This window comes from Burkholderia sp. MBR-1 (genome assembly GCF_013822785.1).
Classification (GTDB): domain Bacteria; phylum Pseudomonadota; class Gammaproteobacteria; order Burkholderiales; family Burkholderiaceae; genus Burkholderia; species Burkholderia vietnamiensis.
Genome location: NZ_CP053610.1, coordinates 113,676 through 341,721, shown reverse-complemented (window position 1 = coordinate 341,721; position 228,046 = coordinate 113,676). Strand labels below are relative to the sequence as shown.

The window sequence follows — 228,046 nt, the reverse complement described above, 5'->3', positions numbered from 1 at the left end:
CTGTTCGCGCGCCATCTCGGCGAAAGCGTCGGCCGCTACCTGCAGCGGTTGCGGCTCGCGCACGCGTGTCGCCATCTGGCCGGCACCGACTGGCCGATCGCGACGGTCGCCGCGCGCTGCGGCATTCCGAACGTCGCGAACTTCAACCGTCAGTTCCTCGCCGCACGCGGCATGACGCCGCGCGCATACCGGCGCCTGTTCGCGCAGCACGGCCATGCGTCGGGCGTCGACCTGCCGGGCGCCGATGCCTCGGCTGCCGACGCGCCATCGCTCGACACACGCCCACCGTCGCTGGAACGCAGCACCGGCCCGCGCCGCGCGCACAAATGAAAACACCCCGGCGGGATGACCCACCGGGGTGTCGGGGCGTTGCGTTCGCCGGACGCGAACGGCGTTGCGTTTGCCGGACGCGAACGGCGTTGCGGCCGTTCGCGCCGCGCACGACTTAACGTGCGTTGAGCGGCTTCGCTTCGCGCGGCGTGTCGCCGATGAACAGCTGACGCGGACGGCCGATCTTTTGCTCCGGATCCGCAATCATTTCGTTCCACTGTGCGATCCAGCCGACCGTACGTGCCATCGCGAAGATACACGTGAACATCGACGTCGGGATGCCCAGCGCGCGCTGCACGATACCCGAGTAGAAGTCGACGTTCGGGTACAGCTTGCGCGACACGAAGTACTCGTCTTCCAGCGCGATCTTCTCGAGCTGCATCGCGAGCTTGAACAGCGGGTCGTCGTGCAGGCCCAGTTCGTTCAGCACTTCGTAGCACGTTTCGCGCATCAGCTTCGCACGCGGGTCGTAGTTCTTGTACACGCGGTGACCGAAGCCCATCAGCTTCACGCCCGAATTCTTGTCCTTCACCTGCTTGATGAATTCGGGGATGTTGTCCGGCGAGCCGATCTGCTCGAGCATGTTCAGTGCGGCTTCGTTCGCACCACCGTGCGCCGGGCCCCACAGACACGCGATACCGGCCGCGATACACGCGAACGGGTTCGCGCCCGACGAGCCGGCCAGGCGGACCGTCGACGTCGATGCGTTCTGCTCGTGGTCGGCGTGCAGGATCAGGATACGGTCGAGCGCGCGGACGAGCACGTCGTTGACCTTGTACTCTTCGCACGGGTTCGAGAACATCATGTGCATGAAGTTCGCGCTGTACGACAGCGAGTTCTTCGGATACACGAACGGCTGGCCGATGCTGTACTTGTATGCCATCGCGACGAGCGTCGGCAGCTTGGCGATCATGCGGATCGCCGACACTTCGCGGTGACGCGGGTCGTTGATGTCGAGCGAGTCGTGGTAGAACGCCGACAGCGCGCCGACTGCGGCGACCAGGATCGCCATCGGGTGCGCGTCGCGGCGGAAGCCACGGAAGAAGAAGTGCATCTGCTCGTGCACCATCGTGTGCTTCGTGACGGTGTCGACGAATTCCTTCTTCTGTGCTGCGTTCGGCAGTTCGCCCTTCAGCAGCAGGTAGCAGGACTCGAGGAAGTCCGCGTTCTGCGCGAGGTTGTCGATCGGGTAGCCGCGGTACAGCAGTTCGCCCTTGTCGCCGTCGATGTACGTGATCGCCGAGTTGCACGAAGCCGTCGACATGAAGCCCGGGTCGTAAGTGAACTTGCCGGTTTGGCCGTACAGCTTGCGGATGTCGATTACGTCCGGGCCCATCGTCCCCTTGTAAATCGGCATTTCGACGCTCGGCGAGTTGTCGCTGAACGATAGCGTGGCTTTAACATCAGACGGAGTCATGGCACATCCTCAATCGAAATAAAGAAACGGGATTCGATAACGGGCGTAACGCTTTAAACGTTGCGCAGCATCTCCAACAGCCGGTGAACATCCGGGCTGTCTAGGTCGCCCTCTGGTTCCTTGCGCGCGAGGAGCAAGTCCATCAGGTCGTTGTCGCTCAGATCGAGCAGGCGCGACAACGCGCCTACGTCTGCATCGGTGAGGTCATGCTCGTGTCTGCTGAAGAAACGCTCGAACAGAATGTCGTTCTCCAGCAGACCCCGCCGCGCGCGCCAACGCAGGCGCGCGCGACGGTGCGGGTCGGATTGATGCGAGTCGTCGCTCATTTCAACCTTAAACCGCGCGGCGAACCATCAGTTCCTTGATCTTGCCGATCGCCTTCGTCGGATTCAGGCCCTTCGGGCACACGTCGACGCAGTTCATGATCGTATGGCAACGGAACAGACGGTACGGATCTTCCAGATTGTCGAGACGCTCGCCGGTGGCGGTGTCGCGGCTGTCGGCGATGAACCGGTAAGCCTGCAGCAGGCCCGCCGGGCCCACGAACTTGTCCGGGTTCCACCAGAAGCTCGGGCACGACGTCGAGCAGCTCGCACACAGAATGCACTCGTACACGCCGTCGAGCTCGTCGCGCTCTTCCGGCGACTGCAGGCGTTCCTTCTCCGGCGGCGGCGCGTCGTTGATCAGGTACGGCTTGATCGAGTGATACTGGTTGAAGAAGTGCGTCATGTCGACGATCAGGTCGCGCACTACCGGCAGCCCCGGCAGCGGACGCAGCACGATCTTCTGCGGCAGATCGTTCAGGTTCGTCAGGCACGCGAGACCGTTCTTGCCGTTGATGTTCATCGCGTCCGAGCCGCACACGCCTTCGCGGCACGAGCGGCGGAACGACAGCGTCTCGTCCACGGCCTTCAGCTTCACCAGCGCGTCGAGCAGCATGCGCTCATGCTGGATCTCGAGCTCGTACGTCTGCATGCGCGGCGCCGCGTCCTTGTCCGGATCGTAGCGATAGAGTTCAAAAATGCGTTTTGCCATTTCGGATTCCTTTGACTCGGCTTAGAACGTGCGCGGCTTCGGCGGCACGGAGTCGACCGTCAGCGGCTTCATTTGAACCGGCTTGTAGTCGAGGCGATCGCCTTCGCTGTACCACAGCGTGTGGCGCAGCCAGTTGTCGTCGTCGCGGTGCTCGTAGTCGCTGTGCGCGTGTGCGCCGCGGCTTTCCTTGCGCGCTTCGGCCGACACCATCGTCGCACGGGCCACTTCGATCAGGTTCTCCAGCTCGAGCGCTTCGATGCGCGCGGTGTTGAACACCTTCGACTTGTCCTTCAGGTGGATGTTTTCCACCCGCTCCTTCAGGCCGGCCATCTGGTCCACGCCTTCCTTCAGCAGCGCCGAGGTACGGAACACGCCCGCATGCTTCTGCATCGTCGAGCGGATGTCGTTCGCGACGTCTTGGGTGTATTCGCCCGACGTCGACTTCTCGAGCTTCGCCAGACGTGCCAGCGAGTATTCGCCCGCGTCGGCCGGCAGCGGCTTGTGGTCGCGCTGGTTCTTCACGTGCTGGACGATGTGGTTGCCGGCCGCGCGGCCGAACACCACCAGGTCGAGCAGCGAGTTCGTGCCCAGGCGGTTCGCGCCGTGCACCGACACGCACGAGCATTCGCCGACCGCGTAGAAGCCGTTGACCGGCTCCTTGTGATCGCGCGACGTGCCCACGACCTGACCGTGGATGTTGGTCGGAATGCCGCCCATCTGGTAGTGGATCGTCGGCACGACCGGGATCGGTTCCTTGATGCAGTCGACGTTCGCGAACCGCAGCGCGATCTCGCGGATCGACGGCAGACGCTTCATGATCGTCTCCGCGCCGATGTGCGACAGATCCAGCAGCACGTGGTCCTTGTTCGGACCGACGCCGCGGCCTTCCTTGATTTCCTGGTCCATCGAGCGCGACACGAAGTCACGCGGCGCCAGATCCTTCAGCGTCGGCGCATAGCGCTCCATGAAGCGCTCGCCGTTCGAGTTGCGCAGAATGCCGCCTTCGCCGCGCACGCCTTCCGTGATCAGCACGCCCGCGCCGGCCACGCCGGTCGGGTGGAACTGCCAGAACTCCATGTCCTGCAGCGCGATGCCCGAGCGAGCGGCCATGCCCAGCCCGTCGCCCGTGTTGATGAACGCGTTCGTCGATGCCGCGAAGATCCGACCAGCGCCGCCCGTCGCGAACAGCGTCGTCTTGCCTTCCATGATGTAGACGTCGCCCGTCTCCATCTCGAGGGCCGTCACGCCGAGCACGTCGCCGTCCGCGTCGCGGATCAGGTCGAGCGCCATCCATTCGACGAAGAACTGCGTCTTCGCCTCGACGTTCTGCTGGTACAGCGTGTGCAGCAGCGCGTGACCGGTACGGTCGGCGGCCGCGCAAGCGCGCTGCACCGGCTTCTCGCCGTAGTTCGCGGTGTGGCCGCCGAACGGGCGCTGGTAGATCGTGCCGTCCGCGTTGCGGTCGAACGGCATGCCGAAGTGCTCGAGCTCGTACACGACGTTCGGCGCTTCACGGCACATGAACTCGATCGCGTCCTGGTCGCCGAGCCAGTCGGAACCCTTGATCGTGTCGTAGAAATGGAAGTGCCAGTTGTCTTCGCTCATGTTGCCGAGCGACGCGCCGATGCCGCCTTGTGCCGCGACCGTGTGCGAACGGGTCGGGAACACCTTCGACAGCACGCCGACCGACAGGCCCGCACGCGACAGTTGCAGCGCTGCGCGCAAGCCCGAGCCGCCCGCGCCGACGATCACCACGTCGAACTTGCGGCGCGGCAGGGAAGTTTTGATTGCAGCCATTCTTTACACTCTCCAGAGAATCTGCGCGGCGTAGCCCGCACATGCGAGCAGCCAGACGATGGTCAGCGATTGCAGCAGCAGGCGCACACCGACGGGCTTCACGTAGTCCATCCAGATGTCGCGCACGCCGACCCATGCGTGGTAGAAGAGGGAAAGCAGCGTCACGAAGGTCGCGAGCTTCATCCATTGCGCGGAGAAGATCGATGCCCAGCCTTCGTACGAGAAGTCATGCGCGCCGAAGAACAGGACGAGCAGAATGACCGTGTAGACCGCCATGATCGTGGCGGTGACGCGCTGCGCGAGCCAGTCGCGCAGGCCGTAGTGAGCGCCGACGACGAGGCGCTTCGAGCCGATTCGGTTGTTGGCTGCCATTTTCTTAGAATGCTCCGAACAGTTTGAGTGCCATGGCGATCGTCAGCGCGATCGAGACGACAAACACGACCACGGCCGTACGCTTGCCGCCTTCCTTCGAGACGGCGTCATGGTTGACGTCCATCAACAGGTGGCGAATGCCGGCGCAGAAATGGTGGAGGAACGCCCAGGACAACGCGAGGACGATCAGCTTGACGACGATGTTGGAGAGGAAAGACTTGAAGACTTCGAAGCTGAGCTCCGACGTGAGGCTCTGATCGAAGAGGAACAGCAGGAACGGCAGGAACAGGAACAGCAGCGCGCCGCTGATTCGATGGAGAATCGACAATATCGCCGCCGCAGGCATGCGATATTTCATCGTGATGTCGCCGAATCCGATGTTCCGGTATTCCGGCCTCGGCTTTCTTACTGCGTCAGTCATGCTAGACCCCTACTATGTTGTCACACTAATCCGCGATTTTAGCGCCTTTTTATATCGCGCTGCAGCGAAAGTCTGCTCTGGATCGTTACGCAAACGCGAACAAAAGGCGGCCCGATACGTGCTACGCGAACGTGGGGAGAACGCGCGCCCGCAGCTTGGCCGATACGTCGTCAGCTCAAGTCATTGTGATAGTAATACCCGGTTGTGACATACCAGCCGCGCCGCACTTCCACCGGCCGATCACCGTACGTATAGGACACCCGCTCCACCGACAGCAACGGAAAACCCGCCGGCACGCGCAGCAGATCGGCAACCGCCGGCTCCGCCGCCACCGCCCGGATCTTTTCCGTCGCGCGAATCATGCGCGTGCCGAACTCCGTCTCGAACATCGCATAGAGCGGCCCCTTGTATTCGCTCAAGCGCTCGAACGACAGCCCGCGGAACATCGCGCCGGGCAGCCAGATCTCGTCGAGCACCGTCGCGTCGCCCTCGAACGCCAGCAGCCGGCGCACCTGCACCACCGGGTCGGCCGGCTTCAGGTCGAGCTGCCGCGCGATCTCGGCCGGCGCCCGCAAGCGCCGGCATTCGAGCACGCGACTCACGTGCGGATGCTCGGCGCCGTCGTCGGCGAGCAGCCGCAGAAAGCGGAACTGCGCGCGGTCTTCGTTGTGCGTTGCAACAAACGTACCCTTGCCCTGCCGCCTGACGACGAGATTCTCGGCGGCCAGTTCGTCGATCGCCTTGCGCACGGTGCCCTGGCTGACCTTGTAACGGGCCGCGAGCTCCACCTCGCTCGGGATGATCTCGCCCGGCTTCCATTCGCCCGATTCCAGACTCTGCGTGATCAACGACTTGATCTGCTGGTATAACGGACTGAAAGTCGGCGACGGCGCGGCAGGCGCCGGCACGGAATCGCCCGCGCCCGGCTGCCCTGGGCTGCCTGCGCCGGTCGGATTCGCGTTGTTCGCCTGGTTCGATGTCATGGCGCGCATTTCATCACAAACCGCGCTTTTCCGTCCACTCAAATTCAGCAAAACATCTGTCTTATATAAGACATATGATACCGTTTGACTTTGGCCACGCCCGCTCCTACACTCCCGGTCGAGCAAGGGTTCGCGGGTGCAAAACGCGTCCCCGGCTACGTGCCACGGCCGTCTCCAGGTTCACCGCGTCTGCCTTTCGCGAGTCCTCCGCCCTGCTTCACTGCAACGCTACGCGTAACGCGCATAGAATGGCGTTTTGCCTAGCGTCCATCGCTTCATCCCGTCCTGGAGATTTTCAATGGCTAAGCCCGCAAAGCGCGTTGCCGTCACCGGCGCCGCAGGTCAAATCGCTTACTCCCTGCTGTTCCGCATCGCGAACGGCGACCTGCTCGGCAAGGACCAGCCGGTCATCCTGCAACTGCTCGACCTCCCGCAAGCCCAAGCCGCCGTCAAAGGCGTCGTGATGGAACTCGAAGATTGCGCGTTCCCGCTGCTCGCGGGCGTCGTGATCACCGACGATCCGAAGGTTGCATTCAAGGATGCAGACGTCGCACTGCTCGTCGGCGCACGTCCGCGCTCGAAGGGCATGGAGCGCAAGGACCTGCTGTCGGCCAACGCCGAGATCTTCACGGTCCAGGGCGCCGCGCTGAACGAAGTCGCGAGCCGCGACGTCAAGGTGCTGGTGGTCGGCAACCCGGCCAACACGAACGCCTACATCGCGATGAAGTCGGCGCCGGATCTGCCGAAGAAGAACTTCACGGCCATGCTGCGCCTCGACCACAACCGCGCGCTGTCGCAACTCGCAGCAAAGACGGGCAAGCCGGTCGCATCGATCGAGAAGCTCGCCGTGTGGGGCAACCACTCGCCGACGATGTACCCCGACTTCCGCTTCGCGACCGCCGAAGGCGAGTCGATGCTGAAGCTCGTCAACGACGACGTGTGGAACCGCGAAACGTTCATCCCGACCGTCGGCAAGCGCGGCGCGGCGATCATCGAAGCGCGCGGCCTGTCGTCGGCAGCGTCGGCAGCCAATGCGGCGATCGACCACGTGCGTGACTGGGTGCTCGGCACGAACGGCAAGTGGGTCACGATGGGCATCCCGTCGGACGGCTCGTACGGCATCCCCGAAGACATCATCTACGGCGTGCCGGTCACCTGCGAAAACGGCGAATACAAGCGCGTCGAAGGCCTCGAGATCGATGCGTTCTCGCGCGAGAAGATGGACGGCACGCTCGCCGAGCTGCTGGAAGAGCGCGACGGCGTCGCACACCTGCTGAAGAACTAAGCAGGCTGCGTGGCCGGGCCGCCCGCGGGCGGGCCGGCCACGGCACGGGCGGCCGGCGCGCAGCCAGCCGCGCCGCCCGATCCGATCCGGGCACGTTTTGCCGCCGGCGCGCAGCGCGCGCCGGCCCAGAACGTGGCCGGATCCGATTTCTCCCCGATGATCCGCTTCCCTGGCGTAGAACAGATGTCCGCGCTCACTCCTGCACAAGTGCTGTACGACGGGGCGTCGCCGCCCGCGATCCTGCCCTGCTGCGATCACTACGCGGGCAGCGAGAAGCTGATGCGCAAATCGCTCGCGCTCCAGGCCGAACTCGGCCCGGTGTTCGACATCACGCTCGACTGCGAGGACGGCGCGGCCGTCGGCCAGGAAGCCGCCCACGCACAGCTCGTCGCCGAATTCCTCGGCAGCGCCGAGAACCGCTTCGGACGCGTCGGCGTCCGCATTCACGACTTTTCCCATCCGCACTGGCGCGACGACGTGCGCATCGTGCTGCGCGCCGCGCGCGCGCCCGCCTACGTCACGCTGCCGAAGGTCGCCGGCGCCGCCGATGCGGCCGAGATGATCGCGTTCATCGAAGGCACGCGCCGCGAGCTCGGGCTCGCGCAGCCGATTCCGGTCGACGTGCTGGTCGAGACGCACGGCGCGCTCGCGCAGGCCGCGACGCTCGCCGCGCTGCCGCTGGTCGGCACGCTGAGCTTCGGGCTGATGGATTTCGTATCCGCCCATCACGGCGCGATTCCCGATGCGGCGATGCGCTCGCCGGGCCAGTTCGATCACCCGCTCGTGCGCCGCGCGAAACTGGAGATCGCCGCGGCCTGCCACGCGCACGGCAAGACGCCGTCGCACAACGTCACGACCGACGTGCGCGACATGAGCGTCGTGGCCGGCGATGCGCGCCGCGCGCGCGACGAATTCGCCTTCACGCGGATGTGGAGCATCCATCCGGCGCAGATCCGTCCGATCGTCGCCGCATTCGCGCCGCGCACCGACGAGGTCGCGCTGGCCGCCGAGATCCTGCTGGCCGCGCAGGCCGCCGCGTGGGGCCCGACGCGCCACGGCGACACGCTGCACGACCGCGCGAGCTACCGCTATTACTGGTCGGTGCTGCGCCGCGCGAAGGCGACCGGCCAGGCCGTGCCGCGCGAAGCCGCGCCGCTGTTCGGGCCGGCCGGCGCAGGCGCCGGTTAAGCCGGCCGAGCCGCCGACATGCGGATTTCATCGAATCTCCGGCGCGCGAACGCGACACAGGTTTGCGAAACGACAAAAAACGTAACCGAGCCCGAAAACCTGAAATATGCGCAGCCAAATAGGTCAAAATAGCGGCCGCTGCGCGCTTCCGGGGGCGCGTGCAGTTTCAAACCGGCCGGCGGCGTCAGCAGCCGGCCCTTGTCAACTGATAATCGAAAGGTTCTGACTCCATGAAGAAACTCCTGATCGCTACCGCCATCGGCGCGTTGTCCGCCACGCTGCTGGTGTCGGCGCCGAGCGCGTTCGCCCAGGGTACGGCCACGACTGCGAAGAAGACGGCCAAGCGCCCGGCACCGGCCAAGCGCCTGATTCCGCGCAGCAAGAAGTCCCTCGCGCGTGCCGCGGCGAAGGTCGATCCGGTACCGGACGGCGCAGTGAAGTGGGCGTGCAAGGACGGCCTGTCGTTCGACCTCGCCGGCGACATGAAGCGCGACCAGCTGGTCACGGTCCACTGGGCGAAGAAGAACTACAAGCTGCCGCGTCAGGCCACGACGACCGGCGCCGACACGTTCTACGATCCGGCCGCCGGCTTCAAGCTGGTCGTGATCCCGACCAAGGCGATGCTGTTCAGCGACGCGAACGGCGGCGAGCGTCTCGCCGACGAATGCGTGACGCCGGAAATGGCGCAAGGCGGCGCCGCACCGACGCAGTCCAACGAGCTGAAGCCGGCGACGAACTAAGCGCGCCCAGGCCCTCGATGTCCGCCCCGGTCTCCAACGTCCGCCCTGCGCCGGATTCGGTACTCGTCGACATCGTCGACTACGTGCTCGACACCGGCATCGACAGCGCGCTCGCGCTGGAGACGGCGCGTCATTGCCTGATCGACACGCTCGGATGCGGACTCGAGGCGCTCTCCTACCCTGCCTGCACCAAGCTGCTCGGCCCCGTCGTGCCGGGCACGATCGTGCCGAACGGCGCGAAGGTGCCCGGCACGTCCTTCCAGCTCGATCCCGTACAGGCCGCGTTCGACATCGGCGCGATGATCCGCTGGCTGGACTTCAACGACACCTGGCTCGCCGCCGAATGGGGTCATCCGTCCGACAACCTCGGCGGGATCCTGGCGACGGCCGACTGGCTGTCCCGCACGGCCGTCGCGGCCGGCAGGAAGCCGCTCGCGATGCGCGACGTGCTCGTCGCGATGATCCAGGCCCACGAGATCCAGGGCTGCCTCGCACTCGAGAATTCTTTCAATGCCGTCGGGCTCGACCACGTGCTGCTGGTCAAGGTCGCGTCGACCGCCGTGGTCGGCCGCCTGCTCGGGCTCACGCGCGACGAGCTGCTCAATGCGGTGTCGAACGCGTTCGTCGACGGCCACGCGTTGCGCACCTACCGCCATGCGCCGAACACCGGCTCGCGCAAGTCGTGGGCGGCCGGCGACGCGACGTCGCGCGCGGTGCGCCTCGCGCTGATCGCGAAGACCGGCGAGATGGGCTACCCGTCCGCGCTGACCGCGAAGACCTGGGGCTTCTACGACGTGCTGTTCCGCGGGCAGCCGTTCCGCTTCCAGCGCCCGTACGGCACCTACGTGATGGAGAACGTGCTGTTCAAGATCGCGTTCCCCGCCGAATTCCATGCGCAGACGGCCGTCGAGGCCGCGCTGCAGCTGCACGCGCGGCTCGCCGCGGCCGGCCGCACGACCGACGAGATCAGCCGCATCACGATCCGCACGCACGCGGCCGCGATCCGCATCATCGACAAGCAGGGGCCCCTCGCCAATCCGGCCGACCGCGACCACTGCATCCAGTACATGGTGGCCGTGCCGCTGCTGTTCGGCCGGCTGAGCGCGGCCGACTACGAAGACGCGACCGCCGCCGATCCGCGCATCGACGCGCTGCGCGCGAAGACCGTGTGCGTCGAGGATCTGCAGTTCACGAAGGACTACCACGACCCGGCCAAGCGCTCGATCGCGAACGCGCTGACGATCGAATTCGCGGACGGGTCGACGCTTGCCGAGGTGACGGTCGAATATCCGATCGGCCATCAGCGACGCCGTGCCGACGGCATCCCGCTGCTGATCGAGAAATTCCGGACCAACCTTGCCCGCCGTTTCCCGGCAAAGCAGCAACAAGCGATTCTCGACGTGTCGCTGGACCAGGCAAAGCTCGATGCGATGCCGGTCAATGAGTACGTCGATCTGTATATGATCTAGCCGTCAGATACAGGACTCTTTGTTTCCTAGCCTTAAACCCAGGAAAATCACCATGGCCCACAATCTCCACAAGACCCTCAAGGAATTCGACAGCGGTTCCGGCAAAGGCAAGTTCTACTCGCTGCCGCAGCTCGGCAAGGAACTGAAGACGAAGATCGAACGCCTGCCGGTGTCGATCCGCATCGTGCTCGAGTCCGTGCTGCGCAACTACGACGGCAAGAAGATCACCGAAGAACACATCGAGCAGCTCGCGAACTGGCAGCCGACCGCGAAGCGGGTCGACGAGATTCCGTTCGTGGTGTCGCGCGTCGTGCTGCAGGACTTCACCGGCGTGCCGCTGCTCGCCGATATCGCGGCCATGCGCGGTGTCGCGCAGCGTTCGGGCAAGGATCCGAAGAAGATCGAGCCGCTGGTGCCGGTCGATCTCGTCGTCGACCACTCGGTGCAGATCGACTACTTCCGTCAGAAGGACGCGCTCGACCTGAACATGAAGCTGGAATTCCAGCGCAACAACGAGCGCTACCAGTTCATGAAGTGGGGCATGCAGGCGTTCGACACGTTCAAGGTCGTGCCGCCGGGCGTCGGCATCGTCCACCAGGTGAACCTGGAATACCTCGCGCGCGGCGTGCACAAGAAGGCCGACGGCGGCGACACCGTGTACTACCCGGACACCCTCGTCGGCACCGACAGCCACACGACGATGATCAACGGCATCGGCGTGGTCGGCTGGGGCGTGGGCGGCATCGAAGCGGAAGCCGGCATGCTCGGCCAGCCGGTGTACTTCCTGACGCCGGACGTCGTCGGCGTCGAGCTGAAGGGCAAGCTGCGCGAAGGCGTGACGGCCACCGACCTGGTGCTGACGATCACCGAAATGCTGCGCAAGGAGAAGGTCGTCGGCAAGTTCGTCGAGTTCTTCGGCGAAGGCACGAAGTCGCTGTCGTTGCCGGACCGCGCGACGATCGGCAACATGGCGCCGGAATACGGCGCGACGATGGGCTTCTTCCCGGTCGACGAAAAGACGATCGAGTACTTCGAAGGCACGGGCCGCACGAAGGCCGAAATCGCCGCGTTCGAGAACTACTTCAAGGCGCAGAAGCTGTTCGGCATCCCGAAGGCAGGCGACATCGACTACACGAAGACGGTCACGCTCGACCTCGCGACGGTCGCCCCGTCGCTGGCCGGCCCGAAGCGCCCGCAGGACCGCATCGAAATCGGCAACGTGAAGTCGACGTTCACCGAGCTGTTCTCGAAGCCGGTCGCCGAAAACGGCTTCGCGAAGAAGGCCGAGGACCTGAACGCGCAGTACACGACGAGCAACGGCGTCGACGTGAAGAACGGCGACGTGCTGATCGCCGCGATCACGTCGTGCACGAACACGTCGAACCCGAGCGTGCTGCTGGCCGCCGGCCTGCTCGCGAAGAAGGCCGTGGAAGCCGGCCTGACGGTCGCGCCGCACATCAAGACGTCGCTCGCGCCGGGATCGCGCATCGTCACCGAATACCTGACGAAGACGGGCCTGCTGCCGTACCTCGCGAAGCTCGGCTTCGAAGTCGCCGCGTACGGCTGCACGACCTGCATCGGCAACGCGGGCGACCTGACGCCGGAGCTGAACGAAGCGATCACGAAGAACGACATCGTCGCGGCGGCCGTGCTGTCGGGCAACCGTAACTTCGAGGCGCGCATCCACCCGAACATCCGCGCGAACTTCCTCGCGTCGCCGCCGCTCGTCGTCGCCTACGCGATCGCCGGCAACATCACGCGCGACCTGATGACGGAGCCGGTCGGCAAGGGCAAGGACGGCTACGACATCTACCTCGGCGACATCTGGCCGACCAGCGACGAAATCCACGCGCTGCTCAAGTTCGCGCTGGACCCGAAGAAGTTCGAGGACAACTACTCGAAGCTCACGAAGAAGGGCGACCTGTGGAGCAAGATCGAGGGCGAAACGGGCCAGGTCTACGACTGGCCGAAGTCGACCTACATCGCCGAGCCGCCGTTCTTCGGCCACGACTTCTCGATGGAGCCGGCCGCGTCGATCCCGACCGTCCAGGGCGCGCGCGCACTGGGCATCTTCGGCGATTCGGTGACGACCGACCACATCAGCCCGGCAGGCTCGATCAAGGAAGACTCGCCGGCAGGCAAGTGGCTGAAGGAGAACGGCGTGCAGAAGGCCGACTTCAACAGCTACGGCTCGCGCCGCGGCAACCATGACGTGATGATGCGCGGCACGTTCGCGAACGTCCGCATCAAGAACCTGATGATCCCGGCGAAGGCCGACGGCACGCGCGTCGAAGGCGGCCTGACGATCCACCAGCCGAGCGGCGAACAGCTGTCGATCTACGATGCGGCGATGAAGTACGTCGGCGCCGGCACGCCGACCGTCGTGTTCGCGGGCGAAGAGTACGGCACGGGCTCGTCGCGCGACTGGGCCGCGAAGGGCACCCAGCTGCTCGGCGTGAAGGCCGTGATCGCCCGCAGCTTCGAGCGCATCCACCGCTCGAACCTGGTCGGCATGGGCGTGCTGCCGCTGCAGTTCAAGGGCGCGGACAGCGTGCAGTCGCTCGGCATCACCGGCGAAGAGACCTACGACATCGAAGGCCTCGGCGACGACTTCAAGCCGCAGCAGGACGTCACGCTGGTGATCCACCGCAAGAACGGCGAAACGACCCGCGTACCGGTGCTGCTGCGCATCGATACGCCGATCGAAGTCGACTACTACAAGCACGGCGGGATCCTGCCGTTCGTGCTGCGCTCGCTGCTCGCAGCGTAAGCGCCCTGCTTTTGCAGGTGCCGCAGCCGCCTCGCGGCGGTTGCGGCCGATTTGGATACCCGACCTCGTGTCGGGTTTTTTTTCGTCCGTACAAAGGCGCGCGCCGCGGCGGCCGGCGGCGCTAGGCTTGCTTGCCGCCGCGCGCCTTCGCACTCGCAGCGGCGCGTGCGTTCTTCTTCAGATGCGCGCGGTTGTAGTCGATCGCCGCGCGAATCAGGCGCTGCAGCGCGCGCCGGTCGAGCTTGTCGCCTTCCATGAAGTCGATCGCGCGGCGCGCGTTGCCGTCGAGGCCCGCGTTGAACAGCCCATCGGGATCGGCCAGCTGCGCGCCGTGCATGAACGTGAGCTTGACCTTGCCCTTGTGCGCGTTCGCGACCGCGATCATCCCGTCGCACGACCAGACGGGGCTGCCCATCCACTTCCATTCCTCGACGATGCCGGCGTCGGCCGCGAGGATCGTCGCGCGCAGCTCGGCAAAGACGTCGCGGCGCCAGTCGGCGATTCCGGCGATCAGCGCGTCGATGCGCGCGGACGGCGTCAGGTCGTGCCCGGCGGCGCTCATGCGTCGGCCTCCCCGCCCTCGTCCTGGCGTGCGAGCAGCTGTTCGAGCGACGCGAAGAACTGCGGCCAGCCGTACTGCGCGCCACGGTACGCCTGCTCCTGGTCGGTGCGGAAGCCGCTTTGCTCCATTCGCAGCAGCGTGCCGTGCGGCGTGGGCGTGAGCGTCCATGTGACGACGCTTTCGAGGCCATGAGCGGCCCACGTGTACGACAGCGCGCGGTGCGGCTCGATCGTCAGCACGGTGCAGTCGACCGAACCCCAGTCGGCGCGAAAACTGAACGCGCGGCCCGCCACCGGTTCGAAATCGCTCTGCATCAGCCACGCGTCGAGCAGATGCGGTTGCGTGAGCGCACGCCAGATCTTCTCGGGCGGATGCGACAGCTCCCGTTCGACGACGACGGTACGGGTTGCGGCGGGGTTGGGGTTCATTGGTCCATTCTCCTGAGCAGATCTTCGAGCGCATCGAACCGGTTCTGCCAGAAGGCGGTCATCTGGCCGGCCCAGTCGAGCAACGGAGTCAGCGCCTGCGGCTGCGCGCTGTAGTGCGTCTGCCGGCCCGCGTGACGGTCGCTCACGAGCCCGGCCTGCTTCAGTACACCCAGATGCTTCGACACGGCCGGCTGCGACACGCCGGCGCGGGCCGTCAGCGCGGCGACCGTCAGCTCGCCTTCGGCACACAGTCGCTCGAACAGCGCGCGGCGCGTCGGATCGGAAAGTGTTCTGAACAGCAGGTCGTGCGGGCTTTGCATGCTGGAATCAATAACTTCGTGGTTATGGATTGGAGAATAGCTCGGGGACGGCGCGCGTCAAACATTGGTTGCGATCGGATGTCGCGCGGGGCACGCGCAAGCCGGGTAGACCGAATGCGCGCAAACGCCGCCGCACCGGCGCGCCGTGGACATCGGACGCTCGGCCGAACCCGGCATCCGGATGCGTTCGAGCAATTCCTCTAATCGGCTCGCACGCTTCGCGAACCGAAAGGACGCTGCAAGGCTCGGCGATGCGACGTTCCACAGTTCGGGAAACCGGCACGTCCGAACGGGTCGAGAATTCCCGCCGTCGCGGCTCGCGCTGCACGCGTCCCGGCCCCGCGCCGTCGCGCGCCCACATAGTGCGACGCGCGCCGCATTCCGGCGCGGAGGCGAACGACGCGTGCGCGCACGGCAGCGCCGCGCAATTGCGCACATTCCGATACCGCAACGAACGCGTCATGCGCTCGAACGGCGCGGACGGTCGCACCGGCGCGCCGCAAACCGGTTCCGTCCGTCCGCGCATGCCGTTGCGCGCGCACCCAACGCAGTGCCCGCGCGCGGCACGCCGGTGTCAGAACTGACAGCTATGGAAACTGCCAGCTACCTGAACGACCCCGACACCCTACGCTCGTCACCGCTCGCAGCCCCACAAGGGTTGCGGCTTCCAGCAACGTCGTCTCTCCCGAAAAAGGATTCCCGATGAAAAGGAACGCGCGGTTCGCCCTATCCCTCCCGTCGCCCCGCCGCCTCGCGTGCGCGTGGCCGCTCGTGTTCGCCGCCGGTGCGGCGCATGCGAGCACGGACTGGGTCGATACCCACACGAAGGCCTTTCTGACCGGCCCGCAGCTGATGGCGCGCAGCACGGCGCCGTCGCTCGAACTCGCGGCCGGCGAGACGGCCGACATCGTCGTCAGCCTGAAGCTGCGCAACGCGGCGCAGCTCAAGCAGCTCGCCCGCGACGTGAACCGGCCCGGCAACGCGCATTACGGCCAGTACCTGACGCACGAGCAGTTCCTCGCGGACTACGCGCCGACCGAAGCGCAGGTCAAGTCGGTCGTCGACTATCTGCGCAAGAGCGGGTTCGTGAACATCGAGGTCGCGCCGAACCGGCTGCTGGTGTCGGCGCACGGCACGGCGGGCACCGTGAAGACCGCGTTCAACACGTCGCTCGTGCACTTCCAGTACGCGGGCCGCGCCGGGTTCGCGAACGCGTCGACGGCGCAGGTGCCGCGCGCGCTCGGCGACGTCGTCGGCTCGGTGCTCGGCTTGCAGAACGTCGCACGCGCGCGCCCGATGCTGCGCATCGGCAACGTCGCGAAGCCGCAGGCGCTCGCGGCCGGCACGGCCACCGGCCACTATCCGAAGGAGTTCCCCGGCCTCTACAACGCGACCGGCGTGTCGACGGCGGCCGGCGTGACGGTGGGAATCGTCACGATCGGCGGCGTATCGCAAACGCTGCAGGACCTGAAGCAGTTCACGTCGAGCAACGGCTACGGCACGGTCGCGACCCAGGCCGTGAAGACCAACGGCACCGGCACGTCGGGCAGCTACAGCGACGACCAGGACGGCCAGGGCGAATGGGATCTCGACAGCCAGTCGATCGTCGGCTCGGCGGGCGGCCAGGTCGGCAAGCTGGTGTTCTACATGGCCGACCTGAACGCGGCCGGCAACACCGGGCTCACGCAGGCGTTCAACCGCGTGGTGTCGGACAACACGGCGAAGGTGATCAACGTGTCGCTCGGCTGGTGCGAGACCGACGCGAACGCGGACGGCACGCTCGACGCCGAGGAGCAGATCTTCACGACCGCCGCGGCGCAGGGCCAGACGTTCTCGGTGTCGTCGGGCGACGAAGGCGTGTACGAATGCAACAACCGCGGCTATCCGGACGGCTCGAACTACACGGTGTCGTGGCCGGCCGCGTCGCCGCACGTGCTCGCGATCGGCGGCACGACGCTGTACACGACGTCGGCCGGTGCGTTCTCGAACGAGACGGTGTGGAACGAAGGCCTCGACGGCAACGGCAAGCTGTGGGCGACGGGCGGCGGCGTCAGCACGATCCTGCCGGCGCCGGCGTGGCAGTCGGGCAGCAACCGCCGCTTGCCGGACGTGTCGTTCGACGCCGCGCAGAGCACCGGCGCGTACATCTACAACTACGGCCAGTTGCAGCAGATCGGCGGCACCAGCCTCGCCGCGCCGATCTTCACCGGCTTCTGGGCGCGGCTGCTCGCGGCAAACGGCACCGGGCTCGGCTTCCCGGCCGCCAGGTTCTATGCGCGCATTCCGTCGAATCCGTCGCTGGTGCGCTACGACGTGGTGTCGGGCAACAACGGCTATCAGGGGTATGGCTACACGGCAGGCACCGGCTGGGATTACCCGACCGGCTTCGGCAGCCTGAACGTCACGAACCTCAACAAGCTGATCCAGTCGGGCGGCTTCTGAGCGTCGCGTGAAGGCCGGCGCGCGCCGATGGCGGCGCGCCGGCCGGCGAAGCGCTCGCTGTCAGGACACCGCGCGCCGCGCATTGCGGCCGCGCAGCCATTCGAGCGCGAGCAGCAGGCTCGTCGAGAAGATGATCAGGATCGTCGCGAGCGCCGCGATCGTCGGGCTGATGTTCTCGCGGATGCCGGTGAACATCTGGCGCGGCAGCGTCGTCTGATCGGCGCCGGCGAGGAACAGCGTGACCACGACTTCGTCGAACGACGTCGCGAACGCGAACAGCGCGCCCGACATCACGCCCGGCGCGATCACCGGCAGCGTCACGCGGAAAAACGTCGTGACCGGATTCGCGCCGAGCGACAGGCTCGCGCGCACCAGGTTGTAGTTGAAGCCCTGCAGCGTCGCGGCCACCGTCGTCACGACGAACGGCACGCCGAGCGCCGCGTGTGCGGCGATCAGCCCCGTGTAGGTGTTCGCGAGCCCGAGCGGCGCGAAGAACAGGTACATGCCGACGCCGACCACCACCACCGGCACGATCATCGGCGACAGCAGGATCGCCATCAGCAGCGCCTTGCCGCGGAAGTCGGCCTTCGTGAGGCCGATCGCGGCGAGCGTGCCGAGCACGGTCGCGACGATGGTGGCCGCCGGCGCGACGATGAAGCTGTTCTTCGCGGCCATGCGCCACTCGTCCGACGCGAGCAGGTTCTCGTACCAGCGCATCGAGAAGCCCGGAATCGGATAGACGAGGAACGTGCTCGACGAAAACGACAGCGGCACGATCGCGAGCACCGGCAGGATCAAATACAGCAGCGTCAGCACGACGAGTACGCGCAGCGCGACGTACCACGCGCGTTCGACGAACGACATGTGCGGCGCGAACAGCGGCCTGGCGAGTTTCATGGTCGGACTCCCTTCCCGTTTCCCTGTGCCCGGCTCAGCCGAGGCTCACGTTGGTGCGCGTGAAGCGCCCGTATACCGCATACAGCACCAGCGTCGCCGCGAGCAGCAGCCCGCCGAGCGCACACGCCATGCCCCAGTTGATCGTCACGTTGGTGAAGTACGCGACGTAGTAGCTGACCATCTGGTCGTTCGGCCCGCCGAGCAGCGCCGGCGTGATGTAGTAGCCGATCGCGAGAATGAACACCAGCAGCGCGCCGGCGCCGATGCCCGGGTAGGTCTGCGGCACGTACACGCGCCAGAACGCGGCGAACGGATGGCTGCCGAGCGACACGGCCGCGCGCTGGTAAGTCGGCGGAATCGACTTCATCACGCTGTACAGCGGCAGGATCATGAACGGCAGCAGGATGTGCGTCATCGAGATGTACACGCCGACGCGGTTGAACAGCAGGCTCAACGGATGCGAGATCAGCCCGCTGCCGATCAGCGCGCTGTTGATGAGCCCTTCGCTCTGCAGCAGCACGATCCACGCGGCGACGCGCACCAGCACCGAGGTCCAGAATGGAATCAGCACGAGGATCATCACGAGGTTCGCGCGACGCTCGGACAGCGTCGAGATCCAGTAGGCGAGCGGATAGCCGAGCAGCAGCGCAAACAGCGTGACCGCGACGCCGATCACGAACGTTCGGCCGAAGATCGCGAGGTAGATCGACTGATCGGGGTCGGCCTGCACGATGTTGCCGAAACCGTCCTGCTTGTGGTCGAGCGACGCGAGCAGGTAGAACGGCGACAACTGGCTGCCGTTCTTCGCGATCGACTGCCAGTAAGGGAGCTCGCCCCAGCGCGAGTCGAGCTCGATCAGCTTCGCACGCGTTTGCGCAGGCGTGAGCGCCGCATCGTTGTCGCCCTTCAGCGGCATCGCGCGGGCCGTCTTCGCCACCAGCGAGCGATAGCCGGGAATTTCGGTGTTCAGGCGCCGTGCGAGTGCGCCCATCGCCTCGCTGTCGGCGACCTTCGCCATGTCGGCCGCGAGTGCGACGTAGGCGGCATCGGCGGGCGGCGCCTTGCGGTCCCAGGCCGACAGCGCGGCGATCGTGTTCGGCAGCGCGGTCGCGATCTCGGGGTTCTGCACCGCGCGCGTGAGCAGCGTGCCGATCGGCACGACGAACACGAGCAGCAGGAAAATCGCGAGCGGCGCGATCAGCAGCAACGCCATCGTGCGCTTGCGGGCCTCGGCGGACTTCAGCTCGCGCTTGAGCGCGGCGGTCGACGGTGAAGAGGGGGCGATCGTCATCGTGTTCAACGGTTCTCTCCGGCCGGGCTCGATCCGGTGGAATGCCGCGCGGCGCGCTCGACGCGCCGCGCGGCGGGTTGCATCAGGACAGCTGAACGGCCGTTACTTCGTCGCCCATGCGGCGAAGCGCTGCTCGAGCTCGTCGCTGTGGTCGGTCCAGAAGCCGATGTCTTCCAGCACTGCGTTCTTGCCGTTGGCCGGCGAGTTCGGCAGGTTCGCGAGCGTCTTCGCATCGAGAGACTTGATCGCCACGACGTTCGACGGGCCGTACGCGATGTGCTGCGCATACGCCTGCTGCGCCTTCGGCGTCAGCGTGTACGCGATGTACTGCTCGGCCAGCGCCTTGTTCGGCGTGCCCTTCGGAATCGCCCAGTAGTCGAGGTCGTAGATGCTGCCGTTCCACACGACCTTCAGGTTCTTGCCTTCCTTCTGCGCGGCGTCGATGCGGCCGTTGTACGCGGTCGACATCACGACGTCGCCGGCCACGAGGAACTGCGGCGGCTGCGCGCCCGCTTCCCACCACTGGATGTACGGCTTGAGCTCGTCGAGCTTCTTGAACGCGCGATCCTGGCCCGCCTTCGTGCCGAGCACCTTGTACACGTCCTTGGTCGGGACGCCGTCGGCCATCAGCGCGAACTCGAGGTTGTAGCGCGCGCCCTTGCGCATCCCGCGCTTGCCCGGGAATTTCTTCACGTTCCAGAAATCGGCCCAGCCCGTCGGTGCGCTCTTCAGCTTGTCCGCGTTGTAGGACAGCGCCGTCGACCACACGAAGAAGCCGACGCCGCAGGTCTGCGGTGCTTCCGGAATCAGATCGGACTTCTTCGCGATCTTCGACCAGTCGAGCTTCTCGTACAGGCCTTCGTCGCAGCCGCGATTCAGGTCGCCCGATTCGACTTCGACGACGTCCCAGCTCACGTGCTTGGCCTCGACCATCGCCTTGACCTTGGCCTGTTCGCCGTTGTACTCGACGGCCGTGACCTTGTTGCCGGACGCCTTCTCGAACGGCTGGTTGAACGCGGCTTTCTGAGCGTCGCCGTTCGCGCCGCCGAAGTTGACGACCGTGAGTTCGGCCGCGGTGGCCGATGCGCCGACGACGGCGAGCGCCAGGGCGAGCGCGGTGCGACGCGCGGTAGTGCTTGCTCCGTTCATGATGGTTCCTCTCGTGGTGGAAGTGAGGCAGTTGTTGTTGACGTCGTACTGCGGAAAAGCGGATGAACCCGGCGTCACGCGAACACGCGCAGGTGCTCGGGCGCAAAGGCGAGCGAGATCGGCGCGCCGGGCGAGAACGTGTCGAGCGCGCCCGTGCCGAGCGGCACCTTCACGAAGCATTCGTCCTGGCCCGGCAGCGCGCAGCGCATGCGCACGTGATCGCCGAAATAGATGAGGCTGCGCGCCTCGCCGGTCACGCAGTTGGCCGGGCCGCTTGCCTGACCGTTCGCGAGACTCATGCGTTCGGGTCGGATGCACGCGACGGCCGGCGCACCTTCGACCGCATCGCCGATGCGGCGGCCGACGAGTTGCGTGCCGTCGTCGAGACGGAACTCGCAGAATTCGCCGTCGACGCGCGCGATGGTGCCGCGCAGACGGTTGCTGTCGCCGATGAAGTTCGCGACGAATTCGTTGCACGGCGATTCGTACAGGCGGTCGACGGTGTCGAGCTGCTGCACGATGCCCTTGTCGAACACGGCGACGCGATCGGACATCGTCAGCGCCTCGCCCTGGTCGTGCGTCACGTAGACGAACGTGACGCCGAGCTTCTCGTGCAGCGCCTTCAGTTCGTACTGCATGTGTTCGCGCAGCTGCTTGTCGAGCGCGCCGAGCGGCTCGTCCATCAGCACGAGCTTCGGCTCGAACACGAGCGCACGCGCCAGCGCGATACGCTGCTGCTGGCCGCCCGACAGCTGCGCCGGATAGCGCTTCGCGAAGCGCTCCATCTGCACCATCTTCAGCGCATGCGCGACGCGCTCGGCGCGCTCGGCGGCGCCGAGCTTGCGCACCGTCAGCGGATACGCGACGTTCTGTTCGACCGTGAGGTGCGGAAACAGCGCGTAGTTCTGGAACACCATGCCGATGTTGCGCTTGTGCGGCGGCACGGTGTTCAGCAGCTCGCCGTCGAGACGGATCTCGCCGCCCGTCGGGAACTCGAAGCCCGCCAGCATCATCAGGCAGGTGGTCTTGCCCGATCCGGACGGCCCGAGCAGCGTCAGGAATTCCCCGCGCTTGATGTCGAGGTCGAGCGATTTGACGACCAGCGTCTCGCCGTCGTAGGTCTTTCGCACGCCGCGAAAGCTGACGATCACATCATCGGACTTCATCGTGGTGGTCCCCTTGCTGCGCGACAAATGTTTTTGACATGCGAACTACTATACGGCGCGTACGGTTCTACAATAGGGAACCATTTCAATATTCCTAGTGGGACCACTTTGGATACCGTGATCCTGGCCGACTGGCTGTCCGCCCGCCTCGACCGCAGTTCGTCCGAGCCGATGTACCGGCAGCTTCTGCAGCAGATGCAGCAGGCGATCCTCACCGGGGAACTGGCGCCGGGCACCAAGCTGCCGAGCTCGCGCACGCTCGCAGCCGATCTGTCGATCGCGCGCAATACGGTGCTTCACGTATACGATCAGCTCACCGCCGAGGGCTACGTGCTGACGACCACCGGCAGCGGCACCTACGTGGCCGACACGCGACCGGACGCCGCGGCGATCCGCGTGCCGGGCGCCGCGCAGCCGTCGTGCGAAGCCGATGCGGCGCCGCAGCAGGACACGCGCCGCGACCTGTCGATGCGCGGCCGGCAATTGATCGAGCATGCGGGCGTGTCGCGGCGCCAGTGGGGCGCGTTCATGCCCGGCGTGCCGGACGTGGCGGAATTCCCGAGCCGGACCTGGAGCCGCCTCCAGGCGCGGCTGTGGAAGGAAGCCAACCCGGAGCTGCTGACCTATGCGCCGGGCGGCGGCTATCGGCCGCTGCGCCGCGCGCTCGCCGACTACCTGCGCGTCGCGCGTTCGGTCAAATGCTCGCCCGACCAGGTCATCATCACGACCGGCATTCATCAGTCGATTGATCTCGCGGTGCGGCTGCTGTCGGACATCGGCGATCGCGCATGGGTCGAGGAGCCGTGCTACTGGGGCGTGCGCAGCGTGCTGCAGGCGGCCGGCCTGACGCTCGCGCCGGTGGCGGTCGATCAGGAAGGGCTGGATCCGCGCACGAGCGACATGCAGCATCCGCCGCGGCTCGTGCTCGTCACGCCGTCGCACCAGTATCCGCTCGGGATGGTGATGAGCCTCGCGCGGCGCCGGATGCTGCTCGAATACGCGCGTCAGCATCGCTGCTGGATCATCGAGGACGACTACGACAGCGAATTCCGCTACGGCAGCCGGCCGCTCGCGTCGCTGCAGGGCCTCGACGACGGCGGCCGCGTGATCTACGTCGGCAGCCTCGGCAAGATGCTGTTCCCCGGCTTGCGGATGGGCTACATGGTCGTGCCCGAGCATCTCGTCGACACGTTTCGCACCGGGCTGTCGGAGCTGTACCGCGAAGGCCAGCTGATGCAGCAGGCCGTGCTCGCGGAATTCATCATGGATGGTCACCTGACGTCGCACGTGCGGCGCATGCGCACGCTGTACGGCGAGCGTCGGCAATTGCTGATCGATGCGATCCATGCGCGCTTCGGCGACGCGCTGCCGGTGATGGGCGACGAGGCCGGCCTGCATCTGGTGCTCGGTCTGCCCGAAGGATGCGACGATCACGCGGTCACGCAAAGCGCGTTCGACGCCGGCGTGATCGTGCGCCCGCTCACCAGTTACTACAGCAGCGAGGCCACCGCACGGCCCGGGTTGCTGCTCGGCTATGCATGCGTCGCGCACGAGCGCATCGGGCCGGCGTTCGATACGCTCGCGGCAACGATCGAACAGCATCTGCCGCGGCATTTCACGCACGCGGCGTAGCGCACGGGCGTCAGCGCGTGGCGTTGGCGCGTGCGGTTACCGCGTGCCGGCCGCGCTGCGATCGAACGCCGCGGCGCGCACCGCTTCGCCCGGCTTCGTGAAGATCCGCTGCCGCAGCGCCGCGATCTGCGCATCGCGATCCTGCTGCGACAACCCGGCCGCATCGATCTGCGCGCGCTGCGCCGCATAATCCGCGTAACGGCTTTGCCACGACGCGTCGTCCTGCTGCATCTGCACGACGCGCGCGGCCACGTCCGCACCGAGCGACTGCGTCAGTTGTGCGCGCACCGCGTCCGGCGTCGCGCCGCTCTTCTGCAATTGCGCGATCTGGTCGAGCGCCGCGCGCTGCCGCTCGGCCGGCGCGCGCGCGGCACGCTCGTCGGCCGGCATCTGCTGGTCGAGCGCCGCGAGCCGCTCCGCTTTCTGCGCATCGGTCAGCGTGCGGTCCTGCACGATCCTGAGCCGTGCGAGATCGTAGCGCTGCTGCGATTGCTCGGCACCGAAGAACGGCTGGCTCCAGTCGCCGAGCGTCCGGTGCGCGATCGACGCGCGCTGGTCGAGCGCGCGCTGCAGCGCCTCGGGATCGATCTTGTCGACCGCGCCGCCGTCCGGCAGCTTCTCGAGCGCGTCGAGATACGCACGGTAGCGGCGCCACACGTCGAGCGCCTCGGGCTGCGCGGGCGTTGCATCGAGCTGCGCGGCGATCTCGCGTGCGACCAATGCGTCGAGCGCGGCCGCAGTGAGCTCGCTGCGCGCGGTCAGGCAGTAATCGAAGAAGTCACGCACCGCGCGCACCTTCGCGAGATGCCCGCCCGAATCGAGCGGCAACCGCGGCGCGCTGGAGCCGACCAGTGGCGCCGGCAATGCGGCGCTCGCCGGCAGCGCGGCCTGACGAACTGCGGCGCTCGCGCCGTCGGCCGCGACCGCATTGGCTGGCGTGCGCGACGCATCAGCGCCGCTCTGCGATCCCGTGCCGCTCCAGATCGCGACGCCGACGATCGCGGCCAGCCCCGCCGCACCGTATGGCGCGATCCGACGCAGCAGCGGTGCGCGTGTTTGTTGTGCACTCATCGATCACACACCCGCGAGTTTCAGCCGGTTCGCATGCGTGCGGATGACCGCGACCGGGTCCTCCGCAAACGCACCGTGCACGCCGAGCGTCTGATTGATCTCGTCGACGTGATTCCACTTGTAGTGCGTGCCCAGCACCTGCCCGTACAGCGCGCTGCATTTCGACACGAGCCCGTCGTTGCGCCCCGAGCCGCGATTGATCATCACCGTGCCGGTGGCGAGCATCGCAAGCGTCGAAGAGTCGTCCTTGTACGCGGGATCGATCAACGGAATCGTGCTGACATCCTTCGCGAGCATGACGCCGGATAGCGAAAAGGCCGGCCGAATCGCAGTGCCCGTCCACGAGTACAGCAGATGCGTATGGCCGCCGATCGTCTCGGTCGACGCGCCCGTCTCGCAGCTGCCCGGCGCGCCGAGGCCCGCGCTCGGATAGTTGACGTTGTAGACGGCGGCCTGCGACGTGGTCAGCGTCTGCAGCGCGGCCAATGCGTCCTGCTTCAGGTTGAAGTTGGTGCTCGTCAGGAATGCCATCAGATTGACGAACTTCGCGATCACCGCCGACGACAGCCCCGTCGGGTCGTAGGCGAGCACGCGCTGCACGAAGTCCGCGAACTCGGAGCCGCGGTGCGGCGTGCCGATCGTCGTCACCGATGCGACGAGTTCCGGCGCGACCGCCGCGACATAGCGCGACGTGAGGCCGCCCTGGCTGTGACCGACCAGGTTCACCCGCGTCGCACCGCTCGCGGCGAGCACCCGCTTGACGTAAGCGAGCAGCTGTTCGCCGCGCCCGTTCGGACCGTCGTCGCTCTGGAACGCCGACAGATTCGCGACATAGACGCTCGCGCCGTGCTGCTGCAGATCGCCACGTATGCCGTACCACTGATCGATCGCGCCGCCGATTTTCTCGTTGCCGTTGATGCCGTGCACGAAAACGAGCGGATAACGCGTCGCCGCGTAAGTGTCCGATGGCGCGGTTGCCGCCACGGCCGTGCGCGTCGTCGCGAGCGCCATCACGGCAGTCGCTCCCGCGAACGGCGCAGCGCTCATCGCGCATGCCGCTGCACCCGCCATCACCCTGGAACGCATCGATTTAGTCATGTGTACACCTCCGAATTCATCGTCCTCAAAGGCGTGCCGCCGGCCATTGCGTTGCCGTTGCGAACACGCGTCGGCGACGCGCACGCGCCGTTGCAGACAACGGTACCGGCGTGCGCGTCGAGGCCGAGAGTGAATCACAAACCGCGAAGGTTTGACCACCCCGCGAGACCGTTCGCCGAGTGGTCGACACGTCCCGCGACGCAACGCGACGCGCGTCGCGTTGCGCGCGAGCGGAGGTCACACACCCGCGAGTTTCAGCCGGTTCGCATGCGTGCGGATGACCGCGACCGGATCCTCCGCATACGCGCCGCGCACGCCGAGCAACTGGTTGATTTCGTCGAGGTGGTTCCACTTGTAGCGCGTGCCCAGCACCTGCCCGTACAGTGCGCTGCACTTCGACACGAGGCCGTCGTTCTGCCCGGCGCCGCGGTTGATCATCACCGTGCCGGTGCCCAGCAGCGCAAGCGTGGACAGGTCGAGCGCGTTGGCTGGATCGATCACCGGAATCGTGCTGACGTCCTTCGCGCCGGTGACGCCGAACATCGACACGGTGGGCTGAATCGCGGTGCCGGCCCACGAGTACAGCAGGTGCGTATTGCCGCCGACCGTCTCCGTCGGCGCACCCGTCTGGCAGCTGCCCGGCGCGCCGAGACCCGCGCTCGGATAGTTCTGGTTGTATGCAGCGGCCTGCGAAGTCGTCAGCGTTTTCAGCGCGGCGAGCGCGTCCTGGTTCGTGTTGTTGCTGCTGCTCGTCAGGATGCCAAAAACGTTGAAGAAGGTTGCAATCACCGACGACGACAACCCCGTCGGGTCGTAGGCGAGCACGCTCTGCACGAAGTCCGCGAACTCGGAGCCGCGGTGCGGCGTGCCGATCGTCGTCACCGATGCGACCAGATCGGGCGCGACCGCCGCGACATAGCGCGACGTGAGGCCGCCCTGGCTGTGACCGATCAGGTTCACCTTGGTCGCGCCGGTCGCGGCGAGCACCGTCTTCACGTAAGCGAGCAGCTGCTCGCCGCGCCCGTTCGGACCGTCGTCGCTCTGGAAACCGGACAGATTCGCGACATAGACGGTCGCGCCGTGCCGCTGCAGATCCTCCTGGATGCCGTACCAGTACTCGAGCACGCCTGCGTACTTGTCGGTGCCGGTAAGGCCGTGCACGAGGACGACCGGATAGCGCGTCGCCGCGTAGTCGTCCGTCGCCGCGGTTGCCGCGGTCGCCGCGTGCGTCGTCGCGAGCGTCATCACTGCGGTCGTCCCCGCGAACTGCGCGCCGCTCATCGCGCATGCCACTGCCGCTGCCACCACCCTGGAACGCATCGATCTGACCATCTATGTTCTCCTGATTATTGTGATTCTGGTGCGAATGAGATCGGATCGATGCACATTGCCCGTTGCCTCGAACGCAGCCGGCATGTGCATCGAATGCGGGAGTGAATCACGAGTGGCGAACGTTGGATCCCGACTAGATACGGTTCTCTAATCGCTTGACGCGCCCCGCCGCTTCGGGCGGGGGCGCGCCGCTGCGCGCGCATGCTGCATCGCACACGCGCTGCGCGTTACAGCTTCGCGCTGACGCGCACCCACGCGGTACGCCCGGGCTCCATCACCGGCGCGTTCGCCGAATAACCGAAGCCCGCGTTGCCCGCGAGGTTCAGATGCTCGGTGTAGGCCTTGTTCAGCACGTTGTCGACGCCGACCGAGATCTGCACCTTCTTGCTGACGTTGTATTGCGCATGGAGCGACAGCACGCCGAACCCGCTGCTCGGACCGAAGTCCTTGCCGACCACGTTGCCCTGGTTCAACGCATAGCGATGCTGCGCCGCAACGACTCGCCACAGGCCACCGGCCGACCAGGCGCCACGGGTGTATTCGAGCCCGAAGCGCGCGTCGAGCGGCGGCATCTGCGGCAACGGATCGCCGCTCGTCGCGTTGCGCCCCCATGCATACGCGAGCGACGTCTCGACGCGCAGCGGCGCGACGGGCCGCCACGACACGCCCGCTTCGCCGCCCATGATCTGCGCGTTGACGTTGGTCGCCCGCGTGGTCGCGCCCATCATTCCGGGCGAGTAGTCGAACAGGATGTAGTCCTGTACGTAGCCCGCATAGGCCGACACCCACGCATCGAACCGGTCGCTCTTGTACTGCGCGCCGATGTCGAGCTGCGTGGTCTTCTCCGGCCGCACCGCCGAGAACGCGTTGATCGAGCCCGCCGGGCCGCGGGTCGCGGAGAACAGCTCCCAATAGTCCGGGAAGCGTTGCGCGTGGCCGATACCGGCGTACCACGTGAGCGGCAGCGACGCGAGGTCGCGTTCATAGCGCACGAAGACGCTCGGCAGCACGCGTGCGCGGTCGTCGTCGAACGTGGGATTCGGCTTGCTCGTCATCATCCCGCTCGTCGCCGCACGCTTGTCGCGCGCGCTCGCGTAGTCGACCCGCGCGCCGCCGATCACGCGCGCCGCATCGCTCGCGAACCACGTCAGCTCGCCGAACGCGCCGGCATTCCACATCGTCGCCTGCGGGTCCCAAGGCTGGTCGCCGTAGTTCTGCCGCCCCATCGCCGAGCGCGAATCGAGCCGGTTCGACTGCGCGTCGACGCCGGTCACGAGCTTGAAGTCGTCGCCGAACCGGAGCGTCGCCGCCGCGCGCGCGCCGAACGTGCGGCGCCGCACCTCGGAGGCCATCCGCATCGGCATGCTGCTGGCCGGATCCGGCTGACGCAACGTGTAGTTGTCCATCACGTGATCGGCTTCGTTGTAGTACACCCGCGCCTCGATGCGCTCGAGCACGTCGCCGAGATGCCGCTTGTCGAACGACACGCCGAACGTTTCGCGGCGAAAATGCGCGCCGTCCATTCCGCGCCCCGCGTAGCGGGCGTAGCCGTCGCCGGTGCCCGCCGTCAGCTCGACTCGCGTATGGTCGTCGGGCGTCCAGCCGAGCGCGGCGTCCGCGTTCCACTTGTCCCATTGCGACGGCACGGTATTGCCGTTGCCGTCCTGGTAGTCCTGCGCGTGCGCGTGATTCGCGATCACGCGGCCGTAGACGTCCGGCGTGCCGGCCGTCACGTCGACGTTCTGGTCGTTGCGGCCGAACGAGCCGCCGACCACGCTGCCGTCGAAGCGCATGCCCGGCCGCTCGAAACGCGGCGTCACGCGCTCGAACAGCACGGTGCCCGCCGACGCGCCCGGCCCGTACAGCACCGTCTGCGGCCCCTTCACGACGGTGACCTTGTCATAGCTCTCCGGCGCGATGTACGAGGTCGGCGCGTCCATCCGGTTCGGGCAGGCGCCGAGCGTCGGCAGCCCGTTCGCCAGGATGTTCAGCCGCGAGCCGAACATCCCGCGCAGCACGGGGTCGCCGTTGGTGCCGCCGCTGCGGATCGACGTGAAACCGGGGATCGTCTTCAGATAATCGGCGCCGTCGCTTGCCGGCAGCGGCTGGCGCGGCGTCTTCGGATCGGTGACGACGACGAGCGGCGTCGTCAGCGGCGACGCGACGACTTCGACGGGCGGCAACAGCCAGGCCGCGTCGTCCGGCGGCGCGCCGGCGACGCGCACGGGTTCGGCCGCGACGGCGGCGGTCATCGCGCTGACGGCCAGCGCGGGAACGGTGAGAGTGAGCACGCGCGGCACGCGCCGTGCATCGGGATGGCGCGACGCGTTCGGCGCGCGCGACGAAAAATTGGTCATGAGTAAGCCCGAGTGACGCCCTCCACGCAGCCTCGACGGACTGCACGGATAGCGGCGATGAAAGAGACGGAAGACTGCGCGTCAGGCGCGCTCGGGCGGTGCGCGTGGATACGCGCGCGGATAGCGTCGTGTGGCAGCCGCAAGCGTGCGCGGTGCGGCAGCGCCCGCGAACACGGCGGGGATGAAGGCGATCGACGCGGCGACGGGGCCGCCGATCGCGGGAACGTGCGCGAAGAAGCCGCAATAGCCGCAGGCGTCGAGATGCGCCGCGTGATCGTGCGCCTGCTGCGCCGCCGGCGCGAGATGTGCACCGTGCCCGGTGCCGCAGACGACCGCATCGGACGACGCGGCCTGCGCGATACGCCACTGCGATACCAGCGGCGCGGCGATCGCGAGCCAGATCGCGAACACGCCGAGCCAGGCGGTCAGATGACGATGTCGATGCAGCATGCGCGGCAGTGCGTAAACGGAATGTAAAAGCAGCCGCGATGTTACAGAATGTTCAGCGCGCTGGCCAGCCGAGCGCGGCCGTAAACGACGCAGGGGCGTATGGTTGTATCGGCAACCATGCGCCCCTGCAGCGTGCGCGCGTCGAACCTGGGCGGCTTACCGCATCATGCGCCGCAGCACGTCGTCACGCCGGACGAAATGATGATAAAGCGCTGCCAGTGCATGCAGCCCGATCACGAAGTAGAAGGCGTTGCCGATCAGCTCGTGCGCTTCCTTGATCGTGGGCCGCAGCGCCTTGTCCGGGCCGAACAGCGTGAACGACACGCCGAGCCAGTCGAGCGACACCGGCTTGCCGCCCATGTTGACCATCATGATGCCGAGCAGCGGCTGCGCGATGATGAACACGTACAGCGCCAGATGCGCGAGCGTCGACAGCCACTTCAGCAACGGCGCCTGCGCGATCGCGTCCGGCACGCGGCTCACCATGCGCCACACCACGCGCAGCACCGACAAGGCGAGCACGAACGTGCCTGCGGTCAAATGCACGTTCATCCAGAACGCGCGGCTGTCGCTGCCTTTGGGGCCGCGAACCTCGATGGCCAGATAGGCGAGCGCAACCAGCAGGAAGACGGCCCAGTGAAAGAAGATAGCCGGCGTGCTGTAGCGCGACTGTTTCGCGATTATGTTTTTCATCGTTGCTCTCATGTTGCTCGTGGAGTATGCGCGGCCGGCACGGGCCGCGGCTGCCCGGCGCGCGGCGGCTGTCGCGATTGTAGCGTCGCGGGCAGCGGGTATTGCACGACTGGATCAAATATCCGACGAATCGGAGCGGCGCGGCGGCATGGCGGCATGGCGGCATGGCGGCCATATGGAAAGTCCGCATCGCGCGCGTGCACGGCTGTGGCACGATGAAGCTTTGGTGCGACGTTGCGCAGGCATCATGAGCAAAGCGTTCTTCGTTGCGGCCTACCGGCTCGTCGCCGCGCTGCTCGCGGTGTCCACCACGCTGCACAGCGTCGCCGGCCGCTGGGGCATGCCCAGTTTTCATCTCGGCAACTATCTCAGCTATTTCACACAACTGAGCAGTCTGTACGCGGCGGCGATGCTGATCGCGGGGCTGTCGCGCATTCCGCGCACCGGCTCCGCGCGCTACGAGTCGATGCGCGGCGCGGCGGTGCTGTACGTGCTGATCACCGCGATCGTCTACGAGCTGCTGCTCGCGCGGCTCGATGCGTTGCGTCACATCACGCCACCCCTGAACAACTGGGTGCTGCACCGGATCGTGCCGCTCGTCGTGCTGTGCGACTGGCTGTACGTGGGGCCGCGCTCGCCGATTCCGCGCCGCAGCACAGTCGCGTGGCTCGGCTTTCCGGTCGTCTATCTCGGCTATACGCTCGTGCGCGGCGCACTGGAAAACTGGTACCCGTATCCGTTCGTCGATCCGCGGCCGCACGGCTACCTGCCGGTCGCCGTTCAGTGTTCGCTGATCGCGCTCGGCGCCGCGGCGCTCGCGCTGGGGATTCGCTGGCTCGGCAATCGTCCGGCGCGGCTCGGCGCCGCGCAGCTCGAGGACGGGTGAAGGCGGGAACGTGTGCGCCGCGCGGCGCACACGTCGTCATGCGATGGCGTCAGCCGCCGTTGCGCGCCAGGAAGTTCATCGGATCGGCGACCTTGCCGTTCTGGCGAACTTCGAACTCGAACGTCGCGCGTCCGCTCGGATCGGTGCCCATCTCGGCGATCGGCTGCCCCGTGCGCACCGCGTCGCCTTCGTTCACGAGCAGCTTGCCGTTGTGCCCGTACGCGGTGATCAGGCCGTTTTCATGCTTCAGGATCACGAGCGGCCCATATGCCTTGACGCCCGTCCCGGCATAAACCACGCGCCCGTTCGCCGCGGCGCGCACCGAATGATCGGGCCCCGACGCGGCAATCACGATGCCGCGCGTCTTGCCGGCCGAGAACGGCGTCGCGACGATGCCGGTAGCCGGCCATGCCAGCGAGCCCGGCTGCGCGGAGGCGGACGGCGCCTGCGTGAGCGACGTCGCGGCCGGCGGCGGCGCGACGCGCAGCACCTGGCCGGGCGACAGCGCGTCGTTGGGCGACATGTGGTTCCAGCTCGCGACGTCCTGCACGCGCTGCCCGTAGGCAGCCGCGACGCTCGCGAGCGTGTCGCCCGGGTTGACGCGGTAATAGCCGGCGATCACGCCGGGCGTCGCGGCCGACATGGGCGTCGACGATCGCATCGGCTGCCAGCTGTCGGTCCACGGCGTCATCGTACAGCCCGACAGCGCCGCGGCCGCGACGACCAACGCCGCCTGCGGCAGCCAGCGCGTCAGCGCCTCGTGGATCGGAATCGTTTCTCTCAAGGGTCCTCCGGGGTTTGCGTCGTTGCGCCGCCCACCGCCCTCCGGCATGCGACGCACGATGTCCGGCCGCACGGCCGGACCAACCAGTATCCGACCGCTGGCGCGGCCGGCAGTTTCCACTGCGGAACGTCGGCGCGAATGGGCTCATCGGCCCCTTTTTCGCGTCGTCCCGCCCGGCAAAGATACCATTGGTCGCGCCCATGCCCGCGACCCGTAGCCGATCCCGCAACAATCTTGCGGCTGCCGCCGCCCGCTCGCGACCGGTGCAGCCCATGAAAACAGCCCGCCGTTCCGGGATGCGGAACGGCGGGCTGTTCGTACTGCCTGAGATCGGTCAACGCGGGCCGCGGTAGCGGCCCGCCGACCGTCGGCGATCAACGACCCTTGTAGATCGGTGCGCCGTCCGACACGCGCTTCACTTGCCAGCCGGTCTTGGCTACCGGTGCACCCGACTCTTGCTGGCCGGCCGGTTGCGCGCCGTAGCCGCTGGTATCGGCAGCGGCGACGTTCTGTTGCGGGTTCACACGCGCTTCAGCTGCCTGGATGCCGACCGGGTAGTCGGTCCGGTCGCTGCCCAGCTTGTAGCCGGCCTGTTGCAGTTGGACCAGCTCGGCCTTCACTTGCGCACGGGTGACCGGCGCATTCTGTTGGGCGAACGACACGGCGGGGACGGCGAGAACGGCAGCTGCAGCGAACGTTGCGATCAGCGATTTCATGATTACCTCCGGAATTTTTTTGCTCCGCCGCACACACCATGTCTGCAGCGATGGAACCAAGTTTAGTCCGGCGAGCACCTAGGGAAAACCATGAAAGAACGAAAACACTGTTTCCGTGACGCCAACAATTCCGGGATCTGGAACCAAAAACCCTACTCAAAGAATAGAATTTCGCAACAATCGCGGCTCGCCGCCTCCCTCAGGACCAGTTCGCGTGGAAGCTGCCGGGGCGGTCGGTCCGCTCGAACGTATGCGCGCCGAAGAAGTCTCGCTGCGCCTGCACGAGGTTCGCCGGCAGCCGTTCGGAACGATAGCTGTCGAAGTACGCGACCGCCGACGCGAACGCCGGCACCGGCACCCCGGCCTTCACCGCGGCCACCACGACGTCGCGCAGCGCGGTCTGGTAGTTGGCGGCGATGTCCTTGAAGTACGGGTCGAGCAACAGGTTCGCGAGCGCCGGATCCTTCGCGTAGGCGTCCGTGATCTTCTGCAGGAAGCGCGCGCGGATGATGCAGCCCGCGCGGAAGATCTTCGCGATCGTGCCGAGATCGAGATTCCAGCCGTACTCCTCGGATGCGGTGCGCAGCTGCGCGAAGCCCTGCGCATACGAGATCACCTTGCTCAGGTACAGCGCGCGGCGCACGGCTTCGACGAACGCGGCCCGATCGCCGTCGAACGGCGCGGCAGCCGGCCCCGACAGGATCTTGCTGGCCGCGACGCGCTCGGTCTTCAGCGACGACAGCACGCGCGCGAACACCGACTCGGTGATCAGCGGCAGCGGCACGCCGAGATCCAGCGCGTTCTGGCTCGTCCACTTGCCGGTGCCCTTCTGCGCGGCGCGATCGAGGATCACGTCGACGAGCTGCTTGCCGGTTTCGTCGTCCTTCTTGCCGAAGATCTTCGACGTGATCTCGATCAGGTAGCTGTCGAGCTCGCCCTGGTTCCACTCGGTGTACACCGCGCCGAGCTCGTCGTTCGTCAGGCCCCCGACGTCCTTCAGCACCGCGTAGCTCTCGGCGATCAGCTGCATGTCGCCGTATTCGATCCCGTTGTGAACCATCTTCACGTAGTGGCCCGCACCGTCCGGCCCCATGTACGCGACGCACGGCTCGCCGTCCGACGGCGCCTTCGCGGCGATCTGCTTGAGGATCGGCTCGACCAGGTCGTACGCGTCGCGCTGGCCGCCCGGCATGATCGACGGGCCGCGCAGCGCGCCCTCCTCGCCGCCCGACACGCCGGTGCCGATGAAGTGCAGGCCCGATTGCGCGAGCTCCTGGTTGCGGCGGATCGTGTCGGTGAAGTGGGTGTTGCCGCCGTCGATCAGCACGTCGCCCTTCTCGAGCAGCGGCTTGAGCGACGCGATGGTCGCATCGGTCGCTTCGCCGGCCTTCACCATCATCAGGATCCGGCGCGGCGTTTCGAGCGACGCGACGAATTCCTCGAGCGTATAGGTCGGGACCAGATTGCGACCCGGGAATTCGGCGATCAGTTCGTCGGTTTTCTCGCGGCTGCGGTTGTACACCGACACCGCGTAACCGCGGCTCTCGATATTGAGTGCGAGATTGCGCCCCATCACCGCGAGCCCGATCACACCGATTGCTTGTTTGCCCATTAGTCAATTCTCCGGAAAAAACGGTGCGCGGCCCGAATCGGGCCGCGCGCACAGGCGAAAGGATAGTGGAAACCCGGTCGCGATGCGCGACGACGTGTCATTGCTCCGCGTGCGGCAAGCGCCGGAACACGACGCTCAGATTGTTCGCCGGCATTTCGACGACCTCGACGCAGTCGAGCCCGCAATCGAGCCCGAGTGCGACGACGGCCTCCAGATCGCGCACGCCCCACGACGCGTCGCGCTCGCGCAGTTGCCGGTCGAACGCTTCGTTGGACGGCGCGGTGTGACGGCCTTCGCGCCGATACGGACCGTACAGGAACAGCACGCCGCCCGCGCGCAGCGCGCGCGCCGCGCCGGCGAACAGCGCGGCGGTGCACGCCCACGGCGAGATATGGATCATGTTGATGCAGACGACGGCGTCGAGCGCATCGGCCGGCCACGACGCGTCGCGCACGTCGAACGCGAGCGGCTCGGCGAGGTTCGCGACGCCCGCATGCGCGGCCCACGCGGCGATCGAGCGGCGCGCCCGTGGATCGGGATCGCTCGGCTGCCAGCGCAGCCCCGGCATCGCCTGCGCGAAATGCACCGCATGCTGGCCCGTGCCGCTCGCGATCTCCAGCACGCTGCCGTGCGCCGGCAGCACGCGGCGCAGCACGTCGAGAATCGGTCCGCGGTTGCGCTCGGCGGCCGGCGCCGACAACCGTTCGGCCGGATCGGGCGATGCCGTCGGCCCGCTCACGCTGCACGCTCCGACACGCCGGCCGCAATGCCGAGCCGCGTATTCAACGCGTCGAGCGCGGGCGCGCAATGCGCCTCGACTTTCAGCGTCAGCATCGGATCGGCGCGCGTGTGGCCGAGATTCAGCGCGGCTACCGGCTTGTGCTGCGCGTGCGCCCACACGCAGAAGCGATAGCCCGAGTACACCATCAGCGACGAGCCGACCACGAGCAGCGCATCGGCCGCATCGAGCGCCTGCGACGCCAGTGCGACGCGCTCGCGGGGCACGTTTTCGCCGAAGAACACCACCGCGGGCTTCAGCAGCCCGCCGCACGCTGGGCACGCCGGCGCGCGGAACGTATCGAGCGCGGTCCATTCGAGATGCGCGTCGCCGTCGGCGGCCGGCTCCGCCTGTGCGCCGAGCAGTTCGGGGTTGTCCGTTTCGAGGATGGTCTGGATCGTCGCGCGCGCATGATCGGCGCCGCAATCGAGACACGTCACGCCGTTGATGCCGCCATGCAGTTCGATCACGTCGGCGCTGCCCGCGCGCTGGTGCAGGCCGTCGACGTTCTGCGTGACGAGGCGCTCGATCCGGCCGGCTGCGCCGAGCCGCGCGAGCGCGCGATGCGACGCGTTCGGCTGCGCGCGGCCGACCACCGGCCAGCCGATCATGCTGCGCGCCCAGTAGCGCCGGCGCGCGGCGTCGGAGCCGAGAAAGTCCTGCAGCTGGATCGGCGGCGAGCGCATCCATTTGCCGTCGCGGTCGCGATAGCCGGGAATGCCGGAATCGGTGCTGATGCCCGCGCCGGTCAGCACGAGCAGCCGCGGATGGCGCTCGACGAAGGTATGCAGCGCATCGAGCGCGGCCGGGTCGATGCCGGCGGACGGCGGGTCGTACAGGTCGTGCAGGTCGGGATCGTGCAGGCGGGTGTCGTTCATGTCGGCGGGCGGGATCGAGCGTGATCGAACGTGATGGGGCGCGCCGGAACGTCGTGCGCCCCGCAGCGGCGCTCCAGCACGCCAGCACATGATACAGAACGCTGCGCGATCCGGCCGGAGGCCGGCACACGACCGCGATGGCGCAAAAAAAGACGCCCATCGGCCACATGGCGATGGGCGCTCCAACAATTGATCCATCGGGGTAGTGGATCAACTGACAGCACAAACTCGTCGGATCCGCCGCTGCTCGGCCGGCGAACCCTACCCCTGAACTGCACCTGCGATTTCCCGGTATGGCGTGGCGGCCTGCGCGTCCACACTTCGCGGTTTTTGGCGATTCGCCGCGCCGCAGCGAGCGCGTGGCGTCCGGCTCGCGCCTGCTGCGCGCGGCGGGCGGCACGACGACGCTTCGCTGCCGTCGGTCGTCCCGCAGCATGCCGCCGCGGGTCATGCCGGCCGGCAGCGGTCGATCCCGTGCGTCACGCCTGCACACTGGCTGTCGGCGTGCGTCCGGACGGAACGGACGGGCGCGCGCCTACGTCGCCACCAGCGGCGGCGACGCGCGTGCACGATCACGGACAGGACTGCGATTCATGTTTGCAACACGACAGGTTGCGCTTCGATCTGTTCTCATTGTCTTGTCCCCGTGTTCGATGCGTCCGACCCGCTGAAGCGAAGGCCGCGCGCCACGGCGGCGGCGCGCGCACTTTTGGCGTGCACAAGACATGCAAGGAGCGCACCATGCTGCACGGCGCAAGGCTGCACGGGCCCCGATATCGCGGCGATGCAACGCGCGCAGCGACGCCAATGCGTGAATGATTCGAAAATGAAACAGCGAGGCCGTCCGCGCGAGCGGCGGACGGTGACCGCACTGTCGTGGGCGATCGCTCGCGTTGGCGGGCGCGATTCACCGGTGCCGACGCGATACCGACGATCCGCTTACAATCCTGCGATCGTCGCCGCGGCAGCACGAATCGCGCGGCGCGCTCCGCAGCCGGCCCGACGCACGATGCACGATGCGTGCTCAACGCGATGCCCGTCGGTACATCGCCAACCCCGGACACGGCCGCACGCGTGTCCGCTTCGTCCACTCATTCGAGGAATGACCATGCCGCCGACCGCTACCGACCGCACCGGCGCCGCGAGCCGGGTCTTCTCGGACGAGCGGCTGTCGATCGGCCTGACGCTGCCGCTGCTGCGCGCCGGCGACAGCGTCGCGGATTTCAACGAACAACTCGAACTCGCCGCCCTGGCCGACGCGCTCGGCTTTCGCGCGCTGTGGGTGCGCGACGTGCCGCTGAACAGCGCCGACTATCCCGACCCGGTCGGACACCTCGACCCGTGGGTGCTGCTCGGCGCGCTCGCGTCGCGCACGCGCCGGATCGTCCTTGCGAGCGGTGCGATCGTGCTGCCGCTGCGGCATCCTCTGCACATCGCGAAGGGCGCGCTGTCGGTGGCCGCGCTGTCCGGCGGGCGCTTCGTCCTCGGCCTCGGCTCCGGCGACCGGCCGTCCGAATATGCGGCGTTCGGCGTCGACGCGCAAACGCGGCGCGACCGCTATCGCCGCCATTGGGAAGTCGTCGCGGCGGCGCTCGACGTTCCGTCGCGCGTGCTGCCCGACGAGACGCCGCCCGGCGCGCCGGCGTTCGCGCTGCTGCCGCACGGCGACGCCGCGGTGCCGATGCTCGCGGTCGGCTCGGGAGGACAAAGCGTGGACTGGATCGCGCGCAACGCGATCGGCTGGATGACCTATCACCGCGATCCGGAGACGCTGCATGCGCGTCATTCGATGTGGCGAGCGGCCGTCGAGCGGCTGGCACAACCGGCGTTTCGCGCGTTCGGCGTGGCGATGCGGCTCGATCTCGATGCGAACCGCGCTGCGCCCGCCACCGCCCTGCCGCTCGGTTACGCAACCGGACGCGCGGCGCTGATCGAGGTCCTGCAACGCATGCGCGCAGCCGGCGCGCATCACGTGACGCTGAACCTCGGCTCGGCGCGGCCGCTGCGCGAAGTCGTCGAGGAAATCGCGGAACACGTGCTGCCGGTTTTTCACGACGGTCGCGAATGATTCGTCGGTGATCCGGGAAGTGCCGCGCAGCACGTTGCATTCCCGGCGGATGAACCCCACGGTCGTACAGCGATCGAGCGCGCGGGCCGCACCGCGACGCTTTCATCGCCTGAGCCGATGCGCTCGCATGCGCCGCCTGGGTTGCCCCATTCGCGCCCGCTCGCCGCCGATGGAACTATTCGGTTCCGGTCGCGATCATGTTAACGTCCGTCCATCGTCCAGACCGCCGGGCCGCATCCGAATGCGCGCCCGCATGCCCATCCATGCGACATTTCCTGCTCGGCTGGCTGCTCGCCGCCGTCGTCTCCATTGCCCATGCGGCCGCCCCGGCCTCGGCTCCCGCTGCCGCGTCCGCCGCGTCGGGCGCCGTGCCTGCGTTGACGCCGCAACAGGCGCAACAGGCGCTCTCCGTGCTGCAAAACCCGCGCGAGCGCGAACAGGTCGAAACGACGCTGCGCGCGATCGCCGCCGTCGGCGTACTGAGCACGCCAGCGTTGCCGGCGAGCGCGGCGGCGCCGGCCAGCGCTGCGTCGGCGGCCGCGCCCGCCGCGCTCACGACCAACGGGCTCGCGTCGATGCTGGTGCGCCAAGGCTCGCACTGGGCCGGCGAAATCGGCGGCGCGCTGAACGAATCGCTGCGCTCGCTGCTCGACGTCGCTTCGGTCGGCAACTGGTGGCACGAACGGCTGGTACGCGCCGACGAACGTGCAGACCTGCTGCACGCGCTCCTGACCATCGTCGCCGTGCTCGTGCCGGCATTGGGCGCCGAATGGCTCGCGAGAAGGCTGCTGCGACGCACGCTGCGCGCATTGGGCGCGCGTCGCGCGGAGTCGTCGCGACGGGCCGACGCCGCGCCGTCCGAAACGGAGCCGCCCGAGTCGACCGAGTTGCACGAGTCTATCGACCACGCCGCGTCGACACCGCTCGCGGCCGGCACCCCGAGCGCCTCGAGCGTATCGAGCACGTCCGCCACGCCCGAGACGCAAAGCCGCGGCCACGCGCGGCGCCATACGACGCTGCTGCACCGGATGCCGCGCGCGCTGGTCAGTCTGGTGGTGCGCGCGGTGCCGCTGCTGGTGTTCGCCGGCGTCGCGAGCCTGACGATGTCGGTGCTCGACGGCGACGGCACGCCGACCGACACTGCGCTCGGCTCGCTGATCGACATCTACGTGATCTGCCGTCTCGTGACGATCGTCAGCCGCTTGTTTTTCCAGCCCGATGCGCGACAACTGCGGCTGCTGCACATCAGCGACGCGTGGGCCGCGTACGCGCAGCGCGCGATCGCGCGGATTGCGATCGTCGTCGGCATCTGTACGGCCGCGATCGAGCTCGCCGCGAGCTTCGGCCTCAGCGAGGCCGGCCACGTCGCGCTGCTGAAAGCGGTCGCGCTCGTCGGCCACCTGATGATCTCCGCGCTGATCCTGCGATGCCGGCAGCCGGTCGCCGCGCGCATCCGTGCGACCGGCGACGAGCACCGCGCGTTCGCGATGTTCTCCCACGCGCTCGCCGACGCGTGGGCGCCCGTCGCGGTGTTCGCCGTGATGGCACTGTGGTTCGTGTGGGCGCTCGACGTCCACAACGGCTACCGCGTGCTGATCGCGCTCGGCGGCCGCTCGATCGCGGTGATGATCGGCATGCGGATCGTATCGATCGTCGTGTTCGGCGCGCTCGCGCGGCTGTTCCAGCGCCGCGACGACGACCGTACGCTCGTCCATCTGCACGCGTACCGCTACTACCCGCTGCTGCGCAGGATCGTGTCGACGGTGATTGCGATCGTGACCGTCGTGCTGCTGCTGCAGATCTGGGGCGTGCCGATCTTCCATGCGTTCAAGACCGGCACGATCGGCCATCGGCTGGCGTCCGCGCTGATGACGATCGCGATCGCGGCGCTCGTCGCGCTGTTCGTCTGGGAGGCCGCCAACATCGCGATCGAGCGCCGCCTGCAGCAGTGGACGCGGGAAGGCAATCTCGTGCGCGCCGCGCGGCTGCGCACGCTGCTGCCGATGCTGCGCTCGCTGCTGTTGATCATGATCGCGCTGGTCGTCGTGCTGACCGGCCTCAGCCAGATCGGCGTGAACATCGGCCCGCTGCTCGCCGGCGCCAGCATCTTCGGCGTCGCGCTCGGCTTCGGCTCGCAGAAGCTCGTGCAGGACTTCATCACCGGTATCTTCCTGCTGATGGAGAACGCGATGCAGGTGGGCGACTGGGTCACGCTCGCCGGCGTGTCGGGTACGGTCGAATACCTGTCGATCCGCACCGTGCGGCTGCGCGGCGGCGACGGCTCGCTGTACACGATCCCGTTCAGTTCGGTCACGACCGTCAACAATACGAATCGCGGGCTCGGCAACGCGGCCGTCAAGGTCAGCATCGCGTACGGCCAGGACATCGATCCGGCAATCGCGACGCTGAAGGAGATCGGCGCCGCGCTACGCGACGATCCGAACTACAAGGACGGCATTCTGTCGGATTTCAGCTACTGGGGCGTCGATCAGGTCGATGGCGCGACCGTCACGCTCGCCGGGCAGATCCAGTGCAAGGATTCGGCACGCTGGGGCGTGCAGCGCGAGTTCAACCGGCGCATCGCGGTGCTGTTCCGCGAACGCGGCATCCGCATTGCGAACCCGCAGCGCAGCGTCGTCGCGTATGACGCGGGCGCACAACACGGTGGCGCTGAAGGCGCCGAAGGCCCGGATACGGCTGCCGCCCCATCGGCAGCGGTCAATCCGCCGCCGCGGCCCGCACCGCAGTGATCCGCGCCGGGCGCGACGCGCGCGTGCCCGGATGCGCGCCGTTCCGCCCGGCACTTGGCCGAGCCGGCTGTCCGTGCACGTTGCAGGCAGCCCGCGTCACAGCTGCGATTCGATCGGGAACAAGCCGAGAAACCATACCTCGACGCGTCGTGCCGTCGACACTTCCGGCTCGTGGTCGAATTCGGTCACCTTGCCGTCCTCGTCAGTCTGAATCCACTCGAGGCGCCGTGTGCCGGACGGATCGGTCGTCGCTTCGACCCGCCACGCGATGCGATCGAGCCGCGGCTCCAGGTCCGCCGCGACTTGTGCCGCGAGCGCCGGGCTCTCGCAGTAAACGCCGATCTCGGTATTGAGCCTCAGCGAGCGCGGGTCGAGATTCATCGAGCCGATGAACACGCTCTTGCGATCGAACACATAGGTCTTCGCATGCAGCGACGCGCGCGACGAGCCGATGATCAGCCGCTTCGAAATGCTCTTGTCGCCTGACGGCCGGCGCTCGTACAGCCGCACGCCCGCTTCCACCAGCTCGCGTCGATAGCGCCGGTAACCGGCGTGTACGGCCGCGACGTCGGTCGATGCGAGCGAGTTGGTCAGGATCGTCACGCGGACGCCGCGCGCGGTGAGCGCGCGCAGCCGTTCGATCATCGCCGCGCCCGGCACCAGATACGGCGACACGATCAACAGCTCGTGCTCGGGCCGCAGCGCCAGCGCGCGCAGCTGCGGCAGCAGGTGCCCTTCGCTGTCGTTCGGCGCGCGTGCGATCTTCGCCGGATCGTCATACAGCACGGTCGCGCGTCCCCACGACAGCTCCGTGCCTTCGCCATGCACGATCCGGTCGAGCCGCTCGCGCGCTTCGAGCACGTACGGGTTGTCCTCCATCGCGCGCAGATAATCGCGCAGCCGCTCGCGCTCGCGATCGAGGCTGCCCGGCGTCGCGTCGTGCCCGACCAGCGCGCCGACGGAATACGCATACGGCGAATTCCAGAACGTATCGAACTCGGTCGAGATGTCGTTGACCACGCGGCCATGCACGACCACGTCGAGATCGCCGAACTCGAGCATCGACGACGCGCCGAAATACTCGTCGCCGATATTGCGGCCGCCGATGATCGCCGCCTGGTTGTCGGCGATCATCGCCTTGTTGTGCATGCGCCGGTTGACCCGCGAGAATTCGAGCACCGTGCCGATCTTCTTGAACTCGCGCGTCGCGACCGGATTGAACAGACGGATCTCGATGTGCGGATGCGAGCTGATTTCGAGCAGCTTGCGGTCGTCGGCGTTGGTGCCGAGATCGTCGAGCAGCACACGCACGCGCACGCCGCGATCGGCGGCCCGGATGATCGCGTCCGCGAGCGCGTGACCGGTCAGATCGTCGTGCCAGATGTAGTACTGAAGGTCGAGCGAACGATCGGCACGATCGGCGAGCAGCACGCGCGCATCGAGTGCGTCGACCGGATCGCTGAGCAGATGAAACGCGTCCTGCCCAGGGTGGGTGGCGGCCTGCGCGCGGAACGCGACGCCGAGGCGCGTGTTGCCGGTATCGGTGTAGGCATGCGTCGGCGTGCGGTCGACCTGCGGCGGCAGGCTCGCGCACGCGGCAAGCATCAGCAACGAGAGAATCGCACCCCACGAACGCAGCATGGTCATGATGGACGCCCGCCGTCGGGCGAAATCGGTTTGTGTTTGTTCCGGCTGACGGATGAAACGCGGCGCCGGCTGCGTCACAGGATACTTGATTGCGATCGCGCCGCTCCCGACATTTCTCGATGGAAACGTTGCCAGCGGATGCGGTGGCGGCCGCGCGCGGCGAGCCGCCGCCGATCCCGCGAATCGTGCTTGAATACGGTCCGGGGCCAACCGTTCAGCGGCAGCAAATGCTGCCGCGCGATCGAATCGACAATGCACAATATCGAACTTTATTTCGGCAGCACCGAGGAACTGAATTCGTCGGAGCAGCAGGCGCTCGAGCGCGTCGTTCGCTGGCTCGCGGAACACGAACAGGCGGCGGTCATCCTCTGCGACATCTCGGTCAACGGGCGACAGGTCGACATCCTCGTCGGCACCGAGACGACGACGTTGCAACTCGAAGTCAAAGGCTTCCGCGCGCCCGTCACTGGTCAGGAAAACGGCGAATGGACGCTTAACTACGCCGACGGATCGACCAGGCGCGTGGGCAATGGTTACCTGCAGGCGCTACGCAACAACCAGGCATTGCGCAACGCGATGTCGGAACATCGGCCCGACGGCGAAGCGGTCTCCTATCCGAAAGGCGCGGTGTTGTTCGAACCGGAAATCCCGCCGGGATCGAATCTGCGCATTCACGTCGATCCGCGCGTCGAGATCTGCGGCGCCGACGCGCTCGAGCTCCTGCTGTCGACGCGCGGCCGCGCACCGTGGCCGCTGGCGTGGCTGCGTGCGTTCGCGCACGAGCGCGAGCTGATTCCGCGGGCGATACCGGTCGCCACGACCGCGCGAACCGTCGAGCGCGCCAGCGCGCCGACTTGGGAGGTGGTCGCGATGCCGGTCGCGAGCATCGTAAAGGCCGCCGAAGTGGTGGAAGCCGCTGAGCCGGCATCATCGCGCGCACCTGCACCGGTGCGGCCCGCGTCGCGCTCAGCCGACGAAAACACAACGTTCACCGTCGCGCCGCGGCCGGCAGCCGAGCGCGGCCACGTCTCGCAGGACACCGCGCGGCACGCGCCGTTGGCGACGGCGCGCGCCGGCGGACACACGCCGTTCGGCTCCGGCGACGCAATCGCGCGGCGACCGAAACGGCGCCGCACCGTGCTGCGCTATGCGTCGGTGGCGATCGCCGCAGCCGCCATCGCCTATGCGGCCGCCCATCGGCATCGGGCCGCCACCGTCGCTGCGACGCCCGCAGCGGCGTCGCAACCGGTCGGACACACGGCACGTGCGCCGGCGAAGGCGCCGCGCGGCGAGCGCCACGGTGCCGTGCGGCAGGCCGCGCATGAATCGCGCGCACCGGTGGCGTCGGCTGCGCGGAACGATATGGCAACAGCGGCGCGCACGCGCGCGGACGAGATACGCGCGCCCGTTGCGCCCGTTGCGGCCGTCGCCGCGATGGCCGCGCCGGCCACGTCGGCGATCACCTGTCCCGCAGGCGTCGACCGCCTCGGATGCAACGGCAGGACCGGCACGCTCGCCGCCCCCGAATGTCCGCCCGCGTTCCACGCGCAGGGCAACACCTGTGTTCGCGATCGGGAAAACTGATCGGGCGATACCGATTTCTGAAACGGGAATTTCGGGGCCGCGATTCGTCGGCACCTCGAACCACAAGCAGGATAGCTGAGGCCAAGCGGACAGAATTCCGTCCGCCTCCGAACGCGAGCGATTTCATCGCACCTCGATCATCCCAAGCATGCCCAACCACCGATAAGCCGGCCAGGCTCGAATGTTTCAGATATACGCAATTCGATCGGCATTGTTTTAATTTCGATTGGATTTTCCTCTTTTGCACACCTTGTCATCCGGCATTTCATTTCCTATAAATCACTGGTATCAAATCGATCGACAATAAAACAGCGATACCCGAGACCATCACACCAGAAGGAAATCGAATCCTGGGCCTTCAATGAAGCCATGCTCCCGCATGTCCCGCCGTCGCGGACGTGAGCATTGGCGTTGTCCGCCACCATGGTCGATCTGCCATTGCCCAGCCAGATCGGAGCACCACGAAATTCGCCGGAATCGCGGCCTTTGACGATGCCGGCGCGCATGCGTCCGCGGCGCATGCAGCTGTTCTCGAAGGCACGGGGAAGCATCCAACCTCTTCAAGGTGAAAAAATGAACCTCAATCCGATTGAAAACCAGCCGCACGGGACCTTTGCCGAATTCGCCAACACCGTCCCTGTTTCTGCCCGCGCCGTCGATACATTCAAAATGGCGCTCTATCACGATGGCGTGCAGTTGGGCTGGCTGGGGCAAAACAGCGGCGAATGGGCCATTCTGGTCGATTCCGCCGCGAAAGCGTTGACGCTCGAACAGTACCCTTATAACGGCGTGACGTATTACCGGATTCTCGGCACCAGCCGGTATATGTCGGTCAGCAACAATGCGTACGTCGGTTTTTATAACTGGATCGGCGCGCGCGGCTGGACGCGGCAAGGCTCGGTTTTGATTTCCGATTTCAATCACCAGAAACTGTCGATCTATTCGAAGGACAACGCGTATTTATATGCGTGGGACGCGTACACCGTGCTCGATGTGAAGTTCGACGAGCAATAACGCAGGACGCTTCGTCCGTTTGCTCGAATTTCCGGCTTCGACCCAGCGCAGGAAGCAGGCGCCCGCTCGGCGACACGGGCGGGACGCCCGCCGGGTTGCGCCGTTCACATTCATCTCACGATCAAGAAAGGCAACACCATGACCTTCAAGATTCTCAGTTGCGATGGTGGCGGTATCCGGGGATTGATCACTGCCCTGCTCATCCAGGATCTCGACCGGCGCAGCCAGATCATCGCGCGCGCCGACGGCTTTGCCGGCACCTCGACGGGCGGCCTGATCGCCCTCGGGCTCGCGAACGGCGTATCCATTTCCGAGATCGTCGACATCTACAGGACGAAGGGTTCGGTGATCTTTCAGGAAAACGACGCATGGCTCGCACAAAAGCAAGCCGTCGAACAGGGCACGGTCCTCGCCGGACCCGGCTTCTTCCAATGCCAGTATGTCAACACCGGGCTGCAGCAGATCGCCAGATCGCTGGTGGGCAACGGCAGGCTGGCCGACCTGTCGCGCTTCGTCGCAATCAACTCGGCGCGCCTGTGGGATCCGTCAGTCAAGAGCTGGGCGCCGTGCACACTGTCCAACGGAAACGGCAACACCTATCGCAATGTCAGCCTGTTCGATGCCGCCCTTGCCACGTCGGCTGCACCGACCTATTTCCCGCCGTACGAGATCGCCGGGCTCGGCTATTTCGCCGATGGCGGCGTGTTTGCCAACAATCCTTCGTTGTCGGCGATCGCCGAGGCGCTGGCCAGCCGTCGCGCAGGCAGTCTGGACGACATGCGCCTGCTGTCGCTCGGCACCGGAACCAGCCCGGCGGGCATTCCGCCGAGTGCGGTTGGCAACCCGTTGGACTGGGGCGTTTCGACATGGCTGTGGCCGGCCGAAAGCGGGAACGTACCGGCAGCCGCGCTGCTCGGGCTGACGATGGATACGACGGCGATGGTCGCCGCACAACAGGCCGGGCAGATCCTGAACGCCAACTACCAGCGCGGCAACTTCGTGCTCAGTCAATTCATCGGCCTCGACGACTGGCATAAGGCGCCGGAACTGGAGAAGGAAACCCAGGCGTATATGCGCACGGCCGAGTGGCAGCGTGTTTGCCAATGGGTGGAGCAATTCTGGCGCTGACGATGGCGGCTCGATAGTCAGGCCTCGCCGCGATGCTTCCGGGGTTCGCAGAGATGTGGACGGATACTGCGACGATCGGCGGCGGGCCTGCATCGGCATCTCGTTCGTCGCGAAGACCAGTCAGGCGACGCCGCGACGCAACATCGGCGCAAACACATCCTTCAGAATCCGCGCGGCCAATGAATCGGGTACTGCGTCCGGCATCGACATGCTGACGTGCCGCAGGCCATCCAAGATGCGCGATCACGACGAGCGCGTGATCGGTGGACGAAGCTGCTGTTTCATGGAATCGAGAAGCGGTGGCATGGAGCAAGCGCAGCAGGCGAAGTCGAGGTGGAAGAACTGTCACTATTCGACATGAGAGCGTCCGTCGACACACCTCCGTCGACGAGACAAAAGCGATGCTCGTGCATGCAGCGTTCGGGCTGCTCGCCCGCTGCATCGAGCAGCTGCCCGAGAGTGCCAGCGCCACGCGGCGGCGCTCCACCGTTCGTCCTTTTTTATCGTTGGTGAAACCCGTCACGCTTCGCCGAGGCGGAATACCGCCACGGCGGCCTTCATCGATTGCGCCTGATGCTCCAGCGCATCCGCGGCGGCGGCGGCCTGCTCGACGAGCGCCGCATTCTGCTGCGTGACTTGATCCATCTGGCTCACGGCGATGCCCACCTGCTGTATGCCGGCGCTCTGCTCGCTCGTGGCCGACGTCATTTCCACCAAGATGGTCGCCACGTTGCGCACGGCGCCCACGATCTCCTCCATCGCCGCGCCCGCTTCGGCCGCGAGCGCGTTGCCGTTTTGCACCTCGTTCATCGAGGCGCCGATCAGTTCCTTGATCTCGCGCGCGGCGTTCGCGCTGCGCTGCGCGAGCGTTCGCACCTCGCCCGCGACCACCGCGAAGCCACGCCCCTGTTCGCCCGCGCGCGCCGATTCGACGGCCGCGTTCAGCGCGAGAATGTTGGTCTGGAACGCGATGCTGTCGATCATGTTCGTGATCTCGGCGATCTTGAGCGCGCTTGCGCTGATGTCCTGCATGGTCCGGACCACGCGGCCGACCACGTCGCCTCCCCGGCGCGCGAGGTCCGCCGTGCCGGTCGCGAGCGTGCTCGCCTCGGTGGCGTTCGCCGCGTTCTGTCTGACCGTCGAGGTCAGTTCCTCCATGCTCGCGGCGGTTTCCTCGAGCGACGCCGATTGCTGCTCCGTGCGGCTCGACAGATCGAGATTGCCGGCGGCGATCTCGCGCGCGGCAGTGTGGATCGCGTCGCAGCTGTCTCGCACGCCGCTCACGGTGCGCGAGAGTCCGTCGAGCATGCGCCGCATGGCCGCGAAAAGCAGGCCGATTTCGTTGCGGCCCGCCTCCGGCACACGCACGGTCAAATCGTTCGACGCGATGCGGTCGAGCACCGCCACCGCTTCGCCGAGCGGGCGCGTCACGATGCGCGCGAGCGCGACGTGCGCGACGACCACCAGCGCAAGCGCCAGCCCGACGCCGACCACCACGAAGCCCACAATCCACTGGTAGCGCGCGTTGCCGTCGTTGAGCGCCTGTTCGGTGAGGGTGTTCGCGAGTGTCTGCAGCTTCTCGACGTTTTGCGAGTACACCATGCCCGCGCGGGTGACGTCGCGGTCATTGATGGTCACGTAGGCGGCAGTGTCGTTATTGCGCAGCGCGTCGGCCGCGCGCGCGAGCAGCGCGGCGAGCCCGTCCGACGACGCCACGAGCCGGCGCTTGAGCTCCGCATCCATGCCGTCGAACGCACTTGCGTCGCGATACGCGCGGGTTTCGCTCGCGGAGCGTTCCAAGGTGCGGTTCGCGCTCTGCAAGGCCGAATCGCGCGTCGCCGTGTCGTTACGCTCTTTCAGCGCGCTATAGGCGCGCACCAGCGCCGAACGCGTGCGGGTGCTGTCCTTGTAGGCGTCGTTGACGAGGATGGTTTGCCGCGCAATCTCGTGCAGGCGCTGCGCGTTCGCATTGGCCATCCGCAGCGACACGACGCCGGCGATGCCGCCAATCACGATCACCACCCCAAACATCGTCAGTGCCACGAGCAGGCTGGCTCGTACCGTCATGTTGCGCATCTTGCTTTCCTGTCTCTGCTTGGTCATTGGCCGCTTGACGGCATGTCGTGGGACGTCCCGGGCATCGGGCCTGTACGTTCCGGGCATTTTTGGGCGGATTGAGTGTGTTACGTGGCGCCCGACGCATCGGTCGCGCATTTTAACGTATGACATCGTACTTTCTATACAGGATTTTTGCGCTGCCCCATAGGAAATTCCTGCCTTTTGAGGCGAGCCAAAAGTACACCTGCAACCAAAATAACCTTATATACCGCGTGTAAGCGCAGTATGACGGCTTGTTCTCTGCCAGACACTGGCGGGAACGCTGGTGCATTCAGCGATAATATCATCGTGTCATCGTATAACATCAATCCTGCCGATGGTATCGCCTCATCGACACGATCACAAGACCAGGACAGAGACAGCAGTGACCGACAACGATTTCGATACGCAACCGGACGAACGTCGACTTTTCACCTGAGCGCGAACTGCACGGTCTTCTTTAGTCCGAACCCGGCCGACTACGCCAAGGACGGCGCCGTCGACTGCCTGAACTTCGGCGCGCCGGTGCACGCAACGCCAGCCATATCCCGCTGACCGGCGAAGGCAACACCTCAATCCTGAACGGCCACGCGATGCCGCCGTTTGCCCGCTCGTGCAACACGGCCACCTGCTCGTCGACCGACAAAGGCAACACGGGCGTCTACGATTGCGCTGGCGGGTGCACGCCGTCGCAGGCCTGTACGACCCGAACAACGTCGCCCTGAAAACGGCCATCGTCGAGCAACTGCTGCGTGCCGGTCGATCGGTCGCCGACGCAGTCGTTCAACCCGGATGTCCGTGAGGCCATGACCGGCATTCGAGGCGTCATGGACAGACGCAAGAGGGACTCGGAGGTGCCCCGACGGAACCGGGCATGCCGATATCAGAAACGAAAAAGCCGACCCACTGGGTCGGCTTTTTTCGCGTCGAATCGCGGTCGATTGCCACCGCGAACCAAACCTTCAAACGTACAGCCAATTTCCGATAAAGCTGAAGCGAAACGTGTCCAGGTGGACAACTTGTGCTCAACGGCACAACGCAACGCATCGACCGGAAAGGAAATCTGGTGGGCCCCCCGGGAGTCGAACCCGGCACCAACGAATTATGAGTTCGCTGCTCTAACCAAGCATGAGCTAGGGGCCCCGATGTGAAACCAGGCGTGCGGCGCGCAGTTGCGGCGACGACGCCGGGCCGGCATTGTAACAACAAAGCGGCGGGGAGAGGACAAACGCCACCGGCATCGCGTGGATGCCGGCGGCGTTCGCAAGTGAAACGCTGGCGATCAGTTCCCTTCGAGGAACGACTTCAGCTTGTCGGAACGGCTCGGATGACGCAGCTTGCGCAGCGCCTTGGCTTCGATCTGACGGATCCGCTCACGCGTGACGTCGAACTGCTTGCCGACTTCCTCGAGCGTATGGTCGGTGCTCATCTCGATGCCGAAGCGCATCCGCAGCACCTTCGCCTCGCGCGGCGTCAGCGAATCGAGCACGTCCTTCACGACGTCGCGCATGCTGGCATGCAGCGCGGCGTCCGCCGGCGCGACCGTGTTGTTGTCCTCGATGAAGTCGCCGAGATGGGAATCGTCGTCGTCGCCGATCGGCGTTTCCATCGAGATCGGCTCCTTCGCGATCTTCATGATCTTGCGGATCTTGTCTTCCGGCATCTCCATCTTTTCGGCGAGCGTTGCCGGATCCGGCTCGAGACCGGTTTCCTGCAGGATCTGCCGCGAGATGCGGTTCATCTTGTTGATCGTCTCGATCATGTGAACCGGAATACGGATCGTGCGCGCCTGGTCCGCGATCGAGCGCGTGATGGCCTGACGGATCCACCACGTCGCATAGGTCGAGAACTTGTAGCCACGACGGTATTCGAACTTGTCCACCGCCTTCATCAGGCCGATGTTGCCTTCCTGGATCAGATCGAGGAACTGCAGGCCGCGGTTCGTGTACTTCTTCGCGATCGAGATCACGAGACGCAGGTTCGCCTCGGTCATTTCGCGCTTCGCCTGGCGCGCCTTCAGTTCGCCGGCCGCCATCTGACGGTTGGTTTCCTTCAGGTCCTTCAGCGGCAGCACGACGCGCGCCTGCAGGTCGAGCAGACGCTGCTGCTGTTCGCGGATCGCCGGGATGTTGCGCGACAGCACCGCGCTGTACGAATGACCTTCGGCCGCGATCTTCTCGGCCCAGTCGAGGTCCGTCTCGCTGCCGGGGAAGCGCGCGATGAATTCCGAGCGCGGCATCCCGCACTTGTCGACGACGATGTGCAGGATCTGACGCTCGACCTGACGCACTTCGTCCACTTGCGCACGCAACGTGTCGCACAGACGCTCGACGGTACGCGCGGTGAAGCGGATCGTCATCAGCTCGGTCTGGATCGTTTCCTGCGCCTTCAGGTAGGACTTCGACTTGTAGCCTTCCTTTTCGAACGCACGGCGCATCTTGTCGAACCACTCGCTGATCTGCGAGAACTTCTCGAGCGACGCGCGCTTCAAGGCTTCGAGCTGGGCGGCGTTGGCGGTTGCCTGAGCGGCGCCGTCATCGTCCTCCTCTTCCTCTTCTTCCTCTTCCTCTTCGGCTTCTTCGTCCTCGTTCTCGATCGCTTCCGCTTCCTTCGCGGAGAAACCGTCGGTATCGGCGGCGTCTGCGGCGTTCGGATCGAGCAGGCCGTCGACGAGCTCGTCGACGCGGATCTCTTCGTTCGCGACGCGCTCGGCCATCGCGAGGATGTCGGCGATCGTCGTCGGGCACGCGGAAATCGCCATCACCATGTGGCGCAGGCCGTCCTCGATCCGCTTCGCGATCTCGATTTCGCCTTCACGCGTGAGCAGCTCGACCGTGCCCATCTCGCGCATGTACATCCGGACCGGATCGGTCGTGCGACCGAATTCCGAATCGACCGTCGACAGCGCGACTTCCGCTTCTTCCTCGACTTCGTCGTCCGACGACGCGGCCGGCGCGTTGTCGTTCAGGAGCAGCGTTTCCGCGTCCGGCGCCTGCTCGTAAACCGCCACGCCCATGTCGTTGAACGTGCCGATGATCCCTTCCAGGGCTTCCGTCTCGGTGAAGTTGTCCGGCAGGTGGTCGTTGATTTCGGCATACGTGAGGAAGCCGCGCTCCTTGCCGAGCTTGATCAGCGCGCGCAGCTTCACGCGGCGCTCTTCGAGCTCCTCGGCCGTGCCGGGCGTGCTCGTCGCGAACGCTTCCTTCAGCAGCGCCTTTTCCTTGGCGCGACGGTCGCGCACCTTGGATTTGCCCGGAGCCGCGGCCGCCGCTGCTGCTGCGGGCTGCTGCTCGTCGCTCTGATTTGCGTCGTCATCGACGGATACTTCGTTCAGCTTTTTGGTCATGGAGTTCGCCGTACCGGCTATATCGACTCGCGGCTGCTGGACGACAGCCGGTTGAACCGTGGGTGCATGAGTAGTACGTACTGCCGTTTCGTCCGCGGCGGCAGTCGTGTCCCTTGCGCTTTTCGCACTTGCCCGCTTCGCCGCCGGCTTGGCCGGCCCGGAGTCGGGTCTCGCGGCAGCCCGTGATCCGGCTGCCGGCGCCGGCGCAGCCTGAGCAGTGCCGGCCGCGGTTTTCTTTCCTGCAGGGGCCGACGTGGCCGAAGACGTTGTCCTGGTGGAAGAAGCAGACTTGGCCGCTGTGACCTTTTTGGTCGGCTCCGTCGAGCCCTTGCCCGTTGCTTTCTTTCCGCCTGTCGTCTTTGCCATCGCGATTCTCGCCTCTGCTTGGAAAACAAACCGCTGGAAACCTTATATTATAGCACGCTGGGTTGCCCTCTCCTGACGCCCCGGCCGCCTACAGCCCGAGCCGACGTTTCATGTCGGTTCGCTGCTGGTTCAATTCCGTCAACTCGGTCAGCTCCTCGGGCGTGAACGTCGATTGCCGCGCCAGCCGGTCGAGCCGGTCGCAGCAGGCGTCGTAGCGCATCTTCAGCACGGCCGCCTGCAATTCCTCCCCGGCGATCCGCTCCTGTTCGCGCTGTCGCTCGAACACCGTCTCGTCCTCCGGATTCTGTAACAGCAGATCGCGGACGTTTTCATCATAGTCCAGAATTTCGCGGAAGATTTCGTCGTAAGTCGCGCTGTTCGACGAGGCTCGCAGCACATCGGACAGCAGCCGGAACTCCGCGCCGTCGCCCAGCGCGCGCGCGTGCTCGGCCACTTCGGCGAACAGCTCGCCGATCCGCGGCAGCGTCCGCAGGGTCGCAAGCTGCTCGTCGTCGAGCGCGGTCGCGATCCGCGGGTACATCACCAGCGTACGCAACGCACGCTTTTCGCTGTCGGTCACGCGCCGCCGCTCGCTGCGCGCGGGCGCCTGGCGCGGCGCCGCCGCGATGCGCGCGTCGACCTCCGACAGCGCCGCGACTTCCTCGAACGGGATGTGCAGGCGGTCAGCGAACATGTGCATGATCTGCGCGCGCAACGCGTTGGCCGGCAGCGCCTGCAGCAACGGCTTTGCGTCGAACAGCGCCTTCGCGCGGCCTTCCGGCTGGTCGAGCGCCTTGCCGGCGATCGCTTCGTTCAACAGAAATTGCGACAGCGGCATCGCACGCTCGACCTGCTCGGAGAATGCATCGGCGCCGAATTCGCGCACATAGCTGTCCGGATCGTGCTCGGGCGGCAGGAACAGGAAGCGGATCGTCCGGTTGTCGGCCGCATGCGGCAGGCACGCTTCGAGCGCGCGGCGCGCGGCGCGCCGGCCGGCCGAATCGCCGTCGAAGCTGAAGATCACCGTATCGGTCTGGCGCAGCAGCTTCTGCACGTGGATCGGCGTGCAGGCCGTGCCGAGCGTCGCGACCGCGTTCGGAAAACCGAGCTGCGCGAGCGCGACGACGTCCATGTAGCCTTCGACGACGAGCACGTACTTGCGCTCGCGGATCGCGAGGCGCGCCTCGAACAGCCCGTACAGTTCGCTGCCCTTGTTGAACAGCGGCGTTTCGGGCGAGTTCAGGTACTTCGGCTCGCCGCTGCCGAGCACGCGCCCGCCGAAGCCGATCACCTGCCCCTTCACGTTGCGGATCGGGAACATGATGCGCTCGCGGAACCGGTCGTAGCGTCGCGCGGCGCCTTGCGCGTCGGTCTTTTCGCTGACGATCACGAGCCCCGATTCGACGAGCGAGTCGTCGCGGTAGTCGGGGAACGCGCTTTCGAGGTTCTGCCAGCCGTCCGGCGCATAGCCGAGGCCGAAGCGGGCGGCGATCTCGCCGGTCAGGCCCCGGTTCTTCAGATACTGGATCGCGACGGTCGCACCGCGCAACTGCTTGCGGTAGTAGTCGCACGCGACGGACATCACGTCGGACAGCGCGGTCGCGACCGATTTCGACACCGGCGCCGGATAGTCGCCACCGCCGCCGCCCGCACCGCCGCGCATCGACGGCTCGTGCGGCACGGTCAGCCCGACCGACTGCGCGAGCTCCTGCACGGCTTCCGGGAAGGTCAGCCCCGCGTGCTCCATCAGAAAGCCGATCGCGGTGCCGTGCGCGCCGCAGCCGAAGCAGTGATAGAACTGCTTGGTCGGGCTGACGGTGAACGACGGGCTCTTCTCGTTGTGGAACGGGCACAAGCCCATGAAGTTCGCGCCGCCCTTCTTGAGCTGCACGTAACGCCCCACCACGTCGACGATATCGACGCGGTTCAGCAAGTCCTGCAGGAACGAATGCGGAATCACCGTGGGATCGAGCGAGAAAGGGCCATACGACGCCCGGCGCGCGCGTGGCGACGCGCGCGCCGGGATGTGGGTGTCAGCTGGACAGCGCGGCCTTGACCAGGGCGGAAACGGCCGTCATGTCGGCACGGCCGGCGAGCTTGCCCTTCAGCACGCCCATCACCTTGCCCATGTCCTGCGGGCCGGCTGCGCCCGTGGCGGCGACGGCGGCCTGCACTTCGGCGGCCACCTCGGCGTCCGACAGCTGCGCGGGCATGTACGCGCCCAGCACGTCGAGCTCGGCTTGTTCCTTCGCGACGAGATCGTCGCGGCCGGCGGCCTGGAACTGGCTGATCGAGTCCTTGCGCTGCTTGATCATCTTGTCGATCACCGCGGTGATGCCCGCGTCGTCGAGCGTCACCCGATCGTCGACTTCGCGCTGCTTGATCGCGGCCATCAGCAGGCGAATCGTCGCGAGACGCTCGCTGTCCTTGGCGCGCATCGCGGTCTTCATGTCTTCGCTGATCTGCTCTTTCAAACTCATCTTGCACCCGGGATGAAAACGTGACTTCGACGCCCGCAACCGGGCGTCAACACAAAAACCCGCTTGGGAACATGTCTCAAGCGGGTTGCTCGAATCCTGCATCGGCGACTCGCGACCCCGGACCGGGGCCGAGCGTGCGAAGCTCGCCGGTGCGCCGCTCAGCGAACCGCGCGGCGCTCAATCGTTCAGTACAGCTTCTTCGGCAGCGTCTGGCTGCGGATGCGCTTGTAGTGGCGCTTCACCGCTGCAGCCTTCTTACGCTTGCGCTCCGCCGTCGGCTTTTCGTAAAACTCCCGCGCACGAAGCTCGGTCAGCAGACCGTTCTTCTCGATCGTGCGCTTGAAGCGGCGCATGGCGACTTCGAACGGCTCGTTTTCTTTAACGCGAATGATCGTCATGATCCGACACGAATAAAGGTTTGCAGGGAAGATTCACGAGTATAGCAGAGCGACCTCGCGAGGGATAAGGGCCGGGCCCCGCCGCGCGCGGCGCTGCGCCGCACGTCACGCGGCGCGACTGAACTCCGCCGCGGCTTGCCCCGCGGCCGTCCCCGACGCCCATGCCCACTGAAAGTTGTAGCCGCCGAGCCAGCCCGTCACGTCGACGACCTCGCCGATGAAGAACAGCCCGGGCACCCGCGCGCTCATCATCGTCGCCGACGACAGCTCGCGCGTATCGACGCCGCCCTTCGTCACCTCCGCCTTCTTGTAGCCTTCGGTGCCGTTGGGCGTCAGCGTCCAGCCGGCCAGCGCGTCGCCGATCTGGCGCAGCGTCCGGTCGGGCAAGTCGGCGAGCCGCGCATCGGCCGCCACGCGATGCGTGTCGAGCCACACGTGCGCGAGGCGCGACGGCACCCAGTCGGCGAGCAGCGAGCCGATCTGACGCTTCGACGTACGCTTCGCGTCGAGCAGCTCCGCGACGGCGTCGCGCTGCGGAAGCAGGTCGATGCGGATCGGATCGCCGGGCTGCCAGTAGCTCGAGATCTGCAGGATACCGGGGCCGGACAGGCCGCGATGCGTCAGCAGCAGGTCTTCGACGAATTCGCCGCCGCGCTTCTTGTCGCCGGTCGACACGCGCACCTCGAGCGACACGCCGGACAGCGCCGCGAACGGCTCCCAATCCTGCGATGCGAACGTCATCGGCACGAGGGCCGGCCGCGTGTCGATCAGCTTGTGGCCGAACTGCTTCGCGAGCCGGTAGCCGAAATCGGTCGCGCCGATCTTCGGGATCGACAGGCCGCCGGTCGCGACGATCAACGCCCTGGCGCGGATCGCCCCCGCCTGCTGCGTGTCGAGCGTGAAACCGTCGTCCGGCGCATGGCGCACGGCGTCGACGACCACCGGGCGGCGCCACGCGATGCCGCCGGCGTCGCATTCGTGCTTGAGCACGTCGATGATCGCGTCGCTGCCGTGATCGCAGAACAGCTGCCCCTTGTGCTTCTCGTGCCAGCTCACGTGATGGCGCTTCAGCAGGCCGACGAAGTCGCGCGGCGTGTAGCGCGCCAGCGCCGAGCGCGCGAAATGCGGATTCGACGACAGGTAGTTGTCGGGCCCCGCGTAGAGATTCGTGAAGTTGCAGCGGCCGCCGCCCGAGATGCGGATTTTCTCGGCGAGACGCGGCGCGTGATCGACCAGCACGACGCGGCGGCCGAGCTGCCCGGCCACCGCGGCGCTCATCATCCCGGCGGCGCCCGCGCCGATCACGGCGATATCGTAAGTTTCCATGGCGCGGATTGTACCTGTCCGACCTCGCACCCGGGCCGCGGAGCCGGCGCGCAGCCTTCGCCTGCTATAATTTCGGGTTACGTTGACCTCCCGCTGCGCGCCGCTACGGCACGCGCCTTCCCGACCCATGCTCGTTCTCGGCATCGAAAGCTCCTGCGACGAAACCGGCCTCGCGCTCTACGACACGCAGCGCGGCCTGCTCGCACACGCGCTCCATTCGCAGATCGCGATGCACCGCGAATACGGCGGCGTCGTGCCCGAGCTCGCATCGCGCGACCACATTCGCCGCGCGCTGCCGCTGCTCGACGAAGTCATGACCCAGAGCGGCACGCATCGCGACGACATCGACGCGATCGCCTTCACGCAAGGGCCGGGCCTCGCCGGCGCGCTGCTGGTCGGCGCGAGCATCGCGAACGCGCTCGCGCTCGCATGGAACAAGCCGACGATCGGCATCCATCATCTCGAAGGCCATCTGCTGTCGCCGCTACTCGTCGACGCCCCGCCGCCGTTCCCGTTCATCGCGCTGCTGGTGTCGGGCGGCCACACGCAACTGATGCGCGTGACCGACGTCGGCGTGTACGAAACGCTCGGCGAGACGCTCGACGACGCAGCCGGCGAAGCGTTCGACAAGACGGCGAAGCTGATCGGCCTCGGCTATCCGGGCGGCCCGGAAGTATCGCGGCTCGCGGAAACCGGAACGCCAGGCGCGGTCGTGCTGCCGCGCCCGATGCTGCATTCGGGCGACCTCGATTTCAGCTTCAGCGGCCTGAAGACGGCCGTGCTCACGCAGATGAAGAAATTCGAAGCGGCGAAGCTGGAAGGCGACGCGCTCGAACGCGCGAAGGCGGACCTCGCACGCGGCTTCGTCGACGCTGCAGTCGACGTGCTCGTCGCAAAGTCGCTCGCCGCGCTGAAGCAGACGAAGCTCAAGCGACTGGTGGTGGCCGGCGGCGTCGGCGCGAACCGCCAGTTGCGCGCGGCGCTGTCGGCCGCGGCCGCGAAGCGCGGCTTCGACGTGCACTACCCCGACCTCGCGCTGTGCACCGACAACGGCGCGATGATCGCGCTGGCCGGCGCGCTGCGGCTCGGCCGCTGGCCGGGGCAGGCGAACACCGACTATGCGTTCACGGTGAAACCGCGCTGGGATCTCGCATCGCTCGCACGCTGACGCGCGCATCGCCCGGCGCATCGCGCCGATAGACGCCAAAAAACAAACAGGCTGCCCGATCGCGAGCAGCCTGTTTTCATTTCAGCGCCGATACGAACCGGCGAACTGGCGAACCGATACCGACAACCCGGCGTTACGCCGCGAGCCGCTTGTCGCGCTCGATCAGCGCATATGCGCTGTGATTGTGGATCGATTCGAAGTTCTCGGCTTCGAGCACGTAGGCGATCACGCGCTCGTCCGCATCGAGACGCTGCGCAACGTCGCGCACCAGATCCTCGACGAACTTCGGATTCTCGTATGCGCGCTCCGTGACGAACTTCTCGTCCGGACGCTTCAGCAAACCCCACAGCTCGCACGACGCCTCTTCCTCCGCGATGCGGATCAGCGCCTCGACCGGCAGGTCGCCCGCGAGTTCGGCATCGATCGTCACGTGCGAGCGCTGGTTGTGCGCACCGTACTGCGAGATCTTCTTCGAGCACGGGCACAGGCTCGTCACCGGCACCAGCACCTTCAGAAACACGCGCGTGTGGCCGTCGCGGCTTTCGCCCGCGAGCGTGACTTCATAGTCGAGCAGGCTCTGCACGCCCGACACCGGCGCCGTCTTGTTCACGAAGTACGGAAACGTCACTTCGATGCGGCCGGCCTGCGCCTCCAGCTTCTCCAGCATCGACGCGAGCATCGCGCGAAAACGCTCGACCGTCAGCGGCGCACGGTTCTCTTCGAGCAGCGCGACGAAGCGCGACATGTGCGTACCCTTCTGATCGGCCGGCAGGCGAACGTCGAGGTTCCAGACACCGACGCTCGGCTGCACGTCGCCGCTCTCGGTGCAGACCGTCAACGGATGCCGGACCGCCTTCACGCCCACGCGCTGAATCGGAATCTGACGGGTATCGACCGTGCTTTGCACGTCGGGCATCACGAAGGCGGGGTTCATCTGGTTCATCTTGTTCAATCCTTGTTGTCCGCGCGTCCGACGACGCGCACGCCGCGTCATGCGGCAGCACAAAAGCAACATGGGCCCGCAGGCCCATGTTTGTCGCATCAGTGAAGACCGGTTGCGCCAGTTTATGCGACGCGCTTCGCCTCGCCGGCGAGATCGGCTACCGGGCTGAGGAAGCGTTCGCGAATCGACTTCGCGATGCCCGCGCTGTCGAGGCCGCATTGCGACAGCAGCTTCGCGGGGTCGCCGTGATCGATGAACTGGTCAGGGAGGCCCAATTGTAGTACGGGTCGGATAACCCCACTCTCCATCAGGGCTTCGACGCACGCGGAACCTGCGCCACCCATCAGGCAGCCTTCCTCGACCGTGACGAGATAGTCGTGCGTCTCGGCGAGCTCACGCACGAGCGCCGCGTCGATCGGCTTCACGAAGCGCATGTTCGCGACCGTTGCGTCGAGCTCGTCGGCCGCCGCGAGCGACGGCGCGACCATCGTGCCGAACGCGAGGATCGCGACGCGCTTGCCTTCCGGCTGCGACGAACGGCGGCGCACTTCGCCCTTGCCGATCGGAAGCGCGGTGAACTCCTTGACCGTCGCCACGCCGGTGCCCGAGCCGCGCGGATAGCGCACGGCGGTCGGGTTCGGCTGCTGAAGCGCCGTGTGCAGCATCTGCCGGCATTCGTTCTCGTCGGACGCGGCCATGATCGTCATGTTCGGGATGCAGCGCATGAACGCGAGATCGTATGCACCCGCGTGCGTCGCACCGTCGGCGCCGACGAGGCCCGCGCGGTCGATCGCGAACACGACCGGCAGGTTCTGCAGCGCGACGTCGTGGATCAGCTGGTCGTACGCACGCTGCAGGAACGTCGAGTAGATCGCGACGACCGGCTTGAGCCCTTCGGTCGCGAGCCCGCCAGCGAACGTCACCGCGTGCTGCTCGGCGATGCCGACGTCGTAGTAGCGATCCTTGAAGCGCTTCTCGAACTCGACCATGCCGGAGCCTTCGCGCATGGCCGGCGTGATGCCGACGACGCGTGAATCGCGCTCGGCTTCGTCGCACAGCCATTCGCCGAACACCTGCGTGTAGGTCTTCTTCGCCGGCGTGGCGGACGGCTTGATGCCTTCGGCCGGATTGAACTTGCCGGGGCCGTGGTAGAGCACCGGATCGGCTTCGGCGAGCTTGTAGCCCTGGCCTTTCTTCGTGACCACGTGCAGGAACTGCGGACCGCGCAGCTCGCGGATGTTCTGCAGCGTCGGGATCAGCGAATCGAGATCGTGACCGTCGATCGGGCCGATGTAGTTGAAGCCGAATTCCTCGAACAACGTGGCCGGCACGACCATGCCCTTCGCGTGCTCCTCGAGCTTGCGCGCAAGCTCGAGCACCGGCGGCGCCACGCTCAGCACGCGCTCGACGCCCGCGCGCGCGGCCGCGTAGAAGCGGCCCGACATCAGGCGTGCGAGATGGCGGTTCAGCGCGCCGACCGGCGGCGAAATCGACATGTCGTTGTCGTTGAGGATCACGAGCAGCTTCGCATCCTCCGACACGCCCGCGTTGTTCATCGCCTCGAACGCCATGCCGGCCGTCATCGCGCCGTCGCCGATCACCGCGATCGAGAAGCGGTCGTCGCCGTTCAGCTGGCTGCCGATCGCCATCCCGAGCGCCGCCGAGATCGACGTGCTCGAATGCGCGGTGCCGAACGTGTCGTACTCGGACTCGCTGCGGCGCGGGAAGCCCGAGATGCCGTCGTACTGGCGCAGCGTGTGCATCTGGTCGCGGCGGCCGGTCAGGATCTTGTGCGGGTAGGTCTGATGACCCACGTCCCAGACGATCCGGTCGTTCGGCGTGTTGAACACGTAGTGCAACGCGATCGTCAGCTCGACCGTCCCGAGGTTGGACGACAGATGGCCGCCCGTCTTCGACACGCTGTCGAGCACGAACGCGCGCAGTTCATCCGCGAGCGGTTGCAGTTGGCGACGATCGAGGCGGCGCAGATCCGCCGGGTCGTCGATGGTTTTCAGCAAGTCGTACATCGTCGTTCCATTGTAGGAAATCAAACGCGCCCGCATTCTATTGCACGCACCGTAGCGTGTGCGCAGCGGCGGGCTTCGCGTCAGCTGACCCGGTTCACTACCAGGTCGGCAAGTTCGGCGAGACGCTGTGCGCGCGCGCCGAACGGTTTCAGCGCATCGTGCGCTTCAGCGCGCAGCTGCGCTGCGAGCTCACGCGATGCGTCGAGGCCGAGGATCGATACGTAGGTCGGCTTGTCGTTCGCTGCATCCTTGCCAGCCGTCTTGCCGAGCGTCGCCGAATCGGTCGTGACGTCGAGAATGTCGTCGACGACCTGGAACGCCAGGCCCACGGCCCCCGCGTACACATCGAGTGCGGCCATCGCATCCGCCGACGGCGTCTCGCCTGCCAGCGCGCCCATCCGCACAGCGGCGCGCAACAGCGCGCCGGTCTTCATCCGGTGCATCGTCTCGAGCTGCTCGCGCGTCAGCTTCAGGCCGACGCTCGCCAGATCGATCGCCTGCCCGCCGGCCATGCCGATCGAGCCGCTCGCGAGCGCCAGCTCGCGCACCAGCGCGGCCTGCTGCACGGGCGACAGCGCGTCGGCATCCGTCAGCGCGACGAATGCCTGCGACTGCAGCGCATCGCCGACCAGCAGCGCCGTCGGCTCGTCGTACTGCACGTGCACGGTCGGCTTGCCGCGACGCAGCGCGTCGTCGTCCATGCACGGCATGTCGTCGTGCACCAGCGAGTAGACGTGGATCATCTCCAGCGCCGCCGCCGCCGCGTTGCGCGCCGCTTCGGTCGCGCCCGTCAGCTCACCCGCTGCATGGCACAGCAGCGGGCGAACGCGTTTGCCCCCACCGAGGACCGCGTAGCGCATCGCCTCGTGGAGTTGCGTGGGCACCACGTTGTCGGCCGGCAAATAGTGGCCGAGTGCGTCCTCGACACGGTCAAGTACGGACCGCATCCATTGTTCGAATGTCATAGATCGTCGTCGTCGCCGTCCGTGGCGGCCGTTCCGGAGGAAAGCGGCTTCAGCGTCGCGCCGTCGAGCACGCGGACCTGTTGCTCCACTTTCTCGAGCTGCTGTTGGCAAAACGCAACGAGGGCCGCGCCGCGGCGATACGCGGCAAGCGAATCCTCGAGGCTCAACGCGCCGCCTTCCATCCGGGCAACCAGCGATTCGAGTTCCGCCAGCGCCGTTTCGTACTTGTCCGGCAACGGTTCGGTGCCGTTACCGGCCGCGGTGTCGCCGGGGGATGCGGTTTTCGCCATGGACGAGGGTGTCAAATTGCAAAACAAGTCGGACATTCTACGGCAAAAGAGAAATTTCCGACCTGCCGACGTGGGTACCCGGCCCCACATGCGACCCCGTATCGGGTGCGGACCATGCGCGGGCCCATCGACGCCCGACAAAAAATTGACACAAATCAGGCACTTAATCCTGGCCTTACGAGGGGATCCGGGTATAATTCTCCGTTTCCCTAAATCGATTTTTCGATGGTTGGGTTGTTCACTGCTTTCACGCTATCACCGGGAGTGGGAATGTCCAATCTGAGCGATGCGCTTCAGTTGAAGTCGGCTCATAGCCAGCTTCCAGTCACTGCTTACTTCGATGAGGCGCTGCTTGAGCGCGAGATCGAAACCCTCTTCAAGAAAGGACCTCGTTACATCGGGCACGAGTTGATGGTGCCCGAAGCGGGGGATTATTTTGCGCTGCCGTCCGAACAGGAAGGCCGCGTGCTGGTACGCAATCAGGCGAACCAGGTCGAGTTGCTGTCGAACGTCTGCCGTCACCGTCAGGCGATCATGCTCAATGGGCGCGGCCGCACCCAGAACATCGTGTGCCCGCTGCACCGCTGGACTTACGACCTGGACGGCCAGCTGCTCGGCGCGCCGCACTTCCCCGACAAGCCGTGCCTGAATCTCGGCAAGAGCCCGCTGCAGAACTGGCAGGGGCTGCTGTTCGAGGCCGAAGGCCGCAACGTCGCGCGCGATCTCGCGAATCTCGGCACGAAACATCATTTCGACTTCGCCGAGTATCAGTTCGATCACGTCGAAGTGCACGAGTGCGATTACAACTGGAAGACGTTCATCGAGGTCTACCTCGAGGACTACCACGTCGTCCCGTTCCATCCGGGCCTCGGCAGCTTCGTGTCGTGCGACGATCTCAAATGGGAGTTCGGCGAATGGTACAGCGTGCAGACGGTCGGCGTGCACAACGCACTCGCGAAGCCGGGCAGCGCGACTTACCAGAAGTGGCACGAGCAGGTGCTCAAGTTCCGCAACGGCGTACCGCCTGAGTTCGGGGCGATCTGGATGGTCTATTACCCGGGCCTGATGATCGAGTGGTATCCGCACGTGCTGGTGGTGTCGTGGCTGATTCCGCGCGGCCCGCAGAAGACGACCAACATCGTCGAGTTCTATTACCCCGAGGAAATCGCATTGTTCGAGCGCGAATTCGTCGAGGCGGAGCGCGCCGCGTATATGGAAACGGCCGTCGAGGACGATGAAATCGCCATGCGGATGGACGCGGGCCGTCGCGCGCTGATGGCGCGCGGCGAATCGCAGGTCGGCCCGTATCAGAGCCCGATGGAAGACGGCATGCAACACTTCCACGAGTTCCTGCGCCGCCATCTCGGCGATCTCTGATCGCTCACGCGACGGCCGGCCGTGCAACGCATCCGGCATCATGAAAAGACGGGCTTCGGCCCGTCTTTTTTTGTTTAGACTTCGGGTATCGGGCCGTTCGCACTCCAGGGAGCCGTCATGCCACACACTCACTACACCACGCTCATCTCCGCCGCCAATCTCGCCGAGCGGCTGGCCGCGGCACCGGGCAGCGTCGCCGTGTTCGACTGCCGCTTCGATCTCGCCGATCCGGCAGCAGGCGAAGCCGCTTACGCAGCCGGCCATATTCCCGGCGCACAGTATCTGCACCTCGATCGCGACCTGTCCGGCCGCAAGACCGGCACCAACGGCCGCCATCCGCTGCCGAGCCGCGACGCACTGGCCTCGCTGATGGCCAGCCGCGGCGTCAAGCAGGGCCAGCAGGTGGTTGCGTATGACGCGCACGGCGGCGCCTATGCGGCGCGCCTGTGGTGGTTGCTGCGCTGGCTCGGGCACGACTCCGTGGCGGTGCTCGACGGCGGTCTGCAGGCATGGGAGGCGTCCGGCCAGCCGCTGACGACGGACGTGCAGCATCCGGCTGTGGGCGACTTCCGCGCGGCCGCGCCGCTCGAGTCGACCGTCGACGCGGCGGCCGTGCTCGCGAACATCGCGTCGGGCGCGCGGATCGTGATCGACGCTCGGGCGCCGGACCGCTATCGCGGCGAAAACGAAACGATCGATCGTGTCGGCGGCCATATTCCCGGCGCGCGCAACCGCTTCTTCAAGGACAATCTCGCCGCCGACGGCCGCTTCAAGACGGGCCACGAGCTGCGCGAGACGTTCAGCGCCCTGCTGGCCGGCGTCCAGCCGAACAGCGTGATCCTGCAATGCGGCTCGGGTGTGACCGCATGCCACAACGCGCTCGCGCTCGAAATCGCGGGGCTGCACGGCGCGTCGCTGTATCCGGGCTCGTGGAGCGAATGGAGCGCCGATCCGGCGCGGCCGATCGCGACCGGTCCGACGCCGTAAGCGCCGGCACGGCGCGACGAACGGGCGGTTCCTGATGCCGCCCGTTCGCTTACATCACGCCGTACTTCTGGAACCACTCGATCGCGCGCTTCCACCCGTCTTCCGCGTCGGCCTTCACGTAGCTCGGCCGGTAATCGGCGAAGAACGCGTGGCCGGCATCCGGATACACGACGATCTCCGACTGGCGCGCGCGCGTCGAATCGCTCGTCTGGATCGCATTACGCATGTCGGCGAGCGACGCCTGCGTGATGTTGGCGTCCTTCTCGCCATAGAGGCCGAGCACCGGCACCTTCAGCAACGACGCATGATCGACCGGATTGAACGGCGTCATCTCGTCGGTCTTGCCCTCGACGAAGCCGTACCACGCCACCGCCGCGAGCACGTGCGGGTTGTGCTCCGCATAGAGCCACGCCTGGCGGCCGCCCCAGCAGAACCCCGTCACGCCGAGCCGCGCCGGATCGCCGCCGTTCCTGCCGGCCCACGCGACGGTCGCATCGAGATCCTCGGTCACCTGCCGGTCGGGCACCTTGCTGATGATGTTCTCGTAGAGATCCTTCATCGTCGGATACTTCGCCGCGTTGCCCTGCCGCGCGAACAGGTCGGGCGCGATCGCGAGGTAGCCGAGCTTCGCAAAGCGCCGGCACACATCGGCGATATGCGCATGCACGCCGAAGATCTCGTGGATCACGATGACGATCGGCAGATTCGTCTTGTCGACCGGCTGCGCGCGATACGCGGGGATGCTCGCATCGCCGGAACGGATTTCGATCGTGTCGACGTCGAGCCCCGCGCTGTCGGTCGTGATCGTCTGCGCCGACACGGGCAGCACGGCCGCCGCGAAGGCGCTGCCGAGCGCGGCCTGCATGAACTTGCGGCGCGAGAACGGAACGTGGGGGACCAAGCTGTCGACTTCGGGTTTCAACATGAATGCACTCCTCGATTGGGCACCGCCGTCATGGCCGCGAACGGAACCGGACGGAGCGTCGCGCCGTCGAACGACGCGGATGTCGCGGCGGCTGGCACACCGCCGCAACCGGAAACCCGCACAAGATGCCCAATAATCCGTTGTCGCGTCAACTGTCGGAGATGTAAGACTCGATTACCGACGTGGCTGTCCCGCTCGTCGGCGGGCGCGCGACCCACCGCGTCGCGCGAATGAAACGGCGTGTCGTCATGCGTGCGCGGCTGGTCGGACGCGGACCTCGCAGCGCGGCAATCGCACGTGCCGCGGGCATCGACGCAGCCGGTCACGCGCTGCCCGCTCGATGCCCGCATCCACCGCGCGCGACTAGTGCAGCTTCACACGCGGCAGCGTCGTCCGCCGCAGCCAGTGCGCGACCGTATCGAGCACCATGCGCGGATAGCCGTGCAGCGCCGCGACGTGCAGCCGGTACAACGACATGTACATGAACCGCGCGAACAACCCTTCGATCAGCATGTTGCCGCCGATCAACCCGCCCATCAGGTTGCCGACCGCGCTGAAGTGGCCGAGCGACACGAGCGAACCGAAATCGCGATACGTGAACTCGGGCAGCGGCCGGCCGTCGAGCCGGCATCCGATCGCCTTCAGCAGGAAGCTCGCCTGCTGATGCGCGGCCTGCGCGCGCGGCGGCACGTTGCGTTCGTGGCCGGGCCATGCGCATGCCGCGCAGTCGCCGAGTGCGAACACGTTGTCGTCGATGACGGTCTGCAGCGTACGGCGCACGTCGAGCTGGCCGAGCTTGTTGACCTGCAGGCCGTCCAGCTGCCCGAGCACGGCCGGCGCCTTGATGCCGGCCGCCCACACCGTGAGGTCGGCGCGCACGGCCTTGCCGCTCGCGGTATGCACGAATCCCGGCGCGACTTCGGTCACGCGCTCGGCCAGCATCAGGCGAACGCCGAGCTTCTCGAGCAGTTCGGCCGTCGCCGACGACACGCGCTCCTGCAGCGCGGGGAGAATGCGCGGGCCCGATTCGATCAGCACGATGCCGACGTCATGCCGCGGATCGAGCTTGTGCAGCCCATACACGGACAGCACCTGCGCGGTGTTGCGCAGTTCGGCCGACAACTCGACGCCCGTCGCCCCGCCGCCGACGATCACGACCTGGATGCGCGGCTCGGCGGCCGCGCCCGGTGCGGGCTCAGCCGGTGCCTGGTGCTCGGCGCGCATGCACGCAGCGATCAGGCGCTTGCGGAAGCGCTCGGCTTCGCCGACCGTATCGAGCGCGATCGCGTTTTCCGCCGCGCCCTGCACGCCGAAGAAGTGCGTCGTGCTGCCGATCGCGATCACCAGCGTGTCGTATTCCAGATCGCGCGCGGGCAGCAGTTCCGCGCCGTCGCTGTCGTTGACTGGCGCCAGCGCGATGCGCTTCGCGGTGCGATCGAGCGCGGTCAGCTCGCCCTGCTGAAACTCGAAGCCATGCCAGCGCGCCTGCGCCGCATATTCGAGCTCCTGCGTGAACGGGTCCATGCTGCCGGCCGCGACCTCGTGCAGCAACGGCTTCCAGATGTGAGTCGGATTGCGGTCGACGAGCGTGACGAGCGCACGCGCGGGACGATTGCCGCTCGCACCGTAACGATCGCCGAGCCGGGTCGCCAGTTCGAGGCCGCCCGCGCCTCCGCCTACGATGATGATCCGATGCATCCGATTCCCCCTTTGCGATTCGACACTGCTGCCGCCGGACGAGGCAGACGCGATGCCTTCGCGCCGCCCGCTGGATTAACCGGTTCGGACACCATCGATGTGCAGTTCGAAACACACTCCGATGCGTCCAAGCCAGGGAACGCGGGGCGCGCAGCCCCGAAACAATCAATTGCCGATCTGCATTGTCCGGAGCTTGCGCGTCGATCACAAGCAAACCATCTCGATATTCGAGCATCCCCGCAACAATATGCCGAAGGGAGCGGGAATCGCGCGATGCGTCAGTGGGCCTCTTCCCAGTTCGCGCCGGCGCCGACTTCGGCGACCAGCGGCACCTTCAGCTTCGCGACGCCGCACATCATTTCGGGCAGCTTCTCGCGTACCAGCGACAGCTCGTCGTCGGGCACCTCGAGCACCAGTTCATCGTGCACCTGCATGATCATGCGCGATGCAAGCCGGTCGCGCGTGAGCCAGTCGTCGACCGCGATCATCGACAGCTTGATCAGATCGGCTGCCGTGCCCTGCATCGGTGCATTGATTGCGGCACGCTCGGCCGCCTGCCGGCGCGGCCCGTTGCCGCCGTTGATTTCCGGCAGCCACAGGCGACGGCCGAACACCGTTTCGACATAGCCCTGGTCCTTCGCCGCCGCACGGGTGTCTTCCATGTACTGCGCGACCCCCGGGTAGCGCGCGAAATAGCGGTCGATGTACAGCTTCGCCGCATCGCGCGTGATGCCGAGATTCGATGCGAGTCCGAACGCGCTCATCCCGTAGATCAACCCGAAGTTGATCACCTTCGCGATGCGGCGCTGATCCGAATTCACCTCGAGCGGCGTCACGCCGAACACTTCGGCCGCGGTCGCGCGGTGGATGTCCTCGCCGTGCGCGAACGCGCGCAGCAACGACGCATCGCCGGAGATGTGCGCCATGATCCGCAATTCGATCTGCGAATAGTCGGCCGACACGATCCGATGGCCCGGCGACGCGATGAACGCTTCGCGAATGCGCCGGCCTTCGGCCGTGCGCACGGGGATGTTCTGCAGGTTCGGCTCGTTCGACGCGAGCCGGCCGGTGACCGCCACGGCCTGCGCATAGTTCGTGTGTACGCGGCCCGTCGCCGGGTTCACCATGCGCGGCAGCTTGTCGGTGTAGGTCGACTTCAGCTTCGACAGCCCGCGATGCTCGAGCAGCAGCTTCGGCAGCGGGTAATCCTCGGCGAGCTTCTGCAGCACTTCTTCGTCGGTGGACGGCGCGCCGCTCGGCGTCTTCTTCACGACCGGCAACTGCAGCTTCTCGAAGAAGATCTGGCCGATCTGCTTCGGCGAGCCGAGATTGAATTCGCCGCCGGCCAGCTCGTACGCCTGCCCTTCGAGCTCGATGAGCCGCGTCGCGATCTCGTTGCTTTGCGCGTGCAACAGCGCGTCGTCGATCAGCACGCCGGTGCGCTCCATCTTGCGCAGCACCAGCGACACCGGCATCTCGATCTCGCGATACACGCGCTCGAGGCCCGCTTCGCGTGCGATCTGCGGATAGAGCACGTGATGCAGCTGCAGCGTGATGTCGGCGTCTTCGGCCGCGTACGCGGCAGCCTGGTCGAGCGCCACCTCGTCGAAGCCGATCTGCTTCGCGCCCTTGCCTGCGACGTCTTCGTACTTGATCGTCTTGACGCCCAGATGGCGCAGCGCGAGGCTGTCCATGTCGTGCGTGCGGTGCGATTCGAGCACGTACGACTCGAGCAGCGTGTCGTGCTCGATGCCGTTCAGCGCGATGTCGTAGTTCGCGAGCACCTGCGCGTCGTACTTCAGATGCTGGCCGACCTTCTTGCGGTCGGCCGCTTCGAGCCACGGCTTCAGGCGCGCGAGCACGTCGTCGAGGGGCAGTTGCTCGGGCAGATCGGGCCCGCGATGCGCGACCGGCAGATACGCGGCCTTGCCCGGCTCGACCGAAAATGACAGCCCGACGAGTCGTGCGGTCATCGGATCGAGCGACGTGGTTTCGGTGTCGAACGCCGTCAGTGCGGCTGCATCGATCTTCGCGAACCACGCGTCGAATTGCGCCCAGGTCTGGATCGTCTCGTACTCGCGCACGATGTCGGTTGAGACCACCGGCGCCGGCTCGCCGTCGCGCGCGTCGGCGCCGCCGCCTTCCGGCGGTGCGCTGTCGACCTCGCGCAGCCATGTCTTGAAGCCGTAACGCGCGAAGATGTCGCGCAGCAGGTCGCGTGCTTCGCCGTCGGTCTTCAGCGACGCCTCGATCGATTCGAGATGCGGTGCGAGATCGCAGGCGGTATCGACGGTCACGAGCTTGCGGCCGAGCGGCAGGAAGTCGAGCGCGCGGCGCAGGTTGTCGCCGACCACGCCCTTGATCTCGCCTGCGTGCTCGATCACGCCGTCGAGGCTGTCGTATTGCGACAGCCACTTCACGGCCGTCTTCGGCCCGCACTTCTCGACGCCCGGCACGTTGTCGACGGTGTCGCCGATCAGCGCGAGGTAATCGATGATGCGCTCGGGCGGCACGCCGAACTTCGCGATCACGCCGTCGCGATCGAGCGTCTCGTTCGTCATCGTGTTGACGAGCGTGACGCGCTCGGTCACGAGCTGTGCGAGATCCTTGTCGCCGGTCGACACGATCACGTTCATGCCGCGCTGCTCGGCCTCGCGCGCGAGCGTGCCGATCACGTCGTCGGCCTCGACGCCCTCGACCATCAGCAGCGGCCAGCCGAGCGCGCGCACCGCGCCGTGAATCGGCTCGACCTGCAAGGCGAGATCGGGCGGCATCGACGGACGGTTTGCCTTATAGTCGGCATAAAGGTCGTCGCGGAACGTCTTGCCCTTTGCATCGAACACGCAAGCGCTATACTCTGCACTGACTTCCTTGCGCATACGGCGCAGCATGTTGATGATTCCGTAGAGCGCTCCGGTCGGCTCCCCGCCAGGGCCACGCAGATCAGGCATCGCATGGTAAGCCCGATACAGATAGCTCGAACCGTCAACCAATAGCAGGGTCTTACCTTCCAGATTTCGTTCTTCAGGCATTATGAACAAGAGAAAAGTGATTCCGAGTCTGCGTTCGCTCGCAGATCAAGAACGCGCGACGGCCAAGAAGGCGCGCGCATCGTGGCAGATGTTCACGATTATGGCAGAGTTTATCGAGGCAACCGAGTACCTGTCGGAGATCCGTCCGGCCGTCAGCATCTACGGTTCTGCCCGCCTCAAGCCCGACACGCCGCACTACAAGCTCGCCGCGCAAATCGCCCGCAAACTGTCCGACGCCGGCTTCGCGGTGATCTCCGGCGGCGGCCCCGGCATCATGGAAGCGGCGAACAAGGGCGCGCACGCCGGCAAGGCGCCGTCGGTCGGCCTGAACATCGAATTGCCGCATGAGCAGGCCGGCAACCATTACCAGGACATCTCGCTGCGCTTTCGCCACTTCTTCACGCGCAAGGTCACGTTCGTCAAGAACTCCGACGCGGTGATCGTGATGCCGGGCGGCTTCGGCACGCTCGACGAACTGTCCGAAGTGCTCACGCTGATCCAGACGAAGAAGTCGCGGCTCGTGCCGATCATCCTCGTCGGCAGCGAGTTCTGGAAGGGGCTGCTGCAGTGGTTCCGCGACCAGCTGATTCCGATGGGCCTGATCAATCCCGAAGACATGGACCTGATGCAGGTGATCGACGATCCCGACCAGGTGCTCGACGCCGTGCTCGCCTTCTACGAGGACAGCGGCGAAGAAGAAGGCCCGGAAGGCGACGACGAACCGCCGCGCCCCGAAGAAGACCGCATGTTCTATCTGTAACCGGGACGATGCCGCTGCCGGCGCATTGCCGGCAGCGCGCGGTCCACACGCGGCAGGCGGCGCGATTGCGCTGCCTGCCGCGTGTCATTTTGTAACCTCGCATTAATCGGCGCCGCGCGGCCGCGTGCGGTCGAATGTCAAATTCGCGCGCAACGTCGCACGACGTTGCTTGGCCGTGAACCCTCATTGTCAAATCGCGCCGAACGTGGTGGCCGACACGGCCGCGCCCGGCGCCAATCAGCCGTTACAAACGCGGCTCGCATTTTTCGTCGCGCGCCAGCACACTGCATCTCGTCGGCGCGGCGTCCCCCCGGTGGAAACGATTCCCCCTCGCGTCCATCGCGTCGCACCGGCATCTGATCACGACATCACGGAAAACAACATGAAACCCACGCTGCTCGCCCTTTCTCTCGCCGGCCTCGGTCTCACGGTGTCCGGCCTCGCCCACGCCGTCAACGTCGACGTGAACATCGGCACCGCGGCGCCGGTGATCGTCGCCCCCGCGCCTGCGGTGATCGTCGGCTGGCACGGCGACCGCTATTGGGACGGCCGTCGCTACTGGGAGCGCCGTGAATGGGAAGACCACGAACGCGGCTACCGGCACGAACCGCGCGGCGGCTATCACTGCCCGCCGGGACACGCGAAGAAGGGCGAGTGCTGAGCATCCGCGCGGCGCGCTGATCGCGCCGTGTAACGCACCAACAAGAAGGCCGCATGCGAACCACGGTTCGCATGCGGCCTTCGTCGTTGCACGCGCAACTGCGCTGCGACGTGAGGTTACTGGAACGCCACCTCGGCAAAGCTCCGCAGCTTGCGACTGTGCAGCTTGTCGAGTCCGTTGGTGCGGAGGATTTCCATCGCCTTCACGCCGATCTGCAGATGCTGATCGACCTGACCGCGATAGAACGTATCGGCCATGCCCGGCAGCTTCAGCTCGCCGTGCAACGGCTTGTCCGACACGCACAGCAACGTGCCGTACGGCACGCGGAACCGGAACCCGTTCGCGGCGATCGTCGCGCTTTCCATGTCGAGCGCGATCGCGCGGCTCTGCGACAGCCGCTGCACGGGCTCGCGATGATCGCGCAATTCCCAGTTGCGGTTGTCGACGCTCGCGACCGTACCCGTGCGCATCACGCGCTTGAGCTCGGTGCCGTCGAGCTGCGTGACCTCGGCCACCGCGCGCTCCAGCGCGAGTTGCACTTCGGCGAGCGCGGGGATCGGCACCCACAGCGGCAGGTCGGCGTCGAGCACGTGGTCCTCGCGCACGTAGCCGTGCGCGAGCACGTAGTCGCCGAGGCGCTGCGTGTTGCGCAGGCCCGCGCAATGACCGAGCATCACCCACGCGTGCGGACGCAGCACCGCGATGTGATCGGTGATCGTCTTCGCGTTCGACGGGCCGACGCCGATGTTGACCATCGTGATGCCGCTGCCGTCCGCGCGCTTCAGGTGGTACGCGGGCATCTGCGGCAGCCGCGGCGGCGCGGCGCCCTCGACCGGCTCGCTGCCGAGGTTCGCGTTGTACGTGACCACATCGCCCGGCTCCACGAACGAACTGTATTGACTGCGGTACGCACGCACGTCGGGATCGCTGCTTTCCGTCATCAGCGTGCGGCCGAGCTTCACGAACTCGTCGATGTAGAACTGGTAGTTCGTATACAGCACGTAATTCTGGAAGTGCGTCGGCGACGTGGCCGTGTAATGACGCAGCCGGTGCAGCGAGAAGTCGACGCGCGCCGCGGTGAACAACGCGAGCGGATGCGGCTCGCCGGGCGCCGGCTCGAACGTGCCGTTGACGATGCGATCGTCGAGATACGACAGATCGGGCGTGTCGAAGATGTCGCGCATCGCGAGCAGGCGGTCGCGGTCGAGCTCGCCTTCGAGGTGGATGCCCTCGGGAAACGCGAAGTGCACGGGAATCGGCTGCGACGAAACGCCGATCTCGATCTTCACGTGATGGTTTTTCGACAACAGGCGAAGTTGCTCGCGATAGTAGTTCGCGAACAGGTCGGGGCGCGTGACGGTCGTCTCGAACACGCCGGGGCCGGCGACGAAGCCGTACGAGCGGCGCGAATCGACGTGCGTGTTGACGTCGGTGCGAATCCGCACGAACGGATAGCACGCGCGCACGTGCTCGGTGATCGGTTCGTGGCGCCGGTAGCGCGCGAACGCATCGCGCAGGAAGCCAGTATTGGTGTCGTAGATGGCCGACAGTCGCGCGACGGCGGCGATGGAATCGTCGAAGGCTTCGACGGGTGGGCTTTCGGGCGTCAGCACGCGGTGCCGGCGGCTCAAATCGTTCTTCATTTTCGTCACCTCATCTGATCGGACCACATTACCACGGAACCCGGTCACGCTCATGGCTCCGCGCAGCCACGGCGGTCGCACGCGACGGGCGGGCTGCACGCAGTAATTTGCTAAAATCGGCGGGTTCACTGGAGACTCATCATGAAGCCGCTCATTCTCGTCGTCGCCGCCGCGCTTGCTGGCACGTTTGCCGCCGCCGGAGCCGCGTACGCGGCCGGCAGCACGTCGGACGCCGACGCGCAGGCGCGCGCCGAGGCCAACGAAGCCGCCGGCCTGCCCGATCTCCGCAAGATCAACCGGCCGGGCGCCGAAGTCACGTCCAAGGTCGACTTCGCCGACATCCGCCGCACGCCGAGCTTTCACGAAAAAAGCAAGAACGGCACCGAAGTCACCGAGTATCGCGATCGCGGCAAGCCGGTCGAGATCGACGTGAAGTCGAATTTCGGCACGCGCTATCAGATGAGCTCGTCGATCGACACGTCGCCGAAGCCGCACGACGCCGGCGTGCCGATCACGCGCCTGCCGTCGGTGAACCTGCACTATTGATTTGCGCGACGCCGCGCCGGTTTCGGCGCGGCGCGCCGCGCTCCCTCCATTCCCGTCGCGCCGCACGCCGCGCGCGTCGACAACTGACCAGACGCATCTCGCATGGCCGTTTTCACCGCTGTTTCCGACTCCGATCTCGCGCAATGGATGCGCCACTACGAACTGGGCGACGTGCTGGCGTTCCGCGGCATTCCGTCCGGCATCGAAAACAGCAACTTCTTCCTGACGACGACGCGCGGCGAATACGTGCTGACGATCTTCGAGAAGCTGACGGCCGAACAGCTGCCGTTCTATCTGGACCTGATGCGCCACCTGGCAAGCCATCGCGTGCCGGTGCCGGACCCGGTGCCGCGCGACGACGGCGCCCTGTTCGGCCTGCTGCACGGCAAGCCGGCCGCGATCGTGACCAAGCTCGACGGCGCCGCGGAGCTCGCGCCCGGCGTCGAACACTGCATCGAAGTCGGCCAGATGCTGGCGCGCATGCACCTGGCGGGGCGCGACTACGCGCGCCAGCAGCCGAACCTGCGCAGCCTGCCGTGGTGGCAGGAAAACGTGCCGGCGATCGTGCCGTTCATTTCCGACGCGCAGCGCGCGCTGCTCGAAAGCGAACTCGCGCACCAGGCCGCGTTCTTCGCGTCGGACGACTACGCGGCGCTGCCGAGCGGCCCGTGCCACTGCGATCTGTTCCGCGACAACGTGCTATTCGCGCACGCGGCGCCCGGCACCGGCCACGACGTACGGCTCGGCGGCTTCTTCGACTTCTATTTCGCCGGCTGCGACAAATGGCTGTTCGACGTCGCGGTGACCGTCAACGACTGGTGCGTCGACCTCGCGACCGGCGTGCTCGACACCGCGCGCGCCGACGCGCTGCTGCGCGCATACCAGACCGTGCGGCCGTTCACCGCCGAGGAGCGCCGCCACTGGAGCGACATGCTGCGCGCCGGCGCGTACCGGTTCTGGGTGTCCCGCCTGTACGACTTCTACCTGCCGCGCGCGGCCGAAATGCTGAAGCCGCACGATCCCGGTCATTTCGAACGCATTCTCCGTGAGCGGATCGCCCACACGCCCGCGCTTCCCGAGACCCACACCGCATGCAACTGATCGAAGTACCCGCGAAAGCGGGCTATGTCTGGTTCCGTCAAGGCATCTGGCTGTTCCGCCGGAACCCGCTCGCGTTCATCACGCTGTTCTTCACGTACCTGCTGGCGATCACGCTGGTGTCGATGGTGCCGGTGGTCGGCGCGGCGCTGCCGCTGGTGTTCATCCCCGGCATCGCGGTCGGCTTCATGGCCGCGTGCCGCGACACCGTGGCCGGCAAGCCGGTGATGCCGACGATCCTCGTCGACGGCTTCCGGTCGTACGGCAAGACCGCGACGCAGCGGCTGCTGGTGCTCGGCGTCGTCTACGTCGCGCTGATGGTGCTGGTGTTCGCCGCGTCGTCGCTGGTCGACGGCGGCGGCCTGCTCCACATGATGCTCGGCACGACCGGCGACACGAATCCGACGCCGGAGTCGCTCGCCGCGCAGCGCACGCTCGGTGCGCTGCTCCTCGCCACGCTGCTCTACACGCCGGTCGCGATGCTGTTCTGGTTCGCGCCGGTGCTCACCGCGTGGCACGACATCCCGCCGGCGAAGGCGCTGTTCTTCAGCATCGTCAGCTGCTGGCGCAATCGCGGCGCGTTCCTCGTGTACGGGCTGCTGTGGTTCGGCATCGCGCTCGGCACGTCGTTCGGCCTGTCGCTGCTCTTGCAGGCGCTCGGCGCGGGCGCCTACGTACTGACGATCATGATGCCGGTGACGATCGTGATCGTCACGATGATGTACTGCTCGTTCTACGCGACCTATCGCGGCTGCTTCGGCGTGCAGGAGCCGGGCACGGCGACGCCGATGTCGGGTCGCTGAAACGGCGGTCGGCCGGCTTGCTCGGCCGGCCCTATCCCGTCCTTGGCGGTCGCCCGACCGCCTCATCCAGCCCCGCTACCCGCGCGCTGTTCAAGCAAGCCGTTTGCGCGCAAAATAATTTGCGTGCAAATCGTCAGCGCCGTTTCGCGCCCCATCGGATCATGGACCGCACGCCTTCCCTGCCTCAGACCCTCGACGAGCAACTCTGCTTCGCGCTCTATTCGACTTCGCATGCGATGACGAAGGCGTACAAGCCATTGCTCGACAAGCTGTCGCTGACCTATCCCCAATATCTGGCGATGCTGGTGCTGTGGGAGCGCGACGACATCGCGGTGAAGGACATCGCGGCGCGACTCGACCTCGACCCGGCCACCGTCACGCCGCTGCTGAAGCGGCTGGAGGCGCTCGGCTACGTCGAACGTTCGCGCAGCACCACCGACGAGCGCGTCGTGAACGTGCGGGTGACGCCGGAAGGCCGCGCGCTGAAGGACCAGGCGCGCTCGGTCCCCGCCGATCTTTTTTGCGCAATGCAGCAGACGCCCGAATTCCTCATGAGGCTGCGCGCGGATCTGCAGCAACTGTACGATGCACTGGCAGCCGCCAACGGCGACTGACGAAGCGACCGCATGATGTTCGTGCTCAGCCCGATCGGGCCGCCGAAATTAATTTGCACACTAATCATTTGTGTTCTATATTACTCGGGTGGCCGGCGGCAGCATGTCGCCGGTCCGCTCTCCTCACCTCTACCGACAGGAGTTGCACGATGAACGTTCTATACAAGACGAGCGCCACGAGTACCGGCGGCCGCGACGGCCGCGCCGTTTCGGCCGACAACAAGCTGGACGTGAAGCTGGCCGCACCGCGCGAGCTGGGCGGCACGGGCGCGGAAGGCACGAACCCGGAACAGCTGTTCGCGGCAGGCTACTCCGCATGTTTCCTGAGCGCGATGAAGTTCGTCGCCGGCCAGAACAAGCAGACGCTGCCGGCCGACACGCAAGTGACCGCCGAAGTGGGCATCGGCCCGAACGACGCGGGCGGCTTCGGCCTCGACATCGAACTGCGCGTGTCGCTGCCGGGCCTCGACAAGGCCGACGCGCAAGCGCTCGTCGACAAGGCGCACCACGTGTGCCCGTACTCGAACGCAACCCGCAACAACGTGCCGGTGCGTCTCACGGTCATCTGACACAGCGCGCCGCAGCGGATGCAAAAAGGGCGTGTGGTTCTCCGTGCCGGCGGCGACGCCGGCACGCGTCGCGCCGCTTAGCGGGCGCCGATCGAGAACGGACGGTTCATCGCCGCTTCGCGATCGATCTTGCGCATACGGAATTCGAGGTCGTAAATGTCGGTCGCTTCGGCCAAGTATGCGTCGGCGCGCTCTTTCGCGGCCCGGTCGGCGTTCTTGGTCAGCATCAGGAAGAGGTGGCTCAGCAGGTACATGTTCGATCTCGCTATCGGAAAGGTCTTTGACTAGGGTTTTCCCGTATTATAGGGAAAACCCTAGTTCCTTGCCAGCATCGATCACACCACCCGTCGTTCCGTCGCCACAGTGCGGCGATTGCTTTCGAAAAACGACCAGATCATCGCACTCGCGTCGGGACCGACGGCCGCGTGAAACGGCACGGCTTCGTCGCCGCCGGCCCATGCATGATCGAGCCCTTTCACGTGACACAGGCGCACGACCGGCACGCCTTCCCGTCGCACCTCGGTGATTTGCGCGCCGGCCGACCGCGTTTCCACGCGCTCGCCGCCGCGCAGCGCGCCGCGGCTGTCCGCCAGCCCGTTCAGACGCATGAACTGGACGGCCAGCTGATCGGCATTCTTCGGCGCGACGACGTGATCTCCATCGCCCTGAACGATCAGCGCCGGCATGCCCGGATACGCGCCGGCATCGACGAGCGCATCGACCGCCGCGGCCGGGTTCTGCCGCAGGCCGCGGCGCATCACGTCCATTGCGCTGATCCCGGAATTGGCTTCGCCGAGCGCCGGCCCGGAGTGCAGCGCGACCGCCGCGAAGCGCTCCGGATGGTGCAGCGCCAGCAACGTCGCGAGGCCGGCACCGGCCGACAGGCCGGCCACGTACACGCGCGAGGCGTCGAAGCCGTGCTCGTCGACGACGGCGTCGACCAGCGACGCGACGGCATCGGCTTCGCCGCGGCCCGCCCGGTCGGTATCTTCATACCAGTGCCAGCAACCGTGCGCATGGGCGCGCATCGACTGCTGCGGATACAGCACGGCGAACCCGTGCTGATCGGCCAGCAGATTCATCCGCGTGCCTTGCGCGAACTCGTCGGCCGATTGCTGGCAACCGTGCAGCATCACGACGAGCGGCATCGGACCGCGTCGGCGGCCCTGCGGCACGTACAGCGCGTACGCAAGGTTCTGAACCAACCGGCCCAGCGCGGGCGCCATCGGATGCTCGCCGCGCGTCCATTCGCCGGTTGCCCATGCCGCAGCGCGCGGACGCACGCGCGACTCGCGCACCGGCGACAGCTCGGCCGCGATGGGCGCCGCAGCGGCCTCCAGCGTTTCACGTGCGATCCGCTGCGCATCGCGCGCAGCGCGCTGGGCAGCCGGAGACAGCATGCGTTTCATGCCGCCCAGCCATACCTTCGTCAGACTTTTGGTCATCGATCGAGCTCGCATTCAGTAAAAAAGGGCACGACGCAGGAGCGCATCGTTTAAGTTTGTGCAATGCACCATAACACTGTTCATGAGATTTTTCCTGCGCCGCGGTAGTTCCATCGACCGGCGAAAAACGGGCCTCGATCAGGCGCGGCGCTATACTGGGGTTTGGCCGCACGTATCCGTTGTAGTCGTTCTGCCCGGCTCGCGCGTTGATTCAAGCATTCGTCCCGCCTCAGCTCGTTCCCTTCCCGATGTTCGACCTGCCCGCTCACTTGTGGATCACGATCACCGCGTTCGGTGGCGCCGGCCTGACGTTGCCGCTCGCGATCACGATCGCCGTATGGCTCGCGCTCGGCTACTCGTGGCAGCGCTCGGCCGCGTGGCTCGGCGTGCTCGCGGGCGCGATCGGCGTCGTCGCGCTGACCAAGATCGCATTCCTCGGCTGGGGTATCGGCATCCGCGCGTGGGATTTCACCGGGTTCAGCGGCCATGCAATGCTGTCGACGTCGGTCTATCCGGTCGCAATGTTCCTCGCGCTGATCCGCATGCGCACCGCCGTGCGGATCGCCGGCGTCGCGCTCGGCCTCGCCGCGGGCATTGCGGTCGGCGTGTCGCGCGTCGCGCTCGCCGCGCATTCGCCGTCCGAAGCCATCACGGGCTGCATCGTCGGCGCGCTCGCCGCGCTGGCGTTCATCGCGGGCTCGTGGCACGCCGTGCCGCATCGCTGGTCGGTGCCGGCCGTGGTCGCCAGCCTCGCGCTCGTGACCGTTGCGCTGCACGGCATCACGGTGCCGTCGCACCGCTGGGTCACGCGCGTCGCGCTCGAGCTGTCGGGGCACGAGCGGCCGTTCGTGCGCGCACGCTGGAAGGCCAATCCGAACTATCGGCCGGCGTCGCAGCCGTCCACGCTGCATCGCACCGCCGCGTCGGCGCCGCTGCACGCCTGAGTCCGCACGCAGCCGTCGTTCCAGCGCCTTTTTCCACGTTCCGTCCCGTCATGCGCAGCGCCGCATCTGCAGTATGCCGAGCGTTATAACCGGCGCTATATTACGATTACGGTTTTCGACCGTTCAGACGACCCGACCATGCGCCCGACCGCCCGCCCGCTTCGCCGTACCCTGCTCCGCCTGCTGCCGTGCGCCGCGCTCGGCGTCGCCATCGCGTTCAGCGCGCCGGCCCGCGCCGCCGACGAGCTCGTCGTGTCGGCCGCGGCCAGCCTGACGAACGCGTTCAAGGCGGTCGGCGACGCCTACCAGAAGCAGCACCCCGAAACCAGAGTGCTGCTCAACTTCGGCGCGTCGGACGTGCTGATGCAGCAGATCGCCAAGGGCGCGCCGGCCGACGTGTTCGCGTCGGCCGATCAGAAGGCGATGGATCGCGCGGTCGGCGAAAAGGTCATCGTGCCCGGCACGCGCCGCGATTTCGCCGCGAACTCGCTCGTGCTGATCGTGCCGGCCGACAGCCGCACGCCGGCACCGACCACGCTCAAAGATCTGAGTGGGCCCGGCGTGAAGCGCATCGCGTACGGCGACCCGGCGTCGGTGCCGGTCGGCCGCTACACCGAAGGCGCGCTGCGTGCGGCGGGCGTATGGGACGCCGTCAGCGCGAAGGGCGTACTGGCCGCCAACGTGCGCCAGAGTCTCGACTACGTCGCGCGCGGCGAAGTCGATGCCGGCTTCGTGTTCGGCACCGACGCGGCGATCATGCCCGGTCGCGTGAAGGTCGCGCTGACCGTGCCGACGCAGACGCCCATCACCTATCCGATCGCGGTCGTCAAGGACAGCCGCCATGCCGCGCAGGCGCAGTCGTTCATCGATTTCGTCGTGTCGCCGCAGGGGCAGGCCGTGCTGTCGACGTTCGGCTTCAAGCCCGCGGGCAAGTGAGCGCCGCATGATGCAGGACGCGTGGGTGCCGCTGCTGTTGTCGCTGAAAGTGGCCGGTTGGGCGACGGCGCTCGACATCGTGCTCGGCGTCGCGGCTGCCTTCATGCTCGCCCGCTGGCGCTCGCCGCTGCGGGATCTGCTCGATTCGCTGCTGACGCTGCCGCTGGTGCTGCCGCCGACGGTGCTCGGCTATTACCTGCTCGTGCTGCTCGGCCGGCGCGGCTGGCTCGGCGCCTGGCTCGACCGGCTCGGCATCGAGCTGGTGTTCACGTGGCAGGGCGCGGTGATCGCGTCGATGGTCGTGGCCTTTCCGCTCATTCTGAAATCGGCGCGCGCCGCGTTCGAGGGTGTCGATCCACATCTCGAACGCGCGGCGCGCACGCTCGGGCTCGGCGAAGCCGCGGTGTTCTTCCGCGTGACGCTGCCGCTCGCCGCGCGCGGCATTCTGGCCGGCGCACTGCTCGCGTTCGCGCGCGCACTGGGCGAATTCGGCGCGACGCTGATGATCGCCGGCAACCTGCCCGGCCGCACGCAGACGCTGTCGGTCGCGATCTATGCGGCGGTGCAGGCCGGCGACGACGGCACGGCCAACTTCCTGGTGATCGTGACGTCGATCACCTGCGTGCTCGTACTGCTCGCAGCCGGCTGGCTCGTGCCCGCGCGCGCGGCCCGGAGCGAACCGACATGACACGCACGCCGCATCCGCATCGCAGTACGGCGCCGCGCGCGACGGGCGCTCGAACGGCTACGCGTGCGCGACGGAGGCTTGCATGAGCCTCGCCGTGGCTATCCGCAAGACCTACGCGAACACGGAGCGCCGCTTCACGCTCGACGTGTCGTTCACGGCCGATACGCAGCGCGTCGTGCTGTTCGGGCCTTCGGGCGCCGGCAAGAGCATGACGCTGCAGGCGATCGCCGGCTTGCTCGCGCCCGACGAAGGCACGATCACGCTGAACGGCGAAGCGCTGTTCGACGCCGCGCGCGGCATCGACGTGCCGACCCGCGCGCGCCGCGTCGCCTATCTGTTCCAGGACTACGCGCTGTTCCCGCATCTGAACGTGCGTCAGAACATCGCGTTCGGGCTCACCGGCGGGCTGCGCAACCCGCGCGCGAACGCGGTGCCGCCGGAAGTCGCGTACTGGCTGCACGCGTTCGAGCTCGACGCGCTAGCCGGGCAGTTTCCGGCGCAGCTGTCGGGCGGGCAGAAACAGCGCGTCGCGCTCGCGCGCGCGCTGGTCTCGCAGCCGCGCATCCTGCTGCTCGACGAGCCGTTCGCCGCGCTCGACCGCACGATGCGTCAGCGCATGCGTCACGAGCTGGCCGAGCTACAGGCGCGGCTCGATATCCCGATGGTGCTGATTTCGCACGATCCCGACGACGTCGCCGCCTTCGGCGATCAGGTCGTGCAACTCAGCGACGGGCGCGTGCAGGCCGCGACGCCGCCCGCGGCGTGGCCATCGCGCGTGACGTGAGCATGCCGACGCACGAGCGCGCGAGGCGCGGTGTGCGCGCGACCGGAGTCGCAGCGGCGGCATGAGGCGGAATGCTACGAACGCGCGAGCGCAGCGCGCATGTGCTGGTGAGCGGCGCGGCTGCTATCGCACGATCCGTCTGTAACGCCGCCGGCGATCGCGCGCCGCCCGGCGTTGAGGCGCGACGCGCCGACACCGTCGCTCGTAATCATGGCAGTGAGCGTGCCGCCGCCATCACGCTCAGCCCGTCACCGCCAGAATTACGCTCGATGCCTTAAACAGCGCGATCGCGCGCCGTCCGGCCTCGAGCCGCAACGCGCCGGCACTGTCGTTCGTGATCACGGCGGCGAGCATGCCGCCGCCGTCGAGCGCAAGCGTCACCTCGCCGCCATCCCGCTCAGCCCGTCACCGCCAGAATCACGCTCGACGCCTTGAACAGCGCGATCGCGCGCCGCCCGGCCTCGAGCTGCAACGCGCCGACACTCTCGTTCGTGATCACGGCGGTGAGCGTGCCGCCGCCGTCGAGCGCAAGCGTCACCTCGCTGTTGACCGGGCCCGCCGCGATGGCATCGACCGTCCCGTGCAGCTGGTTGCGCGCCGATATCTTCGAGATGGCGCCGGCCTCGCGATCTGCGTCGTCGTCGACGGCCAGCACGACCCACGACGCCTTCACGAGCGCACAGGCATCGGCGCCCGGCCGCAACGCGAGCGCATCGGCGCTTTCGTGCGTGAGCACGGCCACGATCGTCTGGCCGCCCGGCAGCGCGAGCGTCACCTCGTCGTTCACCGTGCCGCGCACGATCGTCGCGACCTTGCCGAACAGCTGATTGCGCGCGCTCGTCTTCATCCCGATCCGCCCGATCAGCGCCCAGTCGACGTCGAAACCGGACACCGCCGCGCTGGCGGCCTCGATGAAGCGCCGATGCTCGCGCTCGATGGTGCGGAACGCGGCGATCAGCGATGCGGCACGCGGCGTGAGCGTCGTGCCGCCGCCGCCCTTGCCGCCCGTCGAACGCGTGACGAGCGGCTCGCCGGCCAGGTTGTTCATCGTGTCGATCGCATCCCAGGCTGCCTTGTAGCTGAGCCCCACGGCCTTCGCCGCGCGCGTGATCGAGCCGGTTTCGCCGATCGCCGCGAGCAGCGCGATGCGGTTCGCGCCGCCGAGCGTCTGCGGCCCGGCGCGCAGCCAAAGTTCGCCGCCCAGTGCGAGCGGTTCGGCGGAGGAAGAAGGAGGCGACGCGTCGGTCATCGGTCTGTCGGAAGAATACGGGCGGCCATTATAGGAACGCGAATAGGGACGCGGGCGCGCGCCGCTCAGCGCGCCCGGCCGTCGAGCTTCGGCGCGCGCAGGCTGGCGAGCAGCGTCTCGGCGTCGGCCGCCGCGCGCCGTTCGAGCGCGGCGCCGTAACCGCGCACGAAGCCCAGCTGGTAGGCGGGCGCGCCCAGCTGCTCGAGATGACGCAGCGCGCCGATCATGTCGTTCGCGTCGCCCAGCACGCTCTGCACGCGCGCGAGCGTCTTCACCGTTTCGTTGCGCGTGCGGCGCGACGCGAGCGACGCGAAGAATTCGAGCGCATAGCGCAGCCGCTTCGCGTCGATCCGCACGCGATGCCGCGCAGCCGTATCGAGCGAGCCGAGCGACGGCACCGCGTAGAGGTGACCGAACAGCCGCCGCACGCGCTTGGTCGCGTGACGCCGCAGCGACGGCGCATCGTCGTCGGCGTCCGGCGGCAGCGCGAGCGTGCCGAGCCATTCGAGCCAGCCGAGCGTCAGCCGCGCATAGCGCGCCGAATGCAGCGCCTGACGCAGCTCGGCACGCGCGCTGCGCGCGTGCGCGCGCGACGCGTCGAGCGTGCCGTCCCAGTCGGCGCCGCCGCCATCGGCCGCGGCCAGCGCAGGCAGCGTTTCGGTCGAAAACACGTCCCAGTCGCGCACCGTGCCGAGCAGCGCGGCAAGCCAGCGCAGGTCCGCGCCGAAGGCGTCCTTCCAGCGCTCGTCCGCGAAGCGCGGAAACAGCCGCGCGAGCGTACGCAGACGCCGCAGTGCAACGCGCATTTGATGGACGAATTCGGGATCGTCGCGTTCGAGCACGCCGCTCTCGTTGCCGAGCCATTGCGCGGCGATGTCGCCGCACAACGCGAACAGCGCGGCGCGCTGCGTACGCAGGCCGGTCAGGTCGACCGATTGCGCCTTGACCGGCCCGGCGATCGCCGGCTCGCCGGCGCAGGTGCGGTCGATCACGCTCGCCAGTTGCACGAAGGCGGGCCACGCGCCGCTCAGTTCGCGCGCCGCCGCGAACAGCGCATGCAGCGCCGCGGTGCGCGCGGCAGGCGTTTCCCAGTCGGGCGCCGCGAGGCGCAACTCGACGTGGCGGCGCGGCGGCGCGCCGCCGTCGTCGGCGCCGTGCAGCGTCACGTCGTCGAGCGTCATCTCGACCACCACGCCGCTGTCGTCGGCCCAGCGCCCGCGACGGCGTTCGCTGACGAGCCGCAGCGGGCCGGCCCCGGACGCGGCGGCGCGCGCCGCTTCGTCGACGGCGGCGGCCGTCGCGCCGTCGTCTGCGGCGTCCGGCTGGGCGTCATGCTCCGCATCCGCATCCGCTTCCGCATCTGCCGGCCGCGCGTCGGCGCACTGCGCGGCGACGGCAATCCCCGCATGCTCCGCGTCGAACAGCTCGCGCTCGACGACGCCCGGCGCGAACGGCCTCGTGCGCGACGCGACGACCCGCGGCCCGTGCGCCGTCGACTCGACCCACGTGCACCAGCGCCCGCCGGCGTCCGGCTCGGCCTCGTCGATCCGGCACGGCTCGATCGTCACGCGCTCGTGGCCGCGACGCATCCGCACTTGCGGGCAGATTCGCCACGCGCGCACCAGCTCCGCGCCGAAGTCGCGCGATCCGCCGCGGACGCGGCTTGCGGCCTTCACCGGCCAGCTTTCCAGCGACAAGGACAACACGATTTCCAGCACACGCGACATGGAAGCTCCTGCACATGAAAAACCGCCGGCGCATCGTGCGCCGGCGTCGTCCGTGAAGCAGCTTCCATAGTACACGGCACGAACGGGCGCGGACGACGATCCGGTCCCGCCGCGATGCCGCAGGTCAAACGACGTATTGCGCGATGCCGTCGCCGAACGACCAGTCCTCCTTCAGCACTTCGACCAGGCTGATGAATACGTCCTGCGGGCGCACGCCGGGCTGCTGCGCGAGGTTCGCGACGATGGTCCGATACAGCGCCTGCTTCTGTTCGAGCGTGCGCGTGTTGTTGGCGGTGATCTGGATCATGACGAGATCGTCGCTGCGCTCGATGTCGAGATAGCGGCGGCCGAACACGAAGTTCTCCGCCGCGTGCTCGGTTACGACCATGAAGATGTCGTCCTCGGGCACGTTGAACGTGTGCATCAGCGCGCGATGCACGCCGTCGACGAGCGCCGCGCGATATGCGGCCGGTTTGCCTTCGCGCAACGCGATACGGGTGAATGGCATGGTCCTGCTCCTTTCGATGACGTTGAACAAGCGAAAACGCCACGTCAGGTTAGGGGCCGCGAACTATAATGAACAGTCATCTCCGGATATTTCATCCATTTACATTCGAAATGAAAGTTCTCGACCTCGATGCGGTGCGCGCGTTCGTGCTGGTGGCCGATCTCGCGAGCTTCACGCGCGCCGCGGACGCGCTCGGCACCACCCAATCGGCCGTCAGCCTGAAGCTGAAACGGCTCGAAGCGCACCTCGGCAAGCCGCTGCTCGCGCGCACGCCGCGCGTCGTGAAGCTCGCGCCCGACGGCGAGAATTTCCTGCCGGCCGCGCGCACGCTGCTCGATGCGCACGAACGGGCGCTCGGCGCGATTTCGGCGGGTACGCATCGGCTGTCGCTGGGCGTCAGCGAGCACGTGGCCGTGCCCGACCTGCCGGCCGTGCTGACGAGCCTGCACCGGCAAGACCCCGGATTGATGCTGGAAATGCACCTGGGGACGTCGACGAGCCTGCTCGCGCAATACGACGAACGGCGGCTCGACGCGGCGATCGTCCGCCATGAACCGGGGGAGGATCCGCCGCGCGACGACGCGACGCTGCTGTTCACCGAGCCGCTGTCGTGGCTCGCCGCGCCCGACTGGGCGCCGCGCGCCGGCGAGCCGCTGCCGCTCGCGGTGCTGGCCGGCCCGTGCGGCGTGCGCGCGGCCGCGCTGCGCGCGCTCGATCATGCGGGGCTGCCTTGGCGCGAGCGCTTCACGGGCGGCGGCATTGCGGCGGTCACGGCCGCGGCGGCGGCCGGGCTGGCCGTCTGCCCGCTCGCGCGGCGCGTGGCGCCGCGCACGCTGGCCGACGTCGGCGCGAAATTCGGGCTGCCGCCGCTGCCGCATTCGCAGGTGGTGCTGTATTCGCGGGTGCGCGACGCGCGCGCCGCCGTCGCGCTCCGCAGGTTTGCCGACAGCCTTGCAATCTCGGCGTAAAGTAGCGGGTTTCGCCCGCCGCACGCCTCCGCCCTATTCCGATGACACCCGAAGCCCGCAAGCATGTCCGTGCCAACCTGTTGATGCTCGCAGCCGCCGCGATCTGGGGCTCCGCCTTCGTCGCGCAGCGCTTGAGCCTCGACGTGATCGGCCCGTTCCTGTTCACGGGGCTGCGGTTCCTGCTCGGCGCGCTGGTGCTGGTCCCGCTGCTCGCGCTGAACGCCGCGTCGCGCGCGCAGTGCGCGTCGATACGCCGCACGCCCGCGCAATTGCTGCCCGGCGTCGCGCTGGGCGCGCTGCTCGCGGTATCGATCTCGCTGCAGCAGGTCGGCCTGCAGTACACGCGGATCGCGAATGCGGGCTTCATCAGCTCGCTGTACGTCGTGATCGTGCCGCTGATGGGCGTGTTCGCCCGCCACCGGATCGGCACCGGCACCTGGTTCGGCGCGTTGCTGGCGGCGATCGGCCTGTACTTCCTCAGCATCGACGAGCATTTCGCGGTGCTGTACGGCGACTGGTTCCAGCTCGCCGGCGCGGTGATCATCGCCGCGCACGTGATGGCCGTCGGCCATTTCGCGAAGCGCTACGATCCGCTCGTGCTCGCGTTCCTGCAGTTCGCCACCTGCGGCGCGGCGTGCCTGGCGGTCGGGCTCGCGATCGAGCCGCTCAGCGCGGCGACGCTCGCGCACGCGCTGCCGACGCTGCTGTACGGCGGGCTGCTGTCGGTCGGCGTCGGCTATACGCTGCAGGTCGTCGCGCAGCGCGATGCGGCACCCGCGCACGCGGCCGTGATCTTCAGCATGGAAGGCGTGTTCGCGGCGATCGCCGGCTGGGCCGCGCTCGGCGAAACGCTGACGCTGCGCGCGCTGCTCGGCTGCGCGCTGATGCTGGCCGGCCTGCTCGCGTGCCAGCTGCTGCCGAGCGGCGACGCGCGGAAAAAGGACGAGGACGCGCTGCCGGCATGACGCGAGCGATCCCTATAATGTGGGCTCGTATCTCGTTCATGCCAACCGCTTCCGACAGGCCCGCTCCGTGACGTCCCTTCCCGTCGAACCCGCCGCCGACCTGCTGCGCGAACGCGCAGCGCACTACGCCGCCGAGGCCGCGCTGTTCCTGCGCGACCAGGCGCTTTCGACCGCGTCGCACGATCTGCGCAGCCCGCTGAATGCGATGCACAGCTGGGCGTACGTGCTCGAGCGTCAGCTCGCCGGCGCCGATGCGAACGTGCAGCGCGCGCTCGCGGGCATCCGCACCGGGATCGAACAGCAGGTCGCGCTGCTCGACGACGTGCTCGACGCGCCGCGCGCGCAAACCCGCGCGCTGCCGATCGCGCCGCATTCGTTCGCGCTGCGCGCGTTGCTCGACGACACGCTCGAGCTGACGCGCTTCGCGCTCGCCGACGCCCGGCAGGTGAGCATCGACGCAACGCTGCCCGACGGCGAACCGACGCTGCGCGCGGACCGCGCGCGGCTCGCACAGGCGCTGTGGACGATGCTGACCACGGCCGTCGAAGCCAGCGCCGCGGGCGGCCGCGTGACGGCCGCCTGCACGCGCGACGGCGCCCAGTACGTCGTGCGCGCCGAGTGCACGGTGCATGCCGCCGCGCTCGCCGATCCGGCGCTGCCGCACGCATTCGAAGCGTTCGCGCGCCAAGAGATGCTGCGCACGCGCGACGCAAAGCGCGTCGCGTGGACGCTCGCGCTGTGCCAGCGCGTCGCGCTCGCTCACGGCGGCACGTTCACGCATACGCCGTTCGCCGACGGCGCGGCCGTCACCCTGACGCTGTCGATCCCCTGCGAGGCGCCGGTGTAATCGATCGGCAGCCCGACACATTACGTTTTCCTTTCCGGCCCTATACTGACGGGCCTGTCATGTCCGGAGCAATTCCTTGTTACAAATCTTCGCGCTGATCGGCGCGTTGTTGCTGGTGGCCCTGAACGGCTTTTTCGTTGCGGCCGAATTCGGCCTCGTCAAGCTGCGCGGCACGCGCGTCAAGACGCTCGCACGCAAGCACGGCCTGAGCGGGCGCATCCTCGCGATCGTGCACGGCCGGCTCGACGCGTACCTGTCGGCGTGCCAGCTCGGCATCACGCTCGCGTCGCTCGGCCTCGGCTGGGTCGGCGAGCCCGCCTTCGCCGAGTTGCTCGGCCCGCTGCTCGACCTGCTCGGCGTGCATTCCGAACGCATCGTGCATCTGATTTCCCTGGTGTTCGCGTTCTCGCTGATCTCGTTCCTGCACATCGTGGTCGGCGAGCTTGCGCCGAAGTCGATGGCGATCCGGCAGCCGGAGAAGATCGGCCTGTGGGTGGCGCTGCCGCTCTACGCGTTCTACTGGGCGATGTATCCGGCGATCTGGGTGCTCAACACCAGCGCGAACGCGGTGCTGCGGCTCGCGGGGCTGTCGGCCGATCACGGCGGCGATGCGCACTATTCAACCGACGAACTGAAGCTGATCCTGCGCAGCCGCCGCAGCGCGGCCGGCAATGCCGCGCAGCCGGCGCGCGGCGCCTACACCAACGACGAATGGAACACGCTCGCGCATTCGCTCGACTTCTCGTCGATGACGGTGTCGGACCTGATGCGTCCCGCGCACGAAATGATCGGCCTGCGGCGCGACCTGCCGCTGCCCGACAACATGGAGATCGTCGCGCGGCACCGCTTCAGCCGCTATCCGCTGTTCGAGGATGCGGCGCGCGAGCAGGTGAGCGGGCTGATCCACCTGAAGGACCTGCTGCTCGCGCGTCACGCCGGCGCGGCGCTGGAGGATCTGTCCGATTACGTGCGTCCGGTGCAGTACGTGAAGCCCGACACGCCGGCGCTCGAGCTGTTTCGCCGCTTCCGCAAGGGCGCGCCGCACTTCGCGCTGGTGGGGGACAAGGGCGCCAAGCCGATCGGCTTCCTGACGCTCGACAACCTGCTCGGCGCGCTGGTGGGCCAGATTCACGACGAGTTTCGCCAGGGCGACGCGGACTGGAGCCGCCTCGACGACGGCACGCTGATGGGCAAGGGCAGCCTGCCGGTCGTGTCGCTCGAGCAGGCGCTCGGCATCGACATCGACGAGGGCCGCGCGGAATCGGTCGGCGGCCTGGTGATCCAGGCGTTGAGCGATCTGCCGACCGAAGGCCAGCGCGTGTCGTTCGACCGCTTCGACGTCGTCGTGAAGAAGATGAACGGGCCGCGCATCGTGCTGGTGCGCGTCTATCCGAAGCTCGCGAAAGAGGCCGACGAATGACGGCCCGCGCGCGCGGCGCGCGATGAGCGTCGCGCTGCCCCGCTGCTGCGTGATCACGCCGGAGCCGGCGTCCGCGTCGGCGGCCGCTTGCCGCGCGTTGCTCGAGCGGCTGTCGGCCGTGCTCGCGCGCGGCGAGACGCTCGTGCAGCTGCGCGTGAAGTCGCTCGATGCGGCCGCGTTCGCGCGTCTCGCGGCCGATGCGCTCGCGCGCTGCGATGCGGCCGGCGCGCAGCTGATGCTCAATGGCCCAATCGACGCCGCCGGCGTGATGCGGCTCGACGGCGCGGGCTGGCACCTCGACGGCGCCGCGCTGCGCGCCGTCGCGCGGCGGCCGCTGCCGCCCGCGCGCCGCGTGTCGGCCGCGTGTCATACGGCGCACGACCTCGCACTGGCCGCACGCGTCGGCGCGGATTTCGTCACGTTGTCGCCCGTGCTGCCGACGCTCAGCCATCCCGGCGCGCCGACGCTCGGCTGGAGCGCGTTCGCCGCGCTGGCCGCGCGGGCGGCGATGCCCGTCTATGCGCTCGGCGGCATGACGCGTGCCCATCTGAACGACGCACGCCGCCACGGCGCCTACGGCGTCGCCGGCATTCGGGGCTTCTGGTAGGTCGGCCGCGCGCCGCTGCGCGCGTCAGCCGCGGTTCGGCTCGGCAGGCCGCGTGCGCCATGCACCGCCGTCGATTCGCCGTACGTCGTGCGTGTGCGCATAGCCGTTGACGTCGCCGGTCAGCCAGGCGACGAGCGAGTACGGCGGCAACTCGCCTTCATCGATGCGGTCGCGCGCGCGCGCCGGCGTCTCGAACACGACGCGCCCGCGCGGCGCGTCGAACGGCACCGCCTCGGGTGACAGGTTCAGCGCGATCGTCAGCGTCTCGTCGTCGGCCAGACGCCACGACGCGAGCAGCGCATCGGCTTCGCCGTCGCCGTCGCCGCCCGCCTTCAGCGTGCGCGCGTCCTGCGGGCGGCAATCGGACAAGCGCGGCGCGATCAGCTTCGCACGCACCGCCAGCGCCGACTGCACGAAATGCGCGCGCTCGGTATCGCGCGCGGTTTCGTCGAAGATCAGCGGAATCTGCGGCGTGAGCAGCGACAGCGCGAGCGCCGCGAGGCCGGCCGCCTGCCCTTGCTCGCCGGATGCGGCGCCCTGCCACGCGCCATCGGTGAGCACCAGCGACGTCAGCGACAAGCCGTCGAGCATCGCGCCGCCGTCGGGCGCGGCCGGCTGGAACGCCGCGCCCGACGCCGTCAGCGCGCGCGCGAGCGTGTGGATCGACTGGTGCATCGAGATGCCGTCGTGAGCGACCGCGTCGCGGCACGTCAGCCGATGCAGCGCTCGTTCGCCGCAACCGTTCCACTGCGCATCGAAGTGCGTGTCGGCCAGATGCACCGGATGACGCTCGCTGCCGAGCACGAGATGGATCAGCCGGTCGGCCGGCTCCGCGGCGTGCACGCGATCGGCGATCTCGCGCAGCCAGGACGCGCCGATCCGGTCGGCTTCGCGCAGCCGCAGGCCGTCGCAGCGGTACTCGTCGAGCCAGTACAGCGCGTTGTCGCAGAAGAAGTCGCAGACGTCCGGATGGTCGAGCGCGAGCGGCGCCGCCTGCAGCGGATCGTCGCGCATATGGAAGAACGGCGCGGCGTAATGGCGCAGCGCGTCGGTGCCGCTGCCGAAGCGCGAGTAGTCGAGCTCAAGCAATACCGCGAGGCCGTAGCCGTGCGCGTCGTCGATCAGCGCCTTCAGCGCGTGTGGGCCGCCGTCCGCCGCGAGCGGCGCGAACGGCAGGCTGTCGTGCGGCGACGCCAGCAGCTCCAGCGCCGTGATGCCGAGCCGCGCGAGCCGCGGCAGCCGGCGGCGCACGCCGTCGAAGCCGCCCGCCGCGTGCGGCCGGATCGCATAGAGCGCGATGTCCTCCCAGGGACGCCCGCGCCAGAACGTGTTGCGCCACGTGAAAGCGCGCGCATCGACGACTTCGCTCGGGCCGTTGAGCCCGTCGGGCTGCGAACGCGATGCCGGATCGGGGATCGACACGGCATCGTCGAGGCGGTAGCGGTAGCGCGCGCCCGCGCCGCATTCGACGAACGCTTCGAACCAGTTCGGACCGGCCGCCGTCATCGGAACGAGCGTCGGGCCGTGGCCGGTATCGAGTTCGAGCTGAACCTCGGTACTGCCCGGCGCCCACACGCGGAAATGCGTGCGCGGCGGCGCGCCATGCGCACCGCAGGGCTGCGCACCGAACGGCAGGCAGTGGATGTAGTGCTGCGCATACGGATCGTGCGAACAATCTGACATCGTGCGCTCCTCGTGCGGGCCGAGCAGCATGGCCGCATTCGACGCGGCGCATGGCGCCCGGCATGCGACGGCCAGGCAGGGGGGATGAAAAGTATGCGCCGTTTTGGCGACTGCGACGCAATCCGAACGATCCATTTTTAATACGAATCGACCCTGAGCGAACGCGGGGCGATCGGCCCCGATGGCGGGTAGTCTGCATACCGGAATGGCCGCTGGTCTTGTGGGCCGCGGCCCGCCCGCTTACGCTCGGGCCAACGCGCGCGGGCAGGTCGTCCGCGCCACGAACCCGAGGAATCCGCGATGTCGCTCCCCGCCAGCGCCGCAAAATTCGATCCTGCCCGCGCGCACGAATACGCCGAACAGTCGCGCATCGCGCTCGCCGGTTACGACGCGTGCCACGAACTGTCCGCATGCATGCTCGCGGCGGCGATCGGCGCGCCCGATGCGCGGATCCTCATCGCAGGAGCGGGCGGCACGGGCCGCGAGATCTGCGTGACCGGTGCGCTCGAGCCGGGCTGGCAATTCACGGCCGTCGATCCGTCGGCGCCGATGCTCGCGCTCGCGCGCGCCGGCGTCGAAGCGGCCGGTTGCGGCGCGCGCACGCAGTTCGTCGAAGCCGGGGTCGACGCGCTGCCGGATGCTCCCGCGTTCGACGGCGCGACGCTGATCGGCGTCCTGCATCACGTCCCGGGCGACGCGGCGAAGGCCGCGCTGCTGAATGCGATCGCACGTCGCCTGAAGCCGGGCGCGCCGCTCGTCATCGCGGGCAACCATCGCCGTTACGCCGACCACCCTCGCCTGCTCGATGCCTGGCAGCAACGCTGGCGCATGGCCGGAGCGACACCCGACGCGGTGCGCGCGCAGCTCGCGAAGATCCTGCAAGGCGCGGACCCGCCGGCGTCCGAGGAAGCCGTGTTTGCGCTGCTGCACGACGCCGGGTTCGATGCGCCGCTGCGCTTCTTTGCGAGCCTGTTCTGGGGCGCGTGGATCGCGCTGCGGCGAGCCGCGTGAGCGCGCGCCTCAGCCCAACAACCCCGCCGCGACGTTGATCGACAGCCCGAGCACGGCCATGTTGAAGTAGAACGACAGGATCGACTGCGCGAGCGCCGAGCGGCGCGCGGCGCGGCTCGCGAGCGACACGTCGGCCGTCTGCGACGCGACCGCGAGGGTGAACGCGAAATAGAGGAAGTCCCAGTAGTCGGGCTCCGGATGGTCGTCGGGAAAGCGCAGCGCGCGGTCGGCGCACGGCGAGCCGTAATAGAGCCGCGCGTAATGTAGCGTGAAGATGGTCGGGATCAGGAACCATGCGCCGAACAGCGTCGCGCCGGTGATCGCGTAATGGCCGAGCCCGACGCGAAAGCCGACGCTCTTCGCGGTCGCAAGCTCGAACGCGATCGCGGCGATGCTCGCGACCGTCGCGATGCACACGACCGTCAGCACGGTCGTCGCATTCTCGTCCTCGCGGATCGCGATTTCGCGCACCTTGTGGTGGTGCGCCGTGATCATGCGCGCCCACATCAGCGCGAGATACAGCCACACCGCGCAGTCCCAGCCGATCAGCACGCGCGCGGCCGACCGCAGCGGAAACGGCAGCAATACGGCGCACAGCACGCCCGCGACGAAGGCGGCCACCATGCGCGGCCGGTTGCGTAATACCTGCGGATAAAGCGTCATCGTTGCATTCCGAAAGCGGATGGAAAGGGTTCGGCCGGCACGCGGCTGCCCGCTGCGCACGCGCCGGGGCGCACGGCGCCGATTATCGCCATTCCGGCACCAGGTTGCGATGGTCGCGAGCGCCTAAGATATCTGGATGACTTCCTCCCTGTGCCGCCATCCCGCCAATACGACGGGCCGCGACTTCGTCGTCGGCGATCTGCACGGCTGCGTGGACGTGCTGCGCGCGCTGCTGTACGACGTCGGCTTCGATGCGGCGGGCGACCGGCTGTTTTCGGTCGGCGATCTGGTCGACCGCGGCCCCGCGTCGGAAACCGCGCTCGAGCTGCTCGATCGTCCGTGGTGCCATGCGGTGCGCGGCAATCATGAGGAAGTGCTGAGCCTCGTCGCACGCGGCAAGCTGTCGGCCGACGCGTGGCGCGGCATCGGCGGCGACTGGGGCGCCGACTTGCCGCCGCAACTGCTGCAGGCGCATGCCGCGCGCGTCGACACGCTGCCGCTCGTGCGCGTGATCGGCGACGGTCCCGAGCGTTTCAACGTGCTGCACGCGGAATTCTTCGGCAGCGACGACGAGCTCGACACGGGCAGCTACTCGCACGACGTGCGCGAGCGGCTGATCTGGGGGCGCGATCTGGTCCAGGGCCTCGCCGACCCGGCGTTGCAGGCCGGGCTGTCGCTGACCTGCACCGGCCACACGCCGGTGCGCGACCTGCAGCGCATCGGCGCGCAATGGTTCATCGACACGGGCGCGTTCGCGCCGTCCGGGCGGCTGACGATCGTCGAGCCGCACACCGGCCGGAGCTGGTCGCTCAGTCAGGCCGACGCACGCGCACGTCGCGCGGCCGATCTGCCGCTGCCGTGACGCCGCGGTTCCCGTGCGCACGCAGCGCGTTACGCTAACCGACCTGATTCAGTTCGAACACCGCATCGACCGCGCTGCCGTTCCAGTTGTATTCGAGGTACGCGGCGTGATGACAGTCGCGCAGCAGCGTCGTGCGCAACGCGGCGATACATTCGCCGTCCGGGTCGCGCACCGACGGATAGACGATGCCCGCGCCGCCCGCATTGCGCACGGCGCGGCCGAGCGCCTGCCCCGCGCTGTAGTCGAGCGGATCGAGCAGCTGCGGGTGGCGCTGCGGCCAGCTGCGCACGTCGACGACGTCGCCGTGCGCATACACCGTGTAGAGCCGCATCTGCTGGCGCATCGGCGGCTCCTTCGTCGCGGCGAGGAACAGCCCGCTGTGATAGCGCGTCTCCGCGATCGCCGTCGCGCGCGAACGGCCGCAGTAGAACACGCCGTACGTACCGTCCGAAAACCGGCTGCCCTGCGGGTTCAGATGCGTGAACGCAGCCATGATCGGCCCCCAGCCGGGGCCATAGCGGCGTTCGGCCGGCGGCACGAGCGCCAGCGTGCCGACTTCCTGACGTATCCGGTCGTTGGTCAGCGATTCGAGCGCATACAGCGCGTCGAAGTCGTCGGCCGATGCGACGCGGTCGAACAGGTTGATCGCGGGAAAGCGGGTGGGTATCACACGATAGGCAGGCGCCCAGTCGACGACGGTCGTCGGCCAGGGTTGCACGTCGATCGGCATCGTCACGCCCAGCCACCTCGCATCGCGTCGAGGTATTGGCGCACGGCGACCAGATCGCCGACGTTGCCGGCCAGCATCCGGTCGAGCGCGCGCTTGCCGCCGAACGGCGCCGCGTCGTTGGGCCGCTTGACCCACGCGTCGGCCGCGGCCGGCTGCGGCAGCAGAATCTGCAAGGCCTTGTAGATGCCGAGCAGCAGCGATAGGCGCTCGAGCGTGTCGCGCGGCAGGCGCGCCGAGCCGGGCGACGCCTTCCACTTGAAGAACGTCGAGCGGCCGGGCGACCCGAGCAGCACGAGTTGCTCGTCGATCGTCAGCTCCCAGTCGCGCGCGATGTTGAAGAACGCACGCAGGCCGGCCGCCGACATCTGCGCAACCGAGGCCTGCGGCGGGGCGAGATCCGGATTCTGTGGGTCGAAGGCGGGCTGTGACATGATCGTTAGTCTCGAAACGAATTTACTAACAAGATTAGTCCATTTTCGCATTTATGCAAGGGTCGTCCCCTTTGCGGCGGCCGCCTCTGCGCCGATCATTCCGATATTTTTTGTCCATTCTGGACTGAGATTTTATTTTCTGCGTTAATGGGTGGGCGGACAGTGCGGCGGCATGCGATGCGGCTACGCACCCACCGCGCCGTCGCGGAACCGGATCGACCACGCCAAGGAACCACCATGAAGAGACTGATTGCCGCCGTTTCGATCGCCCTGCTCGCGGTATCGGCCGGCCCCGCCGTCGCGAAGGACTGGACCACGCTGCGGTTCGGCACCGATGCCAGCTACGCGCCGTTCGAATCGAAGGCGCCCGACGGCAAGCTCGTCGGCTTCGACATCGACCTCGGCAACGAAATCTGCGCGCGGCTGAAGGCGAAGTGCGTGTGGCTCGAGAACGATTTCGACGGGATGATCCCCGCGCTGAAGGCGAAGAAGTTCGATGCGGTGCTGTCGTCGATGTCGATCACACCGCAGCGCGCGGAACAGATCGGCTTCACGACGAAGATCTACAACCAGCCGACCCGTCTCGTCGTGAAGAAGGGCTCGCCGCTGCTGCCGACCGCCGAATCGCTGAAGGGCAAGTCGATCGGCGTCGAACAGGGCACCACGCAGGAGGCGTATGCGAAGGCGTACTGGGCGAAGCAGGGTGCGAACGTCGTGTCGTACCAGAACCAGGACGGCGTCTACGCGGACCTGACCGCCGGTCGCCTCGATGCCGCGCTGCAGGACGAGGTGCAGGCGGCGATCGGCTTCCTGAAGTCGCCGCGCGGCGCGGGTTATCAGTTCGTCGGGCCGGAGCTGGTCGACGAGAAGGTGCTCGGCATCGGCGCCGGCATCGGGCTGCGCAAGGAAGACACCGACCTGAAGGCGAAGATCGACCGCGCGATCCTCGACATGGTCAAGGACGGCACCTACAAACGGCTGGCGTCGAAGTACTTCGACTTCGATATCTACGGCGGGTGATGGGGCTGATGCGGCGGCGCGCCGCATGCTGCCGCGTATCGCAGGCATCGCGGACAGTTCGTTCCCGCCAGCAAGCACGGACGCTCGACGTCAAAACATGAAGGCAGCGCGCTGCTGCCGTCCACTGCCGCGCCGGTTTCGTCGCCCGTCTCGCGCGGCACGCTGCCGCGTATCGCCGGCATCGCGGACGATTCCCCCACGCCGCGAGCGCTCGACGTCAGAACGTGAAGATCGGGCGTCGCGGCACCCGCGCGCGCGCACACATGCCCATCCGGATCGGATTGGCGAGCGTGAAAGCACCGGCGCGACGCGGATGGCCGGGAATCAGCCGGATCCGCCTCGCGCCGAGCGCGCAAAGCTGGCCTGTCGATGCATGGCGGCCGGCCGCGCGCTGCGCGCTCGAGCGGCGATGCAACGCATCGCTGCGATCGCGGCCAGCCGGCAGCGGCGTGTGACGATGGTTCATTTTTGGTACCCCGTAGTCGCTGTGCTGCTTGTTTCGGCGCCCGGAAGACCCCGGCGCTCCGGCGACTCGACGACGGCCCTTGCCGCGCGGCGCGCGCCTGTCGCGCGCGCCGCCGCCCTCCCCGTGAGCTCGATTCCGGCCGTGTTCGTCCGTCGTGCTGCCGAACCGGCCGGATGCCCGTCGTCGACTTTCGCACCTCGACATTCGCAAGGAGCGCGCCAGGCGCGCGCAGGCCCGTCGCCACGGGGCTTTCGTCGGACGACTTGCGCCGCGAACCGGCGCCAGCAGGCCTGACGTTTCAAAACTGAAACACGCGATAGGGGAACGGCGACCGCACGGCGACGCGGAATACGCCGCAGGCCGATGCTCGGCGCGGGTGTGGAAAATTTGCCCGGCGCGTGCGGCGCGCCATGGCGGGCGATCGCCGCGCCGGTTCGCGCGCACGCCGGCACGAAACGTTTCACGGGCTTTACACAGAACCGCGAATCGCCCGCGCACGGGCGCACGGCCGGGACCCGCCGCAGCGCCGTTACGCGCCGCGTTCAGCCGACGCGCTGGTTGTCCGCGTCGCCGGCCGGCGAGCCGTCCTTGCCGTTTTCGCCGCCGTTGTCGTGATCGTTGAGCCCGTGCTCGATCATCATCCGGTACAGCGTCACGCGCGAAATGCCGAGTTCGGCGGCCGCCTTGTTGATCCGGTGATCGTTGCGCAGCAGCGCGTTCTCGATCGCCGTGCGCTCGGCGAGCGAGCGCGCCTGCTCGAGCGTCACGGGCTCCGTTTCGCCCGGCACGTCGAGCCCGAGATCGTGCGGCGTCAGCAGCCGGCTCTCGGCCATCACGATCGCGCGCCGCACGCGGTTGATCAGCTCGCGCACGTTGCCCGGCCACTCGTAGCGGCGCATCGCGTCGAGCGCCGCCGACGTGAAGCCACTGATCTTGCGGCCGCTGTCGGCCTTGTATTTCTGCAGCACGTAATGCGCGAGGATGTCGATGTCCTTGCCGCGCGCGCGCAGCGGCGGCTCGTGGATGCGCAGCACGCAGAGCCGGTGATAGAGATCCGCGCGGAAGCGTCCGGCCTCGACCGCGCCGTCGAGATCGACGTGCGTCGCGGAGATGATCCGCACGTCGACCGGAATCGATTCCTGCCCGCCGAGACGCTCGATCTTCCCTTCCTGCAGGAACCGCAACAGGCTCGCCTGGCTCTCGACCGGCATGTCGCCGATTTCGTCGAGGAACAGCGTGCCGCCGTTCGCCGACTCGATCCGCCCGGCGCGCCGCTGGTTCGCGCCTGTGAACGCGCCGCGCTCGTAGCCGAACAGCTCGGATTGCAGCAGATGATGCGGAATCGCGCCGCAGTTGATCGCGACGAACGGCCCCTTGCCGCGCACCGAGCGCTCGTGGATCGCGAGCGCGGTCAGCTCCTTGCCGGTGCCCGACTCGCCGGAGATGAACACGCTCGCGTCCGTCTTCGCGACCTTGCGAATCGTGCTGAACAACTGCTGCATCGCCTCGCAGTTGCCGATCATCCCGTGCTCGCCGATCGACGCCGCATACGCGGCGCCGTCGACGCGATCGAGCGCGGCCATCCCGCGCGCATGGCCGAGCACGTGCGAAATCCATTCGTACGGCAACGGCAGCGTCACGTAGTCGAAGCAGTAGCTGCGAATCATCTCGCGCACCGCGGCGCTGATCGTGACGCCGCCCTGCGCGACGGAAATCCAGCCGATCGCGGGCTGGCTCAGACACGCCTTCAGCGCCGGATAGTCGCGCGACGTGAAGCCGGTGAAATCGATGAGCCCGGCCGCGACGTTGACGCCGGATGTCATGTTCTGCGCGGCGCCGGCCGTCTTCGCGACCGAGACTTCCCAGCCAAGGTCGCGTAGTTGCGCGAGCAACGGTTCGTCGGGCGAACGCATGATCACGAACAGCTTGCGTCCTGCCTCGGGTGCGGTAACGGACAAGAGCGGCGTTTCGGCCGCCGTCGGGTTTGCATCGGGTGATTTTGCAACCATCGTTGTTCCCCGCTTGGCGTTGGTATCGTGCGCCGGCTCGTCGCGGCGTGCGACGCAGCTGTTCGAACCCACATATTGGCCGCATTTCCGTCCGAATAGAATCCCCCAAGGCAATAATCGCGCGGCCTGCGAATCGGTCGATGAACGGTATATCGATACCGCCGAGGGGCGGCTGGATGGGGGTTATCCCGATTGGTGGGATTTTCCGGGGCGCGCGCGAGCGGTCCGGGAGTGCGCCGGTCGGGAGCGGGCCAGGCGCTGGACGGATGCGGGACGGGCGTGGGTCGGACCGACGCGGGCGCGGCGGCGCTCGCAGTGCGCAGCGCGGGCCGCGCATGCGTAACCGTTTTCCGATTGACCTCGGTCAATCGTCGGATGAAGGCGTCGATGATGCAGGAACGCAACACGCGCCGGTCAGGGCGCCGCAGCGCACCCGTTGCGCCCCCCAGCGCCCCTCACCCCGCGTCAGCGCGTCGAAGCGATCGGCCCGAGCGCACCGGCGCGACCGCGGCCGACCGACGGGAGGCTGGCCGCGCGCGATGCGGCGACGAGCCCATCCACCCGGGCGAGATGATGGCGGTTGTCGTGGTCCCACGGATGGAAGCCCGGCCGGAAATAGCTGAGCCATTCGCGCGCGATGCGCGGAAACAGCCCGCGGCGCGGCCCGTACAGGAACGCGATCATCCGCAGCATCCCGCGCAACCGGTGCCGGATCGCTCGATCGCGCGACAACAGCGTGACGTGCAGCAGGAACACGGTCGGCCAGAACGTCAGCGTCGTCAGCAGATAGGCGCCGATCCGGATCAGATAGCGACGCGGGCCGGGGCGGATCGCCGCGTTCCAGACATCGAACGACACGGCCTTGTGCTCGGTTTCCTCGAGCGCGTGCCACAGCCACATCTGCCGATAGCCGTCGACCGAGCCGTCGAGGCGCGTCGGGTCGCTCAGCAGCCAGTCGGCGAGCATCGCCGTGTAGTGCTCGGCGGCCACCGTATGCGCGAGCTGCATCGAATGCGGCAGCTTGCGCTTCAGGTACCCGAGCACGGTCCAGATGCGCTTGTCGAGCTTGCGCGCCGGCAGCCGGTTCGCCTGCATCAGCTCGTTGTATTCGACGTGTTCGCGCGTGTGCATCGCCTCCTGGCCGATGAAGCCGAGCACCTGCTGCTTGAGCAGCGGATCGTCGATGCGGTCGCGGTAGTTGCGCACCGAGTCCATGAAAAAGCGTTCGCCGGCCGGAAACAGCAGCGACAGCGCGTTGAAGAAGTGGGTCACGTGCGGGCCCATTGCGTGCCAATCCTTTGCGCGCTCGACCGCCAGCTCGAAGCGCAGGTCGCGGCGCACCGGCATCACGTCGGCCGCGATGGCGGCGGCGGAAGCGGCTGACTTCATGTTGGTCGTTCTCCTTGCTGCGGGCAGCCTCGAAGGCCGTGCGGCGCGCACGCCGTCCCGCAACGTACTGATCTTGACATCGATAGATGTAAAGATAGGCGCCGTCCGGTGGCGCGGGCAAGCCGAACGGTAGACGCGCGCTTCCAAACGGCGCACCGGGCGCGGCGTCGCAAAAACGGCGTTCGTGCAGCGTGTGGATGGACCGCGATTCGAACGCGCGAACCGTTGCGCGACCGGCACGCGCGGCACCCACGCGCGTGGCGGTATCGCCGCGAAAGCCCCGTGCGGCGGACGCTCCCGACGATCGCAACGCGGCTTGCGACGCGCCGCGGTACGCGCGTGCCGCCACGATTCATACGCGAGCTGCGACCGCCCGGTGCAGCGCGATCGATCGGATCGCAGCCGAATTCAAACGCGCGTTCCATTCGGGTTTCGCGCGCGCCGACGCCAGCGGCCGCGCCGGGCGCGCGGCGCCCGCCCGGCCATGCGCGCGCCGCGTCCGGTGACGCGCGGCGGGCTCGCCTACAATAGCGGTCTTACTCAACCCCTCTCAGGAGAAGTCATGTCCGTCACCACGACCGCATCGGGCCTCAAAATCGAAGACCTGACCGAAGGCACCGGCGCGGAAGCCGCCGCGGGCCAGACCGTCAGCGTCCACTACACGGGCTGGCTGACCGACGGTCAGAAATTCGATTCGAGCAAGGACCGCAACGACCCGTTCGCGTTCGTGCTCGGCGGCGGCATGGTCATCAAGGGCTGGGACGAAGGCGTGCAGGGCATGAAGGTGGGCGGCGTGCGTCGCCTGACGATTCCGCCCCAACTCGGCTACGGCCCGCGCGGCGCAGGCGGCGTGATTCCGCCGAACGCGACGCTCGTGTTCGAAGTCGAGCTGCTCGCCGTCTGACACAGCTGCCGACGCCCTCCCGATGGAACGCGTGCCGTCTCCCGCCATCGCGCTGCGCCGTTACGACACGTGCGAGGCGTCGGACGTGCACGATTTCCATCAGGTCGTGCTGGGCGTCGACGGCGCGATGGTGATGGCGGTCGACGGCGTCGGCCGCCGCATCGACCGGCATGCGGCATGGCTGATCCCGGCGGGCGCGCGCCACGAGTACGCCGGGCTCGGCGAGAATCGCCAGCTCGTGCTCGACCTGCCCGCCGCGTCGCTGGCGCTGCCGCAGCGTCTGTTCGACCGCGCACGCGCGGTGTCGATCGATCCGGCGCTGACGTCGCTGGTCGCGCAGCTCGCGACGGCCGCCGCGCAGCTCGACGGGCCGGCCGACGCCGCGCGCGCGCATCGTTTCCAGTGGCACGCTGCGGCGCGCCTGTGCGACGCGCTGCTCGACGACGCCAGCCTCGCCGCGCCCGCTGTGGGCCTCGATTTCGCGCGCATCGACCGCTGGCTGCGTGCGCGGCTCGCCGAGCCGCTGCGCATCGCGGATCTCGCCGCGCACTGCGGTTACGGGATGCGCCGCTTTCATCAGCTGTTCATCGACGCGTTCGGCGAAACGCCGCACCGCTACCTGCAGCGGCTACGGCTCGACGCGGCCGTCGTGCTGCTCGCCGACGGCCGTCATCCGCTCGTCGACATCGCCGGCATGGTCGGCTTCGCCGATCAGAGCACCTTCACGCACGCGTTCACGAAGCGCTTCGGCGTCGCGCCCGGGCGCTGGCGCAGCGAGCGGCACTGAAAGGATTGGGGCGGCTCGGGCGCTGCTGCTGTCACGCCGCCGCATCGCGCGGCATCCGCATGGCGTTGCTTGCTTCACGTCCTCATCGGCGGTGGCGTCGGGCACACGCGCTGCCGTCAAGCCGTCGCATCGCGCGGCCACCCGCATGGCGTTGCTTGCTTCACGTCCTCATCGGCGGTGGCGTCGGGCACACGCGCTGCCGTCAAGCCGTCGCATCGCGCGACATCCGCATGGCGTTGCTTGCTTCACGTCCTCATCGGCGGTGGCGTCGGGCACACGCGCTGCCCTCACGCAGCCGCATCGCGCGGCCACCCGCCTCGCATCCTCATCCTCAGCAACATCGATACTTCACCGCAGGCCGAAACATCCCGCACCCGACGCGTCCTACGATACGCGCATGGACACGTCACGCTCCCCCGCCCTGCCGCCCGCGCTCGCACGCGTCGTGGCAACCGTCAGCGTCGGCTTCGTCGTCACGCAGCTCGACGTCACGATCGTCAACATCGCGCTCGCGCATCTCGCCGGCGATCTGCACCTGCCGGTCGCCGCGCTGCAGTGGGTCGTCGATGCGTACACGCTCGCCTTCGCGGTGCTGATGCTGACGGGCGGCGCGCTCGGCGACCGCTTCGGCGCGCGCCGCCTGTACGTCGCAGGCCTCGTGCTGTTCTCGGTCGCGTCGCTCGCGTGCGGCGCTGCCGTCTCGCCCGCGATGCTGATCGCCGCCCGCGCGGCGCAGGGCATCGGCGCGGCGGCAATGCTGCCGAATTCGCTCGCCTTGCTCAACGACGCGTGCCGGCACGACCCGCGGCTACGCGCGCGCGCCGTCGGTGCATGGACGGCCGCGGGATCGATCTCGATCGCCGCCGGCCCGGTGGTGGGCGGGCTGCTGATCGCCGCCTGGGGCTGGCGCGGCATCTTCCTCGTGAATCTGCCGCTGTGCGCGGCGGGGCTCGCGGCCACGTTCGCGTGGGTGCCCGCGCGGCGCGCCGATGCGGCGCCGCCGCCGGCCGCCGCGCGCCTGCTCGACGTACGCGGCCAACTGATCGCGATCGCGATGCTCACCGCGCTGACCGCCGCCGTGATCGAATGGCGGCCGCTCGGCTTCGTGCATCCGGTCGTCGCGGGCGGCTTCGCGGTGGCGGCACTCGCCGCGCTCGCGTTCGTCGCGGTCGAGGCGCGCAGCACGGCGCCGATGCTGCCGCTGTCGCTGTTCCGTCGCCGCACGTTCAGCGCGGCCGTGCTGTTCGGCGTCTGCGTGAACCTCACCTATTACGGCACCGTGTTCGTGCTCGCGCTGTATCTGCAGCGCGTGCGCGGCGAAACGGCGCTGCAGGCGGGCCTCGCGTTCCTGCCGCTGACGGGCGGCTTCCTGCTGTCGAATCTGGCGAGCGGCCGCGCGGTCGCGCATGACGGCCCGCGCATGCCGATGTTGGCCGGTGCGCTGGTCGCGGCCGTCGGCTACGGATCGCTGCATTTCGTCGACGCCCAGACGCCGCTGCCGCTGCTGCTCGTGCCGTTCCTGCTGATCCCGGCCGGCATGGGCTTCGCGGTGCCGGCGATGACGACGGCCGTGCTCGCGTCGGTCGAGCCCGCGCGCGCGGGCATCGCGTCGGCCGTGTTGAACACCGCGCGTCAGGCGGGCGGCGCGATGGGCGTCGCCGCCTTCGGCGCGCTCACCGGCGCGGGCGGCGCAGCGCAGACCGTCCACGGCCTGCGCGTCGAAACCGCCGTGTCGGTAGCGCTGCTGATCGCCGCCGCGTTGCTCGCGACGCTGGTGCGGCGCGACGCGCATCGCGACCCACATCGTGACGCGGCGGCCGCACGTCGGCCGGTGTCGGCCGCGGACTGATCGGCAGGTCCATCGTCGGCGCACGACGAGCCGGCCGATCGCAGACGCCAACCGCGATTGCGCGATGCGCAGCCGCGCGTCAGCGCGGCCCGTTCGAATCGTCGACGACCTTGCGCACGAACGTTTCCGCCGCCTTCACCGCGCGCCCGTCGTCGTGCCGCAACGCGATCTTGCGCAGCGCGCGGCCGGTGTTGCGATCGATCAGCACCGAACGCGGCTCGCCACGCTCGAACAGATTCGCCTCGCCCCACTGCCGCAACATCACGATGACGGGGAACAGCCCCTCGCCCTTCTTCGTCAACGCGTACTCCTGATATGCGCTGCCGTCCGATGCGGGCACGACTTCGAACACGCCGGCGTCCACCAGCATCCTGAGCCGGTCGGACAGGATGTTGCTCGCGACGCCGAGGCTCGCACGGAAATCGCCGAACCGCCGCACGCCGTCGAACGCGTCGCGCACGATCAGCAACGCCCAGCGATCGCCGACGATATCGGTCGCGCGCGCCACCGGGCACGGCGAATCCGCAAGACTTCTCTGTCTGGCCATATTGCTCTCCGCTTTCCTTTCGGCCACGTGGGCCGCTCTCGATGCGCGGGCCTGTCGCCCGACGCCTTTTCGGTTGCATTTTAAAACTTGTCTTCCTACACTCCAACACGTTTCTATTTGCAACTACTTTCATGAGAACGTCGATGGAATCGTCCTGCTGTTCCGACCTGGCCGCGTCGGCTGCGCCGCCGCTCGCCGCGAACCAGGCCCGCGTGCCGACCGCGACCGTCGCGTTGCTCGCGGTCTGCTGCGCGGCGAGCGTCGCGAACGTGTACTACGCGCAACCGCTGCTCGATTCGATCGCGCGCGAGTTCCGCGTCGCGCCGGCCGCGATCGGCGGCGTCATCACCGCGACGCAGCTCGGCTGCGCGCTCGCGCTGCTGTTCGTCGTGCCGCTCGGCGATCTGCTGAACCGCAAGCGCCTGATCGCCGTGCAACTCGTCCTGCTGGCGGCGGCATGCACGTGCGTGGCCACGGCGTCGACACGCATCGCGTTGCTGGCCGGCATGGTCGCGCTCGGCCTGCTCGGCACCGCGATGACGCAAGGACTGATCGCATGCGCGGCCGCGCTCGCGGCGCCCGGCGAGCGCGGCCGCGTGGTCGGCGCGGCGCAGGGCGGCGTCGTGATCGGCCTGCTCGCCGCACGCTCGCTCGCGGGTGTGGTGACGGACCTCGCCGGCTGGCGCGCGGTGTATCTGGTGTCGGGCGCGGCCGCGCTCGCGATGCTCGCGGCGCTCGCCCGCCTGTTGCCGGCCATCGACGCGCCGCGCGAGCGGATCGGCTATGCGGCGCTGCTCGGCTCGATGGTCACGCTGCTGCGCACCGAGCGCGTGCTGCGCGTGCGCGGCGCGATCGCGCTGCTGATGTTCGCCGCGTTCAGCATCTTCTGGAGCGCGCTGGTGTTGCCGCTCAGCGCGGGACCGGAGCCGATGTCGCATACGCAGATCGGCGCCTTCGGGCTGGTGGGCGCGCTCGGCGCCGCTGCGGCCGCACGCGCGGGCCGGCTCGCCGATCGCGGGCGCGGCGAGGCGACGACGGGCGCCGCGCTGCTGCTGCTCGCGTGCGCGTGGCTGCCGCTCGCGTTCGCGGGCACGTCGATCGCGTGGCTGGTCGTCGGCATCGTGCTGCTCGACGTCGGCGGGCAGGCCGTCCACGTCGTGAACCAGAGCATGATCCTCGGCGCGCGGCCCGATGCGCACGCGCGCGTGGTCGGCTGCTACATGCTGTTCTATTCGGCGGGCAGCGGGCTCGGCGCGATCGCCTCGACGATCGCATATGCGCACGCGGGCTGGCTCGGCGTCTGCGCACTCGGCGCGGCGGTCAGCGTGGCCGCGTCGTGCGTATGGGCCGCGACGCTCGAGCGCCGATAGCACACGCCGAACACGTCGCGCCGCCCGCGCGGCGGCCATGCAACGAACGAAAAAAACGGCTCGCCGAAGTCGGGCGAGCCGGTCCGTGCCCCGGCGCGAGGTCGCCCTGCGCGCCGGTCGCGGTGCGTCACGCGTCACGCGTCGCGCGCTCAGCTGGCCGCGCGGATCGCCTCTTCATAGACGCCGGCGACGCGCCGCGCGATCACCGCATTGTCGAAGTGCTCGCGCGCATAGCGCTTGCATGCGACTTCGTCGGGCAGCGCGATCGCGCCCGACAGCGCGCCGCCGATCCCTTCCGCGATCGCGTCGGCGCCGGTCGACGGCAGCACGAGGTCGCTCGACAGCCCCGCGACGGCCTCCGGCAGCCCGCCGACCGGCGTCACCAGCACCGGCGTGCCGGACGCCAGCGATTCGACGGTGATCAGCCCGAAGCCTTCGAGCGCGACCGTCGGCACGACGCTGACCGTCGCCGCGCGGTACAGCGCCGCGAGATGGTTGTCCGGCACGAACCCGAGCAGTTTGACGTTGTCCTGAAGCCCCGCGGCGTCGATGCGCTGCTGCAGCTCCTCGCCGATCTTGCCCTTGCCGGCGATCAGCAGCAGCACGTCGGGATGACGACGCTTGACGATGCCGATCGCGTCGATCAGGTCTTCCAGCCCCATGCGCCGCACGAGCCGCCGCACCGCCAGCACGATCGGGCGGTCCTGCGGCAATTGCAGCTTGTGGCGCGCATCGGCCGGCGTGAGCGGCGTGTCGAACTGCGCGGTGTCGACGCAGCCGGGAATCACGCGCACGCGCGACGGATCGATGCCGTAGCGGTTCGTCAGGATCTGGCCGAACGCCTGCGACAGCACGATCAGGCGCGACGAGCGCACGTAGACGGCCTGTTCGAGATAGCGCTTCGCGCGCTGTCCCAGCGACGCGGCGCCCTCTACCTGACTTTCGTCGGCCCACGGCCCCTGGAAGTGCGACACCTGCGGAATCCCGCGCGTGACGTCGAGGCCCGGGAACGTATAGAGGGCGAAGTGCGACGAGATCACGTCGGGCCGCGCGCTGCGGATTTCGTCGCGCAACGCGCGGCGCGCGGCGAGCATGCGGCGCGCGAGCGGCTGCGATGCGGGCCCGAAGCCCTGGATCGCGCCGCCCGTGTCGTTGGCGACCTTCGGCGAGCCGGCCACCAGCCCGCGCACCTCGACGCCCGCACCGGGCAGCGCGCCGACGAGCGAGTAGTACATCCGGTCGAGGCCGCCCGCACGTTCGGGGAACCAGTGCATGCCGATCTGCAACGATTTGATCGGCCGGGAAGATTGATTCATCAGTTGCTCCGAGAAACTCGCCAGGTCCGCCGCACGCATGCGTGCGCCGGATCGCGCGATCAGCTGTGGGAATGCGCCGCGGTCAGGCGGCGGAACACGTCAACACGATTGCTCCTGCGTGAGCGCATCGTCGGCGCGCTCGAACGCGACCGGCTGCGACGGTTCGCCGATGCGCCGGTACAGCGCGACGTACTGCGCGCCCATGTGCGCCCAGCCGAAGCGCGTCATCAGTTCGCGCGCGGCTTCACCCATCGCGCGGCAGGTCTCGCGCGACGCGGCGAGCGAGCCGATCGCCTGCGCGAGCGCGGCCGGATCGTCCGGGTCCTCCAGCACGATCCCGCAGTCGCGCGTGATGATCTCCGCGCCGCCGGCGGTGCGCGCGGTGACGACCGGCAGCCCGGCCGCCATCGCCTCGAGCAGCGACAGGCTCATCGCTTCGTAGCGCGACGGGAACACGTACGCGTCGACCGAGCGCATCAGCGTCGGCATGTTCTTCACCAGCCCGAGGAAATGCACGCGCGCGTCGATGCCGAGCGCGCGCGCCTCGTCCGGATACGGGCTGCCGGGCAGATAGCCGGCCACCGCCAGATGCACGTTCGCCGGCAACTGCGTCAGCGCCTTCAGCACGGTGCCGAGGTTCTTGCGCGGCGTGCGCAGGTCGCCGACGAACAGCAGCAGGAACGCGTCGTCCGGCAGCTTGAAGGCCGCGCGGTCGGCCTGCGCGTGCGCGAACGCGCCGGCGTCGACGCCGTTGTAGATCACGCTGATCTTGCGGCTGTCGATGCCGAGCCCGGCGATCTCGTCGGCCACCTTCTGCGACACGGCAGTGATCGCACTCGAGCGCCGGTATGCCCAGCGCTCGAGCGCCGTGTTCACGCGCGTATAGACGTACTGGTACGCGGACCACAGCCCCTTGGTCAGCCCGAACGGGTAGTACGGGCTCTTGAACCAGCCGCCGTGCACGAAGTGCGCGGTGTTCACGTCCGCGCGGACCCACGAGATGAAGCCGTTCACGTGCAGCACGTCGTACTCGGCGCGATGCGTGCGCAGCCACCACGCGCTCTTGAGCGCGAACACCTGCTGCTTGACGAGATTCGACGGCCACCAGCGCCCGGCCTTCACCGGCACCCAACGCACGCGCGGTTCGGCCAGCAGCTCGGGCGCGACGTGCGACGCGACCAGCGTGACCTCGTAGCCCTCGGCCAGCGCGGCGCGCGCGATTTCGTAATTGACGCGGCCCTGCCCGTCGTTATGACGCACGACATGCGTGACGATCGCGATTCTCAATGGTCGCCTCCCCGTGAACGCGCGGCGGCCAGCAGGCGCTGCGCCTTCTGCCAGTGCGCCGCGGATAGTATGGAAAAAATGGCCGTGTACATCAGCAGCCCACCCGTGCCGATCAGCGAGTTCGTGAAGACCAGCATCGCGAACGTCGACAGACACAGGCTCAGGCACGCGCCGACGAACTTGTCCTTGCGCAGCTTGAACGCGGCGCGCAACGTGCGGCCGAACAGCATCACCACGCCGGCGAGATACAGCAGCGTGCCGGGCCAGCCGAGCACGAACGGCACGTTCATCACGCCGCTGTCGAAGCTGCCGTACTTGCCGAGCTCACCGCTGTCGCTCGACAGCTTCGTCGAGGCGCCGGTCGCGCCCATCCCTTCGCCGGCGACGTCGGTGAACGCGGTCTGCGCGAAGGTCGCGTAGAATTTGTTCCGGTCGTCGTAGCTGCGGTCGTCCTTCAGGTTCGTGATCGATTCCAGACGCTGACCCAGCCGGTCGGCCACCGGCCCGACGGTCAGCAGCGGCACGCACAGCCCGACCAGCACGACGCCGCTGATCAGGATGCGCATCCGCACGCGATTGCTCGACTGCACGAGCTGGATCGCGAGCGCGATCACCCAGCCGCCCCAGGTCGAGCGCACCAGGCACAGCGCGAACGACACGAAGCCGGCCGCGCCGGCGACCCAGCGAATCCGCTGCGGCGCGACCAGCACGAACACGAGCGCGCCCATCATCGCGAACGCGAACGGCCCCGACGAGTTCATCGTGCTGAACACCCGCACGCCGTACGGCACCGGCTCGCCCTGCGAGCCCATCTGCGAGCCGACCATCCACAGCACGTCCCACTGCGGCATCACGAAGTACTGCACGACGCCGTACACGCCCATCACGAGCATGCCCCACATGAAGGTGGCGAGCAGCACGTCGCGGTACTCGGGATAGTTGCGCGCGTTGACCATGATGTGAAAGCCGATCAGGATCGGATACAGCCAGTTCGCGAGGTCGTAGGTCGCGGCCATCACGCCGCTCGACACGATGCCGACCAGATACGCGTACACGAGCCCGAACAGCATCAGCAGCACCGGAATCCCGCGCCGCTGCGCGAGCACGCGGTAATGCCGGATCAGGCCGAGGCCGGCGATCATCGTGACCGCGAGCGGCGCCACCTGGATCAGGCTCGTCGGCGTGAACGCGCCCTTCGACCAGTCGGCCAGCCGCCGCACTTCGGGGCTCAGGAACCACACCCACCACATGAAGCCGACATAGCGCGCCGGGCTCTTGAAATACAGCCAGACGCCGACCGCGATGGCGAGCACCGGGAACGCGAGCGTCAGCACCTTGCCCTGGTGCACGGCGATCAGCGCGGCGGTAAACGACCACAGCGCGGCCTGCCCGGCCCAGTGCTTCGGCTCCGCGAACCAGCTGCGGCTGCGCGACGGCGCGCGTTCGGCGGCGATCGTACTCATCGATCCGCACTCATCGCGACGAAGGCTGCGAATCCGCGAGCGGCATCGCCAGCTCCGCCGCCGCGGGCGTGCGCCGCCCGCGCAGCAGGTCGCGGGTGATCCGCACGTGCTGCTCGGCGAACGCCTGCGTGGTCAGATTGCGCTCGCGCAGGCAGGCCGCCGCGGCGCGCGCGCAGGCGAGCGCGGCCGACGGATCGGCGACGAAGCGATCGGCGGCCTGGCGCATCGCCTGCGCGTCGAACGCCGGCACGTACGCGGCCGTGTCGTGCGGGAAGTAGTCGCTCAGCCCGCCCACGTCGGACACGATCATCGGCTTGCCGACCGCCGCCGCCTCGAGCATCACGGTGATGCCCGACGCATGGAAGTTCGGCCGCAGCGGCACGACGATCACGTCGGCCCACGCGTACAGCTCGTGCTGTTTCGCGAGCCCCGACGCGGAGCCGATCTGCACGTTCGGCGCATGCCATTCGCGCGGCACGCGCCGCCGCGTCGCGAGCCGCACGTCGTAGCGCGCGTCGCCGCCGAACGCGGCCAGGAAGGTGCGCCAGTCGCGATCGCGGTCGTTGCCGATCGCGGCGATCCGCAGCGGCCGGCCCGGCTGCCATTGCACCGGCTCGATCGGCGGAAAGTCCTGCGTGTTCAGGCCGTAATAGACGAACGTCGCGTCGCGCCCGAGATAGCGGCGGCACAGCTCGGCGTTGTCGCGCGCGAGCGTGGTAAGCACGTCGGCGCGCGCGACCAGCTTGCGGTACAGCCAGCGGCGCGGCGCGCCGAAGCTGCTCCACTTGTCGAACAGCCACACGCTTTGCGCGAGCAGCAGCGGGCGCTTGCCCTGCGCGCCCGCGAGCTTGAGGATCAGCGCGGCCGCGAGGTGCTCCTGCTCGGTGTGCGTCCAGATCACGTCGGCGTTCAGCAACGCGCCGCGGTTGCGCCAGGCGTGCACGACGTCGAAGCCGAGCGCGGCCTTCAGCGCCCGCCGCGCGACGCCCGCGACGCGATTCTCGCGGCGGTCCTGCGAATAGCTCAGCCGGAATTCGTCGGACTCCGCGTGGTGATAGCCGTACAGGCAGCCGATGTTCTCGCCTTGGCGGTAGGTCCGCGGATCGGCGCCGTAGAACAGGTGCACGTGAACTTTCGTTGCGGTCATGAATGCCCTCCGGGGGTGGCCGTGCGCGCTGCGCGCGGCCGGTTCAAGACGTCACCGGCGGCATCGCCGCACGATGGGGGGCAAGGTTCGCGCGGCGCGCCTCGCGGGCGCCGCGGCGCACCGCGCGCCAGTGCTCGCGCACGCGCTCGCGCCGCGCCGTATGCAGCGACAGCAGCAGATGCGCGAGGCCCGGATAGACGCGCGTGCCGACCAGCGTCCACCACCACCACGCCAGCTCGCGGCGCAGCGGCGGCAGATGCTCGCGCAGGATCAGATGCAGGTTGTATGCGCCGTTGCTGATCGCATTCAGCGACGCCGCATCGCGCCGGTCGTCGTCGAAGCGTTCGGCCGGAAAGTGATCGACGGCGATCGCCGGGTCGTAGACGAGCTTCCAGCCTTCGCGCTGCACGCGCATGCTGAACGCCATGTCGTTGTGCACCTGTGCGCCGGCGCCGCGCAGGCGCGCGTCGAAGCGCAGGCGCTCGATCGCCGCGCGGCGATAGCTCATGTTGGCGCCCTTCAGCATGTCGACCTCGCGCGCGCCGCCGACCCCGAGATGGTGATTGCCGACGATCTTGCCGGACAGCGTGAGCTGGCCGACGCGCTCGCGCGATTCGTCGAGCACGCGGCCCTTCTCGTGCACCCAGTCGCGGCCGCCGACCGCGCCCACGCGCGGGTCGGCCGCGAACGCGGCTTCGATGCGCGCGAGCCAGTCGGCGCGCGGCGCGGCGTCGTCGTCGGTGATCGCGACGATGTCGCCGCTCGCCGAATCGAGGCCCTGGTTCAGCGCGGCGACCTGCCCCGGCACATCGACCGGCACGATGCGCAGCGGCAGCGTGCCGGCCACGGCCGGATCGGCGAGGCGCTCGTGGGTGGCGTCGTCCTCCGGGCGCGCGACGACGATCACCTCGTCGGGCAGCCGCTGCTGCCGCTGCAGCGCGAGCAGGCAGCGCGCGAGGTCGGCAGGGCGCCGGTAGGTCGGAACGAGCACGGAAATTTTCATCGGGTGTTCTCCAGTCGGCCGGGCCATGCGGTCATGCGCTCAGGTATTCGTGGACGGCCGCGTAGCCGCGGCCGTAGCCGCGCGCCTTCGGCGCCACGCCGTTGAAGATCCCGCCTTCCAGATCGACGCCCGCCGTGCGCAGCCGCTTGATCGCATCGGCGATCTCGCCTTCGGTGTGCATGCCGGAGCGCAGCACCAGGAAGGTCGCGCCCGCCATGCGGCCGATGATGGTCGCGTCGGTCACCGCGAGCACCGGCGGCGAGTCGATCAGCACGACGTCGTAGCGCTTGCCGAGCCCTTCGAGGTATTGCGGCAGCCGCGTCGACATGAGCAGCTCCGACGGGTTCGGCGGCCGCGTGCCGGCCGAAATGAACGACAGGCCCTGCACCGGCGTCTCGCGCACGGCGTCCTCGAGCGGCGACTGGTCGCTCAGCAGCTCGGACAGGCCCGGCTGCACGGTAAGGCCGAAGTAGCGGTCGAGCATCCCGCGGCGCATGTCCGCGTCGATCAGCAGCACGCGCTTGCCCGAATGCGCGAGCAGCACCGCGAGGTTGACGGTCAGGAAGCTCTTGCCGATGCCCGGCGTCGGGCCGGTCAGCACGATCACGCGGCTCTGCGCGTCGAGCATCGCGAACTGCATCGCGGTGCGCAGGCTGCGCATGCTTTCGACGCTCAGATCCTTCGGGCGCAGGCTCGCGAGGATCGGCCGCGCGCGCGCGCCGCTCTTCTCGGCCATCGCGTCGAGCTTCACCTGCTCGGCGCTTTGCGGCACCAGCCCGTAGAGCGGCAGGTTGAAGGTGCGCTCGACGCGGTCCGGATCCTCGATCCCCTGGAACAGGTTGCGGCGCAGGAACACGATGCCGGTGCCGAGGATCAGCCCGAGGAACACCGCGGCCGACAGGATCAGCACCTTCTTCGGCTTGACCGGATCGCCCGGGCGCAGCGCCGAATCGACCAGGTGGATGTTGCCGCCCGTGCCGGCCTTCTGCACCGACAGCTCCTGCACGCGGTTGAGCAGCAGCACGTAGATGTCTTCGGCGACCTTCGCGTCGCGCTGCAGCTGCACGGCCTTCACCTCGGTCGCGGGCAGGCTGCGGAAGCGGTTGCTGAACTTGTCCTTCTCGGCCTGCAGCTCGGCGAGCTGCTGCTTCGCCGCGATCACCATCGGATGCGAGTCGGTGAAGCGCTGCGCGAGCGAGGCGAGCTGCAGCCGCTGCGCGGCGATCTGCTGCTCGTACTGCACGCTGCCTTCGAGGTAGACCTTCGCCTCGTCGCTCGCGTTGATCGAGCCGGAGGTGCGCTGATACTCGGTGAGCGCGGCTTCCGCGCGCTCGAGATCGGCCTTCAGGCGCGGCTCCTCGCCCTTCAGGAAGTCGAGCATCTTGGTCGCTTCGGCCTGCTTCGCGATCACGTGCTGGTTCAGGTACGACTGCGCGAGCGCGTTCGCGATCGCGGCGGTCTGCTCGGGGTTCTTGCCTTCGAGCGAGATCTGCACGACGCCCGTCTGCTTGCCCTGCTCGGACACCTGGATGCCCGACTGGAAGCCGGTGATCGCGTCGAGATCGTTGTAGCGCACCACGGTGAACTGCGTGCCCGGACGCGCGATGAGCTTCTGCACCAGCAGCGTCACGCCGCCGCCCTGCTCCGTTTCGCCGACGCGGCCCGCGAGCAGCCGGCGGCCGTCCGGGTCGACCAGCGTGTAGGTGCCGTCGGGGCCGGCCGTCAGCGTCATCTTCTTGCCTTCGAGCGCCGGCACCACGTTCACGGTGTCGATGTCGGCGACCTCGCCGCCCCACGCGTACGAGCGCAGCCCGAACCACGCGCGCGACGGCTGGCCCGGCGTCGCGATGCGCGCGGCCAGGCTGCCGAGCAGCGGCAGCGTCTTCGGCACGACCGAGAAGTTCAGCTTGAACTGCTCGACCACCGGCGCCACCACGCCGCGGCTCTTGATGATCTCGATCTCGGCATCGGTCGGCGCCTGCTGCGGACCGCTGTTGATCATCGCACCCGTCTGCGTCTGCGTGAGCGCCTGCGTCGTGTTGTCGTTGCCCTCGACGCGCACGTGCACGTCGGCCTGATAGACCGGCTTCGCGACGTAGCAATAGAGGCCGGCGAGCGCGACGACCGTCACGGCGATGCCGAGCAGCAGCCAGATGTCGTCCATGATGACCTGGAGCAACTGGCCGAGGACGACGTCCTCTTCGTCGGTTTTCGCGGTCAGGTCCGCGTGGGAGTGTTTCGCTTGCGTGTTCACCATTCGTTCCCGCTTCAGTGGTGCCGGGGGGCAGGCGCCGCCCCGGCGGGCTATCAGCGCGTGATTTGCCGCATGTAGAAGATCGTCTGGATCGTCGGCAGCACCTGCTGCAGCACACGGTTGAACTGCACCGAGCTGGCCGTGCTGACGTACACGACGTCGAGCGGCTGCAGCGGGAAGCGGCTCGACAGCATCAGCGCATCCGGCTGCGTCATGTCGAGACGGAACACTTCCGGCTTCGTCGGGTTGTCGCGCATGCCGCGCATCACGTAGATCTTGCGCGGGTTCGCGTCGGTGTCGAGGATGCCGCCGCCGGCCGTCAGCGCGTCGGCGATGGTCAGGCGGCCCTTGAGCATCGGCACCGTGACCGGCGTCTTCACCTCGCCCATGATGAACACGCGGCTGTCGCTGCGGTCCGGCACGTTGATGATGTCGCCCGGTTGCAGCATCACGTTCTGCTTCACTTCGCCGCGATCGAGCACGCCGTTCGCGTCGAGCGTGTAGAGCTTGCCGTCGCGCGTGAGGCGCACGCGCTGCAGGTCGGCCTCGGCGGTCGAGCCGCCCGAGCGCGAGATCGCGTCGACGAGCGTGAGCGGCACATCGCTCACCGCGAGCGGCCCCGGCTGCTTCACCTCGCCGGTGACCTGCACCTTCTGGCTGCGGAACGACAGCACGCGCACGTCGAGCTGCGGATTCTTCACGTAGCGCGCGAGGCTCGACGCCATCTGCTCGCGGATCTGCGCGACCGTCTTGCCCGCCACGCGAATCCGGCCGACGAACGGGAAGAAGATCGTGCCGTCCGCGGCGACGGTCTGGCCGTACGGGTCGGCCTGGCCCGGCAGCGCCGACGTATACGGCTGCTGCAACGCCCCGGCCACCGACTGCGTGGTGTTGCCGCCGCTCGAGAACGACTGGCCCTGCGGCGTCGTCAGCTCCGGGTGATCCCACACCGTGACGCCGAGGATGTCCTGCGGGCCGACGCGATACACGTACTGCGACGGATCGGTGTAACGGCCCGGCGGCAGCGGATGCTCGATCTGCTGCTTCTGCAACTGATCCATCACCAGCTTGGCGTCGATGTAATGAACCGGATAGGTCTCGGGCTGGCCTTGCCGGCCGTCGTCCTTCAGGTTCGACGAGTCGAGATAGTTGCCGGGCGCGCTCGCGCAGGCCGACAGGAAGGTCGTCAGCGCGACGGCGAGCGCCAGCGGGCGCATGGGACGTTTCAGCATAGTTTTTGCAGCCATCCTTGAACCAGACGTTCGATCAATGAGTAGCTCTCGCGATAGTCGGCCTCGGGGCCGCCATGCGGATCGGCAATCTCGGCGTCCTCCCACTTGCCCAGCAGGTGGACCTTGCCGCGCGCGAACGGATCGACGGCCTCGACGGCCGCGATCTGCCCGCGCTCGCTGACGAGAATCAGGTCGGCGTCGCGCACGATCCGGCGCGACAGCCGCCGCGAACGATGCGTCGTGGCATCGACGCCGCGCTCGGCGAGCAGGCGCCGCATCACCGGATCGATGCCGTCGCCGTCGTTCGCACGCACGCCCGCGGAATGGAACGTCGGGCGCGGGCCGCCGCGCGACGCGGCATGCGACTTGAACAGCATCTCGGCCGCCGGGCTGCGGCAGACGTTCGCGTGACAGACGATCAGGATGTTCCGGAACATGGCGTGTCGCTTCGGGTGACGGGTAGCGGCGCGTGCGTTACGCGCTCGCGCGCGCGGCGGCCGGCGCACGCGCGGCCACGGCCTGACGCGAACCGGGGCGGCCGATCGGGTGGTATTCGATGCCCTGCTCGCTCATCGTCTCCGGCTCGTACAGGTTGCGGCCGTCGAAGATCACCGGCGACTTCCACAGCCGGCCGAGCGTGACGAAATCGGGGCTCTTGAACGCCTTCCATTCGGTGACGATCACGAGCGCATCGGCGTCGCGCGCGGCCTGCGCCTCGTCGTCGACGAACGTCAGGCGCTCGAGCCAGCTCGGGTGATCCGCGAGATCGAGCGCCAGCACGCGGCGCGCCTCCTGCTGCGCGACCGGGTCGTACGCCGCGATGCGCGCGCCGCGCGACAGCAGCTCGGCGATCAGCTCGCGGCTCGGCGCCTCGCGCATGTCGTCGGTGTTCGGCTTGAATGCGAGGCCCCAGAGCGCGAACGTGCGGCCGCTGAGATCCTCGCCGAAGCGCGCGACGATCTTCTCCGCGAGCACGCGCTTTTGCGTCGCGTTCACCGACGACACGGCCTTCAGGATCTGCAGCGACTGGCCGTGCTCGTCGGCCGTGCGGATCAGCGCCTCGACGTCCTTCGGGAAGCACGAGCCGCCGTAGCCGCAGCCCGCATACAGGAAGTGATAGCCGATGCGCGGATCGGAGCCGATCCCGCGGCGCACGGCTTCGATGTCGGCGCCGAAGCGGTCGGCCAGGTTGGCGAGCTCGTTCATGAACGAGATGCGCGTCGCGAGCATCGCGTTCGCCGCATATTTCGTGAACTCGGCCGAGCGCACGTCCATGTACAGCGTGCGTTCGTGATTGCGGTTGAACGGCGCGTAGAGCTTCTTCATCAGCTCGCGCGCGCGCTCGCCCGGCACGTCGTCGTCGCAGCCGATCACGATGCGGTCGGGTCGCGTGAAGTCGTCCACGGCCGCGCCTTCCTTCAGGAATTCCGGGTTCGACACGACCGAGAACATCTGGCCGTCCTCGCCGCGCTTCGCGAGCTCGTCGGCGACGGCCGCGCGCACGCGCTCGGCGGTGCCGACCGGCACCGTCGACTTGTCGACGATCACCTTGAAGCCCTTCATGTAGCGGCCGATGTTGCGCGCCGCCGCGAGCACGTACTGGAGGTCGGCCGAGCCGTCCTCGTCGGGCGGCGTGCCGACCGCGATGAACTGCACGTCGCCGTGCGCGACCGCGGCCTCGATGTCGGTCGAGAAGCGCAGGCGGCCGGCCGAGCGGTTGCGCGCGATCACTTCCTTGAGGCCCGGCTCGTGGATCGGCACGCCGCCGGCGTTCAGGATGTCGATCTTCGCCTGATCGACGTCGAGGCAGAACACGTCGTGCCCGATGTCGGCGAGACAGGCGCCGGTGACAAGACCTACGTAACCGCTGCCGATGATAGTCAGATTCATGATGTGTCGGACCTCTTGACCAATGATTCGAAATGCGTGGAACCGGGTGTTGCGCGGGACCCGGCGTCAGTAAGCGTTGCTGCCCGTGAAGCCTTTCCAGAGCGTCAGCACGACGATCTTGATGTCGAGCCAGAACGACCAGTTCTGCATGTAGTACAGATCGAGCTTCACGCGGCCCATCATCTTCTCGATCTGGTCGGTCTCGCCGCGATAGCCGTTGATCTGCGCCCAGCCGGTGATGCCCGGCTTGATCCGGTAGCGGAACATGTAGCCCTTCACCAGATCCTTGTAGATGTCGTCGTGCGCGAGCGCGTGCGGCCGCGGGCCGACGACCGACATCTCGCCCTTCAGCACGTTGATGAACTGCGGCAACTCGTCGAGGCTCGTGCGGCGCAGGAAGCGACCGACCGGCGTCACGCGCGAGTCGTTCTTGGTCGCCTGCGTGACCTGGCCCGCCGTCTCCTGATGCACCTTCATCGAGCGGAACTTGTAGATCTCGAACTCGTGCCCGTCGATGCCCTTGCGCTTCTGGCGGAAGAACACCGGCCCGCGCGACGTCAGCTTGATCAGGCAGGCGATCGCCAGCATCAGCGGCGCGAGCATCGTCAGCGCTGCCAGCGCGAACAGCCGGTCGAACACGAACTTCGGCAGGATCCGCACGTCGGTGATCGGCGACGCCGCGAGGTTGATCGCCGGCACGCCGAGCAGCTCGACCACTTCCTGGTTGAAGAACGACAGCGTGCGCACGTCCGGGATGAAGCGGATGTTCACGAAGTCGTGGCGGAACACCGTCACGATCTGATGAATCCGGCGCTCCTCGGTGATCGGCAGCGCGAGCCACAGCTCGCTGAGCGCGCGGCTGCGCACCAGCCACACGAGCGATTCGAACTGCCGCTCGATGCGCACGTCGTCGAGCGCGACTTCGCCGGGCGCACCGCTTTCGTCGTACACGCACACCGGGTTGAAGCCGGCTTCGGGACGCGCGCGCATCTGCGCGATCAGCCGCCGCGCGGCCGGCGTGCCGCCGACGATCGCGACCGCCTTCAGGTTGTAGCCGCCGCGCCGCAGCTGCCGCAGCACGACGTGCACGCAGGCCTTCGAGCCGGCGAGCAGCGCGGTCGTCACGAGCGCCCAGTAGCCGAGCCACAGTCGCGACAGCTCGCCCGACTGGTGAAAGCTGAAGCTCATCAGGATGCCCGCGAGCTCGACCACGAGCCACGCGAACGCGACGCGCACCATCAGCCCGACCAGACGCTTGCCGCGCCACGACTGATAGATGCCCGCGGCGGGAAAGAACACGACGACGAGCAGGCAGTCGAACAGGACCGTCGTGCGTTGCAGGTCGTTGAGCCAGATGCTGCCGCCGTGCAACGCGGCGGCGAGCAGCGCTCCTGCCACGACCATCGCGATATCGATGACTCTCGCCAGCACGCTCAACATGTCAGCTTCCTCTTTGAACAGGCGTTTGCCGAACCACTCCTCGTACGACCCGTGCCGCACTTTCGATTCAAACGTTGCATGACGCTATTGAAGCGACAAGAAAATCCACTCTCAAGCGCACAAGTATTTCGAAAAATAATCGGAAATTCTTGCCGCGCAATTCGTGAATTAATTCGGCAGCTTTTCCCGAATCGGCGCTGCCGAGGGGAATTTCATGGAACTTTACGGATCGGCCCGGAGCTTTACGGGAAGCGGCTGCTGGCCGCATCGGCGAAATATTTTTTTATTTTTTTATTTACGTCTGACGAGTGGCTGTAAAAATTTCCCGGAAGCGTCGGCGCTGAATATTACAGAATGCCGCCGGTTTTATTGTCGATTTACTTCATGCTACAAACGGGCACTGACTCTAATCGAGGAGAGTGTCATCATGAATGCTCCGGCCGTGGCAGCAGTGGCAGCCGATACGCCCCCCAGTTCCGCCGCAACCGACGCCGCACTGCGCGTCGCGGTGCAGCCGGTGATTCTCGCCGGCGGTTCCGGCACGCGCCTGTGGCCGATGTCGCGCGAGCACTATCCGAAGCAGCTGATCGGCCTGCTCGGCGATCATTCGCTGCTGCAATCCACCGCGCTGCGCCTCGACGGTCTGGCCGCGTCGCATCCGGTCAACGACGACGTGCTGATCGTGTGCGGCGAGGATCATCGCTTCACGACCGCCGAGCAATTGCGCGTGACCGGCAAGCGCGCGTCGATCATGCTCGAGCCGCTCGGCCGCGATACGGCGCCGGCGCTGACGCTCGCCGCGCTGCGCATCGTCGCCGACGGCAGCGATGCGGTGATGACGGTGATGCCCGCCGACCACGCGGTCGCGGATCGCGCGCGCTTTCATGCGGCCGTCGCGGCCGGCGTGCATTGCGCGGCGCAAGGCAAGATCGCGACGATGGGGATCGTGCCGGCGCGCGCGGAGACGGGCTACGGCTACATCCGCGTCGGCGCGCCGCTCGGCGATGCGGCCACCGGCGGGCTGGACGTGCGCCGCCTCGACCGCTTCGTCGAGAAGCCGCATCTCGAACTCGCGCGGCAGTACGTCGAATCGGGCGAATACTGGTGGAACAGCGGGATCTTCATCGTGCGCGCGTCGGTGTGGCTCGACGCGATCCGCCGGCTCGAGCCCGAGATCCATGCGGCCTGCGAACAGGCGGTTGCGAACGGCAAGCAGGACGGCGACTTCTTCCGCGTCGATCGCGACGCGTTCGCCGCGTCGCCGTCGAACTCGATCGACTACGCGGTGATGGAGCCGCTCGCGAGCCAGCCGCAGCTGTGCGAGAGCGTGGTCGTGCCGCTCGACGCGGGCTGGTCGGACGTCGGCTCGTGGGACGCGATCTGGCAAATCCTGCCGAAGGACGACGCCGGCAACGTCGGCCGCGGCCACGTGCTGTTCGAGAACGCCGACTCGACGTTCGCGCATGCGGAGAGCCGCTTGGTCGCCTGTGTCGGCACGCAGAATCTGGTCGTCGTCGAGACGCCCGACGCGGTGCTCGTCGCGGACAAATCGCGCGTGCAGGACGTGAAGAAGATCGTCGGCCGCATCAAGGCCGAACGCGGCGCGGAAGCGACCGACCATCGCAAGGTTCATCGGCCGTGGGGCCACTACGACTCGGTCGACATGGGCGAGCGCTTTCAGGTCAAGCGCATCGTCGTGAAGCCGGGCGCGCGGCTGTCGCTGCAGATGCACCATCACCGCGCCGAGCACTGGATCGTCGTGCGCGGCACGGCGCGCATCACGCGCGGCGACGAAACCTTCCTGCTCTCCGAAAACGAATCGACCTACATTCCGCTCGGCGTGTCGCACCGGCTCGAGAATCCCGGCAAGATGCCGCTCGAACTGATCGAAGTCCAGTCGGGCGCGTATCTCGGCGAGGACGACATCGTCCGCTTCGACGATACCTACGGACGCCAATGACGCAACGCCTGCCGGGCGCGCGGCTTCGCTTCAATGGCGCGCCCGGCAGGCAACGTTGCGCTCGAGGACCACAAAAAAAGCGGGCGCCGTGTGACACACGGCGCCCGCTTTTTGGTCAGGACCGCGATCAACCCACGCGATACGCGTACTCGCGGCGATCGGGCTGCACGGGATCGTTGCGGCCTTCGGCCAGCGCGGCGCCGCGACGCTCGGCGATGAAGCGCTTGATGTCCGACTCCGCCCGCGCGAGCGCGGACAGGCCGGCCAGCACTTCGCCTTGCGGTGCGTGCACGGGCTCGTCGCTCGCGCCGTGGCGATCGATCCACTGGCGCGCCCAGTCGAGCGCGTACTGCTCGGCTTCGTCCGCATCGGTGAAACGCGGACCGATCAGGCCCGAGCGCTCGACGCGACGGCCGTCCTGCGTGATCTCGGCCCACGCGCGATACATCAGGTTCTGCACCGGCTGCGCGCTGCCGTAGATCGTATAGCCGCGATACTCGTCGACTTGCGGCTCGGCCGACGCGAAGCTTGCGGAGGACGGCCGGCCCTGACGCAGCCCGGCCGGGCGTGCGCCCGGCACGGTGAACGGCGATGCGGACGCACGCGCCGATTCGACGGCGGCGTCGCTCGACATCGTGGCCAGCGCCGTCGCACCTTCGCCATCCCAAACGTTTGCGCGCGCAACCGGTAGTTGCCACGATTCGGGGTTTTGCCAGAACACGCCGCGCAGGCGGTCGTTGTCCTGCACGGGCTCTGCGCGCGATGCCGGCGCGGCGGGCGCGGGCGGCGGCGGCACGTAGGCGAACGTGCGCCCGCTGAACTGCGTCAGCACGTCGATCATCTGAAGCAGCGTGCCGTTGGCGAGCCACTCCTCATAGCGGCGACGGCACGTCGGCCCGGACGGATAGCGCCCGGGAAGTTTGGACCATGCCTCGCCCGTCGTCAGGATCCACAGGACCGCGTTGGCAACGACGCGCGGTTCGGCACGCGGGCGGCCTCGGCGGTTCAGCCGGATCGGTTCATCGGCAATCAGCGTCGAAAGACGAAACCACTCTTCATCGGTAAGCTCATCGAAGAACATAGTAGATCTCTCCACGCAGCCAGGCCGGGGCTGCGATTGTCGCCGCCGCGTCACGCATCGCGTGACGCGGCGGCCCGGTTGCACATTATGTTTATCCGAATGTTGTGCATGCCGGCGCGGCACCGCCCTTCAACGGTGCCGCCATTCCCGGCAATGGCGCACAAATCACGGTCTCACTCCAATGTGGGAATTTTTGTGCACGAAGCATACCATCCTCAGGGTTTATCTCAATATGACAATGACTTAATGTTACGTACTGAAACAACCTGCCAAGGATGCGCAAACCATTTATGCTTGAATTTTTTTGATCGATCCTTATGCAGCGTGCTGGGAAGCCCCGTCCGGCGGGGCTGTGCGGGCGATACGGCAGGCCCGCCCGGTATGGCGCAGCGGGTGCTCCGACCCTGACGCGGTAACAAACTCGGCACGTGGCGGCCAAAATCGGTAATTCAGGGAGAAATTCGTAACAAGATATTCACGGATCGGTAAATCATTCAAATTGGCCGAAATGGAATTATCTTTGCGCACAATCTTTTTATTGTTTCTCTGCGAGTCGTGAAAAGCGGGGTTGACGCGCAATGCATGTTGTTTCCTGGTGTGCAAATTGAGCGGCCGGATTGCGGTGGCGGGCCGGCAACCGGGTGGGGCTTCATGCCGAATGGGACGGACGCGGAACACACGGCTCATGCGCGTATCGGGCATGAGTGACATGCGTGTCGGCAGCCAGATGGTTGAAGCCATGCGCGCGCCGATCGCACGGCAGCCGGCATCACTTCGCGCCGGGTCCACGCAATGCAGTCTTCGGCACAACGTCGCGATACCGCGAGAGCATAGGGTTCAGCGGCCGACACGATGCTGGTCCCGTCGCACGCATCGCGGCGTCGATCGGAACGTCACCGGCAGCTAATACATATACATATGCGTCATGCGTCGGCCTGCGCGCGGCACCATGCCGTTGCGCGCGCAAGCGCTTCGACAGCGCCATGCTTGCAGCCCGCTTCGCCGCGACGCCGACGGGATCGCACGGCGCGAGCGGCGGCATAGCGCAGTTGACGTTGCGTACGAATGCCCGGATGGAACGTCTGAATGTCGCGCGCCGCTTCGCCTGTCACGCGCTGTTGCTCGCGGGGCGCAGCGATGCGCGGTGGCGTCGCGTGCACGACATGGGGCAACCGCAAGTCATGCATCCGCCGCGCGTCCGAGCAGCAATTCCCTTTCACGCGCATTGCGCGTCAACTCAGCGGCGCGCCGGAATTCGACCTTCGCCTCGTCGGCGCGGCCGAGCTTCGCGAGCAGGTCGCCGCGTACGCTCGGCAGCCAGTGATAGCGTGCGAGCGCCGGGTCGTCGCGCAGCGCATCGACGAGTTCCAGTGCGGCGGCCGGTCCGAACGCCATCCCGACCGCTACCGCGCGATTGAGCGCGACGACCGGCGAAGGCGCGACTTCGGCGAGTGCGTCGTACAGCGCGACGATCTGCGCCCAGTCGGTGTCCGCTGCGGTGTGCGCACGCGCATGGCAGGCCGCCAACGCGGCCTGCAGCGCATACGGCCCGCGCACACCGCCGAGCTTCGTCGCCCGCTCGAGCGCCGCGAGGCCGCGGCGGATCAGCAGCGGATCCCAGCGGCTGCGGTCCTGATCGAGCAGCAGCACGGGCCGCCCGTCGGCATCGGTGCGCGCGTGCATGCGCGACGCCTGCAACTCCATCAGCGCGAGCAGCCCGAGCACCTCGCTTTCATCGGGCATCAGCCCGGCCAGCACGCGGCCGAGACGCAACGCCTCGTCGCACAGCGCGGGGCGCGTCCAGTCGTCGCCGGCGGTCGCCGCATGGCCTTCGTTGAAGATCAGATAGAGCACTTCGAGCACCGACGCGAGCCGCGCGGGCCGCGCCTCGGCGGCCGGCACCTCGAACGGCACGCGCGCCGCCGCGAGCGTGCGCTTCGCACGCACGATGCGCTGCGCGATCGTCGGCTCCGGCGACAGGAACGCGCGCGCGATCTCGCCGGTGGTCAGCCCGCCGAGCAGCCGCAAGGTCAGCGCGACGCGCGCATCGGCCGACAGCACCGGATGGCACGACGTGAAGATCAGTCGCAGCAGGTCGTCGCCGATGTCGTCCGCGCGCGCGTCGGCGATATCCGGCACGACGTGCGCTTCGAGCGCGTCCATTTCGTGACCGAGCTGATCGCGCTTGGCCGCGTGCAGCGACTCCTGGCGCACGCGGTCGAGCGCACGGCGCTTCACGGCGGTCATCAGCCACGCGGCCGGATTGTCGGGCACGCCGTCGACCGGCCAGTGCTCGAGCGCCGCGACGAGCGTGTCCTGGGCGAGTTCCTCGGCCACGCCGAGGTCGCGCACCACCCGCGCGGCGCGCGCGATGATCTTCGGCGCCTCGATTCGCCACACGGCCTCGATCGCACGATCGGTCGCCTCGCGGGTCACGCCGAGGGCCCCTGGGCGGGGGTGGGTGGCCGGGGCGCGATGGCCTCGATGGCCGCGGTGGTCGCCGTGGTCCTCACGGTCCATGCGGTCGGCACTGTCCTTACGGGCGGCGCTGTCCTCACGCTCCTCGCAGTCCTCATGGTCAGCACTGCCTTCGGAGCCGCCAAGCGCCCCGCGCCCGACACGCAACCGAACGCACCATCGAACGCCGCCGCGCCAGCGCCCCGCGCCGCCGACGAAGCGATGAAGGTCATGTCGTCCATAGCGATCACCCGATGACGTGGAATCAAACGCCGCGGCCGTGCCCGACGTTCAGCTCGCGGAACCGTTCGACCGCGTCGCTCGGCGTCAGGTCGTCGAGTTCGAACAGCGGACGCACCTCGATCTCGCAGTCCATTTCCGCACCGAACGGCGCCGGAAACCGCCGCGTCCGCTCGAGCGCTTCGTCGCGCGAACGCACCTGGATCAGCGTGTAGCCGGCGATCAGTTCCTTCGTTTCCGCGAACGGGCCGTCGACCACCGTGCCCTTGCCGCCGCTGTACCGCACACGCCAGCCGCTCGCGCTCGGCCGCAGGCCGTTCGCATCGAGCAGCACGCCGGCCTTCGCCAGTTCCTCGTGATAGACCGTCATCGCCTCGACCAGCCGGTCGTCCGGCAACGCGTCAGACTCGCTCACGGCGGTCGCCCGGATCATGATCATGAATCGCATCGCTCGCTCCTTGTCATCGGTGGAAAAGGCAGCCGCTCATCGGCGCCTTGACCCTACGACGCGCCGCACGCGGACGGATCGACGTGTTGCACGCCGAATCAGGGTAAATACCGACGCGGCGCTCGTCACAGGAAGCACGGGCCTACCGCGCGTACCTCGACCGTGCACCATTGGGCGGCCGGGCACTGGCGCGCGATCTCGATCGCTTCGTCGCGCGTGTCGACGTCGACGAGGAAGAAGCCGCCGATCATTTCCTTCGCCTCGGCGAACGGGCCGTCGATCAGGCGCGTGTCGCCGTCGCGCACCTGCACACGCGTCGCGCGCTCGGAACGCTCGAGCGACTCGACGCCGCGCAACACGCCGCGCGCTTGCAGCGTGCCGGCGAACTCCACCATCCGCGCGTATAGCGCCTGCCCTTCCTCGAGCGTGCGTTCGGCACGCTGGTCGGTCGGTTCGACTATCAACAGCATGTAGGACATCGTGCTCTCCCGTGGCGGCCGTACGCAGTATTGAACGCGCGGGCCGGAATGACGCGGCGGATGCAAAGCGTAGCAGCCGCTGCCGCGCGCGGCGACCGGCGCGGCTCCAATGGTGATTTCTCACGCTGCAAGCGATTTTGCCTTCAACCGGCGTGGCTGGCGTCCGGATTTTGCTGCGGCAAACGGATCGACGTGATGCGCACTACTCGACACGCCGCCCGTGCGACGCCCCACCGGCCAGCCCGCTCTCCGCGCGCGCATTCTGCCGTTGCATCGCCGGCCTTGCCCGGATTACAAAACCGGCACGCAACGAGCGACGCGTTACGCACGCCTGCACACCGAACGGCAGCGCGCGACCACGCGTTACGCGCCACGGGCCGTGGCATAGCGGGCCCCCCCCAACAGCAGGCACGCAACCTGCTGCACGCATCAGCGTCGATTAGTGCAATTGCATCAGCACCATGCGTGCAACGGCACTATTTACCGGGTCCATCGCGGCGGGCCATATTTACCGGACGCTTGCTTCATCGCCCACGTCCGCTACGCCGCCGCGACCGATCGCGACATTTTTTAACCGCCGTCCCGCCCGCGTGGCGCAAGGCGCTCAGGGAAGCGCGCCGACGAATTGAAAATTTGTATCGAAACTCAGGCGGACGATATGAATCTCATTGGATGCTGGGTTTCGTCTTATCTTCAAAGTGGCGTGTAAATCAAATCGAAGGAGGATAAACACCATGGCGCTCACCGACTCGATCGAACACAAGCTCGACCGCGGGCTGTCCGAGCTCCGACGCACCGGCCGGCGCGTCGGACGCAGCACCCGTTCGGCTGCTCGCGACCTGCACGAGGACGTCACCGACGACCTGCGCAGCCTCGTCGACGAACTCGAAGATCTGCTGAAGAACGACGGCGACGGCGATATCGCTGCGCTGCGCAAGCGCGTCCAGGCGCGGCTCGACGAAGCGCGCAGCACGCTCGACTACGCGTCGGGCAACGCAGCCGTCCGGTTGCGCGAATCGGCCGAACGCATGGCGCAGGTCGTCCACGACAACCCGTGGCAGACGGCCGGCATCGTCGGCGGCCTCGCATTCGTCGTAGGCCTGCTCCTTGCCCGCCGCTGAACCGGGCCGCTCGTCCCGCTCGTCCTCAACCCGACAACGAAGGAGAATCGCCATGCAGAAGTCCCTCGCACTGAAAGCCGCCGCCGCCGTGATGCTCGGCAGCATCGCCCTTGCCGGTTGCACGACCACCCCCGACCGACCCGACAACGCCTCGGCCAGCGCGTCGAAACGCGAGTCGATCGACGCGAGCGTGAATGCGACGCTGTCGCGCCTCTATTCGACGGTGCCCGGCTCCCGCGATCTCGTGTCGAAGGCGCGCGGCGTGCTGGTGTTCCCGAACGTGCTGCAGGCCGGCTTCATCGTCGGCGGCCAGTCCGGCAACGGCGCGCTGCGCGTCGGCGGCAGCACCGTCGGCTACTACAACACGTCGTCGCTGTCGGTCGGGCTGCAGGCCGGCGCGCAGTCGAAGGCGATCGTGTTCCTGTTCATGACGCAGGATGCCCTCGACACGTTCCGCAAGTCGGAAGGCTGGTCGGCCGGCGCCGATGCGTCGGTTGCGGTCGTGAAGGTCGGTGCGAACGGCGCGGTCGACACCAATACGGCCACCGCCCCGGTCGAGGTGCTGGTACTGACGAACGCCGGCCTGATGGGCGACCTGTCGGTGAACGGCACCAAGATCACCAGGCTCCACATCTGACGCTCCGGCGCGGCGCCGCCGCGCCCGCTGCCCAGCAACGCCGCGGCCCGTGCCGCGGCGTTTTCGTGTGCGCGCCGCGCAGCGGCTATGACGCGGCCCCCTTTGCGGGCATACTGCGATCCGGGCCGCCGTGCGGTGCGCGTCGCCGTGAACCGTGACGTTCGCGAGCCGATCGCGCCCGAGGCAACGAGATTCAATCAAACCAGGCATCAATCTGCGCGAACCATCCATGGACAGCGGACACGATCACCAAAAATTCTTCTACTTCCTGCTGTTCGCGGTCACCGTCGGACTCTGCTGGATCCTCGCGCCGTTCTCCGGCGCGGTGTTCTGGGGCACCATTCTCGCGATCCTGTTCCAGCCGGTGCAGCGCTGGCTTGCCGCGCGCTTCGGCAAGCGGCGCAACCTCGCCGCGCTGCTCACGTTGTCGCTGATCATCCTGATCGTGATCCTGCCGCTCGTGTTCGTCGCGGGGACGCTCGTGCAGGAAATCGCGTACGTGTACCAGGAGCTGAAGGACGCGCCGCCGAACTATTCGAAGTACGTGCACGACATCATTCAGGCGCTGCCGACGTCGATCCAGCATCTGTTGCAGAAATACGGGCTCACCAACGTCCCCGGCATCCAGAAGAAGCTGACCGATGGCGCCGCGCAGATCAGCCAGTTCGCCGCCACGCAGGCGCTCAGCATCGGCCAGAACACGTTCCAGTTCGTCGTCAGCTTCGGCGTGATGCTGTACATGGTGTTCTTCCTGCTGCGCGACGGCGGTGAAATCGGCCGCCGCGTGCGGCGCGCGCTGCCGCTCGACGAGGAGCACAAGAACCTGCTGCTCGCGAAGTTCACCACGGTCGTGCGCGCGACCGTCAAGGGCAACATCGCGGTCGCGCTGGTGCAAGGCGCGCTCGGCGGGCTGATCTTCTGGATCCTCGGGATCGAGGGCGTCGTGCTGTGGGGAGCGCTGATGGCGTTCCTGTCGCTGCTGCCGGCGATCGGCGCGAGCCTCGTGTGGGTGCCGGCCGCGCTTTATTTCCTCGCGACCGGCGCGGTGTGGAAATGCGTGATCCTGGTCGGGTTCTGCGTCGGCGTGATCGGTCTCGTCGACAACCTGCTGCGCCCGATCCTCGTCGGCAAGGACACGAAGATGCCCGACTGGGTCGTGCTGATCTCGACGCTCGGCGGGATGGCGCTGTTCGGCATCAACGGCTTCGTGATCGGGCCGCTGGTCGCCGCGCTGTTCATGGCCAGCTGGGACATCTACGCACGCGCCGAACAGGGGGAATGACGCGGTGCGCGCCGGTCGTCGCGAGGTCGCGAGCCGGCAGCCGTCGTCGGCGCCGCTCGGCCATACGAGCCGATACGATGCGCCCGGCTGCGCCACCGGTCGACGCGCGCAGCGCTGACACAAGCGATAACGCCGGGCGTACGTGCGTGATCGTCCGGCTCCCCCGCTTTCCCGCTCGAAGTCGAAAAAAACGGCGTGACGCACACGTCACGCCGCCTGGTTCGCCAACACACCAACGTCGCCCACGGCAGCCGCAGCGAAGTTCCGCGCAATGGCTGACACGACGCCGTTACGCGCGCACGCTGCGCGTCACGCCTGCGGATCGACGCGCAGCACGAGCTTGCCGCGATGGTCGCCGTCGAACAGCCGGTTCAATACGTCGGGCGCGTTTTCGAGCCCGTCGGCGACGGTTTCCTCGGCCTTGAGCCGGCCGTCGCGCAGCCATCCGGCGAGCGTCTGCACCGCTTCGCGGCTCTTGCGGTAGTCGAGGATCAGGAAGCCGCGCATCGTCAGCCGCTTCGAGATCAGCACGCCGACGTCGTCGGCCGCGCGCCCGCTGTTGTAGGTCGAGATCACGCCGCACAGCGCGACGCGGCCGCCGATCACCATCCGCGACAACACCGCGCGCATCACGTCGCCGCCGACGTTCTCGAAGTTCACGTGCACGCCGTCCGGCGTGGCGGCCTTCAACTGCTCGCGGAAGTCGTCGGCCTTGTAGTCGACGGCAGCGTCGAACCCGAGCGTGTCGGTCAGGTAGCGACATTTGTCCGCGCCGCCCGCAATGCCGACGACGCGCGCGCCGTGGATCTTGCCGATCTGGCCGGCGATCGAGCCGACCGATCCGGCCGCCGCCGACACCACCAGCGTTTCGCCCGGCTGCACGGGCGCGATCTCGGTCAGCCCGTAGTACGCGGTCAGGCCGCTCATCCCGCACGCGCCGAGCAGCGTCGGCAACGGCAGGCCCGACTGCGCGGGCAGCTTGACGAGCTGCGCGGCCTGATCGGCCGGCACGCGCGCATAGTCCTGCCAGCCGACGAGCCCCTGCACCAGATCGCCTTCCGCGAAATCCGCATGGCGCGACGCGACCACGCGGCCGATGCCGAGCGCGCGCATCACCTCGCCGATCGCGACCGGCGGCAGGTATTGCGGCACGTCGCTCATCCACACGCGGTTGGTCGGGTCCATCGACAGATACAGCACGCGCACCAGCACTTCGCCGTCGGCGAGCGCGGCGACGGGTGTTTCGACCAGCGAAAAATGTTCGCGGCCGACGCGCGCTTCGGGGCGCGTCTTCAACAGCAGCTGACGGTTCACGAGTGTCGACACGAGGTTCTCCTCCGGTAATGGTTGGTCGGTGCGCGTCACACCGCGCACATGCCGCCGTCGAGCACGAGCTCGGCGGCCGTCATGAAGCGGCTCTCGTCGGACGCCAGATAGACGGCCGCATGCGCGACGTCGTCCGGCTCGCCGAGGCGGCGCAGCGGGATGCCGCGTGCGAGCTTGCGCGTCGCGTCGCGCTCGCCGAGCGACTGGAACAGCGGCTCGACGATGCCCGTGCGAATGAACGCCGGGTGAATCGAGTTGCAGCGCACGTCGAGTTCGCGGCGCGCGCAATCGATCGCGACCGACTTCGTCAGCGACGCGACCGCGGCCTTCGACGCGTTGTACGCGGTGAAGTCCGGCTCGACCTTGAACGCGGCCACCGACGAGATGTTGATGATCGACGCCGCGCCGCTCGCACCGAGGTACGGCAGCGCGTGCTTGCAGCCGAGCACGATGCTCTCGACGTTGATCGCCATCACGCGCCGCCACTCGTCGAGCGCGATCTGCGTCGGCGCGCCGATCGATCCGACGCCCGCGTTGTTGACCAGCACCGACAGGCCGCCCAGCGCCTCGTCGGCCTGCGCGAGCAGCGCCTGCCAGCGCGCCTCGTCGCGCACGTCCTGCGTCGCGGCGAACGCGACCGGCGCCGCGTGCGCGGCGTTCAGCTCGGCCGCGAACGCATCGAGCGCCGTGGCGTCGGCGATGTCGGTCAGGAATACGCGCGCGCCCTGCTCGACCATCCGGCGCGCGATCGCGCGGCCGAGCCCGCCCGCGGCGCCCGTGATGAAGGCACGCTTGCCGGCGAGGCGTGAAGAAACGACTGTCATGGAACCTGCTCCTATCGTGATGGGCCGCGACGGCGGCTGCCGCGCGCCTGTCGGCGCTCGCGCGGTGTGCGAGTATAGCGAGCCCGCGTGGCGGCGTCGGACGAACTGTCCGGCGCAACCGGCCGCGCCGGGGATGCCCGAATTTCACGCGCACGCGGCGCTCGGCGTGAAGCTGATGCCGCACGCGATCGCCTGCCGATACAGCTCATCGCCGCCCGCAGCGACGCGCCCGCCCGTCGCTGCCGGCACCGCTCGATCGAACGCCAGCGTACGCGATCGCCGCCGATCGATGAAATGAATATTCGTAATACCCGGTCATCGACGGGATTGATGAGCGCCGCGCCCCTGGCCGGCGCGCGCGACAGGTCGCCGCGCACGGCGCTGGCGCACGCACGCGGGCCGTCGACGACGAAATGGCAAGGCGAGGAGGAAGCAGGCGTTGCAGCGCGACCGCGCCACGCGCGCGGCGGCATCGGCGACCGACGCGCCGCGCCGGCCGCGCGCGTCAGGCGCCGTTGCCGGCGCCGCGCACGAAAGCGCAGAACTGCGGGGAATGGGTGTCGATCATCTGCTGGAACGGCGCGCGGTGCCCGTACGCGATGCTGGACACGAGCAGCAGGCTGACGGCCGCGATGCGCGGCGAGAACGCGCGCGGTTGCGCGTCGCCGTACGCGCGCAGAAAGGCCAGCGCGACTGCCGCGCCGAGCAGCCAGCCGGCGACGACTTCCGGAACGGTATGCGAATGATCGAGCACGCGCGCGATCGCCGTCACCGCGCCGACGGCCAGCCCGGCCGCGACGCCGGGCGCCTTGCCGGCGCGAAACCCTTGCCACAACGTCGCCAGCGCGACCGTCCACACCGACGTCGACAGCATCGTATGGCCGCTGATCACGCGGAAATCGAACTGCGGGATCTCGATGCCGCACCCCGCATAGAGGATCTTGGTCGCGCCGACCACGCTCATGCCGGCCGCGAGCAGCGCGACCCAGCGCACCGCGAGCCGCCAGTCGGACAGTGCGAGCCAGATAGCGCAGGTCAGCGCGACCGGCAGGGTCAGCGCGGCGTCGCCGATGTTGCTGATTTCACTCCACATGATGGACGTCGAACGGCTAGCGAAAGGCCGCAGTTTAACGCATGCACACAGCGCGGCCGTTTCAGCCTGTGACAGGCTGTATCAGCTTGCGACGCCGGTGATCAGCAGCAGATTCGTGCCGCCGATGACGGCGAACAGCGCCCACGCGAGCGCCTGCATCCCGCGGCCGATCGCATGCTCGCCCATCGTGCCGCGATCGCTGACCGAGCGGATCAGCGGCCACATCGCGAACGGCAACTGGAGGCTCAGCACGACCTGGCTCCATACGAGCAGCTGCCCGACCGACCCGTCGCCGAGCCACAGCACGCCGATCAACGCGGGCACCAGCGCGAGCCCGCGGGTGATCAGACGCCGCTGGTAGCACGGGATCTTCGTGTGCAGGAAGCCGTCCATGATGACCTGGCCGGCGATCGTGCCGGTGAGCGTCGAGCTTTGCCCGGACGCCAGCAGCGCGATGCCGAACAGCAGCGCGGCCGCACCGCCCGCGATCGGCGTGATCAGCCGGTAGGCCTGCTCGATGTCGGTCACGTTGTGCTGGCCGGTCGCATGGAACGCCGCGCCCGCGACGATCAGGATCGCCGCGTTGACGAGCATCGCGACGAACAGCGACACGCAGGTGTCGATGCGCACCAGCGCGAGCGTGTCGCGGATCAGCCCGCGCGCGCCGCCGACCACGTGGCGCGTCTGCACGACCGACGAATGCAGATAGAGGTTGTGCGGCATGATCGTCGCGCCGACGATGCCGAGCGCGAGCACGATCGCGTCCTTGCTGTCGTGGCCGGGGTTGCCCGGCACCAACCCCTTCGCGACCGCATGCCAGTCGGGCGGCGTGATCGCGACCTGCGCGACGAAGCAGAACGCCATCGTCGAGATCAACCCGAGCACGATCGCCTCGATCTGGCGCACGCCCTTGCCCTGCAGCCCGAGGACGATCATCGTGTCGAGCGCGGTCAGCACGATCCCCCACGCGAGCGGCACGCCGAGCAGCAGCTTGAACGCGAGCGCGCAGCCGAGCACTTCGGCGATGTCGCACGCGATGATCGACACCTCGGCGGTCACCCACTGCACGAGGCGGCCGACGCGGCCATAACGGTCGTAGCTCGCCTGCGCGAGATCCTTGCCGGCGACCAGACCGAGCCGCGCGGCCAGCATCTGCAGGAAGATCGCGGCGAGACTCGAGAACGCGACGACCCACAGCAGCGAATAGCCGAACTGCGAGCCGGCCTGGATGTCGGTGGCCCAGTTGCCGGGGTCCATGTAGCCGATCGCCACCAGCAGGCCCGGGCCGAAGAAGCGCTTGAACTTCATCCAGCGCGACGCGCGCGCGTCGATCGTGATGCTGCCCTTTACTTCCGACGGACAGAACGGGGCGGTGGCGGTGGTGGGAAGCAAGGGCATGGACACGGGCGATCGGATGGGCAATCCGGCCATTTTACGGTCACCCCCCGCTTTTTACCGCAGGTGTGCGCGCGCCGCCGGGCCGGCCCAGTCGCCGGCCGCCGGCGCGGGCCGGGATGCGGTGCGCGCCTCGGGCTGCTGCGCGCCGTCGATCAGCAGCCGCTCGCGCTCCGCGATGCGGAATTCGGTCGGCGACACCAGCAGCCGCTGACGAAACAGCTTCGCCAGACGCTCGCCGCTGCCGAACCCGGTGCGGCGCGCGACCTTGTCGGCGGGCAGCGTCGTATGGACCAGCATGTGGCACGCGCGCTCGAGCCGCACGTGCTGCACGAACTCGGTCGGCGTCACGCCGATTTCCCGCTTGAAGCGCCGCAGGAAGTTGCGTTCGCTCATCGCGGCCGTGCGGGCGACGTCGGCGATCGAGATGCGGTTCGCGCTGAGCGTGCGCAGCCGTTGCGCGGACATCCGGATCGACGGGCTCGCGCTCAGTTCGCGGTACGCCCACATCGACTGCGTATAGCGTTGCTCGACCGGACGCATGAAGTTGTCGGCGATCTGCTGCGCGGCGCCGTCGCCGAGATCGGCGCGGAACATGTCGAGCACGACCGCGAACACGTCGACGGCGCCGGCCGGCGGCTCGATCGTCGCGGCCGGCCGGCGCGTGCCGTCGGCCGCCTGCGCGCGCGCCGCGTGCATGAGCGGCGGCGCCGCGGCGAGGCCCGGCAGATCGACCGCGTCGGCGATCCAGCGCGCCTGGCGACGGACGTCGCCGAGGCGCCGCTGCAAGGCGGCGTCCCAGTTGATCGTCACGCGCTCGCCATGAAGATGCAGGAATGCATACGCGCTGCGGCCGTGCTCGTCGTCGAATGCGTCGGCGGCGATCCTCACGCCGGACGACGACTGCAGCAACCCGCCGCTTTCGGACACGTACTTCACCTCATAATCCGCGCCGAGCGGCTGCAGGCGATTCGCCAGATTGAAAGCCTCGCCGAGACGCGCGGCCTGCGCCAACGAAAACCCCGCACTCAAATAGACAACTACGCACCGCTGATCTGCTGCTTGCACTGGCAAGGCCCCCGGACTGTTTCGACTTCTGCCGATACCGTCGAACTGTCAGGCTTATATTTGGTGTGGATGCGTGCGACAGGACGGCTATCTCGAAATATGAAGCGACGGCATCGTAGCCGAACGATCCGATTCCCGCGCGCCGGTGGCCGACCACGACATCATGATGGCGGATTGATACAGGCTGTGCCGCGTGACGGCGCGGCAAACGGCGCGCCGCCGGGCCGGCCGGCGCATGCGCGGGTGCGCTTGGGTTGCCGCCGCATCCTTTAGAATCGCTGCACCGCCCTCTTCGCCGAGCTCGTCCTTGCCCGCCGATCATCGTCTCGACCTGAACCTGTTCCGCGTGCTCGACGCCGTCTACGTGCATGGCGGGATCGGCGCGGCCGCGCGGGCGTTGCACCTGACGCAGCCGGCCGTCACGCACGCGCTGAACCGGTTGCGCGCGCATTTCGACGATCCGCTGTTCGTGCGGCAGGGCAACCGCGTCGTGCCGACCGAACGCACGCGCGCGGTCATCGCCGACGTGCAGCTGCACGTCGCGGGCCTGCAGCGCGCGGCGCGCGATCCGTCGGCGTTCGATCCGGCCACGCTCGAGCTGAGCATCGCGATCGGCATTCGCGACGTGCTCGAATCGATCGCGCTGCCGCAAATCGTCGCGGCATTCGCGAGCGACGCGCCGGGCCTGCGGTTCGTGAGCCGCCGCGTCGCGCTGTCGGAGATCGAACGCGAACTCGCGTCGGGCAATCTCGATCTGGTCGTCGATCGCCGCGTGCAGACCGGCCCGCGCATCGCGACCGAGCATCTGCTCGACGACTCGCTCGTCGTCGCGATGCGGCACGATCATCCGCTGATGCGCGGGCCGCTGCGGCGCAGCGACTATTTCGCGGCGCGGCACGTCGCGGTGTCCTCGCTCGGCGAGCCGCAATCGCTCGACGTGCTGCTCGGCAACGACGGGCGCTTCCGCCACATCCAGCTGATCTGCCAGCACTACTTCGCTGCGTGCCAGATCGCGGCGGCCGGCGACCTGCTGCTGACGCTGCCGCGCACGTATGCGCTGCGCATCGCGACCATGCTGCCGATCGCGGTGCAGCCCCTGCCGCTACGGCTCAAGCCGTTTCCGCTGCTCGCGTACTGGCACGAATCGCGCGAGACCGACCGGGCGCATCAGTGGGTGCGCGCGCGGGTCGCGGGGTTGGTGCGGGAAATTGCGGGGGGTGCTGTGTAGCGGTGCGTGGCGCTGCGTGCCGCTGCGTGGGCGGTTGATGCGGTCGATGTGCTCGACGCGTTCGATGCCTCCGATGTGCTCAATGTGCTCGATGCGCTCGATGCACCCGATACGCCCACAGCACTCGACGCCCCCGGCGATCGCGACCCGCTCTCCCCGCAGCACGCTGCGCACGCGATGTCGGCTGAGACGGTATGCTGACGAGCCCTTTGCCGCGCCGCGTCGCGGCCGTTCCCATCCCGATCTTTGGAGACTCGCCATGTCGCTCATCCACGCTGCCGCCACGCTCGCCGCCGACGCCCCTGACTACGTCGTCCAGTTGCAAGCCGGCACGCATGCGCTGACCGGCGACGAGGCGCCGCGCGAAGGCGGCCAGGGCGTGGGGCCGGCGCCGTTCGAACTGGTGCTGGCCGGCCTCGCGCAATGCACGGCCGCGACGCTGCGCATGTACATGCAGCGCAAAACGTGGCCGGCCGCGCGCATCGACGTGCGCACCGAGCTGCATGCCGATCGCGAAGGACAGCAATACGTGCGCCGCGTCGTGACGCTCGACGGCCCGCTCGACGACGCGCAGCGCGCGCGCCTCGCCGAGATCTGCGAGAAGACGCCGGTCACGCAGTTCGTGAAACGCGGCACGCGCATCGAAACGACGCTGAACTGACGCGCGCCGGGCCGGGCCGAGCTGAACGGAGCCAACATGCCCTGCCACGCAGCGCACGGCCGCGCCCTGCCAAACCGCCTCCACGCCGCCCGCCACGCGAACGCGCACCATCAAAAAACGGGCGGGCCGCGCAAGATGCGCGGCCCGCCCGTTCACTCCGCTGCTACCGCGCTGCTTACAGCCCGAGCGCCGACAGGTCCAGCTTGCCGTCCTTCACCGGCGGACACCAGAAGTACGCGCCCGTCAGCGGCTGCGTGAAGCGGAACAGGCCGTCGACGATGCCATCGTCCGCGCCGCACATCCGGCGCATCTGCACGTCGAACGCGCGCAACGAACAGCCGAACGCGACGAAGTAGAGCCCGGCGCGCCGCGCATCCGCCCACGGCGCCGAGCGGCGCAACATGAACGCTTCCGGTTCGAAGCTCTCCTGCGCGGTGCGCTTCACGTGCGCAAACGCGGGCGCGTCGTCGATCTCCTCGTTGTCCGAGCGGCGGCGGCCGACGATGTGATCCATGTCGCCCGACGCGATGCGCTCCATCCGGTCGAAGTCGTGCAGCCATTGCTGAACCGCGACGAAGCTCGAGCCGTCCAGGCCCGCGCCCTGCCCGGCCACGACGGCCGCGGCCAGCGCGTCGTCGCCGGTCGGATTCTCGGTGCCGTCCTCATATCCCGACAGGTCGCGATCGCCCGAGTAGCGGAAGCCGTCGACCACGTCCTGCAGCACGAAGGCCGGCGCGAGCGCACGCTCGATCGCGCGCGTGCGCAGCACCAGCTCGCCGCGATCGTCGCCGCGCAGCCACACCCACACGTCGGCGGGCGTGACGGGCAGCGTGCGGTCGTTCACCGCGAACGCCGGATATTCGGTCAGGCCCGGCACCGGGCGCCCGAGATGCGCGGCCAGCGCATGGCCGAAGCCGGCGACCGCGCCGCGTCCGTCGACGAGCTCGCGCAATGCCCGCAGCGCCGCCGCGACATTGACGTTGCTGGAAATCGTGAAAGTGAGGTATCGGGCCGCCGTGTCGATCGGAGCCAGAATGCCTTGCTGAACGTCGCTCATCGTTTCCTCAGGAATGTATCGGGGTGAATCGGCCGGGCCGCAGCAGCCGGCGCAACCGCAAAGTTTAATCGATGCGGCCCCGCGCTCCGCGCCGCGCCGCGCACGAAACGGGGCCGATACATACCGAAACGTATCGAAGCCTCCGACGCGCCGCGTGCCGCGCGTATCGACGCCGCAACGCGCATTCGTCAGACATTGCGGCGAGCCGAACACTGCTGCTAGAATCGATCCACGCTTTTTCGGCGTCCTTTTTTCTTCATTTCAACCGTTCGCTACAGGGAGGTGCAGATGTCACGAATGCCAGCAGCCTTCCCGAACGTGGTCTCGCGACGCCGCTGATCCTGCGCGTCGCACGCGCCGGCTTCCGGGTCCGCTCACCCGCCGGTCCGCGCATTTTCCCGACAGCCCGTTGTTCGTTTCATCCGCGCCGTGCGCGCGGGTCGGCTGTCGCGTTTTCGACGTTCTCCGAACCGGAAAGTCCCGACGCGCGACGCGCCGGGCAACGATACATGACCAGAAAAACCACCCATTCGGGCGGCCACGCATTCCGGGCCGTCTTCGGCTTCACGTTCCGCTACTGGCGCCGGCAGCCCGTGCGCATCGCCGCGATCGCGGCGCTGGCGCTGCTCGGCGCACTCGCCGACGTCCTCACGCCGCTGTTCGCCGGCCGCCTCGTCGATGCACTGTCGAGCGGCCTGACCGAGCGCACCGCCGCATGGCGTTCGGCCATCACGGCGTTCGGCACGCTGGCCGGCCTTGGCATCGGCGCGACGCTGCTGCGCCAAGGCGTCTACCTGAACATCATCACGCTGACGCTGAAAATGATGAGCGAGATCGCCGCCGCGTCGTTCCATCGCGTGCAGCGCTTCTCCACCGACTGGCACGCGAACAGCTTCGCCGGCTCGACCGTGCGCAAGATCACGCGCGGGATCTGGGCGCTCGACCTGCTGAACGACACCGTGCTGATCGCGCTGCTGCCGTCGGTGATGATGCTGGCCGGCGCAACCGTGCTGCTCGGCACGCACTGGCCGGTGATGGGCTTCGTCGTCGGCGCGGGTTCGCTGCTGTATATCGCGGTGACGGTGGCCGTGTCGCTCGGGATCGTCGCGCCGGCCGCGCGGCTCGGCAACATGTGGGACACGCGCATGGGCGGCGCGCTCGCGGACGCGATCAGCTGCAACACCGTCGTCAAGGCGTTCGGCGCGGAAACGCGCGAGGAAGCACGCCTCGCGCGCGTGATCGGCAAGTGGCGGCAGCGCACGCGCCGCACGTGGGTGCGCGGCACGCTCAACGGCGGGCTGCAAGGCGCGATGCTGGTCGCGATGCAGGCGGCGATGATCGGCGTCGCGCTGCGGCTGTGGGCGAACGACGAGGCGAGCGTCGGCGACATCGCGTTCTCGCTGACGATGTTCTTCATGCTGCAGGGCTATCTGCGCGACGTCGGCATGCACATCCGCAACCTGCAGCGCTCGGTCAACGACATGGAAGAACTCGTCGCGCTCGAGCGCCAGCCGCTCGGCATCGAGGATCGCCCCGGCGCGCCCGCGATCCGCATCACGCGCGGCGAGATTCGCTTCGAGCACGTGACGTTCCGCTACGGCAACCATCCGGTGTCGCTCTACGACGACTTCTCGATGCGCATCGCGCCCGGCGAGCGCGTGGGGCTCGTCGGCCATTCGGGCTCGGGCAAGACGACGTTCATCAAGCTGATCCAGCGGCTCTACGACGTGTCGGGCGGGCGCATCACGATCGACGGGCAGGACATCGCGCAGGTGCAGCAGGAGTCGCTGCGCAGCCAGATCGCGATCGTCCAGCAGGAGCCGGTGCTGTTTCACCGCACGCTCGCGGAGAACATCGCGTATGCGCGTCCCGACGCGAGCCGCGCGGAGATCGAACGCGCCGCGCGGCTGGCCAGCGCGCACGATTTCATCGACGCGCTGCCGGACGGCTATGACACGCTCGTCGGCGAACGCGGGATCAAGCTGTCGGGCGGCGAACGGCAGCGCGTCGCGATCGCGCGGGCCTTCCTCGCCGATGCGCCCGTCCTGATCCTCGACGAAGCGACGTCGAGCCTCGACAGCGAAAGCGAAGTGCTGATCCAGCAGGCGATGGAGCGCTTGATGGTGGGGCGCACGACGCTCGTGGTCGCGCACCGGCTGTCGACGGTCCGCGCGCTCGACCGGCTGCTCGTGCTCGAGCGCGGCAAGGTGATCGAGGAAGGCGACCACGATACGCTGATCCGTATCCACGGCGGCGTCTATCGCCGGCTGTTCGAGCGGCAGGCGCTGGAGCTCGCGAAGGGCCTGATCGATGCGCCGCCGCGCACGCTCGGCGACGGCGCCGAGTCGCCGGAACACCGGGCGGCCGTGTAACGCGGGCAGGCCGGTCAGCGGCCCGACGGCGCGGGGGCGGTCCGCGCGCGCGGGCCGCGCCGCCGACCCTGCTCGCGATGCGGGTTCCCGCGATCACTTATCATACGGACCAGGCAATTCGCGACGAAAGGCAGATCATGTTTACAGGCATTGTTCAGGGTGTTGGCGTCATCAAGGCCATCGAGGACCACGGCGAGCTGAGGACGTTCAGCATCGAATTCCCGGAACGCTTCACCGCCGACATCGAGATCGGCGCCAGCGTGTCGGTCGACGGGGTGTGCCTGACGGTGACGACGATCCATTCGCCGACGCTGATCGACTTCGACGTGATGCTGCCGAGCCTGCGGATCACCACGCTGGCCGAGCTGGCGACCGGCGCGCGCGTGAACGTCGAGCGGGCCGCGAAGGACGGCGCGGAAATCGGCGGGCATCCGCTGTCCGGCCACGTCGACTTCACGGGCACGGTCCTGCACATCGCGGCGTCCGAACACAACCGGATGATCCGCATCGGCGTGCCGGCCGAGTTCAAGCGCTACGTGTTCGCGAAGGGCTATATCGCGATCAACGGCTGCAGCCTGACCGTGGCCGACGTCGACCGCGCCGCGGGCTGGTTCGAAGTGTGGCTGATTCCCGAAACGCGCCGCGCGACCACCTTCGATGCGAAGGGCGTCGGCGCCAAGGTCAACATCGAGATCGAGCGCAGCACCCAGGTCGTGGTGGACACGATCCGCGAATCGGTCCAGGAGACGCTCGGCGAGCTGACCGGCATCGTCACGACGCTGCTGGCCGACAAGGGCGTCGATATCGAGGAACTGCTCGCACGCAACGTCGCGAAGCTGCCGAAGCCGTAACGCGCGCGGCCGCCCCGGCGAGCGTCGGCGGCGGCATCGCGTCGACACCTGACGGCCGGCCGCCCGCCGCGCCGACGTCAGTCGATCTCGACCTGCGCGCCCTTGCCCACCGCGATGCGCTGCGCGCGGTAAATGCCCGCGTGTCCCGAGAACAGATACGCGACCACGCACGCGACGATCGCATACACGCCGAGATCCGCGCCGAACAGCTCGATCGCCATGACGGTCGACGCGATCGGCGTGTTGGCCGCCCCGGCGAACACCGCGACGAAGCCGAGCCCCGCGAGCACCGGCACCGGCAGCGCGAGCACCTGGCCGAGCGCGTTGCCGAGCGTCGCGCCGATGTAGAACAGCGGCGTCACTTCGCCGCCCTTGAACCCGGACGCGAGCGTCACCACGGTGAACGCGAACTTGCCCGCGAAATCGTACGCCGGCAGCGGCCCGTGGAACGCGGCCTCGATCGTCGGAATCCCGAGGCCCAGGTATTGCGGCACGTTCAGCACGGTGGCCGCGACGGCCACCATCGCGCCGCCGAGCACCGGCTGCAGCGGCGCGTAGCGCACCACGCGCCGGAACCAGGCGGTCAGCGCATGCGTCGCGAACGCGAACAGCCGGCCGACCACGCCGAACGCGACGCCGGCGACGACCGTCGCGGCCAGCCCGGTCGCCGACACCGCCGGCACCGACGCGATCGCATAGACGGTGTGATGCACGCCCCACGCGCGGCACACGACATCGGCGACGATCGACGACGCGACGCAGGTCAGCAGCGCGTCGTAGCGCAGCCGGCCGATCGCCAGCACCTCGAGCCCGAACACCGCGCCGGCCAGCGGCGTGCCGAACACCGACGAGAAACCGGCCGCGATACCGCCCATCAGCAGCACGCGCCGATGCTCGCGGTCGAGCCGGAACAACTGCGTGACGCGGTCGGCGAGCGCGCCGCCCATCTGCACGGCCGTGCCCTCGCGGCCGGCCGAACCGCCGAACAGATGCGTGACGACGGTCGCGGCCAGCACGAGCGGCCCCATCCGCTTCGGCACGAGCGCCTTCGGATCGTGGATTTCGTCGATCAGCAGGTTGTTGCCGCGCGCGACCGACTGGCCGAACCGGTGGTAGACCCAGCCGGTCGCGAAGCCGGCGGCCGGCAGCCCCCACAACAGCCACGGATGCGCGATGCGCGTGCCGGTCGCCCAGTCGAGCGCGATCAGGAAGAATGCGGAAGCCGTGCCGGCCAGGATGCCGAGCAGGGCCGACAGGGCGAGCCAGCGGCACACGTAGCGCACGGTCGCGAAGAAATCGGCAGAGGTCGAGAAAAACATGATTTCCAGATTCGACGGAACATCAAAACCTGGGCGGCAGAATGCCGCAATGGACGGCCTGCGACCTCCTGACGACCCAGGAACACGCAGGCATCATCAGCCGGGCTCACCGGCGGTTGAGGGCCGACTCGCGCGCGCAACGCGCCGTGATCGACCGCAGGGAGGCATGCCATCTCCGCAGCCGGCGATTGTACGCGATGCGCGACGCGGCCGCCAGCATGACGACCAGCGCCGCCGGCCGCGCCGGCAGGCGCTCAGTCGGGCGAGCGGCGCATCACGCGCGAGATGAGCCGCGGCGCGATGCGCTCGAGCGGCAGGATCGCCGCCGCCGCGCCGATCGCCGCGGCGGCCTTCGGCATCCCGTACACCGCACTGGTCGCCTCGTCCTGCGCGATCGTGTAGCAGCCCTTCGCGCGCATCGCCTTCAACCCCAGCGCGCCGTCGCGCCCCATGCCCGTCAGCAGCACGCCGAGCGCGTCGCCCCGCCAGCCGTCGGCGACGCTGGTGAAGAACACGTCGATCGACGGCCGGTACGGCGTGTCGACCGGGTGCCGCGTATAGCCGAGCACGCCGCGCGGCGACAGGCTCAGGTGATCGTTGGTGGCGGCCAGCAGCACCTCGCCCGCACGCGGCACGCCGCCCTGCCGGGCGATGCGCACGGGCAGCCGCGTGTGGCCGTCGAGCCACTCCGCCATGCCGACCGCGAACGCCTGATCGACGTGCTGCACGATCACCAGCGCGGCCGGGAAATCGGCCGGCAACGCGCGCAGCAGCGCGGTGAGCGCGGTCGGCCCGCCGGCGGACGCGCCGATCGCGACGAGCGTCGGCTGGCCGCACGCCGGCATCCGCGCGCACGGCGCGAGCGGCGCCGCGCGGCTTTCGAGCAGGCGGCCGATCTGGTCGATCTTCGCGAGCAGCGGCTGCGGCGCGGCGTCCGACGGCAGGCCGAGCGCGAGCGTCGGCGTGTCGACCGCATCGAGCGCGCCCGCGCCCATCGCCTCGTAGACCGACGTCGTGTTCGCGCTGACGTCCGCGGTCACGATCAGGATCGCGCACGGCGCACGCGCCATGATCTGCCGCGTCGCGGCGACGCCGTCGAGCTTCGGCATCACGAGATCCATCAGCACGAGATCGGGCGGCTGCGCGATGCAGAAGTCCACCGCCTCGTCGCCGTCGGTCGCGACCCACAGCACGCGATGTTCGGTGCGCGAGGCGATCACCCGGCGCAGCGCCTCGACGGCCAGCGGCAGATCGTTGACGATGCCGATGTTCATCCGCGCGCGTCTCCGATCAGGTCGTGCACCGCGTCGAGCAGCGCCTCGTCGTGGAAGCTGCTCTTGGCCAGGTAGTAGTCGGCGCCGGCGTCGAGCCCGCGCCGGCGATCCTCGTCGCGATCCTTGTACGAGACGATCATCACGGGCACGCGCTTGAGCGCCGGGTCGCCCTTGATCAGCATGACGAGCTCGATGCCGTCCATGCGCGGCATGTCGACGTCGGTGACGACGAGGTCGAACGCGTCGCTGCGCACCGCGTTCCAGCCGTCCATCCCGTCCACCGCGACGGTCACGTCGTAGCCGCGCTTCTCGAGCAGCTTGCGCTCGAGCTCGCGCACCGTCAGCGAATCGTCGACAACGAGCACGCGACGACGCCGCTCGCCGAGCGCGCGCTGCGGATCGCGCGACAGCGTCGCGAGCTGGCCGCCGCGCACGAGCTTGTCGACCGAGCGGATCAGGTCCTCGACGTCGACGATCAGCACCGGGTCGCCGTTCTCGAGCAGCGCGCCGGCCGCGATGTTCTGGATCTTGTGCAGGCGGCTGTCGAGCGGCTGCACGACCAGCATCCGTTCGCCGAGGAAGCGGTCGACCGCGACGCCGTACAGCTCGGGCTCGCCGCCGACCACCACGACCGCCGTAGTCGCCCGCGCGGCGTCGGGCGCGCCCGCATCGAGCAGCTGATGCGCGGCGACGAGGCCCGCGCGCCGCCCGTCGAACGGAAAATGCGGCTGGCCCTCGAGCACGTCGATGTCGTCGTGCGCCAGTTCGAGCGTGCGGCGCACGTGCGCGAGCGGAAACGCATACGGCTCGCCGCCGACTTCGACGAGCAGGCTGCGGATCACCGACAGCGTGAGCGGCAGCTGCAGCACGAAGCGCATGCCGACGCCCGGTTCGTTGAAGATCCGCACGGCGCCGCGCACGCCGCGCACCATCTCCTGCACCGCGTCGAGGCCGACGCCGCGGCCGGACACGTCCGTCACCGCGTCGCGCATCGAGAAGCCGGGCAGCAGCAGGAATTCGAGCAGCTCGGCGTCGGACAGCCGCGCGGCCGTCTCGTCGTCGGTGAGGCGCTGGCGCACGACGGCCGCGCGCAGCGCGTCGAGGTCGACGCCCGGCCCGTCGTCGATCACGCTGACGAGCAGCGAGCCGGCGCTGTGCCGCGCCTCGAGCGTCACGCGCGCGTCGGCCGGCTTGCCGCGCGCGCGGCGCACGTCGGGCGGCTCGACGCCGTGGTCGATCGCGTTGCGCAGCAGGTGGCCGAGCGGCGCGTCGAGCAGATCGAGGATGTCGCGGTCGACCTGCGTGCCCTCGCCGACGATCGAGAAGCGTACCTGCTTGCCGAGCGAGCGCGCGAGGTCGCGCACGATGCGCGGATACGCGCGCGTCGCATCGCCGAACGGCCGCATCCGGCATTGCAGCGCCTCGTCGTACAGCTGCTCGGCGATGTGCGTGCTGCGCCGCTCGAAGCGGTCGAATTCGTCCATGCGCTCGGCGAGCGCGCGCTGCAGATCGTTCAGCATGTGACGCACTTCGTTCATCGACGCGAGCGCGCCCGCGTCGAGATCGTCGGCGAAGCGTTCGTACAGCAGATCGAGCGAGCGGGCCGCGTCGCGCTGCGCGCGCTTCACGCGCAGCATCGATTCGGCGAACGGCTTGAGCCAGCGCGATTCGACGAGCGACTCGCCGGACAGGCTCAGCAGCCGGTTCAGCGTATCGGCGCGGACGCGGCGCATTGCGGCGGTGGCGGTGGCAGCCGCCTGGGCGGCGTGTGGGGGATCGGTCGCGGGCGGTGGCGTTGCGTGCGGCGGTGTCGCATGGGCCGATGTTGCGTACGGCTGCGCTACGTATGGCTGCGCTGCATGGGGCGGCGTCGCCGCGCCAGCGTCCACTGGTTCGTTCACCGCGCCGTCATACCCGCGCTGCGGCGCGGCTGACGTCGGCGCTGAGACCGGTGCCGAAGCCGGTGCCACCGGCACCGCCTGCGCGGCATCGGCACTCGTCAGCGCCAGCGCGAACGCGTCGATCTCGGCGGCCGACACGGGCGGCGCGTCCGGATCTGCGACGCGCAGCAGCAGGTCGACGCCGGCGAGCAGCACGTCGACGTGCGCCGCACTCAGCGCGATCGCGCCGGCCTGCGCGGCGACGAAGCATTCCTCCATCCGCCCGGCGATATCGACGCCAGGCGGCACGCCGACGATGCGCGCGGCGCCCTTCAGCGAATGCGCGGCGCGCATGCACGCGTCGAGCGCGGCGGCGTCGGGTTCGCGCGCTTCCAGCACGAGCAGACGCTCGGACAGCGCCTGCGTCTGCGTGCGCGTCTCCTCGCGATAGAGTTCGAGCAACGACAGATGGCTCAGATCGTCATCGCCGCTCATCGCATGCTCCGCGTGACCGCGTCGAACAGCCGGTCGTCGTCGAGCAGCCCCACCGACTTGCCGCGCCACGACAGCACGCCGCGCGACAGGCCGGCGCCCGCGCGGCCGACCGTCGCCGGCACGGGCACCCATTCGGATACATCGAAGCGCAGCACGCCCTCGACTTCGTCCACCGGAAACACCACCGGCTCGCCGCGGTGCGCGGCCACCAGCAAGCGCGTGAAGCCGCCGTCGGCGCCGCGCGCGCGGGTCTTGCCGGCGTCCAGGCCGAGCAGCGCGCCGAGCGAGATCGCGATGCGCAGCGTGCCGCGAATGTTCACCACGCCGCGCACCGCCGAATGGCGGCGATGCGGCAGCGAATGAATCGGGCGCGTCCCGACGATCTCGCGCAACGCGCCGATCGGCAGCGCCAGCCATTCGTCCGCGACGCGAAACGCCAGCGCCGCATGGCGCGTATCGTCGTCGCGATGCATGCGGGCTGCGTCGTGCGCGCCGAGCCGCCGCGCGCCGTCGGCCATCTCGGCCGCGTCGAGCGGACGCTCCAGCAAGCGCGCAGCATGGTGTGCGTAGACCGGGCAGTTCAGGCAGCGCAGGCACGCGGCGAGCCGCTCGCACGAGCGGTCGCCGCTCGTGCCGATCCGGTTCCAGCAATCGTCGACGTCGATCGGCGCCGCGCCGGCGGCGGCAGCTTCGCGGTTCAGGGTTTCGTCGATCATTCCGCTCTCGGGTCCCAGGTGTCGTTTTCGTTATCCGACCGCACGCCGCGCTCGCTCGAGCAGCCAGCGCGCGCCGGCGCCATCGCCGCCGACGTCGAGCAGCGTCGCGAGATGCGTGAGCGCTTCGTGGTGGGTCGGCCGCAGGTACAGCGCCTTGCGGTAGAAGTCTCCGGCTTCCTCGGCGCGCCCGCGCGCGTCGGCGATCAATCCGTTCAGGTAGTAGGCGTCGGCGTGCGGGCCCGCGTGCGCCGAAAACCGTGCGAGCATGCGCTCGGCCTCGTCGAACGCGCCCGCGTTAGCAAGCGCCTGCGCCTGCTCGAGCGTCGGCGCGTCGACGGCGTTGGCAGGCGCGGGCGATGGGGATCGTGCGCGCGCGAGTGGATCGGCTGGTGGGGGCGCGACCGGTTCGAACGGGCTGGGGGCGCGTGGCTGGAATGCTGTCGGCGGTGCCGCGCGTGCGGCATCCAGACCCGACGGCGGCGGCACGACGGCGTGCAGCGCACGCGTGGCGGACGTGGGTGATGACGATGGCAATCCTGATGCCGTTGCGGACACTGACGCACACGCCCACGCTGACGCTAACGGCATCGCTGACGCCGTCGCCGCCCCTGACGTCGGCCCCGCCCCCAACGCCCCGCCCCGCGCCATACGCCCGTAAGAACCATCCCCACCCACATGCCCAGCCACGCACTCATCCGCCGCCGCCCCGTCATCGGCGCGCTGAAACGCGAACGCCAGCGGCACCCGCGCCGAACGCATCCCGCAGCGCATCGCGACGCCCGTCTCGGCCGGCCCGACGAACAGCATCCCGTCGTCCGCGAGCCGGCTCGCGAGCTGACGGATCGCGCGATCCTGCGCGTCGCGATCGAAATAGATCAGCACGTTGCGGCAGAACACGAAGTCGTAGCGCACGCCCGTGTCGGCGCACGCTTCCATCAAATTTGCCTGACGAAACTGCACGCGCGATCGCACCTGCTCGTCGAGCAGCCAGCCGTCGGCCGTCGGCGTGAAGAAACGCGTGCGAAACGCCGTCTGCGTGCCGCGAAACGCGTTCCTTCCATAACAGCCGGCCCGCGCGTGCTCGATCGCTCGCGCGCTGAGGTCGAGCGCGTCGATCGCGAAGCTCGCCGGGTCGAGTCCCGCGTCCAGCAGCGCCATCGCCGCCGAATACGGCTCCTCGCCGGTCGAACATGGCGCGCTCAGCACGCGGATCACGCGCCCGGGCGCGCAGGCTATGCGCTCGGCCGCGCGCCGCGCGAGCGCCGCGAACGCCGCGCCATCGCGGAAGAACCACGTCTCGGGCACGACGAACAGCTCGATCAGCGCGCGCCGCTCGTCAGCGCATGCGTGCAGGCGCGCCCAGTACGCGCGCAGCGCCTCCGTCGTCACGGGCGCCCGCGCGGCCGACGGCAATCGTTCACCGTCACTCTTCAGCGCATGCACGCGCTCGGTCAGCGCACGGCTCAGGAAATCATGGCCGAGCGAATCGGGATCGATGCCGGTCTCGCGGCGCAGCCAGTCGCGAAACAGCACGGCGAACGCATTCATCCGGGCGCCCCTTCGTGGGCCGGCTGGCCGTCGAACAGATACAGGTGCGCGACGTCGTCGACCAGGCCGGCAACCGACACCTGCTGCACGACGCCGTCCCGCGTGTTCGCGACGCGCCCGAGCCAGCGCGTGCGCTCGCTCGACACGCCGCTGATGCGAAATGCCGCGCGGTCGATCCGCAGCGTCCGCGTCGCGCGCTCGACGATCAGCCCGATCACGCGCTCGCGTCCGCTCCGGCCGCCGCGATAGCGCACCATCACGAGCCGCGTCGAACGCAGCGCCTGCGCCGGGCGTCCGAGCACGAGCATCGGCAGGTCGATCACCGGCACCGGCTGGGCGCCGCGCATCAGCAAGCCGGCGATCCACGCGGGCGCGCCGGCCACGGCCGTGGTGGCGGCGAGCGGCAACACCTCGTCGACGTCCGCCGCGTCGAGCGCATAACGCGCGCCGTCGAGCTCGAACATCAGGAACAGCGCGTGCGCGGCGCCGTGCGGCTCGGCGCGCATCATGCGTCGACCTTGAAGCGCGACACGCTGGTGCGCAACTGGTTCGCGACGAGCGTCAGGTCGTCGATCGCCTGCGACGACTGGCGCAACGATTCGGCCGTCTGCTGCGCGGCTTCCGACAGCTGCGACAGCGCCTGCGTGATCTGCTCGGCGCCGCTCGCCTGCGTCTGCATGCCTTCGTTGACCATCTGGAAGCGCGGCGCGAGCGTCTGCACCTCGGCGATGATCTGCGACAGCTGCGCGCCGACCTGCTGCACGTCGAGCATCCCGCGGCGCACTTCCTCGGAGAACTTGTCCATCCCCATCACGCCGGCGGACACGGCCGACTGGATCTCCTTGACCGTCTGCTCGATGTCGTAGGTCGCCACCGCGGTCTGGTCCGCGAGGCGGCGGATCTCGGTCGCGACGACCGCGAAGCCGCGCCCGTACTCGCCGGCCTTCTCGGCCTCGATCGCCGCGTTCAGCGACAGCAGGTTGGTCTGGTCGGCGACCTTGGTGATCGTCGCGACGACCTGGTTGATGTTCAGCGCCTTCTCGTTGAGGATCGCGAGCTTCGCGTTCACCGAGCCGGCCGCGTCCATCACGCTGCGCATCGTGTCGCCCATCCGCGTGAGGCCGCTCTGGCTGACGCCCGCGAGCGTCGCCGACTGCTCGGCCACGCCGGCCACCTCGTTCATCGTGCGCAGCAAATCGCGCGACGTCGCGAAGATCTCGCGCGACGTCGCGCCGATCTCGGTCGTCGTCGCCGCGGTCTCGTTCGCGGTCGCCTGCTGCTCGCGCGACGTCGCCGCGATCTCCGCGACCGACGTCGTCACCTGCATCGACGACTGCTGCGCACGCGACACCAGCTCGGTCAGCTCGTCGGCCATCCGGTTGAAGCCGGTCTCGAGCGTGCCGAACTCGTCGCGGCGGCGCAGGTCGAGCCGATGCGTGAGGTTGCCGGTGCGCATCGCGTCGTGCACGTCGACGAGCCGCGCCATCGGCACCGTGACCGAACGGTAGAGCCCATAGCCGAGCCCGAGCGCCGACAGCAGCACGATCGCCAGCGCGATCGCGAGCACGACCTCGGTGTCCTGACCGGATTCGCGGATCAGCTTCGCCGACTGATCGGCGAACTTGCGATTCTCCTGCACCAGGATATTGGCACTGCGCACGACCTCGGCCCACGCCGGCTCGACCTTCGCGTAGGCGGCGACGGCCTCGTCGTGCGACGCGCGGCCCTTCTGCACCGCGTCGTTCAGCAACGGCAGGTAGCGGTCGTATGCGCTGCGGAACACCGCGAAGCGCTGGCGGTCCTCGTCGCGGAACGTGGTGTTCTGATAGTCGATCGACAGCGATTCGATTTCCTTGAGCGCGTCGCCGAGCTTCGCGAAATCGCGCTGCACGAGCTCCGGGCTCGTATCGACGAAGGTCGCCTGTTGCAGCGTCGCGAACGATTCGTTGACCGCCCCGCGCAACGACGCCGCAAGATACACGCCGGGCAGCGAATCGCGCTCGATGCTGACGGCTTCGGCATTGATCGCGCGCAGCCGCTCGTACGACACGCCGGCCATCACGAGCATCAGCACGAACAGCACGCCGAAGCTCAGCAGGATGCGATTGCCGAGCGTGAGCCGGGCGGCGCCGAGGGTCGGATGCAAGCTTTCATGGTTCGCACGGGGCGTCAGGGTGGCCATGTTCGTTGTGGGCTTTCAAAACAGCGTTAAAAAACCGCGCCTGCGCGCGCCGGACGGCGTGGCGCGAGCGCATCGGGTGTTACCGGCGGCACGGCGCGGGCAAGCGGCGCGCGCCATCACCGCTCGCGTTGAGCCGGCAACCGCAGCGCGACCATGAAGCCGCGCGCCGTGTCGCGCATCAGGATCTGGCCGCGATGCCGCGCCGCCGTCGCACGCACGAACGCCAGCCCGAGACCGAAACCGCCGCGCATCGCACCATGCACGGATTCGAGCCGCACGAACGATTCGGTCGCGGCCGCGCGCTGTTCGGGCGCGATGCCGGAGCCGGCGTCCTCGACGCCGATCAGCCACGCGCCGCCGTCGTCGTTCAGCGTGCAATGGATGTCGGCGCCGGCCGGCCCGTATTTCAGCGCATTGTCGATCAGGTTCGCGACCGCGCGCGTGAGCATCATGCGATCGCCCATCGTCGCGCACTCGGCGTCGCACACGTGCGCGACGATGCGGCTGCCGAATCCGAGCGCCTTCTCCCACAGCTGGTCGACCGCGTCGAGCACGACCTCGTCGAGGCTCACGAGCTCGTGCGCGCGGCGCTCCGATTGCGCACGGGTCAGATGGATGAAGCCGTCGGCGAGCGCGAGCGCGCGGCGCGCGTGGCCCGCGATGCGCTCCAGCAGCGCGGGCATGTCGCCGTGTTCGTTCCGGTAGACCTCGAGCAGCGCGAGAATCGACGTCTGCGGCGAGCGCATGTCGTGCGACAGGAAATCCAGCGCCTCGTCGCGCTGCCGCGCCATCAGGTACGAACTCGAGTGGTAGCGGATGCGCGCCGTCAGTTCCATCGCGTCCGGCAGCTTCACCAGATAGTCGTTCGCGCCGGCGATGAACGCCTCGCGCTTGACGACCGGCTCCTCCTTCGCGGACAGCACGATGATCGGCACGCGCGCCGTGTCCACGTGCGCGCGCCACGCGCGCACGAGGTCCAGGCCGTCGATGTCCGGCATCACGAGGTCCTGCAGGATGACGGTCGGCTTGACGTCGCGCGCGACGGCCAATGCCCGGTGGGGATCGGTGCACACATGCAGGTCGATGTCGGGCTCGCTGCGCAATGCGCGGCGTATCACTTCGCCGACGAACGGCTGATCGTCGACGAGCAGGATCGACAGCCCCGATTCGAGACAATCCGGCGCATTTTGATCGCGCGATTCTTTCATAAATACCGTTTCAAACGAAAATCACCACCCGATTCATTCTCGCAAGTTGATTATTCAACTCACTCGCCATCTCGATAATTCGACCACATTCTTCACGATGATGGCGTTGTCGCTCGTCAGCCTTTACACACGAGGATTGCAGCGCCGATTTTCCCAAGCAACACCGAATTACATTCGCACACATTCTCTCAATAAAGATTACTGAGCGATTCTAATTGAGATTGCAACAGATCATCTATCTCCTTCAGGTTCAGCTTTGCCAAATATGGTGAAATAACCTGATTTGGATAAATCGGATCATTTCCTTGCGCGAAGCATGAAAACGTTTGCGAGGCCGGCGGGAGACGGTTTACGGGTGCGTATGCGGCGGTCCGGGCCGCCGCGCGTTGGGGCCGGACCATGGACACACTGAGGAATTCGATGGGACGACGGCGCGAGCCGAGGCAAGCCACCGATGCTGCGGGATGACGCGCGATGCGACGAGATGTGGTGCGATGAGGCGGGCGACTATGACGGCCGCGGCCGTGATGGCGCCGGCAACCCCGCACCATCGGCGTCCTAAACAACCGCGCTCACCACCCGCGCGCCTGCCGCCGCTCAACCGCGCGCATGCTGCGCCGACACTTCCTGCAGGTCAAGATCGCGCTCGACCATGTGCAGCATCTCGTCGTGAATGTGGCCGGATCGATGCAGCCGCAGCAGTTCGGCGCGCCCGGCCCGGATCGCGGCCAGCACGACGTCGTAATGCGCGGCGCGAACTTCCGGCGGATATTGCGGCGCGTCCTTCGTGCGCTCGGTGAGGGCCGCGCGATACGTGTACTGCTCGAGCAGGCGCGGATGTATCACGTTGCCGCTTGCGTCGTGCACCAGCGGCTGGATCGCGGCGAGCTGCGCGGCCTCGATGTACGCCCACGTCTGCGGCTCGCTCAGGTGATGCGCGGCACGTTCGTCGCGTTGCGGCAGGCGCAGCAGCCGAATCAGCGGCCCGATCGTCGTGCCCTGCAGCAGCACGGTCACGAGGATCACCGCGAACGACGCGACCAGGATCACGTCGCGGCCCGGCATCGCCTCCGGCAGCGACAGCGCGATCGCGAGCGTCACGACGCCGCGCATGCCGGCCCAGCTCATGACCGTCGCGGCCTTCCAGTCGGGCGCCGCGCCGCGCCGCACGATACCGCGCACCGGCCACTTCAGCGCCTCGACCGCATAGACCCACACGAAGCGCGACACGATCACGGCCGCCAGTACCGCGAGCACCGCCGGCATCATCGTGCCGAGCACCTGCTCGAAGCCGCCGAGCCGGTGAATCGCGCCGCGCAGCGACAACCCGATCAACACGAACACCATCGCCTCGAGCAGGAACACGATGACCTGCCAGAACGCGGTGCCGCGCGTGCGCACGGCCGCGGAGAACACTTCGTGCTGATGCCAGCCGACGATCATGCCGGCCGTCACCGTCGCGATCACGCCGGACACCTCGACCATTTCGCCGGCGATGTAGGCGAGCCAGCCGGCGATCACCGCGACGGTGATCACCAGATAGTCGTCGTCGAGCAGCTTCAGGAACCACACGACGATGCGCCCCACCAGAAAGCCCACCACGACGCCGCCGATTCCCAGCTCCGCGAAACGCACGACCGCGTGCTCGAGGCTGAATGCGCCCGTCAGCGCGGCGGCGACCGCGAAGCGGAACAGCACGAGGCCAGCCGCATCGTTCAGCAGGCTTTCGCCTTCGAGCAGCACCATCAGCCGGCGCGGCAGCGCGACGCGCTCGAGCACCGCCTTCGCGGCGACCGCGTCAGGTGGCGACACGATCGCGCCGAGCGCGAAGCACCCGGCCCACGGCAGCGACGGCGCGACCCAGTGCACGGCGTAGCCGACCGCGAACGTCGTGAACGCGACCGCGCCGATCGCGAGCAGCAGGATGCCGCCGACGTTGCGCTTGAATTCCTCCCAGACGGTGAAATATGCGCCGTCCATCAGCAGCGGCGGCAGGAACACCAGCAGCACGAGCTCCGGGTCGAGGTTGACGGGCGGCAGGCCGGGGATGAACGCGATGCCGATGCCGCCCATCAGCAGCGCGGCGGCCGGCGGCAGGCGCAATCGCTTCGCAATGCATTCGAGCGCGACGATCGCGACGAACGACAGCAGAATCAGCTTGAAAGCCGCGACGGGGGACATGAATCGACCTCGTGAAAATTGAACGCGCGGCCGCACGGTGTCGTACGGAGTGCGACCGTTTCGCGCGATTACATCACGATGCGATGCGTTCAGTCGAGCGCATCGAGCGCGCGCGGCGCAGCTGCGCCAGGGTCTCTTCACGCTAATGGCGGGCTTGCGCTGGCCCGCAGAAGAGCCGAGCGCAAGGACTGCGACGAAGCGAATACTCGACGTATTCGCGAAGAGCATGACGCGGCGCACGACCTTCTGGAGGCCAGCGCCACGAACGAACTTTCCAAACAGGTGCTCGTTGTTAGCGCGAACAGCCCCTATCGGCGCCGAACGACCATCAGGCGCGGCTCGGTCATGTCCTCGATCGCGTAGCGGATCCCTTCGCGGCCGAGGCCGGAATCCTTCACGCCGCCGTACGGCATGTTGTCGACGCGGAACGACGGCACGTCGTTGATCACGACGCCCCCCACCTCGAGCTCGTCCCACGCGCGCTGCGCGTGCGTGAGCGAATCGGTAAACACGCCGGCCTGCAAGCCGAAGTCGCTGTCGTTCACGCGCGCGAGCGCATCGTCGAAACGATCGAACTTCTCGAGGATCGCGACCGGGCCGAACGCCTCCTTGCGGTACAGGTCCTGCTCGCGGCCGACGTCTTCGAGCAGCGTCGCCTCGAACATCGCGCCGTCGACCTTGCCGCCCGCGATGATCTTCGCACCCGCCGCGACGGCCGCGTCCATCCAGCCGGACAGGCGGCGCGACTCCGATTCGGAGATCATCGGGCCGACGAACGTCGATGGATCCTTCGGATCGCCCATCTTCAGCGAGCGCGTCTTCGCGACCAGCTTGTCGCGCAACGTGTCGTACAGGCTCGCATGCACGAGGATCCGCTGCACGCCGATGCAGCTCTGGCCCGACTGGTAATACGCGCCGAACGCGAGCCGGTCGACCACGTAGTCGAGCTGCTCGAACTGGTCCGCATCGACGATGGCCGCCGCGTTGCCGCCGAGCTCCAGCACGACCTTCTTCTTGCCGGCCTTCTCCTTCAGCGCCCAGCCGACGGCCGGCGAGCCGGTGAACGACAGCAACCTGAAACGCTCGTCGGTGGTGAACAGGTCGGCGCCGTCGCGATGCGCGGGCAGCACCGAGAACGCGCCCTTCGGCAGATTGGTTTCCGCGAGCACCTCGGCGATGATCAGCGCGCCGACCGGCGTGCGGCTCGCCGGTTTGAGCACGAACGGGCAGCCCGCGGCGAGCGCGGGCGCGACCTTGTGCGCGGCGAGGTTCAGCGGGAAGTTGAACGGCGAGATGAACGAGCACGGGCCGATCGGCACGCGCCGCGTATAGCCGGTGTAGCCCTGCGCGCGCGCCGAGATCTCGAGGTTGAGCACTTCGCCGTCGATGCGCACCGCCTCCTCGGACGCGACGCGGAACGTATCGATCAGCCGCGTCACCTCGCCTCTCGAATCGTTGATCGGCTTGCCGGCCTCGATGCACAGCGCCTCGGCCAGCTCGTCGAAACGCTCGCGAAAGCGTGCAACGCAGTGATCGAGCACGGCCTGCCGCCGGTACGCCGGCAGCTCGCGCATCGGCTTGACGGCGTCGACTGCCGCGCCGATGGCCGCGTCGATCGCCTGCGCGTCGGCCAGCGCGACGCGCGTCGCGACCTTGCCGCTGAACTTGTCCGTCACTTCCAGATCGGTATTCGCGTAGACGGCCTCGTTGGCCAGATAGTACGGATAGGTATCCTTTAGCATGGCACGCTCCTTCCGGTGAACTGCGGATTCAGAGTTGCGCCGACAGGCGCTTAATTTCGCGGTTGAGCACGCGCTCGTTGTCCGAATAGTCGATCGGCACGTCGATCACGTGCACACCTGGTGTCGCAAAGCATTCGCGCAGCAGCGGCTCGAGATCGTCGGCCGCCTCGACGCGGTGCCCGTGCGCGCCGTAGCTCTGCGCATACGCGACGAAATCGGGGTTCTTCAGCGTCATCGCGAAGTCGGGAAAATTCATGTTCTCCTGCTTCCAGCGGATCATCCCGAACGCATCGTCGCGCAGGATCATCACGACGAGGTCGAGCTTCAGCCGCACGGCCGTTTCGAGCTCCTGCGAATTCATCATGAAGCCGCCGTCGCCGCACACGGCGATCACCTTGCGCTGCGGATGCACGATCCTGGTCGCGATCGCCGACGGCAAGCCGGCGCCCATCGACGCGAGCGCGTTGTCGAGCAGCAGCGAGTTCGGCTCGTGCGCGCGCCAGTAACGCGCGAACCAGATCTTGTACATCCCGTTGTCGAGGCAGACGATCCCGTCGACCGGCAGCGCGTTGTACAGATCGTTGACGATCCGCACCGGATACATCGGGAAGCGCGGATCGTGCTGGCCCTTCTGCAGATGCGCTTCGAAATGCGCCTTGATCATCGTGAAGCGCTCGAAATCCCAGTGCGGCTGCGGCGCGATCGCTTCCTTCATCTGCCACACGGCGTTCGCGATGTCGCCGACCACCTCGATCTGCGGGAAATACACCGGGTCCACCTGCGCGCCGAGGAAGTTCACGTGGATCACGGTCTTGTCGTCCGCGCGCATGAAGAACGGCGGCTTTTCGATCACGTCGTGGCCGACGTTGATGATGCAGTCCGCGTGCTCGATCGCGCGATGCACGAAATCGCCGTCGGACAGCGTCGCGTTGCCGAGCCACAGCGGATGCGTCTCGTCGATCACGCCCTTGCCCATCTGCGTCGTGAAGAACGGGATGCCCGTCTCGTCGACGAACTCGAGCAGCATCTTGCAGGTCGTCTTGCGGTTGCCGCCCGCGCCGATCATCAGCAGCGGATGCCGCGCGGCCTGGATCGCATCGACCGCGTGCGCGACCGCCTTCTGCTCGGCGATCGGGCGGCGGCTGAAGCTGCGCGGAATCGGCTTGCCGTCGCCTTCCTCGTGCGCGATATCCTCCGGCAGCTCGAGATGCGCGGCGCCCGGACGCTCCTCCTCCGCGCGCCGGAACGCCTCGCGCACCGCCGACGGGATGTTGCCGATCGACACGATCTGCCGCGTGAACTTCGTGAGCGGCTGCATCATGCCGACGACGTCGACGATCTGGAAGTGGCCCTGCTTGCTCGACTTGATCGGCTTCTGGCCGGTGATCATCAGCATCGGCATGCCGCCGAGCTGCGCATACGCGGCGGCCGTCACGAAATTGGTGGCGCCCGGCCCGAGCGTCGCGAGACACACGCCGGTGCGGCCGGTGAGACGGCCGTAGGTTGCGGCCATGAAACCGGCCGCCTGCTCGTGGCGGGTCAACACGAGCTTGATCTTCGAGCGCCGCAGCGATTCGAGCAGATCGAGGTTTTCCTCACCGGGAATGCCGAACACGTATTCGACGCCTTCGGCTTCCAGCGCCTTCACAAACAGATCCGATGCTTTCATGGGGACTCTCCGTCGCTGCCGCGTGCCCGGTTTGCGGACGTGCGGCGTTCAGAACGCGCGCCGGCCTACGGCACGCGCACGCTTACCTACGGGATGCTGACCACGGTGCTGGCCGCCGCGCAACGCACGGCGGCGCCTCCCGATGCAGGAGGACGAACGGATCCGCCAGCGCGCAGGACGAACGCGCACGGGCGGCAGGGACGTTTTCGATTGTAGACGGATTCGCGGGATTCCTGCTTCGGCCGAACGGCCGATCCGGGCCCCGGCGCAGCATCGGCCTGACGGCCAACTTCGCGTCAAACGGCGCGCGCCGCTCTACTGTGACGGCATCGGAACCCCAGTTGAGCTTGTGAACCATGGTTGACATATCGAGTAACGTGCCTTACAGTGCTCCGACGTCCAGCATCAGAACGACCGAAGTCTTCGACACATGGTTCGCCGGTCTGCAGGATCGCGTCGCACGGCGGCGTATCCAGGCCCGCATCGACCGCCTGTCGATGGGCAATCCGGGCGACTGGAAGTCGGCCGGCTCCCCGGTCGTCGAGATGCGTATCGACCACGGCCCCGGCTATCGCGTCTACTACGTCAGGCGCGCGACGATCTGGGTGATCCTGCTCTGCGGCGGCGACAAGTCGACGCAACAGGCAGACATTCGCGCCGCGCACGCAATGCTCGGGCGGCTCGACCTGGAGTAAGCGATGGACAAGATCAGCACCCGGCCGTGGGATTCGGCCGCCCACCTCGAAACCGACGACGACATCGCCGACTATTTCGACGCATGTCTGCAGGAAGGCGGCGACGACCCGGCCTTCATCGCGCATGCGCTCGGCGTGATCGCGCGCGCGCGCGGCATGTCGCAGGTCGCCCGCGACGCCGGCCTGTCGCGCGAAGGGCTGTACAAGGCGCTGTCGCACGACGGCAATCCGAGCTTCGGCACCATCCTCAAAGTGATCAAGGCGCTCGGCCTGCAACTGCACGGCGCGAAAGCGCGCGCGTGACGCGCGGCGCGCGGCGGTGCGCGCCCGATGCGGCGGCGGTTGGCACGTGACTATCGCGTGACTATCGCGTGACTGTCGCGCGGCAACCGCGTCAATGCAGCCACGCGCCGGCCCAGCGCGGCACCAGCGATACGAGATACAGCCCGAGCCCGATCAGCCCGCCGACCAGCGTGCCATTGATGCGGATGTATTGCAGGTCCTTGCCGATGTTCAGCTCGATTTGCCGCGACATCTCGCGCGCATCCCAGTTGCGCACCGTGTCGCGGATGTGCCGCATCAGAAAATCGGCGAAATCCGGCGCCATCTCGTGCACGGCCTTTTCGACATGCTCGTTCAGCGACGCGCGCAACGTCGGGCTTTCCGCAAGCCGCGCACCGAGCCAGCGGCCGAGCGTCGCGGCCTGCCGCTGCAGCGTCGAGTCGGCGCGCGCCAGATCGGCCTTCAGCCACGCGCGCAACTGGTCCCACAGATCGCGCACATAGTCGTTGAACGCATCGCCGTCGCGAATGTAGCGCTTGATCTCGTCGCCCTTCGCGATGAACGCCGGGTCGTGCTTCAGCCGCTCGGTGAGCCGCACGACCGTGCCGTCGAAGCGCTGGCGCAACTCGTGCTCGGGGTCGGCCGCGACGCTCTCGAGCACGCGGCTCACCGCGCTCGCGAGCATGCGCGCGCCGTTCTCGCCGAACCACTGCGTCGGCATGATCTTCTCGACCTTCGGATATTGCGTCTTCAGCCATTCGACGATGAAGCCCGCGATCACCTCGCGGTTCTCCTCCTTGTCGAGGATGCCGACGATCTGCTCGATCGCATCGTCGAGCAGCGCCTGGTGACGGCCGTCCTTCGTCAGCGTGTCGAGGATCGCGCCGGCAGACTGCGACAGGTCGATCCGGTCGATCATCGCGCGCATCGCGTCGTGGACGAACGAGCGGATGCGCGCGTCGTCGGTCATGTCGAGCGCGAAGCTCATCAGCTTCGTCACGTAGGTGCCGAGCGCCTCGGTATTCGCCGGCTCGCCGAGCCATGCGCCGAGCCGCTGCGCGGGATCGTGCTGGCGAATCTGCGCGGCGAGCGCGTCGGGGCCGAGGAATTTCTCGCGCACGAACACCGCGAGATTGTCGGCGATCTTGTCCTTGTTCTTCGGGATGATTTCGGTGTGGCGCGACACGAACGGGATCGGCACGCGGCGAAACAGCGCAACCACCGCGAACCAATCGGCGAGCGCACCGACCATCGCGGCCTCGGCCACCGCCTTGAAGCCGTCGACCCACGGGCCGCGCGGCAGCAGGATCGTCGTGACGAACACCGCGACGGCGGTCAGCAGCAGCCATAGCGCGCGGCGCTTGCTGCGTTTGAGTTCGAGGGCTTTGTCTGGCGTCATGGGCGATCGGTGAAACGGCAATGCCGCTAATATGCACCGATCGCCCGCCGCCGACAAACCCGCGCGCCGCACGCGCGCGGAACCGCTTGCCCGCAGTCGGATGCGAGCTGCTTTGCCGCGTCGCGCGGCGCCGTCCCGGCGCGATCGCGGTCATACGGAGCGCGTTCGCACCGAGCGCGCGCAGCGCGTCACAGAAACGTCTTCAAGCCGACCGTCGGATCGGCGAGCTGCTGCGGGTCGGGCATCGCGCCGGCCGCGATCAGCCGGCGCGCGGCGCCGATGTCGCGCCCGAGATTGACCGCGGCCGCCGCGACGATCCTGCCGTCGCCGCCGAGCCCGAACACCGTGAACGGCCCGCGTGCCGGATCGCCGCGCACGACGGTCGTCTGCCCGGCGCCGAACAGCCCGAGCATCTGCAGGTTGCAGTCGTACTGATCGGACCACAGCCACGGCAGCTCCGCATACGCGTCGTCCGCGCCGAGCAGGTTCGCGGCCGCGACGGCCGGCTGGTTCTCCGCGACCTGCCACGACTCGATGCGCACGTGACGCCCGAGCAGCGGATTGAAGTGCATCGTCACCTCGCCCGCCGCGAAGATCGCGCGGTCGGCCGTGCGGCAGCCCGCATCGACGCGGATGCCGTTGTCGACGTCGAGCCCCGCCGCCTGCGCGAGCTCGACGTTGGGCAGCACGCCGATGCCGACCACGACGACGTCGGCATGCACGTCGCCGCGATCGGTCTCGACGATCGCGCCGCCGCCCGCCGCGGCACGTATCGCGCGCGGCAGCGTCGCCATCTGAAAACCGACGCCGCGTTCGTCATGCAACCGGTGCGCGTAGGCGCCGACGACTTCCGGCAACGCGCGTTGCAGCAAGCGCGCGGCCGGATCGATCACCGTCACGTTGCAGCCGAGCTGGCGCGCCGCCGCAGCCACTTCGAGGCCGATGAAGCCGCCGCCGAGCACCGCGACGCGGCGGCCGCGCACGAGCTGCGCGCGCAACGCACGCGCGTCGGCGACGGTGCGCACGTAGTGCGCCACGACGCCCGCGTCGATCGGCCCGCCGAAGGTGCGCACGCGCGAGCCGGTCGCCAGCACGAGCTTGGCGTACGGCAGCGTCGTGCCGTCGTCGAGCCGCACGCGTTGCGCCTCGCGCTCGATCGCGTCGACGCGCGTGCCGAGCCGCAGCGCGATGCGCTGCGCGTCGTACCACGCGGCATCGCGAACGAACGCGCGCTGCTCGCCGCCGTCGTTCAGCAACGCATCCTTCGACAGCGCGGGCCGGTCGTACGGCAGCTCGCGCTCGGCGCCGATCATCACGATCGGCGCGTCGGCGTCGCGCGCACGCAGCGCCTCGGCCGTGCGCCGCGCCGCGTGGCCGGCTCCGACGATCACGAACGGGTCAGCCGACATTGACTTCCACCTGTCCGTCGACGATCCGGATCGGATAGACGCGCACCGGCTCGGTGATCGGCGCGCATTTCGGCGCACCGGTGCGAATGTCGATCAGCCCCTGATGCAGCGGGCACTCGACGCACCCGTCCTCCACGTAGCCTTCGGACAGCCGCGCGTGGCCATGCGAACACAGGTCGTGCATCGCGAACAGTTCGTCGCCGATCCGGAATACCGCGATCGGCTTCTGGCCGGCGACGCGCGCCGCCGGTTCGTCTTCGGTGAATTCGTCGATTGCGCCCAGCGGATGCCATTCGGCGAGCGTTGCTTCGGTCATGTCGGCTCCTTGCTTCGTCGGGTCGGTCAGATCGGGGTCGCGAGCAGCGTCTGCACGCGCGACGTGTCGTAGATCACGCGCTTGGCCTTGTAGCGCAGGCCGTCGGGCGTGCGCACGACCGTGTCGTAATACTTGCCGGCCTGGTATACGTTCGATTCGCCGTTGCTGCGGGTCTGCACGACCACGTAGTTGCTCTCGGTGTCGATCTCGCCGTCGCGCTGCGCGACGATCGCGAGGCCCGAGGTCATGTGGCGGTACGTGTGCTCTTCATAGATGTTCGCGTGCCGCAGCGACACCACGCGATCGCGCAGCATCCGCTGGTTCGTGCAGTGGACGATGCCGACCGGCAGCCCGAGATCCGCGTTCTCCTTCGGCACGATCTCGTACGTGCAGTCCTCGGTGAACATTTCCGGCCAGCGTTCGAGCCGGTCGTTGTCGAGATGGCCGATGTAGCGGTTCTGCAGCATGTAAATCTCGAACCACGTCTTCATGTCTTTCGTCAGGTTTTCCATCTTTGCGCGCTCCCGCTTCAATAGCCCATCAGCTTCTGGTAGCCGACCCAGAACTTGCGGATCAGGCTTTCGGTGATCACCGTGTCCTGCTGCTCCGGATTGCCGCGCGACATCTCGATGACCGAGGTCGCGTCGGCGTCGCGCACGGTGCCGCGCTGCACGAGCTCGGTCGCCTCGGTGTCCTCCATCGAGATGTAGCCGGCCGGCCCGACCAGGTTCGCCTGCTTGATGCGCAGCGCGCGCAGCTCGGGCGTGTCGTCGGCGTAGCCGAAGAAGTGGAAGATCAGCTCGAAGTTGTCCGGCCCCTTCGGCAGGATCTGCCGCGCGACCAGCGTGTTGTGGATCTGCTGGATCACGAGCTGCGGGAAGATCGGCTGGATATGATTCGTGCAGTCCTCGTCGTATTCCGACACCAGATCGAGAATCGACTCGTCTTCCAGATGGAAGCCTTCGTCGAACGAACGGATGTTCTGCTGCTTGTACGCGGCCGACGTGTCGTCGCCCGTCTTCGTCACCGTGATGATGCTGTGCAGCCCGTGGTTCGCATCGGGGATCGAGCGCGCCTTCATCCCGACGCGGAAGATGTTGAAGGTCGTATGGAACAGATGCAGCATGCTCGCGTGATACGGATCCTTCACGTTCTCCATGTACAGCTTCCAGTTCGACTTCGAATACTGGCGCGTGCAGCCGAGATACTCGATCGGCTTGTGGAAGATCCGGTCGATCCATGGCCGCATCTGCGCGCCGAGATAATCGGGCAGCGGCGCGACGTCGTCGCTGAAGGTCGCGAACACGAGCCCGCGATAGCTGTCGACGCGCAGCTTGCGTAGCCCGTGCTGCTTCGGGTCGAAGTCGGCCGGCATCCCGGTCATCCCTTTCTGGCCGCGCCGGAACGGCACGCCGAGCAGGTTGCCCTCGTTGTCGAAGCTCCACTGGTGATACACGCACGTGTGCGAGCTGGCGTTGCCGCGCGACTTGCGGCACACCTGCGCGCCGCGGTGCGCGCAGCGGTTCACCCACGCGGACAGCGCGCCGTCCTCGGTGCGCGTGACGACGACCGGCGTGTCGCCGACGAAGGTGCTCTTGAAGTCGCCGGCGTTGGGAATTTCCGCTTCAAGCGCGACGAAGTTCCACGTCGGCCCGCGGAAGATGCGCTCCTGCTCGCGATCGTAGACGGCGCGCGAGCTGAACACCTTGTACGGGACGCGCGACCCGTCGTCGTGCGGAAAGTGCACGTCGGACGCGTCGTCGCGCGCGGCAAATACGACGGGCGATGCTGTCTGCTCCATGTCGGACTCCTTGTGGTTCCGGTTCGTTGATGGCATGGAGCGGATTTTTGAAAAGCTAATATTCGGCGTCTATCCGGAAAGTGCGATTGCGGCGGCGCAATATCCACTTTCGGCGGATTTCTGCGCTAGCATGACGACACACGCGAGCCGCCGCCCGTTCGTGACCCATTCGTCGGAACGAAGCGCGCGTCGATACCAAGGCCGATGCCCATGTCCCCAACGTCGTTCGAGCCGCTCGCGCTGCGCGCGCACCGGCTGTTCGAATCCCGCGATCTCGACGAGACGCGCGAGCGCATCTCGCGCGTGATGCAGCCGCACGCGCTGCTGCCGAGCGGGCGCATGCAGGGCGCCGCGCACATGGACTTCGTGCGGCTCGGCGGGCTCGGGATCGGCACGATCGCGTTCGGCGACGCGATGCGCGTGCAGGTCGACGCGGTCGACGGCTATTACCTGCTGATGTTCTGTCTGTCCGGGCATGCGCAGGTCGCCGCGATGGGGCGCCGGCTCGGCGTCGACGGCCAGACGGGCGTGCTGTGCGCGCCCGGCGAGCGCTTCGATGCGGTGCTGTCGGCCGACTGCGAGCAGTTCGTGCTGCGCATCGACGCGGCGACCGTCGGCTCGCTGACCGGCAATCCGCGCGCGACGCTCGACCCGGTGCTGCACATCAGCGACGCCGCGCTCGCCGCGTGGCACCAGCAGCTGATGCTCGTCGCCCGCTCGCCGGCTTTGCTGGCGCGCGCCAACGCGAATCCGCGCGTCGCGGCGCAGCTCGAGCATCTGCTGATCGATCTGCTGATCGAAGGGCATCCGCCGGCGGCCGCGAGTATGCGTCACGATCCCGCGCCGGGCTTCCTGCTGCGCGCGCAGGAATTCGTGAACGCGCACTACGCGCAGCCGCTGCAGCTCGCCGATATCGTCGTGGCGGCCAACGTGCCGGAGCGGACGCTGCGCGACGCGTTCCTGCAGTTTCGCGGCATGAGCCCGATGCAATATCTGCGCGCGACGCGACTCGAGCATGCGCGCGAGTTGCTGCGCAGGTCGCAGCCGGAGCGGCGGATCGCCGATGTCGCGCTCGATTGCGGGTTCACGCATCTCGGGCGCTTCGCGATCGCCTATCGGGAGAAGTTCGGGGAATCGCCGTCGGAAACGGTGGGGGTTAGGCGGTAGGTGTAGGCATTAGGCGGCGGCGGGCACGCGCGGGCCGGCCGCGTTGGCGGGTGGATCGCCGCGTGCGCCGGTGGTGCTGCGTCGGGCGGCATCTTCCGCATCTCCAGCGTCTCCCGCTTGGCCGCCTTGCCCTGTGCGTGCGGTGAGCCCGACGCGCCGCCCGTCGCCCCGGCCTCGCCCCACGCCCCCTTCTCGACCGAATCGCCCCCGCGTCGCGCCACCCGCCCGAATTGGCCGTTAGTTGCGGCCGCTCCATAAACCGCCCGCGCTAAAGCGTCGGTCCGAACATCGCGCGCGCGATCGCGCAAAACGCGGTCGTCGCCGGGCTTTCGCCGTGCAGCCGGCGGCTCATGATGATCGGCGACGTCGCCGTCGGCTCCGGCAGCCGCCGGTACACGACGCCCTTCACGCGCACGCCTTCCACGCTCTCGGGCACCAGCGACACGCCGACCTGCGCGGCCACCAGCCCGAGCGCCGTCTGCAGTTCGCGCACCTCGTGAACGCCCGCCGGCACGAGCGCGCCGTCGCGCAGCGCCGACAGCTGCTGGTCAGCGAAGCTCGGCCGCGGCGTGCTCGGGTAGACGATCAGCGTCTCGTGCGCGATGTCGGCGAGCGTCAGCGGCCGCTCGGGGTCGGCCAGCGGATGCCCGACCGGCAGCGCCGCGATCAGCTTCTCCTCGATCAGCGCCTCGCGCACCAGCTGGTCGTCGTCGAAGCGCAGGCGGCCGAAGCCGACGTCGATGCGCCCGCCCTTCAGCGCGCCGAGCTGCTCGAGCGTGAACATTTCGATCAGCGACAGCTCGACGCCCGGCTGCGCGTCGCGAAACGCGCGGATCACGTCCGGCAGCGCGCCGTAGAGCGTCGACGGTACGAAGCCGATCACGATCCGCTCCGACAGTTGCGCGAGGCGGCGCGTGAGCGGCCCGAGCTCGTCGGCCTGCTCGAGGACGCGCTTCGCCTGCGCGTAGAACACGCGGCCCGCGTCGGTCAGCTTCAGCGGCCGCGCGCCGCGTTCGAACAACGGCAGCCCGATCTCTTCCTCGATCGTCTGCAGCTGGCGGCTCAGCGGCGGCTGCGTCATGTGCAGCCGCTCCGCCGCCCGCGTGATGTTCATTTCTTCCGCGACGGCGATGAAGTAGCGGAGCTGGCGCAATTCCATTTCATGCCTCAAAGGTATGGAAGTAGTCGGAAAGAGTGTTGGACGACGCGGGCCCGGAATTCCTACCATGTGCATCAACAGGAGGAATCGCATGATAGCAACTGCCGCCACCATCGAGCGCATCGACACGCTGCTCGTCGACGTGCCCACGATTCGGCCCCACAAGCTGTCGGTCGCCACGATGAATTGCCAGACGCTCGTACTCGTCCGGGTTCGATGCACGGACGGTATCGAAGGCGTCGGCGAGGCGACCACGATCGGCGGGCTCGCATACGGCGAAGAGAGCCCCGAGAGCATCAAGGTCAACATCGACACGTATTTCGCGCCGCTGCTGCAAGGGATGGACGCGACGCGCCCCGGCGCCGCGATGGCGCGTGCCCGCAAGCTGTTCCAGGGCAACCGCTTCGCGAAATGCGCGCTCGAGACCGCGCTGTTCGATGCGCAGGCGCGCCGCGCCGGCGTGCCGCTGTCGGAGCTGTTCGGCGGCCGCACGACCGATGCGGTCGAGGTCGCGTGGACGCTCGCGAGCGGCGACACGCACCGCGACATCGCCGAAGCCGAGGCGATGCTCGACGCGCGCCGCCATCGCGCGTTCAAGCTGAAGATCGGCTCGAACGCGGTCGACGACGACGTCGCGCACGTAATCGCGATCAAGCGCGCGCTCGGCGATCGCGGCGACGTGCGCGTCGACGTGAACCAGGCGTGGAGCGAAACCGAAGCGATCCGCGCCGGCGCGCGGCTCGCGCACGCCGGCGTGAGCCTCGTCGAGCAGCCGATCGCCGCGACCAACCGGGCCGGGCTGAAGCGCCTCACGCAACTCGCGCACATTCCGATCATGGCCGACGAAGCGCTGCACGGCCCCGTCGATGCGTTCGCGCTCGCGCAGGAGCGCGCGGCCGACGTGTTCGCGGTGAAGATCGCGCAATCGGGCGGCCTGCTCGGCGCGGCGAGCGTCGCGTCGATCGCATCGGCGGCCGGCATCGATCTGTACGGCGGCACGATGCTCGAGGGCGCGGCCGGCACGATGGCGTCGGCGCAACTGTTCAGCACGTTCGGCTCGCTCAGGTGGGGCACCGAGCTGTTCGGCCCGCTGCTGCTCACCGAGGAAATCCTCGTCGAGCCGCTGCGCTACCAGGATTTCAAGCTGCATCTGCCGGCCACGCCCGGCCTCGGCATCACCTTCGACTGGCCCCGCATCGAGCGGATGCGACGCGGCGCCCGCTGAATCCGCTCGCCCCGACGAACGACGACACGACAAACGAAACCGGAGACACAGATGAACAAGCAAGACATCGACGCACTGCTGAAGACCTTCGACGACGCCGCGGAGAAGCCCGGCAATCCGCGCGTGCGCGCGATCGTCAACCGGATCGTGAAGGACCTCTGCTACACGATCGAGGACTTCGACGTCCAGCCGAGCGAGTTCTGGACCGCGCTGAACTACCTGAACGAAGCCGGCCGCGAATTCGGATTGATCGCCGCGGGCCTCGGGCTCGAGCGCTTCCTCGACGTGCGGATGGACGAGGCCGAGCAGAAGGCCGGCATCACGGGCGGCACGCCGCGCACGATCGAAGGGCCGCTGTACGTCGCGGGCGCGCCGGAATCGGTCGGCCACGCGCGGCTGGACGACGGCACCGATCCCGGCCAGACGCTGATCATGCGCGGCCGCGTGCTCGGCCAGGACGGCGCGCCGCTCGCGAACGCGCTCGTCGAGGTGTGGCATGCGAATCATCTGGGTAACTACTCGTACTTCGACCAGTCGCAGCCGGCGTTCAACCTGCGCCGCTCGATCCGCACCGACGCCGACGGCCGCTACAGCTTCCGCAGCGTGCTGCCGGTCGGCTACAGCGTGCCGCCGGGCAGCAAGACCGAGCAGCTGCTCGATCAGCTGGGCCGCCACGGCCATCGCCCCGCGCACATCCACTTCTTCGTTTCGGCCGACGGCTATCGCAAGCTGACGACGCAGATCAACATCGAAGGCGATCCGCACATCTGGGACGACTTCGCGTTCGCGACGCGCGAAGGGCTGATCCCGAAGGTCAAGCAGGCCGAAGGCGCGGAAGGCAAGCCGTATGGCGTCGACGGTCAGTTCGCGCTGATCGACTTCGATTTCTCGCTCGTCAAGGAACGGCAGCACGTACCGGCGAGCGATGTCGAACGCGCACGCGCGCAGGCCTGAGCGGCCGTAACGTTCGACGAACCGACAATACAAGGAGCGCAGGATGCTGTTTCATGTGGAAATGACCGTCCGCCTGCCGGCGGACATGGACCCGGTCAAGGCGGCGACGCTGAAGGCCGACGAGAAGGCGATGTGCCAGCGGCTGATGAACGACGGCGTGTGGCGGCATCTGTGGCGCATCGCCGGGCAGTACGCGAACGTCAGCATCTTCGACGTGGACAGCGTGCAGCAGCTGCATGACCTGCTGAGCCAACTGCCGCTGTTTCCGTACATGGAGATGGAAGTGCGCGCGCTGTGCCGGCATCCGTCGTCGGTGCGGGACGACGATCGCTGAGATCCGTGCAGCCCGTGAAGCCCGTGCTGCCCGTGCCGGCGCTTGTCCGGCGGCGCACGGGCCGCAGTCCGTTACGACCCGACGAACGCCTGCCTCACGCGGCGTCCGCCGCCGCGGGCACGGGATCACGCACGTTGTTGGGCGGCGCGTCGGGTGCATCGTGCGCCTCCTCGTGCGCGACGTGCGCCGCGAACCCCACGCTGCCGGGCGCGATCTCCGGCTTCAACGTCAGCGCCGGAATCTCGTAGTCGCCCGCGTTCTGCCGGCGAAACGGAATCGGCTGCGCGGTCCATAGCTCATCGAGACGCTTGCCGAGCGCCGCGCGTGTTTCGTCGAAGCGCACGTCGTTCATCTTTCCGGTACGGTGGATCGCGAACGGCGGCAGCACGTCGAACCCCGGGTAATACAGGACGCCGTGCTGGATCGGAAACAGCAGGTCGTCGAGCGGCCCGTTGATTCCGCGCGCGCTGTAGTGCGACGCCCAGCCGCCCGTCGTGACGATCACCATCGCACGCTTGCCGGCCATCATCCCTTCGCCGTATCGGTCGCCCCAGTGCGTATCGGAATGCTCGCCGACGCCGTACGCGAAGCCGTAGGCATACACGCGCTCGATCCATCCCTTCATGATCGCCGGCATCGAGAACCACCACAGCGGAAACTGCAGGATCAGCGCGTCGGCCCATTTCAGCTTTTGCTGCTCGCGCGCGATGTCGTCGCGCTGCGTGCCCGTCTCGTATGCGTGCTTCGAATCGCGCGAGGGATCGAAACTCGCGCCGGGCGCGCGCTCGGTCATGTCGTCGGCGTCGAGCGTGGGCTTCCAGTTCATCGCATACAGATCGGACACCTGCACCGCATGGCCGGCGGCCTCGAGATGCTGGACCGCGAAGTCGCGCAACGCACCGTTCAGCGAGCGCGGTTCGGGATGGGCATAGACGATCAGCACGTTCATGTTCGTGACTCCGTTGATTGAATGACTGCAGGATGCCGGCGCACTCGGTATATTGGAAATGAATTCCCGATATTCCTGGTATAGCCATGAACAATCTCAGACGCATCGACCTGAACCTGCTGGTCACGCTCGACGTGCTGCTCGCCGAGCACAACGTCACGCGCGCGGCCGCGCGGCTGAACATGTCGCAGCCGTCGGTGAGCGTGCAGTTGCAGAAGCTGCGCGACCTGTTCGGCGATCCGTTGCTGTTGCCGGGGCCGCGCGGCATGCGGCCGACCGCGCGCGCGCAAGCGTTGCGCGAGCCGCTGCGCGATGCGCTCGAAGCCGTCGAGCGCGCGGTGCTCACGGCCACGCCGTTCGATCCCGCGACCGCGACCAACATGTGGCGCGTGGCCGCGACCGACTACGGCGAATCGACGATCGTGCTGCCCGCCTTGAGCGCGCTGCGCGCGGCCGCGCCGGCGACGCGGCTCGCCGTCGTCGAGCTCGCGCCGCCGCGCATCGAGCAGGAAGCCGAACGAAACGGCATCGACCTCGCGCTCCACACGACCGAAGGCTCGCCCGACGGCATGCGGCGCCTGCCGCTGTTCGTCGAGCGATACGTGCTGGTAGGCCGCGCCGGTCATCCGAAGCTCAAGCGCCGCCCGACGCTCGCGCAGTTCGCTGCGCTGGAACACGTGATCGTGTCGCCCGACGGCGGCGGCTTCTTCGGCGTGACCGACGAAGCGCTCGCGAAAGCGGGCGCCGCGCGGCGGGTCGTGCTGTCGGTGCCGCATTTCCTGTTCGTGATCTCGGTCGTCGCCGCCACCGACCTCGTCGCGATGCTGCCCGAGCGACTGGTGCGCAATACGCCGGGGTTGCGCGTCGTCGACGCGCCCGTCGACGTGCCGGGCTACGAGATGTCGATGCTGTGGCACGAACGCGTGCATCGCGACCCGGCGCATCGATGGCTGCGCGAGACGATCGCCGCGGCGGTGTGACGCGGTCGTACCGCTGCCCGCACGAAGGACTTGAAACCGGATCGAACACTGTATATATTCACAGTGTTTTTGCATCATTCGACCCGAATTCCGTCAACCATGGCGGACGGACTTTTGTGAGGCGACCATGTTTCAGTCATCCGCATTCGATCCCGAGCAACCCGGCTTCAATCCCGTCCAGTTCGAGCGTGCCGCGCAGCGGGCGGTCGGCGATCTGCAGCGTGTCGTCGGCGGCCCTGCGCAGCGCGCGCTCGGGCTGCGGCGCCGCACCCACCCGGCCGCCGCCCGCACGATGAGCTGGCAGGCGCTGCTGAACGTCGAGGAGCTGGCATTCTCGAATCCCGGTTTCCTGAACCGCAACGATCCGGCCGTCGTCGACGCGTTCATCCGGCTGCGCGACAGCCGGCTGGTCGCCGCGGACGTCGAGGAGCCGGTCGACTGGAGTCGCGACGACGACGATCTCCCGGCCGTCTACCTGATCGTCAAGGCGATGCTCGAAGCGGAACGGGAAGAGCGGGCCGAAGCGGCGTAAGGCGGGTGGCGGGTCGGTCGGGCTGGCGGGAAGCCGGCGGGCAGAACGCGCCGAGAGTGGGTCGGTCGCGCAGCGCGACCGGTCGCGCTCGGCATCGCGGGCGTGGGCCGTGTCGGGCCGAGTTAGCCGAGTTGGGGCCGGGGCTGAGTTGGCCGAATTGCGCGTATTGCGTGCGCTGCTCCGTATCGCGCGGCGCCGCGACGGTGCCAATCCGCGCCACCGCCCTGCGCGGAGATCGCCGCTTCATCGAAACAAACGCGCGCCCATCGCCCAGCCAAACCGCCGCACCGCCGCGCGCGCCATCGAAACGTCGAACCGAGCGCCGATTACAGCCGCGCCGCCAACCGCGCCCCCTGATCGATCGCCCGCTTCGCGTCGAGCTCCGCAGCCAGTTCCGCGCCGCCGATCAGATGCACCGAGCGCCCGGCCGCCTGCAGCGGCGCGAGCAGCGCGCGCTGCGGCTCCTGGCCTGCGCACAGCACGATCGTATCGGCTTCGATCAGTGCATGATCGCTACGTTGCTCGCCGTACGACACGTGCAGCCCACGTGCATCGATCCTTTCGTAGTTCACGCCGCCGATCATCTTCACCTGCTTCATCTTCAGCGTCGCCCGGTGAATCCAGCCGGTCGTCTTGCCGAGCCCCTTCCCGAGCGGCGCCGGCTTGCGCTGCAGCAGCGTCACCTCGCGCGCCGGCGCGGCGACCCGTGCGCGCGTCACGCCGCCGCGCGTCACGGCCGGATCGGTCACGCCCCATTCGGCTTTCCATTCGTCCAGATCGAGCGCCGGCGACTGGCCGTCCTGCACCAGGTATTCGGCGACGTCGAAGCCGATTCCGCCCGCGCCGACCACCGCGACACGCCGGCCGACCGGTTGCCGGCCCGCCAGCACGTCGATGTAGCTGAGCACGTTCGGGCCGTCCTGCCCCGGAATCTTCGGATCGCGCGGCGTCACGCCGGTCGCGAGCACGATCTCGTCGTAGCCGCCGTCGATCAGCTCGCGCGCGTCGACGCGGCGGTTCAGATGCAGCGTCACGCCGGTCACCTCGATCTGGCGGCCGAAGTAACGCAGCGCCTCGTCGAATTCTTCCTTGCCCGGAATGCGCCTCGCCATGTTGAACTGGCCGCCGATCTGCGCGGCGGCGTCGAACAGGTCGACGCGATGGCCGCGCTGCGCGAGCACCGTCGAGCACGCGAGCCCGGCCGGCCCGGCGCCGACCACCGCGATGCGCTTCGGCTGCCGCACCGGCGTATAGACGAGTTCCGTCTCGTGGCACGCGCGCGGGTTCAGCAGGCACGACGCGATCTTGTTCTTGAACGCGTGATCGAGGCAAGCCTGGTTGCAGCCGATGCAGGTGTTGATCTCGTCGGCGCGGCCCTGCGCGGCCTTGACGACGAACTCGGCATCGGCGAGCAGCGGGCGCGCCATCGACACCATGTCCGCGCAGCCGTCCGCCAGAATCTGCTCGGCCACCTCGGGCCGGTTGATGCGGTTCGTCGTCACCAGCGGGATGCCGACCTCGCCCTTCATCTTCTGCGTGACCCATGCGAACGCGCCGCGCGGCACCGACGTCGCGATCGTCGGCACGCGCGCCTCGTGCCAGCCGATCCCGGTGTTGATGATCGTCGCGCCCGCACGCTCGACGGCCTTCGCGAGCTGCACGGTCTCACTCCAGTCGCTGCCGTCCGGGATCAAGTCGAGCATCGACAGCCGGTAGATCAGGATGAAATCGCGTCCGACCGCTTCGCGCGTGCGCTCGACGATCTCGATCGGCAGCCGGATCCGGTTCTCGTACGCACCGCCCCACTGGTCGGTGCGCTTGTTCGTATGCATCGAGATGAACTGGTTGATCAGATAGCCTTCGGAGCCCATGATCTCGACGCCGTCGTAGCCGGCCTCGCGTGCGAGCTGTGCGCAGCGGACGAACGCGCGGATCTGCCGCTCGACGCCGCGCGCGCTCAGTTCGTGCGGCGCGAACGGCGAGATCGGCGACTTGATCTTCGACGGCGCGACCGCGAACGGGTGATAGCCGTAACGGCCCGTGTGCAGGATCTGCAGCGCGATCTTGCCGTCGTGCGCATGCACGGCGTCGGTAATCACGCGATGCCGCCGTGCGCCGGCCGACGTCATCAGCGTGCCGCCGAACGGCTTGGTCCAGCCGGCCACGTTCGGCGCGAAGCCGCCCGTCACGATCAGGCCGACGCCGCCGCGCGCGCGTTCGGCGAAATAGTCGGCGAGGCGCGGCAGCGTCTTGCGGCTGTCCTCGAGGCCGGTGTGCATCGAGCCCATCAGCACACGGTTCTTCAACGTGGTGAAGCCGAGATCGAGCGGCGCGAGCAGGTGCGGAAAAGCGGTCGTCATGATGGTTTTGCCGGGATGCGATGAGCGTCATCGTAGGCCGCCCGCCGCGTTGAACGTGAGGGGGTAAACAGCCATAATGCTTGTCATTTCCGGCCAACTTCACATGACGAATCCGCGCCGCAAGGACCTTCTCGGGCTACGCCGGCCGACCATCCCGGTCGCCTATCCGCGCCTGCTGCTGCAGGCGCTGGCCGCGCGCGGCGTCGATCCGGCTGCCGTGCGCGCCGGCACGGGCCTGCGCGACGCGGTGCTGGCCGAGCCCGACGCGCGCGTCGCGCCGTCGCAATGGGGGCGGCTGGTGCTGAACGCGATCGCGATCGGCGGCGATCCGGGCATCGGGCTCGCGTTCGGCCTGTTGCTGAAGCCGACCGTGCACGGATTTCTCGGCTATGCGACGCTGACCGCGCGGGACATCCGCGACGCGCTGCGCGTCACGCAGCGCTACTTCCGGATGCGCAACCGCCAATACCGGCTCACCTACTCGGAGGACGCGCTCGGCGCGACGCTGGAATTGCACGGCGTGCAGGCCAGCCCGGTGCTGCAGCATCACGTGATGTTCGAGTTCGTGTTGACCGGGCTCGCGCAGAACATCTCGCAATGGTCGGCACGTTCAGCGCCGCCGATCGCGCTGCGCTTCACGTGGCCGGAGCCCGCCTACTTCGCGCGTTACCGCGAGCAGCTGCCGCCGGTCGAATTCGGCTGCGCGGCGAATGCGCTGTGGATTGCGCACGATGCGCTCGACTGGCCGCTGCCGCTCGCCGACGACGTCGCGCACCGGCAGGCGCTCGTGCAGGTCGAGCGCGAATACGCGCAGGTGCGGCAGGAAGAAGGCGATCTGGTCGAGCGCGTGCGCGCCGAGCTCGCGAGCGCGGCCGGCGACTATCCGGACCCGGATGCGCTCGCCGACGCGCTGCTCGTGTCGACGCGCACGCTGCGGCGCCGGCTGGAGGAAGCGGGAGCCAGCTATCGGCAGTTGCTGGACGAAGCGCGGTTTCGCGACGCGAAGCAGTTGCTCGCCGCGTCGGATCTCGATCTGAAGACGATCGCCGAGCGCTTGCAGTTCACCGATCCGGCGAATTTCACGCGGGCCTTCCGGCGCTGGGCCGGGCAGACGCCGAGCGCGTTTCGGCAAGCGGCTGCGGGCGATACGACGCAGGATTGAGCCGGACTATGCGTGCCGGCACGCGGGCGCGTTCGAGTGGTTCGAGTGGTTCGAGTGGTTCGAGTGGTTCGAGTGGTTCGAGTGGTTCGAGTGGTTCGAGTGGTTCGAGCGACCTCATCGGCTTGACCGACTGGACCCACGTGCCCGACCCGACCAACGCAACAGCGACCGGCGCATCGCGCGCGCAACGTCATCGACCACGCGCGACATCGCATCGGCGCATCTGCGCGCCCGCGCGGTGCAGTCACGACATCGCACCGCGCGTGCGGCCCGGCGCCTTCGCAGCCCGCCGCACCCGCGCCCTATCGCTGCCCGATTACGCCGAACAACTCGCTGCGCAGCGCCTTCGCGCGCGCACGGCCGAACTGCGCCTCGAACTCGTCCTGCGCAGCCTGCCACGCGATTTTCGCGCGCGCGTAGGTACGCCGGCCGGCGGCCGTGAGGCTCAGTGCATGCGCACGCGCGTCATCCTCGGACGCGGCCGCGGCGACCAGCCCGTCGCGCTGCAACGGCTTGAGTGCGCGCAGCAGCGTCGTGCGGTCCATCACCAGCGTGTCCGCCAGCTCGCTCATCCGCTGCTCGGGACGGTGCGACAGATTGGCCATGATCGCGAATTGCGCGGCCGTGACTCCGACCGGCGCGAGATGCCGCTCATAGAGTTGCGTGACGAAGCGCGCGGCCTGCCGCAGCGCGAGACAGTTGCAGGCCTGCACAATCTGGGTGTCGTTCATGCACGGCAATTTATATGTGCATATGCATAAAGTCAATGTACACTGCGCCGTGACATGGCTGGGCCGGCCGCGTACGTCACGTGCCCCGCCATCGCTTCGAGGAAACGGGCATGGACTACATCGACAAGTTGCGGGTCTTCCGGACGGTGGTCGAAACGCGCAGTTTCACGCGAGCGGCCGATATCCATGGCCTGGCGCGGCCGGTGGTGTCGCGGGCCGTCGCCGATCTCGAGGCGCGCTTCGGTAGTCGCCTGCTGCACCGGACCACGCGTCAGGTATCGCTCACCGAAACCGCCGAGCGCATCTACGACCGCTGTGCGGCGGTTCTCGACGAACTCGACTCGCTCGAAGCACAGGCGCTGGCGCACACGCGCGAGCCGGAAGGGCTGCTGCGGCTCGTCGCGCACACGACGGCCGCGCTGAACCGGCTCGTGCCGCTGATCGCCGGTTTCAAGGCCGCGCATCCGAAAATCCGCCTCGATGTCACGCTGACCGAGCGCCCGGTCGATCTCGTCGGCGAAGGTTACGACATCGGCATCGTCGTCCCGTACATGCTGACGAGCGAAACGACGATCGTGCGGCTCGTGGAACGCATCCCGGTGGTGATCGTCGCGACGCCCGCGTATCTGCGCACGCATCCGCGGCCCGAGACTCCCGCCGCACTCGCCGGCCACGCGTTCGTGCCGATGTCGCCGTCGTTGCGCCGGCCCGCGCTGTCGTTCCGCGACGGCAACGACATGGTGACCGTGCCGCTGAGCTTCGACATTTCGTCGAACAGCCCCGTCTTCAACCGCGAAATGGTGATGCGCGACTTCGGCATCGGCGTGGTGCCGAGGACGCTGGTCGAGCCCGAACTCGCGTCCGGTGCGCTCGTGCAATTGCTCGAAGGCGCCGATCTCGTCGACGCGTTCGTCGAGATCAAGCTCGCCTATGCGAACCGCGCGCTGCTGCCCGCGAAGGTCAAGGCGTTCATCGACTACGCAGCCGCCTACGGCGACGGCGCACGCTGATGGGTGCCGGCGCGCACGCGCCGCGCATCGCGCGCCCGATTGGTACGGCCGCGACACCAATCTGATCCCGCGCGGCTGCTCGCTTCGCGGCGCGCCGCGCCCTAGCATGTGCACATGCACAACACCCCACTCAGCGACGACGATTGCTTCGCGGTCCGGCAAGCCGCGCGGCGGATCTCGCAGTTCTACGAGCGCTACCTGTCGCGGGCGAACGTCACGCCATCGCAGTACAGCATTCTCGCGCTGCTGCGCGAACACCCGGGCCTGTCGATGGCGACGCTGTCGGCCGTCCTGGTGATCGAGCGCACCGCACTGTTGCGCGCGCTGAAGCCGCTCGTCGGCGCGGCGCTCGTCAGCGGCCGCGTCGAGCCGCGGTGCCGCCGCCGAACGTTCTCGTTGACCGCAGAGGGCGAAGCGAAGATCGCCGCAGCACAGGTGCACTGGCGCGCCGCCCAGCACGCATTCGAGCAACGCTTCGGCACAGCACGCGCGGCACGCCTCAGAGACGAACTGTTCACGATCACGCACGACCTGGCGACGCGCTGATCGACGACCTCGCCGATCGCCCCGATACGTGCATATACATGGATGCATCGATGGAAACGACCCAAACCGCTGCGTCGCGCGACGCGGCTACAGCCGACCGGCCCGCGAAGCAGCAACGCCGCGTGCCGTGGATGCGGATCGCGGTCGCGGCGGTGGTCGTCGCGGTCGCGGCCGCGACGCTCGACTGGCTGTTCGTGCTGCGCTTCGAGGAAAGCACCGACGACGCCTATGTCGGCGGCGACGTGACGGTGCTCGCGCCGAAGGTCAACGGTTTCGTCGACAAGATCCTCGTGACCGACAACCAGCGCGTGAAAGCCGGCGACGTGCTCGTGCAGCTCGACGCGCGCGACTACGACGCGAAGCTGGCGCAGGCCAGCGCCGAAGTCGACGGCGCGCGCTCCGCGGTCGCCGAACTCGAAGCGAAGCAGCAGCTTCAGTACGCGGTGATCGGCCAGCATGCGGCGGACCGTCACGCGTCGGCGGCCGAGCTCGCGCGCGCCGCGTCGGATCGCGAGCGCTACCGCGAGCTCGTGAAGTCCGACGCGGTGTCGAACCAGATCGTCGAGCGCGCGGATGCCGACTATTCGAAGGCGGACGCCGCCGTCGCCCGCAGCGACGCCGCGCTGCTCGCCGCGCAGCGGCAGCTCGACGTGCTCGGCGCGCAGCTCGCCGACGCGCGGGCGCGCGTGAACACGGCACTGGCCGCCCAGCGGGTCGCGGCGCTGAACGTCGAATACACGACGATCCGCTCGCCGGTCGACGGCTACGTGGGCAACCGCACGGGCCGCGTCGGGATGCTCGCGAACGTCGGCGCGCCGTTGCTGACGATCGTGCCCGCGTCCGGCCTGTGGATCGACGCGAACTTTAAGGAAGACCAGTTGCGCAGGATGCGCGCGGGCGAGCGCGTCGACGTCGCGCTCGACGCGTCGAGCACGCGCCTGCATGGCCGCGTCGACAGCCTCGCGCCCGCGACCGGCGCGACGTTCAGCGTGCTGCCGCCCGAAAACGCGACGGGCAACTTCACGAAGATCGTCCAGCGCGTGCCGGTGCGCGTGCATCTCGACCCGCAGCCGGGGCTCGAACGCGTGCTGCGTCCCGGCCTCTCGGCGGTCGTGACCGTGCATCTCGACCGCGCGAACTGAGCCGGAGCCGACGATGACCACCGCGTTTTCCGGCAACCCCGCGTCGCAACCGACGAAGCAGCGCGTGTTCGCGTTCGCGCTGATGTGCGTCGGCTTCTTCATGGCGACGCTCGACATCCAGATCGTCGCGTCGTCGCTGCGCGACATCGGCGGCGGACTCTCCGCGAGCCAGGACGAGCTGTCGTGGGTGCAGACGGCCTACCTGATCGCCGAGATCATCGTGATCCCGATGTCGGGCTGGCTGTCGAAGGTGATGTCGACGCGCTGGCTGTTCGTCGCGTCGGCGGTCGGCTTCACGATCACGAGCATGCTGTGCGGGCTCGCCTGGGACATCAACTCGATGATCCTGTTCCGCGGGCTGCAGGGCGCGCTCGGCGCCGCGATGATCCCGACCGTGTTCACGACCGCGTTCGTGTTGTTTCCGGGCAAGCAGCGGCTGATCGCATCGACGACGATCGGCGCGCTCGCGTCGCTCGCACCGGCGATCGGGCCGGTGATCGGCGGCTGGATCACCGATCAATGGTCGTGGCACTGGCTGTTCTACCTGAACCTCGTACCGGGCATCGTCGTGGCCGCGCTGGTGCCGCGCTACGTGCACATCGACGAACCCGACCCGAGCCTCGTGAAGCGCGGCGACTATCGCGGCATCGCGCTGATGTCGGGCTTTCTCGGCTGCCTCGAATACGTGCTCGAAGAAGGCCCGCGCAAGAACTGGTTCAGCGACGACGCGATCGTCATCTGCGCGTGGATCTCGGCGATCTGCGGCTTCCTGTTCATCGTGCACGCGTTGACGGCAGACGATCCGATCGTCGACCTGCGTGCGCTCGCCGTACGCAACTTCGGGATCGGCAGCCTGCTGTCGTTCGTCACGGGGATCGGGATCTTCGTGACCGTATTCCTCACGCCGCTGTTTCTCGCGCAGGTGCGTGCGTTCAGTTCGCTGCAGATCGGCATCGCGCTGCTGTCGGTCGGCGCATTCCAGTTGCTCGCGCTGTGCGCGTATGCATTCGCCGCGCGCTACGTCAGCATGCGCGCGCTGCTCGTGTTCGGGCTCGTCTGCTTCGGCCTCGGCTGCTACCTGTACACGCCGATCACGCACGACTGGGGCTGGCGCGAGCTGCTGCTGCCGCAGGCGCTGCGCGGCATCGGCCAGCAGTTCAGCGTGCCGCCGATCGTGACGATGGCGCTCGGCTCGCTGCCGCAGTCGCGGCTGAAATCGGCGAGCGGCCTGTTCAACCTGATGCGCAACCTCGGCGGCGCCATCGGCATCGCGGTGAGCGCGACGATGCTCAACGACCGGCTGAACTTTCACTACCTGCGGCTGAACGAGCACGTGAGCGCCGGCGAGCCGCAAGTCGCATCGCTGCTCGATCGCCAGGCCGCGTACTGGAGCGCGGTCGCCGGCAACACGCTCGATACCGCGCAGGCCGGCCTCGCGACCCTGCACCGGCTGATCTATCGCGAAGCGCTGACGCTGACCTACGCCGATGCGTACTACGCGCTGTCGCTGTGCTTCGTCGTCGCGCTGGTTGCCGTCGCGTTTTCCCGTCCGATCACGCTGAATGCGCCGCCACCCGACGCACACTGAAGCCGAGACCCCGATGATGATAAAACTGCTCGTCGCGCTGGTCGTCAGCGCATTCGCCGCCGGGTGCGCGCTGCAGCCCGCGCAGCATGCCGCGCTTCCCGATGCCGTTGCGTCGGTCGCGCCCGCCGCTTGGGACGCCGACGTGCCGCGCGCGGACGTCGACGCCGCCGCATGGTGGGCGCAGTTCGACGACCGCGTGCTCGATCGGCTGGTCGCAACCGTGCTCGACGCCAACCTCGATCTGCAGGCCGCCGCCGAACGCGTGAAGCAGGCGCAGGCGCTGACCGCACGCAAGCGCGCGGCGCTGCTGCCCGAGCTCGATGCGAGCGCGCACGCGGCCGACGCGCGCCAGAACACGCCGCCGCCGCTCGGCTACGTGCGGCAAGCCGGCGTCGGGCTCGCGCTGAGCTGGTCGCCGGACGTGTTCGGCGGCGAGCGGCTCGACCTGCTGGCCGCGCAAGCCGAACTGGTCGGGCAGAAGCATGCGGAAGACGCGATGCGGCTCGCGCTCGCGGCCGACGCGGCGTCCGCCTATGTCGACCTGCGCTGGGCCCAGCAGGAGCTGACCATCCTCGAGGACAACGCGGCGCTGCGCCGGCGCGCGCTCGAACTGACGCGCAAGCGCCAGGCATTCGGGTTATCGACGGAACTCGACGTCACGCGCGCGCAGAACCAGCTCGATGCGCTGGACGCGCGGATTCCGCCGACGCACGCGCAGATCGCTCATCAGCTCAACCTGATTGCCGTGTACGCCGGGAGAACGCCCGAGTCGGTGGACCGGCTCCTGCTCGCGCAGCGCGGCGAGGTGCCGGTGTCGCCGGCCGGCTCGCCCGCGACGCTGCCGTCGCAGGCGCTGCTGCGACGGCCCGACGTGCTCGCCGCCTATGCGCAGGTCGAACGGCGTGCGGCGCAGGTCGGCGTCGCGAAGGCCGAGCGGTATCCGAAGTTCTCGCTGAACCTGACCGACGGAATCCTGGCCGCGTCGTATCTCGGGCTGCCGACGCTCACCGACAACCTGTTCAGCGCGGCATTGAGCGCGACGAGCCCGATCTTCGACGCCGGACGCATCACCGCCGACATCGCGCAGAGCGAAAGCCGGATGCGCGAGTCGGAGCTTCGACTGCGGCAGACGATGCTGCAGGCGCTGCGGGAAGTCGAGGATGCGCGGGCGAATCTGGTCAGCAGCGACGCGGCAACGCAGCGGCTCGCGAGCGCGCTGTCGGCGTCCAATCACGCGCTCGGGCTCGCGAACCAGCTTTACAAGGGCGGCGCCACCGATTTTCTCGACGTGCTGTCGGCACAGGAGGTGTATTTGCGCGACGCCGAGGCACTCAATCAGGCGCGGCGCGAGCATGCGCTCGCCGCGGTCACGTTGTATCGGTCGCTCGGTGGCGGCTGGAGCCGCAACGATGCGGCGGGCGGGACGGAGCCGGAAGCCGTCGCGGCCACCGCTGCGGCCCGCTGACCGGTGCGCCGGCGACCTTCGCCGCATCGAAACGCTCCACGCCCGCCCGTCGACTCGGCGATGCCGCGCATTCAGCCGACGTCAGGCCACCGGTATCCGATCACCTCGCTCACCGGATACGCGAGCTCGCGCACCTCGTCGAGCTGATTGCCGCCGAACAGATGCACATGCGTGTGGTCGTGACGCAGATAGAACCCGACGTGGCCCTTCCAGCTCGCCGGATCGTCGCGCGTGAGCACGGCGATGCAGCCGTACACGGGCTGCTCCAGCGGCCGCCCCCAGTCGAGCCACGAACGCGCGAGCGCCGACCCGGTGCCGCGGATGCCCGCATGCGCGATGCACCAGTTGACGAACGACGAGCACCACGAAATCTTGTCGTCGTAGCCGACCAGATTCGTGTGGCCGTTGTATTCGACGATGCGCGGGTTGCTGCTGCCGGGCGGGAAGCGGCGGATGCCGAGCTCGGCCAAAGCGATGTGCATCCACGGCGGGTGGCCGGTGTGTGCGTTGCGTTCGGGATTCGATCGGTTCACGGGGGCCTCGGGTTCGGTTCTCGGAACGGTCGGCCAATCTTCGCATGAATCGGGCGGCCGTCGCAGCGGCGTTTTGCGGCTCGCGGCCCCGGTAACGAAACATGCGAACGACTTCATCGCCTGCGCCCACGGCCGCAACACGCTTACCGCTCCGCTCTGAGGCGCCGCACACGCACCGCCCGTCCCCGTCACTCCACCGTCACCGATTTCGCGAGATTCCTCGGCTTGTCGATATCCGCGCCGCGCAGCCGCGCCGCGTGATAGGCGAGCAGCTGCAGCGGCACGACGTGCAGGATCGGCGACAGCAGTCCGTAGTAGTCGGGCATCCGCAACACCGACACGCCCTCGCCGTCGTCGATGCGAGTATCGGCATCGGCGAACACGTAGAGCTGGCCGCCGCGCGCGCGCACTTCCTGCATGTTCGACTTGAGCTTCTCGAGCAGCGCGTCGTTCGGCGCGATCGTCGCGACCGGCATCGCGTGGGTCACCAGCGCAAGCGGCCCGTGCTTGAGTTCGCCGGCCGGATAGGCCTCCGCATGGATGTACGAAATCTCCTTGAGCTTCAGCGCGCCTTCGAGCGCGATCGGGTAATGCAGGCCACGCCCGAGGAACAGCGCGTTCTCGTGCTGCGCGAATTCCGCGGCCCAGCGCTCGATCTGCGGCTCGAGCGCGAGCACGTCGTCGAGCGCGTTCGGCAAGCGCCGCAGCTGCGTCGCGTAGCGGGCGAGCTGCGCGTCGTCGACGCAGCCGCGCAGCCGGCCGAGCGTCACCGCCAGAATGAACAGCGCGACGAGTTGCGTCGTGAACGCCTTGGTCGACGCGACGCCGATTTCCGGGCCTGCGCGCGTGAGAAAGCGCAGGCTGGTCTGGCGCACCATCGCGCTGGTCGGCACGTTGCAGACGGCCAGCGTGTCGATGTGGCCGAGCGCCTGCGCATATTTGAGCGCGGCGAGCGTGTCGGCGGTCTCGCCCGATTGCGACACGCACGCGACCAGCGTGTTCGGCAGCGCGAGCGCATCGCTGTAGCGGTATTCGCTCGCGATCTCGACCTGCGCGGGCAGCCGCGCGATCGTCTCGAGCCAGCGACGCGCCGTCAGGCCCGCGTAGTAGCTCGTGCCGCACGCGACGATCAGCACGTTGTCGATCTGCTCGAACGCGCGCGTCGCGTCGGGCCCGAAGGCAGCCGGATCGAACAGCCCCGCGTCGGGAATCGTCGCGGCGACGGCCTGCGGTTGCTCGAAGATCTCCTTCTGCATGAAATGCCGGTACGCGCCGAGCTCGACCACGCCGTGGGCCGGCGCGACCGTCTGCACCGGGCGCTCGACGGGCGCGCCGTCGCGCGTCAGAATCCGCACGCCGGCAGGCGTCAGCTCGACGACGTCGCCTTCCTCGAGAAAGATGAAGCGATCGGTGATGCCGGCCAGCGCGAGCGCGTCGGACGCGAGAAAGCACTCGCCGTCGTTCAGGCCGACCACCAGCGGCGAGCCGACGCGCGCACCGATCAGCCGCTGCGGCTCGTGCTTGCTGAACACGGCGATCGCATACGCGCCGTGCAGCTGCGACGTCGCATCGCGCACCGCGGCCAGCAGGTCGCCGCGGTACTTGCTGTGGATCAGGTGCGCGACGACCTCGGTGTCCGTCTGTCCGTCGAATTCATAGTGCGCGTCCGACAGTTGCCTGCGCAACGTCTCGTGATTCTCGATGATGCCGTTGTGCACGAGCGCGATCTCGTCGCGCGAAAAGATCGGATGCGCGTTGCAGGTGGCCGGCGCGCCATGCGTCGCCCAGCGCGTGTGCGCGATGCCGGTGCTGCCGGCGAGGCCCGCGCTACGCACGTGCGCGTCCAGATCGGCGACGCGCGACACGCTGCGCGCGCGGCGCGCCTGGCCGTCGACGACCGTCGCGACCCCGCATGAATCGTAGCCGCGATATTCGAGGCGACGTAAACCCTCGATCAGAACCGGAACGATGTCCCGTTGCGCGACCGCGCCGACGATGCCACACATGACCCGTCTCCTTGCCCCTGTTCGTCCATCGGCCGTGCGCCGCGGTTTTTCGTCCACCGTGGTCGCACCCGCAGGTCCGTCGCAACTGCGCACATGCGCGTGCATCTCGTGCGTCGCGCCACATCCGAACGTAGGCCCACCGAGCGCTGTTTTCGGCTCCGCCGTATCGGTATCGCCGAGCTGCGTCGGCCGCCGCACGCCTGCACCATCGAACAAGCAAGCGTCGAGCCATCGACCGACTTCGCCCACGCGGCAAGGGCCGGCGATGCGCCGACGCGCTCGCCGCCGCGCCGCGCCGTCCGTTTTTGATTCATCGCCGCATCATCGGTCTCGATCGTCGGCGAGACGATCCGCCGCGTCGCGCCGCGCATCGACGCAAGGCCTGCTGGCCGCGCGGGGTAAGGGCTGCGCAGGCGTCGGTCGTCGCATCGCGACTGCGTCCCCGCGCCGTGTCGCCGGCATCCGCGATGTCGCGCCGGCTGCGAATGGACACCGCACATGTTTCAGATGCGCAACATTTCGCGATCTCGCGCGGCCGTCCGGTCGTTTCACGCGCGGGCCGTCATGCAACGCGATGCCGCACGCAACGAACGACGCCACGCGTCGTACGGGGCGACGCCACGGGTGCAACTCAGCGTCCCCGCCGCGCGCCGGCGCGCCGCGCTCGTAGCAATTGTGAAACGTTCGACGCGTTGCCGATGCGGCGCGGGCGTCGGGGCCGGGCCACGCGGCGGGTGGTTTGAATATTGCTGTATTGGCAACGGGGAGCGGTCGCGACGAACGGCACGGCAAAGAACGCTCATGACGTAACCGGAATCGCGACGACACCGCGGTCGTCCGGCGATGGCGCGGCGCAGATCACGCGGGCCAACACGCGGCGCTCGCCGTTGCAACGCCGCCGCACCTCGTGCGGTGCGAACCGACGCAATCGCGACGTGCGTCGGCCGGTGGCGTGCGAGCAGGTCGATGTCGGGAGCCGGTTCCTTCCGCTCAGAAAAGCTATACGGGGATATCAATGAAGAAGATCTTGCTTGTATTCGGAACCCGGCCGGAAGCCATCAAGATGGCGCCGCTCGTTCGCGCGCTGAAGGCGCGCGCGGATGTCGACGCGAAGGTGTGCGTCACCGCACAACATCGGCAAATGCTGGATCAGGTGCTGTCGTTGTTCGACATCGAGCCCGACTACGATCTCGATCTGATGCGTCAGGGCCAGACGCTCAGCGACGTGACGACCGGCATCCTGCATGCGATCGGCGCGGTGTTCGACGACCTGCGCCCGGACATCGTCCTCGTGCATGGCGACACGACCACCACGCTGGCCGTGAGCCTCGCGGCGTTCTATCGCTACCTGCCGATCGGGCACGTGGAAGCGGGCCTGCGCAGCGGCGACATCTGGTCGCCGTGGCCGGAGGAGCTGAACCGTCGCGTGACGGATGCGGTGTCGTCATGGCACTTCGCGCCGACCGGCCAGGCGCGCGACAACCTGTTGAGCGAAGGCGTGCCGGTCGGCTCGGTGGTGATGACGGGCAACACGGTGATCGACGCGCTGCACGACGTCAAGCACATGCTCGAACGCGACGACGCGCTCAGCCGCGAGGTCGCCGCGCGCTTTCCGTTCCTCGACCCGACGGCCCGCATGGTGCTGATCACCGGCCATCGCCGCGAGAGCTTCGGCGAGCCGTTCCGGAACTTCTGCGAGGCGCTGCGCACGCTCGCGCACCGCTATCGCGACGCGCAGTTCGTCTACCCGCTGCATCTGAATCCGAACGTGCGCGAGCCGGCGCTCGCGCTGCTCGGCGGCGAGGCCAACATCTACCTGATCGAACCGCAGGAATATCTCGCGTTCGTGTATCTGATGTCGCGTTCGCACTTCATCATCACGGACTCGGGCGGCATCCAGGAGGAAGGGCCGGCACTCGGCAAGCCCGTGCTCGTCACGCGCGATACGACCGAGCGCCCCGAAGCGATCCGGGCCGGCACCGCGCGGCTCGTCGGCACGGACCCGGAGCTCATCGTGCGGGAAGCGTCGCGGCTGTTCGACAGCGCGAGCGCCTACGACGAGATGGCGCGTGCGAGCAACCCGTACGGCGACGGACATGCGAGCGAGCGGATCGTCCATGCGCTGATGCATACGCCGGCGTCGAGCGCGAATACGACGAGCTTCTCGATGGGCGCGGCCGAACTGCCGCTCAACGCGCTCACGCTCGGATTGCAGGCGTTGCGCTCGCCCTGAGCGGGGCGGCGTCTGGGGGCTCGGTCTGCCGGTTCCGGGCAGCGCGGAAGGTCGCCGCTATTGAGCGTAGCGGCGCGTGCGCGTGCGTTCGACGGATCGGCAGGCACCGGCAGGCACCGGCAGCAACGCGGCGTCGATCTCGGATGTGGAGCATCAGCACACGCAATGCAATCGCATCCGCAGCCGCAGCCGCCGTTCAGTACGCGACGAAGATCGTCACGCGCCGATTACGCGCGCGTGCGGCCGCGTCGTCGCCGGTGACGAGCGGCTGCGTATCGGCGCGGCCGATCGCCGCGAGCCGGTGCGGCGCGACGCCGCGCTCCGCGAGATAGCGCACGACGCTGCCGGCCCGCGCGGACGACAGCTCCCAGTTCGATTCGTATTTCGCGTTCGCGATCGGCACGTTGTCGGTATGCCCTTCGACGAGGATGTCGCCGCTCGCATGCTCGCTCAATGCGCGCGCGATCTGGGTCAGCACCGGTGCCGCATCGGGCAACAGACGCGCGTCGCCGACGTTGAACAGCACCTTCGCGTCGATGCCGATCTCGATCCCGTGCGGCGCGCGCACGAGCGCGATGCGGCCGGCCGTCTTCAGTGCATCGAGCGACGCGAGCCACGCGGGCACGCGCTCGGGCAGCGTGACGGCCGCCGTTCCGCGCGCGGCGGCGTCGTGCCGCGCGAGCGTCTGATAGCGCGCGTCGAGCGCGTTGTACTTCGCGAGCTGCAGCACGTACAGCGCGAGAAACAGCACCATCAGCGTCGTGATCAGATCCGCGTACGAGATCAGCCAGCGCCCGGTCTGCGCGTCGTCGCCTTCATCGTCGTCGCGACCGGTCGCCGTTGCGCCCGCGCGCGCGGCCTCAGTTCGTGCCGTCATGTCGATGCTCCACGGGCGTCATGCGAGCGACTCGGCCGCGCGGCCGCGCACGTCGCCGGTCAGGCGCGTTTCGATCGTGTGCGGCGATTCCTTGCGCGAAATCGCGAGCAGCCCGTCGAGGTACAGCTTGCGAAACCGCAGCTCGCTGTCGATCTGCGCACGCAGCTTGCCGTACAGCGGCAGAAACACGAGGTTCGCGAACGCGAGACCGTAGAGCGTCGCAATGAACGCGACGGCGATGCCCGGTCCGAGCTGCGCAGGCTCGAGGATGTGGCTCGTCACCTGCACCAGCCCGAGCACCGAGCCGAGAATCCCGAAGGTCGGCGCATAGCCGCCCGCCTGATGCCACACGCGCGCCGCCGCGAGCCGGCTGCGCTCGTAGGCGTCGAGCTCGCGCTGCAGCGCATCCTCGAGCACGGCGCTCGACACGCCGTTCGCGAGCAGTTCCAGCCCGCGTCGCGCGAACGGATGAATGCCGGTCACGTCCATCGATTCGAACGCGAGCAATCCGTTGAGCTTCGCGCGGTCGCCCCATTCGAGCAGGTCGCTCAGATGCTTGCGGTCGACTTCCTGCGCGCGCACGAACGCGAGCCGCAACTGCTTGACCGCATCGAAAAAGCGCGCCCAGGTGTTCTGGATCATCACCGCGCCGAGCGTGCCGCCGAGCACGATCACGAGCGCCTCGAACTGGAACAGCATCGAGAAGTGGCCGCCTTCGAGCGCGAAGCCGAACACGATGGCCGTGCCACCGAGCAGCACGCCAGCCAGGGTCAACAGGTCCATGTCGTCTCCGTCGGGCCGCGCGTCACGCGTCGGACGACGCGAGCGGCGCCGGCGCAGCGCCGGCGGCCGGCGCCTTGGCCGCGCGAACGGCCTCCACCACGCGGCGCTCGATCTCGCCGACCTCGAGCGGATCGAGCTTCAGCTCGCGGCGCATCACCCACGACACCTCGTTGCGCCGCGCTTCGGTCATCACCGAGAACAGCTTGTCGGCGATCGCACGATCGTCGAGGCTCGCGATCAGCTTCGCGAGATCGTACGTATCGAAGCCGCTGATCACGTCGAACAGCGTGCGCTGGTCGACCCACACGACGTCCTCCAGCGACTGCACGTCGCCCGCGCGCGGGTGACGCCGCGAGAAATACGCGACGCCCTTCTGCTCGACGTAGCCGAGCACCTTCGACTTGCGGAACGCGAACAGCTCGTCGGCGATCTCGCCGTGCGACAGCTTGTTGAGCAGCAGCTTGCGGTCGACGCCGATCAGCGCCTCCAGATCGGCCAGCTCGATCAGCTCGAGCTCGCTGTTGATCGACAGGTCGAGGTCGTGATCGGCGACCTGCTGCGCGCGATCGACCACGCGGGCGGCGTCGAACGTGACGACCTGGCGCCCGTCCGTCGACGATCCATAGTCGGCCATGCCGCCGGCATGCTCGGCCGACGCGGCCTCGATCGTGACGAGATTGAGCTTCTCCATGCGGCGCAGCATCGCGAGCACGTGCGGGCGCGAATGGCCGGCGATCGCGCGGCAGCGGCGAATCACGTCGGCGAGCGGCACCGAGGTCTCCGCGGCTTGCGTCTGCATCGGCCGGCGCGACCATGCGTCGTCCGAGCCGCGCGCGTCGGCGCCGGCCATCAGCGACAGCACATGCGCATACGACAGCACGCCCGGCATGAAGTCGGCGTGCGTATAGGTCGCGAGCTGGTCGTCCTTGCGCTTCACGCGACGGATCATCGTGCGCACGATGTGGCGCAGCAGCGCGGACACATGCTCGATTTCCTCGTCGAGCGTCGACGCAGGCACGACCGTGAGCTGGCAGAACGACAGCGCCTTCGCGGTGTGCGCGCGCGGCTCGGCCCCGAGCAGCGCCGCTTCGCCGAAGAAGTCGCCGCGCCCGAGCGTGCCGATGACGATGCGTTTGTCCTCGCAACGCGTCGACAGCTCGACCTTGCCGTCCGCGATCAGAAAGATGACGGGCTCGCCGGCGAAGCCCTCCGAGTAGATGATCTCGCCGGGCGCGGCCGTACGCGTCCAAGATTGCTGACGGTTCAAGTTGGTTCCCCTGCTGCGCTGATTGTTGCGGACTGCGCGTCGCACGTCGGAGGCATGCGATCGACAGTCTTCCCCGTTCCCGTTTAACGTCAACGCCACACGCATCCTTTAGCAATTTCCTGCGGTTTTCCGGCCGAGATCAACGCCAAACGTTTGCGTGCCGCCTCGCGCACGGTCCACTTCGTGCGATGCGTGCGCCGGCGCTCGACGATGCATGCGTGCGCGTCGGGCGAGCCGAACCGGTGGGTCGTCGCGCGAGCGCGCATGCAGCGCATCGCGCGCCGAAACGCTCCGCGGGGTGAACAGTCGCTCGCGACCGTGCGGAAAACGCGTTCGCGAATTCGCTTGGGGATGCTTCGTTTATCTCGCGCGCGCATGGGTCCGCGCATGCCCTACCGTCCATTGAACCCTTTTTCTTCCATTATCGTCGGATAATTAGCTTTTATTTTCGTCTAAAATCTCGCTTCCTCTGAACATAGGATGGAACGAGTTTTGATTAAGCTGACGAAAACTATCTCGCGTACGGCCATCGCCGCATGCGTGGCTTGTGCCGGTCTGATGCCGCTGTCCCAGTCGGCCCAGGCCCAGGTCGAGCCTTTGAAGAACCCCGTCTATGGGGTCACGCTGGACGACCTGACCAAACTCGATGCGATCGTCGCGTCGCTGCAGAACCTGCCGTACCGCCCGACGGTGCGCGTCGTGTTCGATCCGGGCACGTCGGCGGCCGACTACTACGCGCCGCTGCTGCGCCTGCACTCGGTCGCATACGTGATGGGCGAAATCTACGATTCGTACTATTTCCCGACGACGCTGTCGGCGTACCAGGCGCGCACGCAGGAACTGGTGTCGCAGCTGAAGAACACCGTCGACGTGTGGGAAATCGCGAACGAAATCAACGGCGAATGGCTGCGCAACGACCCGAACGGCACCAACACGGTGGTCAACTCGGAAGAGCAGCAGATCGGCCAGATGGTCGCCGCGGCCAATACGATCGTGAAATCGAACGGCGGCAAGACGGCCATCACGCTGTACTACAACGACGACAGCAAGGGCAACAACTGCTGGGCGAAGCCGCAGGATTACTGGAAGACCTGGCCGACGAATTTCCTGTCGTCCACGGTGCGCCAGCAAGCCGACTACGCGCTGTTCAGCTACTACCCGTATCAGGACTGCCCGGGCCTGAGCCCGTCGTGGAAGAACGACTTCGCGGCGCTGGAAAGCATCTTCCCGAACGCGAAGGTCGGCTTCGGCGAAATCGGCACGTCGGACATCGCCGCGCCGACGTCGGTGCAGCAGAACCTCATCACCACCTACTACCCGATGGTCAACAGCATGACCGATCCGCGCTTCATCGGCGGGTTCTTCTGGTGGAACTACGTCGAGGAGATGCTCCCGTATTCGACGAGCGGCTACTTCAAGCTGCTGCGTCAAACGATCATCACGCTCAAATCGCCCAGCTGATCGCGTCGTAGCGATCCGTCCAGGCGTCAGCGCAGCCGCTCAGAACCACAATGTCGCGCGCACCACGAGACCACGTGCGCGGGCCGCTGACGTCAACGGAAACCGGTATTGCACCGTCACATCGACGTAGCTCGCCGGCGCCGTATAGCGCCCTTCGCGGAACCAGTACCGGAACTGGATGCCCGGCCCCACGCCGATCGCCGTCTCGTCCTTCTCACGGTTGTCGTGATCGCCCGCCACCGCGACGTGCGGATAGACGGTCAGACGATTGCCGAGCATCGGCAGACGCCACGTGTGGCCATAGCGCAGCTCCGAATAAACGATGTAGCGCCCCGCGTGAATGAAATAGGCGCCTTCTACATAGGCCTGCCAGCTGCGCCAGCTCGGCTCGGTCACGCGCAGGTCGGTGCCCGCTTCCGACGAATATCCCAAACGCATCAGCCAGTCCGTCATCGACAGGCTGCCGATGTGGAACAGCCGCTCGGCGGTCATCACCACGTTCTGATCCGGTATCGGCTTGTAGCGCACGCCCACCGACCCCTGCACCGTCGGCATGCCGGTCACGTTGCCGTTGCCGTCGTACGCGGTGCCGTAACCGCGCACGAAGAACTGCAGGATGCGCCCGTTCTGGTAGCCGATCTTCGGCGGCTGCCAGTACGCCTCGACGCCCGGCTGCAGCACGCTGATCGTTCCTTGCGGGCCGAACGCGGCCGATTGATACGGCGCGCTCAGCACGAAACCCCACGTGCGCTGCAGTTGCTCGACTTCGCGCCGATAGCCGAACTTGCGCTGCGTGTCGAACGCGTGCTCGCTTTCGTCGGCATCGAGACTGTGCTCGAACATCTGCACCGATTCGTCGTTCAGGCCGATCCGCTTCGCCGCATAGCCGGCATCCGCATAGTTCATCGCGTTGCCGGCGCCGCCGGCGAAGCCTTGCTGGAACGCGTCGAGCGCATCGCGATCGCGGTGCTCGCGCAGCAGGTCGTACGCGTGTTGCAGATGCTGCATCGCCGAGTCGTCGGCCGGTGCCTGCGGCGGCCGATCGACCTGCCGCGCCTGCGCGGCGATCGCGGCGGCCATGTTGCGTTCGGTGTCCGTCGCCGCGTCGCTGGCGGCCAGTTCGGCCATCCGGATCGCCGTGTCGTGATCGCCGGCCTGCAGGCTCAATTGCGCGATGCGCACCTGGATCACCGCGGATTTTTCATCGGCGAGCGGCGCGAGCGCGATGCCCGCTTCATGCGGACGGTTCGCCGCGAGCGCGCTGTCCGACCATGCGAGCCGCAGGTTGCGCTGCTGCTCCGCGCTCCACTTGCCGCCCGCCACGGCGGCCGAGAAGTCGCGGCACGCGACGTCGTAGCGCATCTGGCGCTGCGCGAGATAACCGTGCTGCGCGAGCACGGCCGCGCTGTTCGGAAAGCGTGTGCTCAGCGATTCGAGCAGCGCGTCGGCGTCGTCGACCTTGCCTTCGCGCCGGTACACGTCGACGAGCAACAGTCCGAGCTGCTCGCTGCCCGGCTGGATCTGCAGTGCGCGCAACGCATACACCTCCGCGCGGGGCAGGTCGCCGGCGTCGATTGCCTTGTAGGCGCCGTCGGCCAGCCGGAACGCTTTGGGGACGAGCGGCCGGGCAGCGTGCGCGGGCGGCTGCCACGCGAGCGACATGGCGAGCGCCAGTGCGCTGAGCCGCGCGCAGCGCGCGAGGCCGGCGGTGATCGGACGGGTCGAGCGTTTCATGCCTGTTCTCCCGACGGCCGAATCGCCGCAGATGCCTGCATCGACGCGCCGTCGCCGTCGCGTAGCCGCGAGATCTCGACGAAGCGCGAGTGCCGCGCGAGTTCGGCGGAAATTTCCGCATCGCACGCGATGAAGTACGCGACGTTGGTACGCGCGCCGCGTCGCACGACCTCCTGTTCGTCCTGAGTGAGCGGGCGGCCGACCGCGATGTTCAGCGTGCCGTCGTCGGCGGTGGAAAACGGAATCGCGCGATACGCGTACTGCAACTCGAAGGCCAGCGAGTCCGCGAAATGGCCGACAGCAACGTTGCCCAGGCTCACGCGCGGCAGATCGGCCTGCTCGGCGATCGCGTCGGCGAGCGATTCGGTCGACAGCATGCTCGCGTCGAGCAACAGCTCGCCGAGCCGCTTGCCGCACGTCACTTGCTTGTCGAGGCATGCCTGCAGCTGCTCGAGCGACAGCACGCCCCAGCCGACCAGGATCTCGCCGATCCTGCGCCGCACTTTCCCGAGCGCTTCGTTCGACAGATAGGTGTGGCTGGTCTTGTCCCACGCGATCGGCTTGCCGCTCACCAGGTGGCCGAGATAGATGCGCCACGCGCGGCAAACCGCGTAGAAGTTGATCATGTTGTTGACGAACATCCGCGGGACCGACAGCACCCCCTGCAGCGGGCCGTTCAGCTTGCTGACGAAGTGCACGCGCTGTCCGGCGCGCGCGACCAGCATGAAGGTGTTCACCCACAGCAGCGGCGCGATCCACGGGCCGTTCGTCGCGAAATGAACGCTGGCCGGGAGCGCATGGCCGGTTTTCTCGAGGACGGCAAGCAGCACGAAATTGAGCAGCACGACGTAGGCGATCACCGAGAACAGCGACGTCACGATGCCCTTGCGATCGTGGAAGAACATGTAGCGGGTGAGCAGGTCGCCTTTCCAGCCGAGCTGCTCCCAGCCTTGAAACGCGATGCCGAGCACCCAGCGCGCGCGCTGCCGGTATGCTGTTCTGAACGTCTTCGGAAAATACTCGCGCGTCGCGAGCAGGTTCTCACGTGCCGCGCCTTTGCGCGCGTTGCGCGCCTGCGCATCGCGCGCGACGTCCGACAGCGGGAAGCGGGCGAACGTCTCCGTCATCCCGAGGTCCCTCAGCCGGAAGCTGAAGTCGTAGTCCTCGGTCAGCGAACTGGTGTTGAACGCGTTGCCGCCGCTCGCCTTCATCGCCGCGTCGATCGCGCGGCGGCTGTAGCACGACGCCACGCCCGCGCCGGGCACGACGCCGGTCAGACGCGCGCGCACCGGCACGTCCTTCTGATGCGTTTCGCTGAAATCGTCGAGGTAACAGCCGGCGACGAACTCGTTCCATTTGCGCGGCAACGACAGCACGGGAAGCTGCACGAGGTCGCTCTGCGTGACCGCGTGGTTCAGGTACTTCAATTCGGCCGGGTGAATCACGTCCTCGCAGTCGTGCATCACGACGCCGGCGAACTGAATGCGGTGGACGTCCTCGTAACGCAGGATCGCATCGAGAATCCAGTTCAGGCAGTCGGCCTTGCAGGTCGGCCCGTCGTTGCGCACCGTCGCGCGCGTGACGCGCCCGGGGTAGCGTCGAACCATCCGTTCGACTTCGGCCGTAGTTTCGGCATCGTTGTGATAGGTGCCGACGAAGATCACATAGCGTTCGTACTCGATGGTCGCGAGCGTGTTCTCGATCATCTTCGCGATCACGTCATACTCTTTCCAGGCCGGCACCATCAGCGCCAGATAACGCTCGTCGAGCGCGCGCAGCATGCCGATGTCGATGGCTGGCGCCTTCTCGCGACGCAGGACCCGGCGGATTTCGAACGACCAGTAACAGGCATCGAGCGTGAGATCGTCGAGCGTGCTGATCAGGATGACGATCGCGGTCACGATGGCGACGACGTCGAGCGCCGACAGATACGCACTCCATATTGTATGGTTCATCATGTTTTCCGCGATTGTCGCTTGTCAGTGCTGTTTGCGCCTGCCGACGCAAGGCCGATAAGCAGCCCCACCTCGCCCCCGGTACAACTGCCCTTCCGTTCCTGCCCGCTGCGCGTGCGGCTCTGAAGCGGCGCCCGCGCGGCCGAATCGCACGCTCACGCATCAGGCGCCATCGACGCGCTCGCGCAAATTTTCCGACGCTGATTCCAACGAGACGCCGCACACTGCTGCGGTCATGCCCACGCGAAACCGCCGGCGTCGGTCGCGTCGCACGGCCCCCCGTACACCGCCGTCCGCACGCACGATTCGTCAAGCAAGTCGTGCGCCATCGGCACGCAATCCTTGTCGCTCGCGGGGTGCCGGCATGCGCGGCAGGCGGCCGGCACCGCGAAGGCAGGCCAAATGTTTCAGCACTGAAACGTGCGGTCGCGCCGCGCGTGAAAGCTGCCCGACAGGTCGGCCGCGCAGCGACGCCGGCCACGACCGCGCGCGGCTCGGACGAACGGCGCGCACGTCGCGCTCGGCGGCATGATGGGCCGCCATTCGAACGGCCCGCCAGCCGGCCCGCGCGCGGCGGTGCGCAGCGCGCCGCGCGTGCGTCGCGCGACGTTCGCCGCGGCACTCGCGATCGGGCCCCGCGTTGTGCCCGCGTTACGCGCGTGCAACGTTTATCGCTGCAATTCCGGCTTGCCGCGCGGCGCTGATGTCGGCGTCCCGGCACGGCGCGCGTTTGCGGTGGATGGTATGGATCTGGCTTGAAACACAGCCGACCGGTTTCATTTGCTTATCCGGTATCAGGCGCACAACAAATCACGACATGAAGTCCAGCTACGGATCGGGGGGGCTGGTCGTGCTCGTTTCCCGAACGAGGCGATCGCAATTTGCCTATCAAAGGATGAACACCATGCCTTCGCATCGAAACCACTCTTTCCGAACCGGGGTGAGCGCCGTCGGGCTGCTCGTTGCATTGACGTCCGCGCTCGTCGTGACGGGCCCGCTCCAGGCCGCGAACGCGCAGCAAGCCAGCAGCTCGTCCAGCGGCAAGGTGAAGCCACCGCCGTTGCCGAACGGCTCCGCGCACGTGCGCGTGAAGGCCGGCATGTCCGACGAGGATTGGGAAAAGGCCTACAAGGAGACCGGCCGCCCGCCGTTCAGCCCCAAATCCGTCAAGAAGGCTGGCGGCAACGTGGAACGCGAATAGGGAGAAACGGCCATGAAGAAGATCCTGATCGTCATCGCGCTGCTGGCCGGCTTCGTGCAAATCGCGACGCCCGGCACGGCCCACGCGCAGACCACCACTGCCCGCACGCTCGTGCTCTACGACAACCCGGCCAACGACCCGTATTCGAAGCTCGGACTGATGTACAGCATCATGTTGCGCAATCTGCTCGGCCACTTCAATACGACCGTGGACCTGGTTCCGATCCAGAACTACACGTCGGGCATGGTCGGCAATCACGACGTGACGTTCTACATCGGCGATTACTACAACAACCCGATTCCGACCGCGTTCATGAGCGACGTGATGACCGCCACGAAGACGGTCGTCTGGTTCAAGTACAACCTGTGGCAGCTCGCATGGAACACGGCGTACACGTTCAACCAGACCTTCGGGTTCAGTTTTCAGGGGCTGGCCGGGCTGAACGCGACGCCTTCGTCGAGCAATCCGAACCCCGGCTTCTACGACACGATCACCTACAAGAACCTGCCGATGGTGAAGTACTACGCGTACAACGCGTCGACCGGCGCCGTCAGCGCGGACCCGGACGTCGGCCTGACGCAGGTGGTCGATGCGACCAAGGCGCAGGTGCTCGTCACGATGAAGAACAGCCAGAGCGGCGCAACCGCGCCGTACGTGATGCGCTCGGGCCGCCTCTGGTACTTCGCCGACGTTCCGTTCTCCTACATCGGGCCGACGGATCGCTACCTCGTGATCTGCGACATGCTGCACGACATACTGCAGACCAACGCACCGGTGAATCATCGTGCGCTCGTGCGTCTCGAGGACCTCGACGCCTATACGACGACGAGTTCGATGAAGCAGCTCACCGACTACCTGTACTCGAAGAGGATCAAGTTCACGATGGCGACCATTCCGCTGTATACCGACCCGAACGGTTATTACAACGGCGGCGTGCCACAGACCATCCATCTCGCGCAGGCAACGGGGCTCAAGAATGCGCTGAACTACGCAATCCCGCGCGGCGGCTCGATCGTGATGCATGGCTACACGCACCAGTACGACTCGACGCCGAATCTGCTGACTGCCGTCAGCGGCAGCGACTACGAGTTTTGGTACGCGGTGCAGAACCGGCCGGTCGACGAGGACTCGGTGCAATGGGCGGAGGACAGAATGACGAACGGGCTGCTCGAGTTCACGGCCAACGGCTACAAGATCGTCGGCTGGGCTGCGCCGCAGTATCAGGTGTCGCCCAAGGCGGCGGCGGCGACGGCCGCGACGTTCCCGACCACGTTCCAGCGGGCCGTCTACTACACGGCGACCAATCCACAGCTCGGCACCGGCGCACCCAACCAGGACTTTTCGGCCGGGCAGTTCTTCCCGTACATCATCAACTCCGATTACTACGGACAGCGGATCATTCCGGAGAACCTGGGCAGCATCCAGTACAACATTTGCAGTATCGACCAGTTCTCGTGCATCACGTACACGTGGCAGCAGCTCGTGACCAATGCACAGTACGGGCTGGCCGTGCGCGACGGCTTCGCGTCGTTCTTCTTCCATCCGTACTGGCTCGAACCCGACCTCCGGCTGCCTGCATTGCAGGATTTCCAGAGTCTCGTGACCGGCATCACGAACCTCGGATATACCTGGGTGGACGGCACGACGGCCAAGTGACGCGGCTGGCCGCAAGCGCGCGATCCGCAATGACGATGCGGATCGCGCGTGTGCTTCGGATGGGCTACGATGATGCGCGGGAGGGCTTATCTGGAGGCAAGCGATGACCATCTATGCCATCCGCGCGTTGCGCAGGTTTCGGCAGCGTATCGGCCGGCTCCGGCAGGCCGCCGGGCCGCGCCGGCGCGTGCACGTGGCGCATGCGACGCCGTTCGCGGCCGTTGCCGCGTCGCTGGCGATGACCGCTTGCAGCTGGACGGCGCACGACGTGCACGCCGACGGCATCGTCTGGCAGCTCGACAACGCGACGATCAATCCGGCCGGCAACTGGCAGCAGCTCGGCGTGCATGAGCTGTTGATCCAGTGGAGTGCCGTCGACGATACCGCGTATCTCGCCGGCACCGGCATGCGCACGGCCTCGCATCTTCCCGACTGGCAACGCATCGGCCGCGAGCCGTGGGCCCGCAACGTGATCCTCGGCCTGGCTGGCTACCAGGACGAACGGCGTGCGCGCACGCAGCTGTCGGCACTTGCCGATCAGTCGGTCGCGGTCGCACGCGCGCCGGTTCCGCTGCATGTCACCGGCTATTACTTCCCCGTCGAAATCGATCCGACCTGGCAGGACGCGCCGAAGCTCGCGGCGATCCTGAACCGGTTGCCGCGACCGCTGTGGGTGAGCGTGTACGACCAGAGCAACATCGGCGGGAAGGCGCTGGCTGACTGGCTCGTCACGTGGCTGCCCGCGGATGTCGGTGTGTTGTTTCAGGACGGCTGCGGCGTGTATGCGCGCGAACCGTATGTCGCGCGTACGTACGTCGATGACTTGGCCGCGCGCCTGGGCAAGCGACGCGTGCGGCTGATCGCGGAGGCGTTCCGACCCGCGGAGCGTGGTGGGTTTCGCGCGGCCACTGCGGATGAGCTGGCCGCGCAATTGGCTGTTTATCGCGGGTATTCGGTGTATTTGTTCGACGGCCCGCATTATGTGTCGGATGCGCTTACGCGGGAGCTCGTGGGCCGCAAGGGTCGGCCGCGAGCGGTCGCGGCGGGCGGGGTTGGGCAGTGAGGGGGTGACTAGCGTGCCGGTGAGGCGGTGTCGTGTATCGCGCATTGCGCATTGCAGCGCGTCGCGAAACGGCGAAAAGTAATCTTCGTGGAGTTCCGTGGATGTGGGCTTTCGACACGGTGCGGCCTGTCAGATTTGCCTCTAACGGCCATTCAGCGTCAGGCGTGGCGCCGATAGCATTCGCGTCTGGTCGGATGCAGCCGGCTAGCCCTGCGACGTGCGACCGTCGCAGATCAGCCCAGGTTGAGAGCCTCTACAGGCGACCTCAGTGCTACCTGAGCCGTCCCTCGAACTCGCCGCTAGGCAGCAGTGGCCTGAACAAGACGCAGGCCCCATCCAGTTTGCAACGTACCGTCTTCGCTTTGCATGGGCGCGAACGCCGACAACAGTTCACTTTTGAACTGCGCGCGCGCCGCTTCCGACATCCGGTCGGCATCGTAGGTGTCCAGCACGTCCAACCACAGCTGCTCGGGTGTAGGCGTCCAGTCGATGTCGATGTCTTCAAAAGCCACATCAACAAAATCGCGTTTTAGCAGTTCTTGCCAACCGGCTTCACTGCGCGTGCGCGCGTCGCCGAGTCGCAACTCGGTGAGCCGAGCCTTCGCGATTGACTTGAAGATGTCCAAAAAGACTTCGCCGACCTTGCCGGTCAAAAAGCTCCGCCCCACGATAGCGGAAAAACTGCCGCCGTCACGTAATACCCGGCGAATCTCTCGGACCACTTGTTCGATATCGTCCATCAACATGAGAGCCATGTGCGACAGCACGTAGTCTACTGAACCGCTATCGAGCGACATTTCTTGTGCGCGCTCGTTGAGCAATCGTATTTCGTGCGGCAATATTCCCCGAGCCACGCTCAACTCGCCATCGCTCATGTCTATGCCAATCAGCTTCGTGGCTGCATGCCCCCTGTCGTTCAGAATTTGCAGCAATGGCCCATCGCCACATGCCAGGTCGAGGACAGTCCGCGACATCGCTTCATTCGGCACACGATTCGCCAGTGCGTGATAGGAGGAAGGGTATGCCGCCTGCCCAGATCGGGCAGGTCGATTACCATAGGCTCGACGCGTTGCTCCTGCCCGGCGGCGATGAAAATCTCTCAAATATATTTCTGCGTGCGAGGTCATTCTTGCGCCATCCGATTGTTCGCGAGTTGGGGCAGTTGTGACGCTGGAGGCTGAACCCCCAGCGGATTGTCGACGAACCACACCGCGATGTCGAACGTATCAAAATGGCCGAATGCGGTCGGCAGACGCGTTGCAACGTGCGACCGTCTCGGATTGACCCGGAGCGGTCGGTCGGCGTTCTACAAAGCGGCCGTTCCGCCGGTATCTCGGCCTCACGCAACGGCGCTTCCCACCGGGCATCACCGGTGAGCCATTCTGCGTGATTTTTACACGGCCTCGGCCACCTGCTGCCTGATGCACCGGTCCCGTGCCCACCCGAGCGGACCTCGGTCACACCGGCAACGGTCATCAATCTTGACGACGAAGCGCTTCGCCCCATATCTTGATCGTGGACGAGAACTGCCCAGGCTCACTCGCTTCTACTTTGATGGCTGTCGGAATAAAGCTACTCCCTTGATACTCTGGCGTAGCTTCGTACCTTGTGACCTTGCCCGATTGCACTAGCGGAGCGATGATGTTGCGGTCCATCGACTGCTTGATCTCAATGACATAGGCCGGCACGTAGACAACGTTCAGCCCCGAGTCAGGGCCGCCGAATTCGCGCGGCATAAGTAATAATTTTCCGAGAGCGCCGCTTTTGTAAAGGGCTTCAGCCTTTGCTTGAGAGTCGATGTCCGCGTAGTCGGGACCTACCGGCTCGTTCTTTTTTCTAAACCAGTTAAAAAACAAGATTCTCTCCCCGAAATTTGATGTGCGCCCCTAGCCGAAACGGTGCCGAGCACCTGATTGTTGACGATCTAGACAATCCTGTCGAGTGACCGAATCTGGCCGGCATTTCCCGATCGATGTGCTTCATGTTTATCGAGCACCGGGCGCGGCGTATGCTCGGCCAGAGCACGAGTGTGCGCGCACGGTCTCCGGATTGACCGGGCTATGCCCGGGGACGATCTGCATCATCACCAATTCTGCTTTCTCTCCGTCTGGCACGAACCAAATCATCATGGCAGTTAGATCGTTTCCCTTCGCTGATTTCAGCCACCGGACCATCCGCACCTGTTCCGGGAAGCAGGTTGTCGCGCCCTCGATGTCCTCAGTGATCGATCCGTATTGGTCAAAAGTCTCCTTCATTGACTCTACTGCCTGAGGGCGCGACACAGACTTCCTTACGTTGTCAGCGAAGCTGTCGTAGATGGCGTCGAATTGCTTGTTATTGAATCGTTGGATCGCAACTCGTTCAGCCGACAAGGAGGCTGCTTTATCGTGTGCGAAGTATCCAAAGTGGACCTTGAGCTTCATGAGAACGCCGACGCTGATCAGCACGGCTATCAAACCAGCGATTTTCCATTTCTTACTTTTCGTCATTTTTGTTGCCTGCACCTTGCACCGTTTTCCGCTACCTAGCCTCGCGCTGCCTGTGATGCGGTGCTACGCTGCGTAGGATTGAGCTTCCCTCGGTTTTTCGCCTTCCAACGGTCCTGAGTTATGCAGCCGCATTCTTGGTCTGCTGAGCGTTGATCCAGTCCTGAAGATACCTTTCCGGAGACACAAAGCCGAGCGACGAATGACGACGAGTGCGGTTGTAAAACACTTCGATGTATTCGAACAGATCGGCCTTCGCGTCCTGATGCGTCCGGTAGCGCGTGGCGTGAACCCGTTCGTTCTTCAAGCTGTTGAAGAAGCTTTCCGTTGGGGCATTGTCCCAACAGCTTCCCTTGCGACTCATTGAGCAGCGCATGCCGTAGGCGCTCAGCTTGCGCTGGAACTCGTGACTCGCGTATTGGCTGCCTCTATCCGAATGGCACAGTGCACCCGGCGCGGGACGGCGGCGGAACCAAGCCATCGTCAGCGCGTCCGTCACGAGACCCGCCGTCATGCGCGGCTTGATCGACCAGCCCACCACCTCCCGGTTGAACAGGTCGAGCACCACGGCCAGGTACAGCCAGCCCTCGTCGGCCCAGATATATGTGATGTCCGAGCTGAACACCTGATTCGGCGCGGCGGGCGTGAACTCGCGGTTCAACAGGTTTGGCGCGACCGGCAGCTTGTGTTTCGAATCGGTCGTCACCCGGTAACGGCGCTTGTGCCGCGCCTGGATGCCATGCTCACGCATCAGCCGTTCCACGCGCTCCTTGCTGGCCGGAAAGCCTCGATCACGGATTTCCTCAGTCATGCGCGGCGAACCGTATGCTCCTTTGACCTCGGCGTGCACCGTCCAGATCAGCGTCAGCAATTGCGTGTCCGTCAGTCGCGTTCGCCCCGACTTGCCGCCGCGCTTCCACGCGCGATAACCGTTCACGCTGACCGACAACACCCCGCACAGCGACGACAGCGGATACTGCCCGACCTGCTGGTCGATCCAGGCATACCTCACAGCAGGTCCTTCGCGAAGTATGCTGCCGCTTTTTTTGCGATCTCAAGTTCCAGTTGCAGGCGCTTGATCTCGGCGCGCATGCGCGAAAGCTCCATCTGCTCCGGCGTAACTGGCTTCGCTCCGGCTCCATTCAGCTTGCCCGACGCCTCGGCCTTTACCCAGTGGCGCAGCGTCTGCTCCGACATGCCCAGTTCCCGGGCCACCACAGCAAAGCCCTGGCCGTCCTTGACCCGCTGCACGGCTGCAACCTTGAATTCCGGCGTGTACGATTGTTTCGGTACCTTGAACATCCCTGATTCCCTTCCTTTCCGTCGAGTTTATACATGACTCGATGGAAGGCGAAATTTCAGGGGAAGCTCAGATCTCAAATCGGGACCAGTCCGACACGGAGGATTCCGAAAAAGCCTCACTGTTATATAAACGCTATTCGAGCCCGACACTCGCGCTCCAAATTGTTGACGATACAAGGGGCCATGTCGAGTGACCGAAACTGGCTGCAGATTCAACCGGTCGATGCAACACACTAGAATCTGCGCAAGCAGTGGAGGTGTTGCAAATGAAGCAGAGGCCGAGGATCTACTATTCTGAGAGTCAGAAAGCACTCATGTGGGACCGCTGGCGTAAAGGTGAAACGATTCATCAAATTGCCAAACTGTTCGATCGGGGCCACTCTTCGATACAGCGGATTCTGTCAGAGGCCGGCGGCATCGAGCCTCCGCAAAGACGTCGCGCACCGCAGACATTGACGCTCGCGGAACGCGAGGAAATCTCTCGCTGCCTGGTGAGCGGATTATCGATTCGGTCTATTGCGGTCAAGCTGGGACGTGCTCCTTCCACGATCAGCCGCGAGCTGCAGCGCAACGGAGGCAGCCAAGGTTATCGAGCGAGCCGTGCGGATGAGCTCGCCTGGGATCGGGCACGTCGCCCAAAGATTTGCAAATTAGTGAGCAACCAGACGCTGGCGCGAGTTGTCGCTGCAAAGCTGAGGCTGCAGTGGTCCCCTGAGCAGATTTCTGGTTGGCTCAAGCATGCGTATGCCGTCAACAAGGACCATCTGGTGTCACACGAGACGATCTATCGGAGCCTCTATATTCAAGCCCGCGGTGCCCTGAAAAAGGAATTGCTTGAACACTTGCGACGCTCTCGAGCGATGCGCCGGTCTCGCCATCACACATTGAAAACCGAAGACCGCACGAACATTCGCGACGCTGTATCGATCAGTGAACGCCCCGCGACGGCGGAGGATCGCGCGATACCCGGGCACTGGGAAGGTGACTTGCTGTTTGGCAACGCGACCAGCCAGATTGCGACTCTTGTCGAACGTCAGAGTCGATACGTGATGCTGGTAAAAGTAGCCGGTAAGGATTCCGAGGCTGTGGTCAACGCGCTGATACGACACGCCAGCAAGTTACCTCGAGAACTATATAAATCGCTGACCTGGGACAGGGGCACGGAAATGGCTGATCACAAACGCTTTACCGTGGCGACCAAGATTCAGGTCTATTTCTGCGATCCGCAGAATCCGTGGCAACGCGGCTCGAATGAAAACATGAACGGACTGCTGAGGCAGTACTTCCCGAAAGGCACCGACCTCTCTGCCTATTCCCAAGCCCAACTCGACGCTGTAGCGAGGCGTCTCAACGAGCGTCCGCGTAAGACGCTAAACTTTGACACACCCGCCCAGCGGTTCCATCAATCTGTTGCATCGACCGGTTGAATCTGCAGCCGACTGCATCCGAAAGTAATCGCCTCTGATCCGCCCTGTAGCTCTCTCGTTAGCGGACATCCAGCACGAACGTTCAGGCAGCAATGTGTTTCTGCATGAACACACTCAATGGATCGTCCGTGTAATCTCCAAACGGCCCCCGGCGCTCGTAGCCCGCTGAAGCATACAAAGCCAACGCCTCCTGTTGGTATGGACCCGTTTCAAGTTTGAGCAACCTGCAGCCAAGATCTATGGCCCGTGTCTCGAGGAAAGCGATGAGTTGCTTGGCGATGCCTTGTCCTCGTCCGCGAGGGCTGACATACATTCGTTTGAGTTCGCCAAAATCCGGGCCGACAACGATTGCTCCACAGCCGATCGCCTGGCCCTCAATGTCCCGCGCGACAGCAAACAGGACATTCGATTGCTTCAACGATGCGAGATCCAGGGCGTGCCTGCTCTCAGGCGGATACAACGTATCTTGGTAAGCATCCAGATCGGCGATGAGGGCGATCACGTCCGGTTGATCGGGGGATTCCAAAGCGATGGTCACAGCTAAATAAGCACGGGAAATTAAAGCGCCACGCCGGCTAGCGGAAGTGCAATCGACGGCGGCTGCTGGTCGGAGCACATTCGCAGATTGTCAACGATCCATCTGGAACTGTCGAACGTCTCAAATTGGCCGTACTGCGCCCCACACTCAAGCGCGGCAACCGGCCCGGACACTGGCGTTCATGCACGCGCATAACCCGTCCCTGCGCAGTCATCCAACGTTCTCCGAAGCGTCCGTGGGCGGGCTATGCGCCGTTGCTGCTGAAGTTCAGCAAAACGATGCCGGATATCGCAGCGATCAATCCAATCGCCTTAACGACGTTCATCGACTCTCCAAACCAGACGAAACCTATCACTACCGTCAGCACGGCGCTGCTTCCAGCCCAGGCTGCGTATGCCAAACTCATTTCGATTCTCTTCGTCGCGACGGCCATCAGAATGACAGCTGCCACGTAGAACGTCACGGTCAGTACTGACGGAAGCAGGCGAGTAAAGCCAACGGAGAGATTGAGGGCTGCAGTGCCGAGTGATTCAGCGGCGACGCTCGCAGCAAGAATGAGCCATGCGGCTTGGGTGGGGGACATGAACGTACCTCGCCAGCCCAACGTTTATACCGAACGTTAGAGCAAGCGTAAGAGGTAGCGGTACCCCGAGACTGAAAATATCGTCCCAAAACGAGGAACGGTTGTCAACGATGCTCAACGTGTCATCGTCGGACGCTTCATGGCTCCGGACTCAACCCGAGGCTGCCCCCGACGATCCGCAACGAAACAAAAAAGCCCCGCCACAACGGCGGGGCACGACGCCCAACGGCGCGTCGACGGACTCGGCGCGGAACCTACCCGCGCCATCGCCTTACGAGCAGGCTTTGCCGTGCGACGGGTGAAAGCCCTTCGCCTTCGCATCGGCTTCCGACATGTAGCTGCCGTGCTTGGTCTTGCCGTAATACTTGTCGGTCGAGCAGTGATAGACCTTCGTGCTGTCGTTGGCCCATACCTTGCCCGCGCCGCCGCCCGGCGCGGCTGCGGCGGCGGCGGCCGACGCGCTTTTCACCGGCGCGGCGCCGGACGCAGCACCGCCCGACGCAGCCGTCGCGGGCACTGCTGCCGATGCGCTGGCCGATGCGCTGCCCGCAGCAGCAGCCGACGCGCCATACCAGGCCTTCACGCCTTTGTGTCCTGCGCACGCGCCCTTCTTCGACGCGCCCGCATAGAACGAGCCGTCCTTGCACATGCCGGTCGTGCCAGCCGGCGCGCTGGCCGGCGCCTGCACCTGTGCGAACGCAGCGGCCGACAGGCCGAAGCTCGCGGCAAACGCGGCGATCAACATCGTCTTTTTCATCATCCTCTCCTGATTGCCTGTATCGCGAAATCGTCCCGGCCGTAGCCGGGCAAAGCCATGCTCAGCGCACCCAGCGGCACACGCGATGGTGGTGATGATCGAAATGGCACACGCGGTGCGAATGCGCTTCGGCGAGGGCCGGCACGAGCACGGCACATGCGAGTGCGCCGGCCGTCAAAATCTTCACGATGCGGTTCATGGAACGCTCCCGGATAGGTCAGCCGCCGATTCGGCTGATACCGGCTTAACGCCCGCCGACCCTACGCGGTGTACCGGTCAGGACTGAATTGACGATGTTTGACACCCACACGTAACGACAACACGAAGCGAACGATCGACGCGACATAGGCTTCCGATGCTTTCGACGGCGCACTCGTCCGCCATTCGACTGTCGCCACCCTGCGGCGACGAAGCGGATCGTCGACCCATCCTTTGCGTGCGCACCGACCGCGATGCAGGCAAGGGCAATACCGAGCGCGCGTTTCTTCATGGCGTTTCTTCATGGCGTTCCTGTCAGAGGCGCAACCATGCATTTGTCTATACTTTTGCAGCCGCCGCGTGCCCGATGCGGCTGTTGCCGCCGGTGCAGCCGGTCGCGAGCACATCGCGTGGACGCCGGACTTACCCGAAGCACCGGCCCGCAAGCGGGCCGGCGCGGCATCGAACCCGGTACACTCCGCCCGGGCACCGGATGAACCCGGGACGAACCGCGGACGACCGCCGTCTCTCGAACAGCAATGCCATGACCACACCGATCTATCAGGAAATCAAGGACTTCATCCTCGCGCGCATTCATTCGGGCGAGTGGGCGGAAGGCGACCAGGTGCCGTCGGAGAACGAGCTTGCGCGCGAATTCAACGTCGCGCGCATGACGGTCAACCGCGCGCTGCGCGAGCTGACGGCCGAGCAGGTGCTCACGCGCACGCGCGGCTCCGGCACCTATGTCGCATCGCCGAAATACGAGTCGACGCTGGTCGCGATCCGCAGCATCTCGGACGAAGTCGCCGCGCGCGGCCATGCGTACCACGCGCAGGTGCTCGAAGTCGGCGCCGCCGTCGCCGATGCAGCGCTCGCCGATGAATTGCAGCTCGACACCGGCAGCCCGATTTTCCATTCGCGCGTGCTGCACTTCGAGAACGACACGCCCGTGCAACTGGAAGAACGCTGGGTCAATCCGGCCTGCGCGCCCGAATACGCGTTGCAGGACTTCACGGCGACGACGCCGAACCAGTACCTGACGCGCGTCGCGCCGCTGCAGCGGGTCGAATACCGGATCGAGGCCGCGCTGCCCGATGCGCAGACACGCCGCCATCTGACGATGGACGAACGCGAACCGTGCCTGCTGCTGCATCGGCGCACGTGGTCGCAGGGGATGGTCGCGTCGGTCGCGAATCTGTGGCATCCCGGCAGCCGCTATCGGTTCACCGGGCATTTCTGAGCACGCACGCGACCTCGCCGCGCGCTACCCCGTTTGCGCACTGCACAACAGGTTTGTTACGACGAACGCCGTCAGCGCATGCCAAATTTCCCGTGCAGCAGTATGCTGACGTCGTACGGCCGCGCACGCAGCATCGGGACATCCGTTTGGCCCGCACCTCGCCGCGCCGCCGTCGCGACCGCAATCATGCATTGCAAGGAGGGCTTCGTGATGGCTACCACGCATCAGCACTTCCACCTCGAGCTGCGGCACGCCACAGCGCCGACTTACTTCATCAGCTATCTGTTTCCCGCGTTGCTGTTCGCCTACGAGCTGTTGCGCGTCGGCCAGTGGATCCGCGATCACGGGATGCAATTCGGCGCGTTCAAGCAGATGGGTTACGAGTATCTGCTGATGCTGTTGTTCGTCGGGCTGCAGATCGTCGTCGAGGCGATCTTCCTGCTCGGCGCCGCGATGCGCCGCGACCATCGCGATTTCGAGCATCGGGTGCCGAACGTGGTGCTCGGGATCGGCTGCTCGATCGCGCTGCTCGCGATCGATCTCGCGATCCAGCTGGCGTTCTGAGCGTCGGCGGGCGCGGCTCGCCGCGTGCGTCGCAGCGGGCGCGCGCTTACGCGTGCGCGTCGTGCAGCAGCGTCGCGACGGCCGCGAGCACGTCGGCGGGACGCTCGCGGTGCGGGATGTGCCCGCATCGGTCGAGTAACAGCCACGACGACGGCCCCGCCACACGCGCGGCGATCCGCTTCGGATGCGCATCCGAGCCGTACTCGTCCTGCGCGCCGTGAATCGCAAGCGTCGCGCAGCGCACGTGCGGCAGTTCGTCGTCGAGCGTCCAGTCGCGGAACGCGGGCGACAGCCACGTGTCGACCCAGGCACGCAGCACCCACTCGGCCTTGTCGCCGTGATACCGGGCGAGGCGGTCGAGCTGCCCCGGTGCGTCGAATTGCCGGGCGGCGTCGCGAATGCCGTCCAGCGTGCGACCTTCCACGAATGCCTGCGCGGCGACCGTGATCAGCGCCCGGCAGCGTCGCGCATGCGCGGCCGCGCACGCAACCGCCATCCCGCCGCCCACGCTGTGCCCGAGCGCGACGAACGGGTCGACGCCGAACCCTTCCAGTACCGCGGCGAAGTCGTGCTCGGCCTCATCGCGCACGAACGTCGCGGCGAGTTGTCCTGGGTGACGGTCCGAACGGCCGAAGCCGAGCCGGTCGTATGCAATCACGTCGCGCGCAGCGGCACGCGCGAGCTGCGCGGGGAAGTCGCGCCAAAGCTCGACACAGCCGAGCGAATCGTGCAGCAGCACGATCGGTGCGGCGCACGCCTGCCCGGCTGGCTGCGCGCCGCGCCAGCGCTTAGCAAAGAGACGCCCGTACGGCGTCTCGATCCAGCTTTCGTCGATTACGATGTCGGTCATGGGTGCACGTGTGGGTGGTCAGTCGTCTGCATGATGGCGGCCGCACGCGCGGCGTCGAGCAAGCCGCCGGCGGCGGCGCGCTCATTCGGGCTGCGGATGCAGATACTCGATCTGCGACTCGTCGTAGAGCCGGTAGATCAGCGCCTGTATCGCGCGGATGTCCTCCGATTCGTCGAGCATCCGCATGCTCATGATGATCGGCGACACGAGGTTCGGATCGTCGAGCGGCTTGTAGCTGATGTCGTCGCGCTTGAGCCCGTACACGCTGTGCGGCACGACGGACACGCCCTCGCCCATCGCGACGAGGCCCAGCGCGATCTGCAGTTCGCGCGTCTCGTAGATGCGCCGCGGCTGCAGCGCGCGGTCGTGGAACGCCGCGAGCACCTGGTCCGCATAGCTCGGTCGCGGCGCCTTCGGGAAGATGATCAGCGTGTCGTTCACGAGGTCGTGCAGCGACAGCACCGGCTTCGCGCCGTCGAGCGCGTGACCGACCGGCAGCGCGACGATCATCCGTTCCTCGCGCAGCACGACGCGCCGCACGCTCGGATCTTCGTGGCGAATCCGCCCGAACCCGACGTCGATGCGCCCTTCCTTCAGCGCCTTGATCTGATCCATCGTCGACATTTCGTGCAGGCTCAGCTCGACGGCCGGATACTCGCTGCGAAAACGCCGGATGATTTTCGGCAGCATCCCGTACAGCGTCGAGCCGACGAAGCCGACCGACATGCTGCGCTCGATCTTGCCGACGCGCTTGGTCATCGATTCGAGTTCGGCCGTCTGCGCGAGCAGCTGCACCGCGTGCGAATAGAAGAAGCGCCCGGCGTCGGTCAGCTTCAGCGGCCGCGCATTGCGCTCGAACAGCGACACGCCGAGCGCCTCCTCGAGCTGCTGGATCTGCCGGCTCAGCGGCGGCTGCGCGATATGCAGCCGCTCGGCCGCGCGCGTGAAATTCCGCTCCTCGGCCACCGCGACGAAGTAGCGCAGATGTCTCAACTCCATGTTCGATTCCTCCCGGACGCGCGGCACCGTGCGCAGATGCCCGCGCTCGCCACGCCGTGAGCGCCCGCTCGCGATGCCGTCACGATACCTCAGCCGGCGCGGGCAATGGGCGCCGCCGCACAAAGCAAAACGGGAAGCCGCGCGGCTTCCCGTTCCATCACCGACACCGCGCCGCGACAGCGCAGCAGCGCGGCGGCCGCGTCATGCCTCGGTCGCGTACAGCGCGTCGCGCTGCGCGTCGCTGAGCGAATCGAGCGGCACGTCGGGCAACCGGTAGCAGATCATCGTGCCGTACAGCTCGGCGAGGCAGTTGCTGCCCGCGTCGAGCACGTAGCCGTCTTCGCCGTCCGGTGCCGGCGGATACACTTCGCGCCACGCATTGATCGCGGCTTCGATTCGCACGATGGAAACAGGTCCGGCCTTCCGCTCGGCGGGTGATGCGCTCATGGATTCCTCTGGGTTGCGCGTTCCGCCGGCCGTGCAGGCCGCGGCGGAACGATGAAAACGGCGGGCGCGGCCGGCCGCCGCCCGAGGCGCGCGCCGGATGCCGATCCGCGCGGCGCGCATCGCGCCGGCCGGGACGAGAGCCCGGTAGGGTCGGGAAATATAACCGGCTTTGACCCCGCGCAGCGGAAAGCCGACAAAAAAAACGGGAAGCACGTGCGGCTTCCCGTTTTCATCGCGGATCGCGGATCGCGGATCGCACACGGCACGGCCGCACCGGCGTCACGGCGTCACGGTGCCGCGGTGCCGCGGCCGGCGAAGGCGACGGCGAAATCAGCCGGCCGTCTCGCGGTTCTCGACGCGCGGCGCAGCGCCGCCGCGGTTCGCGGCGATCCACGGCGCAATTTCCATGTCCTCGTAGCGCACGAAGCGGCTCCGGTTCATGAGCCGGTAGCCGAGCCAGACGACGACGAACAGCGGGATGCCGACATAGGTGGCGGCCACGCCCGCCCAGTCGATGCGGTTCGCGAGAAACGCCTGATAGTCCTGCCCGAGCGCGATCACCATGCACAGCACGAACGCGAACAGCGGGCCGAACGGGAACCACTTCGACTGGTACGGCAGCTGCTCGATGCTGTAGCCCTGCGTCACGTAACCCTTGCGGAACCGGTAATGGCTGATCGCGATCCCGAGCCACGCGATGAAGCCCGTCATGCCCGACGTGTTCAGCAGCCACAGGTAGACGGTCTTGTCGCCGTACAGCGACGTGAAGAAGCACAGCGCGCCGACGGCGGTCGTCGCGTACAGCGCGTTGCGCGGCACGCCGCCCGGCGACAGCTTCGCGAACAGCTTCGGCGCGCGGCCTTCGGTCGCGAGGTTGTAGAGCATGCGCGTCGACGCATACATCCCCGAGTTGCCGGCCGACAGCACGGCCGTCAGGATCACCGCGTTCATCACGCCGGCCGCGAAAGCGAGGCCCGCATGACGGAACACGAGCGTAAACGGACTCACGCCGATGTCGGTCACGTCGCTCTTCAGCAGGTTCGGATCGGTGTACGGAATCAGCACGCCGATCACGAAGATCGCCAGCACGTAGAACAGCAGGATGCGCCAGAACACCTGGCGGACCGCACGCGGGATCGTCGTGCGCGGATGCTCCGATTCGCCGGCCGCGACGCCGATCAGCTCGGTGCCCTGGAACGAGAAGCCCGCGATCATCGCGACGCCCATCAGCGCCGGCAAGCCGCCGGCGAACGGCGCATCGCCGATCGTCAGGTTGCCCCAGCCGTTGGCCGGCGCGCCCTTCAGAATGCCGAAGATCATCAGCAGGCCGACGCCGATGAACGCGAGCACCGTGACGACCTTGATCAGCGCGAACCAGTATTCGGCCTCGCCAAAGCCGCGCACCGTCAGCGCGTTGAGCAGGAACATCACCGCGAGGAACGCGGCGCTCCACCACACGCCCGGCACGTCCGGGAACCAGTAGTGCATCACGAGCTGCGCGGCGACGAGTTCGACCGCGATCGTCACCGCCCAGTTGTACCAGTAGTTCCAGCCGAGCGCGAAGCCGAAACCTTCATCGACGTATTTCGCGCCGTAGGTCGCGAACGAGCCCGACACCGGCATGAACGCGGCCATTTCGCCGAGGCTCGTCATCAGGAAGTAGACCATCAGGCCGATCAGCATGTACGCGACCATCGCGCCGCCGGGGCCGGCCTGCGAGATCGACGCGCCGGACGCGACGAACAGGCCCGTGCCGATCGAGCCGCCGATGGCGATCATCGTCAGATGGCGCGCCTTGAGCGCGCGATGAAGCGTGGGAGGGTTCGCGGGCGAACCGGGTGGGTCGGAATTCGGGATTGCAGACATAAACGAGACGAACGTTGAGCGAGCCGGCATCCAGGGCCGGCGCATGCGGAATCGGGACGCGGTGTGCCGCCTGCGATACGGCCCCGATATGCGTTGCACGCCGCGCGGCTGCGGCGAAGCGCGGATTCTACCCGATTCGCCCGCGACGGCCCGGCCGCGGAACGCGCGGCGATTCCGGCGCGGCGGCGCAGCCGGCGCTTTGCACGCGGCGTGGCGGGCAATCCGCGGACGTGGTACGCCCCTATTTCACGATGGCGAAAATACTGGCTGAAAACGACATTTTGCCGCGGACATTCACAATAATCAGACGAAATAACCGATACTGAAAATTGATTTGAATCAACGTCATTCATCCGACCAGGGTAATGATGCGTAACCGTTTTCAAATCGACAGTTGAGATGCATGTTTTGCCTCGCGCGGCGAGAATTCCGATTTCGCGAGATAATGCGATTCACTCCGAAATAATCAACGTGCGCAATCGTCGACGACGAAATGCCCGCGCCCCCACCCCTCCAGGATGAAGCTACGCCCGCTGCTTGTCGCATTGCGCCGCTATACCCCGTCGGTCGTGTCCCGCATTCTGTCGCCCCGGGGCGTACTGGTCGCAGGTATCGCGCTACTGGTATTCAGCTGGGGATTGTCGGCATCACTTTTGATCGAGGCACGTCGCGACGCATACGACCACGCGGTCGAAAATGCGCGCAACCTGCTGCTTCTGATCGAGCGCGATATTTCGCGCAATATCGAATTGTATGATCTATCGCTGCAAAACGTCGTGGACGGGCTCGCCGATCCCGAATTGGCAGCATTGCCGGCCACCCAGCGTCATCGGATGCTGTTCGACCGCGCGGCAAACGGCGCGTATCTCGGCGCCATTTTCGTGATGGATACGCGCGGCAATATCGTGATCGATTCGGGCGTCTCGCCGCCGCGGCAAGGCAATTTTTCCGATCGCGATTATTTCACCGTCCATCGCGACGGGCTCGCGCAGGGGCTTTACATCAGCCGCCCGTATGCGTCGCGGCTGCGCAGCGGCGCGCTGACGATCGCACTGAGTCGCCGGATCACGTTGCCCGACGGGTCGTTCGGCGGGATCGTCGTCGGCACGCTCAGCGTCGATTATTTCCGCGCGCTGCTCGACGGTCTCGCGGTCGGCACGCACGGCAGCGCGGCGATCATCGAGGACAACGGCGCGCTCGTGTCGCGCCTGCCGTACGACGCGCGCATGGTGGGGCTGAACCTGCGCGACGCGCAGCTGTTCATCGAAGCGCGACGCAACCGCGAAGGCGCGATCGTCGGCGTCGGCGTGATCGACGACGTGCGGCGCATCTATGTGTACAAGCACCTCGCGAACCTGCCGCTGACCGTCGACGTCGCGCCCGCCGAGACCGACATCTATGCATCGTGGCGGCACCGCACGATCTGGACGGCCGTGCTGATGGGCCTGTTCACCGCGTTCATCGCGGGCGGCTCGCTCGCGCTGTCGCGCGAGCTCAAGCGCCGGCAGATCGCCGAGTCGAAGCTGTACCGGCTCGCGCACACCGATTCGCTGACCGGCGTCGAGAATCGCGGCACCTTCGACACGGTGCTCACGAAGGAAGCCCAGCGCGCGTCGCGCAGCGGGCGCCCGCTGTCGGTGCTGTTCGTCGACGTCGATCACTTCAAGGCCTTCAACGATCATTACGGCCACCTCGCCGGCGACGACGTGCTGCGTCGCGTCGCGCAAACCGCGTCGCGCTGCCTGCGCCGCAACAGCGATCACGTCGCGCGCTACGGCGGCGAGGAATTCGTGGTCACGCTGCCCGACACCGATGCGCGCGGTGCGGCGACCGTCGCCGACGCGATCCGGCGCTCGATCGCCGCGCTCGACATCGCGCACGAGCGCAGCCCGTACGGGCACCTGACGGTGAGCATCGGCGTCGCGACCTCCGTCGGCGGCCGCGTGAGCGCAGCGACGCTGCTGCGGCTGGCCGACGAAGCGCTGTACCGCGCGAAGTCGGGCGGCCGCAATCGCGTGTCGGACGCCGCGACGAGCGCGGCCGACGCGTGACGCCGCCGCGGCCGGCCGCCGTGCCGCGCCACGTCCCCGTGGACAGGCCGGCCGCGTTCGGCTAGCGTAACGCCAGCTGCGCGAGCGGCCCGCGCCGGTCCGCGCAGGCCGGTCCGCCTTTCCGGCCCTCCTCGCTTCGTCATGACCGCCCCGCTTCCCGCCCCACTTCCGTCGCTCCTGCGCCAAGCGCTCCGTCCACTGCTCGACCCGTACCGCCGCTACCGGCATGCGAAACTCATCCACGCGGCGCGCGTCGCGCTCGCGGTGCTCGTGTCGATCGCATTGTCCACGGGGCTGCAAGTGCCGCACGGCGAATGGTCGACGATCACCGTGCTGATCGTCGTCGGCGGGCTGCAGCACCACGGCAACATCCGCAAGAAGGCGGCCGAGCGCGCGCTCGGCACGTCGATCGGCGCGCTCGCCGGGCTCGGCCTGATCGTGCTCCATTCGATGCTGCATGCGCCGGTCGCGATCTACCTGCTGATGGCGCTCGCGTGCGGCGTCTGCGCCTACCACGCGATCGGCAAGGCCGGCTACATCGCGCTGCTGTCGGCGATCACGCTGGTGATCGTCGCGGGGCACGGCGACAACGAGATCGCCGACGGCCTGTGGCGCGCAGTGAACGTCCTGGCCGGCATCGCGATCGCGCTGGCGTTCTCGTTCGCGCTGCCGCTCTATGCGACCTACTCGTGGCGCTACAAGCTCGCCGACGCGCTGCGCGCGTGCGCGGCCGTCCATGCGCGGATCGCCGGCGATCGCCACGTGAGCGACGACGCGCATCTGAAGGAAATGGCCGCGCTCAGCGCGCTGCTGGTGCAGTTGCGTTCGCTGATGCCGTCGGTGTCGAAGGAACGCGATATCCCGGTCGCGCAGCTCGAGGCGATCCAGCGCGGCCTGCGGCTCTGCATCGGCTACCTCGAGATCCTGTCGAGCGCCGTGCCGGCCGGCGACGACCGCGCCGTCCACGAGTACATGCTGCGCGACATGAAGCCGGTGAACCGGCGCATCCGCGACACGCTGATCGGCGCGAGCCGCGCGCTCAAGTTCGGCAGGCCGAGCCGGCTCGTGCCGCGCCGCCGCCCGGTGGACGGCGCTCACGACGCACCGCCGCCGCAGCTGTCGGGCTACGTGTCGATCAGCGCGAAGCTGGCCGGCGAAGTGGACGTGTTGCGCGAGAAACTGCTCGATACCGCCCAGGCGTGGAATATTTGAGCGTCGGCGGGCCGTACTTCGACTTCGGCACGACACCTTTCACATTGCTTTCGATGCGCTGCGCGGGCAAGCGGCCGGCTTCGGTCGTTTTTGCCGGTCGGCCCGCGTAAACGGGGCCAGTCGCGGGCGCGCCTTCCAGTCGGCTCCGACCGTCATGCGCGGCCGCGTCACGGCGGATTCTCCGGGCGGTCGAACGGGCGCGGCGCCTGTCGCGGCGGGGCTGACGATGCATTGGCGCGAAAATCAGGTCTTGCCCCAACTTCCCGGACAGCCGATACTCGCGTATTCCGCGAAATACGATCCACCGGCTTCAATCCACGGTAATTCCTATGAGCACGATTCTCGAAAGCCTCCCGACCGGCCAGAAGGTCGGTATCGCCTTCTCCGGCGGCCTGGACACCAGCGCCGCGCTGCACTGGATGAAACTGAAGGGCGCCGTCCCGTACGCATACACGGCGAACCTCGGCCAGCCCGACGAAGACGATTACGATGCGATCCCGAAGCGCGCGATCGAATACGGCGCAGCCGGCGCCCGTCTGATCGACTGCCGCGCCCAGCTCGTCGCCGAAGGCATCGCGGCGCTGCAAAGCGGCGCGTTCCACATCACGACGGCCGGCGTCACCTACTTCAACACGACGCCGATCGGCCGCGCGGTCACGGGCACGATGCTGGTCGCCGCGATGAAGGAAGACGGCGTCAACATCTGGGGCGACGGCAGCACGTACAAGGGCAACGACATCGAGCGTTTCTACCGCTACGGCCTGCTCGTCAACCCCGATCTGAAGATCTACAAGCCGTGGCTCGACCAGACGTTCATCGACGAGCTCGGCGGCCGCGCCGAAATGTCCGAGTTCATGAACCAGGCGGGCTTCGCGTACAAGATGTCGGCCGAGAAGGCGTATTCGACCGACTCGAACCTGCTCGGCGCGACGCACGAAGCGAAGGATCTGGAAAGCCTCGAGAGCGGCATCAAGATCGTCAACCCGATCATGGGCGTCGCGTTCTGGCGCGACGACGTGAAGATCGCCGCCGAAGAAGTGACGGTGCGCTTCGAAGCCGGCCAGCCGGTTGCGCTGAACGGCGTCGAGTTCAAGGATCAGGTCGAGCTGCTGCTGGAAGCGAACCGCATCGGCGGCCGCCACGGGCTCGGCATGAGCGACCAGATCGAGAACCGGATCATCGAGGCGAAGAGCCGCGGCATCTACGAGGCTCCGGGGCTCGCGCTGCTGTACATCGCGTACGAGCGTCTCGTCACCGGCATCCACAACGAAGACACGATCGAGCAGTACCGCGAGAACGGCCGCCGTCTCGGCCGCCTGCTGTATCAAGGCCGCTGGTTCGACCCGCAGGCGATCATGCTGCGCGAAACCGCGCAACGCTGGGTCGCGCGCGCGATCACCGGCGAAGTGAAGATCGAACTGCGCCGCGGCAACGACTACTCGATCCTGAGCACGAAGTCGCCGAACCTCACGTATCAGCCGGAACGCCTGTCGATGGAGAAGGTTGCGTCGACGTTCTCGCCGCGCGACCGGATCGGCCAGCTGACGATGCGCAACCTCGACATCACCGATACGCGCGACAAACTGCGCATTTATGCGCAAGTCGGTCTGCTGACGCCGGGTGAATCGTCGGCGCTGCCGCAGATCAAGAGCGACAGCGGCGAGTAAGCCGGTCGTTGTTGTGGGCTGCCGGGCGGCGGGAAGCCGGCCGGCAGCTTGTGGTTTCCTTCTTCCCTTTCTTCCCCTTCATTGGCGTCCGTTGCAGACGCTGTCCCATCGGCCGGCAACGCGATCGCTTTCCTGCGCCGCCCGCTTCAGTCGTTTCGGCTCGGACGCGGCAACTGTGCGGTCGTGCCGATCAGCCCGAACCCGGCCGCTGCGCCGCCGAGATTGAAGACCTCGACACCGTCGCAGGCTCATCGCCTGCGCCCCCCGCCTCATAGCGAGAAGAAATCGACCTTGAGCCGCGGCACGTAGTTCGACATGTCGGTGTAGTACTGGATCACCTGGTCATGAAACTGATCGAACGCGTGCTTCACGTCGTGCATGTGGTTGATCGCGACGTGCGCGGCGTCGGCCGACACGTCGGTTGTGTGCGCAAGCGCCTGCTCCAGCAGGCCCGCATGGCCCGCGCCGACGTCGATGCGCATATGGCGCATCAGGCCGTCGAACACGTCCGCATCGAGCCCGGCGGCGCGCGCGATCTCGCGCCACGCGCCGCGCGCGCCGGCCTCGTCCTCGGGGCTCGCCTCGATCAGCTTCAGGCAGCACAGGTAACCGAGCGACGACGCGCGGCCGACCTCGCACAGCATGTTCACGAGCGACAGCGTGCCGATCACCGGATGCGCGTCGCGGATCTGCTCGCGCGGAATGCCCAGCTTCTCGACCGACGCAGCGATCAGCCCGTGATGCGCGTACTCGTCGGCCAGGTAGCCGCACAGCAGCTCGGCCGTCGCCTGATCGCGGCAATGCGCGATCGCTGCACCGACGTGACGCGGCGCGAGCCGGACAAAGTGGTAGGTCTCGAGCAGCAGCCCGGCGATCAGATCGCGGCTTGCCTCGCCTCGCTCGAGCATGCCGAACAACCGGTGATAGCCGATCTGCGCGCGCCACATCCGCGTGCTGCGCTCGACCCGCTCGAGAAAATCCGCCACGGCGATCGTGGCGGCCGGCTGTTCGCGGCGCAGCAGGCCCAGTTCGTCCAGTTGCCCGACGATCGTCCGCACGCTGCCGATCGACACGTCCGAACGCTGCGCGATGTCATCGAGCGTATGTCGCCCGTCCAGGTAGCGCTTCATGCGCAGGAACGCGTCGCGGCTGCCCTGCACCTGCTCGAGCTCGAAACGCTCGTCGCCTACGATCATCGCCAGCCGCTCGCCGGCCAGCGCCACGAGCGTGCAATGCCGCAGCCTCGGCCGCACGCAGATTTCCGTCATCTCGCCCATGTCTTCGTCTCCGGTTGTTCGACCATCGTCCGATGCACTTTTCGAAACGATCGACGCATGCGCTGATTAAGAGAAAATAATCGCACGGGCGATTAAATCAATCTTGTATTGCGCAAACGTTGCACTAGATTATCTCCATGATTCCGCCAATTCAAGAAATCAGCGGACGTTTAAAATAAAGTTCGTTTTTACAAGAATATAAATAGGGGCCCCTTCCTTGGAATCATCCCAACCCATTTGAAGATCGGAGATGCCGCCGCTCCGGTGCCGCCTGGCCGCGGCACGGCTGCGTGCCGCGCTAATGGCGGCGGGGCGCTTGCGCCCGTTCTCATCGTCGGAGGTTGCTATGAGTGAACCGCTTACTGTCATCGTGCCACGAGGCACCAAGGTCGCCGTCAAGGAAGTCGACGCTTTGCAGACGGTCGACCCGCGCGCCGGCGCCGATCGTCACGCGCTGATCGTCGGCGGGGCCGATCTCAAGATTGCGATTGCAAAACATGCGGACGGTCAGCCGCTTTCGGCACGGGCCGCGTTCATGACCATGTGCGGATGAATATCAGTTAACGAATCGTCCGCACGACGGATGAAAAGGAATATATCCGATATTCAAATTGCATTCCGGATTTCACTGTAAATCACCCAGCCCGATTATTCGAATCAGGCCGGAGCTCCTTTAATTTTCAAAACGGTGATCGATATGGCAAATACCCATCAGCCCACGGTTCATGAAGTGAAGAACGCCGAACCGGCCAAGAACGTGTTCGACGGCCACAAGGTGGATCTCTACATCAATACGGGCACGCTCGGCGGCAAGCACTACCTTGTCACCGTCAACAAGCCCGATGGCACGCCGACGCTGATCGCGATCCACCTGTAATCGCCGCGGCACCGATTCAGCCAGTTGCGGGGCGAGCCGCGCGCCCGCCCCGTGCGCCCACTTCGGGAGTCTCATCATGGAACAGATCGAATCGCCCGCATCCCGTCCGCGGCTGGTGACGCCGGTGACGCTGGGGCACGTCGACGCGCTGCCCGACGGCCCGCACGCCGCCGCCGCGCTGGCCCGCACGCTCGACCAGTTCGACGGCCGCCGCGATCTCGACGAGATCGCGCGCGACGAGCCCGCGTTGCCGCGCGCGCTGCTCGACGAGCTGGTCGGCACGCTGGACGAGGCCGGCCTGATCGACGACGACGCGCCGGTCGCGAGTCGCGCGGGCGCGGAAGTGATCCTCGAGATCGAGGATCTCGTCGAGCAGTACTGCGAGGAGACGCTCTACCGCAACCCGTTCTGGCGCGCATGCCTCGACACACGCTCGCCGGGCGACCTGCCCGAGCGGCTCGCGATCGGCATGGTGATCGAGAACTGGCACTTCCTGTTCCGCGAAAGCTATTTCGATGCGCCCGTGCTGTCCTACGTGCCGAGCACGCCGGTGCGACTGACGCTCAACCGCTTCTTCTCCGAAGAGTACGGACACGACGAGATCCTGCTGCGCGCGCTGAACTTCGCGGGGCTGAGCCGCGCCGACATGCTCGATGCGATCCCGCTGCCCGAGACGATGGGGCTGTGCAATGCGCTCGCGTACTGGTCGCACAGCGATCCGCTGTTCTTCTTCACGACGCTCGGCTTGCTCGAAGGCCAGGGCATGCAGCACGACAGCTTCATCCAGGCGTGCGAGCGCGCGCAACTGCCCGACGGGCTCGTCGGCCCGCTCAAGACGCACGCAACCATCAACCTCAACGCGGCGCACGGCAGCCTGACACGCGCGATCTTTCACGACGTGCCGGTGCTCGATGCCGCCACCGTCGCACGCATGAAGGCCCAGTTGCGGCTGTTCGTCGAGCTCTACGACGACTTCTACACGGCCGTCTGGCACTACTACACATCCGACGCGCCGCTGCTGCGGCGCGTGTCCGACCTGTGAGGCAACCACCATGGACAGCTCGCTCGCAGCTCCCGCGATGCCGAAATTCCGTGGCATCGTGACCTCGCAGCTCACGGATAGCGGCGCCGTGCTGAGCGCCGGCGGCCGGCAATGCGCGTTCCGCTTCGCGCCCGACGAGGCGACCGACGTCGCGCGCCTGATCGGCGATTTGCACGCGGGCGGCATGACGCCCGAGGAACTGGCCGCGCGCTCGCCCCGCATCGCCGACAAGATCCCGCCGCTGCTCGCCGATTTCAACGTGCTGCGCCTGCTGATCGAATCCGATCCGCGCCGCGCCGCTGTGGCGACCAGCGGCGCGCAGCTCTACCGCGACATCCGCCGCATCGCGGAGCGCACCGCCGCGCGCAGCGCACACTCGGCATTCCTGCGCGCGCTGGTCGAACAACGCGCGACGCGCCGCCAGCTGATCGGCTATACGCTCGAGTATTACTGGATCGTGCGCGCGGCGCCGGGGCTGATCGGGCCCGCGCTCGGCTGGGCCGCCAGTCCCGCGGAGCGCACGCTGCTGCAGGACTTCCTGAAATCGGAGCTCGGCCACGACCGGTTTCTCGAGGCGTCGCTGAAGGCCGTGGGGCTCGCCGAGGCGCAGATCGAGCAGCACCAGCCGCTGCCCGCGACGTTCTCGCTCGCGGCCGCGCTCGGCGTGCACGCGCGCCAGCATCCGCTGTCGTTCAAGGCGAGCCTGTTTCTGTTCGAGCGCGCGCAGCCTGCATTCATCGACGCGTTCGACGCGCGCTGCGTCGCGCTCGGCATGCCCGAGGCGTTCTACCGGCCGCTGCGCGCACACGCGGACCTGAACGACACGTACCGGCACGAGGACATCTCGCGGCAGTTGATGGCGCTCGACACCGCGATCGATCCCGAAGCCTGCACGGTCACGAAACGCAACGTCTCGCTGATGGTCGAGACGCTGGTGCGCCAGGAGGACACCATCCTCGCCTACTACGCCGACGACAGCGCGCCGCTGCCGCGCATCTTCCACTGAGGGTCGCCATGGAACTCTGGACATTTCAGCGTTATCAGTCGCCGCGCCTCGTCGTCGACGCGATCCACCACGAGCCCGGCTCGGCGCTCGTCAGCATGCGCGCGGGCGCGCACGAATACCGGCTGGCGTTCGACGCCAGCGACGCCGCGGACCAAATCGCCGCGCAACTCCACAGCCTGACCGACACGGCGTCGCCGCTGTGGTGGACGCTGCGCGAAAGCGAACCCGACTCTGGCTGGCACGCGCTCGGCACGTTTCTCGACACGCATTCGCTGATCGGCGAGGCCGACGACACGGCCGCCGATGCGCTTGCCGCGCAGGCCGAGCGGATCGACTCGTGCATCGCGCAGACGGTCGCGGCCAGCCTCGCCACGCTCGGCGCGGCGCGGCGCGACGCGGTCGCGCGCGATGCCGCGACGCTCCGGCTGCACCTCGATCGACCCGCCTCCGCGCGCACGCTGTTCGACGCGCACGACGATCCGTTCGACGCGCAGGTCGAACCCAACTTCCATCTCGCGCTGCTGCGCATCGAGTTCGAATACTTCCGCCGCGCCGCGCCGCTCACGCTGGCAGCCGTCGCGCTGATGCTCGACGCGTTCTCCGGCGCCCCGCGCGCAAGCGCCGCGGACGACGCGCGGTTCGACACGGCCGGGCTGTACGACGAGCACGACCTGATGTCGCATCTGTGGCTCGTCGCGTCGAGCCTCGTCGCCGCGAGCGGTGAAGACGCGCAGCGGCTGCCGTGCGCGGACGTGCCGGCCGTGTCGCTGTCGAACGGGCTCGAGTTCATGCGACAGACCGAGCTGATCACGCGCGAAACGCTGAACCTCTGGGGCGAGAATCCGTACGTGAGCGCGGTGGACGCGCTGAACGGCGGCTATTCGCCGCTCGTCGCCGGCCCGTTCATCGAGCAGTACCACGTGACGCGGCGCTTCGTGGAAATCATCGCGCCGCTGCTGAGCATGCGGCTCAGCATTCCGCTGCGCACGATGATGCTCCGCTACTACGGCGAGGAATACGGCCACGAGGCGCTCGAAAGCACGACCTGCGAAGCGCTCGGCGTCGCACCGCGCATGCTCGCGCAGATCGTGCCGCTGCCGCTGCACTTCGCGTTCGTCGACGCGCTCACGCTCCTCGCCGATGTCGACCCGGTGTCGTCGTTCGCCGCGATCATGGTCGTCGAGGGCATCTTCGGCGAGCCGCCGAAGATGTCGCTGCGCCTGATGGCGGCGGTCAAGGACAACGACGCGTTCCACAGCGTGTCCGGCGACCACGAGGAACTGAACGAATCGCTGAACCACAACAGCATCTCGCGCGACACGTTCGAGCAGATCGCCGCGATCGATCCCGTGCGCCAGACGATCGCGATGCGCCGCATCCTGTTCCTGCTCGAACTGAACCACCGCGCGTGGAGCGGCATCGCCGGCTTTTACGGCGCGCAGCCGACGCTCGCGCTGCACGGCCCGTACGGCCGGCTGCTCGACCCGCGCGGCTGACGGCGCCGCGCCAGCTCACACGCACGAGGAGAAGCCCGTGGACGAACGCTACGACTACATCGTCATCGGTTCCGGCTCGGCGGGCAGCATCGTCGCCGGGCGGCTCGCCGACAACCCGTCGATCAAGGTGCTCCTGCTCGAGGCCGGGCCGCTCGCGTCGCATTTCCCGCCGATCCGCGACCCGAACCAGATCAACTGCCTGTACCGCATCGGCGCGATTCACTGGGGTTACAAAAGCGTGCCGCAGACGCGCATGAACGATCGCGTGATGGACGTCTGGCGGGCGAAGGTGACGGGCGGCTGCACCGCGCACAACGACATGGTCTACGTGCGCGGCGCGCCTGCCGACTTCGATCAGTGGGCGAGCCGGTACGGCTGCGACGGCTGGCGCTACCAGGACGTCGCGCCGCACTTCGAGCAGGTCGAACGCATGCTGCAACCGACCACCACGACGCGCAACGCGTTCGGCGAGGCGTTCGTGAGCGCGAGCGAGCAGCTCGGCCACCGCTACAACCCGAACTACAACGACGGGCGGCCGATGGCCGGCGTGTCGCCGCTACGCTCGACCATCGACACGCGCTTCCAGCGCGTGACGAGCTACCAGCGCTACGTCGAGCCGCTGCTCGCGCGGCAGTCGAATCTGACGCTCGCCGCCGAATCGCTCGTCGAACGGATCGAGTTCAACGGCACGCGGCGCGCGGCCGCGGTGCACTACGTCCGCGGCGGCGCGCGCGTACGTGCGATCGCCGACCGGGAAATCCTGCTGTGCGCGGGCGCGATCAACTCGCCGCAGATCCTGATGCGCTCGGGCGTCGGCGACGCCGCGCAATTGCGGCAACTCGGCATCCCCGTGCAGATGGACCTGCCGGGCGTGGGCGCCAACCTGATGGACGCGTTGATCTTCCAGGGCATCTGGACGTCGCGGCAGCCGATCCTCGACCAGCCCGTCAACGAGGGCTACGCGATCGTCTGGGCGAACGCGAATGCCGACGGCCAGCCGGCCAATGCAGCCGAGATGATGCGCGGACGCTATACGTGCGGCCAGTCCGAGGAGGAACTGCGCAGTTTCTATTCGGTGACGGGCGACATGATGCGGCTACAAAGCCGGGGCCGCGTCGCGCTGCGCTCGGCCGATCCGACTGCCGCGCCGCTGATCGACATGAACTTCCTGTCGGCGCCGGGCGACTTCGAGCAATGCGTGCAGGGCTTCGAGCTGATGCGCTCGCTCGGCAACGCGCCCGGGCTGTCGGCCTGGCGCGGCGAGGAGCAGACGCCCGGCCCATCGGTGCGCACGCCCGCCGAGATCCGCAACTGGATCCTGAGCAATGCGGGCTCGCTCAGCCATCCGGCCGGCACGTGCAGGATGGGCACCGGCAACGATGCTGTGGTCGATCCGCAGTTGCGCGTTCACGGGGTCGAGGCGCTGCGGGTCATCGATGTGTCGATCATGCCGCGCATCACGTCCGGGCATACGCAGGGGCCGGCGTTGATGATCGGGGAGAAAGGGGCTGCGTTGGTGTTGGGGGGTGGGTGATGGCGTGCGTGGATCGATACGCATGCGTTTGCGCGGGTTATGGTTCTTGGAATGTGCCGCGTCAAGAAAATATCCGCTTAGCTTGTTTTCGAGGCTGGACGTATCGAAGCCAACGCTGTTTGTGGCAACGACCGGAGCGCGTCAAGTGCGTCAATGAAGTCTGATCATCCTTGGTAATCCTCAAACTCCCACGCGGAAATGGATCATTCACGTATCGGCTTTAGCCACAGCCCTGTGAGTTGTTCATTTGTCAGTGACGCACCTGCGTTGGCTGCGAATTCCACGATGACATCTGCCGTATCACCGACGCCGGTATATAACCACCCAGACTCGCGGTGGAAATGTGTCTGCCATTCCGTGCCTCCAGGTAAGTCGACCGCAGCTCCGGGCACGAGAACGGAAATATCCGCGAGGAACAATCGGCCTGGACAAGTATTTGGAGGGACCATAACTCGATCTGTCCATCGCGTGTGTGGAAACAAGCCCCACGGAAATAGTATTTCGCCGGTTTCTACGGATACCTCCAATTGAAGCGTACCAATCGAAATAGATCCAGTTCGGGAGCCCGAACTCGGCTGTTTAATTCATTTTCCCTCGGAACGAAGTCGAACGAGTACTCAGCTTGGCAGTACACCAGCTGCCCGGCGAGTACGCGGCCAGATTTCCATGTAAATCTCATTTCGGGCCGCTTTTAAAAAGGAAATGGATAACCGTCTTGGCACTTGGATTCACAACAATTCATATGTGCCTGCCGTACCGTTCATAGTTCCTGGTGAATCCCAGAGGGGTGCCCCGGCACTCCGCCTGGGTCAGGGACTGGCGTAGTCGAGTCCATAATGCTCTGCATCAGAAGCCGCGCATCCCCGTAGAGACGAACCGATGTCCCGCCGCCGCTCACCTCACCAACGCGATTCTGCACCGTTTTCGACCACCGCAATCTGTTGGAGGGCAAGGTCCGAATAACTTGAGATCGACGTCGGCGCAAGCGAGCCGAACAAACCGACTACAATCCCCCCATCCCCGCCGCTGCGCCAACCCTGCCGGAGCCGCCATGTTCGACCTGACCACGCTGACCACCTTCACCGCCGTCGTCCTGGGTCTGTTCCTGATCCCCGGCCCCGCCGTACTGCTCGTCCTCAGCCGCACCGTACAGGGCGGCCGCAAGACCGGCATCCTGACCGGCTTGGGCGTCGCCAGCGGCGACTTCGTGCATACGCTGTTCGCGGCCGTCGGTTTGTCGGCGCTGCTGATGACGTCCGCGCTCGCGTTCAACGTCGTGAAGTGGGTCGGCGCCGCCTACCTGATCTACCTCGGCGTGCGTGCGCTGATCGAGAAGCCGTCCGACCCGTCGCTGCCGAAGCTGTCGCCCGTCACGCCGCTGAAGGCGTACCTGCAGGCCATCCCCGCCGAAGTGCTGAACCCGAAAACCGCACTGTTCTTCCTCGCGTTCATGCCGCAGTTCGTGCATCCGGAACGCGGCTCGACGTTCGTGCAGTTCGCCGTGCTCGGCCTGATCTTCGTCGCGCTCAGCTCGCTCTACACGACGCTGATCGCCTGCTCGGTCCGTCCGCTCGGCCGGCTCGTGAAGCGGCTCGCGTGGCTGACGCGCTGGCAAGGCAAGATCATCGGCTCGATCTTCATCGCGCTCGGCCTGCGCGTCGCGGCTCAGCAGCGTTGATGCATGCGCTGCGCATGATGTCCGACACGGCACGCGCCCGCGAAATCCTCTACACCGACCCGCGCCTCGTCGCGGTCTACGACCTGTTCAACGCGGGCGATCACGACTTCGCGTTCTACGCATCGCGCATCGGCACCGTTCAGCAGCGCATCCTCGATCTCGGCTGCGGCACCGGCCGGTTCGCACGCCGGCTCGCTGCGGCCGGGCACGACGTCGTCGCGATCGATCCGGCCGCCGCGATGATCGAGCATGCACGGCAGCAACCCGGTGCATCCGCGGTGCGCTGGGCCGTCAGCGATCTCGCCGGCCTGTCGCCCGACGCGCGCTTCGATACGGTCGTGATGACCGGCCACGCATTCCAGTGCCTGCTGACCGACGCCGCGATCGACGCCACGCTGCACGGCGTGCGGCGTCTGCTGAACGAGGGCGGACGCTTCATGTTCGAGACACGCAATCCACGTGTCGAACCGTGGCGCAGATGGACGCCGTCTGCGCCCGCATCGCACGTCGAATCGCCCGATTTCGGCCGCGTCGAACTGCATCGCGCGGTCACCGCAATCGACGGTCCGATCGTGTCGTTCGACACGTACTACCGTTTCTGCCGCGACGACATACAGCTGCGAAACACGAGCCGATTGCGCTTCATCGCCCAACCCGATCTGCAAGCACGCGTGACGGCAGCCGGCTTCTCGGCGACGCAATGGTGCGGCGACTGGCAACGCGCGCCATTCGACGACGCGACGAGCGCCGAGATCATCGCAATCTGCCGCGCGTGAGCGCACGGATTCGCACCGCCCGCCACGACATCCCGCTGCGCAGCATTCGCTGAAAACGCACGCGATGCGCCGGCGCACCATAAGCAACAAACGATTCGTTCTAAAGCCCGCAGCGCCCGTGCTCCTATAATCGGCCGACCATCACAACAACGTACGGAGCACCCATGACCGATCAGGCCTCTTCGAACTGGCGCCTTGAAACCATCGCCGTGCACGGCGGCTATCGCCCCGACCCGACCACGCGCGCCGTGGCCGTGCCGATCTATCAGACGGTCGCGTACGCATTCGACGACACGCAGCACGGCGCCGACCTGTTCGACCTGAAGGTCCAGGGCAACATCTACACGCGCATCATGAATCCGACGACGGACGTGCTCGAGCAGCGCATCGCAGCACTCGAGGGCGGCGTCGGCGCGCTCGCGCTCGCGTCGGGCCAGGCGGCCGTCACCTATTCGATCCAGACGATCGCGGAAGCCGGCGACAACATCGTGTCCGCGAGTTCGCTGTACGGCGGCACCTACAACCTGTTCGCGCACACGCTGCCGCAATACGGGATCACGACGCGCTTCGCCGACCCGCGCGATCCGGCGTCGTTCGACGCGCTGATCGACGCGCGCACGAAGGCGATCTTCGCGGAATCGGTGGGCAATCCGCTCGGCAACGTGACCGACATCGCCGCGCTCGCCGACATCGCCCATCGCCACGGCATTCCGCTGATCGTCGACAACACGGTGCCGTCGCCGTACCTGCTGCGTCCGTTCGAGCACGGCGCGGACATCGTCGTGCACTCGCTGACGAAGTATCTCGGCGGCCACGGCACGAGCCTCGGCGGCGCGATCGTCGACTCCGGCAAGTTCCCGTGGGCGCAACATGCAGACCGCTTCAAGCGGCTCAACGAACCCGACGTCAGCTATCACGGCGTCGTGTACACGGAAGCGTTCGGCGCGGCCGCGTATATCGGCCGCGCGCGCGTCGTGCCGCTGCGCAACATGGGCGCGGCGATCTCGCCGTTCAACGCGTTCCAGATCCTGCAGGGCATCGAGACGCTCGCGCTGCGCATCGAGCGGATCAGCGACAACGCGCTGAAGGTCGCCCAGCATCTCGCGCGCCACGAAAACGTCGAATGGGTGAACTACGCGGGGCTGCCCGATCACCCCGATCATCCGCTCGTCGCGCGCTATCTGTCCGGCCGCGCGCCCGGCATCCTGACGTTCGGCGTCAAGGGCGGCCGCGACGGCGGCGCGAAATTCCAGGACGCGCTCAAGCTGTTCACGCGGCTCGTCAACATCGGCGACACGAAGTCGCTCGCGACGCATCCGGCATCGACGACGCACCGCCAGTTGTCGCCGGCCGAACTCGCGAAGGCAGGCGTGAAGGAAGAAACGGTGCGGCTGTCGATCGGCATCGAGCATATCGACGACCTGCTCGCCGATCTCGATCAGGCGCTCGCGCAGCTGTGACGCGAAGCGGCGCGCGCGCGAGCATCGCGTGCGCCGCTGCCTTCATCGCGGCGTCGCCGCGCGGCCGGCGAACGCGCAATGAACGCCGGCCGACGCGCGGGCGTTACCGCGTCGTCGCGGCCGGCGGATACATATCGACGCCGTCCATACGGTCGACGCTACGCCAATCGACGGACATGCGCGACCGCCACGGCGCGCTCGGGCGTCTCACGCATTCACGCACCCCGCCGCTCCCCCAGCCAGTCCAGCAACCGCCGCCCATCGCGCTCGCCGAACCATTGCGCGTGGCCGATCAGGTAACCGTCGTATGCGACGTCGACGATCTCCGGCGCAGCGACGATACAGCCGAAATACGCGACTTCCGACAGCGCGAACTCCGTATGCACGATCGGCAGCATCGCGACGAGCGCCGCATACGCGTCGTCGCTCAACGGCGCAATCGACTCGTAACCGTCGAGCAGCGCGCCGATCTGATCGTATTCGACGCGGCGTGCAGCGGCCGGCGCCAGCCAGTCGATCGCATTGCGCTCGATCGCGAGCGCGAGGTCCATCACCGCGCAGGTGCGATCCGCCAATCCGAAGTCGAGCACCGTGCGCACCAGCGCGCCCGGTGCGGCGTCGGTCCACAGCAGATTCGACGCATGCCAGTCGCCGTGCGTCCACAGCGGCGGCAGCGCGCCCAGCAGCGGCACGAGGCGCGCGTGATACGGGCCGATCCACTTCGCGACATCGCCGCGCCAGTCGCGCGTGCCGAGCGCGCGCGTCAACAGCGGCTGCGCGTCGACCCAGCGGGCGAGCGCGCCGGTCAGATCCGCGCACGACAACACGCAAAAACTCGACAGCAGCGTGCGCACGGGCCGCGCCGGCGCATCGTAGCCGGCCGACGCGCGATGCAGTTCGGCCAGCGCGCGGCCGGCCGCATACGCATGCGACGGATGCGCGAACGGCTTCCACGACATCACGCCGCGATACGCGTCCACGCCCGGCGCGAGCGCATGCACTTCGTAGGTCCATTCGCCCGACGCGAACGCGCTCGCGCCGTCGCGCGCCGCCAGCACGTCCGCGACCGGCACGCCGCGCGCCCGCAGATGGGCGATGAAGCGATGCTCTTCGGCGAGCGCCGCGACGTCGCGCAGGCTCGCGTGATGGCGCTTGACGAACAGTGCGCGCTCGCTGGTGGTGTGGACCAGCACGGCCGCCGAGAACGGTCGCGGGCTGTGCCAGGCGAGCCGCGCCGGTGCGCCGGCGCCGTCGATGCGCGCGAGCACGCCGGCGACTTCGTCGAGCGTCATCAGCGGCCAGTCGCGCTCGGCCTGCTCGCCGTCGACGCCGAATTGCGGCGGCGCGACGTCATGCGTATCGGCTTCACCGCGCACTGCACGCGCGTCCGGCTCGAGAGGAAATGTCATGAACGACGTTGCTCCGTGAGGTGTCAGGCGGCCGGGCTCGTCGCCGCATGCAATGCGTCGGCCGAGCGACGCCAGTCGCGCCAGCCGATCACGGCGAGCGCGATGAACAGCGCATAGAGCCCGGCGGTCAGATACAGCGCCTTGAACACGAACATCCCGACGTACACGACGTTCACGACGATCCACAGTCCCCACGACGCGATGTAGCGTCGCGCGGTCCAGTACTGCGCGACGAGGCTGAACGCGGTCAGCGACGCATCGACGAACGGCAGCGCCGCATCGGTCCAGCGCGCCATCATTCCGCCGAGCAGCGCGCTGCCGACGACCGCCGCGATCAGGTCGGGCAACATCTGCCGCGGCCGCACGCCGGTCACGGGCGCGACGTCGCCGGCCGGCGCAGCGCCCGCGCTGCCGGCGTCCAGCTCACGCTGCGCGATCCAGCGGCGCCAGCCGTACACCTGCAGCACCGCGAACGCGCCCTGCAGCAGCATGTCGGAATAGAGCTTCGCGTCGAAGAAGATCCAGCCGTACAGCGCGACCGACGCGAGGCCGACCGGCCAGCACAGCATGCGCCGCTTCGCGGTCAGCCAGATCGCCAGCGCGCTGACGATCACGCCGGCGATTTCGAGTGGGGACATCGTCTGTGCTCTCCTGGGTAACGGCCGGCGGCGCGCGTCATGCCGCGCACACCGGACGATCAGAAATCATAGGTCAACGATACGCGCGCGGTACGCGGCGCGCCCGGGAACAGGTACGCGTCGCCCTGCTGCTCGCCCGCGTCGCGCCAGTAGAACTTGTTGAACAGGTTGTCGACCGACACGCGTAGCACCGTGCGATGGCCGCCGATCTTCGTCGTATAGCGCGCGCCGAGATTGAACACGAACCACGACGGCACGCGCGCGGTGCCCTCTTCGTTCGCGTTGCGGCCGGCGCTGTACTCGACGCCGCCGAGCAGGTTCAGCCCCGCGACGTGCGGCACAGCGTAGTCCGCATACAGCGACGCGCGCAGCGCCGGCACGTTGATGATCTGGTGCC

General features: G+C 67.4%; 204 protein-coding genes, 1 tRNA gene, 1 pseudogene and 1 riboswitch (2 of these 207 only partly in view). Of the genes and pseudogenes, 86 read left to right on the top strand and 120 right to left on the bottom strand.

Annotated elements, in window-relative coordinates:
- A protein-coding gene (locus MBR110_RS16430; RefSeq protein ID WP_175658282.1) for a helix-turn-helix domain-containing protein crosses the window boundary here: on the top strand, positions 1-330 show its 3' portion. Its footprint begins 672 nt before the window's first position; 330 of the gene's 1,002 nt are visible here — the last part of the coding sequence; its start codon lies beyond the left edge, outside the window; it ends in the stop codon at positions 328-330.
- A 115-nt stretch (positions 331-445) separates the two neighbouring features.
- Here the strand turns inward: MBR110_RS16430 and gltA are convergent, their stop codons facing one another.
- From gltA to MBR110_RS16395, 7 genes are all read right to left on the bottom strand, one after another.
- Positions 446-1,747 (bottom strand): citrate synthase, encoded by a 1,302-nt coding sequence (gene gltA, locus MBR110_RS16425; protein WP_011881720.1) that lies wholly within the window; start codon positions 1,745-1,747, stop codon positions 446-448.
- A 53-nt stretch (positions 1,748-1,800) separates the two neighbouring features.
- On the bottom strand, positions 1,801-2,073 hold the full coding sequence (locus MBR110_RS16420) for an FAD assembly factor SdhE (protein ID WP_011881719.1): 273 nt from the start codon (positions 2,071-2,073) through the stop codon (positions 1,801-1,803).
- A 7-nt stretch (positions 2,074-2,080) separates the two neighbouring features.
- The gene (locus MBR110_RS16415) at positions 2,081-2,782 is read right to left on the bottom strand and encodes a succinate dehydrogenase iron-sulfur subunit (protein ID WP_011881718.1); all 702 of its coding nucleotides are present in this window, start codon (positions 2,780-2,782) and stop codon (positions 2,081-2,083) included.
- Between the two features lie 21 nt (positions 2,783-2,803).
- Positions 2,804-4,579: a succinate dehydrogenase flavoprotein subunit gene (gene sdhA, locus MBR110_RS16410; RefSeq protein ID WP_011881717.1), complete on the bottom strand. Its 1,776-nt coding sequence runs from the start codon at positions 4,577-4,579 to the stop codon at positions 2,804-2,806.
- A 3-nt stretch (positions 4,580-4,582) separates the two neighbouring features.
- On the bottom strand, positions 4,583-4,951 hold the full coding sequence (sdhD, locus tag MBR110_RS16405; protein ID WP_006399546.1) for a succinate dehydrogenase, hydrophobic membrane anchor protein: 369 nt from the start codon (positions 4,949-4,951) through the stop codon (positions 4,583-4,585).
- Between the two features lie 4 nt (positions 4,952-4,955).
- On the bottom strand, positions 4,956-5,372 hold the full coding sequence (gene sdhC / locus MBR110_RS16400) for a succinate dehydrogenase, cytochrome b556 subunit (protein WP_011881716.1): 417 nt from the start codon (positions 5,370-5,372) through the stop codon (positions 4,956-4,958).
- Positions 5,373-5,542: 170 nt separating this feature from the next.
- Complete coding sequence (locus MBR110_RS16395; protein WP_193043975.1) at positions 5,543-6,355, bottom strand: GntR family transcriptional regulator; 813 nt, start codon at positions 6,353-6,355, stop codon at positions 5,543-5,545.
- 298 nt (positions 6,356-6,653) lie between these two features.
- Here MBR110_RS16395 and MBR110_RS16390 point away from each other — a divergent pair, with 298 nt between their 5' ends.
- The 5 genes from MBR110_RS16390 (at position 6,654) to acnA (ending at position 13,807) form a co-directional block, all read left to right on the top strand.
- Positions 6,654-7,640, top strand: coding sequence for a malate dehydrogenase (locus MBR110_RS16390; protein WP_011881714.1), 987 nt, complete (start codon positions 6,654-6,656; stop codon positions 7,638-7,640).
- A 183-nt stretch (positions 7,641-7,823) separates the two neighbouring features.
- Positions 7,824-8,828, top strand: coding sequence for an HpcH/HpaI aldolase/citrate lyase family protein (locus MBR110_RS16385; RefSeq protein ID WP_059734999.1), 1,005 nt, complete (start codon positions 7,824-7,826; stop codon positions 8,826-8,828).
- A gap of 230 nt (positions 8,829-9,058) precedes the next feature.
- The gene (locus MBR110_RS16380) at positions 9,059-9,568 is read left to right on the top strand and encodes a hypothetical protein (RefSeq protein WP_011881712.1); all 510 of its coding nucleotides are present in this window, start codon (positions 9,059-9,061) and stop codon (positions 9,566-9,568) included.
- A gap of 17 nt (positions 9,569-9,585) precedes the next feature.
- Positions 9,586-11,037, top strand: a complete 1,452-nt coding sequence (locus tag MBR110_RS16375) for a bifunctional 2-methylcitrate dehydratase/aconitate hydratase (RefSeq protein ID WP_176326925.1) — start codon at positions 9,586-9,588, stop codon at positions 11,035-11,037.
- 52 nt (positions 11,038-11,089) lie between these two features.
- Entirely contained in the window at positions 11,090-13,807 is a 2,718-nt protein-coding gene (gene acnA / locus MBR110_RS16370) for an aconitate hydratase AcnA (RefSeq protein WP_011881710.1), read from the top strand.
- 121 nt (positions 13,808-13,928) lie between these two features.
- On the opposite strand, the gene MBR110_RS16365 is transcribed toward acnA, so the two are convergent.
- From MBR110_RS16365 to MBR110_RS16355, 3 genes are read right to left on the bottom strand one after another with little or no spacing between them, the layout of a single operon-like run.
- Positions 13,929-14,369: a DUF1801 domain-containing protein gene (locus MBR110_RS16365; protein WP_181709419.1), complete on the bottom strand. Its 441-nt coding sequence runs from the start codon at positions 14,367-14,369 to the stop codon at positions 13,929-13,931.
- Entirely contained in the window at positions 14,366-14,797 is a 432-nt protein-coding gene (locus tag MBR110_RS16360; RefSeq protein WP_011881708.1) for an SRPBCC family protein, read from the bottom strand. Before MBR110_RS16360 ends, MBR110_RS16365 begins: the two co-directional genes overlap by 4 nt.
- Entirely contained in the window at positions 14,794-15,117 is a 324-nt protein-coding gene (locus MBR110_RS16355) for an ArsR/SmtB family transcription factor (RefSeq protein ID WP_011881707.1), read from the bottom strand. The genes MBR110_RS16360 and MBR110_RS16355 overlap by 4 nt, the downstream gene beginning before the upstream one ends.
- 702 nt (positions 15,118-15,819) lie before the next feature.
- On the opposite strand from MBR110_RS16355, the gene MBR110_RS16350 reads away from it, so the two are divergent.
- On the top strand, positions 15,820-17,559 hold the full coding sequence (locus tag MBR110_RS16350) for a S53 family peptidase (RefSeq protein ID WP_059463442.1): 1,740 nt from the start codon (positions 15,820-15,822) through the stop codon (positions 17,557-17,559).
- 60 nt (positions 17,560-17,619) lie between these two features.
- Here MBR110_RS16350 and MBR110_RS16345 read toward each other — a convergent pair whose 3' ends face one another.
- The 4 genes from MBR110_RS16345 to MBR110_RS16330 form a co-directional block, all read right to left on the bottom strand.
- On the bottom strand, positions 17,620-18,456 hold the full coding sequence (locus MBR110_RS16345) for an ABC transporter permease (RefSeq protein WP_011881704.1): 837 nt from the start codon (positions 18,454-18,456) through the stop codon (positions 17,620-17,622).
- Between the two features lie 34 nt (positions 18,457-18,490).
- The gene (locus MBR110_RS16340; protein WP_011881703.1) at positions 18,491-19,747 is read right to left on the bottom strand and encodes an ABC transporter permease; all 1,257 of its coding nucleotides are present in this window, start codon (positions 19,745-19,747) and stop codon (positions 18,491-18,493) included.
- 102 nt (positions 19,748-19,849) lie between these two features.
- Complete coding sequence (locus tag MBR110_RS16335) at positions 19,850-20,896, bottom strand: ABC transporter substrate-binding protein (RefSeq protein WP_011881702.1); 1,047 nt, start codon at positions 20,894-20,896, stop codon at positions 19,850-19,852.
- A gap of 74 nt (positions 20,897-20,970) precedes the next feature.
- Positions 20,971-22,062, bottom strand: coding sequence for an ABC transporter ATP-binding protein (locus tag MBR110_RS16330; protein WP_045578166.1), 1,092 nt, complete (start codon positions 22,060-22,062; stop codon positions 20,971-20,973).
- Positions 22,063-22,170: 108 nt separating this feature from the next.
- Here MBR110_RS16330 and pdxR point away from each other — a divergent pair, with 108 nt between their 5' ends.
- On the top strand, positions 22,171-23,694 hold the full coding sequence (pdxR, locus tag MBR110_RS16325) for a MocR-like pyridoxine biosynthesis transcription factor PdxR (protein ID WP_034195007.1): 1,524 nt from the start codon (positions 22,171-22,173) through the stop codon (positions 23,692-23,694).
- A gap of 36 nt (positions 23,695-23,730) precedes the next feature.
- Here the strand turns inward: pdxR and MBR110_RS16320 are convergent, their stop codons facing one another.
- The 6 genes from MBR110_RS16320 to MBR110_RS16295 form a co-directional block, all read right to left on the bottom strand.
- Entirely contained in the window at positions 23,731-24,765 is a 1,035-nt protein-coding gene (locus tag MBR110_RS16320) for a lipase secretion chaperone (RefSeq protein WP_011881699.1), read from the bottom strand.
- A 3-nt stretch (positions 24,766-24,768) separates the two neighbouring features.
- Positions 24,769-25,863, bottom strand: a complete 1,095-nt coding sequence (locus MBR110_RS16315; RefSeq protein WP_011881698.1) for an esterase/lipase family protein — start codon at positions 25,861-25,863, stop codon at positions 24,769-24,771.
- A gap of 237 nt (positions 25,864-26,100) precedes the next feature.
- Positions 26,101-27,195, bottom strand: a complete 1,095-nt coding sequence (locus MBR110_RS16310; protein WP_011881697.1) for a triacylglycerol lipase — start codon at positions 27,193-27,195, stop codon at positions 26,101-26,103.
- Between the two features lie 227 nt (positions 27,196-27,422).
- Positions 27,423-29,552 (bottom strand): TonB-dependent copper receptor, encoded by a 2,130-nt coding sequence (locus MBR110_RS16305; RefSeq protein ID WP_181709418.1) that lies wholly within the window; start codon positions 29,550-29,552, stop codon positions 27,423-27,425.
- Between the two features lie 81 nt (positions 29,553-29,633).
- Positions 29,634-30,002 (bottom strand): DUF2946 family protein, encoded by a 369-nt coding sequence (locus MBR110_RS16300; RefSeq protein ID WP_181709417.1) that lies wholly within the window; start codon positions 30,000-30,002, stop codon positions 29,634-29,636.
- A 156-nt stretch (positions 30,003-30,158) separates the two neighbouring features.
- Positions 30,159-30,695, bottom strand: a complete 537-nt coding sequence (locus MBR110_RS16295; protein ID WP_059740578.1) for a cytochrome b — start codon at positions 30,693-30,695, stop codon at positions 30,159-30,161.
- A gap of 247 nt (positions 30,696-30,942) precedes the next feature.
- Here MBR110_RS16295 and MBR110_RS16290 point away from each other — a divergent pair, with 247 nt between their 5' ends.
- Positions 30,943-31,581: a Pr6Pr family membrane protein gene (locus MBR110_RS16290; RefSeq protein WP_059475552.1), complete on the top strand. Its 639-nt coding sequence runs from the start codon at positions 30,943-30,945 to the stop codon at positions 31,579-31,581.
- Between the two features lie 49 nt (positions 31,582-31,630).
- On the opposite strand, the gene MBR110_RS16285 is transcribed toward MBR110_RS16290, so the two are convergent.
- From MBR110_RS16285 to MBR110_RS16265, 5 genes are all read right to left on the bottom strand, one after another.
- Positions 31,631-32,365, bottom strand: a complete 735-nt coding sequence (locus MBR110_RS16285) for a peptidoglycan DD-metalloendopeptidase family protein (RefSeq protein ID WP_045578171.1) — start codon at positions 32,363-32,365, stop codon at positions 31,631-31,633.
- A gap of 374 nt (positions 32,366-32,739) precedes the next feature.
- Positions 32,740-33,081 carry a DUF4148 domain-containing protein gene (locus tag MBR110_RS16280; protein WP_011881691.1) on the bottom strand — a complete coding sequence of 114 codons (342 nt, stop codon included), beginning with the start codon at positions 33,079-33,081 and terminating at the stop codon, positions 32,740-32,742.
- A 199-nt stretch (positions 33,082-33,280) separates the two neighbouring features.
- On the bottom strand, positions 33,281-34,693 hold the full coding sequence (gene gndA, locus MBR110_RS16275; RefSeq protein ID WP_181709416.1) for an NADP-dependent phosphogluconate dehydrogenase: 1,413 nt from the start codon (positions 34,691-34,693) through the stop codon (positions 33,281-33,283).
- A 97-nt stretch (positions 34,694-34,790) separates the two neighbouring features.
- Positions 34,791-35,432, bottom strand: coding sequence for a DUF938 domain-containing protein (locus MBR110_RS16270; protein ID WP_034195001.1), 642 nt, complete (start codon positions 35,430-35,432; stop codon positions 34,791-34,793).
- Complete coding sequence (locus MBR110_RS16265) at positions 35,429-36,349, bottom strand: NAD-dependent protein deacetylase (RefSeq protein WP_059558871.1); 921 nt, start codon at positions 36,347-36,349, stop codon at positions 35,429-35,431. Before MBR110_RS16265 ends, MBR110_RS16270 begins: the two co-directional genes overlap by 4 nt.
- 1,108 nt (positions 36,350-37,457) lie before the next feature.
- On the opposite strand from MBR110_RS16265, the gene MBR110_RS16260 reads away from it, so the two are divergent.
- Both MBR110_RS16260 and MBR110_RS16255 read left to right on the top strand, forming a co-directional pair.
- Positions 37,458-38,417, top strand: coding sequence for a TIGR03571 family LLM class oxidoreductase (locus tag MBR110_RS16260; protein WP_059735016.1), 960 nt, complete (start codon positions 37,458-37,460; stop codon positions 38,415-38,417).
- A 263-nt stretch (positions 38,418-38,680) separates the two neighbouring features.
- Entirely contained in the window at positions 38,681-41,167 is a 2,487-nt protein-coding gene (locus MBR110_RS16255; RefSeq protein WP_059734992.1) for a mechanosensitive ion channel family protein, read from the top strand.
- 96 nt (positions 41,168-41,263) lie between these two features.
- Here MBR110_RS16255 and MBR110_RS16250 read toward each other — a convergent pair whose 3' ends face one another.
- Positions 41,264-42,814 (bottom strand): phospholipase D family protein, encoded by a 1,551-nt coding sequence (locus tag MBR110_RS16250; RefSeq protein ID WP_011881684.1) that lies wholly within the window; start codon positions 42,812-42,814, stop codon positions 41,264-41,266.
- Between MBR110_RS16250 and MBR110_RS16245 the strand changes: the two genes are divergently transcribed.
- The 4 genes from MBR110_RS16245 to MBR110_RS16230 all read left to right on the top strand — a co-directional run bounded on the left by MBR110_RS16245 (position 42,719) and on the right by MBR110_RS16230 (position 46,901).
- The gene (locus tag MBR110_RS16245) at positions 42,719-44,398 is read left to right on the top strand and encodes a nuclease-related domain-containing protein (RefSeq protein WP_309486115.1); all 1,680 of its coding nucleotides are present in this window, start codon (positions 42,719-42,721) and stop codon (positions 44,396-44,398) included. The genes MBR110_RS16250 and MBR110_RS16245 overlap by 96 nt on opposite strands.
- Positions 44,399-44,809: 411 nt before the next feature.
- Positions 44,810-45,412, top strand: coding sequence for a hypothetical protein (locus tag MBR110_RS16240; RefSeq protein ID WP_232355834.1), 603 nt, complete (start codon positions 44,810-44,812; stop codon positions 45,410-45,412).
- Positions 45,413-45,550: 138 nt separating this feature from the next.
- Positions 45,551-46,540 carry a patatin-like phospholipase family protein gene (locus MBR110_RS16235; RefSeq protein ID WP_011881681.1) on the top strand — a complete coding sequence of 330 codons (990 nt, stop codon included), beginning with the start codon at positions 45,551-45,553 and terminating at the stop codon, positions 46,538-46,540.
- Positions 46,541-46,595: 55 nt separating this feature from the next.
- Positions 46,596-46,901 carry a hypothetical protein gene (locus MBR110_RS16230; RefSeq protein WP_176314947.1) on the top strand — a complete coding sequence of 102 codons (306 nt, stop codon included), beginning with the start codon at positions 46,596-46,598 and terminating at the stop codon, positions 46,899-46,901.
- Positions 46,902-47,059: 158 nt separating this feature from the next.
- On the opposite strand, the gene MBR110_RS16225 is transcribed toward MBR110_RS16230, so the two are convergent.
- On the bottom strand, positions 47,060-48,616 hold the full coding sequence (locus MBR110_RS16225; protein WP_059668985.1) for a methyl-accepting chemotaxis protein: 1,557 nt from the start codon (positions 48,614-48,616) through the stop codon (positions 47,060-47,062).
- A 450-nt stretch (positions 48,617-49,066) separates the two neighbouring features.
- Here MBR110_RS16225 and MBR110_RS32135 point away from each other — a divergent pair.
- A pseudogene (locus tag MBR110_RS32135) lies at positions 49,067-49,364 on the top strand (endopolygalacturonase); the annotation flags it as partial.
- Positions 49,365-49,701: 337 nt separating this feature from the next.
- On the opposite strand, the gene MBR110_RS16220 reads toward MBR110_RS32135, so the two are convergent.
- From MBR110_RS16220 to MBR110_RS16195, 6 genes are all read right to left on the bottom strand, one after another.
- A tRNA-Ile gene (locus tag MBR110_RS16220) sits at positions 49,702-49,780 on the bottom strand.
- A 139-nt stretch (positions 49,781-49,919) separates the two neighbouring features.
- Positions 49,920-52,349: an RNA polymerase sigma factor RpoD gene (gene rpoD / locus MBR110_RS16215; RefSeq protein ID WP_081052204.1), complete on the bottom strand. Its 2,430-nt coding sequence runs from the start codon at positions 52,347-52,349 to the stop codon at positions 49,920-49,922.
- A gap of 88 nt (positions 52,350-52,437) precedes the next feature.
- The gene (gene dnaG / locus MBR110_RS16210) at positions 52,438-54,309 is read right to left on the bottom strand and encodes a DNA primase (protein WP_014724700.1); all 1,872 of its coding nucleotides are present in this window, start codon (positions 54,307-54,309) and stop codon (positions 52,438-52,440) included.
- Between the two features lie 73 nt (positions 54,310-54,382).
- A complete protein-coding gene (locus MBR110_RS16205) occupies positions 54,383-54,829 on the bottom strand; it encodes a GatB/YqeY domain-containing protein (RefSeq protein ID WP_011881593.1) in 447 nt (148 codons plus the stop codon).
- Positions 54,830-55,014: 185 nt separating this feature from the next.
- Positions 55,015-55,227 (bottom strand): 30S ribosomal protein S21, encoded by a 213-nt coding sequence (gene rpsU, locus MBR110_RS16200; RefSeq protein WP_006479415.1) that lies wholly within the window; start codon positions 55,225-55,227, stop codon positions 55,015-55,017.
- 105 nt (positions 55,228-55,332) lie between these two features.
- A complete protein-coding gene (locus tag MBR110_RS16195; protein WP_258569994.1) occupies positions 55,333-56,682 on the bottom strand; it encodes an NAD(P)/FAD-dependent oxidoreductase in 1,350 nt (449 codons plus the stop codon).
- Here MBR110_RS16195 and tsaD point away from each other — a divergent pair.
- On the top strand, positions 56,681-57,721 hold the full coding sequence (gene tsaD / locus MBR110_RS16190; protein ID WP_046424661.1) for a tRNA (adenosine(37)-N6)-threonylcarbamoyltransferase complex transferase subunit TsaD: 1,041 nt from the start codon (positions 56,681-56,683) through the stop codon (positions 57,719-57,721). The genes MBR110_RS16195 and tsaD overlap by 2 nt on opposite strands.
- A 133-nt stretch (positions 57,722-57,854) precedes the next feature.
- On the opposite strand, the gene folE2 is transcribed toward tsaD, so the two are convergent.
- From folE2 to MBR110_RS16170, 4 genes are all read right to left on the bottom strand, one after another.
- Positions 57,855-58,664 carry a GTP cyclohydrolase FolE2 gene (gene folE2 / locus MBR110_RS16185; RefSeq protein ID WP_011881590.1) on the bottom strand — a complete coding sequence of 270 codons (810 nt, stop codon included), beginning with the start codon at positions 58,662-58,664 and terminating at the stop codon, positions 57,855-57,857.
- Between the two features lie 122 nt (positions 58,665-58,786).
- Positions 58,787-60,691 (bottom strand): 1-deoxy-D-xylulose-5-phosphate synthase, encoded by a 1,905-nt coding sequence (dxs, locus tag MBR110_RS16180; protein ID WP_014724697.1) that lies wholly within the window; start codon positions 60,689-60,691, stop codon positions 58,787-58,789.
- 80 nt (positions 60,692-60,771) lie between these two features.
- Positions 60,772-61,656, bottom strand: a complete 885-nt coding sequence (locus tag MBR110_RS16175; protein WP_011881588.1) for a polyprenyl synthetase family protein — start codon at positions 61,654-61,656, stop codon at positions 60,772-60,774.
- Positions 61,653-61,946, bottom strand: coding sequence for an exodeoxyribonuclease VII small subunit (locus tag MBR110_RS16170; RefSeq protein ID WP_011881587.1), 294 nt, complete (start codon positions 61,944-61,946; stop codon positions 61,653-61,655). The genes MBR110_RS16175 and MBR110_RS16170 overlap by 4 nt, the downstream gene beginning before the upstream one ends.
- Positions 61,947-62,216: 270 nt before the next feature.
- Here MBR110_RS16170 and MBR110_RS16165 point away from each other — a divergent pair, with 270 nt between their 5' ends.
- Together MBR110_RS16165 and MBR110_RS16160 are read left to right on the top strand one after the other, a co-directional pair.
- On the top strand, positions 62,217-63,323 hold the full coding sequence (locus MBR110_RS16165) for an aromatic ring-hydroxylating oxygenase subunit alpha (protein WP_011881585.1): 1,107 nt from the start codon (positions 62,217-62,219) through the stop codon (positions 63,321-63,323).
- Between the two features lie 117 nt (positions 63,324-63,440).
- The gene (locus tag MBR110_RS16160) at positions 63,441-64,310 is read left to right on the top strand and encodes a sulfurtransferase (protein ID WP_176321399.1); all 870 of its coding nucleotides are present in this window, start codon (positions 63,441-63,443) and stop codon (positions 64,308-64,310) included.
- A gap of 49 nt (positions 64,311-64,359) precedes the next feature.
- Here MBR110_RS16160 and MBR110_RS16155 read toward each other — a convergent pair whose 3' ends face one another.
- The 3 genes from MBR110_RS16155 to polA all read right to left on the bottom strand — a co-directional run bounded on the left by MBR110_RS16155 (position 64,360) and on the right by polA (position 69,965).
- Positions 64,360-65,235 (bottom strand): dienelactone hydrolase family protein, encoded by an 876-nt coding sequence (locus tag MBR110_RS16155; RefSeq protein WP_176153624.1) that lies wholly within the window; start codon positions 65,233-65,235, stop codon positions 64,360-64,362.
- 363 nt (positions 65,236-65,598) lie between these two features.
- Entirely contained in the window at positions 65,599-66,933 is a 1,335-nt protein-coding gene (locus tag MBR110_RS16150) for an NAD(P)/FAD-dependent oxidoreductase (protein ID WP_046424659.1), read from the bottom strand.
- A 278-nt stretch (positions 66,934-67,211) separates the two neighbouring features.
- Positions 67,212-69,965 carry a DNA polymerase I gene (polA, locus tag MBR110_RS16145; protein WP_034194991.1) on the bottom strand — a complete coding sequence of 918 codons (2,754 nt, stop codon included), beginning with the start codon at positions 69,963-69,965 and terminating at the stop codon, positions 67,212-67,214.
- A gap of 1 nt (position 69,966) precedes the next feature.
- Between polA and MBR110_RS16140 the strand changes: the two genes are divergently transcribed.
- Together MBR110_RS16140 and MBR110_RS16135 are read left to right on the top strand one after the other, a co-directional pair.
- On the top strand, positions 69,967-70,725 hold the full coding sequence (locus MBR110_RS16140; protein ID WP_011881579.1) for a TIGR00730 family Rossman fold protein: 759 nt from the start codon (positions 69,967-69,969) through the stop codon (positions 70,723-70,725).
- A 382-nt stretch (positions 70,726-71,107) separates the two neighbouring features.
- Complete coding sequence (locus MBR110_RS16135; RefSeq protein WP_011881578.1) at positions 71,108-71,386, top strand: hypothetical protein; 279 nt, start codon at positions 71,108-71,110, stop codon at positions 71,384-71,386.
- Positions 71,387-71,502: 116 nt separating this feature from the next.
- On the opposite strand, the gene MBR110_RS16130 is transcribed toward MBR110_RS16135, so the two are convergent.
- Positions 71,503-73,029 (bottom strand): AMP nucleosidase, encoded by a 1,527-nt coding sequence (locus MBR110_RS16130; protein WP_011881577.1) that lies wholly within the window; start codon positions 73,027-73,029, stop codon positions 71,503-71,505.
- Positions 73,030-73,170: 141 nt separating this feature from the next.
- On the opposite strand from MBR110_RS16130, the gene MBR110_RS16125 reads away from it, so the two are divergent.
- The 5 genes from MBR110_RS16125 (at position 73,171) to MBR110_RS16105 (ending at position 76,659) form a co-directional block, all read left to right on the top strand.
- The gene (locus MBR110_RS16125) at positions 73,171-73,575 is read left to right on the top strand and encodes a hypothetical protein (protein ID WP_011881576.1); all 405 of its coding nucleotides are present in this window, start codon (positions 73,171-73,173) and stop codon (positions 73,573-73,575) included.
- 102 nt (positions 73,576-73,677) lie between these two features.
- A complete protein-coding gene (locus tag MBR110_RS16120; RefSeq protein WP_011881575.1) occupies positions 73,678-74,676 on the top strand; it encodes a homoserine kinase in 999 nt (332 codons plus the stop codon).
- Positions 74,667-75,476, top strand: a complete 810-nt coding sequence (locus tag MBR110_RS16115) for a BPSS1780 family membrane protein (RefSeq protein ID WP_011881574.1) — start codon at positions 74,667-74,669, stop codon at positions 75,474-75,476. The genes MBR110_RS16120 and MBR110_RS16115 overlap by 10 nt, the downstream gene beginning before the upstream one ends.
- Before the next feature lie 161 nt (positions 75,477-75,637).
- The gene (locus MBR110_RS16110) at positions 75,638-76,090 is read left to right on the top strand and encodes a MarR family winged helix-turn-helix transcriptional regulator (RefSeq protein WP_059462382.1); all 453 of its coding nucleotides are present in this window, start codon (positions 75,638-75,640) and stop codon (positions 76,088-76,090) included.
- 149 nt (positions 76,091-76,239) lie between these two features.
- Positions 76,240-76,659, top strand: coding sequence for an organic hydroperoxide resistance protein (locus MBR110_RS16105; RefSeq protein WP_014724648.1), 420 nt, complete (start codon positions 76,240-76,242; stop codon positions 76,657-76,659).
- 77 nt (positions 76,660-76,736) lie between these two features.
- On the opposite strand, the gene MBR110_RS16100 is transcribed toward MBR110_RS16105, so the two are convergent.
- Both MBR110_RS16100 and MBR110_RS16095 read right to left on the bottom strand, forming a co-directional pair.
- Positions 76,737-76,913 carry a DUF3563 family protein gene (locus MBR110_RS16100; RefSeq protein WP_011881571.1) on the bottom strand — a complete coding sequence of 59 codons (177 nt, stop codon included), beginning with the start codon at positions 76,911-76,913 and terminating at the stop codon, positions 76,737-76,739.
- 81 nt (positions 76,914-76,994) lie between these two features.
- A complete protein-coding gene (locus MBR110_RS16095) occupies positions 76,995-78,104 on the bottom strand; it encodes an extracellular catalytic domain type 1 short-chain-length polyhydroxyalkanoate depolymerase (protein ID WP_060082126.1) in 1,110 nt (369 codons plus the stop codon).
- 248 nt (positions 78,105-78,352) lie between these two features.
- Here MBR110_RS16095 and MBR110_RS16090 point away from each other — a divergent pair, with 248 nt between their 5' ends.
- The 4 genes from MBR110_RS16090 to MBR110_RS16075 all read left to right on the top strand — a co-directional run bounded on the left by MBR110_RS16090 (position 78,353) and on the right by MBR110_RS16075 (position 81,456).
- Positions 78,353-79,048 (top strand): phosphatase PAP2 family protein, encoded by a 696-nt coding sequence (locus MBR110_RS16090; RefSeq protein WP_014724646.1) that lies wholly within the window; start codon positions 78,353-78,355, stop codon positions 79,046-79,048.
- A gap of 138 nt (positions 79,049-79,186) precedes the next feature.
- Entirely contained in the window at positions 79,187-79,984 is a 798-nt protein-coding gene (gene modA / locus MBR110_RS16085) for a molybdate ABC transporter substrate-binding protein (RefSeq protein ID WP_059740598.1), read from the top strand.
- Between the two features lie 10 nt (positions 79,985-79,994).
- The gene (gene modB / locus MBR110_RS16080) at positions 79,995-80,672 is read left to right on the top strand and encodes a molybdate ABC transporter permease subunit (RefSeq protein ID WP_041494272.1); all 678 of its coding nucleotides are present in this window, start codon (positions 79,995-79,997) and stop codon (positions 80,670-80,672) included.
- A gap of 82 nt (positions 80,673-80,754) precedes the next feature.
- The gene (locus MBR110_RS16075; RefSeq protein ID WP_034194985.1) at positions 80,755-81,456 is read left to right on the top strand and encodes an ATP-binding cassette domain-containing protein; all 702 of its coding nucleotides are present in this window, start codon (positions 80,755-80,757) and stop codon (positions 81,454-81,456) included.
- Positions 81,457-81,696: 240 nt separating this feature from the next.
- Here MBR110_RS16075 and MBR110_RS16070 read toward each other — a convergent pair whose 3' ends face one another.
- From MBR110_RS16070 to MBR110_RS16055, 4 genes are all read right to left on the bottom strand, one after another.
- The gene (locus MBR110_RS16070) at positions 81,697-81,837 is read right to left on the bottom strand and encodes a TOBE domain-containing protein (protein ID WP_081054335.1); all 141 of its coding nucleotides are present in this window, start codon (positions 81,835-81,837) and stop codon (positions 81,697-81,699) included.
- A 16-nt stretch (positions 81,838-81,853) separates the two neighbouring features.
- Entirely contained in the window at positions 81,854-82,705 is an 852-nt protein-coding gene (locus tag MBR110_RS16065; protein WP_181709414.1) for a TOBE domain-containing protein, read from the bottom strand.
- Positions 82,706-82,770: 65 nt separating this feature from the next.
- A complete protein-coding gene (locus tag MBR110_RS16060) occupies positions 82,771-84,432 on the bottom strand; it encodes a CHAD domain-containing protein (RefSeq protein ID WP_175983689.1) in 1,662 nt (553 codons plus the stop codon).
- Between the two features lie 124 nt (positions 84,433-84,556).
- Positions 84,557-84,940, bottom strand: coding sequence for a tautomerase family protein (locus MBR110_RS16055; protein ID WP_011881563.1), 384 nt, complete (start codon positions 84,938-84,940; stop codon positions 84,557-84,559).
- 110 nt (positions 84,941-85,050) lie between these two features.
- On the opposite strand from MBR110_RS16055, the gene MBR110_RS16050 reads away from it, so the two are divergent.
- The 5 genes from MBR110_RS16050 to MBR110_RS16030 all read left to right on the top strand — a co-directional run bounded on the left by MBR110_RS16050 (position 85,051) and on the right by MBR110_RS16030 (position 89,747).
- A complete protein-coding gene (locus MBR110_RS16050; protein WP_034194981.1) occupies positions 85,051-85,908 on the top strand; it encodes a LysR family transcriptional regulator in 858 nt (285 codons plus the stop codon).
- Between the two features lie 41 nt (positions 85,909-85,949).
- Entirely contained in the window at positions 85,950-86,873 is a 924-nt protein-coding gene (locus MBR110_RS16045) for a DMT family transporter (protein WP_176153628.1), read from the top strand.
- 67 nt (positions 86,874-86,940) lie between these two features.
- The gene (locus tag MBR110_RS16040) at positions 86,941-87,720 is read left to right on the top strand and encodes a sensor histidine kinase (RefSeq protein WP_034195057.1); all 780 of its coding nucleotides are present in this window, start codon (positions 86,941-86,943) and stop codon (positions 87,718-87,720) included.
- Between the two features lie 76 nt (positions 87,721-87,796).
- On the top strand, positions 87,797-89,140 hold the full coding sequence (locus MBR110_RS16035) for a hemolysin family protein (protein WP_011881559.1): 1,344 nt from the start codon (positions 87,797-87,799) through the stop codon (positions 89,138-89,140).
- 22 nt (positions 89,141-89,162) lie between these two features.
- On the top strand, positions 89,163-89,747 hold the full coding sequence (locus tag MBR110_RS16030) for a thiamine phosphate synthase (RefSeq protein ID WP_059567446.1): 585 nt from the start codon (positions 89,163-89,165) through the stop codon (positions 89,745-89,747).
- Positions 89,748-89,771: 24 nt separating this feature from the next.
- Here MBR110_RS16030 and MBR110_RS16025 read toward each other — a convergent pair whose 3' ends face one another.
- Positions 89,772-91,430 carry a DUF3459 domain-containing protein gene (locus tag MBR110_RS16025; protein WP_124260009.1) on the bottom strand — a complete coding sequence of 553 codons (1,659 nt, stop codon included), beginning with the start codon at positions 91,428-91,430 and terminating at the stop codon, positions 89,772-89,774.
- Positions 91,431-91,730: 300 nt separating this feature from the next.
- Here MBR110_RS16025 and MBR110_RS16020 point away from each other — a divergent pair, with 300 nt between their 5' ends.
- Entirely contained in the window at positions 91,731-92,441 is a 711-nt protein-coding gene (locus tag MBR110_RS16020) for a class I SAM-dependent methyltransferase (RefSeq protein ID WP_181709413.1), read from the top strand.
- Between the two features lie 9 nt (positions 92,442-92,450).
- Here MBR110_RS16020 and MBR110_RS16015 read toward each other — a convergent pair whose 3' ends face one another.
- The gene (locus MBR110_RS16015) at positions 92,451-93,104 is read right to left on the bottom strand and encodes a DUF1345 domain-containing protein (protein WP_014724630.1); all 654 of its coding nucleotides are present in this window, start codon (positions 93,102-93,104) and stop codon (positions 92,451-92,453) included.
- Between the two features lie 136 nt (positions 93,105-93,240).
- Between MBR110_RS16015 and MBR110_RS16010 the strand changes: the two genes are divergently transcribed.
- A complete protein-coding gene (locus MBR110_RS16010; protein ID WP_060044590.1) occupies positions 93,241-93,966 on the top strand; it encodes a metallophosphoesterase in 726 nt (241 codons plus the stop codon).
- 34 nt (positions 93,967-94,000) lie between these two features.
- Here MBR110_RS16010 and MBR110_RS16005 read toward each other — a convergent pair whose 3' ends face one another.
- Together MBR110_RS16005 and MBR110_RS16000 are read right to left on the bottom strand one after the other, a co-directional pair.
- Complete coding sequence (locus tag MBR110_RS16005) at positions 94,001-94,696, bottom strand: RES family NAD+ phosphorylase (RefSeq protein WP_034194977.1); 696 nt, start codon at positions 94,694-94,696, stop codon at positions 94,001-94,003.
- A 2-nt stretch (positions 94,697-94,698) separates the two neighbouring features.
- A complete protein-coding gene (locus MBR110_RS16000) occupies positions 94,699-95,127 on the bottom strand; it encodes an MbcA/ParS/Xre antitoxin family protein (RefSeq protein WP_034194976.1) in 429 nt (142 codons plus the stop codon).
- A gap of 237 nt (positions 95,128-95,364) precedes the next feature.
- Here MBR110_RS16000 and MBR110_RS15995 point away from each other — a divergent pair, with 237 nt between their 5' ends.
- Entirely contained in the window at positions 95,365-96,147 is a 783-nt protein-coding gene (locus MBR110_RS15995; protein ID WP_034194975.1) for an ABC transporter substrate-binding protein, read from the top strand.
- Between the two features lie 217 nt (positions 96,148-96,364).
- On the opposite strand, the gene MBR110_RS15990 is transcribed toward MBR110_RS15995, so the two are convergent.
- From MBR110_RS15990 to MBR110_RS15980, 3 genes are all read right to left on the bottom strand, one after another.
- Positions 96,365-96,613, bottom strand: coding sequence for a hypothetical protein (locus MBR110_RS15990; protein ID WP_014724625.1), 249 nt, complete (start codon positions 96,611-96,613; stop codon positions 96,365-96,367).
- Between the two features lie 542 nt (positions 96,614-97,155).
- Positions 97,156-98,622 (bottom strand): sigma-54 dependent transcriptional regulator, encoded by a 1,467-nt coding sequence (locus tag MBR110_RS15985; RefSeq protein WP_011881549.1) that lies wholly within the window; start codon positions 98,620-98,622, stop codon positions 97,156-97,158.
- Between the two features lie 465 nt (positions 98,623-99,087).
- Entirely contained in the window at positions 99,088-100,011 is a 924-nt protein-coding gene (locus tag MBR110_RS15980; protein ID WP_011881548.1) for a metal-dependent hydrolase, read from the bottom strand.
- A 562-nt stretch (positions 100,012-100,573) separates the two neighbouring features.
- On the opposite strand from MBR110_RS15980, the gene MBR110_RS15975 reads away from it, so the two are divergent.
- The 3 genes from MBR110_RS15975 to MBR110_RS15965 all read left to right on the top strand — a co-directional run bounded on the left by MBR110_RS15975 (position 100,574) and on the right by MBR110_RS15965 (position 103,551).
- Positions 100,574-100,915, top strand: coding sequence for an FKBP-type peptidyl-prolyl cis-trans isomerase (locus MBR110_RS15975; RefSeq protein WP_011881547.1), 342 nt, complete (start codon positions 100,574-100,576; stop codon positions 100,913-100,915).
- Positions 100,916-100,937: 22 nt separating this feature from the next.
- The gene (locus tag MBR110_RS15970; RefSeq protein ID WP_045578189.1) at positions 100,938-101,702 is read left to right on the top strand and encodes an AraC family transcriptional regulator; all 765 of its coding nucleotides are present in this window, start codon (positions 100,938-100,940) and stop codon (positions 101,700-101,702) included.
- Between the two features lie 397 nt (positions 101,703-102,099).
- Positions 102,100-103,551 carry an MFS transporter gene (locus MBR110_RS15965; protein WP_011881545.1) on the top strand — a complete coding sequence of 484 codons (1,452 nt, stop codon included), beginning with the start codon at positions 102,100-102,102 and terminating at the stop codon, positions 103,549-103,551.
- A gap of 79 nt (positions 103,552-103,630) precedes the next feature.
- Here MBR110_RS15965 and MBR110_RS15960 read toward each other — a convergent pair whose 3' ends face one another.
- Complete coding sequence (locus tag MBR110_RS15960; protein ID WP_011881544.1) at positions 103,631-104,098, bottom strand: winged helix-turn-helix transcriptional regulator; 468 nt, start codon at positions 104,096-104,098, stop codon at positions 103,631-103,633.
- Between the two features lie 143 nt (positions 104,099-104,241).
- Between MBR110_RS15960 and MBR110_RS15955 the strand changes: the two genes are divergently transcribed.
- Positions 104,242-105,468 (top strand): MFS transporter, encoded by a 1,227-nt coding sequence (locus MBR110_RS15955; RefSeq protein WP_011881543.1) that lies wholly within the window; start codon positions 104,242-104,244, stop codon positions 105,466-105,468.
- Positions 105,469-105,617: 149 nt separating this feature from the next.
- Here MBR110_RS15955 and MBR110_RS15950 read toward each other — a convergent pair whose 3' ends face one another.
- The 10 genes from MBR110_RS15950 to MBR110_RS15905 form a co-directional block, all read right to left on the bottom strand.
- Positions 105,618-106,784, bottom strand: a complete 1,167-nt coding sequence (locus MBR110_RS15950; RefSeq protein WP_011881542.1) for a glycosyltransferase family 4 protein — start codon at positions 106,782-106,784, stop codon at positions 105,618-105,620.
- A gap of 99 nt (positions 106,785-106,883) precedes the next feature.
- The gene (locus MBR110_RS15945) at positions 106,884-108,071 is read right to left on the bottom strand and encodes a glycosyltransferase family 4 protein (RefSeq protein ID WP_059695993.1); all 1,188 of its coding nucleotides are present in this window, start codon (positions 108,069-108,071) and stop codon (positions 106,884-106,886) included.
- Positions 108,068-109,534 (bottom strand): glucose-6-phosphate isomerase, encoded by a 1,467-nt coding sequence (locus MBR110_RS15940; RefSeq protein WP_011881540.1) that lies wholly within the window; start codon positions 109,532-109,534, stop codon positions 108,068-108,070. Before MBR110_RS15940 ends, MBR110_RS15945 begins: the two co-directional genes overlap by 4 nt.
- Positions 109,535-109,544: 10 nt before the next feature.
- The gene (locus MBR110_RS15935) at positions 109,545-110,681 is read right to left on the bottom strand and encodes a glycosyltransferase family 4 protein (protein ID WP_059453491.1); all 1,137 of its coding nucleotides are present in this window, start codon (positions 110,679-110,681) and stop codon (positions 109,545-109,547) included.
- A 43-nt stretch (positions 110,682-110,724) separates the two neighbouring features.
- A complete protein-coding gene (locus MBR110_RS15930; RefSeq protein ID WP_034194968.1) occupies positions 110,725-111,684 on the bottom strand; it encodes a glycosyltransferase family 2 protein in 960 nt (319 codons plus the stop codon).
- Positions 111,685-111,715: 31 nt separating this feature from the next.
- A complete protein-coding gene (locus tag MBR110_RS15925; protein WP_011881537.1) occupies positions 111,716-113,941 on the bottom strand; it encodes a polysaccharide biosynthesis tyrosine autokinase in 2,226 nt (741 codons plus the stop codon).
- 50 nt (positions 113,942-113,991) lie between these two features.
- Positions 113,992-115,170: a polysaccharide biosynthesis/export family protein gene (locus MBR110_RS15920; protein ID WP_059462387.1), complete on the bottom strand. Its 1,179-nt coding sequence runs from the start codon at positions 115,168-115,170 to the stop codon at positions 113,992-113,994.
- Positions 115,164-115,607, bottom strand: coding sequence for a low molecular weight protein-tyrosine-phosphatase (locus MBR110_RS15915; RefSeq protein WP_011881535.1), 444 nt, complete (start codon positions 115,605-115,607; stop codon positions 115,164-115,166). The genes MBR110_RS15920 and MBR110_RS15915 overlap by 7 nt, the downstream gene beginning before the upstream one ends.
- Positions 115,608-115,644: 37 nt before the next feature.
- On the bottom strand, positions 115,645-117,060 hold the full coding sequence (locus MBR110_RS15910; RefSeq protein WP_011881534.1) for a UDP-glucose dehydrogenase family protein: 1,416 nt from the start codon (positions 117,058-117,060) through the stop codon (positions 115,645-115,647).
- Positions 117,061-117,126: 66 nt separating this feature from the next.
- A complete protein-coding gene (locus MBR110_RS15905; protein WP_011881533.1) occupies positions 117,127-118,500 on the bottom strand; it encodes an undecaprenyl-phosphate glucose phosphotransferase in 1,374 nt (457 codons plus the stop codon).
- A gap of 427 nt (positions 118,501-118,927) precedes the next feature.
- Here MBR110_RS15905 and MBR110_RS15900 point away from each other — a divergent pair, with 427 nt between their 5' ends.
- Positions 118,928-120,460, top strand: coding sequence for a mannose-1-phosphate guanylyltransferase/mannose-6-phosphate isomerase (locus MBR110_RS15900; RefSeq protein ID WP_011881532.1), 1,533 nt, complete (start codon positions 118,928-118,930; stop codon positions 120,458-120,460).
- 127 nt (positions 120,461-120,587) lie between these two features.
- Here MBR110_RS15900 and MBR110_RS15895 read toward each other — a convergent pair whose 3' ends face one another.
- From MBR110_RS15895 to MBR110_RS15885, 3 genes are all read right to left on the bottom strand, one after another.
- Positions 120,588-121,541: a transposase gene (locus tag MBR110_RS15895; protein WP_045578194.1), complete on the bottom strand. Its 954-nt coding sequence runs from the start codon at positions 121,539-121,541 to the stop codon at positions 120,588-120,590.
- A 315-nt stretch (positions 121,542-121,856) separates the two neighbouring features.
- Positions 121,857-122,282 (bottom strand): hypothetical protein, encoded by a 426-nt coding sequence (locus MBR110_RS15890; protein WP_146125844.1) that lies wholly within the window; start codon positions 122,280-122,282, stop codon positions 121,857-121,859.
- Between the two features lie 438 nt (positions 122,283-122,720).
- A complete protein-coding gene (locus MBR110_RS15885; RefSeq protein ID WP_034194964.1) occupies positions 122,721-123,977 on the bottom strand; it encodes an RNA polymerase sigma factor in 1,257 nt (418 codons plus the stop codon).
- 48 nt (positions 123,978-124,025) lie between these two features.
- Between MBR110_RS15885 and MBR110_RS15880 the strand changes: the two genes are divergently transcribed.
- Entirely contained in the window at positions 124,026-124,256 is a 231-nt protein-coding gene (locus MBR110_RS15880; RefSeq protein ID WP_181709412.1) for a hypothetical protein, read from the top strand.
- Between the two features lie 7 nt (positions 124,257-124,263).
- Here MBR110_RS15880 and MBR110_RS15875 read toward each other — a convergent pair whose 3' ends face one another.
- Together MBR110_RS15875 and MBR110_RS15870 are read right to left on the bottom strand one after the other, a co-directional pair.
- Positions 124,264-124,686, bottom strand: coding sequence for a YciI family protein (locus tag MBR110_RS15875; protein ID WP_059558908.1), 423 nt, complete (start codon positions 124,684-124,686; stop codon positions 124,264-124,266).
- A gap of 125 nt (positions 124,687-124,811) precedes the next feature.
- Positions 124,812-125,165 carry a YciI family protein gene (locus MBR110_RS15870; RefSeq protein ID WP_011881526.1) on the bottom strand — a complete coding sequence of 118 codons (354 nt, stop codon included), beginning with the start codon at positions 125,163-125,165 and terminating at the stop codon, positions 124,812-124,814.
- Between the two features lie 734 nt (positions 125,166-125,899).
- On the opposite strand from MBR110_RS15870, the gene MBR110_RS15865 reads away from it, so the two are divergent.
- From MBR110_RS15865 to MBR110_RS15855, 3 genes are all read left to right on the top strand, one after another.
- Entirely contained in the window at positions 125,900-126,286 is a 387-nt protein-coding gene (locus MBR110_RS15865; protein WP_011881524.1) for a DUF883 family protein, read from the top strand.
- 52 nt (positions 126,287-126,338) lie between these two features.
- On the top strand, positions 126,339-126,923 hold the full coding sequence (locus MBR110_RS15860) for a BPSL1445 family SYLF domain-containing lipoprotein (RefSeq protein ID WP_011881523.1): 585 nt from the start codon (positions 126,339-126,341) through the stop codon (positions 126,921-126,923).
- 229 nt (positions 126,924-127,152) lie between these two features.
- A complete protein-coding gene (locus MBR110_RS15855; protein WP_011881522.1) occupies positions 127,153-128,205 on the top strand; it encodes an AI-2E family transporter in 1,053 nt (350 codons plus the stop codon).
- 309 nt (positions 128,206-128,514) lie between these two features.
- Here MBR110_RS15855 and MBR110_RS15850 read toward each other — a convergent pair whose 3' ends face one another.
- The 5 genes from MBR110_RS15850 to MBR110_RS15830 form a co-directional block, all read right to left on the bottom strand.
- Positions 128,515-129,531, bottom strand: a complete 1,017-nt coding sequence (locus MBR110_RS15850; protein ID WP_014724605.1) for an NADP-dependent oxidoreductase — start codon at positions 129,529-129,531, stop codon at positions 128,515-128,517.
- 35 nt (positions 129,532-129,566) lie between these two features.
- On the bottom strand, positions 129,567-130,355 hold the full coding sequence (locus MBR110_RS15845) for an SDR family oxidoreductase (RefSeq protein ID WP_014724604.1): 789 nt from the start codon (positions 130,353-130,355) through the stop codon (positions 129,567-129,569).
- A gap of 505 nt (positions 130,356-130,860) precedes the next feature.
- On the bottom strand, positions 130,861-131,448 hold the full coding sequence (locus tag MBR110_RS15840) for a phosphatase PAP2 family protein (protein WP_011881519.1): 588 nt from the start codon (positions 131,446-131,448) through the stop codon (positions 130,861-130,863).
- An 81-nt stretch (positions 131,449-131,529) separates the two neighbouring features.
- Positions 131,530-132,846: an Nramp family divalent metal transporter gene (locus MBR110_RS15835; RefSeq protein ID WP_014724602.1), complete on the bottom strand. Its 1,317-nt coding sequence runs from the start codon at positions 132,844-132,846 to the stop codon at positions 131,530-131,532.
- A gap of 54 nt (positions 132,847-132,900) precedes the next feature.
- Complete coding sequence (locus MBR110_RS15830) at positions 132,901-133,782, bottom strand: helix-turn-helix domain-containing protein (RefSeq protein WP_226102889.1); 882 nt, start codon at positions 133,780-133,782, stop codon at positions 132,901-132,903.
- Between the two features lie 436 nt (positions 133,783-134,218).
- On the opposite strand from MBR110_RS15830, the gene MBR110_RS15825 reads away from it, so the two are divergent.
- Genes MBR110_RS15825 through MBR110_RS15815 form a run of 3 tightly spaced genes read left to right on the top strand, consistent with a single transcriptional unit; the run spans position 134,219 to position 135,800 of the window.
- Positions 134,219-135,139 carry a LysR family transcriptional regulator gene (locus MBR110_RS15825; protein ID WP_014724599.1) on the top strand — a complete coding sequence of 307 codons (921 nt, stop codon included), beginning with the start codon at positions 134,219-134,221 and terminating at the stop codon, positions 135,137-135,139.
- A gap of 6 nt (positions 135,140-135,145) precedes the next feature.
- On the top strand, positions 135,146-135,340 hold the full coding sequence (locus MBR110_RS15820) for a hypothetical protein (RefSeq protein WP_059668949.1): 195 nt from the start codon (positions 135,146-135,148) through the stop codon (positions 135,338-135,340).
- Between the two features lie 58 nt (positions 135,341-135,398).
- A complete protein-coding gene (locus MBR110_RS15815) occupies positions 135,399-135,800 on the top strand; it encodes an OsmC family protein (protein ID WP_014724598.1) in 402 nt (133 codons plus the stop codon).
- Positions 135,801-135,975: 175 nt separating this feature from the next.
- Here the strand turns inward: MBR110_RS15815 and MBR110_RS15810 are convergent, their stop codons facing one another.
- A complete protein-coding gene (locus tag MBR110_RS15810) occupies positions 135,976-136,857 on the bottom strand; it encodes a Dyp-type peroxidase (RefSeq protein ID WP_181709411.1) in 882 nt (293 codons plus the stop codon).
- Positions 136,858-137,366: 509 nt separating this feature from the next.
- Here MBR110_RS15810 and MBR110_RS15805 point away from each other — a divergent pair.
- Complete coding sequence (locus tag MBR110_RS15805) at positions 137,367-139,229, top strand: ABC transporter ATP-binding protein (protein WP_059462391.1); 1,863 nt, start codon at positions 137,367-137,369, stop codon at positions 139,227-139,229.
- Positions 139,230-139,366: 137 nt separating this feature from the next.
- The gene (locus MBR110_RS15800; RefSeq protein ID WP_011881512.1) at positions 139,367-140,080 is read left to right on the top strand and encodes a riboflavin synthase; all 714 of its coding nucleotides are present in this window, start codon (positions 139,367-139,369) and stop codon (positions 140,078-140,080) included.
- A 77-nt stretch (positions 140,081-140,157) separates the two neighbouring features.
- Here MBR110_RS15800 and MBR110_RS15795 read toward each other — a convergent pair whose 3' ends face one another.
- The 11 genes from MBR110_RS15795 to MBR110_RS15745 form a co-directional block, all read right to left on the bottom strand.
- Positions 140,158-141,399 (bottom strand): voltage-gated chloride channel family protein, encoded by a 1,242-nt coding sequence (locus tag MBR110_RS15795; RefSeq protein WP_175658244.1) that lies wholly within the window; start codon positions 141,397-141,399, stop codon positions 140,158-140,160.
- An 80-nt stretch (positions 141,400-141,479) separates the two neighbouring features.
- A riboswitch (Fluoride riboswitch) is annotated at positions 141,480-141,585 on the bottom strand.
- A gap of 68 nt (positions 141,586-141,653) precedes the next feature.
- Positions 141,654-142,673 (bottom strand): chemotaxis response regulator protein-glutamate methylesterase, encoded by a 1,020-nt coding sequence (locus MBR110_RS15790; protein ID WP_175983699.1) that lies wholly within the window; start codon positions 142,671-142,673, stop codon positions 141,654-141,656.
- On the bottom strand, positions 142,670-145,048 hold the full coding sequence (locus tag MBR110_RS15785; RefSeq protein ID WP_181709410.1) for a hybrid sensor histidine kinase/response regulator: 2,379 nt from the start codon (positions 145,046-145,048) through the stop codon (positions 142,670-142,672). Before MBR110_RS15785 ends, MBR110_RS15790 begins: the two co-directional genes overlap by 4 nt.
- Positions 145,045-145,749, bottom strand: coding sequence for a chemotaxis protein CheW (locus tag MBR110_RS15780; protein ID WP_043292371.1), 705 nt, complete (start codon positions 145,747-145,749; stop codon positions 145,045-145,047). The genes MBR110_RS15785 and MBR110_RS15780 overlap by 4 nt, the downstream gene beginning before the upstream one ends.
- Before the next feature lie 45 nt (positions 145,750-145,794).
- Positions 145,795-147,312: a CheR family methyltransferase gene (locus tag MBR110_RS15775; protein WP_011881507.1), complete on the bottom strand. Its 1,518-nt coding sequence runs from the start codon at positions 147,310-147,312 to the stop codon at positions 145,795-145,797.
- Positions 147,309-147,821 carry a chemotaxis protein CheW gene (locus tag MBR110_RS15770; protein ID WP_059567464.1) on the bottom strand — a complete coding sequence of 171 codons (513 nt, stop codon included), beginning with the start codon at positions 147,819-147,821 and terminating at the stop codon, positions 147,309-147,311. The genes MBR110_RS15775 and MBR110_RS15770 overlap by 4 nt, the downstream gene beginning before the upstream one ends.
- Entirely contained in the window at positions 147,818-149,494 is a 1,677-nt protein-coding gene (locus tag MBR110_RS15765; RefSeq protein WP_011881505.1) for a methyl-accepting chemotaxis protein, read from the bottom strand. Before MBR110_RS15765 ends, MBR110_RS15770 begins: the two co-directional genes overlap by 4 nt.
- 116 nt (positions 149,495-149,610) lie before the next feature.
- Positions 149,611-150,702 carry a hybrid sensor histidine kinase/response regulator gene (locus tag MBR110_RS15760; RefSeq protein WP_011881504.1) on the bottom strand — a complete coding sequence of 364 codons (1,092 nt, stop codon included), beginning with the start codon at positions 150,700-150,702 and terminating at the stop codon, positions 149,611-149,613.
- A 597-nt stretch (positions 150,703-151,299) separates the two neighbouring features.
- Positions 151,300-152,883 carry a Na+/H+ antiporter gene (locus MBR110_RS15755; protein WP_059734975.1) on the bottom strand — a complete coding sequence of 528 codons (1,584 nt, stop codon included), beginning with the start codon at positions 152,881-152,883 and terminating at the stop codon, positions 151,300-151,302.
- Positions 152,884-153,191: 308 nt separating this feature from the next.
- A complete protein-coding gene (locus tag MBR110_RS15750) occupies positions 153,192-154,625 on the bottom strand; it encodes an aldehyde dehydrogenase family protein (RefSeq protein ID WP_011881502.1) in 1,434 nt (477 codons plus the stop codon).
- A 28-nt stretch (positions 154,626-154,653) separates the two neighbouring features.
- On the bottom strand, positions 154,654-156,294 hold the full coding sequence (locus MBR110_RS15745; RefSeq protein WP_059463465.1) for an acetolactate synthase large subunit: 1,641 nt from the start codon (positions 156,292-156,294) through the stop codon (positions 154,654-154,656).
- A 377-nt stretch (positions 156,295-156,671) separates the two neighbouring features.
- Here MBR110_RS15745 and MBR110_RS15740 point away from each other — a divergent pair, with 377 nt between their 5' ends.
- Positions 156,672-156,989: a type II toxin-antitoxin system RelE/ParE family toxin gene (locus MBR110_RS15740; RefSeq protein WP_330995553.1), complete on the top strand. Its 318-nt coding sequence runs from the start codon at positions 156,672-156,674 to the stop codon at positions 156,987-156,989.
- A 3-nt stretch (positions 156,990-156,992) separates the two neighbouring features.
- Positions 156,993-157,292, top strand: a complete 300-nt coding sequence (locus MBR110_RS15735; RefSeq protein WP_011881499.1) for an addiction module antidote protein — start codon at positions 156,993-156,995, stop codon at positions 157,290-157,292.
- Positions 157,293-157,383: 91 nt separating this feature from the next.
- Here MBR110_RS15735 and MBR110_RS15730 read toward each other — a convergent pair whose 3' ends face one another.
- The 5 genes from MBR110_RS15730 to andAc form a co-directional block, all read right to left on the bottom strand.
- Entirely contained in the window at positions 157,384-158,670 is a 1,287-nt protein-coding gene (locus MBR110_RS15730) for a DUF445 domain-containing protein (RefSeq protein ID WP_059734973.1), read from the bottom strand.
- Between the two features lie 188 nt (positions 158,671-158,858).
- Positions 158,859-160,079, bottom strand: a complete 1,221-nt coding sequence (gene andAa / locus MBR110_RS15725; protein ID WP_181709409.1) for an anthranilate 1,2-dioxygenase system ferredoxin--NAD(+) reductase — start codon at positions 160,077-160,079, stop codon at positions 158,859-158,861.
- Positions 160,069-160,395: an anthranilate 1,2-dioxygenase ferredoxin subunit AndAb gene (andAb, locus tag MBR110_RS15720; RefSeq protein WP_011881496.1), complete on the bottom strand. Its 327-nt coding sequence runs from the start codon at positions 160,393-160,395 to the stop codon at positions 160,069-160,071. Before andAb ends, andAa begins: the two co-directional genes overlap by 11 nt.
- A 26-nt stretch (positions 160,396-160,421) precedes the next feature.
- Positions 160,422-160,907, bottom strand: a complete 486-nt coding sequence (gene andAd, locus MBR110_RS15715; protein WP_181709408.1) for an anthranilate 1,2-dioxygenase small subunit AndAd — start codon at positions 160,905-160,907, stop codon at positions 160,422-160,424.
- A gap of 17 nt (positions 160,908-160,924) precedes the next feature.
- On the bottom strand, positions 160,925-162,196 hold the full coding sequence (gene andAc / locus MBR110_RS15710; RefSeq protein ID WP_014724582.1) for an anthranilate 1,2-dioxygenase large subunit AndAc: 1,272 nt from the start codon (positions 162,194-162,196) through the stop codon (positions 160,925-160,927).
- A 210-nt stretch (positions 162,197-162,406) separates the two neighbouring features.
- Here andAc and andR point away from each other — a divergent pair, with 210 nt between their 5' ends.
- Positions 162,407-163,363: an anthranilate 1,2-dioxygenase regulatory protein AndR gene (gene andR, locus MBR110_RS15705; RefSeq protein WP_034194947.1), complete on the top strand. Its 957-nt coding sequence runs from the start codon at positions 162,407-162,409 to the stop codon at positions 163,361-163,363.
- Positions 163,364-163,631: 268 nt separating this feature from the next.
- Here the strand turns inward: andR and MBR110_RS15700 are convergent, their stop codons facing one another.
- Positions 163,632-164,522, bottom strand: coding sequence for a LysR family transcriptional regulator (locus MBR110_RS15700; protein ID WP_011881492.1), 891 nt, complete (start codon positions 164,520-164,522; stop codon positions 163,632-163,634).
- A 91-nt stretch (positions 164,523-164,613) separates the two neighbouring features.
- Here MBR110_RS15700 and MBR110_RS15695 point away from each other — a divergent pair, with 91 nt between their 5' ends.
- From MBR110_RS15695 to catC, 3 genes are read left to right on the top strand one after another with little or no spacing between them, the layout of a single operon-like run.
- Positions 164,614-165,747, top strand: a complete 1,134-nt coding sequence (locus MBR110_RS15695; RefSeq protein ID WP_011881491.1) for a muconate/chloromuconate family cycloisomerase — start codon at positions 164,614-164,616, stop codon at positions 165,745-165,747.
- 51 nt (positions 165,748-165,798) lie between these two features.
- Entirely contained in the window at positions 165,799-166,701 is a 903-nt protein-coding gene (catA, locus tag MBR110_RS15690; protein WP_034194945.1) for a catechol 1,2-dioxygenase, read from the top strand.
- Between the two features lie 43 nt (positions 166,702-166,744).
- On the top strand, positions 166,745-167,035 hold the full coding sequence (gene catC, locus MBR110_RS15685) for a muconolactone Delta-isomerase (RefSeq protein WP_014724579.1): 291 nt from the start codon (positions 166,745-166,747) through the stop codon (positions 167,033-167,035).
- Between the two features lie 94 nt (positions 167,036-167,129).
- On the opposite strand, the gene MBR110_RS15680 is transcribed toward catC, so the two are convergent.
- Positions 167,130-167,984 carry an NAD(P)H-dependent oxidoreductase gene (locus MBR110_RS15680; protein WP_181709407.1) on the bottom strand — a complete coding sequence of 285 codons (855 nt, stop codon included), beginning with the start codon at positions 167,982-167,984 and terminating at the stop codon, positions 167,130-167,132.
- Positions 167,985-168,070: 86 nt separating this feature from the next.
- Here MBR110_RS15680 and MBR110_RS15675 point away from each other — a divergent pair, with 86 nt between their 5' ends.
- A complete protein-coding gene (locus tag MBR110_RS15675; protein WP_059462399.1) occupies positions 168,071-168,964 on the top strand; it encodes a LysR family transcriptional regulator in 894 nt (297 codons plus the stop codon).
- Positions 168,965-169,091: 127 nt separating this feature from the next.
- The gene (locus MBR110_RS15670) at positions 169,092-169,496 is read left to right on the top strand and encodes a DUF2471 family protein (protein ID WP_059462400.1); all 405 of its coding nucleotides are present in this window, start codon (positions 169,092-169,094) and stop codon (positions 169,494-169,496) included.
- A 326-nt stretch (positions 169,497-169,822) separates the two neighbouring features.
- Here MBR110_RS15670 and MBR110_RS15665 read toward each other — a convergent pair whose 3' ends face one another.
- Positions 169,823-171,856 carry an NADPH-dependent 2,4-dienoyl-CoA reductase gene (locus MBR110_RS15665; protein ID WP_059740622.1) on the bottom strand — a complete coding sequence of 678 codons (2,034 nt, stop codon included), beginning with the start codon at positions 171,854-171,856 and terminating at the stop codon, positions 169,823-169,825.
- Between the two features lie 76 nt (positions 171,857-171,932).
- Here MBR110_RS15665 and MBR110_RS15660 point away from each other — a divergent pair, with 76 nt between their 5' ends.
- Positions 171,933-173,018 carry an AraC family transcriptional regulator gene (locus MBR110_RS15660; protein WP_041494083.1) on the top strand — a complete coding sequence of 362 codons (1,086 nt, stop codon included), beginning with the start codon at positions 171,933-171,935 and terminating at the stop codon, positions 173,016-173,018.
- A 302-nt stretch (positions 173,019-173,320) separates the two neighbouring features.
- Here the strand turns inward: MBR110_RS15660 and MBR110_RS15655 are convergent, their stop codons facing one another.
- A complete protein-coding gene (locus MBR110_RS15655) occupies positions 173,321-173,749 on the bottom strand; it encodes a MarR family winged helix-turn-helix transcriptional regulator (RefSeq protein ID WP_011881483.1) in 429 nt (142 codons plus the stop codon).
- A gap of 110 nt (positions 173,750-173,859) precedes the next feature.
- On the opposite strand from MBR110_RS15655, the gene MBR110_RS15650 reads away from it, so the two are divergent.
- The 5 genes from MBR110_RS15650 (at position 173,860) to MBR110_RS15630 (ending at position 179,500) form a co-directional block, all read left to right on the top strand.
- The gene (locus MBR110_RS15650) at positions 173,860-174,759 is read left to right on the top strand and encodes a LysR family transcriptional regulator (RefSeq protein WP_011881482.1); all 900 of its coding nucleotides are present in this window, start codon (positions 173,860-173,862) and stop codon (positions 174,757-174,759) included.
- A 114-nt stretch (positions 174,760-174,873) separates the two neighbouring features.
- Positions 174,874-175,305, top strand: a complete 432-nt coding sequence (locus tag MBR110_RS15645) for a MarR family winged helix-turn-helix transcriptional regulator (protein ID WP_041494082.1) — start codon at positions 174,874-174,876, stop codon at positions 175,303-175,305.
- A gap of 50 nt (positions 175,306-175,355) precedes the next feature.
- Entirely contained in the window at positions 175,356-176,447 is a 1,092-nt protein-coding gene (locus tag MBR110_RS15640; protein WP_034194939.1) for an HlyD family secretion protein, read from the top strand.
- Between the two features lie 13 nt (positions 176,448-176,460).
- On the top strand, positions 176,461-178,035 hold the full coding sequence (locus tag MBR110_RS15635; RefSeq protein WP_011881479.1) for a DHA2 family efflux MFS transporter permease subunit: 1,575 nt from the start codon (positions 176,461-176,463) through the stop codon (positions 178,033-178,035).
- A gap of 16 nt (positions 178,036-178,051) precedes the next feature.
- A complete protein-coding gene (locus tag MBR110_RS15630) occupies positions 178,052-179,500 on the top strand; it encodes an efflux transporter outer membrane subunit (protein WP_181709500.1) in 1,449 nt (482 codons plus the stop codon).
- A gap of 71 nt (positions 179,501-179,571) precedes the next feature.
- On the opposite strand, the gene MBR110_RS15625 is transcribed toward MBR110_RS15630, so the two are convergent.
- Together MBR110_RS15625 and glmS are read right to left on the bottom strand one after the other, a co-directional pair.
- Positions 179,572-179,982, bottom strand: a complete 411-nt coding sequence (locus MBR110_RS15625) for a TIGR02594 family protein (protein WP_011881477.1) — start codon at positions 179,980-179,982, stop codon at positions 179,572-179,574.
- Positions 179,983-180,221: 239 nt separating this feature from the next.
- Positions 180,222-182,039: a glutamine--fructose-6-phosphate transaminase (isomerizing) gene (gene glmS / locus MBR110_RS15620; protein WP_059462402.1), complete on the bottom strand. Its 1,818-nt coding sequence runs from the start codon at positions 182,037-182,039 to the stop codon at positions 180,222-180,224.
- Positions 182,040-183,054: 1,015 nt separating this feature from the next.
- Here glmS and wecB point away from each other — a divergent pair.
- Positions 183,055-184,272 carry a non-hydrolyzing UDP-N-acetylglucosamine 2-epimerase gene (gene wecB, locus MBR110_RS15615; protein WP_011881474.1) on the top strand — a complete coding sequence of 406 codons (1,218 nt, stop codon included), beginning with the start codon at positions 183,055-183,057 and terminating at the stop codon, positions 184,270-184,272.
- A 196-nt stretch (positions 184,273-184,468) separates the two neighbouring features.
- On the opposite strand, the gene MBR110_RS15610 is transcribed toward wecB, so the two are convergent.
- From MBR110_RS15610 to MBR110_RS15595, 4 genes are all read right to left on the bottom strand, one after another.
- Positions 184,469-185,149 carry an OmpA/MotB family protein gene (locus tag MBR110_RS15610; protein ID WP_011881473.1) on the bottom strand — a complete coding sequence of 227 codons (681 nt, stop codon included), beginning with the start codon at positions 185,147-185,149 and terminating at the stop codon, positions 184,469-184,471.
- 18 nt (positions 185,150-185,167) lie between these two features.
- Positions 185,168-185,932, bottom strand: a complete 765-nt coding sequence (locus tag MBR110_RS15605) for a flagellar motor protein (RefSeq protein WP_124260094.1) — start codon at positions 185,930-185,932, stop codon at positions 185,168-185,170.
- 22 nt (positions 185,933-185,954) lie between these two features.
- Positions 185,955-187,199, bottom strand: a complete 1,245-nt coding sequence (locus MBR110_RS15600) for a Crp/Fnr family transcriptional regulator (RefSeq protein ID WP_014724565.1) — start codon at positions 187,197-187,199, stop codon at positions 185,955-185,957.
- Positions 187,200-187,288: 89 nt separating this feature from the next.
- Positions 187,289-187,588 (bottom strand): hypothetical protein, encoded by a 300-nt coding sequence (locus tag MBR110_RS15595; protein WP_126220771.1) that lies wholly within the window; start codon positions 187,586-187,588, stop codon positions 187,289-187,291.
- A gap of 91 nt (positions 187,589-187,679) precedes the next feature.
- Here MBR110_RS15595 and MBR110_RS15590 point away from each other — a divergent pair, with 91 nt between their 5' ends.
- Complete coding sequence (locus MBR110_RS15590; protein WP_014724562.1) at positions 187,680-188,660, top strand: hypothetical protein; 981 nt, start codon at positions 187,680-187,682, stop codon at positions 188,658-188,660.
- 39 nt (positions 188,661-188,699) lie between these two features.
- On the opposite strand, the gene MBR110_RS15585 is transcribed toward MBR110_RS15590, so the two are convergent.
- Both MBR110_RS15585 and MBR110_RS15580 read right to left on the bottom strand, forming a co-directional pair.
- Positions 188,700-190,394 (bottom strand): bacteriophage N4 adsorption protein A, encoded by a 1,695-nt coding sequence (locus tag MBR110_RS15585; RefSeq protein ID WP_014724561.1) that lies wholly within the window; start codon positions 190,392-190,394, stop codon positions 188,700-188,702.
- Positions 190,391-192,349, bottom strand: coding sequence for a glycosyl transferase family protein (locus MBR110_RS15580; protein WP_014724560.1), 1,959 nt, complete (start codon positions 192,347-192,349; stop codon positions 190,391-190,393). Before MBR110_RS15580 ends, MBR110_RS15585 begins: the two co-directional genes overlap by 4 nt.
- Positions 192,350-193,166: 817 nt before the next feature.
- Between MBR110_RS15580 and MBR110_RS15575 the strand changes: the two genes are divergently transcribed.
- The 3 genes from MBR110_RS15575 (at position 193,167) to MBR110_RS15565 (ending at position 196,269) form a co-directional block, all read left to right on the top strand.
- Entirely contained in the window at positions 193,167-193,550 is a 384-nt protein-coding gene (locus MBR110_RS15575) for a hypothetical protein (protein ID WP_224056520.1), read from the top strand.
- 12 nt (positions 193,551-193,562) lie between these two features.
- Positions 193,563-195,206, top strand: a complete 1,644-nt coding sequence (locus tag MBR110_RS15570; protein WP_014724553.1) for a DUF2334 domain-containing protein — start codon at positions 193,563-193,565, stop codon at positions 195,204-195,206.
- A gap of 103 nt (positions 195,207-195,309) precedes the next feature.
- Positions 195,310-196,269: a hypothetical protein gene (locus MBR110_RS15565; protein WP_014724552.1), complete on the top strand. Its 960-nt coding sequence runs from the start codon at positions 195,310-195,312 to the stop codon at positions 196,267-196,269.
- A 299-nt stretch (positions 196,270-196,568) separates the two neighbouring features.
- Here the strand turns inward: MBR110_RS15565 and MBR110_RS15560 are convergent, their stop codons facing one another.
- From MBR110_RS15560 to MBR110_RS15545, 4 genes are all read right to left on the bottom strand, one after another.
- The gene (locus MBR110_RS15560; protein WP_181709406.1) at positions 196,569-197,396 is read right to left on the bottom strand and encodes a class I SAM-dependent methyltransferase; all 828 of its coding nucleotides are present in this window, start codon (positions 197,394-197,396) and stop codon (positions 196,569-196,571) included.
- A gap of 348 nt (positions 197,397-197,744) precedes the next feature.
- Positions 197,745-198,125, bottom strand: a complete 381-nt coding sequence (locus MBR110_RS15555; RefSeq protein WP_011881461.1) for a hypothetical protein — start codon at positions 198,123-198,125, stop codon at positions 197,745-197,747.
- A 129-nt stretch (positions 198,126-198,254) separates the two neighbouring features.
- Positions 198,255-198,758 carry a hypothetical protein gene (locus MBR110_RS15550; protein WP_176025871.1) on the bottom strand — a complete coding sequence of 168 codons (504 nt, stop codon included), beginning with the start codon at positions 198,756-198,758 and terminating at the stop codon, positions 198,255-198,257.
- Between the two features lie 118 nt (positions 198,759-198,876).
- A protein-coding gene (locus MBR110_RS15545; protein ID WP_155626725.1) for an IS3 family transposase occupies positions 198,877-200,057 on the bottom strand; the annotation gives its coding sequence in 2 pieces (ribosomal slippage) (positions 198,877-199,805 and positions 199,805-200,057; 1,182 coding nt in all).
- Between the two features lie 266 nt (positions 200,058-200,323).
- On the opposite strand from MBR110_RS15545, the gene MBR110_RS15540 reads away from it, so the two are divergent.
- Complete coding sequence (locus MBR110_RS15540) at positions 200,324-201,484, top strand: IS30 family transposase (RefSeq protein WP_034193953.1); 1,161 nt, start codon at positions 200,324-200,326, stop codon at positions 201,482-201,484.
- An 82-nt stretch (positions 201,485-201,566) separates the two neighbouring features.
- On the opposite strand, the gene MBR110_RS15535 is transcribed toward MBR110_RS15540, so the two are convergent.
- The 4 genes from MBR110_RS15535 to MBR110_RS15520 form a co-directional block, all read right to left on the bottom strand.
- On the bottom strand, positions 201,567-202,022 hold the full coding sequence (locus tag MBR110_RS15535) for a GNAT family N-acetyltransferase (protein ID WP_059562530.1): 456 nt from the start codon (positions 202,020-202,022) through the stop codon (positions 201,567-201,569).
- A 244-nt stretch (positions 202,023-202,266) separates the two neighbouring features.
- Complete coding sequence (locus MBR110_RS15530; RefSeq protein WP_034194934.1) at positions 202,267-202,605, bottom strand: DMT family transporter; 339 nt, start codon at positions 202,603-202,605, stop codon at positions 202,267-202,269.
- Positions 202,606-202,876: 271 nt separating this feature from the next.
- Complete coding sequence (locus tag MBR110_RS15525; protein WP_059889577.1) at positions 202,877-203,362, bottom strand: DUF3761 domain-containing protein; 486 nt, start codon at positions 203,360-203,362, stop codon at positions 202,877-202,879.
- 61 nt (positions 203,363-203,423) lie between these two features.
- Positions 203,424-203,561, bottom strand: coding sequence for an HHHH-motif protein (locus MBR110_RS15520; protein WP_014724546.1), 138 nt, complete (start codon positions 203,559-203,561; stop codon positions 203,424-203,426).
- Between the two features lie 543 nt (positions 203,562-204,104).
- Here MBR110_RS15520 and hutC point away from each other — a divergent pair.
- Both hutC and MBR110_RS15510 read left to right on the top strand, forming a co-directional pair.
- A complete protein-coding gene (gene hutC / locus MBR110_RS15515) occupies positions 204,105-204,800 on the top strand; it encodes a histidine utilization repressor (RefSeq protein ID WP_011881456.1) in 696 nt (231 codons plus the stop codon).
- Between the two features lie 210 nt (positions 204,801-205,010).
- Entirely contained in the window at positions 205,011-205,364 is a 354-nt protein-coding gene (locus MBR110_RS15510; RefSeq protein WP_011881455.1) for a hypothetical protein, read from the top strand.
- 46 nt (positions 205,365-205,410) lie between these two features.
- Here the strand turns inward: MBR110_RS15510 and MBR110_RS15505 are convergent, their stop codons facing one another.
- The 4 genes from MBR110_RS15505 to MBR110_RS15490 form a co-directional block, all read right to left on the bottom strand.
- Positions 205,411-206,214, bottom strand: coding sequence for an alpha/beta fold hydrolase (locus MBR110_RS15505; RefSeq protein ID WP_014724543.1), 804 nt, complete (start codon positions 206,212-206,214; stop codon positions 205,411-205,413).
- A gap of 81 nt (positions 206,215-206,295) precedes the next feature.
- Complete coding sequence (locus MBR110_RS15500) at positions 206,296-207,213, bottom strand: LysR family transcriptional regulator (protein ID WP_011881453.1); 918 nt, start codon at positions 207,211-207,213, stop codon at positions 206,296-206,298.
- 201 nt (positions 207,214-207,414) lie between these two features.
- On the bottom strand, positions 207,415-207,660 hold the full coding sequence (locus MBR110_RS15495; RefSeq protein WP_011881452.1) for a DUF3717 domain-containing protein: 246 nt from the start codon (positions 207,658-207,660) through the stop codon (positions 207,415-207,417).
- Between the two features lie 330 nt (positions 207,661-207,990).
- Complete coding sequence (locus tag MBR110_RS15490) at positions 207,991-209,526, bottom strand: amino acid permease (RefSeq protein ID WP_059462411.1); 1,536 nt, start codon at positions 209,524-209,526, stop codon at positions 207,991-207,993.
- Positions 209,527-210,044: 518 nt separating this feature from the next.
- Here MBR110_RS15490 and MBR110_RS15485 point away from each other — a divergent pair.
- From MBR110_RS15485 to argG, 3 genes are all read left to right on the top strand, one after another.
- Positions 210,045-211,577: a GGDEF domain-containing protein gene (locus tag MBR110_RS15485; RefSeq protein ID WP_045578219.1), complete on the top strand. Its 1,533-nt coding sequence runs from the start codon at positions 210,045-210,047 to the stop codon at positions 211,575-211,577.
- 141 nt (positions 211,578-211,718) lie between these two features.
- The gene (locus MBR110_RS15480; protein WP_011881449.1) at positions 211,719-212,789 is read left to right on the top strand and encodes an FUSC family protein; all 1,071 of its coding nucleotides are present in this window, start codon (positions 211,719-211,721) and stop codon (positions 212,787-212,789) included.
- Positions 212,790-213,118: 329 nt separating this feature from the next.
- The gene (gene argG / locus MBR110_RS15475) at positions 213,119-214,456 is read left to right on the top strand and encodes an argininosuccinate synthase (RefSeq protein WP_181709405.1); all 1,338 of its coding nucleotides are present in this window, start codon (positions 213,119-213,121) and stop codon (positions 214,454-214,456) included.
- A 269-nt stretch (positions 214,457-214,725) separates the two neighbouring features.
- Here the strand turns inward: argG and MBR110_RS15470 are convergent, their stop codons facing one another.
- Positions 214,726-215,733: an iron-containing redox enzyme family protein gene (locus MBR110_RS15470; RefSeq protein ID WP_045578222.1), complete on the bottom strand. Its 1,008-nt coding sequence runs from the start codon at positions 215,731-215,733 to the stop codon at positions 214,726-214,728.
- A gap of 346 nt (positions 215,734-216,079) precedes the next feature.
- On the opposite strand from MBR110_RS15470, the gene MBR110_RS15465 reads away from it, so the two are divergent.
- The 9 genes from MBR110_RS15465 to MBR110_RS15425 all read left to right on the top strand — a co-directional run bounded on the left by MBR110_RS15465 (position 216,080) and on the right by MBR110_RS15425 (position 225,602).
- Entirely contained in the window at positions 216,080-216,286 is a 207-nt protein-coding gene (locus MBR110_RS15465; protein ID WP_224019383.1) for a hypothetical protein, read from the top strand.
- Positions 216,287-216,430: 144 nt separating this feature from the next.
- On the top strand, positions 216,431-216,610 hold the full coding sequence (locus tag MBR110_RS15460) for a hypothetical protein (RefSeq protein ID WP_034194930.1): 180 nt from the start codon (positions 216,431-216,433) through the stop codon (positions 216,608-216,610).
- Between the two features lie 76 nt (positions 216,611-216,686).
- Positions 216,687-217,652, top strand: a complete 966-nt coding sequence (locus MBR110_RS15455; RefSeq protein WP_014724535.1) for an iron-containing redox enzyme family protein — start codon at positions 216,687-216,689, stop codon at positions 217,650-217,652.
- Positions 217,653-217,689: 37 nt separating this feature from the next.
- Complete coding sequence (locus tag MBR110_RS15450; protein WP_059475515.1) at positions 217,690-218,658, top strand: iron-containing redox enzyme family protein; 969 nt, start codon at positions 217,690-217,692, stop codon at positions 218,656-218,658.
- A gap of 8 nt (positions 218,659-218,666) precedes the next feature.
- Complete coding sequence (locus tag MBR110_RS15445) at positions 218,667-220,154, top strand: hypothetical protein (RefSeq protein WP_059475511.1); 1,488 nt, start codon at positions 218,667-218,669, stop codon at positions 220,152-220,154.
- Positions 220,155-220,191: 37 nt separating this feature from the next.
- Positions 220,192-221,688 (top strand): GMC family oxidoreductase, encoded by a 1,497-nt coding sequence (locus MBR110_RS15440; RefSeq protein WP_181709404.1) that lies wholly within the window; start codon positions 220,192-220,194, stop codon positions 221,686-221,688.
- 1,051 nt (positions 221,689-222,739) lie between these two features.
- On the top strand, positions 222,740-223,366 hold the full coding sequence (locus MBR110_RS15435; RefSeq protein WP_059453435.1) for a LysE family translocator: 627 nt from the start codon (positions 222,740-222,742) through the stop codon (positions 223,364-223,366).
- Entirely contained in the window at positions 223,366-224,142 is a 777-nt protein-coding gene (locus tag MBR110_RS15430; protein WP_011881441.1) for a class I SAM-dependent methyltransferase, read from the top strand. Before MBR110_RS15435 ends, MBR110_RS15430 begins: the two co-directional genes overlap by 1 nt.
- Positions 224,143-224,306: 164 nt before the next feature.
- A complete protein-coding gene (locus tag MBR110_RS15425; RefSeq protein ID WP_011881440.1) occupies positions 224,307-225,602 on the top strand; it encodes an O-acetylhomoserine aminocarboxypropyltransferase/cysteine synthase family protein in 1,296 nt (431 codons plus the stop codon).
- A gap of 215 nt (positions 225,603-225,817) precedes the next feature.
- On the opposite strand, the gene MBR110_RS15420 is transcribed toward MBR110_RS15425, so the two are convergent.
- The 3 genes in view from MBR110_RS15420 to MBR110_RS15410 are tightly spaced (at most 59 nt apart) and all read right to left on the bottom strand, a layout consistent with a single transcriptional unit that may run on beyond the window.
- Positions 225,818-227,011, bottom strand: a complete 1,194-nt coding sequence (locus tag MBR110_RS15420) for a phosphotransferase enzyme family protein (RefSeq protein ID WP_059889979.1) — start codon at positions 227,009-227,011, stop codon at positions 225,818-225,820.
- A 23-nt stretch (positions 227,012-227,034) separates the two neighbouring features.
- Positions 227,035-227,649, bottom strand: coding sequence for a nicotinamide riboside transporter PnuC (gene pnuC, locus MBR110_RS15415; protein ID WP_011881438.1), 615 nt, complete (start codon positions 227,647-227,649; stop codon positions 227,035-227,037).
- Positions 227,650-227,708: 59 nt separating this feature from the next.
- Positions 227,709-228,046, bottom strand: partial view of a TonB-dependent siderophore receptor gene (locus MBR110_RS15410; protein WP_181709403.1) — the end only. Its footprint extends 1,897 nt past the window's final position; 338 of the gene's 2,235 nt are visible here — the last part of the coding sequence; the start codon falls outside the window, past its right edge; it ends in the stop codon at positions 227,709-227,711.

Coding starts and splice junctions, on each gene's coding strand:
- MBR110_RS15455 (WP_014724535.1), top strand. CDS start 216,687: ATGGAACAGATCGAATCGCCCGCATCCCGTCCGCGGCTGGTGACGCCG.
- MBR110_RS15570 (WP_014724553.1), top strand. CDS start 193,563: ATGAAGAAGATCCTGATCGTCATCGCGCTGCTGGCCGGCTTCGTGCAA.
- MBR110_RS16045 (WP_176153628.1), top strand. CDS start 85,950: ATGACACCCGAAGCCCGCAAGCATGTCCGTGCCAACCTGTTGATGCTC.
- MBR110_RS15420 (WP_059889979.1), bottom strand. CDS start 227,011: ATGACATTTCCTCTCGAGCCGGACGCGCGTGCAGTGCGCGGTGAAGCC.
- MBR110_RS15565 (WP_014724552.1), top strand. CDS start 195,310: ATGACCATCTATGCCATCCGCGCGTTGCGCAGGTTTCGGCAGCGTATC.
- gndA (WP_181709416.1), bottom strand. CDS start 34,693: ATGGGCAAACAAGCAATCGGTGTGATCGGGCTCGCGGTGATGGGGCGC.
- MBR110_RS16280 (WP_011881691.1), bottom strand. CDS start 33,081: ATGAAATCGCTGATCGCAACGTTCGCTGCAGCTGCCGTTCTCGCCGTC.
- MBR110_RS15950 (WP_011881542.1), bottom strand. CDS start 106,784: ATGAATCAATCTTCCCGGCCGATCAAATCGTTGCAGATCGGCATGCAC.
- MBR110_RS16335 (WP_011881702.1), bottom strand. CDS start 20,896: ATGAACGGAGCAAGCACTACCGCGCGTCGCACCGCGCTCGCCCTGGCG.
- MBR110_RS15890 (WP_146125844.1), bottom strand. CDS start 122,282: ATGGCTTCAACCATCTGGCTGCCGACACGCATGTCACTCATGCCCGAT.
- MBR110_RS15540 (WP_034193953.1), top strand. CDS start 200,324: ATGAAGCAGAGGCCGAGGATCTACTATTCTGAGAGTCAGAAAGCACTC.
- MBR110_RS15585 (WP_014724561.1), bottom strand. CDS start 190,394: ATGAAACGCTCGACCCGTCCGATCACCGCCGGCCTCGCGCGCTGCGCG.
- MBR110_RS16170 (WP_011881587.1), bottom strand. CDS start 61,946: ATGGCGAAAACCGCATCCCCCGGCGACACCGCGGCCGGTAACGGCACC.
- dxs (WP_014724697.1), bottom strand. CDS start 60,691: ATGTACGACTTGCTGAAAACCATCGACGACCCGGCGGATCTGCGCCGC.
- argG (WP_181709405.1), top strand. CDS start 213,119: ATGAGCACGATTCTCGAAAGCCTCCCGACCGGCCAGAAGGTCGGTATC.
- MBR110_RS15645 (WP_041494082.1), top strand. CDS start 174,874: ATGCACAACACCCCACTCAGCGACGACGATTGCTTCGCGGTCCGGCAA.
- MBR110_RS15880 (WP_181709412.1), top strand. CDS start 124,026: ATGGCCGCGGTGGTCGCCGTGGTCCTCACGGTCCATGCGGTCGGCACT.
- MBR110_RS16090 (WP_014724646.1), top strand. CDS start 78,353: ATGTTCGACCTGCCCGCTCACTTGTGGATCACGATCACCGCGTTCGGT.
- MBR110_RS15815 (WP_014724598.1), top strand. CDS start 135,399: ATGTCGCTCATCCACGCTGCCGCCACGCTCGCCGCCGACGCCCCTGAC.
- MBR110_RS16355 (WP_011881707.1), bottom strand. CDS start 15,117: ATGCAAAGCCCGCACGACCTGCTGTTCAGAACACTTTCCGATCCGACG.
- MBR110_RS16075 (WP_034194985.1), top strand. CDS start 80,755: ATGAGCCTCGCCGTGGCTATCCGCAAGACCTACGCGAACACGGAGCGC.
- MBR110_RS15590 (WP_014724562.1), top strand. CDS start 187,680: ATGGAACGAGTTTTGATTAAGCTGACGAAAACTATCTCGCGTACGGCC.
- MBR110_RS16340 (WP_011881703.1), bottom strand. CDS start 19,747: ATGACGATCGCCCCCTCTTCACCGTCGACCGCCGCGCTCAAGCGCGAG.
- rpsU (WP_006479415.1), bottom strand. CDS start 55,227: ATGACGATCATTCGCGTTAAAGAAAACGAGCCGTTCGAAGTCGCCATG.
- MBR110_RS16365 (WP_181709419.1), bottom strand. CDS start 14,369: ATGAGCGCCGCCGGGCACGACCTGACGCCGTCCGCGCGCATCGACGCG.
- MBR110_RS15650 (WP_011881482.1), top strand. CDS start 173,860: ATGGACTACATCGACAAGTTGCGGGTCTTCCGGACGGTGGTCGAAACG.
- MBR110_RS15640 (WP_034194939.1), top strand. CDS start 175,356: ATGGAAACGACCCAAACCGCTGCGTCGCGCGACGCGGCTACAGCCGAC.
- tsaD (WP_046424661.1), top strand. CDS start 56,681: ATGCTCGTTCTCGGCATCGAAAGCTCCTGCGACGAAACCGGCCTCGCG.
- MBR110_RS16150 (WP_046424659.1), bottom strand. CDS start 66,933: ATGCATCGGATCATCATCGTAGGCGGAGGCGCGGGCGGCCTCGAACTG.
- MBR110_RS15905 (WP_011881533.1), bottom strand. CDS start 118,500: ATGTTGAGCGTGCTGGCGAGAGTCATCGATATCGCGATGGTCGTGGCA.
- MBR110_RS16390 (WP_011881714.1), top strand. CDS start 6,654: ATGGCTAAGCCCGCAAAGCGCGTTGCCGTCACCGGCGCCGCAGGTCAA.
- MBR110_RS15810 (WP_181709411.1), bottom strand. CDS start 136,857: ATGAGCGACGTTCAGCAAGGCATTCTGGCTCCGATCGACACGGCGGCC.
- MBR110_RS16030 (WP_059567446.1), top strand. CDS start 89,163: ATGAGCGTCGCGCTGCCCCGCTGCTGCGTGATCACGCCGGAGCCGGCG.
- MBR110_RS15840 (WP_011881519.1), bottom strand. CDS start 131,448: ATGTGGAGTGAAATCAGCAACATCGGCGACGCCGCGCTGACCCTGCCG.
- MBR110_RS15675 (WP_059462399.1), top strand. CDS start 168,071: ATGAACAATCTCAGACGCATCGACCTGAACCTGCTGGTCACGCTCGAC.
- MBR110_RS15745 (WP_059463465.1), bottom strand. CDS start 156,294: ATGAAAGCATCGGATCTGTTTGTGAAGGCGCTGGAAGCCGAAGGCGTC.
- MBR110_RS15485 (WP_045578219.1), top strand. CDS start 210,045: ATGAAGCTACGCCCGCTGCTTGTCGCATTGCGCCGCTATACCCCGTCG.
- folE2 (WP_011881590.1), bottom strand. CDS start 58,664: ATGAACCAGATGAACCCCGCCTTCGTGATGCCCGACGTGCAAAGCACG.
- MBR110_RS16345 (WP_011881704.1), bottom strand. CDS start 18,456: ATGAAACTCGCCAGGCCGCTGTTCGCGCCGCACATGTCGTTCGTCGAA.
- MBR110_RS16175 (WP_011881588.1), bottom strand. CDS start 61,656: ATGACATTCGAACAATGGATGCGGTCCGTACTTGACCGTGTCGAGGAC.
- MBR110_RS15760 (WP_011881504.1), bottom strand. CDS start 150,702: ATGAAAGAATCGCGCGATCAAAATGCGCCGGATTGTCTCGAATCGGGG.
- MBR110_RS15895 (WP_045578194.1), bottom strand. CDS start 121,541: ATGTTCTTCGATGAGCTTACCGATGAAGAGTGGTTTCGTCTTTCGACG.
- MBR110_RS15970 (WP_045578189.1), top strand. CDS start 100,938: ATGGAACGCGTGCCGTCTCCCGCCATCGCGCTGCGCCGTTACGACACG.
- MBR110_RS15860 (WP_011881523.1), top strand. CDS start 126,339: ATGCAGAAGTCCCTCGCACTGAAAGCCGCCGCCGCCGTGATGCTCGGC.
- MBR110_RS15610 (WP_011881473.1), bottom strand. CDS start 185,149: ATGACGGCACGAACTGAGGCCGCGCGCGCGGGCGCAACGGCGACCGGT.
- MBR110_RS16005 (WP_034194977.1), bottom strand. CDS start 94,696: ATGCCGATCGACGTGCAACCCTGGCCGACGACCGTCGTCGACTGGGCG.
- MBR110_RS15765 (WP_011881505.1), bottom strand. CDS start 149,494: ATGGCCACCCTGACGCCCCGTGCGAACCATGAAAGCTTGCATCCGACC.
- MBR110_RS15490 (WP_059462411.1), bottom strand. CDS start 209,526: ATGTCTGCAATCCCGAATTCCGACCCACCCGGTTCGCCCGCGAACCCT.
- andAb (WP_011881496.1), bottom strand. CDS start 160,395: ATGACCGAAGCAACGCTCGCCGAATGGCATCCGCTGGGCGCAATCGAC.
- MBR110_RS15630 (WP_181709500.1), top strand. CDS start 178,052: ATGATAAAACTGCTCGTCGCGCTGGTCGTCAGCGCATTCGCCGCCGGG.
- MBR110_RS15930 (WP_034194968.1), bottom strand. CDS start 111,684: ATGAAAATTTCCGTGCTCGTTCCGACCTACCGGCGCCCTGCCGACCTC.
- MBR110_RS15935 (WP_059453491.1), bottom strand. CDS start 110,681: ATGACCGCAACGAAAGTTCACGTGCACCTGTTCTACGGCGCCGATCCG.
- andR (WP_034194947.1), top strand. CDS start 162,407: ATGTCCCCAACGTCGTTCGAGCCGCTCGCGCTGCGCGCGCACCGGCTG.
- MBR110_RS16235 (WP_011881681.1), top strand. CDS start 45,551: ATGACCTTCAAGATTCTCAGTTGCGATGGTGGCGGTATCCGGGGATTG.
- MBR110_RS15700 (WP_011881492.1), bottom strand. CDS start 164,522: ATGGAATTGCGCCAGCTCCGCTACTTCATCGCCGTCGCGGAAGAAATG.
- MBR110_RS16205 (WP_011881593.1), bottom strand. CDS start 54,829: ATGAGTTTGAAAGAGCAGATCAGCGAAGACATGAAGACCGCGATGCGC.
- MBR110_RS15635 (WP_011881479.1), top strand. CDS start 176,461: ATGACCACCGCGTTTTCCGGCAACCCCGCGTCGCAACCGACGAAGCAG.
- MBR110_RS15530 (WP_034194934.1), bottom strand. CDS start 202,605: ATGTCCCCCACCCAAGCCGCATGGCTCATTCTTGCTGCGAGCGTCGCC.
- MBR110_RS15450 (WP_059475515.1), top strand. CDS start 217,690: ATGCCGAAATTCCGTGGCATCGTGACCTCGCAGCTCACGGATAGCGGC.
- glmS (WP_059462402.1), bottom strand. CDS start 182,039: ATGTGTGGCATCGTCGGCGCGGTCGCGCAACGGGACATCGTTCCGGTT.
- MBR110_RS15730 (WP_059734973.1), bottom strand. CDS start 158,670: ATGACGCCAGACAAAGCCCTCGAACTCAAACGCAGCAAGCGCCGCGCG.
- MBR110_RS16000 (WP_034194976.1), bottom strand. CDS start 95,127: ATGTCACAGCCCGCCTTCGACCCACAGAATCCGGATCTCGCCCCGCCG.
- MBR110_RS15655 (WP_011881483.1), bottom strand. CDS start 173,749: ATGAACGACACCCAGATTGTGCAGGCCTGCAACTGTCTCGCGCTGCGG.
- MBR110_RS16115 (WP_011881574.1), top strand. CDS start 74,667: ATGCAACTGATCGAAGTACCCGCGAAAGCGGGCTATGTCTGGTTCCGT.
- MBR110_RS16060 (WP_175983689.1), bottom strand. CDS start 84,432: ATGTCGCGTGTGCTGGAAATCGTGTTGTCCTTGTCGCTGGAAAGCTGG.
- andAd (WP_181709408.1), bottom strand. CDS start 160,907: ATGGAAAACCTGACGAAAGACATGAAGACGTGGTTCGAGATTTACATG.
- MBR110_RS15875 (WP_059558908.1), bottom strand. CDS start 124,686: ATGCGATTCATGATCATGATCCGGGCGACCGCCGTGAGCGAGTCTGAC.
- modA (WP_059740598.1), top strand. CDS start 79,187: ATGCGCCCGACCGCCCGCCCGCTTCGCCGTACCCTGCTCCGCCTGCTG.
- MBR110_RS16110 (WP_059462382.1), top strand. CDS start 75,638: ATGGACCGCACGCCTTCCCTGCCTCAGACCCTCGACGAGCAACTCTGC.
- MBR110_RS16350 (WP_059463442.1), top strand. CDS start 15,820: ATGAAAAGGAACGCGCGGTTCGCCCTATCCCTCCCGTCGCCCCGCCGC.
- MBR110_RS15870 (WP_011881526.1), bottom strand. CDS start 125,165: ATGTCCTACATGCTGTTGATAGTCGAACCGACCGACCAGCGTGCCGAA.
- MBR110_RS15560 (WP_181709406.1), bottom strand. CDS start 197,396: ATGACCTCGCACGCAGAAATATATTTGAGAGATTTTCATCGCCGCCGG.
- MBR110_RS16245 (WP_309486115.1), top strand. CDS start 42,719: ATGCGTCGGCGTGCGGTCGACCTGCGGCGGCAGGCTCGCGCACGCGGC.
- polA (WP_034194991.1), bottom strand. CDS start 69,965: ATGCCTGAAGAACGAAATCTGGAAGGTAAGACCCTGCTATTGGTTGAC.
- andAc (WP_014724582.1), bottom strand. CDS start 162,196: ATGGAGCAGACAGCATCGCCCGTCGTATTTGCCGCGCGCGACGACGCG.
- MBR110_RS15465 (WP_224019383.1), top strand. CDS start 216,080: ATGAGTGAACCGCTTACTGTCATCGTGCCACGAGGCACCAAGGTCGCC.
- MBR110_RS15975 (WP_011881547.1), top strand. CDS start 100,574: ATGTCCGTCACCACGACCGCATCGGGCCTCAAAATCGAAGACCTGACC.
- MBR110_RS15805 (WP_059462391.1), top strand. CDS start 137,367: ATGACCAGAAAAACCACCCATTCGGGCGGCCACGCATTCCGGGCCGTC.
- MBR110_RS16380 (WP_011881712.1), top strand. CDS start 9,059: ATGAAGAAACTCCTGATCGCTACCGCCATCGGCGCGTTGTCCGCCACG.
- MBR110_RS16140 (WP_011881579.1), top strand. CDS start 69,967: ATGAACAAGAGAAAAGTGATTCCGAGTCTGCGTTCGCTCGCAGATCAA.
- MBR110_RS15495 (WP_011881452.1), bottom strand. CDS start 207,660: ATGAGCGCATCACCCGCCGAGCGGAAGGCCGGACCTGTTTCCATCGTG.
- MBR110_RS15670 (WP_059462400.1), top strand. CDS start 169,092: ATGTTTCAGTCATCCGCATTCGATCCCGAGCAACCCGGCTTCAATCCC.
- sdhC (WP_011881716.1), bottom strand. CDS start 5,372: ATGACTGACGCAGTAAGAAAGCCGAGGCCGGAATACCGGAACATCGGA.
- wecB (WP_011881474.1), top strand. CDS start 183,055: ATGAAGAAGATCTTGCTTGTATTCGGAACCCGGCCGGAAGCCATCAAG.
- MBR110_RS16315 (WP_011881698.1), bottom strand. CDS start 25,863: ATGACTAAATCGATGCGTTCCAGGGTGATGGCGGGTGCAGCGGCATGC.
- hutC (WP_011881456.1), top strand. CDS start 204,105: ATGACCACACCGATCTATCAGGAAATCAAGGACTTCATCCTCGCGCGC.
- MBR110_RS15795 (WP_175658244.1), bottom strand. CDS start 141,399: ATGTTTTTCTCGACCTCTGCCGATTTCTTCGCGACCGTGCGCTACGTG.
- MBR110_RS15460 (WP_034194930.1), top strand. CDS start 216,431: ATGGCAAATACCCATCAGCCCACGGTTCATGAAGTGAAGAACGCCGAA.
- MBR110_RS15735 (WP_011881499.1), top strand. CDS start 156,993: ATGGACAAGATCAGCACCCGGCCGTGGGATTCGGCCGCCCACCTCGAA.
- MBR110_RS15985 (WP_011881549.1), bottom strand. CDS start 98,622: ATGGTTGCAAAATCACCCGATGCAAACCCGACGGCGGCCGAAACGCCG.
- MBR110_RS15990 (WP_014724625.1), bottom strand. CDS start 96,613: ATGAACCATCGTCACACGCCGCTGCCGGCTGGCCGCGATCGCAGCGAT.
- MBR110_RS16095 (WP_060082126.1), bottom strand. CDS start 78,104: ATGACCAAAAGTCTGACGAAGGTATGGCTGGGCGGCATGAAACGCATG.
- MBR110_RS16100 (WP_011881571.1), bottom strand. CDS start 76,913: ATGTACCTGCTGAGCCACCTCTTCCTGATGCTGACCAAGAACGCCGAC.
- catA (WP_034194945.1), top strand. CDS start 165,799: ATGAACAAGCAAGACATCGACGCACTGCTGAAGACCTTCGACGACGCC.
- MBR110_RS15940 (WP_011881540.1), bottom strand. CDS start 109,534: ATGAGTACGATCGCCGCCGAACGCGCGCCGTCGCGCAGCCGCAGCTGG.
- MBR110_RS16015 (WP_014724630.1), bottom strand. CDS start 93,104: ATGACGCTTTATCCGCAGGTATTACGCAACCGGCCGCGCATGGTGGCC.
- MBR110_RS16155 (WP_176153624.1), bottom strand. CDS start 65,235: ATGTTGAAACCCGAAGTCGACAGCTTGGTCCCCCACGTTCCGTTCTCG.
- MBR110_RS16265 (WP_059558871.1), bottom strand. CDS start 36,349: ATGAACGACACCCGCCTGCACGATCCCGACCTGCACGACCTGTACGAC.
- MBR110_RS16360 (WP_011881708.1), bottom strand. CDS start 14,797: ATGAACCCCAACCCCGCCGCAACCCGTACCGTCGTCGTCGAACGGGAG.
- MBR110_RS16415 (WP_011881718.1), bottom strand. CDS start 2,782: ATGGCAAAACGCATTTTTGAACTCTATCGCTACGATCCGGACAAGGAC.
- MBR110_RS16320 (WP_011881699.1), bottom strand. CDS start 24,765: ATGAGTGCACAACAAACACGCGCACCGCTGCTGCGTCGGATCGCGCCA.
- MBR110_RS16195 (WP_258569994.1), bottom strand. CDS start 56,682: ATGGGTCGGGAAGGCGCGTGCCGTAGCGGCGCGCAGCGGGAGGTCAAC.
- acnA (WP_011881710.1), top strand. CDS start 11,090: ATGGCCCACAATCTCCACAAGACCCTCAAGGAATTCGACAGCGGTTCC.
- MBR110_RS16025 (WP_124260009.1), bottom strand. CDS start 91,430: ATGTCAGATTGTTCGCACGATCCGTATGCGCAGCACTACATCCACTGC.
- MBR110_RS15470 (WP_045578222.1), bottom strand. CDS start 215,733: ATGGGCGAGATGACGGAAATCTGCGTGCGGCCGAGGCTGCGGCATTGC.
- MBR110_RS15500 (WP_011881453.1), bottom strand. CDS start 207,213: ATGGAGTTGAGACATCTGCGCTACTTCGTCGCGGTGGCCGAGGAGCGG.
- MBR110_RS15430 (WP_011881441.1), top strand. CDS start 223,366: ATGCATGCGCTGCGCATGATGTCCGACACGGCACGCGCCCGCGAAATC.
- MBR110_RS16160 (WP_176321399.1), top strand. CDS start 63,441: ATGCCACACACTCACTACACCACGCTCATCTCCGCCGCCAATCTCGCC.
- MBR110_RS16310 (WP_011881697.1), bottom strand. CDS start 27,195: ATGGTCAGATCGATGCGTTCCAGGGTGGTGGCAGCGGCAGTGGCATGC.
- MBR110_RS16130 (WP_011881577.1), bottom strand. CDS start 73,029: ATGAAGAACGATTTGAGCCGCCGGCACCGCGTGCTGACGCCCGAAAGC.
- MBR110_RS16260 (WP_059735016.1), top strand. CDS start 37,458: ATGCCGCCGACCGCTACCGACCGCACCGGCGCCGCGAGCCGGGTCTTC.
- MBR110_RS15510 (WP_011881455.1), top strand. CDS start 205,011: ATGGCTACCACGCATCAGCACTTCCACCTCGAGCTGCGGCACGCCACA.
- MBR110_RS15790 (WP_175983699.1), bottom strand. CDS start 142,673: ATGAACATCGGCATCGTCAACGATCTGCCGCTGGCCGTCGAGGCGCTG.
- MBR110_RS15855 (WP_011881522.1), top strand. CDS start 127,153: ATGGACAGCGGACACGATCACCAAAAATTCTTCTACTTCCTGCTGTTC.
- MBR110_RS15665 (WP_059740622.1), bottom strand. CDS start 171,856: ATGACGACCGCTTTTCCGCACCTGCTCGCGCCGCTCGATCTCGGCTTC.
- andAa (WP_181709409.1), bottom strand. CDS start 160,079: ATGTCGGCTGACCCGTTCGTGATCGTCGGAGCCGGCCACGCGGCGCGG.
- pnuC (WP_011881438.1), bottom strand. CDS start 227,649: ATGTCCCCACTCGAAATCGCCGGCGTGATCGTCAGCGCGCTGGCGATC.
- MBR110_RS16055 (WP_011881563.1), bottom strand. CDS start 84,940: ATGCCATTCACCCGTATCGCGTTGCGCGAAGGCAAACCGGCCGCATAT.
- MBR110_RS15955 (WP_011881543.1), top strand. CDS start 104,242: ATGGAATCGTCCTGCTGTTCCGACCTGGCCGCGTCGGCTGCGCCGCCG.
- MBR110_RS16225 (WP_059668985.1), bottom strand. CDS start 48,616: ATGCGCAACATGACGGTACGAGCCAGCCTGCTCGTGGCACTGACGATG.
- MBR110_RS16010 (WP_060044590.1), top strand. CDS start 93,241: ATGACTTCCTCCCTGTGCCGCCATCCCGCCAATACGACGGGCCGCGAC.
- MBR110_RS15425 (WP_011881440.1), top strand. CDS start 224,307: ATGACCGATCAGGCCTCTTCGAACTGGCGCCTTGAAACCATCGCCGTG.
- MBR110_RS16255 (WP_059734992.1), top strand. CDS start 38,681: ATGCGACATTTCCTGCTCGGCTGGCTGCTCGCCGCCGTCGTCTCCATT.
- MBR110_RS15920 (WP_059462387.1), bottom strand. CDS start 115,170: ATGCTGAAACGTCCCATGCGCCCGCTGGCGCTCGCCGTCGCGCTGACG.
- MBR110_RS16065 (WP_181709414.1), bottom strand. CDS start 82,705: ATGACCGACGCGTCGCCTCCTTCTTCCTCCGCCGAACCGCTCGCACTG.
- gltA (WP_011881720.1), bottom strand. CDS start 1,747: ATGACTCCGTCTGATGTTAAAGCCACGCTATCGTTCAGCGACAACTCG.
- MBR110_RS15785 (WP_181709410.1), bottom strand. CDS start 145,048: ATGAGCGGCGATGACGATCTGAGCCATCTGTCGTTGCTCGAACTCTAT.
- MBR110_RS15845 (WP_014724604.1), bottom strand. CDS start 130,355: ATGACAGTCGTTTCTTCACGCCTCGCCGGCAAGCGTGCCTTCATCACG.
- MBR110_RS16105 (WP_014724648.1), top strand. CDS start 76,240: ATGAACGTTCTATACAAGACGAGCGCCACGAGTACCGGCGGCCGCGAC.
- MBR110_RS16420 (WP_011881719.1), bottom strand. CDS start 2,073: ATGAGCGACGACTCGCATCAATCCGACCCGCACCGTCGCGCGCGCCTG.
- MBR110_RS15960 (WP_011881544.1), bottom strand. CDS start 104,098: ATGGCCAGACAGAGAAGTCTTGCGGATTCGCCGTGCCCGGTGGCGCGC.
- MBR110_RS15660 (WP_041494083.1), top strand. CDS start 171,933: ATGCTTGTCATTTCCGGCCAACTTCACATGACGAATCCGCGCCGCAAG.
- MBR110_RS16330 (WP_045578166.1), bottom strand. CDS start 22,062: ATGAAGTCCGATGATGTGATCGTCAGCTTTCGCGGCGTGCGAAAGACC.
- MBR110_RS15775 (WP_011881507.1), bottom strand. CDS start 147,312: ATGAATGCGTTCGCCGTGCTGTTTCGCGACTGGCTGCGCCGCGAGACC.
- MBR110_RS16385 (WP_059734999.1), top strand. CDS start 7,824: ATGTCCGCGCTCACTCCTGCACAAGTGCTGTACGACGGGGCGTCGCCG.
- MBR110_RS15925 (WP_011881537.1), bottom strand. CDS start 113,941: ATGGTGAACACGCAAGCGAAACACTCCCACGCGGACCTGACCGCGAAA.
- MBR110_RS15995 (WP_034194975.1), top strand. CDS start 95,365: ATGAAGAGACTGATTGCCGCCGTTTCGATCGCCCTGCTCGCGGTATCG.
- MBR110_RS16250 (WP_011881684.1), bottom strand. CDS start 42,814: ATGACCATGCTGCGTTCGTGGGGTGCGATTCTCTCGTTGCTGATGCTT.
- MBR110_RS15505 (WP_014724543.1), bottom strand. CDS start 206,214: ATGACCGACATCGTAATCGACGAAAGCTGGATCGAGACGCCGTACGGG.
- MBR110_RS16050 (WP_034194981.1), top strand. CDS start 85,051: ATGAAAGTTCTCGACCTCGATGCGGTGCGCGCGTTCGTGCTGGTGGCC.
- MBR110_RS16300 (WP_181709417.1), bottom strand. CDS start 30,002: ATGCTGCATCGACATCGTCATCTGACCGCCTGGCTCGGCGTGTTCGCG.
- MBR110_RS15900 (WP_011881532.1), top strand. CDS start 118,928: ATGAATGCTCCGGCCGTGGCAGCAGTGGCAGCCGATACGCCCCCCAGT.
- MBR110_RS15865 (WP_011881524.1), top strand. CDS start 125,900: ATGGCGCTCACCGACTCGATCGAACACAAGCTCGACCGCGGGCTGTCC.
- MBR110_RS15750 (WP_011881502.1), bottom strand. CDS start 154,625: ATGCTAAAGGATACCTATCCGTACTATCTGGCCAACGAGGCCGTCTAC.
- MBR110_RS16165 (WP_011881585.1), top strand. CDS start 62,217: ATGTCCAATCTGAGCGATGCGCTTCAGTTGAAGTCGGCTCATAGCCAG.
- MBR110_RS15435 (WP_059453435.1), top strand. CDS start 222,740: ATGTTCGACCTGACCACGCTGACCACCTTCACCGCCGTCGTCCTGGGT.
- MBR110_RS15680 (WP_181709407.1), bottom strand. CDS start 167,984: ATGAACGTGCTGATCGTCTATGCCCATCCCGAACCGCGCTCGCTGAAC.
- rpoD (WP_081052204.1), bottom strand. CDS start 52,349: ATGGCAAAGACGACAGGCGGAAAGAAAGCAACGGGCAAGGGCTCGACG.
- MBR110_RS15910 (WP_011881534.1), bottom strand. CDS start 117,060: ATGAATCTGACTATCATCGGCAGCGGTTACGTAGGTCTTGTCACCGGC.
- MBR110_RS15520 (WP_014724546.1), bottom strand. CDS start 203,561: ATGAACCGCATCGTGAAGATTTTGACGGCCGGCGCACTCGCATGTGCC.
- modB (WP_041494272.1), top strand. CDS start 79,995: ATGCAGGACGCGTGGGTGCCGCTGCTGTTGTCGCTGAAAGTGGCCGGT.
- MBR110_RS15980 (WP_011881548.1), bottom strand. CDS start 100,011: ATGAAGTCAGCCGCTTCCGCCGCCGCCATCGCGGCCGACGTGATGCCG.
- MBR110_RS15755 (WP_059734975.1), bottom strand. CDS start 152,883: ATGTCCCCCGTCGCGGCTTTCAAGCTGATTCTGCTGTCGTTCGTCGCG.
- MBR110_RS16295 (WP_059740578.1), bottom strand. CDS start 30,695: ATGAAAAACATAATCGCGAAACAGTCGCGCTACAGCACGCCGGCTATC.
- MBR110_RS15580 (WP_014724560.1), bottom strand. CDS start 192,349: ATGAACCATACAATATGGAGTGCGTATCTGTCGGCGCTCGACGTCGTC.
- MBR110_RS15800 (WP_011881512.1), top strand. CDS start 139,367: ATGTTTACAGGCATTGTTCAGGGTGTTGGCGTCATCAAGGCCATCGAG.
- catC (WP_014724579.1), top strand. CDS start 166,745: ATGCTGTTTCATGTGGAAATGACCGTCCGCCTGCCGGCGGACATGGAC.
- sdhD (WP_006399546.1), bottom strand. CDS start 4,951: ATGGCAGCCAACAACCGAATCGGCTCGAAGCGCCTCGTCGTCGGCGCT.
- MBR110_RS15965 (WP_011881545.1), top strand. CDS start 102,100: ATGGACACGTCACGCTCCCCCGCCCTGCCGCCCGCGCTCGCACGCGTC.
- sdhA (WP_011881717.1), bottom strand. CDS start 4,579: ATGGCTGCAATCAAAACTTCCCTGCCGCGCCGCAAGTTCGACGTGGTG.
- MBR110_RS15770 (WP_059567464.1), bottom strand. CDS start 147,821: ATGATGCGCGCCGAGCCGCACGGCGCCGCGCACGCGCTGTTCCTGATG.
- MBR110_RS16290 (WP_059475552.1), top strand. CDS start 30,943: ATGAGCAAAGCGTTCTTCGTTGCGGCCTACCGGCTCGTCGCCGCGCTG.
- MBR110_RS15915 (WP_011881535.1), bottom strand. CDS start 115,607: ATGTTCCGGAACATCCTGATCGTCTGTCACGCGAACGTCTGCCGCAGC.
- MBR110_RS15695 (WP_011881491.1), top strand. CDS start 164,614: ATGATAGCAACTGCCGCCACCATCGAGCGCATCGACACGCTGCTCGTC.
- MBR110_RS15550 (WP_176025871.1), bottom strand. CDS start 198,758: ATGACGAAAAGTAAGAAATGGAAAATCGCTGGTTTGATAGCCGTGCTG.
- MBR110_RS16395 (WP_193043975.1), bottom strand. CDS start 6,355: ATGACATCGAACCAGGCGAACAACGCGAATCCGACCGGCGCAGGCAGC.
- MBR110_RS15625 (WP_011881477.1), bottom strand. CDS start 179,982: ATGCACATCGCTTTGGCCGAGCTCGGCATCCGCCGCTTCCCGCCCGGC.
- MBR110_RS16125 (WP_011881576.1), top strand. CDS start 73,171: ATGAAGCCGCTCATTCTCGTCGTCGCCGCCGCGCTTGCTGGCACGTTT.
- MBR110_RS16135 (WP_011881578.1), top strand. CDS start 71,108: ATGAAACCCACGCTGCTCGCCCTTTCTCTCGCCGGCCTCGGTCTCACG.
- MBR110_RS15480 (WP_011881449.1), top strand. CDS start 211,719: ATGACCGCCCCGCTTCCCGCCCCACTTCCGTCGCTCCTGCGCCAAGCG.
- MBR110_RS15525 (WP_059889577.1), bottom strand. CDS start 203,362: ATGAAAAAGACGATGTTGATCGCCGCGTTTGCCGCGAGCTTCGGCCTG.
- MBR110_RS15605 (WP_124260094.1), bottom strand. CDS start 185,932: ATGGACCTGTTGACCCTGGCTGGCGTGCTGCTCGGTGGCACGGCCATC.
- MBR110_RS16120 (WP_011881575.1), top strand. CDS start 73,678: ATGGCCGTTTTCACCGCTGTTTCCGACTCCGATCTCGCGCAATGGATG.
- MBR110_RS16020 (WP_181709413.1), top strand. CDS start 91,731: ATGTCGCTCCCCGCCAGCGCCGCAAAATTCGATCCTGCCCGCGCGCAC.
- MBR110_RS16375 (WP_176326925.1), top strand. CDS start 9,586: ATGTCCGCCCCGGTCTCCAACGTCCGCCCTGCGCCGGATTCGGTACTC.
- MBR110_RS15575 (WP_224056520.1), top strand. CDS start 193,167: ATGAAGTCCAGCTACGGATCGGGGGGGCTGGTCGTGCTCGTTTCCCGA.
- MBR110_RS16305 (WP_181709418.1), bottom strand. CDS start 29,552: ATGACCAATTTTTCGTCGCGCGCGCCGAACGCGTCGCGCCATCCCGAT.
- MBR110_RS15835 (WP_014724602.1), bottom strand. CDS start 132,846: ATGCCCTTGCTTCCCACCACCGCCACCGCCCCGTTCTGTCCGTCGGAA.
- MBR110_RS15445 (WP_059475511.1), top strand. CDS start 218,667: ATGGAACTCTGGACATTTCAGCGTTATCAGTCGCCGCGCCTCGTCGTC.
- MBR110_RS15595 (WP_126220771.1), bottom strand. CDS start 187,588: ATGCGCGGACCCATGCGCGCGCGAGATAAACGAAGCATCCCCAAGCGA.